The sequence below is a fragment of the Bradyrhizobium sp. HKCCYLRH2060 genome, from assembly GCF_051168135.1.
Lineage (GTDB): Bacteria > Pseudomonadota > Alphaproteobacteria > Rhizobiales > Xanthobacteraceae > Bradyrhizobium.
The window spans coordinates 1-225,918 of the sequence record NZ_JBNPUK010000011.1 but is presented as its reverse complement, the minus strand read 5'-3'; the positions used below and the strand labels follow the sequence as shown (position 1 = coordinate 225,918).

Genomic DNA, 225,918 nt, shown 5'->3' with positions numbered 1-225,918 from the left:
GACCATGGCGCCCAGTCGCAGCCGCCGGGCGACCTCCGCGTAGCCTGGCTCGAGGCGCACCAGATTGTAGTGATAGACGAGCTCGCGGCAGGTTTCGCGGCAGGCGTTGAAGCTTGCATCGCCGCGCGCGCCCTGCCGATGCAGCGCCAGCAGGCGAAACGTCTCGACCTGGCGATCGGTCGGGATCTCGCCGTGCGCAGCGAGCCATGTTTCGAGAATCGTTTCGCCGAGCTGCAGCAACTCCTCGGCGAGCGGCGCGGCGGCCGCCCCGAGTGCAGCATCGGACGCGGCCAACATGCCGTCCAGCCGCTCCGCGACGTCGTCGAGGCTCGTGATACCGATATCCGCCATCACCCGAGCCCCCGCGCATGCAACAGACCGGTCGAATCCGAGAAATTCTCCTGCACGCCGACCTTGCGCGCCGACAGCCCGAGCGCCATGCCAAGGAGCTGGGTGAAGTACAGGATCTTGACGCTGGTCTTGCGGCCGAAGACCTTTTCCGCGCGCACCTGATGCATTTCGAGCCCGGTGTGGCAGGTCGGGCATTCGGTGGCGATCACGTCCGCGCCGCAGGCCTCGGCCGTCGTGAGCAGGTTGAGAACGAGCTTGGTCGAGGTGTCGCTGTCGGACAGCGTGTGAGCGCCGCCACAGCATGCCGTCTTGAGCGGGTACTCGACGTTCTCGGCCCCCGCCGCAGCCAGCAGGTCGTCCATGAAATGGGGCTTCGAGGTCGATTCCGAGCCGGGCCCCTTGTCCTTTTCCGGAAAGATGTGACGCGGCCGCGTGTACATGCAACCGTAGTAGTTGGCGACCTTCAGGCCCTTGAGCGAGTTCTTCACGCGTGTCTTGAGGCCCTGTTCGCCGACGGATTCCTTGATCCAGTCGAGCGCGTGAATGGTCGTGACCTTGCCCGCTTCGTAGGTCGCGTGGCCGGCCTTGCGCGACAATCGGTCCGTCACTTCACGCGAAGCGGGATCCTTGGCGAGGTCGTATTCGGCCTTCTTGAGATTGTGATAGCAGCCGTTGCAAGGCGCCATCACCGTATCGAACCCCATCGCATCCGCGATCGAGAGGTTGCGGGCCGACAGATAGGTCTGCAGCTTGGGATCGATGTTCTTGACCTCCATGGCGCCGCAGCAGTTCCAGTTCCTGAGCTCGACCAGATCGAGGCCGAGTGCCTTGCCGACCTCCCGGGTGGAGCGGTTGTAGGCGTGCCCGGTTCCTTCGAGCGCGCACCCCGGATAGTAGGCGACCCGCTTGTGTTTGTCGCTCATCACTCAGCTCCCTGAACGTCCAACCGAAGCGCCTTGCGGGCCGCTGCTTCACACTCACGGACATACTCGTCGATCGCGAGGCTGGCGCCCCCCCATCCGCGCGTGCGAGGACGGACCACGCTGGCAAGTCCCAACTTCACCAGGAGGCCCACCGGCAATCGGCTGGCGAGACTGCGTATCAGTTCGACGAGCCACCCCTGCGACAGGGACTGCCCGGTCCGCGCGAAGAACCGGCGCAGCACGCGGCCCTCCTCGATCTTGCCGGTGGCGAAGACCTGCTCGGAGAAGACCTCATCGAACGCGGTGGACGGCTTCTTCTCGGTATGGCCCTTCAGCTCCAGCCAATGTGCCGTGGCCTTCATCATGCCTTCGGGACTGACGTCGCGAGGACAGGCATAGGTGCATTTGTTGCAGGAGACGCACTGCCAGATGATGTCCTTGTCGCGCAGCAACTCGCTTTCGAAGCCCATTCGGATCAGGTAGATCCAATAGCGCGGGTTGAAGTCGGGATTCACGGCGTTGATCGTGCAGGCATTGGTGCATGAGCCGCATTGCCAGCAGCGGTGGATGAACTCGCCTCCCGGGAGCGCCGCGATCTCCTCCTGCATCTGCTCGTTGTAGTCGGTAATGGCGCGTGAGGTGATGAACGTGCTCCAGTGCCCGGAGACATCGACGCCATCAATTTCCAGGTGCTCATGCGTGACGAGATTCTCTGGCCGGATCAGCGATTTTTCGTGAATCGGCATGGATGTTCCCTCATTCGCTCAGCAGGCGAGGCTGCCCGAGCACATGGGCCCTGCCATCGATCAGCTTCAGGCGGGTGCGCCCCGACTCGGTATCGACCGCATCGAGTCCCAGGAGACGGCGAGTATGCGCCATCGCGTCCGCCTTGAAGCCGCCGCAGAAGTCCGCGTGCAGGAACTGGCCGCCCTTGTCGTTGATATAGCTTGCATAGGTGTGGGCGCAGAGCAGATCGACGTAGAAGGCCAGATCGCGGAAGACACCGTTCGCCTGCAGGAAACCTTCGAGCTCCTCGCGTAGCATCGTGAAAGTGGCGAAGCCGTCGCCGACGGCGATCGTGCCGGTCTCGGCAGCCTCGTCGTACCATATCTCGCGCAATACGCCGGTATTGACCCTGGCGTCCCACATCCAGCGCGTCATCAGCGGATAGTGGTCCGGCGCGGTGAAATGAAGGACCTCGGCGGCAAGATCGCGCGACCAGCGGTGCTCGCGATCGGCCGGAAAGCTCGTGACGAACGCGGCGACGCGCTGGTCGGTTGTGCCGAGGTCGGACCATCCGTGCAGCAGCGCCTCGAGCCTGCTGCGCAGCGCCGCAAACCCGTTGCGGCCGAGCCACGCCCCCACACGCCGGCGCACCGGCGTGATGAACGTGGCAAGGTCGCAGAATTCGGCCTCCGTCAGCTCGCTGACCCGCCCCTTGCCCAACACCTCCTCGAACAGCGAGGCCTTGAGCGCGAGCGCTCCGACATAGCGCTCGACGCCACCGCTGTCGTCGGCGGATTCCACGAGGCTCTCGAACGCCCGCCGCAGCCTGGGGCCGGACAGATCGAGCACCGGCCGCGTCGGCTCGACCACCGCCTTGCCTCTATGGTTGGTGATCGGCCACATCACTCGGCCGCTTCCATCATGGCGCCGCGGACCAGGGCCAGCGCGGCCATCGCTGCCGATTGGCCCTGTGCGATGGAATCGTCGATGGTCTCGGGCCCGGTGGCCGCGCCGGCGACGAAGACGCCCGGCCGCGAGGTGGCCGATGTGTTGGAATAGACCGACGCCTTCTCGATATGGCCGTGCTTCTGCAGTTTGACGTCGAACACCGCCGACAACGTCATGTTGTCGACATTGGGATCCATGCCGATGGCGTGCACCACCATGTCGAACGGGATCGAGATCGGCCGTTTCACCAGCGTGTCCTCGCCCTTCACGATCAACCGCCTGCCGTCTGACGTCACTTCGGCGATCCGCGCCTTGATGTATTTGACGCGGTGCTTCTCCTGGCTTTCCCAGTAGTAGAGATCCTCGTAGAGGCCGAAGGTGCGGATATCCATGTAGTAGACATACACGTTGCACCGTGGCATCGCCTCGCGGATCTCCATGGCGATGTTGGCGGAGACCGTGCAGCAGATCTTCGAACACCACTCGCGACCGATCTGGCGGTCGCGCGAGCCGACGCATAGCAGGATCGCAACCCGTTCCGGCTCGCGCCCGTCGGACGGACAGCGCACGCCCCTGCCGGAGGAGAGCATCTGCTCGACCTGGGTCGTCGTAACCACATCAGGGTAGGTGCCGAAACCCCATTCCGGCTTATTGACGGAATCGAAATGCGTGAAGCCGGTGCACAGGATCGCCGCCCCCGCCTCCAGCATCGCGCCATCCGACAGCGTCACGCGGAAGTCGCCTGGGCTGCCCGAAAAGGCTTTCACCGTGACGCGCCTTCGGATCTCGACACGGCTGTCGGTTTCGACCCGGCGCACCATGCCACCGATGGCGTCCTTGGCCCATTCGCCGGACGGCACCAGCCTGGCGTAGCCTGACTGGATCGGCGCACCGCCGAGCTGCTCCGCCTTTTCGACGAGAACGACGCGCTGGCCGGCCGCGGCCAGCGCATGTGCGGCGGAAAGCCCCGACGGCCCGCCGCCAACGATGAGAACGGGACGGGTCATGATGCGGCTCCTGGCAGGGTCGCCGTCGGCTTGACATAGCCTGGGCCCGACGTAATCGCGCGTTTGGGGTCGTAAAGCGTCTCGATGCGGCCGGCCTTGACCTCACCGAGATAGGCCTCGAACTCGGCTTTGGCTTTCTGCCAGTCGATCCCGAGCTTCTCGAGCAGCCCCTCGAACGGCGAGGCGTGCCAGTGAAGCTGTGCGAGCTTGTAGGGATGCGCGCCGAGGGCGAGCGCCGCGAACTGGCAATCGGCCATGATCGGCAGCGCATAGACCTTGTCGACGGCCTTGCCGATCCACTGGTTCTTGTCGAGTGTGGTGATGCAACCCGTGTCGTGGCCGATCATGACGTCCGCCCGCGCCTCCTCGACCGCGACCCTGATCTTGCGATCGATGGCGAAGGAGCGCGTGAACTCACGTTCGCCGATGATATGACGAAAGCCGAAGCCGCAGCAGTCGTACCAGGTCGAGTAGTCGACGACCTGTGCACCCAGCGCCTGCATCAGGCCGGTCGATACCGCCACGCGGTTGCCGTCCATGACGGTGTCGTCATAGATCACGTCTTCCGGAACCATCTTGTAGACGTGACAGGCCGGATGAACGGTGGCACGAAGGCTGCTCACGTCGATGACCTGCCGCTCCCGGATGCGGTGGCGCATGACGTGCAGCCACTCGGAATAGTGCACGATCTCTTCGGGGATCAGCAGCTTGCCGTCGACCAGACGACCCAGCTTGCCGAGAATCTTCTTCACCTGCTCGCGCAGTTCAGCCGAATGCATCAAGAAGATGCGCATCTCCTTGTAATTGCCGAACGACGTGCCGCAGTGGATCAGCGGGAAGTAGGTTCCGACCGGCAAGCCCTGCGCCTTGGCCGACATGTATGCCTGGTGGAAGTTGCGCAGGAAGACGGCGGCCAGACTGACGACATTGCCGACCCCGGAGCCGTGATAATTCCAGGCGGTGCAAGAGGTCTGATCGGTCTCGTCGAGATAGCGCACGCCGAGCTGGTTCATCAGCCACATCACGCTCGACGGATAGCCGGGGATATTGCCGCACTGTCCGCAGGATTTGTGCTGCCAGAGGTTGGTGGTGGGAATGCGCTTGTCCCAGCCGTACAGTGTGCGCGCCACCACCGGCTCGTGGCGCTCGTCGATCCGATGAACGACGATTTCGCCGTCCTTCTCCAACTCCCACATCGCGTCGCGGATGTCGTGGACACGCTCCTTGTTGGTCAGCATGGAGCGACGGTCGATCCGGGTTTCCACCCAGGCCGTCGCCGTCTGCGCCTCGCTCGGCGTCAGGTTGGAAGGGCGCCACTCCGCGCCAAAGCCGGCGTAAGCCGACTGACTGTCACTGCGCCTTTCGTCCATCGCTTCCTCCGTCGTCCACCGCGGCGATTGATCTCGCCGTCTATTGTGGTCGTCTCAGCGGCCTATTCTTCCTGCTGCTCTTCAAGCCACTCGTTGTATTCCTCGCGCTTCTCATCCATCACGTCGCTGACGACGTCGAACAGATTCTCGTCGATCGTCTCGAGCTGATCGAGCACGCCGGTCGCCTCCCAAATGGTGTAGAGTTCGACGGACGTCTTCAGGTTGACCTCCCAGGCCGTGTCCATGGTGTGCATGGTTGGGACTGGAATGGCCTTGCGCAGGATATTGAGCGGAGCATCGACCTTGGCGACGTTCGGGCCCCAGTCGGGAAACGCATCGCGCGTGATCATGTTGGGCGCGAGCTGATTTCCCGTGGAAATGACCTTCAGAAGCACCCGCGAGAACGGTCGCAGCACATCTTTCGCCGACTGCATGCCATGCTTGATCGCGACCTCGCGCATGATCATGACGAGCCCGCCCGGTGAATTCTCGAACGGACAGCGGGCGGCACAGGTGTAGCACTGCGCGCAGGACCAGATCTTCTCCTGCATCGCGTCGTAGATGCCCTCGAGATTTTCGGTCCACAGCAGCTGGACGATCTCGCGGGGTGAATAATCGTAGTAGTGCGCCGAGGGACAGGTCGCGGTGCAGATGCCGCAATTGAGACAGCCGTGCAGTTCATGATCGTAGAGGACGTGCGAGCGAATGTCGTCGAACACCTCTTCCAGCTTCTCATAGGGAACGACCGGCGCCTCGGAGACCGGGTCGCCGATAGAGGTCAGCTCCATTGAAGCTCCGCTCGTCATCTGGCGGCTCTCCTCAGTAGGTCAGCACCTTGGCGTTATCGTTTTCCATCACCTCTTCGATGACCTTTGCACCCCCGACGATGCCCTCGCATTCAGGGATCAGATCCTGCTCGGTCATGTCGAAGAGATCGAGGTTCGGAGAGCAGCAATAGAACTTCACTCCAGCTCCGTGCGCGTCCTTGATGAAGTCATAGACGGTTTTCGGAGATCCGGGCTTGACCACGAGCTTCTCGGCCACGCCCTTTTTCATGAGCTGCCCCGCCGTCGCGGTACAGACGACATCGACCTCGTAGTCCATCGCCGCGGCAACAGTGGCCTGGAAGAACGGCGCGCCGAGCTCCTCGCCGTTGCGAGGATCGGTATTGACCATGATGATGATGAGCTTTTTCGCCATTCCTACGATGTCCTCCCCGATCGTCTGCTATTGAGCGTGCGTAGCGCACATCGACACAGGAGCGTGCACGACAAGTTATCTCGAGGCGCATCGCCTTGGGTTTGATGAAGATCAACAAGCCCAGGAACCGAAGTCCCAGGTGGACAACAAGCTGACATCGATTTCATCCAATCCATCGGACGAACGCACAAAACATATTCCATTTTTTGAATGACATCTATAGGGTGAAGAAAATAATTCATTGCTCGGGAGAACGGTCCTACGGGAGCGGCCGCATCAGATGCGTCGACTCGATCAAACCAATCATCAGCGGCCCGAGCGCCGCAGCGATCTCGCGCTGCACCACGCGCAGGTCGGCGAGCGTTTCCGCCGTGCGATCAGGACATTCTTCGAATGCCATGATCAGATCCTCGATCATGGCCGATTTGATTCCGGGATGGCCGAGGAACCCGAAGCAGTTATCACGAAGCTGAAACACCGCCGGCTCCCCCGCAGAGTCGATCGCGAGAACACTTGCATCGGCCGGCAGCACCGGGCGATCGCGCATGTAGATCGCCACGGGAAAGGATCGCGGCAGATGACCGCCGAGCGCAGCGGGATCGACCCGTCGGGCCGTCTCCACGACGAAGCGGAGCGGAGCTTCCTGAGTGCCGCCGCCGCACGCGGTTGCAAGTATGCAGCTGCCGGCTCCGATGCCGATGACGGGCAGGCCGCGCGCCAGGAAATCCCGTACCAACCGCAACTCCGGCCCGAGGCTCGGAAGCAGGTTGCCGCTGACGACTCCGAGCGGTCCGGCGCCAAGAACAATGAGGCCGTCAAAGTCCCCCGCCGTCGCAGGTATCGATCCTCCGGCCGTAAACGGCCGGCAATAGCGAAAGCCGACGTTGCGTCCTTCGAACTGATCTTCCATCAAGCCGAGATAGTCCGCCTCGAAATGCTGCAGGACGCAGAGTGTCTTCATGGCGAACCGCGACAACTGAATGAAGCATCAATGACGGCCGAAGCCGACGGCAGACCTGAAATATATATGTTTTTTCGCATATGAAAAGCGAGGAACGCAATGGCATGGTATGAGAAGCTGCAGGAGATCGAACCGCTCGACGACCTGCGTTTTGACCGTGGGCTCGTCGATGCACTCGAGGCGGCAGCCCGCGAGCGCGCGCTCGGACCGATGCGGTTCTACACGCCGACGTTCCGCGCCTATGCCAGCGAAGAACTCAAGGGCTGCGGCAAAGCGAGCTTTCCCGCCTTTTCCATCACCGGCGGCGCTTGCGCGCTGAATTGCGATCACTGTCAGGCGAAGATCCTCGACCCGATGATCGCGGCAACGACACCGGACGAACTCGACCGCAAGGTGCGCGATCTCATTCTACTCAAGGATCTGGGCGGTTTCCTGCTCTCGGGCGGATCCAACCGCCGCAACGAGGTTCCGTACGATCGCTTCTATCCGACCATCGAGAGGCTCAAGCGCGACTTTCCCCATCTGCGCATCGCCGTCCACTCCGCGTTGCTCGACGAACGGCGCGCCCGATCCATGGAAGCGGCCGGGGTCGACGTCGCGATGCTCGACGTGATCGGCTCGCGGCAGACGATCCGCGACGTCTATCACCTCGACCGTCCCGTCGCGGATTTCGAGGCGACGCTCGCCGCGCTCTCGGGCACCAAGATGCAGGTCGTGCCACACATCGTCATCGGTCTGCACTATGGCCGGCTGCTCGGCGAGGAGACCGCGCTGGACATCGTTTCGCGCCATCCGGTCGCCGCGTTGATCCTGGTGGTGGTGACCCCGATCTATGCGCCGCCGGATCGGCCCTTCGCCACGATATCCACCGACGACGTGGCAAAGGTGCTGGTCGCCGCGCGGCAACGCATCAGTCACGCGCCGGTTCAACTTGGCTGTATCCGCCCCGCGGGCCGCCACAAGCTGATGACCGACGCATACGCCGTCATGGCGGGATTTGACGGCATCGCCTATCCCGCGGACGGCATCGTAGCTCTTGCCCGCGCCATCGGTCGCCCGGTCGAGCAGGAGCATGCCTGCTGCTCGATTGCGCTTGACGGCCTCGCCGGACGGCGGGCTTGCGCAGCCTGAGGTGCACGATGAACGCCGAGGCAACGGATATCGTCGTCGTCGGGCTTGGACCGGCTGGGAGTCGTGCGGCTGCAATTGCCGCAAAGGCCGGCTACCGCGTCGTCGCCGTCGATCGCCGGCTCGCGGCGGGCCGCCCGGTCCAGTGTGCCGAGTTCGTGCCCGCCATGATCGAGCGGGACGTTCCGAACATCACGGCCGTCGCTCAACAGAAGATCACGCGCATGCTGACCTTCACCGAAGCGTCGGACTGCGAGGAAACGCCGGATTTCCGCGGCTGGATGATCGATCGCGCCGCCTTCGATCGAATGCTCGCTGATGAGGCGGCGAATGCGGGAGCCGCGTGCCGATACGGCACCTCCGTGGTTGCCATCGACATCGACGGCACAATTCATACGTCCGATGGTCTTGCCATGAAGCCGCGCGTCCTGATCGGCTGCGACGGCCCTCGCTCGCGGGTCGGCGCGGCGATCGGCGAGACCAATCGCGCGCTCGTCGATACGAGGCAACTGACCGCGCCGCTGATCGTGCCGCACGATGCCACGGATATCTTCCTGAGCGCCGACTATCGCGGCGGCTATGGCTGGCTGTTTCCCAAGGGCGCCGTGGCCAATATCGGCGTTGGCGTCATGATGGAGGACCGGCGGCGGCTGAAACCGATGCTCGCCGCGCTCTTTGGCGCGCTGTCGGCATCGCGCCGCATCGGAACGCGCCCGTTCGCGTTGACGGGCGGGGCGATACCCGTGGGCGGCAGGGTGGGTTCGACAGGCCGGCTTGGCGCAACCCAGGTGTTGCTGGCCGGCGATGCGGCGGGCCTGACCAACCCCGTGACCGGCGCCGGCATCGCCTCCGCCGTGCAATCGGGCGCACTCGCCGGGCAAGCCGCGGCAGACATGCTGTCCGGCCGCAGCGGCGCCCTCAATGATTATGACGAAGAGCTCAGCGACATTTTCGATGCGGCCTTGAGCCGGGCATCACGGCGACGACGGCAAGTTCTGGCGCAATACGGCGACGGACGTCGCCCCGACGCGGCTGCGCTCGCCGAGGCGTGGATCAGTTCGCCGAACTATTGGGCGTGAAAATGCAGGATCAGGAGAGGAAGTCATGAGCTGTCTCGAAGGACCGACGCATCCGGTGCCGGATTTCCTCACCGGGGAGACGCGCGCCTTCAACGCGGCCGAAGCCATGCGGCCGCGCGCGCCCGGCGACGTGCCGGCAGAAGCACGCAACGGCGGGCGCGTGAAAGCACAGGACGCGCGGCCGGAAGGCGTCTACCTGCCGAACGACAACGTTCTGACGCCGAACATGCGATCACCCGACTACGTGCAAATGTCGACGGCAGCAGCGATCACCCTCGGCATCATGAACGGCTACATGCATCGCACCAGTTGCACCCGTTGCCTGAACCTGCTGCTGACCTATCCGGAGGGCTGCCGCGCCAACTGCGCTTATTGCGGGCTTGCGCGCCATCGCGAAGCGGAGCGCGACTATGCCGACCGCAACTTTATTCGTGTCGACTGGCCTGCGGTGCCTTACGACCAGGTGATCGACATCGTCGCATCGGGCGGCGACGGCGGGCGCTTCCATCGCATGTGTATCAGCATGATCACGCATCCGCGGTCGGACGAGGACACCCGCATCGTCCTGCGGAAATGGGTTGAACGCATCAGGCACGTGCCCGTGTCCATCCTGTCCAACCCGACGACGATGACCCGACTGGATGTGCAAGAGCTGAAGGATCTCGGCGCCGAGATATTTACGGTCGCGCTCGATGCCGCCAACCCGGCCATTTTTGACCGCACCCGCGGCCACGGCGTTCAATCGCCGCACAGCTGGGACAAATATTGGGAGATCCTGCTGGCCGCCGCCGAGATATTTGGCCCGGAACGCTTCGGCGCCCATCTCATCGTTGGGATGGGCGAGAGCGACCACGACGTTCTCTCGCAGGTGCAGAGAATTCGCGATCTCGGCGGCCGCAGCCACCTGTTCGCGTTCTTTCCCGAACAAGGCTCGTTGATGGATCACCTCCCGCCGGCGCCGCGCCCGCAATGGCGACGCATACAGCTCGCCCGCTATCTCATCGACTATCGAAGCCATTCCCTGCAGCGCATGCGTTTCGACGAGCGCGGTCAACTCGTCGATTTTGGTCTGCCGCAGGACGAAGTCGACGCGATCATCGACGCGGGCGTGGCCTTCCGCACGTCCGGCTGCCCGGGCAAGGAGGCCGCTGACGTATCCGCCTGCGACCGCCCCTATGGCGACTCGCCGCCGCGCGACATTGCTTCATACCCTTTCAAGCCCGATCGCCGCGACATTCGCCACGTGCGCAGCCAACTGCGACGCGGGCTACCCAAATAATCGGGAGGAAGATGCGATGGCCAATAGCGTCAAGTCATTTCGGGTCATCGACACCGGGATTCGGGGCGGACGCGCCAACATCGCCTTCGACCAGGCGCTCATCGACGCTCACAAGGCACGGCGGATTCCCGATACCATCCGCTTCCTGCGGTTTCGTCCGTCGGCGCTCGTCGGTATGCATCAGATCCTGAGCCATGAGGTCCGGCTCGACTATTGCCGGAGCAAGGGAATCGAGATCGGCCGGCGGATCACGGGAGGCGGCGGTCTCTATCTCGACGAGGGCCAGATCGGATGGGAGCTCGTGTTCGGCCGCTCCAGCCTCGGCGCCATGGATCTCACCGAAACGACACGCCGGATCTGCGAAAGCGTCGCACTCGGGCTCAACAAGCTCGGCGTTCCCGCGCGCTACCGCCCGCGCAACGACATCGATGTCGCCGGCCGCAAGATCAGCGGCACCGGTGGCTTCTTCGACGGCGATACGCTGTTCTATCAGGGAACTCTGCTGATCGACTTCGATCCCGAGCAGATGATCGCTGCGCTCAAAGTGCCGGTGGAAAAGCTCGCCAAGCGCGACCTCGCTTCGGCCCGCCAGCGCGTCGTCAGCATGCGCGAGATCCTCGGCGACCACCTTCCTGATCTGGCCACCATCCAGCAAGCCCTGCTCGACGGCTTGGCCGAAGGCCTCGGCATTGTTCCGCAATGGGGCGAGGTGTCAATGCACGAAGAAGAACTCGCCGACCAATTGTATCGCGACGAGATCGGCCGTGACGACTTCGTCGAGATGGTCGACGCTCCCGAGGTGGACGACTCGCTGGTCAGTGCCACTCTGACGCGGCGTGGCGGCAGCCTGCGCGCCGATATCCGCCTCGAGGGGCCGGACCGCGGACGGATTCGCGAAGCTCTGATCACCGGCGATTTCTTCGTCACGCCGCCACGCGTCATCTTTGATCTCGAGGCGGCGCTGCGCGGCGCCGAACTGGCCGATGCCGGATCGATCGTCGAGAACTTCTTCTCACGCACGTCGACCGACTTCGTCAATCTCGGCCCGCCGGACATTCGCGATGTGGTCGTCGCGGCAGCGCGGCAGCTCAGCTTCGTTGCGGCCGGCCGGAGACTTCGCGGCCATTGGCTCGCGGCGACGCGACCGGAACGTCCGCCGCTCGTCCTGCTGCATGACGCCCTGGGTTGCGCCCGGCTCTGGCGCGATTTTCCCGAGCGGCTTGCGGCCGCGACCGGCTGCTCCGTCCTGGTGTTCGACCGCTGGGGCTCGGGTGACTCGGAACCGCTCGAGCTGCCCCATTCGCGGCAATATCTGCTCGCCGAGGCTTTGGATGCCCTGCCCGAAGTGCTACGGACGACCGGCGCGCGGCGCCCGATCCTGGTCGGACACTCCGATGGCGCTGCGATCGCGTTGACGTTTGCCGGCGCGTTTCCCGATGAGGTCAGCGGGGTCGTCGCGATCGCCCCTCACCTCTTCCGCGAACAGCGGACCGTTGACGGCATCGCCGCCCAGATCAGGGACTTCGAGCACGGTGACCTGAGGGCGCGGCTCGCACGGTATCATGGCAGCAGAACCGACCATCTTTTTGGCCGGCTGGTCGATGCCTGGACCGGAGAAGAAGCGCGCGACTGGGGTATCAAGCCCTACGTTGGACGGGTTCGCGCCCCGGTGCTCGCTGTTCAGGGCAGCGAAGACGAGTTCTTCACGCATGCGCAGCTTGAGACACTCCGCGCCCTCGTGCCGGCCCGGATCGAGACCTGCGTGCTGGAAGGCTGTGGGCACGCGCCCCACCAGCAGGCGACCTCGGCGGTGATAGCCGCAGCGGCCGGGTTCATCGATCGAGTGACCGCGGGAAACACAGTCGCCGCCGTCCCCGGCTCCGCCTGACGGACGAGCTCCGCGGGCAGCGAGCCTCCATCAGCACCACCTAGCAGAAGGCGCGATAAAGAGCGGACATGACCTCGATCACTTCCGGCCGCGCAACCGAATAATACACGTTTCTGCCGTCCCGGCGTACCTTGACGAGATCGTCCGCGCGCAGCCGGGCAAGTTGCTGCGATATCGTCGGCTGGCGGAGCTGCAGCGAGTCCTCGATGCTGCTGACGGATTTCTCTCCGTCCAGCAGCAGGCACAGAATGGCAAGCCGCGCTTCGTGCGACAGCGCCTTGAGGAATTCGCTTGCCTTGTGAGCCTTCTCGAGCAACGCGTCAGGCTCGAGCGAAGACCTGCTGCGTGCACGCTTGGTTGCCATGTTCGTCCGCATATTCCCCAATCGCCCGATTCGGTCGGTTACATCCAGGCGGCCACTGCGTCGTGTCGATGGCCGCCCCGTGTTGCTATCACTTTGGCGAGGCGATAACAAACAGGCGGTCGCGCCTGTCCCGGCGCGGTTCGTGCGAGACGGTATCGAGACGCCGGAGCGAGCGTGTCCTGCTCACGCGCCCGCCATGTCTGACGAGCTGATGGAGAACTACAATCCGGCTTTCAGTTCGCCTAGCTTGCGATCAAGGGTTCGCAAGCTGATACCGAGGGAGTTCGCAAGCTCCCTGCGTCTGCCAACAAACACGCCTGTCATCTTCAAAGTGGGATTGCCGATGGTCACGAACGTACCGCCAGACGCCGACGCCGGCCGCTGGAACCGACGGTTCGAAAGCGATGATTTCGTTTTCGGAACCGACCCCAATCAATGGCTGCGCCGCCATGCCGGCGCGTTCCCGCACCGCGGTCGTATTCTCTGCGTCGCCGACGGAGAAGGCCGCAACAGCGTCTGGCTCGCCCGGCGGGGATTCCAGGTCGACGCCTTCGACATCTCGGAAGTGGGTCTGGCGAAAGCGAGCAAGCTTGCCGCATCAGCCGGAGTGAGCGTGAATTACCAGCTTGCCGATTGCGACGGCTTCGCGTGGCCAAGTGCGGCGTATGACGGCATCGCGGCGATTTTCGTGCAGTTCGCCGCCCCGGATTTGAGGAAGCGGCTGTTCGCGCGCATGATCGCAAGCCTGAAGCCGGGCGGGACTCTGATCCTGCAGGGCTATACGCCCAGGCAGTTGGAATACAAGACGGGCGGCCCTTCCGCCGTCTCGCACCTCTATACGGAAGCCATGCTCCGAGAGGCGTTCCATGAGCTGGAAATCATCGAACTGCGCGAATACGAGACCGAGCTCAGCGAAGGCAGCGGCCATCATGGCCGCTCTGCGCTGATCGGAATGGTCGCGCACCGGCCTTCCTGATCGCGCTCTCCTGGTCCACGGAATCGATCGCACGCATGCGTCTCATCTTTGACTCCAGTCAAGGATGAGACGCACTCCCTTTTCTAGGCAAGGCTAGTCGAAATGGACATCCAAATGACGAAATCCATCATGCCTGGCCGTAGAGGACGAGAATGCCAAGACGTTGCTGGCTGAGCTGATCCTCGGAGAACAAAATGGCCTGTTCCATAGTCGAAGTTAGTCTCGTGACAGACTGAGATTTGCCCGGCTATCGGCTTCGCTGCGACGCTGGAGCTGATGGTTTTTGCGAAAGCGCGCACTCAGCCTTTGCGTGATCACGTGAGGACTTTCAGTCCCGTCAAGGCCAGCAGAGCCAGCAGACATACGGATCCGGAGAACAGCCATCGCGGCAAGATCGCGTGCGGCACGAAGCCGACGCCGCGGACGAAGCCTGCGCTCATGGCCCAGAATGCCAGACCGGCCGACAGGTGGTCGGCGCGCCCTGCGGCGTTCGCCAGGAACGGCGGATAGAGCGTGCTCGCGAGCATGATCACCAGCGCGGCCACGAGGCACGGCAGATGGATGCGCGCCTGAGACGTGGCTACCGGCGCCATGTTCATTCCCCCGTCCGGTTGCCGGCCTTGCGCACCTCCTCGGTCTCGCCCCACATCGCGTTCATGATGGCAAGCAAGACGGCGAAGCCGACGCCGAGAATCCAGGCGAAATACCACATGACTAAGCTCTTCGAGTTGGCCGCTCCGGCGGCGTGGGGATCGGACCGCCGTCAGTATGCGGAATGTTCGTTGGCGTGGATCTGGGCTTCCGTGACCTTGCCGTGCATGACGCGATAGGCCCAGCCGGTGTAGACGATGATCAAGGGCATGAAGACCATCGTGGCCCAGAACATCAGCCCCAATGTGAGGTGGCTGGAGACGCTGTCCCACACCGTGAGGCTGGCATCCGGAACCGCGGAGGACGGCATGACGAAGGGAAACATGCTGGCCCCAGCCGTGCCGATGACGCCCGCAATGGCAAGTGATGACGACACGAAGGCTGCGAGGGTGCGATCTGCGGCGGCGAGTGCGCCCGCCAGCAGCGCGCCCGCGATACCGAGCAGCGGCAGCGCCCACAGCACGGGCCATCGGCCATAGTTGCCCCACCACGCGTCGGCGCTGCGGACCACGGTCTTGGCGAGCGGATCTGGAAGCGCGGCCGGATCGAGCACCGACGTGATGGCGTAGCCCTGGAAGCCGCCGAAGCGCAGCCAGAGCCCGGCACCGATGAAGGCGATCACCATGATCGACGCGGCTCCGAGCGCACCACGGACGGCGCGGGCCTGGATGGCGCCTTCGGTGCGATGCGCCAGGTAGACGCCACCGTGCAGCGTGATCATGGCGCTTGAGACCACGCCCGCAAGCAGCGCGAACGGATTGAGGAGCTGCCAGAAACTGCCGCTATAGGTCGAGACCAGGTAGCGATCGAAGTGAAACGGAACGCCCTGGAGCAGATTGCCGAACGCGACGCCGAAGATCAAAGGTGGTACCGCCCCGCCGATGAACAGGCCCCAGTCCCAGGTCCGCCGCCAGGTGACGTTGTGGATCTTGCTGCGGTAGTCGAATCCAACGGGGCGAAAGAACAAGGCCCAGAGCACGGCCAGCATCGCCCAGTAGAATCCGCTGAACGCCGTTGCATACACCACGGGCCACGCGGCGAAGATCGCGCCGCCGGCGGTGATGAACCAGACCTGGTTTCCGTCCCAATGCGGGCCGACCGTATTGATGACGACGCGGCGCTCAGTGTCGGTGCGGCCGACGAATGGCAGCAAAGTGCCGACGCCCATGTCATGACCATCCATGATGGCGAAGCCGATCAGCAGCACTCCGACGAGCAGCCACCAGAGGACCTTCAATGTGGGATAATCGAGCATGACGGCGTCCTTCAGACGGGCTTGGGTTCGAATTGATAGCGGCCGGTGCCGAGGCTGCCCGGGCCGATCCGGGCGAACTTCACCATCAGATACATCTCGACCACCAGCAGCAGCGTGTAGAAGCCAACGAAGCCGGCGAGCGAGCCGTAGAGACTGGCGACGCTCAGCGTCGACACCGACAGATGGGTCGGCAGCACACCGTAGATGGTCCAAGGCTGGCGGCCATATTCCGCGACGAACCAGCCGAGCTCGCTCGCGATCCAGGGCGCAGGCAGCAGCATCACGGCGGCACGCATGATCCATGGCCGCGCCGCACATTGCAGCCGCAGCGTGCTGAGAAAGGCCATCGCAAACAGGACAAGCATCGCAAAGCCGAGCCCGACCATCACGCGGAAGCTCCAGAACATCGGCGACACCGGCGGCACGGTATCGTCGACCGCACGATCGATCATCGCTGGCGTCGCCTGGGCCACGTCGGCGGTGTATCGCTTCAACAACAGGCCAAAGCCGAGATCGCCCTTGGTCTGCTCGAGCGTGGCCAGTGCAGCCTGGTCATGACGGTCCTTGCGCAGCGCTTCCAGCGCCTGGACCGCCGTGATGCCATCGACGATCCGCCGCCGGTTGTGTTCCTTGATCTCACGGATGCCGGGGATCGTCTTGCTGACGGAGCGTGTGCCGATCAGGCCCATCACCCAGGGAATCTCGATCTCCCAATCGTTCCGGCCCGCCTTCTCGTTGATGCCAGCCAGGAGCTTCAGCCCGGCCGGCGCCGGCTCGGTCTCCCACATCGCCTCCAGCGCGGCCATCTTGGTCTGCTGCGCCTCACCGACCGTGTAGCCGGACTCATCGCCCAGCACGATGACGCTCGCGACGCTGGCCAGCCCGAACGCGGCGGCGACCCGGAAGCTGCGCTTGGCAAATTCGATGTCGCGGCCCTTCAGGAGGTACCAGCTCGAGATCGACAGCACGAACATCGCGCCGGTGACGTAGCCCGCCGAGACGGTATGGACGAACTTGGCCTGCGCGTCGGGATTGAAGACGACGGCCCAGAAATCGACCATCTCCATGCGCATGGTCTGCCAGCTGAACGCGGCCCCCACGGGATTCTGCATCCAACCATTGGCAATGAGAATCCACAGCGCGCTGAGATTGGTGCCGATCGCCATCAGCGAGGTCACCATCAGATGCTGGGTCTTTGGCAGGCGATCCCAGCCGAAGAAGAACAGGCCGATGAAGGTGCTTTCGAGGAAGAAGGCCATCAGGCCCTCGATCGCCAGCGGCGCTCCGAATATATCGCCGACATAGTGCGAATAGTAGGCCCAGTTGGTGCCGAACTGGAATTCGAGCGTGATGCCGGTGGTGACGCCGAGCGCGAAGTTGATCCCGAACAGCTTGCCCCAGAAACGGGTCATGTCTTTCCAGACCACGGCGCCGGTCATCACGTACACGGCTTCCATGATCACGAGCAGCCACACCATGCCGAGCGTGAGCGGCACGAACAGGAAGTGATACATGGCGGTCGCGGCAAACTGTAGCCGCGACAGATCGACGAGTTGGTCGGGAATCATGGGAGAGCTCCTGGCAAGCCCAGCGGCTGCCGCGCGGAATTGACGCCGGCAAGATGAGCAGCAGTGGTCGGCGCATCGACGTCGATGCGGGCGTCGCGAACAAACGCCCACCACAGCGCCAGGAGCAGCACGAGTTTGGCGACGATCGCGACGCCCAGATGTCGGAAGAGGCGCCTGTCATTCATGGCCATTGCTTAACAAGACCCGTGCCAGCGGGCGGCGTGATGAATTATTGTGTTATTTCAATCTGTTGCCGAAACGGCCGTCATCGCGTCCCGTGCCATGATGCCAATTCTGGCATTATTTGGCAGTCCATGGCACAGTGCAGCGAAGGAACGACACGGAGCGGCGGAGCAGGATGACGTCGAAAGCGCGAGTGCCGGGCCGGCTACCAGAGGCCACTCGCCGGAAGCCCGAACTTGCATCCTATCTCGAAGCCCTTCCGGAGCCGCATATTCTCGTCGACGAGCAGTACCGGATCATCGCTTCAAACGCGGCCTATCGCGCCCACTTCAGCCCCAACGAATCGGTCGTCGGCCGCACCTGTTATGAAGTGTCTCACCATTTCACCGTGCCTTGCGATCAGGCCGGAGAAAGCTGTCCGCGTGCGCGCCTGCAGAAAACCGGTCAGCGCGAGCGCGTGCTGCATCTGCATCACACGCCGATTGGCGAAGCCTACGTGAACATCGAGTTGACGCCCGTCCGCGACACGTTGGGACACGACGCCTGGTTTGTCGAGAAGATGGAGCCACTTCGGATTGCCAAGGGAGAGCCGGCGGCGCGAGGGTTGATCGGGCGTTCTGCGCCGTTTCGGCAGATGCTCGAACTGGTCGCGAGGGTTGGTCCATCGAACGCGAGCGTTTTGCTGCTTGGCGAGTCCGGCGTCGGCAAAGAGCTCGTCGCTGCGGCCGTTCACGAAGCGAGCATGCGCGCCTCGCACCCGCTGGTCGTCGTCGATTGCGCCAGCATGCCGGAGACCTTGTTCGAGAGCGAATTGTTCGGTCACGAAAAGGGCGCCTATACCGGCGCGCATACGGCAAAGAGCGGGCTGGTCGAAGCCGCCAGCGGCGGCACTCTGTTTCTCGACGAGGTCGGCGACATCCCCCTTGCGATGCAGGTGAAGCTGCTCCGGCTGCTCGAAAGCGGCACCTATCGCCGGGTCGGCAGCACGGAGCTGCGTCGCGCCGACGTGCGACTGGTCTCGGCAACGCATCGGGACCTCGAGCGCATGGTGGCAGACGGGCGCTTTCGCAACGATCTCTACTACCGATTGTCGACCTTTCCGATCCTTCTGCCGGCATTGCGCGACCGCCCCGGCGATCTACCGCTTCTCGCCGCAGCGCTGCTTGCCCGCGTGGCACCGGAGCGAAAGCTCACCTTGTCCCCCCCGGCACTCGAACGGCTCGAGGGCTACGCTTTTCCGGGCAATGTTCGCGAGTTGCGCAACGTGTTGGAGCGCGCGGCCCTGCTCTGCGATGACGATGTCATCTCAGCCGCAACGATCGAGCGTGCTCTGGCGTTGCGAGCGCCGGGCATCACGGGTCGCGACAATGCGCAGCGAACGGCAGCAAGGCTGCTGCATGCCGAGGATGAGAGCTCGCTGTCATTGAAGGAACGGGAAGCGCGAGCGCTTCGGACCGCCCTGTTGACGCATCGCGGCAATCGGGAAGCGCTTGCAAAATCCCTCGGCATCAGCCTGCGCACGCTTTACCGGAAGCTGAAGGAATTGGACGCTGGATAGGCGCTGTCGTCTACCAAGGAACTACGTCAAGTCCTCGCACACGAAAGAACAGGTCGTTGATGGGTGCGAGCACGCCGGCCGGCGGCCCGCTTCATCCTGATTGGGCTCTAAGCCCCCGGCGCGAGGAGACGATCCGCCAGACGCAATGGGTGCCGACGACGACGCATCCATGGATGGACCTCCATGCGATGGCCGCAGAACAAAGAAGGGCGGACCGCCGGCCAAGATCGCCAATCGGCTGCGGCCGCATCTGGTGCGCTGGCGTAAGATCGACGGATGCCGATCTGCAGAGCCGCGCGCAGCGGCCTTTTCGATACCGGCAAGGAGATCCGCTTCGATCAACCGCATGCACGATCGCCAGCCGCTCGCAGGGCTTGGCGATGACGTCGTGCGTCACTCCCTGCGCCACACGGCCGCGACGTCGCTGATGCAGCAAGGCACCGACCATTGGCTAGCGGCCGGTTGGCTCGGCACGACCGTCGAGCAGTTAGAGCAAACCTACGGCCCCCACCATCAGGATTTCCAGGGCGAGGCGGCTGAGGCGTTTGGAGGAAGGCGGCAAATGCTCACGAACAGCCGATATGCCGAATGGTGCAGGGCGGCGCCGCGTGATTTCATTGTACGTTTCGTTGCGCTTCTCGGGAGATAAAAAGCTGAGCGCCTCAAAAAATGGTCGGAGCGGCAGGATTCGAACCTGCGACCCCTGCGTCCCGAACGCAGTGCTCTACCGGGCTGAGCCACGCTCCGACTTGGGAAGCCGGCTTATAGCGTCGGGTTTCCGTCTTCGCAAGGACACAAGGCAGGAAATCGCATCGAAATCGTCGATCGTCGGCGGAGGGGTTAACTGCTTGAGGCCGTGAGGCTTTGTCGGGCGGCCATGGCGCGGGCGCAATGCGACAGGCGAATTGTGCGCTTCATTCGAACGTCCCCGCCCGCTATAGCCGAGCGCGTAAGCCACCACCGTCTTGTACCATCGATGCCCACCGCACACACACCAGCGATCGAGACCAGGATCCTGCCCGCCGACGCGGCTGGAATCACACAGGCCGCGGCGACGTTCGCGCACGGCGGACTGGTCGCGTTCCCGACCGAGACGGTCTATGGCCTCGGCGCCGACGCGGCCAACGCCGCAGCCATCGCCCGCCTCTACCAGGCCAAGGGCCGGCCTGCCTTCAATCCGTTGATCGTCCATGTCGCCGACATCGCGGCGGCACGGCGCATCGGCCGCTTCAATGCCACCGCCGAGCGTCTGGCCACCGCGTTCTGGCCGGGACCGCTGACCCTCGTGCTGCCGCAGAGCGACGGCTGCGCCGTGGCCGACCTCGCCACCGCCGGCCTCGATACGGTGGCAATCCGTGTGCCGGCGCATCCGATCGCGCAGGCGTTGCTCGCGGCGTTCGGCGGCGCCGTCGTGGCGCCCTCCGCCAACATCTCCGGCCACGTGTCGCCGACCACGGCGGCGCATGTCGCGGCCGATCTCACCGGGCGAATCGACCTCATCCTGGACGGTGGGCCGGTCGCGGTCGGCGTCGAATCGACCATCGTCGGCTGCTTCGATGCGCCGACGCTGCTGCGCCCGGGCGGAGTTCCAAGCGAGGCGATCGAGGCCGTGCTCGGCCGTGCGCTGGCGCGGCCCGCCGCAGACACCGAGACGTCCGAGCAACCACTGGCACCGGGCATGCTGGCCTCGCACTATGCTCCGCACGCTCACGTGCGCCTCGACGCCAGCGATGTCGCGCCTGGCGAGGCCCTGCTCGCCTTCGGCCCCGTCACCTTGCCCGGCGCCAGCGAAGCTGCCGCGATCCTCAACCTCTCCCCCGCCGGCGATCCGGCAGAGGCGGCGACGCATCTTTTCGGCTATCTTCGCAGCCTCGATGCCAAGGGCGCGCGCAGCATCGCCGTGATGCCGATCCCGAATGACGGCCTGGGCGAGGCCATCAACGACCGGCTGCGCCGCGCCGCCGCGCCGAGATAACATTGGAAGCGACCAACGATGAACATCAGCCAGCCTGCCGTGCCGCCGCTGCCACCCGACCTGATCGCGCAGTTCGCCGCCATCGTCGGCGAGCGCCAGGCGCTGACGGCGGAGACCGACGTCGCGCCTTACGTCACCGAGGAGCGCAACCTGTTCCACGGCCGCTCGCCGCTGGTGCTGCGCCCCGGCTCGACCGCCGAGGTCGCCGCGATCTGCAAGCTCGCCAGCCAGCATCGCATCGCGCTGGTGCCGCAGGGCGGCAACACCGGCCTCGTCGGCGGCCAGACGCCGCACAATGGCGAGGTGGTGGTGTCGCTCAGGCGCATGGACAAGATTCGTGACGTCGACACCGCCTCCAACACGATGATCGCCGAGGCCGGCGTCGTGCTGCAGGTGGCGCAGCAGAAGGCAGCCGAGGTCGACCGGCTGTTTCCGCTGTCGCTGGGCGCCGAGGGCAGCTGCACCATCGGCGGCAATCTCTCGACCAACGCCGGCGGCACCGCCGCGCTCGCCTATGGCGTCGCGCGCGAGATGGCGCTCGGGGTCGAGGTCGTGCTGGCCGACGGGCGGGTGCTGAATGCGCTGTCCAAGCTCAAGAAAGACAACACCGGCTACGACCTGCGCAATCTGTTCATCGGCGCCGAAGGCACGCTCGGCATCATCACCGCGGCGAGCCTGAAGCTGTTCCCGAAGCCGCGCGCGATCGAGACCGCGTTCGTCGGGCTCAAATCGCCGGAGGACGCGCTGAAGCTGCTGGCGATCGCCCAACGCGAGGCTGCGGGCAGCCTCACCAGCTTCGAGCTGATCGCCGCGATCGCGCTCGATTTCTCGATCCGCCACGCCGCCGGCAACCGCGCGCCGCTCGCGGGCGCCCATCCCTGGTTCGTACTGATGGAGCTGTCGTCGTCGCGCGACGATGCCCGGGCCACGCTCGAGACCATCCTGGAGCAAGGCCTCGAAGACGGCATCGTCGACGACGCTGCGATCGCCGACAGCCTCGCCCAGCGCATGGCGTTCTGGAAGCTGCGCGAGGACATCTCCGCGGCGCAGAAGCCGGAGGGCGGGTCGATCAAGCACGACATCTCGGTGCCGGTCGCGGCAGTGCCGGCCTTCATTGCGGAGGCCAACGCCGCCGTGGTGAAGCTGATGCCCGGCGCACGCCCGGTGCCGTTCGGCCATCTCGGCGACGGCAACATCCACTACAATGTCAGCCAGCCCGTCGGCGCCAATACCGCCGACTATCTCGCGCGCTGGCACGAGGTCAACGCGGTCGTGTTCGAGATCGTGCTGCGGATGGGCGGCTCGATCTCGGCCGAGCACGGCATCGGCGTGCTCAAGCGCGACGAACTGCCGGACGTCAAGGACCCGACCGCGATCGCGCTGATGCGCGCGATCAAGGCGCAGTTCGATCCGCTGGGGATCATGAATCCCGGCAAGGTGCTCTAGGCTTTCGACGCTCCCATGGACAGTCCCCCCGCTCTCGCGATTTCCGACGTCACCGATGCCGACGTACCCGCCATCATTGCGCTGTGGCAGCGTTGCGGCCTGACGCGGCCGTGGAACGATCCGGCCGCCGACATCGCGCTTGCCCGCCGCGGTGACAGTTCCACGATCCTGGTCGGCCGCGTGGGCGACGCGATCGCGGCGTCGGCGATGGTCGGCCATGACGGCCACCGCGGCTGGGTCTACTATGTCAGCGTCGATCCCGATCATCGCGGCCGCGACCTTGGCCGCGCCATCATGGCCGCCGCCGAGGATTGGCTGCGCAGCCGAGGCGTGCCCAAGCTGATGCTGATGGTGCGCGGCGACAACACCAAGGTGCAGGCGTTCTACCAGGCACTCGACTATGCCGTGCAGGACAGCGTGGTGTTCTCGAAATGGCTCGACGGCCGCCCGCCGACGCCGGGAATGAAGTAGAGGCCCAGCATGAGCATCTCCGACCGCATCCGCGTCCACGAGACGCGCGTGCTCTCCGACCATTACGGCACGCTGACCTCGACCAGGTTCGAGTGGCGGCGCGACGACGGCACCTGGCAGATGCAGAGCCGCGACGTGTTCGACCGCGGCAACGCGGCGGCGATCCTGCCCTACAATCTCGCGCAGCGCAGCGTCATCCTGGTCAAGCAGTTCCGCTATCCCGCCTTCGTCAACGGCCATGACGATCTCCTGATCGAGGCCGCGGCCGGTCTGCTCGACGATGCTTCGCCCGAGGAGCGCATCCGCCTCGAGGCCGAGGAGGAGACCGGCTTCCGGCTGCACGATGTGAAGTACGTCTTCGAGGCGTTCATGAGCCCGGGTGTCGTCACCGAGAAGATCCATTTCTTCGTCGCCGCATACGAACCAGGGATGCGCGTCAGCGCCGGCGGCGGGCTCGCGCATGAGGGCGAGGAGATCGAGGTGCTGGAACTCGGGGTCGACGACGCGCTGGCGATGATCGCCGACGGCCGCATCCAGGATGCCAAGACCATCATGCTGCTGCAGCACGCCGCGTTGTGGATCTTTGGCTGAGCGCGGCCAACGCTCGGTCGCCGGTCTTGAGGCGACGGCATATAGGATCCCCGCTTCGCTGGGATGACGATCTTCTCTGTCGAGATATCCCGCCTCAGAACAAACTCCCCTGCCCGTCATCGGCCACAGTTGAAACCTTGCGGGATGCAACCTTCTTCGCCGGCTTGCGCTGCGCGTCCTCGGCGGCGCGCATCTCCGCGGTCATCGGCAGCAGCAGTTGCTCGTCGTCGTTGGCCACCGTGTTGACGCGCGTCGACACCTCGTACCACGTGAACTCGCCCTCGCGAGGCGCGATCAGCAGCCTCATGGCCTCATCGGGATCGTCGGAACGGCAGTCGAGCCACAGCGAAAAATCATCCGGCCTGATCGTCACGGGAACACGATGATGCAGCGTGGCGAGATCGCGGCTCGCAGCCGCGGTGACGATCGCCACCGTGTCGACCTCCTCGCCGTTCGGCCCGCACCAAGTCTCGGCGAGGGCCGCGAAGCCGAGCGGCGCGTGGTCGCTGCGATGGATGAAGAACGGCCGCTTGCGGCCGTCGATCACCTGCCACTCGTAATACCCATCAGCGGGCACAAGGACGCGGCGCCGCCGAATCGCGTTCTTGAACGCGGGCTTCTCGCGTACGGACTCCGAACGCGCGTTGATCAGCAGCGTGAAACTACGGGGATCCTTGACCCAGGCCGGAATGAATCCCCAGCGCGTGAGCCGGAAATGCCTGATGTCCTGATCCAGAAGAACTACGGGAATCGGCTGCGTCGGAGCGATATTGTGCCGCGGCGGAAAGTTCGGCTGTTCCTGGTAGCCGAAAATCTGCCTGAGAGCCGCGGGTGGTGAAGTGATCACGAAGCGTCCACACATAATCTCACTCAAATCGTCGTGTGTTCAGCACCTTTTAACTTGGGTTGCCAACACTGCAGCGGATGACCGCAGCGGCGACCCATTCCGTGCCTACCGATCGCACGACCCAACGACCGGCGGGCAGCGCCATTGACCCGGCGCGGGCCGCGACGCTGCGCGCTGCCAACATCAATCCGCGCACCGGGCTCGCCACCGACTATCTGAATCATTTCAACGAAGCGGTGATGCTGCTCGAAATGATTCCCGATATTCCGGAATGCGCCGAGGATTTTCTCGCCTGGACGCCGCTGACCTATCCAGAACATTTCACGCACACCAATTTCAAGGCCCGCGATCTCGTCATCGAGGCCTATGAGCAGGCCGACCCGGCGATTCGCGACAAGTTCGATCATCTCACGAAGACCATGACCGACATCCTGCTCGCGGTCGGCAGCGCGATGCGCGATGCCAAGCAGGACGCGACCAAGGCCAAGCTCGCCGAGCAGGCCGCCAACTGGGTCAAGCCGCTGGTGGCCCAGGCCGGCGGCATCATCAATGGCGACATCGAATTCGATTCGGAGCCCGTGGCCGAAGTCGATGAGGTCGACGCCGTCGACGCCATCATGGCGAGCTTCTGAGTTGCACGGGCTGCCGGCGCGGTCGTCTTCGCGCTACGGTGCAGACCCCGCCTGGAGCTATTGGCATGACCGACCCGACGCCGCCCCGCCGTCCCCAGCTCGCCGTCAGCGCCGCGATCTTCCGCGACGGCAGGCTCCTGCTGGTACGCCGGGCGCGTTCGCCGGCCAAGGGCGTCTATACGCTGCCCGGCGGCCGGGTGGAGTTCGGCGAGACCCTGCACGAGGCCCTCGCGCGCGAGGTCATGGAGGAAACGGCGCTCTCGATCACAATCGTCGGGCTGGCCGGCTGGCGCGAGGTGCTGCCGGCCCAGGGCGGCGGCGGCCACTACGTGATCCTTCCCTTTGCGGCGCGCTGGCGGGCCGGAAAGCCCCGGCTCGACCCGGAACTGGACGATTTTCAGTGGCGCCGCCCCGATGCGCTGGAGGGCCTGACGCTGACCGACGGGCTGCCGGAGATCATCGCCGCCGCACGGACCCTGGTGTAGGCGCCTTGCGTCCGCCACGGGGCAAAGGCATATGACGTCGGTGTTCCCCATGATCCCCAAACGCCTCCTGGCCATCCTCATGCTCGTTGCCGCCTGCGCCGTCGTGCCGGCGCGCGCGCAGGATGCGGCCGCGCCGTTCGATGGCGATCTGCAACGGCTGGCCGAGATCCTCGGAACCCTGCATTACCTCCGCGGCATCTGCGGCAGCAATGAAGGCGCCAAATGGCGCAACCAGATGCAGGCCCTGATCGACGCCGAGACCCCGTCGGGCGAGCGCCGCGCCCGCATGATCGCCGGCTTCAACCGCGGCTATAACGGCTTCCAGCAGACCTACCGGACCTGCACGCCGGCCGCGATGGTGGCAATCCGCCGCTACATCGACGAGGGGTCCAAGATCTCGCGCGACCTCACGGCGCGCTACGCCAACTGACGGCCGGGGATATCCCCGATTGCGTTAACCTTGTTAACCTTTCCTAAAGAACTGGCCTAGGCGTCCGCCGCCTGCGTGGTAAACCACACGGGTCCGGCGCGCCCGCGTTCGGAATCAACATGCCTCGCGGCCCCGCCAGACTGAATTCAATGAGCTTTCCCGTCACCTTCAGCGCCCTCCCCGCCGTCCTGCCCGACCACGAGCAGAAGCAGGCCGCGCTCAGCTACCTCAACGAAGCCTGGGCGGAAGCGCGCCACGACGGCGTCGACGGCGACTGCCTGGCGCAGGCCAGCCTGTTCGCGGCGCTCGCCGAGCTCGTGACGACCTATGGCGAGGACGCGGTCGCGACCTTCGTCGAGGGCCTGCCGGAGCGCGTCCGCAACGGCGAGTTCTCGCTGTCGCGCGCGACGCAGTAGGCTCGCCTTCCTCGCGTTACCGACTCCAAACTACGAACTGTAGGGTGGGCAAAGGCGCGCCACGTTGCCCGCGGATCATGCCGAACTGTTGCGCGCCGTGCCCACCATCGCGTTCCGAGTGGGCCTCACGACGGTGGGCACGCCACCGTCCTGCGGGCGGTCGCTTTGCCCACCCTACCGCTCGAACGCGCAGTCGTATTGTGATTGCGACTGCATCGGCGTTTCGCTCACGTCAGCATTCATCTGCATATGTCAAACAGCGTTGGGACATGCCTCATCGTCCTCGCGGCGCGATGCGTCCGAGCAATGACCGGCGTTCGTCCCTCATTCAATCGAGGGCGCAGGGAAGGCTGGGCGTCGGCTGACGCCCATGGCCCCCGTGCGAACAAGAATGCACGGGGCAGGAACCACAGGTGCAGCCGGATGAGCCCAGCCTTCCCTGCGCGATGGTTTTAACGCTTACTCCGCGCTCTCCCTGGGGACCGGCTGTCTTGCCCCCATTACCTGCGCCGACGCTCTCGCGTCGAACAGCAGGCTTGACCTCAGCATCGGGAGGCCAGGACCACACGGCTTCGTCGTCCGCATCGATGTTGTTCGTCCGCGCAAGACAAGCTCACGCTGCAACCCGAAACGTCCACCGCCTCCCCGCCTCGCGTCTCGTGACGACCGCGCGTACGCCCCTCTCGTTGAGGCGGGATGGCGAAGGAGTGACACGGATTCTGGAAAAACGAAAGTGAAATCTTTCGTCCGGAAGGTGCAGCGAACGCGATCACGTTGAGACAATGTGCAAAATTGTCGTTCGGCGTATGCGCCTCGTGTCGTTGCGATGAACGGGAGCGACGGCGTTACAAACAAAATCGCGCAACTGATTTGCCCGACGGGCTTTGCTGTTTTGGCGTTTGATCGCGGCGCTTCAATCCCAATCCAACCCGGCAATGACGGCACAGAAGCGGCAGCAAGCGCTACGAGATGAATTATCGCGGAAAGACCGATTTCTTGCTCGTATTGAACAGACCAACGCGGATTGGTTCTCTTGAAGGCGTATCCCAGTAGTTCGTTCGCTGGCCTTCGCCTTAGGTCAAAACCGGTCGGTTGTCTATTGGATGCCTGCTTTCGCTCGACCGCCGGGGGCAGGCCTCGGGTCTGCGGCCGGAAAAGTCCGCGTTGCGCCAAAAGCGGCTGTCCAATGCGGTCTCTGGAGCTGGAAGGAGAGGCCGCCTCTCGAACGGCATCTCCTTCGTGCGAGAAGGCGATGATGAATGAGAGATGTCGTCAAGACCTGATGAACGAGAGCAGGTCGGGGTTGAGGACATCCGCATGCGTGGTCAGCATGCCATGAGGGTAGCCAGGATACGTCTTCAAAGACCCGTTCTTGAGCAAGTCGACCGCACGCGGGACGGAACTTGCGAATGGGACGACCTGATCCGCCTCGCCATGCATCACCAGCACTGGCACGGTGATCTTCTTGAGGTCTTCGGTGTAATCTTCGAGCCAGGAGTCGACAGTCGCGTAGTGAGCGAGAGCACCGCCGGCCATGCCTTGGCGCCACCAGTTCGCAATGATTGCCTCCGAGGGCTTGGCCCCATCGAGGTTGTACCCGTAGAACGGATTCTCAGGGACGAAACGATAGAATTCCGACCGGTTGCCCAGCACGCCTGCCCGGATCGCTTCGAACCACTCCGGCGGTTGACCGGACGGGTTATTGTCGCTCCGGTACATGTTCGGCGTCAGCGAAGCGACCAGCACCGCCTTCGAGACGCGCTCCTGGTGGCGGGCGACATAGCGAGCCACCTCTCCGCCACCTGTCGAGTGCCCGATGTGGATCGCGTCGCGCAGGTTGAGGTGTTCAGTCAGGGTTGCGAGGTCGGCAACCCAGTGGTCCATGTCGTTGCCGGTGCTGGGCTGGTCGGATCGGCCATGGCCCCGCCGATCGTGGGCGATCACCCGGTACCCGTGACGAAGAAAGAATGTCATCTGGGCATCCCAGTCGTCCGCTGTCAGGGGCCAACCGTGGCTGAAGACGATCGGCTGGCCTGATCCCCAATCCTTGTAGAAGATGTTTACACCGTCGTTAGTTGTGATTGTAGGCATCGAGTCGCTCCATCGGCGCTGTCAGACGTTCTTGAAAAGACCGGGACTGATTCATCAATTGAGCCACGCGTTGCTCGATTTCGCGGGCAGGGTTTCAGAATTGAGAGCCCCAGAGAGCCCTTGCCTGGGCAACACCCGGACCGCCAAATGCGTGACCGACGCGAATGGTAATTCTTGCTTCCGCCAGAAACAAATGCCTATCAGGCTTCGATGTATGCCTCGGAAGCATATTGAGGGTGGAATGGAACGCCGGCATCTGCGCTATTTCATTGCCGTTGCACAGGAAGGTCGTTTTTTGACCTCAGCCCAACGGCGCCTCAACACGTCACAGCCGTTCCTCAGCCGGCAGATTCGTGTTTTGAATCCGAAGTTGGCGTGGAGTTGCTAGAGCGCCAGCCGCGTGGCGTAGCGCTGACCGATCCTGGAAAAGTTTTTCTTGATCATGCGCGGTTGGCGCTGTCGCAGGTTGAAGCGGCGGCAATCGGTGCGCGGCGGATCGCACAGCCGCAGAAGCCCACACTTTCCATGGGATTCATGGTCGGTCTGGAGGGTGATCTGGCTCCCCCACTTGCTGCGTATCCTCCGCGAGGCCCGCAGGATCTTGTCCGTGAAATCTACGTCAGCTCGGCCAGAACGTCTCCGGTATTGCACGCTGTGATTCAGGACTATGCGTCGAAGCTTGGGATCGTGCTCAAGGCAAGTTACGAAGGCGAGAACATATCGTCGGCGATGTCGTTGATCGCGTCCACGGGCGGAGTAACTCTCGTTCCACTCTATGCGCCGACTAGCAGCCGGTGCGAGAGTCCGCTTCAGGTCGCGACCGACTGATCGGCGTCCCGGACACGCGCTTCCAGCTGAGCATGAAGCGACCTTCACGCGAGCCGGCCGCCAAGTCCGTAACGGGCCACAAGCCGACATACTTGGACGGCGACGACGCGTTCCCTTGTCAGCCCCCGGGGCCGTCCTTCATGATGTAGCCCATCAGGTCGTCCACGTCGTGCTCCAGATCCCGGATGATGTTCTTGACCACGTCTCCGATCGAGATCACGCCCACGACCTTGCCCGCGTCAAGCACGGGCAGATGGCGAAAACCACGCTGCGACATCATGGCCATGCAACTGTCCAGCCGGTGGTCCGGCCTGACCGTCACCGGGTTGGCCGTCATCACCTGGCTGACCGGCGTCTGCTTCGCATCGAGCCCGGGCAGCAGCACCTTGATGGCGCAGTCCCCCTGCGTCACGATGCCGACCAGCACGCCGTCATCGATGACCAGCACCGACCGGACCCGGTTGTCGCGCATCTTGCGCAAGGCTTCGACGACCATGTCGCCGGAACGAACATGGATCACGGCGCTACTCTTCTGGGCCAGCGCGCTTCTTACTATGCTCATCGACGTCCCCTCGTGGACCCCTGTCGTGCCCCGCCTTGATGGTCCGCCTCGAAGGATAGTCGAATTGCCTGGCCGCGTCAGCACCGCTGCCGAGGCCGAGCGCCGGCCCGTGAACCGAACGACGTCTGGGTAAGGGGCGGCCTCTTGATCCCTGGGGATTGCAGACGCCGGGGCCTACCAAGAGGGTGGAACCGTCGGGTGCCGCCCAAATTGCTGCTCGGCAAGCGTATGTCGATCGACCCTGGCGGTCAGGTGGACAGCGGTGGCGTACCGCAGCTCCTCCCCCACGTCCGCATCGCCCCTGGCGGCGGACATTCGCCTTCATTGGCCGAGCCCCACGCGCTCATTCAGGCTCGAAGGCAGTCGTAGCGCTGGGATCCGACAGCGGACGAGGACCTGCCCAACGGCAGCCCTTGGCAACCATGTCGCGTCCGAAACCCTTCACCATTTGAAGGCTTCTGACGTCAATGAAAATGCGCTCTTAACGAAATCAGGGAAAGATGGGGAGCTAGTCTTCACCTCGCTGACCGCGGTACCTTTTCGAGCTCAAGGGGACTCTCGATAGCCGTGCCGCGAGCTGGTCCCGCAGAACCGAAATCCCTTGCCTGAAGGGCAGACCGGGGCTCGTAGCTGTCGCGTGAAGAATTAGTAAGGAAACGTTAAGGAAGAGTCGGGGATTTCGGATGATTGCGCCAGAAGAAGAGAGGATGCTGAAAACGCTCCTGGTCGAGATGTTCGCCCACATCAACAGCATGCGGCGGGAATTCGCAGCTCTTCAAGGCGACAGCAAGAACAACTTCGCGACGATGGCGGACACCCTCGACGCGATCGTCGAGAATACGGAGGTGGCCGGGAACGCGATCCTCGAAAGCATGGAGACGATCGGCACCAGCGTCACGAAGTTGCAGAAGGTCAAGGACCCGACGGCCGCAGCGGTTTGCGACGAGATCCTCGACAGCTCGAACAAGGTGTTCGAGGCGTGCGCGTTTCAGGACCTCACCGGGCAGCGGATCACGCGCGTAGTCAAGTCGTTGAAGTTCATGGAGGACCACATCAACAGGCTGGTCCGGATGTGGGGAAAAGAGGAACTGGCCCGGCTCGCCGCCGAGGTCGCCGCCCCAAGCACCGAGCCGGACTTGCTGGAGGGCCCGAAGCGGGTGGGCGTGGCGATTTCGCAAGACGATATCGACAAGCTGTTTGCTTGAACGGCCTCGGATGTCGCGGGCCAACGATCAGATCGGGCGGCGCAGCTCAGCCAATCTCGCAGCCCGGACGAACGCAGCGACCGGGCTATGCGCCCTCTCCCCTTAAGGGGAGCGGGCGCTGCATCTGGCGTCTGGCAGCCCGTCATAGCGGAGCAAACTAGCACGCAGCGCCGTTACGGCCGCAGCGTCTCCATGAAGCTGACAGGCTCGCCCGTGGCCGGCGTCAGCAGCTCGCCCTGCCACATCACGCGTTGGCCGCGCACGAAGGTGCCGACCGGCCAGCCCGTGACGCGCAGACCATCATAGGGCGTCCAGCCGGCTTTCGACGCCACCCACTTGTTGGTGATGGTCTCGCTGCGCTTGAGGTCCACGATGGTCAGATCGGCGTCGTAGCCGGCGGCGATGCGGCCCTTGCGGGCGATGTTGTAGATGCGGGCGGGGCCGGCGCTGGTGAGGTCGACGAAACGCTGCAGCGACAGCCGGCCGGCATTGACGTGGTCGAGCATGATGGGCACCAGGGTCTGCACGCCGGTCATGCCGGAGGGCGAGGCCGGATAGGTCTTGGACTTCTCCTCGGCGGTGTGCGGCGCGTGGTCGGAGCCGAGGATGTCGACGATGCCCTGGTGGACGCCCCACCAGATCACGTCGCGATGATCGGCCGAGCGCACCGGCGGATTCATCTGCGCATAGGTGCCGAGCCGCTCGTAGCACTCGGGCGCGGCCAGGGTGAGATGGTGCGGCGTCGCCTCGACGGTGGCGACGTCCTTGTGGTCGCGCAGGTACACGATCTCCTCCTTGGTGGAGATGTGCAGCACGTGAATGCGCTTGCCGGTCTCGTGCGCGAGATTGACGAGACGCTGCGTGGCGCGCAGCGCCGCCTCCTCGTCGCGCCAGACGGGGTGCGAGCGCGGATCGTTCTCGACGCGCAGGTCCTTGCGCTCGTTGAGGCGGTACTCGTCCTCGGCGTGGAACGCGGCACGGCGGCGGATCACCTGGAAGATGCGGCGCAGGCTGTCGTCGTCCTCGACCAGCAGCGAGCCGGTGGAGGAGCCGACGAACACTTTCACGCCGGCGCAGCCCTCGGCGCGCTCCAGCACCGGCAATTGCTCGACGTTCTCGCGGGTGCCGCCGATGAAGAAGGCGAAGTCGCAATGCATGCGATGACGGCCGGCTTCGACTTTGGCGGTGAAGGCCTCCTCGGTCACCGTCAGCGGATTGGTGTTGGGCATCTCGAACACGGCGGTGACGCCGCCCATCACGGCGCTGCGCGAGCCGGTTTCGAGGTCCTCCTTGTGAGTGAGGCCAGGCTCGCGGAAATGCACCTGGGTGTCGATCACGCCGGGCAGCACGTGCAGGCCGGTACAGTCGATGATCTCGGCGGCCGAGGCGGCGCCGAGATTGCCGATCTCGACGATGCGCCCGGCGGAGATACCGACGTCGCGGACACCCTCGCCGTCCTGATTGACCACGGTGCCGGATTTCAGAATGACGTCGAACCGCGCGCTCATGAAGCCCTCATAGGATTTCATTCTCCTGACAACCCCAAGACAGATCGATCATGCTGCGCGCCTGCCCATTTGCTGGCCTCCGGTGGCACGCGAGTCTCGATCTTTAGAATGAAGCCACCGCGCGGCGGCGTTTCAGCCTTGTGGTTTATGCCAGGGCGGCTTACGTTTCAGTGCGGCCTGTCGCAAGAGGTTTTTCGAATGAAGGCGACGTTTCTCGACGACCGGGGCGTGGTCCAGGTCAGCGGCGAGGATGCACGCAAGTTCCTCAACGGTCTCTTCACCACCGATGTCACCAAGCTCCAGCCGGGTGAGGCCCGGTTTGGCGCGCTGCTGACGCCGCAGGGCAAGATCATCGTCGATTTCCTGGTGGCGCAGGTGCCGGCGACCGACGCCGGCGAGCGCTTCCTGCTCGACTGTCCGCGCGCGCTCGCACAGGCGCTCACCGACAAGCTGAATCTCTACAAGCTCAGGGCCAAGGTTGCGGTCAGCAATCTGTCCGACCAGGTCGGCGTGATCGCGGTCTGGGATGGCGCCATCGGCGCGACGCCGGAGCCGAGCTTCGCCGATCCGCGTCACGAGAGCCTCGGCGCGCGCGTCATTGCGCCGCAGGAAGCGTTGGCGGAGATCGCCGCACGGCTCGGCGCCGAGATCGTCGATGCCGCCGCCTATGAGGCGCATCGCATCGACTGCAGCGTGCCGCGCGGCGGGCTCGACTTCATGTATGGCGACGCCTTCCCGCACGAGACCAACATGGACCGGCTGCACGGCGTCGACGTCGGCAAGGGCTGCTATGTCGGCCAGGAGGTCGTGAGCCGCATGCATCATCGCGGCACCACGCGCACACGCGCGGCGAAGGTGCTGCTCGACGGGCCGGGTCCGGAGCCCGGCACGCCGATTCTGGCCGGCGACAAGACCGTCGGCACGATGGGCTCGGCCGCCGCGCAGAAGGGCATGGCGCTGCTGCGCATCGACCGCGCCGCCGAGGCAATGGAGGCGGGAACGCCGCTCACCGCCGGCGGCCTCGTTCTGCGCATCGCCGATCCCGACGCGCTGCAGGGCGCGCCCAAGCAGACGGTGGCCTGAGCCGGTCTCATGGGTCGCGCTGCTGTCGTCCATCCCGATGGCCTGACGCGCTGCCCGTGGCCGGGCAGCGATCCGCTCTATGTCGCCTATCACGACACCGAATGGGGCGTGCCGGAATATGACGACCGCGCGCTGTATGAGAAGCTGATCCTCGACGGCTTCCAGGCCGGGCTGTCGTGGATCACGATCCTGCGCAAGCGCGACAATTTTCGCCGCGCCTTCGATGATTTCCAGCCGGAGAAGATCGCGCGCTACACGGACAAGAAGATCCACGCGCTGATGAACGATGCCGGCATCGTCCGCAACCGCGCCAAGATCGAAGGCACGATTCTCAGCGCGAAATCCTGGCTCGACATCCAGGACAAGGGTCCCGGCTTCTCGAAGCTGCTGTGGGACTTCATGGACGGCGCGCCCAAGGTCAACACGTTCAAGACCACCGCCAGCGTGCCGGCCTCGACACCGCTGTCGATCAAGATCTCCAAGGAGCTCGCCTCGCGCGGCTTCAAGTTCGTCGGGCCGACGATCGTCTACGCCTTCATGCAGGCGACCGGGATGGTCAACGACCATCTCGTCACCTGCTACTGCCACGAGACCTGCAGCGGCAAGCGCCGCGCCCCGCGCCTCAAGCCTCCCAAATGACGACCGACAAGGCCCCGAGCGGGCATGACCGCGTCTGGCAGCGCATGCTGTCCGGCCGGCGGCTCAACCTGATCGATCCCTCGCCGCTCGATGTCGAGATCGCCGACATCGCCCATGGGCTCGCGCGCGTCGCGCGCTGGAACGGCCAGACCACCGGTGCGCACATCTTCTCGGTCGCGCAGCACACGCTGCTGGTCGAGACGGTGATGCGGGCGAAGAAGCCGAACATCGATGCCAAGCTGCGGCTCGCGGCGCTGCTGCACGACGCGCCGGAATACGTCATCGGCGACATGATCTCGCCGTTCAAGGCTGTGCTCGGCGGCAGCTACAAATCAGTCGAGAAGCGGCTGCTCGGGGCGATCCACATCCGCTTCGGCCTGCCGGCGGAGCTTGCGCCCGAGATCGAGCGCCAGATCAAGGCGGCCGACCGCGGCGCCGCTTTTCTGGAGGCGACGCGCCTCGCCGGTTTCTCGGACAGCGAGGCGAAGAAGCTGTTCGGCCGCGATCCCGGCCTGCCGGACGCCACCGTGACCGACTATCTGACGCCCTGGAGCGCGGCCAAGGCCGAGAAGCAGTTCCTGACCCGCTTCAATACGGTGCTGGGGGCGTGCTGAGATGCCGCTGACGCCCGAAGAGCGCCAGAACGAGCGCCTGAAGCTGCTGGCCAATTGGGCCAACACGCTGGCGACCGCGATCGTTTCGGTCGGCGTTTTCGTGCCGATTGGACAGGAAATCTATGGCTTCCTGCCGCAAAATACCGACCCAACGCTGATCTATGTGTCGGCCCCGGTTTGCTTCATGGCCGGTTTGATCCTACATTTGGTGGGGCAATGGGTCCTTGGAGGGCTCCGATGACGATGGGCCAGATCTATGCGTTGAGCATGCCGCTCGCGGTGGCCGCGATGGTGGCGCTGTACGCTCTCATCCTGCGGCGTCCGTGGGCAGAGACGGGCGCTCGACAGCCGGTCCATTCATCACAGGCACGGCGTGAGGGTCTGCGCGACGGTCTCGTGGACCACATCGAGCGGCTCAACGCGGAGATCGAGGGCAAGGCCCATCTGGTTCGCCAGGAGCTGCGGCAGCTCAAGAACACGCGCTGAGGGCTGTCGGCGCCACATGCGCCAGCCCGACGGCAGACATCCAAAACGCGCTTTTGCAAAACGCGCTTTTGCCCTTGTGCCCCCATTCGTATAATCGGGCGTTCAAAGGCTCGCCATGATCCACGTCTGCTCACTCGCCGCCCTGCCCGAGACCGTGCGCCTGACCGGCGCCAGCCACGTGCTGACCATCATGGCCAATGTCGAGCAGGTGCGGCGGCCGGAGACGATCCGCCCCGAGAACCATCTGCGGGTCTCGGTCGACGACATCACCGAGCAGCTGCCGGGCTTCATGGCGCCGAGCGAGGATCACGTCGCCCAGGTGCTGGAGTTCGTGCGCGGCTGGGATCGTGCGGCGCCGCTGGTGATCCACTGCTATGCCGGCATCAGCCGCTCCACCGCGAGCGCCTTCGCCGCGGCCTGCGCGCTCAACCCCCATCGCGACGAGCTCGATATCGCCTGGGCGATCCGGCAGGCCTCGCCGATCGCCTCGCCGAACCGGCTGATCGTCAGCCTGGCCGACAGGGCGCTGGGCCGCAACGGCCGCATGGTGCGCGCGCTGGACGCGATCGGGCCCGGCGCCATGATGGTCGACAGCGCGCCGTTCCGGATCGATCTGGACTGAGTTGCGGCGCTGCGTAGCCGCATACCGGCGCGCTTTGAACTTATGTTCCGCGGTTTGACACAGAGGGAACGACGGCCATCGTGCGGCCCGCCGGAGCAGTTGGCCGATTCGCCGGGGTCCGCAAGGGCTCGCAGCTTCCCTCCACCCGTGACGCCTCCCGGCGGCATCGATTTCAGGATTTCCGCGTGATGTTCGATTGGCCCCTGGATTGGATCGCCCTGCTGGTGGCGTTCGCGGCGCTCGCCTTCGCGCGACGGACGTCCGACCGATTGGCCGAGGTGCAGGCACGGCTGGCCAAGCTCGAGGCCGCTCCCCCGATCGCGGCCGCGCCGGTGGTCGCGCCGCCGCTCAGCCCGCTTCAGGAGCCCGCTGAAGCCCCGCCAATGCCGCCTCCATTGCCGGAGCTGACCGAGCCTGCTCTCCAGCCCGCGGCGCTGGCGAGCGACGCAGCGGCCGATCAGCCGCCGCTCGCGTCCCCGCCACCCGTGCCGCAGCCCGCGGCCGGCTTCGAGGAGCGCATCGGCACCCGCTGGGTGGTGTGGATCGGCGGGCTGACCTTGGCGCTCGGCGGCTTCTTCATGGTGCGCTATTCGATCGAGGCTGGCCTCGTCGGCCCCGAGGTGCGCGTCGCGCTCGGCGCGCTGTTTGCGGCCGCGCTGCTCGCGGCCGGCGAATGGACGCGGCGCAGGGAGAGCATCTCGCAGATCGCGGCGCTGCCGATCGCCAACATCCCGGCGATCCTCACCGCGGCCGGCACGGCGGTCGCCTTCGCCACCATCTACGCGGCCTACGCACTCTACGACTTCCTGCCGCCCGCGATCGCCTTCGTGCTGCTCGGCGTGGTCGCGCTGGGCACGCTGGCGGCGGCGCTGCTGCACGGCCCGGCGCTGGCCGGGCTCGGCCTCGTCGCGGCATTCACGACGCCGGTGCTGGTGTCGACCGGCGAGCCGAACTACTGGGCGCTCTACATCTACCTCGCCATCGTCACCGCAGCCGCGTTCGCGCTGGCGCGCGTGCGGCTGTGGCGCTGGCTCGCGATGACCACGATCGGGCTGTCGTTCCTGTGGACCCTGCCCGGACTCGACGCGGGCATCGAGACGGTGGCGCCGCACGTCTTCCATGTCGTCACCGGCTTTGCACTGGCCGCGCTGATCGTGGTCTGCGGCTTCATGTTCGGCCCCGCGGCCGACGACGACGGGGTCGAGCCGATCTCGTCGGTGGGACTCGCCGTCTATCTGCTCGGCGCCATGCTGGTCGTGCTGGCGAGCTTCCATGACGGCCTGGCGCTGATCGGCTTCACGCTGCTGGTCGCGGCCACGCTGGCGGTCGCCTGGCGCGCGCCGAGCGCAGCCGGCGCGGTGGCCGCCGCCGCTGCGACCGTGTTCCTCGTGTTCGCCGAATGGGCGCTGCGCGACAATCCGGACCTGCTGGTGCTGCCCGGCGGCGCGCTGCCGGGAATGGGACCGAACCCGCTCGGCGCATCGGTCACCTCGCATCTGGTCACGGCGGCGATCTTCGCGCTCGGCTTCGGCGGCTCAGGCTTCCTGGCGCAGGGGCACTCGCACAACGCCGCCGTGCCGGTGGTGTGGTCGGCGGCCGGCGTGTTCACGCCGCTGGCGCTGCTGGTCGCGCTCTACGCGCGCATCGCCCATCTCGACCGCTCGATCCCGTTCGCGATCGTCGCCGTCGTGCTCGCCGCTGGCTTTGCCGTCGCCACCGAGGCACTGACGCGGCGCGAGGAGCGTCCCGGCCTCAGTGTCTCGATCGCGCTGTTCGCGACCGGCACGCTGGCCGCGCTGGCGCTGGCGCTGACCTTCGCGCTGGAAAAAGGCTGGCTGACGATCGCGCTGGCGCTGATGTCGCTCGGCACCGCCTGGATCTATGAGAGCCGGCCGATCCCGTTCCTGCGCACGCTCGCGGCCGTCTTTGCCGGGCTCGTGGTGCTGCGCATCGGCCATGATCCGCGCATCGTCGGCGCCGATGTCGGCACCACGCCGATCGTCAACTGGCTGCTGTGGGGCTATGGCGTTCCGGCGGCGTCGTTCTGGGGCGCGAGCTATCTGATGCGCCGCCATGGCGACGACGCGCCCTTACGCGCGGTGGAGGCCGCCGCGATCCTGTTCACCACCCTGCTCGCCTTCCTGGAGATCCGCCACGCCGTCAATGACGGCGACATGCTGGCGGTGCCGTCGCTCGCCGAAGTGGGACTCGACGTCTGCGTGGCCCTGGCGCTGGCGATCGGGCTGGAGCGGCTGCGGGAGCGCAGCGGCAGCATCGTGCACAACATCGGCGCCGTGATCCTCACCGGATTCGCCGGCGGCGCCACCGTGCTCGGTCTGCTGATGTTCGAGAACCCGATGATCTCGGACGTCGCGATCAAGGGCGGCCTGCTCAACATCCTGATCCTGGCCTATGCGTTCCCGGCGGTGCTGATGCTGCTGCTGTCCTACGCGGTCGCAGGCCGCCGTCCGCCGGGCTACGGCAATACGCTGGCCGCGGGCGCGCTGATCCTGGCGCTGTCCTATGTCAGCCTCGAGATCCGCCGGATCTATCACGGCCCCGATCTGACGGCAGGGCCGACCAGCGCCGCCGAGCAGTACACCTATTCGATCGCCTGGCTCGCCTTCGGCGTGGTGCTGCTCGGGATCGGAATCGTCGTGCAGTCGCAGCGCGCGCGTCTGGCGTCCGCTATCGTGATCGCGCTGACGATCCTGAAGGCGTTCCTGGTCGACATGTCGGCTCTGACGGGCGTGTGGCGCGCACTGTCGTTCATCGGACTCGGCCTGGTGCTGGTCGCGATCGGCTGGCTGTACCAGAAAGTGCTGTTCCGGCGGCAGCAGCAGGTGCCGCCGGCTCAGCCGGCGCAGTGACGATCAGGCGGCCCTGACCGACTGCAGGAACGAGGCGACCTCGCGCTTCAAGCGGTCGCTGTCGGTCGCGAGCGACTTGGCGGCGCTCAGCACGTGCGAGGACGCCGAGCCGGTCTCGGTGGCGCCGCGCTGCACGTCGACGACGTTCGACGACACCTGCTGTGTGCCATGCGCGGCCTGCTGGACGTTGCGCGAGATCTCCTGCGTCGCCGCGCCCTGCTCTTCGACGGCCGCCGCGATCGCCGAGGAGATTTCCGACAGCTTCTCGATGGTGCCGGAGATGTCGCGGATGGCGCCGACCGATTCCTGCGTTGCCGCCTGGATGCTGCCGATCTGCTGGCCGATCTCGCCGGTCGCCTTGGCGGTCTGCTCGGCCAGGGCCTTGACCTCGGAGGCGACCACCGCGAAGCCGCGGCCGGCGTCGCCGGCGCGGGCCGCCTCGATTGTGGCGTTCAAGGCGAGCAGGTTGGTCTGGCCGGCGATTGAGTTGATCAGCTCGACGACGTCGCCGATGCGTGCCGCTGCCTTCGACAGCTCGCCTACGCGATCATTGGTCTGGCGGGCCTGCGAGACGGCCTCCTGCGCCATCCGCGCCGATTCCTGCACCTGGCGGCTGATCTCGGTGATCGACGACGACAGCTCCTCGGTGGCCGAGGCGACCGACTGCACGTTGGTCGAGGCTTCTTCCGAGGCCGCCGCGACCTGGGTCGAGATTTCCTGCGAGCGCGTCGCCGTCGAGGACAGCGCGCCGGCGGAGTGCTCGAGCTCAGTCGAGGCCGACGACACCGTCTGCACAATCTCGCCGATCGTCGTCTCGAACTGGCGGGTGATGTTGTCGACGCGGCGGCCGCGCTCGATCTTGGCCTCGGCGTCGGCGGCGGCGCGCTCGTCGGCCTCCTTCTTGGCGATCAGGGCCTCCTTGAACACCTGCAAGGTGTCGGCCATCGCACCCATTTCGGTCGGCTCGCCGCGGTGTGGCACCTCGGCCGAAAGATCGCCCTGCCCGAGCGCCTGCATCGGCCTGATGATCGAGGCGATGCCGGCCGAGACGTCCTGCACGAGGTAGAAGCCGACGCCGATGCCCGCAGCGATCGTCGCGATCAGGATGGTTGCCATGATCCAGAAGGCGCTGTTGTAGCCATCGACAGCCTCCTGAGTTGCCGTTGCTGCGCCCTTGTCGTTCAACTCGATCGCCTTGATCAGAAGATTCTCGGACTCGGCCGACGCAACGCCGGTGCCCCTGAACAGCCCCTCGATGTCATCAGGCAGGCGGCCGACGCTGTTGCGGGAGACATCGAGGACCTTGTCGGCCTCAACCGTGTATTTTTCCCAAGCCTTCTTCCAGGCCTCGTACAGCCTGTGCTCCTCGGGGTCCGAGATCAGCGGCTCATAGGTCCGGATGTCCTTCCTGACGTTGTCGAGCATGGCCGCCATTCGCTTGTCGACGTTCGCCTTGGCCTCCGCCGACAGCGCCATCACGTGGGCGCGAAGTGTGAGCCGGTAGACGTTGATGTCGGCACGCAGCGCCCCGAGCACCCGCACGCTGGGAAGCCAGTTTGTGGCGATGTCGACGGTGCGGACGTTGATCGACTGCATGCTGCGCACCGCGAGCAGGCCAAGCCCTGACATCGCCACCAGCATGAAGGCGATGACCGCGATGATCTTCAGACGAATGGAAAGCCTGGACACGTCCTGATCCTCCGAGGGAAAGCATCTCGCTGTCGGCCGCCTGGAGGGAGGCCGGCTTCCGCGGTGACCGACCGCGCCGCGGTGGAGACGAAAAAGCGGCACCTGCTGGGGAGCAGGGTGCCGCCGATTACCGCAAAGTTCCGTTAATGCTGAACGTCGTATGACTACGGGACGCGATCTAATCCCGCTCGTCGGACATATCAGGCCGCGCGCACCGACTCCAGGAACGTCGCCACCTCACGCTTCAGCCGGTCGCTGTCCGAGGCCAGCGATTGCGCCGCGGCCAGCACGTGCGTGGAAGCCGTACCAGTCTCGGTGGCGCCGCGCTGCACGTCGACGACATTCACGGAAACCTGCTGCGTGCCCTCCGATGCCTGCTGGACGTTGCGCGAGATCTCCTGCGTGGCGGCACCCTGCTCTTCCACGGCCGCCGCGATCGCCGACGAGATTTCCGACAGCCGCTCGATGGTCGTGGAGATCGCCCGGATGGCGCCGACCGATTCCTGCGTCGCCGCCTGGATGCCGGACACCTGCTGGCCGATCTCGTCGGTCGCCTTGGCGGTTTGCTCGGCCAGCGCCTTGACCTCGGAGGCGACGACCGCGAAGCCGCGGCCGGCTTCGCCGGCGCGCGCCGCCTCGATGGTCGCATTTAGCGCCAGCAGGTTGGTCTGGCCTGCGATCGTGTTGATCAGCTCGACCACGTCGCCGATGCGCGCGGCCGCCTTGCTCAGCTCGCCGACGCGATCATTGGTCGTACGCGCCTGCTCGACCGCCTCGTTGGCCATGCGGGCCGATTCCTGCACCTGGCGGCTGATCTCGGTGATCGAGGACGACAGCTCCTCGGTCGCAGAGGCAACCGACTGCACGTTGGTGGAGGCCTCCTCGGAGGCCGCCGCGACCATCGTGGAGATCTCCTGCGAGCGCGTCGCGGTGGATGACAGCGCGCCGGCGGAATGCTCGAGCTCGGTCGAGGCCGACGACACCGTCTGCACGATCTCGCCGATCGTCGCCTCGAACTGGCGGGTGATGTTGTCGACGCGCCGGCCGCGTTCGATCTTGGCCTCGGCATCGTGGGCCGCGAGCTCATCGGCCTCCTTCTTGGCGATCAGCGCCTCCTTGAACACCTGCAGCGTATCGGCCATGGCGCCGATCTCGGTCGGCTCGCCGCGATGCGTCACCTCCGCGCCGAGATCGCCCTTGGCGAGCTCCTGCATCGGCTTGATGATCGAGGCGATGCCGGACGAGACGTTCTGCACGAGATACAATCCGACGGCGATGCCGGCAATGACGGCCGCGGCAATGATCGATGCCACCAGCCAGATCGCCCGCGAGTAGCTCTCGGCAGCCTGCCGCGTGGCGTTATCGGCGCCCTTGTTGTTGAACTCGATGTCCTGGATGAAGTATTTGTCGGCGTCGCGCGCGATCGCGGCGGCCGATTTTTCCAGCATTTCGGTGGCTTCGTGCGGGATCTTTCCGACGCTCTTGTTGGATTCGTCCATCACCTGCTTGACCGCGACGACATACTTCTCCCAGGACTGCACCCAGTTGTTGTAGATCGCCCGTTCCTCGGTCGAGGTGATCATCGGCTCGTAGGTCTTGCGGTCCTTGTTGATCGTCTCGAGGATGCCGTTGACGCGCTTCTCCGCGCCCTGCTTGGCCTCGGCCGTCTCCGACATCACATGCGCGCGCAAGGCGATGCGCAGCAGGTTGATGTCGGCGCGCAGCTCGCCGATTGCGCGCACGCTTGGCAGCCAGTTTTGGGCGATGTCGACCGTGTTGGCATTGATCGACTGCATGCTGGTGACGGCGAGCACGCCGAGCCCGCACATGGTGACGAGCATGAAGGCGATGACCGATATGATCTTCGTACGGATGGACATTGTTGACACGGAGGACCCCAGCTGACTGCGTGGTTCGGCCGCGTTCTGCCAGCGCCAGGGACGGCCCGAACATCCAGGTCTGCGCTGCGCTGCGCGGTCGAAGGTCAGAAGATCGGCGGACTCCGAAAATTTCGGACCCGCACGTCGTCGCTGACGGGCTCATTGGGCGCGAAATAGGCTTATCGCAGGTTAATGCTGGAACCGTAAGAGTACGGATAATGCGAATAAAATGACGGCCAGCATAGATAGCGCGGTGCTCTAGAACCGGCGCTCATTGAGGTCGGCTCCTGAATACCGTTGGTGAATAGCGACGAAGCAGGAGCCAGGAGTAACGTCAGAGCGGCTGTGAGCATGCGAATGCGACGGAGACCGGTGCCGCGTCATGATGCAGCGCCTCAGCCGAGGTTTGCCGATTCCGATCCACGCGCCCGGAGGTGGACACGTCTGTCATCGAACTACGCATTCAGAGAATTTGCGCCACGGCGTAACGGATGAGAATCCGATGGCCAGCGGCGCAATCACCCCGGACAGCCCCACCTCAGCCCACTGCTTCGGACACCAGGCGAATCCGGAACACCGGTTGCTTGGCTTCGTCGAGCAGTTCCATCTGCCACTCGGCCCCCTGCTGCAACGACTTCGAGATCCCACCGATCAGGTCGGAGCAGACAGCCGTCAGCTCGTTCCAGGCGGTTTCCCGGTTGGCGAATTCATAAGGCTGGTCAGCAGCGCCAGAATAGCGGCCCTGGCTGATCCGGAAGAAATAAAGCGACATAACGACCCTTTCTCATGGGCCACCCCCCTGGTCGCAAACTGCACACGAGTCGCTACCGAGGCATGAATTTAAGATTCCGTACGACTACGGCGCAATGACCACTAACGTGCGGTCAGCTTAAAATATTGCTCTATGTTAATAGGGAGCTGGTTTTTCAATGATCGGTGAACTAACAACTAATCGGTCGAGCGACGCAGCTCCGGCGCCGCATCCGACTTCGCGTTATCGGATTTGGTCATCTCAGCCTTCGCGTTTTCGGCCTTGATGTTCTCAGTCTTGGAACTGTCCGCCTTGGCGGCCTTCGCAGCATCTGCCTTCAAGGGTTCAACCTTGCTGCGTTCCACCCGCGGGGTCTCGACCCGCGCCGCGACTTCGGTGTGCGAGCCGTCAGCCGCGGGCGCAGCAGCGCGTGCGCGCGGCCGCGCCACGGCGCGCGCCATCAGCATGGTGGCTCCGCCCTGGTGCTGGAAATCGCAATAGGCGAAGGCGCCCAGCCCGGAGACCGAGCCGCGGAAGCTGCGGTCGTCCTTCTTGTCGAGGTTGAAGCACGGCTCGAACGGCATGCCCTTGATGGCAGCGCAGACATTCTGGCCGCGAATCTGCAGGGTATTGCCGGGCAGACGGATGTGACGCACCGGGCCAGAGCCGGAGAACTGCACCGCGCCGGCGGCGCCCATGTCGTCGAGGATGCGGCCCGCGCCACGGGTGCCGTCGACACAGGTGAAGGCGAACACCTTCCCGGCGACGAATTTGCGGGCCTCGTCGGCGGTCATCGAACCCGCGATCGCGGGAGCAATCACGGCACCGGCAGTCACGGTGCCCAGCAATATACGCGCGAGCATGCATCAAACTCCCACTTAACCCCACGCAGCGGGTAAGGCGGTATCTTTACCCCATGCTTACCATACCAACCATGGCAACAATGGAGCAGCATGGTTTGAAAAGTCTGAACGTCCTCAGGATATTCTTACCACCGTACGGCCGCGGACCTGGCCCGCGAGGATCTGCGGACCCAGCGACGCGACCTGGTCCAGGGCAATTTCGTGAGTGATTTCAGCTAGTTTTGCACGATCCAGATCGGTCGCGAGGCGCTGCCAGGCCGCCTTGCGCGCCGGCAGCGGGCACATCACCGAATCGATGCCGAGGAGGCACACGCCGCGCAAAATGAACGGCGCCACCGACGATGGCAAATCCATGCCGGCAGCGAGGCCGCAGGCGGCGATGGCGCCGCCATATTTGGTCATCGCCAGCAGGTTGGCGAGCGTATTGGAGCCGACGCTGTCGATGCCGCCCGCCCAGCGCTCCTTCGCCAGCGGCTTGGCCGGCCCGGACAGCTCGTTGCGGTCGAGGATCTCGGCGGCGCCGAGCGACTTGAGATAGTCGGCCTCGGCGGGGCGGCCAGTCGAGGCGATCACGTGGTAGCCGAGCCTGGCGAGCACCGCCGTCCCCACCGAGCCGACGCCGCCGGCCGCGCCGGTCACCACCACCGGCCCGCTCGCCGGCGTCAGCCCGTGCTTCTCCAGGGCCAGCACCGCGAGCATCGCGGTGAAGCCGGCGGTGCCGATCGCCATCGCATCGCGGGCCGACAGCCCCTGCGGCAGGCCGACCAGCCAGTCGCCCTTGACCCGCGCCTTCTCGGCATAGGCGCCGAGATGGGTCTCGCCCATGCCCCAGCCGGTGCAGATCACGGCATCGCCCGGCTTCCAGGCCGGATGGCTGGACTGCTCGACCGTGCCGGCGAAATCGATCCCCGCGATCATCGGGAAGCGGCGCACCACCGGCGCCTTGCCGGTCAGCGCCAGCCCATCCTTGTAGTTCAGCGCCGACCACTCGACCTTCACGGTGACGTCACCGTCCATCAGTTCAGCTTCATCGAACTGCGTCAGCGCTGCGGTCGTTCCCTTGTCCGCCTTGTCGATCCGGATCGCCTTGAACGTTCCCACAGCCGCACTCCCTGCGCTTTCTTCGTCTCACGCCATGTTTAGCCGATCGGGTCGGCAGCGCAACTCAGGTCGCGGGAACGGCACGCGCGACCGGCTTCTCGACGATCGGCAGGTTGATCAGCGCCGACAGCACGCCGAACAGGATCGAGAGCCACCAGATCGGCGTATACGAGCCGTAGCGCTCGAACACGATGCCGCCGAGCCAGACGCCGAGGAAGCCGCCGACCTGGTGGCTGACGAAGGCGAAGCCATAGAGCGTGGCGAGCCAGCGGGTGCCGAACATGATCGCGACCAGCGACGAGGTCGGCGGCACCGTGGACAGCCAGGCGAGCCCCGACACCGCGCCGAACGCGATCGCCGTCGCCGGCGTCACCGGGAACGAGATGAAGGCGAGCGTCGCCAGCGCGCGGGTGAAATAGATGAAGGACAGGATGTAGCGCTTCGGCAGCCGGCTCTGCAGCCAGCCGACGCTGAGCGAGCCGATGATGTTGAACAGCCCGATCGCCGCGATCACCCAGCCGCCGGTCTGCGCCGACAGGCCGCGATCGACCAGGAATGCCGGCAAATGCACGGTGATGAAGGCGAGCTGGAAGCCGCAGGTGAAGAAGCCGAGCACCAGCAGCACGTAGGAGCGGTGGCCGAACGCCTCCATCAGCGCCGTCGTGAACGACTGCTGCTCGGCCTCCGTCGGCTTGGCCTCGGCGGCCGGCGGCGTTGCCACGGCGAGCGAGAGCGGGACGATGAACAGCATCAGGCAAGCGAACACCATCAGTGCGCTCTGCCAGCCGAACTGGTCGATCAGCGCGACGCCGAAGGGCGCGAACAGGAACTGGCCGAGCGAGCCGGCCGCGGTGCCGGCGCCGAGCGCGATGCCGCGCCGCTCCGGCGGCAGCAGCTTGCTGAAGGCCGACAGGATGAGGTTGAACGAGCAGCCCGACAGGCCGAAGCCGACCAGCACGCCGGCGCCGATGTTCAGCGACAGCGGCGAGCTGGAATAGCGCATCATCAGCAGGCCGCCGGCATAGAGCAGCGCGCCGACACAGATCACGCGCATCACGCCGAAACGGTCGGCGATGGCGCCGGCGAGCGGCTGACCGAGCCCCCACAACAAATTCTGCACCGCCACTGCAAGGGCGAACACGTCGCGGCCCCAGGCGAACTCACGGCTCATCGGCTGCACGAAGAAGCCGAGGCTGGAGCGCGGACCGAAGCTCAGCAGCGCAATCGCGCAGCCGCACACGATGATGACCACCGGCGTGCGCCAGCCCTGGCTGCGGGACACCGTGCCGAGATCGCCTGCCTGTACCGACATCCGTGTCCTCCCTGCCGCGGTCGCTGTCCGCCGCGCCTCTCCGGTTAATGCATCTGCATTGAACTCCCAAGCTCAAAAGCGGAACCCAGCCATGAAAAATTTCAATGTGGCGGCCAGCCATGAGCAGGTGTCATCCGAAGCGAGTTCCGGCAGCGGAACCCGCTCATGCGTCTTTGTCCCGGCGGGAAACGTCCTGATACGCGAGTCCCGAACGACGATTCATCCTGCGCGGGAGCGACCTTCAGAACGGCCGCTATTTGTCGCCAAACACCAATAAACAGCGAAGGAAGTCTCTGAAGAAGAACTAACAGGTACCGCGGTACACATGCGCACGGAATGTGGAATTTGGACAGCACATGGACCACGATCAGATCGAGACATCCGGCCACGTCGTGATCGTCGGCGCCGGAGTTGCCGGACTGTTCTGCGCGCTGAAGCTCGCCCCGCAGCCGGTCACGCTGATCTCCGCGACCTCATTGGGTGAAGCCTCGTTCGGCACGACGATGCAGGCCGACATCGCGGCAGCGGTGTCATCCGGCGACAGCCCCGATACCCATGCCGCCGACATGATCGCTGCGGGTGGCGGCCTGGTCGACGCGACGGCTGCGCTGGCGCTCGCGCGCGACGCCTCGGCCGCGATCGAGGACCTGGTCCGCCTCGGCGTGACATTCGATCGTGATCACGGCGGCAGGCTGGCGACGTCTCGTGCGGCTGCGCACGCCGCGCGACGGATTCTCAGCGTTCGCGGCGACTTCACCGGACAGGCGATCATCACCGCGCTGTCGCAAGCCGTGCGCGCGACGCCATCGATCCGCATCATCGAGGGCCACGTCGCCGACGCGCTGCTGACGGAAGACGGCGCGGTGCGTGGCCTGCAACTGCGGCCGACCGATGACGACGCGGCCGCGCCGATGCTGATCGCGGCGCCGGCAATCGTGCTGGCCACCGGCGGCATCGGCCGGCTGTTCGCGGCGACCACGAATCCGCCGCACGCCACCGGCATCGGTCTCGCCATCGCCGCGCGCGCCGGTGCGGTGATTGCCGATCCGGAGTTCGTGCAGTTTCATCCGACCGCGATGATGACCGGTCGCGATCCGGCGCCGGTTGTGAGCGAGAGTCTGCGCGGCGCCGGCGCGATCCTGGTCAACCGGCGCGGCCAGCGCTTCATGCTGCCGCGCCATCCGCTGGTGGATCTTGCCCCGCGCGACACGGTGGCCCGCGGCGTCATGGCTGAGATCATCGCCGGACGCGGCGCTTTTCTCGATGCGCGCGACGTGCTCGATGACGACGTCGCCGAGCGCTATCCGATGCTGCACCGGGCCTGCGCCGCCGCGGGGCTCGATCCGACCCGCCAGCCGATTCCAGTGGCGCCGGCGGCGCATTTCCACATGGGCGGGATCGCGGTCGACGCGCGGGGCCGCAGCACGATCGAGGGGCTCTGGGCGGCAGGTGAAGTCGCCGCGACGGCAACGGATGGCGCCAATCACATCGCCGGCAACGCGCTGCTTGGCGCGCTGGTGTTCGCCCGGCGGATTGCCGACGACATCTCCGGCCGGACGTTCACCGCCTCCTCCACCCTGCAGCACGTTGCGTTCGCCGATCCGGCCGGATCCTGTGCGGGCGCTGCGGAGGTGTCGCTGCGCGAGATGATGACGAGCCAGCTCGGCGTCATCCGCGACGAGGAGCGGCTGGCCGAGGCCATCGCCGCGATTGCCAGGATGGAGCGCGACGCCGGCAGCCCGAGGCTGCGCAACATGGCGAGCGCCGCGCTGCTGATCGCCACCGCGGCCTGGAGCCGGCGCGAGAGCCGCGGCGCGCATTGCCGCGCCGATTGCCCGGCCGAGAATCCGGGCTTTGCGCAGCGGACGATGACGACGCTCACGGCGGCGCGCGAAATCGCCGACGAGCTCAGCGCGCGGCCGACGGTGCGCCTGCCACGCTCGCTCAGCGCCTAGCGCCGCGTCCAGTTCGGATTGATCTCGGCCTCGCTCTTGGCGGCCTCGGTGAGCTCGGCCGAAATGGCCGCCGTCTGCTGTGGCGTGCCCCAGCTCGGCGCGTCGCTGCCGTCGCCCCACTTCTTCGGCCGGTAGAAGGTGTGGACGCCGAACTTGTACATCCGCTTCATCTCGGCGACCCAGGATGGCCGCACCCAATAGGCATGATAGTGGGTCGACTTGCCAACCTCCGGCAGCCAGATCTGGCCGTCGAGCATGGCCTTCGCGATCTTCCTGGCGCGGTCCCACATCTCGGGCTCGCGAATGACCTCCGGATTGTTGTCGCAGGCGAAGGTGAACTGGCAGGCGAAGTGGCGGTATTTGTTCTGGTAGACGACGCCGCACACCGTGGTGGGATAGTAGCCGGAGAACGCCCGGTTCAGCACGACCTGCGCCACGGCCATCTGGCCGCGCACCGCCTCGCCGCGGGATTCGAAATAGACCGCTTCAGCGAGGCACTTCTCGGACTTGAAGCGCGCCTTCTCGTCGGTGAGCCCCAGGCGTTCAGCCGGAGTCCTGTCGCGCTGATTGTCGGCGTTGACCTCGCCTTTCGGCGCGATGCTCTCGCCGCCATCACCGGCCTTGGCAGCAGCGTCGGCCGGCTGTGACAGCACCGCCATCGGCTTGAGGTCCGGATCCGGCATCACGATCAGCGGCGCCTCGCCCGGCAGCCATGTCTCCATGGTGCCGGCAACGCCGCCCAGCGACGACGTGCCGAAATAGAGATTGGACGTCTTGACGTTGAGGCCGTCATAGCTGACGGCGCCGTCCACCAGGATCTGATCGGTTGCAGGCTTCAGCTCGCCCGAGGGCTGGATCTCGGACTTCGTCGCGTCGTATTGCGCGAGCGGCGGCGCGCTCAGCGCCTCCTGCAATTCGGGATCGAGTGCACCGCGCTGCGGGAGCGGCGCCTGCGCCGGCGCTTCCGTCGTCTTGGCGCCGAACACCGAGGAGTTCGAATCGGGCTGTGTCGATGGCGTTGGCGCGGGCTCGGACGGCGCGGGCTCGACGGGCGCGGCCGATTCGGTCGGCTGCGCCGACGGCGTCGGCGGGCGCACGACGAGACGATCGCCCTTCAGCGTGCGATCGACCTTGGGAAAGTCGGAGGCTTGGTAGCGCGGCGGAACCTGCAGCACCGGATTGCGCGGCGTCGACCCGGTGATGTCGAGGCCGCGGCCATCGAGGCTCGCGAGGCGGATGCTCCCCGCCTGCGGCGCCGAGGTTCCGATCGGACGGCCGAAACTGTAGGTAGCGAGCTGAATGGAGGCCGCAGCCGAGAACACGCGCTTCTGCCAACGCTCGGCGACGCCCGGCTGGCGGGCGAGCAGAGAAGCGATGTCTTGATACCCGGTCTCTGTCGGCATCAGAGCGAAGACGCAGAGACCGAGTCCGAAGGACGCATATCGCGCGCCCTTCGGACCGGGACGCAGAACTAACATCGGTACGCTCAACGCAACGCTTACTGGATCGACCGAACAACAGTGCTTCCGTGCAATTCGATCTTCTCTCTTCGTATCGGGTTTAGGTTGCCGAGGAGTTAATCCGCGTTGCAATCGTGAGACAGGCAAGCGGGGAAGTTGCAGAGCGTTTTGCGATCGATATGTGTGGTAAACAGCGCGCCGACGCGAACGGTGAACATTCGGTCAACGGATGCGGTGAATGAAAATCATCTGCACCTCATTGACTGAGGCGGAGTATTCCATCGTAACTGCGACGTTCGCTCCACTCGTCGTTCCGGAGCGCCTCCGGAATGACGGCAGTGGTGGAGAAGGAGTGCACCGTGCGTCACGTGCGCGCCGCATCGGACGAACCCTCACCAATGAAAAAGACCGGCAACAGGTGCCGGCCTTCATCAGGATCGGATCGACCGCAGCAAGATCAGGCCTGGCTCGCGATCTCCTTGCCGAGCGCGGACTGCGCGGCGGCGAGGCGCGCGATCGGCACGCGGTAGGGCGAACACGACACGTAGTTCATGCCGACCTTGTGGCAGAACGCCACCGAGGCCGGATCGCCCCCATGCTCGCCGCAGATGCCGACCTTGAGATTGGGCCGCGTGGCGCGGCCGCGCTCGACGCCGATCTTGACCAGCTCGCCGACACCCTCGCGATCGATCGAGATGAAGGGATCGATCTCGATAATGCCCTTGGCGACGTAGGCGCCGAGGAAGCTGCCGGCGTCGTCGCGGCTGATGCCGTAGGTCGTCTGCGTCAGATCGTTGGTGCCGAACGAGAAGAACTCGGCGGCCTCCGCGATCTGGCCGGCCATCAGGACCGCGCGCGGCAGCTCGATCATGGTGCCGACCTGGTACTCCAGCTTGGCGCCGGTCTCGCGGATCACCGCCTGCGCCATCGCGTCGATGCGCGCCTTGACCAGATCGAACTCGGCCTTGGTGGCGATCAGCGGCACCATCACCTCGAGGCCGACGGCCTCGCCGGTGCGCTTCTCGGCCTCGACCGCCGCCTCGAAGATCGCGCGCGCCTGCATCTCGGCGATCTCCGGATAGGCGATCGCCAGACGGCAGCCGCGGAAGCCGAGCATCGGGTTGAACTCGCTGAGCTCGCGGGCGCGGTCGGCGAGGCGGCGCGGATCGGTGTTCATCGCGCGCGCGACTTCCTCGACCTCGGCCTGGGTGTGCGGCAGGAACTCGTGCAACGGCGGATCGAGCAGACGGATCGTGACGGGAAGTCCCTTCATGATCTCGAACAGCTCGACGAAGTCGGCGCGCTGCATCGGCAAGAGCTTGGCGAGCGCGGCCCGACGCTCCTGCTCCTCTTCCGACAGGATCATCTCGCGCACCGTGCGGATACGAGTCTCCTCGAAGAACATGTGCTCGGTGCGGCACAGGCCGATGCCCTCGGCACCGAACTTGATGGCGGTGCGCGCATCCTCCGGCGTGTCGGCATTGACGCGCACGCCGGTCTCGCGCACGGTGTCCGCCCAGCCCATCAGGGTGCCGAACTCGCCGGACAGCTCCGGCTCGATCATCGGCATGCGGCCGGCCAGCACCTGGCCGACGGAGCCGTCGATGGTGATGACGTCGCCGGTCTTGAAGGTGCGCGAGCCGATGCTCATCGTGCCCCGGCCGTAGTCGACGCGGATGGTGCCGCAGCCAGAGACGCAGGGCTTGCCCATGCCGCGCGCGACGACGGCGGCGTGCGAGGTCATGCCGCCGCGCGTGGTCAGGATGCCCTCGGCAGCATGCATGCCGTGGATGTCCTCCGGCGAAGTCTCGATGCGGACCAGGATCACCTTGCGGCCGTCGGCCTGCAGCTTGGTGGCCTCGTCCGAGGAGAACACGATCTCGCCCGATGCCGCACCGGGCGAGGCCGGCAGGCCGGTGGCGACCACGTCGCGCTTGGCGGCGGGATCGATGGTCGGGTGCAGGAGCTGATCGAGCGAGGCCGGGTCGACGCGCAGCACGGCGTCGTTCTCCGAAATCAGGCCCTCATTGGCGAGCTCGACCGCAATGCGCAGCGCCGCCTTGGCGGTGCGCTTGCCGCTGCGGGTCTGCAGCATCCACAGCTTGCCGCGCTCGACCGTGAACTCCATGTCCTGCATGTCACGGTAGTGCTGCTCGAGCAGCGTGTAGATGCGGGTCAGCTCGTTGAACGCGTCCGGCATCGCCGTTTCCATCGACGGCTTGTCAGAGCCGGACTCGACACGGGCGTCCTCGGTGATGTCCTGCGGGGTGCGGATGCCGGCAACGACGTCCTCGCCCTGCGCGTTGATCAGGAACTCGCCATACAGCTTGCTCTCGCCGGTCGAGGGGTTGCGGGTGAAGGCGACGCCGGTGGCCGAGGTGTCGCCCATGTTGCCGAACACCATGGCCTGAACGTTGACGGCGGTGCCCCAGGATTCCGGGATGTCGTGCAGCTTGCGATAGGTCACCGCGCGCGCGTTCATCCAGGATGAGAACACCGCGCCGATGGCACCCCACAGTTGGTCATGCGGGTCCTGGGGAAAGTCCTTGCCGGTCTCGTGCGCGACGGCGTCCTTGTACTTCCCGACCAGCATCTCCCAGTCTTCCGAGGAGAGATCGGTGTCGAGCTGATAGCCCTTCTGGTCCTTGAAGGTGTCGAGGATGTCCTCGAAATGGTGGTGCTCGAAGCCGAGCACGACATCCGAATACATCGTGATGAAACGGCGATAGCTGTCGAAGGCGAAGCGGCGATCGCCGGACAGCTGTGCCAGCGCTTCCACCGTCTGATCGTTGAGACCGAGATTGAGCACGGTGTCCATCATGCCCGGCATCGAGGCGCGGGCGCCGGAGCGCACCGAGACCAGCAGCGGGTTCTCCGGATCGCCGAATTTCTTGCCGGTCAATTTGCCGATGTAGTCGAGCGCCTTGTCGACCTGCGACTGCAGCTCCTTCGGGTAGGTCTTGTCGTTGGCGTAGAAGTAGGTGCAGACCGAGGTGGGAATGGTGAAGCCCGGAGGCACCGGCAGGCCGAGATTGGCCATCTCGGCCAGATTGGCGCCCTTGCCGCCGAGCAGGTCGCGCAGGCCGGCCTTACCTTCGGCCTTGCCGTCACCGAAGGTGTAGACCCACTTGTTCGGCTTGATCGCAGTGACCGCGCTCTTGGCCGGGGCCTTGGCAGCCGACGCCTTCACGGCCTTGGCTACCGGCTTGGCAGCCGTTTTGGCCGGCTTCTTCGGAGCGGTTTTCACTGGCGCTTTCGGTGCAGACCTGGGCGCGACCTTGGCCGGGGCCTTGGCGGCGGGCTTCGGCGCGGTCTTGAGCGCCTTGCGCGGCGGAGCGAGTGCTGCGGTCTTGGCCTTGCCGGGCTTGGAAGGCTTTGATTTCGCTGTAACTTTCTTAGACTTCGCTACCGCTTTGGCCATGAGGTGCTTCGATCCGCAAATGGGAGGAGAAATCGCGCGCCTTACACCACTTTGGGCGCTGCGGCGCAAGCTCGGGGGTTCCCGACCTTGGGACTAGAACCTGGGACTAGAAGTGGAGCCACTTCAGCAGGCCCATGCCGATCAGGCCGTTCAGGATGAGGAAGATCGCAACGATCAGGTTCAGCAGGCGCGGCATGATCAGGATCAGGACGCCGGCGATCACGGACATGATCGGCGAGATATGGGCAACGGTCAGGGTCATCGACGAGCTCTGAATGATTGAAGGACGAGGCTGGGGCGATTCGATTTGGCCGGACTTTATCCTGGCCCATCGTGGCGGAATAGGAGACGCACGGCACGAGTTCCGGTTCCCCCACCACCGGATCTGCCGCAAAAAATGCCGCCGGTTCCACCGTCCGCCGCGCGGAACGATGATCTGTTGCGGGCATTGGGAAGCAGGTGCCGGCACGCGCCGGTCTCTCTCAGCGATCAACAGCTCAGGAGTCCCGTCCATGCGAACCCATCTCACCCTTGCTGCCCTCGTGGCCGCAGTCGTGATTCCGGCGACCGCACAGGCGCAATCCTACACGACGGGCGTCGGCCGCAGCGTCGTGGTCGAGGAGGACGCTCCATTGATCACGGTCGAGCGCCGGCCGGAGTTTCGCGAATATGTCGTCCGCGAGCGCGTTCCCAACTATGTGATCCCCGATCGCGTAGTTGTTGGCGCCGTGCTGCCGGAGTCCGGTGTTACATATTACGACGTTCCGCAGCGCTTCGGCGCGACACCTTACCGATACACCGTGGTGAACGGCGAAACTGTTCTCGTCGAGCCGCGATCCCGGCGGATCATTCAGGTGGTTGAGTAGTTATAGAGCTGCATTTGGTCGCCAACGCCCCCGCAAGCGGCCAGATGTAAAAGGCCCTGCCCGGTTCCCCCCGCCGGGCGGGGCTTACTTTTTTCGCCGTCGTCGCGAGCATAGCGACGCGATCCAGGGGCGACCGACGACGCCTGCGGTGAGCCAAGGCGCAGTTGCGCTCAGGCCGCCGTCTTCACCACCAAGCGATGGATGACCTTGCCCGAGGAGGCGCTAACCACGTCATCGTCGAGCAGGCTCGTGTCAGCTTTGAAGAGTGAGCGGATGGTTGCGAGGTCGACCACCGCATAGAGCCGGCCATGGGCATCGCGCTGATCGGCCTGCTGCGTAACCCGCCAGCTCAGATACAGGACGCCACCGGGCTTCGTGATCGCGTGCATCCGCCGCACCGACGGCACCACGTCGCTGCGATCGAGATGCATCAGCACGGTCTCGCACAGCAAATTGTCGAAGCTTGCATCTGCGATGTTGGCGAGGGCGGGCAGTTCGGCATGCGTGAACGACGCGTTCGGATAGCGCGTGCGCGCTTCAGCCAACAGTCCCTCCGACGCGTCGAAACCTTCCGCAGGATATCCGTTGGCATTCAGCCAGCCGACCTCGCGGCCGCTGCCGCAGCCGATGTCCGCGGTGCGGCCACCGGACACGAAGAAGCGCCTGACGATGGCGTGGAGATCGGCCGACGCCGGCTGCGCATGCCAGTCGGCCGCGAACGCCGCCGCCTCACGGTCATAGGCGGCGAGCGTCGGCCGGTCCATCCTCAGCCCTCGATCTTGGAGAAGTCCGCAACCGCGCGCGTGGCGCTGCGGATCTCGTTCAACAGCTTGAGGCGGTTCTCGCGGATCGCCGCATCGTCGTCGTTGACCTTGACCTTGTCGAAGAACGCATCGACAGCCGGGCGAAGCTTCGCCATCGCCCGCATCGCCGCGGCGAAATCCTCCTTGGCGACGGCGGCGCCCGCTTCCGCTGCGACCTCGCCGATCGCCTTGGCCAGCGCCTTCTCCTCGTCGAGCTTGTAGAGCCCAGCATCCGGCGCGCCTTCGAACTTGCGCTTGTCCTTCTTCTCCTCGATGGCGAGGATGTTGGACGCGCGCTTGGTGCCAGCGAGCAGGTTCTTGCCGTCGTCAGTCTCGAGGAATTTGCCGAGCGCCTCGACGCGGCGCACGACCATCAGCAGGTCGTCCTGGCCGCCGAGCGCGAACACGGCGTCGACGAGATCATGCCGCGCGCCCTGCTCGCGGAGTTGGACCTTCAGGCGGTCGGCGAAGAAGGAGAGGAGGTCGTCGAGCCTCGACCTGGCTTGACGGAACAGCACATGATCTTCCGGTATATCGGAAACCTTAGTGTACTTGTCCGACGAACCACGCAGGGTATTGACCGTCTTTGCTAAGAGATCACTCATCCCCTCTCGGGCTTTCGGTTCGCCATCCAAAATAGACTTCAGCAACGTGCTTGTTGCCAAATCCATGACAGCCTCTGTAGCACTACTAAGTTCACTCACCACAAAATGACTGCGACTCGCGAACAACGGTAGGAACAAGATCGAAGAAAGCGCGATCTTTAATTTGTTTTCCAATATGAGCCTGATCACGCCCAACGCCGCCCGGCGCAACGCATAAGGATCCTTCGATCCGGTCGGCTTCTCGTCGATCGCCCAGAAGCCGACGAGCGTATCGAGCTTGTCGGCGAGCGCCACCGCCACGCTCACGGGATCGGTCGGCACGCGATCACCCGGACCCTGCGGCTTGTAATGCTCCTCACACGCGGCAGCAACGGACGCGTCCTCGCCCTGGGCGAGCGCGTAGTACTTGCCCATCAGGCCCTGTACTTCGGGAAACTCGCCGACGACCTCGGTCAAGAGATCCGTCTTGGCAAGCTGAGCTGCACGCTGAACGTTGTTGAAGTACGTCGCCATACTTCCATTGTAGAGTTTTCGACCGACCTCAAGCTGAGGTTCAAGTACCTCGGCCACTACATTCGCGAGCGACATAATCCGCTTGATACGCGCGGCCTGCGTCCCCAGCTTCTCGTGGAACACGATCTGCTCGAACTTCGGCAGCCGGTCCTCGAGCTTCGTCTTGAGGTCGGTCTCATAGAAGAACTTCGCATCCGACAGGCGGGCGCGGATGACGCGCTCGTTGCCGGCGATGATGGTCTTGCCGCCGTCGGTCGCCTCGATGTTGGCGGTCAGGATGAACTTCGGCGCCAGCCCGCCGGTCTTGGGATCGCGGACCACGAAGCATTTCTGGTTGTTGCGAATGGTGGCGCGGATCACCTCGCCAGGGACCTTCAGATACTCCGGATCGAAGGAGCCCATCAGCACCACCGGCCATTCGACCAGGCCCGCGACCTCATCGAGCAGCACGGGGTCCTCGACCAGCTCATAGCCTTGCGCAAACGCGAGCTGCTTGGCGTCGGTGACGATGGTGTCTTTCCGCCGGTCGGGATCGAGCACGACCTTGGCGTCGAGCAGCTTCGCCTCATAATCCTCGAAGCGGCGCACCGAGATCGGCGCGGGCGCCATGAAGCGGTGGCCGAACGTGGTCTGTCCCGCCTCGATGCCGTCGACCGCGAAGCTGATCACGTCGGGCTCCTCGGTTTCCAGGCCGAAGGTCGCGGTGATCGCGTGCAGCGGACGCACCCAGTTCAGCGCGCCGGGCTTTTCCGAGCGCTTGCCCCAGCGCATCGATTTCGGCCACGGGAATGTGCGCACGATCACCGGCAGCATCTCGGCGAGCACGTCGAGCGTGGCGCGGCCGGGCTTCTCGATCAGCGCGACGTAGAAGTCGCCCTTCTTCGGATCGCGCTGGATCGTGGCCTCCTCGATCGAGGACAGGCCGGTTGCTTTCAGAAATCCCTGGATCGCCGCGTCAGCGCCGCCGACGCGCGGACCCTTGCGCTCCTCTTTCAAGTCAGCCTGCCGCGCGGGAATGCCGTGCACGGTCAGTGCCAGCCGCCGCGGCGTCGCGAACGCCTTGGAGCCTTCATAGACAAGCCCTTCGGCGACCAGCTTGTCGGTGACCATGCGGCGCAGATCGTCGGCCGCCTTGGCCTGCATGCGCGCGGGGATTTCTTCGGAGAACAGTTCGAGGAGAAGGTCGGGCATGTCTCAAGTCTCTCTGCACGAAGAACCACCTTCCCCTGGAGGGACAGGCCATCGCGAATTGCTAAACTCGTGGAAAGCAGCTTGCCTCCCACCGTCCTTCGAGACGCCCGGCGAAGGCGGGCTCCTCAGGACGAGGTCTGATTTTGCGGCGAGATCCGAAAGACCCTCATGGTGAGGAGCGCCGCCGGCGGCGCGTCTCGAACCATGAGGCCCCGGACGCAGCCGCGTTCGTTCTATCCAGCGCCCGCCCCGCCCGCTTCCGTATGCAGCCAAGCCTCGCCGCAGGCCTTGGCAAGCTCGCGGACGCGCAGGATGTAGCTCTGGCGTTCGGTGACGGAGATGACGCCGCGGGCGTCGAGCAGGTTGAAGACGTGGCTGGCCTTGATGCACTGGTCGTAGGCCGGCAGCGCCATCTGGTGCTCCCGGCGATTGCCGTCACGCCAACCGGCGTCGAGATATTTGCGGCAGGCGCCCTCGGCCATCTTGAACTGCTCGAACAGCATGTCGGTGTCGGCATGCTCGAAATTGTGCCGCGAATATTCGCGCTCGGCCTGCAGGAAGACGTCGCCATAGGTGACCTTGGCGTCGCCGTCGCGGCCGTTGAAGTTGAGGTCATAGACGCGGTCGACGCCCTGGACGTACATCGCCAGGCGCTCGAGGCCGTAGGTGAGCTCGCCCGCGACCGGCGCGCATTCGAAGCCCGCGACCTGCTGGAAATAGGTGAACTGCGACACTTCCATGCCGTCGCACCAGCACTCCCAGCCAAGACCCCAGGCGCCGAGCGTCGGGCTCTCCCAGTCGTCCTCGACGAAGCGGATGTCGTGCACGGCGGCGTCGATGCCGATGGCGCCGAGCGACTTCAGGTACAATTCCTGAAGGTTCGGTGGCGACGGCTTCATGATCACCTGAAACTGGTAGTAGTGCTGCATCCGGTTCGGATTCTCGCCGTAGCGGCCGTCCTTCGGCCGCCGCGACGGCTGCACGTAGGCGGCATTCCACGGCTTCGGCCCGAGCGCGCGCAAGGTCGTCGCCGGGTGGAAGGTGCCGGCGCCCATCTCCATGTCGTAGGGCTGCAGGATCACGCAGCCCTGCTCGGCCCAGAACCGTTGCAGGGCCAGGATGAAGCCCTGGAACGAACGTTCGGGGCGCATGTGCAGAGGCAGCGAGTCCATCGTCGGTATCGGTCTTTCGCAGGCGTCGGAAAAGCGCGCGGACCGTATCGGCGGGGCCATCAGGAATCAAGGCAATAGGGCCCTCGAAACGACGGCGACGTCCCGTCGTTCGAAGGTCGGCGGAGCGTGTCAGCCCGGCCGGTAAGCGCCGGTGACGGGATCGCGGCGCAGAGTCTTGATCTCGGCGGCCCGCGCGGCCTCAGCGACGCGTGACAGCCGCGCCTCTTCGAGCTCGCGGTTGATCTTCTGCGCGGCCTTGTAGGCCCAGCGAACCACGGCTAGCCCGCCCAGCATACCCGCGAAAGCAACGAACGGCGGCATTGGTCGATCCTCGTTCATGAACAGAGCCACCCCGATTCCCATTGTCGCCGATCCCGGTTCCCCCCGCAATCGGATTGCGAGGGGCGAAATGGCGCGCCCCCCGGGTTCTAGAACCCGAAACGAGCCCAGATCGCCCGGGTTTCGACCGCGGAGATCAGCTCCTCCGCTAGCCCGGTCCAACCGATCCCCAGGCTCCCGGCGCCTGCCGCCCGCCGTCCGAGCAGCCCGGACAGCAGGCCGCCGGCGGGCGCCACCACGGGCATCGCGACCTTGTCGCCGAAGCGGGCGCGCAGCACCGCGCGGAGGTCGCCGATGGCGTCCGCCAGCCCCAGCGTGACGGCGCTGTCGCCGGCCCAGTACTCGCCGGTAAACAGCACATCGTCGGCGCCCTTCAGCCGGGTGGTGCGGCTCTCCTTGACCAGCGAGATGAACAGCGCGTGGATCTCGCGCTGGATCTTCTTCAGCCGCGCCACGTCGTCGGGATTCTCCGGCAGGAACGGATCGAGCATCGCCTTGTGCTCGCCGGCGGTATAGAGCCTGCGCTCGATGCCGATCTTCTTGATCAGGTCCTGCAGCCCGAACGAGCCGCCGACCACGCCGATCGAGCCGAGGATCGAGGACGGATCGCAGAAGATCTCGTCGCCGGCGCACGCAATCATGTAGCCGCCGGACGCCGCGACATCCTCGACGAACACCAGCACCGGCAGCTTCTTCTCCGCCGCGAGCTGGCGGATGCGCAAGTAGATCTGGCGCGACTGCACCGGCGAGCCGCCCGGCGAATTGATCACCAGCGCCACGGCCTTGGCGTTGCGCATCGAGAACGCCCGCTCCAGCACCTTGGCGACGCCCGCGAGCGTCAGCCCCGGCCGCAACGGCGTCACCGCGCCGATCACGCCGGACAGACGGACGACCGGCACCACCGGGACGCCGCGCAGCCGCGCCGGAAGCAGCGCCTTCAGCCGATCGAATAGCCCGGCTGCATCGCTGGGTTGTGTCAAATTGTCCACCATTCAGTTACCTCGGAACCTGCAGTAATTCCGCCGCAGCGGGGCTCGGCACTTTTCCACATGCGATGGGTCGGAACCTGCCAAACCGCAACGCCCAAAGTGACTTAGTGGTTCTCAGTGAACTAGGCCAGAACATCTCTGGCATGCTCTCCTCTCCCCGTTTCCATCGGGGGCTTCGCTCGGAGACCAAGCGGGTTCAGTCATTATAACCATTTTATCACCCTAGGGGTGATAGTCATATTGACAAAGGCCGAAGTGAGCCTATATAGGGAACATCCATGGATGTGACCTTCAAAGATCAGTCCCTGGACCGCTTAGAAACCGACGCAACCTATAGCGCCGGGTTCGCCGACACACTTGTGAAGGCCTATCGACGGGCGATGCAGCATATCCGCGCAGCCGGAGACGAACGTACGCTTTACGCGCGACGGTCGTTTCGGTTTGAGAAGCTGTCAGGCGATCGCGCCGGACAATACTCCATGAGGCTGAACGACCAATGGAGGTTGATCGTGGAACTCCGCGGCGCAGCCCCCAACAAGACCATCTACGTCATTGAAATTGTGGACTACCACTGAGGAAACTGAAACGAAATGCCTGCCCGCGCACCAGCCGAGGTTTTCCCCCCCGGAGACTTCATCCGAGATGAGCTCGACGCTCGCGGATGGACGCAGGGTGATCTTGCCCAGATCATGGGAAGACCGACTCAGCTCGTGAATGAACTTATTGCTGGAAAGAAGCAGGTCACGCCGGAGACAGCGCTCGGTTTAGCTAAGGCGTTTGGGGACGACGATGCCCTGTATTGGCTGAACCTTGAGAGCGCATACCGCCTTTCCCGAGCGAAGCCCGCTGACGAAGCTGTTGGGCGAAGAGCCGATCTATATTCGAAGTTTCCCGTTCGCGAGATCATCAAGCGGAAGTGGATCGAGCCGTCCGACAACCTTGATGTCGTCGAGCATCGGATTTGTCGTTTTTACGGCATCCAGTCGATCAACGACACACCTCAGTTTGCCCACGCAGCAAAGGCAAACCAATACGACGAGAGGAGTCCTCTACAATTAGCTTGGCTGCGTCGCGCACATCAGTTGGCGCTGGGAGTAACCGCCCCGGCCTATTCTGAGCAGAAGCTCAGGGCTGCACTTTCAAAATTGCGCGAACTTTTAGCTGCGCCGGAGGAGATTCGGCAGGTTCCGCAAATTTTGACTGCAGCAGGCGTTCGGCTAGTGATCGTGGAGTTCTTGCCGGGAGCCAAGATTGATGGAGCGGTGTTTTGGATTGATCAGGCGCCAGTGATTGCCCTGTCAGTACGCTTCGACCGCGTGAACAATTTTTGGTTCGTGTTACGCCACGAGATCGAACACATCCTGAATAAGGATGGGATGGTTCTGGACCTTGAGCTTACCGAGAGCTTGCAGAGCAAACAGCCCTTGCCAGCTCCAGAAGTAAAGGCAAACACCGCGGCCAGCGAGTTTCTGGTTCCAAAGAGTGAACTGGATAGCTTCATTCTGAGGGTGAGGCCGCTCTATTCCGAGCAGCGCATCATGCTGTTTGCGAAGCGCATTGGCGTTCATCCGGGCTTGGTAGTTGGCCAATTGCAGTTCAGAGACGAGGTGCCTTACACGCACTTCCACAAATACTTGGTCAAGGTCAGAGAAATAATAACTCAAGTGGCACTGACGGACGGCTGGGGGACCGTTCCGCCGATTCCGAGTTTAAACGGAGCATGAAATGGCTACCCTGAACGAACAGCTTGTAAAGATTGTTGAAGACTACCGGGCTGCCGGAGGAAGCTGGCCAGCGACTCGGGAGCAGATAGCTGAGTGGGCGGTCGCAAATGAACGGTACCAGCTAACTCGCGGCATGGCTGTCAGCCAGTGCGCGGAGCGAATTGGCCGCGCCATGGGCTTGCAGCACGTGAAAGACAGTAAGGGAAGGAGTGTCCGAAAGTATTACGCTGCGCGCGTTCGAGAGGATGGCCAACTGGTGATGAAGTGGGACGACTTGAACGCTGACCGGCCGTTCATGGAGATCGCTGCTGCCAATCGCCGGAACCAGATCTTGGGACAGTGCTGGCAGCTCAAAAACGACATGGACAGCTACAGCGAGCGCCGGTGCCCGGATCAACCGATACAGATGGACTTCAACTTCAATGTGGACCTTGAGGAGCTTTCGCAACTCAACGATGCGGCCTAGCACTCCACACGGCAAAATTGCGCGGATTTAAATCACTCTATAGGCCACCCAGTTACCTCGGATTTACCATTTTTTATCGCGCCGCTGCCATCCAAAGGGCTGGAACGAGCCTTGCAATGCCCTGGGCAATTGCACGGCGAGCACAAGGTGCAGAGTGCGGCGGAGGAATACATGAAGGTCTACCTGTTGATGCTGCTGATCGGTACTCTATTGACTGCGATCCGTTTCACGACGGTAACCGAACGCCAGTCGGAAGCTCAGACGCAATAACGCCCGACCACGATCAACCGTTCAGGGGGTGCTCAAGGCCAGCGCCCCCTGCCCCGACAGCACGCGCACGGCCTCGTCATTCGGCACGCCTGCCACCTCATTCAGCACCACTCCGGCGAGAATCTGGGTCGGCGCCCGCCCTCCCTTAACGGCCCGGACCAGGATACGGATCGCCGGCTTGCCCGCCTGGCCATGCACCGGTTGAACGGCAAGACTGCCGAAGCCGCGCGCCAGCGCCGCGACCACCTCGCTCAAACCATCGGCCCGCCAGATCAAGGTCAGCACGCCGCCGGATTTCAGCATCCGCCGCGCGGCATGCGTCCAGATCTCCAACGTCGTCGCCGTTGCCATGTGCGCGGTCGCGCGCGCGGCGTCGGGCGAGGCACGGTGACGGGCAACATCGTGGAACGGCGGATTCATCAGCACGACGTCGACACTATCGGACCCGAGCCCTGCGGCAGCGAAAGCAGCCGCGTCCGCGGCGACGTCCAGCGCCACGACCTCCGCCGGCAACGCATTGGCGCGTGCGTTGTCGCGCGCGAGGCGCGCCAGATCCGGCTCGCGCTCGACCAGCGTCAAGCTGAGACCGCCCACGCGCCGGGCCAAGGCCAGCCCGGCCGTCCCCACGCCGGCACCGAGATCGACCACGCGATCGCCCGAACGCGCGGCCGTCGCCGCCGCCAGCAGGATTGCGTCGTGGCCGGCGCGATGGCCCGTCGTGGGCTGCCGCAGGCGCAATTGGCCGCCGAGCAAGGCGTCCTCCGAAATGTCGACAGCGTCACTCATCAGGGCGCAGTTCATGCGCCAGACCGGCGTCGGTGAGAAGCCGCCGGGCCTGGAGAATGTCGTCCTCATGCACGAGGATCCGCCGCGGCAGGATGCCGAGCGAGCCCTCGATGATGCTCATGTTCTGATCGAGCACGAGGTGATGGATGTCGGCGCCGTCGAGCAGCGCCCCTATCGCCGAAACCAGCACGATATCATTGGTCCGAACCAATTCCTTCAATCGTTATGTCTCCATGCGGGCCTGGGTCAAGAAGAAGGCTTGGGTCAACAAGGCCTGGGTCAAGGTTCCGTGTCTGCCCTTGCCGCCTGCGGCCGCAGTTTCTATTGTCGTTTCGAGCATAGCAAAATCGGAGACCAGAGTGGCGGTTATCGTACCTTTCGAGAGTCCATCGGGAGCCTCCATCGATGGGCTGGTCGCGCTGGTCGCAGCCGACATGGAACGGGTCAACGCTACGATTTTGTCGCGCACCGGGTCGGACGTCACGATGATCCCGGAGGTCGCAAACCACCTGATCTCCTCCGGCGGCAAGCGGCTGCGGCCGATGCTGACGCTGGCGATGGCTCATCTCACCGACTACACCGGCGACGGTCACGTCAAGCTCGCCGCGGCCGTCGAGTTCATGCACACGGCGACGCTGCTGCATGACGACGTGGTTGACGAGAGCGAAATGCGCCGCGGCAAATTGTCCGCGCGCATGCTGTGGGGCAACGAGGCCAGCGTGCTGGTCGGCGACTTCCTGCTCGGCCAGGCGTTCCGCATGATGGTCGAGGTCGGCTCGCTGCGCGCGCTCGACATTCTCTCCGCCGCTGCCGCCACCATCGCCGAGGGCGAGGTGATGCAGCTCGCCGCCGCCAAGAACACCGCCACCACCGAGGACGAATATCTCGCCGTGATCCGCGGCAAGACCGCCGAGCTGTTCGCCGCCGCCTGCGAGGTCGGGCCGGTGCTCGCCGATCGGCCCAAGGCCGAGCAGACCGCCTCGCGGTCCTTCGGCATGAATCTCGGCATCGCCTTCCAGCTCGTCGACGACGTGCTCGACTATGGCGGCAAGGCCGCCAAGCTCGGAAAGAATGTCGGCGACGATTTCCGCGAGGGCAAGATCACGCTGCCGGTGGTGCTCGCGTTCCGCCGCGGTAGCGACAGCGAGCGTGCCTTCTGGATCAAGGCGCTGGAGCGCGGCGAGATCAGCGATCACGATCTCGACCATGCGATCGGGCTGATGAACAAGCACCGCGCCCTGGAGGACACGATCAGCCGCGCGCATCACTATGGCGCGATGGCCGTCGATGCGCTGGCGCTGTTCCCGGCCTCACCGATGAAGACCGCGCTGGAGCAGGTGGTGGCGTTCTGTCTGGCGCGGTCGCATTAGTTGCTTCTAGCGACTGCCGCTGCGACTGCGGTGCCTCGTGAATGCGCCCTCGCCCCCAAGGCGAAGCGAAGCTTCGCCTTGGGGGCGAGGGCGCTGTATTGGGCAGTCGTTTCGCAGATGCTGATGAGTTAGCTCAGCGTCCCCGCATGCACCCACCATTCGGGATGCGCGGCGGCGATCGCGGCGCCGGCGGCCTTCGCGTCGGCCTTGCTGCCATAGATCGCAAAGCACGTCGCGCCGGAGCCCGACATCCGCGCCAGCAGCACGCCCGCGCTCGTGCGCAGCGCCTCGAGCACGGTGCCGATGATCGGCTGCACCTTCAGCGCCGGCGGCTCGAGGTCGTTGCGCACCTGATCGAGTGCATCGACCCAGCCGCCGACCGAGGCTCCGGCCTTCGGCCAGGACGGCGCGGTGAGAACATCCGTCACCCCGATCAGCAGATCGCCCGGCTTGAGACCAAGCGCCTGGAACACGTCCTTGGTCGCCACCGGCACGCGCGGATTGATCATCACGCAGGGCAGGACGGGAAGCGCGAGCGGCTGCAGGTTCTCGCCGACGCCCGTCATGGTGCAGGCGCGCGAGGGCACGCAAACCGGCACGTCGGCGCCGGTCTTCAAGGCCACCGCCGCGAGGCGCGGGTCGTCCAGGGACAGGCCATTCAGTTTCGCCAGCAACCGCAGCGCCGCCGCCGCATCGGCGGAGCCGCCCCCAATGCCCGCCGCGACCGGCAGCACCTTCTCGAGGGTGAAGGCGCCGAGCTTCAGGCCGGGAACGGCCTCCGCCAGCAGCCGCGCCGCCTTCAGCACCAGATTGTCCGTGGTCTCGCCGCAGGCGTCCGCCAGAGGACCGGTCGTCGTCAGCGTCAGCTCCGGGCCCGGCACCAGCGTCAGCTGGTCCGCGCAGTCGGCAAAAGCAACGACGCTTTCGAGATCATGATAGCCGTCGACCCTGCGGCCGACGACCCGCAGGGTCAGATTGACCTTGGCGCGCCCCTGCTCCTGCAGCGCGCCGGTGACCGTGGACGCCAACATCAGCGCAATGCCCCCAGCATGTTCGGTGGTGGAGGTCGGTTGCCAACGCGCTGCGGCTCAGGCCGAAACGGACGTGGCCGACAACCGCCCCCCCTTCATCAAAATCATCCGGGCTCCCCGGCAAGCCGAGGAGCCCGTGATGGCTCTCATATCGCGATCAGGACGAACTAGCCGCCCTTGCCATCGTCCTTCTTGGCGTCGGACGGCGTGTCCTTGGTGTCGTTGCTGGCCGCAGCGGGCGCCGGATCATCGGGCAGGCCATTCTGGATCTTGGCCTCGATCTTCGGCAGCTCCTCGGCCTCCGGCTTCAGGTCGCGGGCATGGGCCCACTGGAACTTGGCTTCCAGCTTGCGGCCGACGCGCCAATAGGCGTCGCCGAGATGGTCGTTGATGGTCGGATCCTCGGGCTTGAGGTCGATCGCGCGCTCGAGGTTCTTGACCGCCTCCTCGTAATTGCCGATGCGGTAATAGGCCCAGCCGAGCGAGTCGACGATGTAGCCGTCGTCGGGCCGCTGCTCGACGGCGCGCTTGATCATCTTCATGCCTTCGTCGAGATTGATGCCCTGGTCGATCCAGGAATAGCCGAGATAGTTCAGCACGTGCGGCTGGTCGGGCTGCAGCTCGAGCGCCTTGCGCATGTCGGCCTCGGCCTTCGGCCACTGCTTGGAGCGCTCCAGGCAGATGCCGCGATAGTAGTAATAGACGCTGTTGGCCTTGTCGTTGTTGGCGGGCAGCGAATCGACGCCGAGCGAATAGGTCTTGGCGCAATCGGCGAACTTCTTGCGGCCGCGCTCGATGTTGCCGAGCGCCATGATCGCCTCGAGATCCTTCGGATCCTGGGCAATCACGTCCTTGAGGATCTTGATCGCCTCGTCGCTGCGGTCGGCGCTGTCGAGATCGGTGGCGAGCTGGATCTGGGCGTTGCGCTTCAGCGGCGAGCTCGCCGGCACGCGCTCATAGACCTTGATCGCCATCTGCGGCTTCTTCACCGTCTCGTAGAGATCGGCGAGCGACAGCAGCGCCAGCGGATGATTCGGCTGCAGGTGCAGCGCGAGCTGCAGATAGACCAGCGCCAGATCCTCGCCGCCGCGGCGGCTCAAGGTGGCGCCGATGCCGTACAGCGCCTCGGCGGCGCCGGCCTGCGGCGAGTCGACCAGCGGCGGCAGCTTCTTGCCGGCCTTGGTCTCGCGCAGGCCCTCCTGCACCAGCGGATGGCGCGCGAGCTTCTTGTCGAAGGCTTCATAGATCGCGGTCGCCGCCGCCGCATCCTTGTTGCGCGACAGCCAATGCGCATAGGCCTCGGTGATGCGCAGCATCGAATCGTCGAGCTTGTAGGCGCGCTCGAACCGGGTGCCGGCGTCCTTCTCCTTGCCGGCCAGCTCCAGGATCATGCCGGCATGAAGGTCCTTGAACAGCGGATACCATTCGGGACCGGTCAGCTTGTCGATATTGGCGACGGCGGTCTTCGAATCGCCCGCGCCCGCCGCGGCCCACGCCGACAGCAAGGTGGCGACGAGATCGGTGATCGGCCCGCGCACCGACTGGTTGATGTTGGTCTGGGCAGCCGCGTATTTCTTCTGCTTGATGTCCTGCACGCCGACCACGAGCCGCGCGATGCGGTTCGACTTGTCGATCGTGAGCACGCGCTCGGCGAGCTTCACGGCCTCGTCGATGTCGCCATCGGCAACCGAGGAGATGAAGGCGCGGTCGAGCAGCTCGTTGTTCTTCGGGTCGCTGCGTAGCGCCGAGCGGTAGAACGCCGCCGCCGAGGCTGCGTCGCGCTCGACGCTGGCGTGGCGGGCCGCCAGATAGCTGCCCGATGTGGTGAGCGACTTCAGATCGACGCTGGTTGGAAATTTTGCGGCGTTATCCGCAGGATGATCCGGCGTCTGGGCCAGGACGGCACCGGGGAGCAGCAAGGCAGAAACGGCAATTGCGGTCCAGCGATTGCGAATTGACAACATCACGGTGCGCTCTGGTTGTTGGAAATGACGGATCGGTACGGACACGAACCCGATCGGCAGCTCTTCAAGGCGCCGACAATGCCGCGTTTGGCGGCCAACCGCAAGGATTTGCAGGATATTCGGGTCAGCCGGGAGCCCCTTTGGCGAAGGTGACCTGCGTCAAACCGCGCCAGTATGGCCGTATCGTGGCCGGCTGCCCTCCCCGGGGCAGCCGACTCACGCAATCGTGCGTATGCGAGGCTACATCGCCTCGTAGTTCGGCCCGCCGCCGCCTTCCGGAGGAACCCAGGTGATGTTGCCGTTGGGATCCTTGACGTCGCAGGTCTTGCAGTGGACGCAGTTCTGCGCGTTGATCACGAAGCGCGGGCTCGTGCCCTCCTCGACCCATTCGTACACGCCCGCCGGGCAATAGCGGTTGGACGGCCCGGCATAGACGTCGTGCTCGGAGCTCTTCTGCAGCGCCATGTCGGCGACCTTCAGATGCACCGGCTGGTCTTCCTCGTGATTGGTGTTCGACAGGAACACCGAGGACAGCCGGTCGAAGGTCAGCTTGCCGTCCGGCTTCATCGCAGGCTTCGGCTGATGCGCTTTGGCGGGATCGAGCGTGGCGCGATCGGGCTTGGCGTGCGACTGCGTGCCGAACAGCGAGAAGCCGAGCGTGTTGCACCACATGTCGAAGCCGCCGAGGACGACGCCGAGCACGGTGCCGAACTTCGACCACAGCGGCTTGACGTTGCGGACCTTGAACAGGTCCTCGCCCACCGGCGAGCCGCGCCAGGCGTTCTCGTAACTCACCAGCTCGTCATTGGCGCGGCCGGATGCGAGCGCGGCATTGACGTGCTCGGCCGCGAGCATCGCGCTGCCCATCGCATTGTGCACGCCCTTGATGCGCGGCACGTTGACGAAGCCCGCCGCGCAGCCGATCAGCGCGCCGCCGGCGAACGACAGCCGCGGCACCGACTGATAGCCGCCCTCGGTGATCGCGCGCGCCCCGTAGGCAAGCCGCTTGCCGCCCTCGAACACGCCGCGGATCGAGGGATGGGTCTTGAAGCGCTGGAATTCCTCGAACGGCGACAGATAGGGATCGTCGTAGTTCAGGTGGACGACGAAGCCGACCGCGACGAGGTTGTCGTCATAGTGATACAGGAACGAGCCGCCGCCGGTCTTCATGTCGAGCGGCCAGCCGAACGAATGCTGGATCAGGCCCTTCTGATGCTTGGCCGGATCGATCTGCCAGACTTCCTTGAGACCGATGCCGAATTTCGCCGGCTCGCTCTTGGCGTCCAGCGCGAACTTGGCGATCAGCTGCTTGGACAGGCTGCCGCGCGCGCCCTCGGCGAAAAGCGTGTACTTGCCGAGCAGCTCCATGCCGCGGGTGAACGAGGCTTTCGGCTTGCCGTCCTTGCCGATGCCCATGTCGCCGGTGGCGATGCCGCGCACCGCGCCCTGCTCGTCATACAGCACCTCGGTGGCCGCGAAGCCCGGATAGATCTCGACGCCGAGCGCCTCGGCCTTGCGCGACAGCCAGCGGCAGACATTGCCGAGCGAGCCGACGTAGCAATGATGGTTGTCCATCAAGGGCGGCATCGCGAAGCCCGGCAGCGGGATCGCGCTGCTTCCGGTCATCCAGAAGAACTTGTCGACCTTGACCTGGGTCTTCAGCGGGCAATCATCGTCCGAGCGCCAATCGGGAATGAGCTTGTCGAGCGCAGCCGGATCGATCACCGCACCGGACAGGATGTGCGCGCCGACCTCGGAGCCCTTCTCGACCACGACGATGTTGAGGTCGGCATTGAGCTGCTTCAGCCGGATCGCGGCAGTCAGGCCCGACGGGCCGGCGCCGACGATGACAACGTCGAACTCCATGGATTCGCGCGGAGGTAACTCTTCGGTGCTCATGTCTCTCAATCTCAGGCCCGGCCGGTGCAGTGGATCTGGCCTTTGCATCCCCCTGGCGCGTGCAAAGGTCAAACCCGGAGCTGCAACAGCAACAATGACTTAACTAGGGTTCCTGGAGGCGCCGGCGGTTCGCTGATGGGCAGGTCCCGAGGGGAGCGAAGGCTGGCGCCGGAACACTAGGGCGTTCCGTCCCTTTTTTGGGTTATTCCAAGCTCTTGTTTCCGATTTTTCGGGGCAGGACAACCACCGAAATGCATTCCGCCATGCGCCGAGGCGGCGTACACTGTGGCGACGATCGATCATGATGACCCCCGAGCCTCTCCCCGACGTCCGCCAATTGCTCGCCTTCTATCTGGAGGCGGGAGTCGATTGCGCGCTCGCCGACGAGCCGATCAACAGGCTGGTGGAGCCTGAGGCCGCGGCTGCTGCCGCTCCTGCCGCCCGTCAGTCGGCGGCGCCGCAGGCCGGCCGGCTGGCGGCGCCGGCGATCATTCCGCCGCGCGGCGAACCGCCGCCTCCGCCGGAAGCGGCCGTCGCCTCGGCCCGCGAGGCGGCGCGGACAGCGCCGACCCTGGAGGCGCTGCGCGAGCTGCTGGAGAGTTTCGACGGCTGCGCGCTGAAGCAGACGGCGTCGCGGCTGGTGTTCGCCGACGGCAATCCGCAGGCACGCGTCATGCTGGTCGGCGAGGCGCCCGGCCGCGACGAGGACATCGAGGGCCTGCCGTTCGTCGGCCGCTCCGGCAAGCTGCTCGACCGCATGATCGCCGCCATCGGGCTCGACCGCAGCAAGGTCTACATCGCCAATGTCATTCCCTGGCGGCCGCCCGGCAACCGCACGCCGACGCCGCAGGAGACGCAGATCTGCCTGCCGTTCATCCGCCGCCAGATCGAGCTGGTCGATCCGGACGTGCTGGTGACGCTCGGCAACCCGTCGACCCAGGCGCTGCTCGGCACCACCGAGGGCATCATGCGCACGCGCGGCAAATGGCGCGACTACGACACCGGCAAGCGCACCATCCGCGCGATCGCGACCTTCCATCCGGCCTATCTGTTGCGCTCGCCGTCCTACAAGCGGCTGTCCTGGCAGGACCTGCGCGCGATCGCGACGGTGCTGGCGGTCTGAGCGCCAGTCTCCCCCGTCATTGCGAGCGAAGCGCCTTGTCCGCCGAAGCCTTCTTAGGCGTAGGCAGACGCAATCCAGAGTCCCGCCCACGATTCTGGATTGCTTCGTCGCTGCGCTCCTCGCAATGACGGAGAGCGCGGCGAAGCGCTACGGCCCTTTCGGTCGCACGATCGCCCAGCCGATGCGCAGCACCGGCTGGCGGCCGTTGATCAGCCAGTCGAAGCTGCGCGGCACCTCCGGCACCAGCCCGGGAAAGCGCTGGGCGATCTCCGGCGGGGGGGTGCCGACCGTGTCGGAGGCGCGCCACACCACGACGCCGCCGCTCTCGGCGAATTTGGCCGGCGTGACCCAGGGTGTCCGCTGCGGGGTGGCATCGAGGAACAGATGCGCGCGGCGGCGGCCGAGCGCGACCAGGCTGGCGAGTTGCGGATCGCCGGCGACCGCCTGCAGCCGCTGGTTGGTACGGCGCTCGAAACTCTCGACGAAGAAACGGGAGATGTCGCGGGCCGGCATCGCCGTCGCGACCTCGCGGTCGCCGAGCAACGGCAGCACCACAGCGCTGCCCGCCGCGAGGATGGCGGGCGCGGCGACCGCAACCGCCCAGACCAGGCGCAGCAGCCGCTGCCGCCGCAGATAGATCAGATCGCCCGACGCGACCACCAGGGCAAGGCCGACCATGGTCAGGGTCACGGCAGTGCCGCCGTACACGGTCGGGAGGCCGAACAGAGCGGAGATCAGACTGCCCGCCAGCGCCGGTGCAATCGCGAAGCAATAGACGAAGTCGCGCGCGAGCGGCGGCACCGAGCGGCGATAGATGATCGGCGCATCGGTCTCGCCGCGATCGATCCAGCCGGCGTCGAGCAGCACCAGCAGCAGCACGGCCGAGATCGCCAGCAGCAGTCCCCCCGCCAGCGCGAGCCAATGCCAGGCGCGCACCGAAAGCTCGGCGAGAACGGGCAGCGCCGGTAGGCCGACGCTGTCGGAACGCAGCACGAAAATGAGATAAGGCAGTGCCAGCGCCACCACCACAAGCAGCGCGAACAGCGGATCGAACGAGCGCAGCACGCGGCGGCCCTGCGCGGTCGAGACCACGAAGCCCGCGATCAGCAGCAGCAGGCCGGCGGCGGCCGGCGTGGTCAGCAGCAGCAGGCCGGCCTCGATCGACCAGGCAAACCAGGCGTTGCGCCGGCCCTCGCCGAGAATCCGCCAGCTATGGAGCAGCAGCAGCGCCCAGAGCGGACGCGCCAGCACCTCCGGACCGAATTCCAGCGTGGGCGCACCGAACGCGGTGATGGTCATGGTCAGCAGCACGGCGAGCACCGCCTGCTGGCCGCCGACGATCGCCGCCGCGAGGAGATACATCACCCACAGGCTGAGCGCCGAGCACAGCACGGCCAGCACGTAGACGCCGAGCAGATGATTGCCGGCGAGGCGATAGGCGATGTCCGACAGCCAGAACGACAGTGGCGGGCCGAGATCGGTGCCGACCTGGTACTCGCCTCCGAATGCGATGGTGGTGGCAAGCTGGCCGGGCGGGCTGCGATAGAACAGCATGGCCACGCCGAGCCACATCAGGGCCTGGCACAGCACCACGATGACGACGACCAGCCGCGGCCTTGCGCGGATCAGTTCGACAACCAGTGACGTGAAACGCATGAACGGCTGGATCGCTTAGCTGGATCGCTGAGGACGTCGAAGAGGCCGGCAGAACCGTCCCTCATCCGCAGCAGCCTCGCTGTCCGACGCCCGCAATCGATACCGCATGATCGAGGCGCACAAGACCGCCCCCGCTGCGAGGAGTGACAATTCGTGCCGGTTCGCTATCTCAAGCTTTAAGACCGCGGCGCGATCGAGGCAACCAGCATCAGGCCCCGAGCGAGATTTCGGTGGACGTGACCACGGTCACCTCTGCGAAAAGGTCGGGCTCCGGCACCTCGGTCCAGGGCTGATGCTTGCGCCGGGCGGCGACGACCGGCGCAAACAGGCTGCGATGATGTGCCGAGGGGCCGAGCCGGTCCAATGCGGCGAGGTGTTCGGGCACAGCATAGCCCTTGTGCTGCTCGAATCCGTAACCAGGGCAGTCCTGCGCCAGTGCGCACATCAGCCGGTCGCGCGTGACCTTGGCGACGATCGAGGCGGCCGCGATCGACATCACCAGACCATCGCCGCCGATCACCGCCTCGCACGCGCAATCGACGTCGATGCGGTCGCGACCGTCGACGAACACGTGCTTCGGCGCCTCGGGCAGCGCCCTCACGGCACGAGACAGCGCCCACAGCGAGGCACGCAGGATGTTGTCGCGGTCGATTCGGGCCGGCGAGGCGACGGCCACCGCAAACGCAGACGTCTTGCAGATCTTGTCGAACAGCGCCTCGCGCTGCTCCGCGCTCAGCCGCTTGGAATCATCGAGCCCCTTCGGAATGCGCGCGGGATCGAGAATCACGGCAGCAGCGACCACCGGACCAGCCAGCGGCCCCCGTCCCGCCTCGTCGCAGCCCGCGACCGGCCAGATCCCCTGCTTCAGCAGCGCACGCTCCCGCCGGAAGCTCGGCGGCGCCACCGCGATGACGCCCTTGCCGAGCTTGGCGGCCGCACCACCTGTTTTGGGCGAGCCCTTAGCAGCGCCCTTCGCGGCGTTCAGAGCCTTGGCTGATTTCTTGGCCTTATCGCGAATCATGTCCGCATGCTGCTGAAGCCGATGCATGAGCGCAACCGGGAACCGGCGGCCGTCCCCGGCATTCCGCCCGTCGGGGCGGAGATTGTATCCGCAGCTATCTGGCGGCAGGCTCTGCCGCCTGGATCGCCGCATGCCATCCCGACACGAACGCCTTCATGCCCGCCTGCGATAGATGGCAGGTATCGGTTCGCTGCTCGGGCAGGTCAATCGCGTCGAGATCGGGTCCGCTGAACACGACTCCCGAATTCTCTTTGACGATCTCGGTCTGCGCCCAGCGAATCTCCGGCGCAGGCCCTCGTTGCTCACCCCGGCATGACGAGGTCGGCGACACGAAGACCTTGGCCTGCGAATATCGCCGCACCAGATTCACGATGGCCTGAAGGCCGTCGAAATAATCCGCGCCCCCGTTGCGACGGTACCGGCTATCGTCGAAACGTTCCGCCTCGCCCTGAACCCAGAACACATGAGTTGGTGGGATCCCAGACCGGGCAAGGCGTCGCAGCGTGCTCTCGGCCAGCATGTAGAGATCGCCGCCCGCGCTCCATCGGGTCATGCCGCTGCCACCGAGGGTGACCGGCACCAATAACACTCGGTCAAAAACCTTGGCTTGGAGCATTGTATTGGCCAGCGCGATCCAGGGACTGCCGCCGTTGCCGTCGGATCCCATCAGCGGCTCGGCGGCAACCGCACATTGCTGGCTGAAGTAGTTGGCCAGATCAGCATCATGACGATTGGGCGAGCGCCCTTCGCCATAGTTGCCGCCATTGCTCTGGCCAAGGATGAGAATGACCGCAGAACGCGTCCGGGCAAAGGTCCGACAATCGACCTTCAGGGCCTTGGCGAAGAGTGCGGCTCCTTCAGCGCTGTAGGCGGGCGTCCGCATGTCGGACAGCAATTGGTCGCTCTGCAGGGCCTCGAGCTTCAGCAGCAGCGCCTGCTGCTGATCCGACGCCTGCGCCAAGCGCGCCTGCTGAGCCCGGACGTCGGCCAGAGCAGCGGAAATGTCGCGGAGATCGCGCAGAGTGGTTTCACTCGTCACCGCGCGCGCACCGATCCACACGACCAGCAAACCAACGAGCACGATCGACGACCTGACGACATCATATCGGTCGAACGGTGCCATTTTCTCAGGCCGCGTCGACCGTCTCGTCGCGAGGGGCCGGCTCGCTCCCGACCAGCTTGATCTTAGTGTCCAGCAACACCGGCGGATTCACTGGACGGATCCAATCGGTGACGCCGTCGACCTCGCCGACCTTCTCGAAACGGAGACGCTGGTAGAGCTGAGCCACCAGCTTGTTCTTCTTGCTCGGCACGTAGCGGCCCCGGATGACCTCGCAACCGCGATCGAGCGCGACGCGCGCGATCTCGTTGGCGATGAACTCCTCCATCGCCCTGCCAAGCACGCGACAGCTCATCACCCATGTATCGACGACGAGTGCCGGACCATCCTGCCGCATCAGGACCACCGAGATCAGGCCGTTGTCGCCAAAGCGGTCACGCAGAATGAAATGGCGGCAGATCCAGTTCTCATCGCGCTGAAACGCACTTACCTCGGCTTCGCTGTAGCGCGTGCCAGTCAGATGAAACTGGTTGCTCTTGTTGATCAATTGTGCCGAGCGGGCGAGATACATCCCGTCGGCGCAGCCGATTTCGGCCTCCATCAACAGGCTTTCCTGGAACTGAGCCTGGTCGGCGAAAGACCCCTGCAGCTCGCGGCGCTGCGCATTGGCGCGGTAGTACTCCGTACGAACGGCATCTTCCTGCGAATAGGCGGCCGTCTCGAAATAGCGCAGGCGATGCACGAGCCCGACATATTCCGCGGGATCGTCGGACAGCTCGGGAACGGCGACCATCGGCAAGTACTGGCGCACCACGTCGCGTTCGACGGGATTGTCGTCGATGAACACCATCGAATCGAGCCCGATGTTCAGGTTCTCGGCGATCGTGCGTATGTTGTCGGCCTTGTTGTTCCAATTGGCCACGAACTCGGCGATGTCATCGAGCTTCAGGCGCATATCCGGATGTTGCTCGAACGGCTCCCTGGCATTGGCCGCCTCGTTCTTGCTGCAGACGGCGAGGATGACACCGCGCTGCTTCAGGCTTTTGAAGTAGTCCTGGATCTGGCTGAATGCCTCGCCGGTGGCGCCGTTGCCGAGCTTGATCCCCGCCAGCCCATCATCGCCGATGACCCCGCCCCACAGCGTGTTGTCGAGGTCGAGCACGACGCATTTCTTGGCCTGGCCCTTGATCGCCGCGACCAGCCGCGCGAACGTAAAGCCGACCAGCCCCATGGCATCGAACGTCATTGGCTGCTTGGAATGATGCCAGTGGCGATATTCGAACCAGCGTGACTGTCCATAGAGCGCCGACAGGTGATCATAGTCGAAAATCACCACGCCGCCTGAGGCTCGGTCGGCGAGCCGGCTGTTGAATTTGCGGATGACCGAGCGCCGGCTCCAGCCGACAGAGCCCTCGAAATTGCCGAGGACGTCGATGGAGGGCGTATCAGCATTGTTCTGGATGACGAGGGCTGGGCAGTTCTTGCGCAGCTCCGCCCACAAGCCTTCCGCCATGTCGACCTCGGCGGCCACGGCTTCATCGACGACGTCGACCGCGCTTCCGGGCGGCATGTCGATCCGCAGGTCTCGTCCGGTCGTGAAGATCCACACGATCTCAGGCTGAAACGCGTACAGGTCCCCATCCTTGTCGAGGATGGTCGAAACGACGGTGTCGAAGGGCGCGATGTAGAACTGCGCGGCAAAGCCTTCGCAGGCCAACCACAAGCGAACCATTTCGGAGACGTGATCGACCGTGGCACTCGACAGAATCGCGATCCGGATCGGCTTCAGGCCGAGCGCGTCCCGGTCCATCGTATCGAACACCTTGAGGTATTTGCGCAAGGTGACGAAGCTGTCATTCGGGTCGATCGCGCTTCGCAGCGTCGCGAAGGCATCCTGGATCTCTCCCCGCCGCGCCTGCGCAGCGAAGCTGGCAAAACGGTCGTTCGAACGCGTGCTGTTCATGTCGGATCGGCTCATCGCAAATAGTCAGTACAATTCCCCACGCCCCGAAGTCGGCAAGCTCCAGCCACACCGCTCATGTGCGAACCTCGGAAATCGCGAAAGTCCGAAAAACCATGAGCCGGTAAACTCGTTGCTTCGGCGCCGAATTGGGCCACCGCTCTCGATTTGACGTCCCCGTCGGGGGCCGTCGAAAAGTCGCGGCGGCCGCCGCTGTCGATCTAAGCCCCGAAGGCGCTCGTGAGGAGCTCCGGACGGCTTGCCTGCAACACCGATCCCGGCAACCGGTTTGCGTGAAGCGCCTTCAGCGAGGCAACGACGTCGTCATTGTCACCGAAGTCCCCCGCAAGCTGCCTCTTCATGATGGTGTTGATGCCTTCCTGCAATTGCCTGATCTCGCGGAAGTCGTAACCCTGGTCGTAGAGATAGGCCATGTACCAAAGGCTGGTGTCCGGATCGACGAAGCAGGCGTTCTTGATGGACTGGAACATCTCGAGCTTGATGCGGCCGGCGTCCTCATGGGACATCGTGTTGTGCTTCCAATTCGCGCCCATCCCCGTCAAACCGAACTCTTCGCGCCGGTTGTGGATGTCGGTGTGCTCCATATAATAGAATTCCTTCAGCGAATAGAACTGGACGCCGCAGTTCTCGATGAAGTCCATGTTGTCCTGGATGGTCTTGTCCGTCTCGCCGGGGAAGCCGAGCACGAAGGCCGCCAGCGAGTTGATGTCGTATTTGTTCAACAACTCGATGCCACGCTGGAAATCGGCGCGTCGCGCCTTCTTGTTCATATTTTCGAGCACGGTGTCGTTGGCGGATTCGACACCGAGATAGACCCCTTTGCACCCGGAATCCTTCATCGCCCGCACGATGTCCTCGTCGACATATTGCACGCGGAGGAACGAGAACCATTCGAAGTCATATTCCTGGAAGATCTTGAGCAGAGCCTTGTAGCGGTGCGGGGGCACGTTGAAGGTGTCGTCGATGAAGATGATGCGATCGATGCCGCCGATGCGCTTGACCGCGTCGAGATGCATCCTGACCTTGTCGCCTCCCAACGTCTTCCAGCCGCCGGCCGTCGTCGGATAGGAACAGAAGGCGCAGGAGAACGGGCACCCCGACGCAGTCCTGATCTGGACGGTGCGATTGAGGAACGGCGCGTCCAGTTGATCCCACAAGGCCGGGCAGTCGTCGAGCAGCGGCGTATTCCATTGCACCGGACCGGCCGTGAAGCTGCCTCCTTGGTAGCTGCAGAGGTTCTTGACCTGATCGAAGCCCTCACCCTTGCGACGGGCCATGAGCAGATCCCGGAGATCGAATTCCGAGTTGAAGGCATGCAGCATGTGCTTGATGCCGTATTTCCGCATCGGCTCCGCCAGATCGGCCGGCGACCCGTTGATGATGTAGGAATTCGCGAACGCGCCGCCGACGATGATCTCCATATCGGGATCGAGCTTCTTGAGGCGCTTGCAAATGCGCCCGATCTCCTTGAAGCTCAGGAAGAACGTGGAGGAGATGCCGACCGGGATGTCACCGCCACAACTGCGGTAGGCCTCCTCGAACAGATCCCAGTCGCTGTCGATGTTGTTGATGATCTTGGTGCGGATACCGAACGAGAGCAGGTAGTTGGCCACGTGCAGACCGCTGGCCGACGGCAGGTTCCATATGTTCAGCGACTGCCGGCGCCCGGGATAATCGGCCTCGAAATAGTTGGGCCGGCCCGAGATCGAATTGATGAAATCGAGATGGCCGACGAACTTCCCCTCGTGCCGAACCATCCGCGGGTAGACCAGCGACCGGAACAGATCCAGCCGATCGATGGGAAGCGCCGAAAACGCGTCGTACTCGACGACGTTAGATTGGCAGATAAGTATAAAATCCCAATCCTTCATGTTCGGCTCCTGGTAAACCCTGCTTGGACCTTGCCCTTGGCGACGATCGTCTGAGTGCGCGGGCGGATGACTTCGACGTTGGCGACGAAGACCTCGGCTGCGCTCGACCATTGCGCCACCGTTGCCTGGATGCGGATCGTATCGCCGATGTACAACGGCTCGATCCACCGAAGATTGATCGATTGCAGGATGCAGTCGAGGCCCGGCAGGCGGAGCCCGAACAGCCGTGAGATGAATCCCCCGATCAGCATGCCGTGGACGACGCGCCCTTCGAAACCGCGTTCCCTGGCCGCGCCGTCGTCCATGTGGATCGGGGATACGTCACCGGTCAGCGCTGCAAACTGATCGACATGCTGACGCTCGACGCATTGTTCGATCTCCGCCGTCAAGCCGACGAAGATATCGTCAGGCTTCAGGCAGAGAACCGGGCTCGCGCCGCCGGCCAATTTAACCATTCCCCCGTCCTGCCCGTCATCAGCGTCGAAGCTCGGCATGGTTTAGAATAAGGCCGAGCACACCCCTAAGGCTCACAAACTAGCTTTTTCAAGTCAGCCGGTCGAGAAAAAATAACAGTTCCTGCTCAGACCACTCAGGATTGCAGATCTATCGGCACCCGGATGGCCCAGTCAGAGCTGGCCGGGTCCTATTCAATCACCTGGACCAAGTCGCACAGGGAACACAGGCTGGGACCCGAATCGAACGATGGACCGACCAATTCCGGCTTCTTGTGCCAATGACCCAGCCGATCATCGGCAACTAACGCGCCATCTTCTTCTGGAGCAAAGCGACCATCGCCGCGACATTCTCGAGATTGCCGATTTCCGCGGCATTGAGGCGTTGCCCGAACTCCTCCTCGACCGCCAGCACCAACGAGATGTGCGTGACGGAATCCCATTCATCGAGGTCATCGGCCGTCATCTCGGGGGTTATCTTGATGGTCTCGTCACCGAACGTCTCGATGAAGACCTTGTTCAAACGCTCGTAGATCTCAGCCGTCATTTTGCACTCCGCCCCAAAGGCCATTACTTCACGAAAGTCGATCTGTAGAGATGGTAGTGGTTGACATAGTCATTGGCGCGACCGAGGTCGTCTCGCAAACCGGGAATATCCAGCCTCGGCAGCGCCGCTGCGAACCCGGCAGTATCGCTTGCCTCAATCAAGGCGGCAACCATGCCGGCCTCGGATGGATGAGAGGTGTCGACGAAATTCTCGGGATCCTTTGACATGACGGCGCGGCTCAAATCGATGTGGACGATCCCCATTTCGGCGAACCTCTTTTTCATCGCCTCGCTCTCGAAATCGCGCCACGTTCCTGCGTAAGGTCTGTATCCCTCGTCGTGGTCGAGAAAATCGACGGTCGGCGCATAGATCGGAAACTGGATTCCAACCAGCAGAACGCCCTTGGCCTTGGCATCGGCCGCCATTCCCGCCAGCTCGGCGAGTTGCCCCTCATCAGCATGGGGCGCTCCGGGAATGGCATTGACCAAGCCATTTTTCAGATCGAGCATCACCTGCTTGGCGCCGTCATATTGCGCGACTTGGTAGATCAGCGATCCATCCCAACGAAAGCCGGCTCCGGTTCGCGCCGCGGTAACTCCGACCATGGTCAGATCCTCTCGCGGGTGCCTCGGATAGCGGCCGGCAAGGCACTCCCACAGAGCTTCGAGCCCATGACCGCTGGCATCCATCGCCTGACCGATCAAGGAGCCGATCCCTCCGATGTGCGCCCCGATCGTGTAGCGGAACGCCCCTGCCCGCTTAGCCTCGATCGTCTGGTAGGAATTCGAGAGCTGGAAATAATCCATCGAGAAAATGACGACGCGGGGATGGGAGACCTCGGTGATCCTGTTTAGAAAATCGCGCAGCTGCGAAACCGTCCAGGCCGTCAGACAGGCGTTGTAGAACTTGTAGGGTCGGAACATCGCTGAGCGCAGCTGACTGCAGCGCGAATTTCCGATGGCGATGATCTCCGGCTGTTCGTCGGCAATCCGCTGCAGTTTGAAGGCAGCCCAGTTGCGTGCATCAGTGGGAAAGAAGACGACGGGCACGTTGCCCTGCTGCAGGCGGGCTGCAGCGGAGGGGGGGCGTCCCTCCAGCGTGGTCCAGCCGAGATATTCCATCAGCGCGATTTGGACGAGCGCAAACCCTGCCACCCATGCCAGGAAGCGACGACCTCGGCGCGCTCCCGTTTGCTGCTGCGTGGTTGACGTGACGGACAACTGCATGGCTTATCCTGCGGAGCTCATCGGTCGGACGGGCATGGCCAATGTGCACTCGGTCAGAAGTGGAAATAGAGCAGCGCGGCGCGATCGTTGCTCAAGAAGGCGACGACCGACCAGACGAGCAGACATGACACTGAGAGCGCCCAGGCCGGGGATAAGGACAGCTTGAGCGCCTCGGTCGAAGGCGCGATCTTGGGGTAGCCGCCGCCTTCGAACACCGGATTGAACCGCGACAGGGTTTGATTGCTGTTCGGCAACACCCAGACGATCAGGAAGAGCGCGAGCAGCAAGGCAATATCGGCAACCGTGATCGGCATCGCCCCGCCGGTGGTGAGAAGCGGGTCCGCCAGATGGCTTGGCCAGGCGCTGCTCGCCAGCGTGGCCCCGGTCCACTCTGAACGCCCGAGCAATGTCCCGAGCATCGCGAACGCGCGCCCCGGATTGCTGGCACGGAAGATTGCCCACCCGGCCGCGACCGCGAGGAACGTCAGTCCGAGCGCTATTGTAGGCCACCAGTCGGAGGCGAGCGCTGCCTTGCGATAACGTCCGCCGAAGTTTCGCCAAGCGTGGTTCACGACCAGCAGAACGCCGTGATACAGGCCGAACATAGCAAATGTCAGGTGATCGCCGTGCCAGATGCCCATAAGGAACATCACGAGCGTGGTCGGATAGGCGATGCGCCAGACGAATTGCTTGACCGCGCTGGCCTTGGCTCCGATCTTGCGCGCCATGGTCAGAGTGACCGTATTGTAGACGTAGATCGTCAGAAAGCGTGTCAATGAGACGTGCCAGCGCTGCCAGAAATCGACCATGCTGCGCGCCTTGAAGGGGGAATGGAAATTGGCTGGCAACTCCACACCGAGCAGACGCGCGACGCCGATAGCCGCGTCGCTGTAGCCCGAGAAGTCGAAATACACCTGGAATCCGTAGGCGATCATACCGATCCAGGCACCGGTCACGGGAATCGGTTGCTCGGCAAGCCAAGGCACAAAGACCTTGTCGGCCACAGCTGCGATCGCGGGCGAGATCATCAGGTTCTTGAACATCCCGATGCCGATCAGTGCCAGCCCAATGGACCAGTCAACGCTGGTCGTACGACCGAGCCGGTCCTGGCTCATCATCGCCTCGTAGCGGATCAGCGGGCCGCACAAGATCGCCGGAAAAAACAATGCATAGCACAATAGGTCCAGCGGAGAGCGCGCGACCTCGCCGCCGGCGTGTGCATCCACGAGATGCGACACCAGGCGGAAGACGATGAAGGAGAGCCCAAGCGGAAAGCCAAGTCCCAGTTCAACGGAATAGGTCGGGCCCAGTCCGGCGATAATGGCACCAAGATATTTGTACGCAGCAAGCAGTCCGAGATCGAGCGTCAAGCCACAGATCAGAAGCGTGGATTTTCTGTGGTGTGGTGACAGCACGATTGCACGCCCCAGCACCCAGTTGATTGCGACCAAACCGAGACAAATCGGCAACCCGTGCGGATCAAATCCATAGTAAACGATCGTCGAGCCGATCGCCACGATTCCACGACGGACCTCAACACTGGCCCGGCTCGTCAGCCTGAGGGCAAGCGAGACTGCCGACAACACCAAGATAAACAGGGTGAAGTAGTCAGAATTGTGCATCGCGTGTCCATGTCCCCCGGGGCACACTCGTCAGCTGGCAGGCACCTCCCTAGCGTCCCAGCCCGCTCGACACAACTTCGTTTCGGGCTCTTGGGAACAATTCACTTGAAGCGAACTTCCGCCCCTATCGCCCTGCAACTCGAACACCGCCTGGCGGTGCTCCGCGGTCAACCGCTTGGAATCGTTGAGGCCCTTCGGGATAAGCGCGGGATCGAGAATGACGGCGGCGGCAGCAGCGCGCGCTCGCGCCGGAAGCTCGGCGGCGCCACAGCGATGACGCCCTTGCCGAGCTTGGCGGAGGTCTTGCCTGTGGCACTCTGCGGCGCAGCCTTGGTCACGGCCTTTGCAGCGTCACTCTTCACCACGGCACCGCTCGCGGCCCTCACCCTGCCCGGCTTCTTTGAATGACGGCGGCGGCAGCAGCGCGCGCTCGCGCCGGAAGCTCGGCGGCGCCACAGCGATGACGCCCTTGCCGAGCTTGGCGGAGGTCTTGCCTGTGGCACTCTGCGGCGCAGCCTTGGTCACGGCCTTTGCAGCGTCACTCTTCACCACGGCACCGCTCGCGGCCCTCACCCTGCCCGGCTTCTTTGACTGATCGCGAATCATGGCCGGCATGGTGCGAAACCGCCGGCGGCGGCCAACCCGAACGGACCTCAATTCCCTGCTATTCAAAAGCCGCGACCGCGCCTCTTGACCTCGCAGAGCTGATAGAGGCAGGCGGCTCGACGGCTTGCCCCTCTTTCCAACCACTGGAAAGTTCCTGCGTTTTCGACCGCAACCGCCAGACGCAGATAGTCTCCAGTGGCAGGCGCCGCATGACTATCGCCCCAACACCCCGGCCGCAAACACTTCGTGGACGTCGATGGCAGCAATTCAATGCAGCTTGACGCTAGAACAAACTCAACTGCTGCCCGCCGCCCTTTGGCCGGACGAAATGATCGGTCGTCAGCTTGGTCCGGCGCTTGTTCAGCCCCAGCTTTTCGCAGGCGATCTCGAAGCGGCGGCCGATCATCCAGGCCATCGGGCCTGTCCCCTTCATCCGCGTGCCCCATTGCGAGTCGTAATCGCGGCCGCCGCGCATGTCGCGGATCAGGGTGAAGACGTGGCGGTAGCGGTCGGGATAATGCTCGAGCAGCCATTCGCGGAACAGGTCGCGCACCTCCAGCGGCAGCCGCAGCAGCACATAGGAGGCTTCCTTGACCCCGGCATGGGCGGCGGCATCGAGGATGCGCTCGATCTCGCTGTCATTGAGCGCCGGGATCACCGGCGCCACCATCACCGTCGTCGGGATGCCAGCCTTGGACAGCGCCTGCAGCGCCTCCAGCCGCTTCGATGGCGTCGACGCCCGCGGCTCCATGGTGCGCGCCAGCTTCGGATCCAGCGTGGTCACTGATATCGCGACCTTCGCCAGGTTCTTCTTGGCCATCCGCGCCAGGATGTCGGCATCACGCATCACCAGCGCCGACTTCGTGACGATCCCGACGGGATGGCCAACCTTTTCCAGCACCTCGAGGATGCCGCGCATGATCTTCCGCTCGCGCTCGATCGGCTGGTAGGGATCGGTGTTGGTCCCGATCGCGATCATCCGCGGCTCGTAGCCGCTGGCCGCGAGCTCCTTCTCCAGGAGCGCGGGCGCATCCGGCTTCACGAACAGCTTGGATTCGAAGTCGAGGCCAGGCGACAGCCCGAGAAACGCATGGGTCGGGCGCGCGAAGCAGTAGACACAGCCGTGCTCGCAGCCGCGATACGGATTGATCGAGCGATCGAAACCGATGTCCGGCGAGTCGTTGCGGGTGATGACCTTGCGCGAGGTATCGGTCGCGACCGTGGTCTTGAACGGCGGCAGGTCTTCGAGGCTCTGCCAGCCGTCGTCGAAGACAACGCGCGCCTCCGCCTCGTAGCGGCCGCTCGCATTGGATTGTGCACCCCGGCCGCGGCGCCGGCCCCGTTCGATGGCGACCGCGAGTTCCGGGAAGTCCTTGTCAGGACCGAAAGAAGGCGCGCCCGCCGGCTCGGAGGGCACCGGGACCGGCGGGCGCTTGAGGGCATGTGAAGATGCTCGGCTCATGGCCAAGACATAGCACACAAAAAGAACATTACAAGAACGAAAGAGAACATCTGCGTGGTGGTTCTGAGCCGGCGCAAGGCCAACCATCACATTCCCGTTCTATCCTCGCAGCGCACTGGAACGGGACGGTGCGGCATTACTCTAATGCACTCTCCCGCGGGCGCGAAGCGGACGGCAAGCGAGGTTACATGAACATCACGTCTTCCCACCAGACGATCCCGGCCGATGATCTCGACCTGCTCGACCGCTACTGGCGTGCGGCCAATTATCTCTCGGTCGGGCAGATCTATCTGCTCGACAACCCGCTGCTGCGCGAGCCGCTGAAAGCGGAGCACGTCAAGCCGCGCCTGCTCGGCCACTGGGGGACGACGCCCGGACTGAATTTCATCTACGCCCATCTCAATCGCGCCATCCAGGCCCAGGATCTCAGCGTCATCTATATCTGCGGTCCCGGCCATGGCGGTCCGGGCATGGTCGCAAACACCTATCTCGAAGGCACATACAGCGAGATCTATCCGGATATCACGGGCGATGCCGATGGCCTGCGCAAGCTGTTCCGGCAGTTCTCCTTCCCTGGCGGCATTCCGAGCCATGCGGCGCCGGAAACGCCGGGCTCGATCCATGAAGGCGGCGAGCTCGGCTACGCGCTGGTGCACGCCTATGGCGCGGCGTTCGATAATCCCGATCTGATCGTGGCCTGCGTGGTCGGCGACGGCGAGGCCGAGACCGGCCCGCTCGCCGCGTCCTGGCATTCGAACAAGTTCCTGAACCCGGCCCATGACGGCGCGGTGCTGCCGATCCTGCATCTCAACGGCTACAAGATCGCCAATCCCACCGTGCTCGGCCGCATGGGCGACGCCGAGCTCAAATGCCTGTTCGAAGGTTACGGTTATGAGCCGCTGTTCGTCGAAGGCGCCGAGCCCAAGGCGATGCATCGGCAGATGGCGGACGCGCTCGATGTCGCGCTCGCAAGCATCCGCTCGATCCAGCAGAATGCGCGTCAGCCGGATGCAACGATCCAACGGCCGCGCTGGCCGATGATCGTGCTGCGCAGCCCGAAGGGCTGGACGGGCCCGAAGGAGGTCGACGGCCTCAAGGTCGAAGGTTTCTGGCGTGCCCACCAGGTGCCGATCGCCAATCCGCGCGGCAAGCCGGAGCATCTCGCGCTGCTCGAAGCCTGGCTGAAGAGCTACGAGCCGGACACATTGTTCGACGCGCAGGGCCGGCTGATGCCGGAGCTGCAGGCGCTGGCGCCGAAGGGCGCGCGGCGCATGGGCGCCAACCCGCACGCCAATGGCGGCCTGCTCAAGCGTGAGCTCAAGCTCCCAAACTACCAGCATTTTGCGGTCGACGTGTCCTCTCCGGGCCAGACCATCGCTGAAGCCACGCGCGAACTCGGCAAGTTCCTGCGCGACGTGATCACGCTGAATGCAGAGACACGCAACTTCCGCATCATGGGCCCGGACGAAACCGCCTCGAACCGGCTCGATGCCGTGTTCGAGGTCACCGAGCGGGTGTGGATGGAGGGCATCGAGCCCTACGACGTCCACCTCGCGCATGACGGCCGCATCATGGAGGTGCTGAGCGAGCACCTCTGCCAGGGCTGGCTGGAAGGCTATCTGCTCACCGGCCGCCACGGCCTGTTCTCCTGCTACGAGGCGTTCATCCACATCGTGGATTCGATGTTCAACCAGCACGCCAAATGGCTGAAAGTGTCGCGCGAGCTGCCGTGGCGGCGCCCGATCGCCTCGCTGAACTATCTGCTGACGTCACATGTCTGGCGGCAGGACCATAACGGCTTCAGCCATCAGGATCCCGGCTTCGTCGATCTCGTCGCCAACAAGAAGGCCGACATCGTCCGCATCTACTTCCCGCCGGACGCCAACACGCTGCTGTGGATCGCCGACCACTGCCTGCGCACCTATGACCGCATCAACGTCATCGTCGCCGGCAAGCAGCCTGCGCCGCAATGGCTGTCGATGCAGGATGCGGCCATCCATTGCGACGCCGGCATCGGCATCTGGTCGTGGGCCGGCACCGAGCCCGCCGACGAGGAGCCCGACGTGGTGATGGCCTGCGCCGGAGACGTCCCGACTTTGGAAACGCTCGCTGCCGTCGATCTGCTGCGCAAGGAATTGCCCGACCTCAAGATCCGCGTCGTCAACGTCGTTGACCTCATGACCCTGCAACCGAAGCAGGACCATCCGCACGGCCTCAGCGACCGCGACTTCGACAGCCTGTTCACGACCGACAAGCCGGTGATCTTCGCCTATCACGGCTATCCGTATCTCATCCATCGTCTCACCTACAGCCGCACCAACCATGCCGGCATGCACGTGCGCGGCTTCATCGAGGAAGGCACCACGACGACTCCGTTCGACATGGTCGTGCTCAACGAGCTCGACCGTTTCCACCTCGCCATCGAGGCGATCGAGCGCGTGCCCGGCCTCAGTGTGTCGGCGGCCCATGTGAAGCAGAAATTCCGCGACGCACTGATCGAGCATGCCCGCTACATCCGGGCGCATGGCGAGGACATGCCCGAGATCCGCGACTGGGTCTGGCCGAACAGCACCGGCGGCACCACGCCGACACAGGCAGGCGACTGACGTCGCCCGCACACCTTGTGTGACGGTTCGATGAATGATCCAACGCAAGGACTTGCGTGCGGTGCTGAGGCACGGTGACGGCATCGGAAACCTGATCGACGCCGTCATGAAATCCCAGATCATCAAGGAGCTCGGCGAAGCCGACATCCTGCTGCCGTCACTGATTGCCGACGGTCTCGCTGCCAACGACCGTGTCAAGGTGCGCATGAGCGCGCTGCAGGCCGCCGCCCAGCACGCTCAGGCGCCGGAACAGCGGCCGACCGATCTCTCGACCGAGTGCCGCGCCGCGCGCATCGCACCGGCTGATCTCGCGAGCCTGATCGGCGGCGCGCATCGCACCGCGACCGGACGCCTTGCCGCTCCCGGTCTCGCCGCGCTGATCGGTGATATCGAAAACGATACGCGCGCGATGATCCGCGCGGTCAACGCCGGACGAAGCTCCGAGGGCCAGTCTGCCGAACGCCGGCTCGGCACGATGCAACGCGCGGGCCTGCTGACGATAGGCGACGAAATCGATTTCACGCGCGTCGCGCGTCTGACTGGCGCCCAGGAAGAAGCGGACAGCCTGCACCGGCTGGTGATGGATCTCCACAAGGCGCTCAACCGCATCGCGGCCGACTGCGCCGAGGACACGCTCGACGGAGCTCATGTGTACGGGCTCGCCGCTGACGACAAGCCCGCTGTCGTCGCCTTCATGCGTGGGCTCAACGCGACGCGCGCACTCAAGTTCGACCATCCCGGCCTGGACACGATGGCGACCCGCGCCAGCGAACGCCTCCTAATCCAGAACGACATCGGCACCACCGATGCGCATGTCATGGTGATCGCGGTCCAAGGTCTGACGGTCACGGTCACCTACACCGACGTTCACCTCGCCCGCGCGAAGTTCTTCGTTCGCCTGTTCGATGGTTTCGCGGCGACCTGGAGCGGTCTCGACCGTCACACCGGGACGAACCTCGCGGACGAGAACGCGTTCTACCTGGTGACCGGCCAATTCCAGGGCAACACCGCGCAAGCGCGCGACGATTTCCTCACGGCACTCGGCGCCGCGCTGGTGTTCCTGATCGACTGGAACAAGGCCCGGAAACTGCTGCGGACCTGGCTGTCCAAGGATGATGCGATCAGACTTCTCGACTGGGCGGCGCGCAACCGGATCGGCCACCGCGCCTTCCTCGAGCTCGGCGGCAACGAACTGTTGGGTGCGGCCGTCCGGAACGCGGCGCCCCATCGTATCGGCTTCGGCGAACGTCTGGATCGCGCCCTGGGCCGCACCGCTGCAGTCGAATTTCTCAAGGCCGCGTTGCGTGCTGCGACCGAGGGCCTGCAGGCCGGCCGCTCGGTGCGGCTGGTCCGCGACCAGATCGAAGCCGATCTGGTGCGGCATCTCGATCGTGCCGACGGTGCGCTGCTCGCGATCGTGATGCGCCAGCTCGGCCTGGCCCACGACCTCACCGCCGCGCTGAACCGCGATCTCAGTGCGCTGCAGTCCGGCGTTTCCGCCGACCGCAAGCTGCTGGCCGCACGCGCCAGCAGGATCGAACAGAAGGCCGACCGGATCGCGATCGAGGCCCGCGAGGAGATCACGCGGCTCAAGGCCGAGCCGCTGATCGCGCAACTGGTCGACCGGGTCGAAGAGGCCGTCGACGAACTCGAACAGGCGGCGTTCATCGCCTCGCTCGCGCCGGCTGCGATGCCGCCAACGCTGTCGGCGGCCTTGGCCGAGCTCTGCAAGGTCGCCATTGGCGGGATCGAGGCGGCCGCGAGCGGCCTCGCCGCCGCTGCCGAGGTGCCCGAAGGACGGCGGGCGGATTCCGATGATGCGCTCGCCGCCGTGCTGCGCCTCATGGACAGCGAACACGCGGCCGATGCGCAGGAACGCGCGATCACCGCCCTCGTGTTCACAGCGGGCTTCGACGTCGCGACATCGCTGTCCGGGCTGGAGCTGGCGCGCGCCATCGAGCGTGCGACCGACCGCCTGGCGAGCTTCGGACATCTGCTGCGCCAGTACATCATGATCGATCTCGCGGGTTAGGAACTGCCATGTCCATCATTTGCATTTTCGGCACGAACACCGAGCCATGCTCGGCCGAGACCGTCGGCGCCAAGGCCGCCAATCTGGCGCGCATGGCGACGCTCGGACTGCCCGTGCCGCCGGCCTTCGTGCTTCCCGTCGAGCTCTGCGCCGACATCATTGCGAACCAGGCCGATGCCGAACGGCGCCTGCGCGACGGCCTGCGGGCGGGCATCCGGTTTCTCGAACAGACGACCGGCCGGGTCTTCGGCGATCATCGCCGGCCCTTGCTTGTATCCGTCCGCTCCGGCGCTGCGCGATCCATGCCGGGCATGCTCGACACCGTGCTCAATGTCGGCTGCACCTCGGCTGCCATGCGCGGCCTGATCCGCAGCACCGGACGGCCGCGCCTCGCCTTCGACTGTCGCCGGCGCTTCATCGAGAGCTTCTCCGAGACCGTGCTCGGCTTCGATGCCGGGACGCTCGCGGCGCGGCGCGACGAGCTGGTTGCGCACGAAGGTGTTGCCAACGACCGGGATCTGGACAGCGAAGCCGTTGCGCGGCTCGCGGCCGACGAACAGGCGCTGGTCGAGACCGGCAGCGATGGCTGGCTGGAGGATGCCGAAGCGCAGCTCATGGCCGCGGCGCGTGCCGTCTATGGTTCGTGGAGCAGCGAGCGTGCGCAGACCTATCGCAAGCTGCAGAACCTGGAGGACCTGCGCGGCACAGCCGTCACCGTGCAGACGATGGTGTTCGGCAATGGCGGTCTCGGTTCGGGCGCGGGTGTCGCGTTCTCGCGCGATCCCTCCACCGGGGCGCGGCAGCCCATGATCGACCTCGTGCTCGATGCGCAGGGCGAGGACGTCGTCTCCGGTCGCCGCATGCCGGACAGCGAGGATGCGATCACGCGCGCACTTCCCGCTCTGCGGGATGAGCTCGGTGCGGTGCTGCGGCAGCTCGAACAGGCATTCGGCGACGTGCAGGACGTCGAGTTCACCGTTGAAGATGGCCATTTGTGGATTCTCCAGACCCGGGCCGCCAAGCGCACGCCGCGCGCCGCGTTGAGGTTTGCGGTGGATTTGGTTCGCGAGCGGGTCATCGCGCCTCATGAGGCCCTGGAGCGGCTGGCCGACATCGATCTGGAGCGGCTGGTCGAGACGTCGCTGGTCGCGGCCGGCGCCCCGGTCGCAACAGGCATCGGTGCCTCCGGCGGCATCGCCACAGGGCGCGCCGCCTTCGACGCGGACGGCGCCAAGCGGCTGGCCGCCAGCGGCGAGCCGGTCATCCTAATGCGCCCGGATACCTCGACCGCCGATGTCGCGGGCTTCGCTGTCGCGGCCGGCATCGTGACGTCGGTCGGCGCACGCACCGCCCACGCCGCTCTGGTCGCGCGCCAACTCGGGCGGCCCTGCATCGTCGGCTGTCGTGCGCTCGAGGTGCGTGTCGAAGCCGGCTGCGCGACACTCGCCGGAACGCCGGTCGGAAGCGGCGACTGGGTGACCATCGACGGCGATCGAGGCTGCCTCTATCTCGGACGGCTGGAGATCGTGGCGACTCGACCCGACGCCGAGCTGGCCGAGGTCGCGGCCTGGCGCAGCGGTGCGACCCAGCCCGACAAACGGCTGTCCGCCTGACCCTCCCTTTTCCTCCCCGTGCCGCCAAACCGGCATGCTGCAAAATTCCGAAGCGCAGCGGGCTGATTTGGCTATGACAAGATGATAACAATCATGCCGGAGGCGCGACAGATAACGATGCCAGGTTCATGCTGAGCGTGATCATCCCGACCGAAGGTGTCGAGCAGACCGCCGTGGCCACCCTGTCGGCGCTGGTGCCCGGCGCTGCGGCCGGTGTCGTCACCGAGGTGCTGCTGGTCGATCGCTCGCCCGATTCCAGCGTGATCGAACGTGTCGCCGACGTTGCCGGCTGCCACTTCATGAAGTTCGAGGGCTCCCAGGCCGCTGCCCTTGCGGCAGGGGCGGCGAAAGCGCGTGCGCCCTGGCTGATGTTTCTGCCCGCCGGCGCGATGCTCGATCCCGGCTGGATCGACGAAACCATGCAGTTCGTCCAGAGCGTCGCCGCCGCTGGCCGGCCGCGCGCCGGCGTCTTCCGCTATGCCCGGTCTCCCTATGCCGCCATCAGCCTGCGCGACCGGCTGCGCGCGGTTGCGCGGGTCCTGGTCGGACCGCTCGGCGATCAGGGCCTGCTGATCGCCAGGGATCACTACCGGCAGCTCGGCGGATACAAGCCCGACCACAAGCGCGCCGAGACGCGGCTGCTGCGTCAGCTCGGCCGGTCCTCGCGGACGATGCTGCGCAGCCGGATCGTGATGGTGTAAGCGGCACGACCATACTTGCCAAAGTCAACCAATTGGTTGACAATGGCAAATATTGGAGGCGCCCCCATGAATTCCACCCCAGCCGACGGCCAAGTCGCCGCCATCCGCGCGTTCAACCGCTTCTACACCAGGAAGCTCGGCGCACTGGACCAGCATCTGCTCGACAGTCCGTTTTCGCTGGCCGAGGCGCGTGTGCTCTATGAGCTCGCACAGTACGAGGCCATCTCGGCCAAGGAGATCGGTCTCTCGCTCGGCCTCGATGCCGGCTATCTCAGCCGCATCGTCCAGAGCTTCGACGAGCAGGGGCTGATCACCCGCACGCCTTTGCCAACCGACCGCAGGCAGCAGCAGCTCGGCCTGACCGCGAAGGGACGGCAGGCCTATGCCAAGCTCGACCGCAGCTCGCAGAAGGAGATCGCGGCCATGCTGGCGCCGCTGGCGCCCTCCGTGCGCGACCGGCTGGTCGGTGCAATGACGACGATCGCGACCGCCCTGGAGCCGCAGCAGCCGGGCCGCTCCCCGGTCCTGCTGCGCAGCCATCGTCCGGGCGACATCGGCTGGGTGGTTTCAAGGCATGGCGCCGTCTACGCCGAGGAATATGGCTGGGACGTCTCGTTCGAGGCGCTGGTCGCCGAGATCGGCGCACAGTTCATCAGGAGCTACGATCCGGCGCGCGAGCACTGCTGGATCGCCGAGCTCGCGGGCGAGCCGGTCGGCTCGATCTTCCTGGTCAAGGGCAGCGGCGAGGTCGCCAAGCTGCGGCTGCTGCTGGTCGAGAAGAAGGCACGCGGGCTCGGCGTCGGCCGGGCTCTGACCGAACAATGCATCCGCTTCGCGCGCGAGAAGAACTACAGGACGATCGAGCTGTGGACGCAGAGCATTCTCACCGCCGCACGCGACATCTATGCCCGCGCCGGGTTTCGCAAGATCGCCGAGGAGCCGCACGCCATGTTCGGCGTCCCGCTGACCGGCGAGACATGGCGGCTGGAGCTGTAGCCCGCGCTGCTTGTGATCGTAACAACCGCCGGTAGGCCGAGATCACCTCCACAACAGGCTGCGCATGCCGATTGCGAAGTTCCGTCGCGCCGGTAGTATCGCGCCAAACCGGGGCGGGTATTGGCAGTGATGCAATCGATGGTGCGTTCGAAGCTTGCGGCGCTAGTCGCGCTGGCAGGCTTGTTTGGGGTCGAGGCCGGGACGGCGGCGCACGCCGCACCCAAAGGGCGCGCAACGGTCGCGATTACGCGCACGACGGACTTCCTCTATCTGGCGGCGCCGGCGGCGATCGAAATCAATGGCGTTAAGGTGGCGAGCCTTGGCCGCGGCGAGAGCTATAGCGGCCCGATTGCGCCGGGCGCCACCACGATCACCGTATCGACATGGTCCTCGCCGGGCTCGTCGAACATTCGTTTCACCGCCGTGCCCGGCAAGACCTATCGGATGGTCGTGGGGCCGCGCGGCCAGAATTTCGCGGCCAGCATGATGGGCGGCCTCATCGGCGCGGCGATCGAAGGCGGCGGCGCTTTCGATATCGTACCAACGAAGTGAGACGCGCGATCAACGCGCGATACGGCATCGCGCCGTGGCCCTACGCCGTCGCGCCCTGCGCCTTGGGCCGGCGCAGATGCTCGTCGAGCCGCGGCATGATCTCGACGAAGTTGCAGGGTCGCGTGCGATAGTCGAGCTGGGCGGCGAGGATGCCGTCCCAGCCGTCACGGCAGGCGCCCGGTGATCCCGGCAGGCAGAAGATGTAGGTCGCCCCGGCGACGCCGGCCGTGGCCCGGCTCTGGATCGTCGACGTCCCGATCTTGGCGTAGCTCAGCATGTGGAAGGCGATCGAGAAGCCGTCCATGCGCTTCTCGAACAGGGGCTCGATCGCTTCCGGCGTGACGTCACGGCCGGTGAAGCCGGTGCCGCCGGTGGTGATGACGACGTCGACGCCGGGGTCGGCGATCCACGACTTCACCACCGCACGAATCTTCTCGACATCGTCGGTGACGATCTCGCGCGCCGCGAGCTTGTGGCCGGCGGCGGTCAGGCGGTCGCTCAAGGTGGTGCCGGACTTGTCGTCGGCGAGCGAACGCGTGTCCGACACCGTCAGCACGGCGATGTTGAGGGGAATGAAGCTCTTGCTCTCGTCGATCGCCATGAGCGCGTCTCCCTACAGCGAACCGGCGCTGAACGTATTGCAGGCCTGCACCGTGCCCTGCTGGTAGCCGACCATGAACCAGCGCTTGCGCTGCGCGGCAGAGCCATGGGTGAACGAATCCGGCACCACGCGTCCGGTCGCCTTCCGCTGCAGGGTGTCGTCGCCGATCGCCGAGGCTGTCGTCAGCGCGGCGTCGATGTCGCCATCCTCGAGGAAGCCCGGACGCTTCTTGGCCTCACGATTGACCCACACCCCGGACAGGCAATCGGCCTGCAGCTCGACCTTGACCTGCAGCGCGTTGGCTTCGGCCTTGTTGTCCGACTGCTGCTGCATCCGCGTGACGCGCGGCAGGATGCCGAGCAGGTTCTGGACGTGGTGTCCCGCCTCGTGGGCAATGATGTAGGCCGCGGTGAACTTGCAGGCGCTGCCCGAGCAGCCCCGGAAGCGCGTCTCGACCTCGCGGAAGAAGTTGGTGTCGAGGAAGATCTGCCGGTCCGGCGGACAGTAGAACGGCCCCATCGCCGACTGCGCCATGCCGCAGCGGCCGCCATTGGTGCTGTTGCGAAACAGCACGATTTTGGGCCCGGTATAATTCTGGCCGCTGGCCTGGAAGATCTCGCTCCAGCGGTCGTCGATCTCGCCGAGCACACCGGAGATCATGTCACCCATCTCGTCCTTCGGCGCGCCGGTCTTGCCGGGCGACCGCCGGTCGGCCTGCTCCATCGGCGCGCCGCCACGGGTGATCATCTCGGCGCCGCCGATCAGGATGCGCGGGTCGATGCCGAAGGCGTAGCCGATCAGGCCGAGCACGATGATGGTGCCAATGCCGAGCCCGCCGCCGCCGATCGGCAGACCCATACCGCCGCCCATCCCGCCGCCTTCGTCGCGACGGTCGTCGATGTCGTCGCTGCGACGGAAATCATCGTAACGCATGGCGGCCTTTCCTCACTGTCCTTGCGCGGCTCTGCGCGAAATGCCTAACGCGGCAAACAGGTAAAATTTCCACTGTGTTAATCAATAACCCGGCCGGCAAATTTTGCCTAGCGCGAGCCGAAAAATCCGGCATGTGCAACCTCCCCTCGCCGGGCGGCGGCGTGCGCGCGAAGCGAAAAAGCCCATCGCAATCGCCACGTTGCGCAGAGATCATCGCGCATCGACGAACGGCTCATCATCGTCGGTGCGCGTGATGAACGCGTGCGCATCGATGCGAAAAATTTTCCCGATTAAGTCCATTTTTACTTTGCCACGTCAATGTGTGGGCAGTCGGTTGTTAGGTCCCGCGTCGCCGACAGCGTCGCCTGAGTCAGAGTTCTTGAGTCATGGTAGAGTCGCGTCGCGGGGCGTCTGCAAAGGCGCCCCGCACTAAATTTCAGCCGCTTGAAGAGCAACGAATCATCGTCGGCGACTGCGTCGCCGAGATGTCGAAACTGCAGGCCGCATCCGTCGACCTGGTGTTCGCGGATCCTCCCTACAATCTGCAGCTCAAGGGCGAGCTCAAGCGTCCCGACGAATCGCAGGTCGATGCCGTCGACGACGATTGGGACAAGTTCTCCTCGTTCGCCGCCTATGACGACTTCACCCGCGCCTGGCTGCTCGCCGCGCGCCGCGCGATGAAGCCGAGCGCGACGATCTGGGTGATCGGCTCCTATCACAACATCTTCCGCGTCGGCGCGATCATGCAGGATCTCGGCTTCTGGATCCTCAACGACATCGTCTGGCGCAAGTCCAACCCGATGCCGAACTTCCGCGGCCGCCGCTTCACCAACGCGCACGAGACCATGATCTGGGCCGCGCGTGACGAGAAGGCGAAGGGCTACACGTTCAACTACGAAGTGCTGAAGGCCGCCAACGAGGACGTTCAGGCGCGCTCGGACTGGCTGATTCCGTTGTGCACCGGCGAGGAGCGGCTGAAGGACGCCGACGGCAAGAAGGTTCATCCGACGCAGAAGCCGGAGGGCCTGCTGGCGCGGGTGCTGTTGTCGTCATCGAAGCCCGGCGATCTCGTGATCGATCCGTTCAACGGCACCGGCACGACCGGGGCCGTGGCAAAACGCCTCGGCCGCCGCTACATCGGTTTCGAGCGCGACAAGGTCTATGCGAAGGCGGCAGAGCGGCGCATCGCCGCGGTCGAGCCGCTGCCGGAGGCCACGCTCGCACCATTCATGACGGCCCGCGAAGCGCCGCGCGTCGCCTTCTCGGAGCTGATCGAACGCGGCATGATCGCGCCCGGCACCAAGCTCGTCGACTCCAAGCGCCGCCACGGCGCGCTGGTGCGCGCCGATGGGGCCATCATGCTGGGCGACAAGGTCGGCTCGATCCACCGCATCGGCGCGGTGGCGCAAGGTCTGCCGGCCTGCAACGGCTGGACCTTCTGGCATGTCGAGACGAAGGGCGGCCTCAGGCTGATCGACGAATTGCGCGCCGAGATTCGCTCCGAGATGTCCGTCGCCTGACGCTCACGAATTCCGGCGTTCCTGTCCGGAATAACGCGCCAGCAGGTCTTCGACCTCGTACTGCTCATCGTAGCGAGCGTCGTCGCGCGGCACGACCGAGACCTGCGCAGTCGACTGCGACGATTTACCCCTGCGTCCTGCCAGGGCCGGATAGTAGCTGTCCACCGGCGGCAGCTGCATGCGATCGAGCTCAGGCTCCGCCGGCCAACGCGTGACGCGCCGGGCGGCCGCCGGCTCGATGCGGAGCTGCCGCCTGCCCCGGGCGCGCGCAAACAGCACGCTGATCGAGAAGCCCGCAATCGCGACTGCGCCGAGGAAAGCGAACATCCGCGTCTTGGACGCATCGTCCCCGGACATGCCGATCGTCACGGCCGGCGACGCATCCGCAGCGGCCAGCGCCGGCGTCGCGGGAGCAGCCGCTTCCGCGGCGCTGGTGTCGCTGGCGGCAGCGAGCGTGTAGGAGGATGCGCGCGGCGCGCCAGGCTCCGCCGCTGCCTGCAGCGTGCCGGACTGGTCGGGCCAACGCGTCGCAACAGCAGATTCGTTCACAGCCGCGCCGACCGGGTCGGGCGCAGCCGCCGCCGGCGCTGACGCCACGGGCGCCGGCGCGACGGCCGGTGCAGGCGCGGCCGGAAATGCAGCAACCGACGGAAAGGCAGACGTCGCCGCCACAGACGCCGCAGCGGTCGGTGTCGAGGACACGACCTTCACCTCATCGGCGGCGTCCTTGGACGATTGGATCTCGGCACGTGCATTCGCCGCGGTCGACGAGAGCTGAGCCCGTTCCTTCTGCGAGGCGAGCTTGCGCGTGACCAGCGACGCGCCCTTCGCCTCGCGATCGTCGTCGCGCAGATACCAGCACTGCTTCTTGGTCGCGCGATCGATGCGATAGAACCAGTGCTTCCCCGCCGGCGTCCCCGCAGGCTTTGCAAGGCATTCGTCTGCAGCCGATGCCGGTGTAAACTCGATTGTCGTCGCAGCCGCTCCCGCCAGCACGGCGATAGCAACGCACGGCAACAAACTCGTCGTTCGATTCGTCATCAGACCTCCGACGATTCAACGCGCCCCCGTTGCGCCGTTTCGGCGATGACTTCGTTCGGAATAAGGCTGCGGAGGTTCCATTTGTCGAAACAATGTTAGAACAGCGGTGTCCTTTGGATGCGTTCTAATATTTTCGGGCTGTTTTGTCGCAGCAACAGTGGGAATAGTCGATGCTGTGTCTCCCATCGTGCGTTATGTCGCTCACGACAAACACGCGGATGTGAGAAAACCCAAGACTGCAATCATGAATGCCAATCACCGCGACGCGCAAAGCCGACTTTGATGCGCGTGCGACTCATTTGATCTTCATCAATGCCTTCTCGACGACTTCGCGCGTGTACGGCTTCTGAATCACCGGCATGTCGGACAGCTCCACCGGAATCGGCGCACGCTCGCCATAGCCGGTCGCGAACATGAAGGGCACGCCGAGTTCCTTCAACCGGTGCCCGACCGGCAGGCTGCTCTCCGCGCCAAGGTTGATGTCGAGCAGCGCGAAGCTCGGCACCGCGCGCTCGATCGACTTCAACGCCTGATTGACGGAGGCCGCGGTGTCGATGTGCCGCGCACCCAGCTCGAGCAGAATCACTTCGGCGCCCATCGCGATGATCAGATTGTCCTCGACGATCAGCACCGTACCGGACAGCCGCGGCGTGTCCTCTTCCTTGAACTGATGACGGGAGGGAGCGCCTGTCATCGCCGGCACCATCTGGACGAAATTGGCAGGGATCACGAAACGCGCCTGCACGCCGAGCAGGTCGAAGCGGATCTCGGCGTCGCCCTTGAGGTCGAACGGCACCGAACGCTCGATGATGGTGGTGCCGAAGCCGCGCCGCGACGGCGGCTGCACAGGCGGGCCGCCGCTCTCCTTCCAGTCGATGACCAGGCTCGAGCCGGGATCGAGCCGCCAGATCACCTGCACCTGTCCGGTGGAGTCGGCCAGCGCGCCGTATTTCGCCGAGTTGGTCATCATCTCGTGCACGACGAGCGCGAGCGTTGCGAACGCCTTGGGGTCGAGCGCGACATCCGGCCCTTCCATCAGCACCCGCCCTGCCCGCGAACCGAGATAGGCCCCCGCTTCCGATTCGAGCAGTGCGCGCAACGCGACCGGCGCCCAATTGAGATTGGTGATCTGGTCGTGGGCGCGCGCCAGCGACTGGATGCGACCGCCGAGCACGGAAGCGAACTCCTCGACCGAGCTCGAGGTCTCCTTGCTGTGCGCGACCAGGCCGCGCACGAGGCTGAGGATGTTGCGGACGCGGTGATTCAGCTCCGCGATCATCAGCTCCTGCCGCTCCTGTGCGCCGCGGCGCTCGCGCGCGGCGAGCTCCGAAAGCTGCAGAATCACTTCGAGCAGAGTGATGCGCAGGCCCTCGGCGATGCGCAGGTCCGCCGAAGACCATGGCTTCGACTGGCCGGCCACCGTCTGCTGCCACAGCTCGAAGCTCTTGCGCGGCGTCAGGCGCGGCCCGAGCGGCCCCTCGGCATAGGTCTTGTTCGGATCGCCCGCCCAGTTGACCGAGCGCAACACCTCGCGGCGGAAGAAGATCAGGCAGTCGCGCGGCGTGCGCGAGATCGGGACGGCGAGGAAGCCGGCGGCGCGATCGCGGAATACCTCGCCGGCCGCGTACACCTTGGCAATCTCGGCGCTGGCGCAGATGCGGCCGGGGGAGGTCCGGTTGATGAAGCCGATGAGGTCCTGCACCTCCTCTTCGGTCGGCGTCTCGCCCTCGAGCGTGATCTCGTCGTCGGACCACACGGCGATGCCGTCGCACTCGATCATCTGCCGATAGTCGGCGACAAGGTCGAGGATCGCGCGCTTGCTGTGCGCCTGCGCAGCCGCGCGCTCGATCAGCCGTTCCTGGATCTGATGCGCACGCGCCTCATAGGCGACGTCGGTCTCGCGCTCGCGCGCCTCGAGCAGCCAGGAGTACATCTGGCCGAACAGCTCGGCCGCGGTACGCTTCTCGAACGACAGATGATGCGGCGCATAGTGATGGCAGGCGAACAGGCCCCACAGCTTGCCTTCGCGCAGAATCGAGACCGACATCGACGCGGCGACGCCCATGTTGCGGAGATACTCGATGTGAATGGGCGAGACCGCCCGCAGCACGCTCATCGACAGGTCGAGCAGTCCGGCATTGTGCGCAGGCGTCGACAGCAGCGGCGCCGGCGCGGCGTTGATGTCGGCGATGATCCGCAGCCAGTTGCGCTGATAGAGCTGCCGCGCCTGCTTGGGAATGTCCGAGGCCGGATAATGCAGCCCGAGGAACGGCTCCAGGCCGGAGCCCGCGACCTCGGCGATCACCTCGCCCGAGCCGTCGGGATGAAACCGATACACCATCACCCGATCGAAGCCGGTCAGCAGCTTGAGCTGGCGCGCCGCCTCCTGCGCCAGGTCCATCATCCCCGTCGTCTTGCGGATGCGGCCGAGCATCAGCCGCACCAGCTCGCCGGAATTGACGCCGGGCTCGATCAGGCTGGGCTCGGCCTCGACGACGAGATACGCACCGGAAAAGTGGATGGCGAGATCGAAAAGCTTGCCACGACCCTGCAGATCGACGCCGAACACGCGCTCGACCGCATCCGGGCCGCTGAGATAGTCGACCCTGGCACGGATCGCGGCCGCGGCCGCCTCCGAGAGCACGGCGTCGAGCGGCTGCTGCAGCAGCCATCCGAGGTCGCCGCCGAGAAAGTCCGGCGCGTTCTCCGAGGCCATGCATATGGTGAAGTCCGACACCAGCGCCAGCAGGAATCCGAACGGCTGAACCGTCCCGGGAACATGGATCGGCTCGCGATCGCAATTGGTGAGGTTGACCGGCTCGTTCATGCTGCTGCCATCGCCTTCGCAAACATCGCGAACGCTTCGCGTGCACTCATGATCACTCTGACATCGTCGCCAGGAGGAAGCGGCTCTTCCGCAAGCTGTGACAGGAAGCTGCGCCACAGCCCCTGCCCCGCGCCGTGACGCAGATAGCGCGTCGCCCGTCGCACGCGGGGGTCAGCCGAGGCCGCGACGATACGCAGCAGATAGGCCGCCCCGAGACGCGATCCTTCCAGGACATAGAGCGTGCCGAAGACGAAGGGACGATCGAGCGGCCGCGCCGGCAGTTCCATCGGAACGATACAGCCGTTGAGATCGGCAAGATCGGCGCGGATCGCCTCCGTGCGCCGCCGCCGGGTCCAGTCGCCGATCATCGCGTCGGCGCCGGCACGGTCGAGCATCTGTTCCAGCGGCAACAGCGCGGCCGCGCTGGCCTGCAGGAAGCGGCGATAATGCGCCGTCGTGGTCAGGTCGAAGCGGCTGAGGCGCTCGTCGAGGGCATGATGAGCCGCTGACGTGGCGGCCTTCAATCTGTTGCGAATGCCCTCGGTGCCGTCAGCGGGAATTGAGTCATCGGAAATGGCAGCCAGCGACATCAAGGGGCTCAGAAAAAGGAGATGGGGCCGCACGGCGCGCCACGGCCTCATGCAACGTCACTGGAACGGATGAGTTCCCGCTCCAAGCGACGTTTTTTCTGGCATCCCCGGGGGCCTTGGCATTCCTCAGGCCGAGACCTCGGCGAGCGCCTTTTTCACCGCCGGCCGTTCAGCCATGCGCTTGAAATGAGCGGCGACCTTCGGGAAGGCGTTGATGTCGACGCCGTCGCCCTCGAGCCATTGCGCGATCGTGAACAGATAGGGATCGCAGATCGTGTACTGCTCGCCCATCACCCACGGGCCGCGCAGCATCTTCTGCTCGATCAGGGCGAAGCAGGCGCCCATCGTCTCCGGCACCTTCTTCTTCATGTCGGCGAAGGAGGATTCTTCGGTCGCCCAGCGATACCCGCGCATCTTGTGCGCGTGGGCGATGTGGACCGTCGAGCAGAGATAGCTGGTGAACGACTGCACCTCCGCGAAGGCGAAGACATCGTCGAGCGGTGCAAGACGAGCCTCCGGGAAGCGCTGCGCGATATAGGCGAGCATCGCCGGCGTCTCGGTCAGAACCCCCTGCTCGGTCACCAGCGCCGGAACGCGCCCCTTGGGATTGATCGCGAGATATTCCGGGCTGTTCTGCTGGTTGGTCTTGAAGCTGAGCTTCTCGGCGACGTAGTCGGCGCCGGTCTCGGCCAGCGCGATGTGTGAAGCGAGCGCGCAGGTGCCTGGCGCCACATAGAGCTTGAGCATGGTGATCCCTGACAAGACGAGACGCGAACCTAGCGGCGGCGGCATCGGCCGTCCATCCCGCTGTCGAGGGAACACGTCTGCGCAGCCAGCATGCGCCGGCGGCCGGGCAAACGGCAAGGCGGCCTCAGGTCACAGCGGCGCCACATCCATCGTGTGGACCGCCGTCGGGAAGTAGCGGAAGCCGTCACCGGCCTTGCCGATGTGCCCGATGCCCGGCCATGGAAAGTGATAACCGAGAATCCGCGTCCGGTTGGCGGCGAGCATGTCGAGCACGCGGACGCGGGTCTTGGCGGCCTGCTTCGGGTCGGTGTCATAGGCGAACTCGATCAGCGGCTTTTCGATCAGCAGCACCGGATGATGGGAGATGTCGCCGATATAGGCGAGCTGATCCTTGCCCGACTGGATCAGGAAGATCGTATGCCCGACGGTGTGGCCCGGCGTGAACATCGCCTGGACGCCCGGCAGGAACTCCTGGCCGTCCTTGAAGAAGGTGATGCGGTCCTTGACAGGCACGAGATTGCGCACCGCCTGCTCGTAGAACGCCTTGTAGTTGGGGCCGACCTTGGCCTCGTCGGTCCAGAAGGTGAAGTCGGCTTCGGAGATGAACAGCTCGGCATTGGGGAAGCTCGGCTTGCCGTCCGGGCCGATGACGCCGCCGCAATGATCGATATGGGCATGCGTCATGACCAGCGCATCGACGTCCTTGGCCTCGATGCCCGCCTGCTTCAAGGTCATCAGCATCTTGCCGGTGGTGTCACCGAACAGCTTCGAGACACCCATGCCGTTGTCGAAGATGATGATCTTGTCTCCCGTGTTGAGCACCAGGATGTTCTGCTCGAGGGTCGCGGCGCCTGTCGGCAGAAAGTTGCTCGTCAGCATTCCATCGAGATCACCGGGAGAAATGCCGAGGAACGCCGCATGGGGATCGCCGAGCGGCAGCACGCCGTCGGAGATGATGGTGGCCTCGGCCGAGCCGAGCTTGAAGCGGAAGAAGGTCGGCGCCTGCGTGTTCAGGAACGGCCCCTTGGCCAGGACGGGACTCGTGAGACCGTACAGCCCGGCCGCAGCGCCAAGGCCCAGCATCGAACGACGCGAGAATCCTGTTAGCTTTGTCATCTTTGCCTCCCCAAATCGATCTTATCCTTGCTCGCGTTGGTCCGAGCTGCCGATCATGACGTTGCCACTTCAACAAGGTGCCGACGCTTTCCCCTTCTCGATCAGCACGCCCGTTCTCGATGAGCACGCCGCTCATGGTCATGTGCAGCACCGGTTTCCGCGCTCACCCCTCATGGTGAACAAGCGCGCAACGCCGTCTCCGGACGATGCTACGCATCGCCGGGAGAACCATGAGGCCCCAGGGTGGCCTCGCCCTTCGAGACGCCCGCCTGCGGCGGGCTCCTCAGGGTGAGGAGCAGCAGCTCGGAACAGGTCTGCGCGCTCGAAGAGCACGACCATCAAACACAATCTAAGAATATCTACATCTGCAATGCAGTCGCAACGTAAAAGACAAGCCAAGCGAAAGGATTCACCGCTGCAGTCGCGAAACTTGGCGCAGCATCGGCGGTTGCTTGCAGAATGATCGTTCCAGGCGACGCGACGCAGGGTCCATCGGCGCGGATCGGATGTCTGGCTATGCGAGTCAGGCACGCCCCTGCCATTGAGAAGCAGTGTTCCTGTCGATCGATGGCGAAACACGACAGACACGACCTCGCCGTCTCGCGGTGCGACGCGCCCGAGCTGTTGCCGAGAAGGACCCTCGCAAAGAGGAGGGCGCAGGGAATGCCGGGTGCTGGCCGCAACCCATGGCCCGCCTGCAACAAAGAAAGCAGGCGGCAGTCACCACAGGTCCAGCCGGTCATCCGGCATTCCCTGCGCGATGGGCTTCCGTCTTATACGTGATCTCCCCGGGGACCGGCTGTCTTGCCCCCGTCACCGGCGGATCATCATCACCGCCCGCTTGGCATCAGCACCGGGATGCCAGGACCACACGATTTCAACGTCCGCGAAAGACCTCGCACCCGCCCCACGCCGGCAAGCCGACGCAGCGCTGCACGAGACCGGTCGACGTCGTTCGTCTGACGACGCCGTCGCAGCCACCGCATCCCGCCCCGCGTGTCGTGACGACGCGTACGCCCCTCCTGCCGGGACGGAACGGGTGGATAAGACACCTGATTTGGGGGGAGAGTCAAGAGGAATTCTGAAAAACGGAACTTGCGTCTGGATGACTGCCAGGGTTGGCCCGCTGCAGTTGCCTCGCCGCCTCCCGCTCGTCGGAGCAGGTTTTATGCAGCGTCACCGTAGCTCTGTAACTCTCCAATCCGCTCCCTGGGGGCATGGATGCCGGCGTTCGCCGGAACGACGGCGGAGCGTGTCGGTACGGTCGCCGGAGCAAGATATCTCGGAACGTCCTGCGTGTCCGGCAAGCTTGAGGTTATTTGGCGAGCGCCTTCGCCGCCTCGACCAGCCGTGCACTCGCGCTTGCGGTGGCGAGCAATACACCGGCATCGCCAGTGAGGCGTGCCTCCATGAAGGCTATCGTCTTGCCGAGTTGGAGCACCCGCGCCTCGCCGACGATCGGTCCAGGTTTTGCCGGCGCAAGAAAGTTGACGGTCATGCTGACGGTCGCCGTGTAGAGCTGGCCCTCGGTCTTGATGAAGACCGCAGGTCCCATCGCATCGTCGAGCATCGATGCGAGGATGCCACCCTGGATGAATCCGGCCGGGTTGCAGAACTCCGGCTTGCCGTCGAAGCCGATCTTGATCCAGCCCTCAGCCGGGCGGCCGTCGATCAGCCGCCAGCCGAGCAACACGGCGCAGGGCGGCGAAGCGAGCGTGTCGATTGCGGTTGCGATCATGGGTGCCTCCTCGGTGCGCCCAAGTTCTAAATGTCCGCTGCTGCCAGCCCTGTGTCAGCAGCCGAAGTCGCCATCGACGAGCGCTGTCCAGGCCCGGCTGTCGGGCGCTGATCCAGGTCGTTGTTCGAGGCGTGAATCCGCTCTCTCTCTCTCTCACCCGGGCCCCTCACGCCGGCGCTTCCGCTCAAGCTTCGCGACCAAGCGCGCGCCAAGCCTACGCGCAATCGATGGGAAGAGCCGAAGGCCGAGGACGGCCAGCCGGGCACGCCCACCCGGAACGATGAAATGCCGATCGCGCTGGATTCCCCGCAATGTATCCGCAACCACGAGGTCCAAGGGAGTTCTCGGGATGGTCAGCGTATGTCTCCGGTTCTCCAGTGTCCGATAGGAATCGAGCTCCGCGACCATCGGCGTCTCGAACTCCGCCGGGCAGACGAGATGAACCTTGATACCTTGGCGCAGCAGCTCGTAGTGCAGGCATTCGGTGAAGCCGACCAAGGCGTGTTTCGCAGATCCATAGGCGGTGAAACCGAAAATGCCGGTTAAACCAGCGATCGATGCTATATTGATCAACCGCCCGCCAGTGGCGCCCAGATGGGGTAAAGCAGCCCTGGTGACGTTCACCACACCAAAGAAATTGGTTTGCATCACGTCCCGGAAGTCATTGTCGGTGAGGGTCTCGAACCGCCCCTCGCGCATCACGCCGGCATTGTTGAACACCATGTCGATCCCGCCTCGGCGACGAGCAACCTCCCCGATGGCCTGGAACGTCGCAATTGGATCGCCAACATCGACGGCCTGAACCTCGATATCGGCGCCGGCGTGTCGCCGACGAAGTTCCTGAGCCGCGAGGTCCAGATTATCGGTCCGCCGCGAGAGGAGCGTCAGCCGAGCGCCTTGAGGGGTAAGCGCGTTCGCTATCGCAAAGCCCAGGCCTGTCGCTCCCCCGGTGATGACAATGCTAAGTGAACGAAACATGTGAGAATCCTTGCTGAGCTTCCCAGGTGCCGTTGCTGAGCAGGACTTCGGACAAGCTCCCAGTGCTTGAAGCCTCCGGTGAGACCCCGCAGGGCGACGGCCCGTCGCCGCAAGGCATGACCACATCGTCTTCGTGCTGCCACATCCGAGCTATTCCGATCGGTATTTGAGCGACAGCGGACCGCATGCCGCGCTGCGGTCAATCGAGCGCAGCGGCGATGCGGTCGGCGAGTGCGAGCAGGGTTTCTGGTTTACCCATCGGCGCCTCCCCGTGGCCCTTCATCGGCACGTCAGCCCAGCGAGGTATGATGTGGAAATGCAGGTGGAAGACGGTCTGACCGCTGGCAGCCCCATTCAACTGCACGATCAGGAAACCCTCGGGTGCGAGCGCCTTGACCACGGCCCGGGCGGTGCGTCGGGTGGCTACGGCCATCCGAGCGAGCACGTCCGGCTCGACGTCCAGCAGGGTGCGGGAGGTCGAGGTCTTCGAGATCACCAGGATGTGCCCCTCCGACTGCGGAAAGGCGTCCATGAACGCGAGGACGTGATCGTCCTCCCAGACCTTGGCGACGGGGACTTCGCCGCGAAGGATTCGGCCAAAGATGTTGTTGGGGTCGTAGGGGGCGGTGAGGGTCATCTGGTGCTCCGGAGTATGGGAGAGGCTGCGGTGGGGCGTTTTGTGTAACGGCGCGGCGCTCCATCGGCCGAGGACGCGTGGTCCGCGGCACGGCGGCGCAATCGCTGAGGGGGTCTCGCATGCCGGGCGCGGCGCGCGTGACACGGACCGTCGTCTCTTAGTCTGGCCGAGGCTGACCGGGTGCGTGTTGCAAGCGGGCTATACCGTGTAGGCGGCATTTCCAGATGCCGGCCACGGCAAGAAGCCGCCACAACTCAATAGTCGCAATCAAGAGAGCGTTGGACATCATTTCCCCAAACAGATCTTTCCGCTATGGACGCCGCGTACGACAAGAGCTTGCGCACCCAGGTCGCTGGATTGCGTCGGCGTGAATCTTCTCGCAGCATAGACGTGTGGAGGAATGGTCGCTTGCCAGAATCGGCTACCAACTTCGACGAGAGAGCTTTGTTGTGCCTCTGGCCTCAGCGAATGATGTTCATCGGGCGTCCAGGTGCGCTGCCGCTGCACCGGCATCCAATATCGGTCTGCCTGGTGGCGCTTCAGGCGCCTCTGCGGATCGGCACCAGAATGGCCGGGGAAAGCCTGACCTGCCTCACGGCCATCGTCCCCGCAGGCTTGTCGCATACCCTTGATCCAAGCGGGGCGCCGGTCGCCGTGATATACAACGATCCTGACGATCCTTACTATCGGCGCCTCTCGCCCCATCAGGGATGTGGCCTAAGCTCACTGGACCCTGACATCGAAAGCTCGCTTATCGTCGCTGTGCGGAATCTCTACGCGTTGCATCAGGCCGGTCATAGACTACGCTTCGACGATTTCGATTTCGCGGCTGGACAGGCATTGGGGATCGAACCACGTCCACCACGAGTCGATGCGCGGGTCGAACATATCGTATCGATCATAAGGGCTGACATCGCCCGCAATCACTCGATCCAGGAACTGGCCCGGCGAGTCGACCTTTCCCCCAGCCGCCTGCAGCATCTGTTCGTCCAAGAGATTGGGGTGCCATTCAGGACGTTCAGGATTTGGATTCGTTTCCGGCACGCTGTGGAGCGTGTGGGAGGCGGCGACTCCATCACGTCGGCGGCCCTCGATGCAGGCTTTGCGAGCTCCAGCCATTTCAGCCACGCCTTCAAGGCAACCTTTGGCGCGACCGCGGCCAGCGTGCTCAAGGACGCTCCGTCCAGGGTCCAGATTCGATTGATCGGGTAGCTACGAGGGCCGCCATGGGCGCGGCGGACGAGCGTCGCGATCGGCCGAGATCAGGTAGGGTGAACAAAGCAGCCGCCCGCCAGGGCGGCAGCGTGCCCACCGCGTCACCGCGCACCCAGAGCCAAACGATGGGCACGGCGCGCGAAACAGCGCGGCCGTGGCGAGCTGTGGTGATGCGCACCTTTGCCCACTCTACGTCAGCTAGCCGGGTTCTTCAGCCTCCGTCACAGACGCATCCTCAATCCCCCAACCCATGCGCCACCACCTTGCGCATCACGTTGGGCAGCGCCTCGCCGTCGAGCGTCGCGATCGGCACCCAGCGCATGCCGTCTGGCGCGCGCGTGCGGGCCGGCACGCGGGCCGCGTAGACCACGAGCTCCAGCGGAAAATGCGTGAACACGTGGGTGACGACGCCGAGCTTGCGGTGCCAGCCTTTCACACCGGCCAACTCTGGCGCCTGCGCCAGCGCGTCGGCGTCGTCCTGGCCGGCGCGCCACTCCGAGCCGGGGACCTCGGTCATCCCGCCGAGCAGGCCCTTCGAGGGACGCGAGCGCACCAGCAGCTCATCGCCCCTGACGACGACGAAGGCGGCGCCACGCCGCAGCGCGCCGGTCTTCTTGGCGCCTTTGCGCGGGAACGTCTCCTGGTCACCGCGCTCGCGCGCTGCGCAGTCGTCGTTCAGCGGGCACAGCGCGCAGGCCGGCTTCTTCGGCGTGCAGATGGTGGCGCCGAGGTCCATCAGCGCCTGCGCGCTGTCGCCGGCGCGGGACGGTCCGAGCAAGGTAGCGGCTAGCGCCTGGATCTGCGGCTTGGCCTGCGGCAATGCCTCCTCCACGGCGAATAGCCGCGAGACGACGCGCTCGATGTTGCCGTCGACCGGCATGGTCAGGCGATCGAACGCGATCGCGGCGATGGCCGCGGCAGTATAGGGACCGATGCCGGGCAGCGCGCGCAAGCCCTCCTCCGTGTCCGGGAAGGCGCCGTCATGCTCGCGCATCACGGTGACGGCGCAGGCATGCAGGTTGCGCGCCCGCGAATAATAGCCGAGCCCCGCCCACATCCGCAGCACGTCGTCGAGATCGGCGCTGCCGAGCGCAGTGACATCAGGCCAGCGGGCGACAAACTTCTCGAAATACGGCCCGACCGCCTTCACCGTGGTCTGCTGCAGCATGATCTCCGACAACCAGACCCGATACGGATCGGAGCGCTGTCCGGCTGGCGCACGCCATGGCAGCCGCCGGCGATGGCGGTCGTACCAGGCGAGAAGCTGTGCGGGACGCCCTGCTTCCCCGACAGCGATATCATGTTTGCGAGAAGCCTTGAGTTGAGCCACCCCTCCTCCATACGAGGAAACGAGCAACGAGACCAGAACCCTGATCCGGAAGTCCCCAACTCGTGGCAGAGCCAAATAGAATGCGCTCGCATTCTATAACGTCCCGCGTTATAAGTTCCGGATGATCCAGAGCTTCGCGGATCGCGAGACGGAGCTGATATGGAGCGGCCGACGGAGCCGGAGATTGCCGTCCGACATCCAGGATGTCGCGCTTCGCAAACTTCGTCTTTTGAATCAGGCGCGGGTTCTCGACGATCTCCGCGTGCCGCCGGGCAACCGTCTCGAAGCCTTGAAGGCTGACCGCGTCGGCCAGCATTCGATCAGGATCAACGATCAATGGCGAATTTGCTTCGTCTGGGATGATAGAGGACCGGCGCATGTCGAAATCGTCGACTACCACCGCTAGAAGCAACCTGCTGCATAATCCCCATCCCGGCGAAATCCTGCTGGAAGAGTTCCTCAAGCCGATGGGGCTGAGCCAGAACGCGCTGGCGCGTGCCGTTCACGTGCCGCCCCGGCGGATCAATGAAATCGTGCTGGGCAAGCGCGACATCACTGCCGACACCGACCTGCGCCTTGCCCGTTATTTCCGGATCTCGGAGGGCTTTTTCCTCGGTCTCCAGATGGATTATGATCTCATGCAGCGGCGCCGCGAGATTGCGCCGGACCTGAAGGCCATCCGGCCGCGTGCGGCCTGACGCCCGCGCCGTTGCGAGCATTGATCATGGCAAAGCCCGGCCGCCTCACCGCAAAGCCTCTCTCGCTGATGATGGGCGACGTGCTGACGGCCGCCTATGCCAAGCAGGGGTTTGCCGCACGTGAACTCGTGACACGCTGGCCGGAGATCGCGGGCCGCGACATCGCCGAGCATGCCCAGCCGTTGAAGATGCAATGGCCGCGGCCGGTCGAGGGCCAGCCGCAGGAGCCGGCCACCTTGATCCTGCGCGTCGAGGGGCCGATGGCGCTGGAGATCCAGCATTCCTCGGATGTGATCCTGGAGCGGGTCAACCGGTTCTTCGGCTGGCATGCCGTCGGCAAGCTGGCGCTGCGCCAGGGCCCGTTGACCCGGCCGCCGGTGAAGCGCCGCCCGGCCCCGCCCGATCCGAAGACGGTGGCGAAAGTCGCGCAGACCCTGACCGCGATCGAGGACGACGCGCTGCGTGACGCGCTGGCCCGGCTGGGCGCGGCCATCAAGCGAAATTGACGTTCGCCGTTTGATCCCGGCTTGAGCGCCGGCATTGCCTCCAACTGGGTTTCAAGCTAGCGAAAAGCCACGTCACGAGTGTTTCAGGCGCGAGATGCGCCCATTTCGGAGCAGAGCCTTGATCATCACCCGCCGCGCCTTCACCGCAGCCTTGTCGCTGACCGGCCTCGCCGCCCTGGCGGGCCTGTCCCCGCTGCGGCTGATCTCGGACGCGATGGCGCAGAGCGCCGCCGATGTCGCCAAGCCCCAGTCCTTGCCCGACATGGCGATCGGGCCGGCAGACGCCGCGGTGACCATCACCGAATACGCCTCCATGACCTGCCCGCATTGCGCGGCGTTCAACGCCACCGTGTTCCCGAAGCTGAAGGCCGAATACATCGATACCGGCAAGATCCGCTACATCTTCCGCGAGTTCCCGCTCGACATCAAAGCCGCCGCGGGCTCGATGCTGACGCGCTGCATCGCCAATGGCGACGCACAGAAGTATTTTGCCGTCACCGACATGCTGTTCCGCTCGCAGAACGACTGGGTGGTGAAGAACACCACGGAGACCCTGACGCGGATCGGCAAGCAGGCCGGCCTCAGCCAGCAGCAGGTCGAGGCCTGCCTCAAGGACCAGGCGCTGCTCGACAAGATCGCCGCCGACCAGAAATACGCGAGCGACATTCTCAAGGTCGATTCGACGCCGACCTTCTTCATCAACGGCGAGAAGATCAAGGGCGAGGCTTCGATCGAGGAGTTTCAGAAGAAGATCAACCCGCTTCTGAAGAGCTGATTCGAGAGACTGAGTCCGACAAGACACAGCGCGGCCCCTTCGTGGGGCCGCTTCTGATTCGTGGGCCGTTCGCCGCGAGAAAGCCTTGGAAAAGCGGGGCCGCCGGGTTGCCCTCGCGGGCGGCCATCGCCATTGTCCGGCCCCTAGAATGGGGCGCAAAGGCGACTCAGTCCACATTGACATTGCCTTCCATGGTATTGTCGGGGTTGGGAGATTCGTCTCCCGCCAACAGAGAATCTGTGCATGAAACTCACGCGTCTTCGTCTTCACGGTTTCAAGACGTTCGTCGAACCGACTGACTTCGTGATCGAACCCGGTCTCACCGGCGTCGTCGGTCCGAACGGCTGCGGCAAGTCGAATCTGGTCGAGGCGCTGCGCTGGGCGATGGGCGAGACCTCGCACAAATCGCTGCGCGCGGCCGACATGGACGCCGTGATCTTCTCCGGCTCGAACACGCGGCCCTCGCGCAACCACGCCGAAGTGGTGATGACGATCGACAACAGCGATCGCACCGCGCCCGCCGCCGTGAACGACCGCGACATTCTCGAGATCTCGCGCCGCATCGAGCGCGAGGCCGGCTCGGTGTATCGCATCAACGGCCGCGACGTGCGCGCCCGCGACGTGCAGATCCTGTTCGCCGACGCCGCCACCGGCGCGCGTTCGCCGGCGCTGGTCCACCAGGGCAAGATCGGCGAGATCATTCAGGCCAAGCCCGAGCAGCGCCGCCGCGTGCTGGAAGACGCCGCCGGCGTCGCCGGCCTGCATGCGCGCCGCCACGAGGCCGAACTGCGGCTGAAGGCGGCCGAGACGAATCTGCTGCGCGTCGAGGACGTCATCGGCCAGCTCTCCGGCCAGATGGAAGGCCTGCGCAAGCAGGCGCGGCAGGCGATCCGCTATCGCGAGGTCGCGGCCAAGGTGCGCAAGGCCGAAGCGACGCTCTATCATCTGCGCTGGATGGGCGCGCATGCCGACCTCAACGACGCCGCGCATGTGCACGATGTCGCGGTGCGCGAGATGGCCGAGCGGACCCGCGAGCAGGCCGAATCCGCCCGCATCCAGGCGATCCGCTCGTCGCACCTGCCGGCGCTGCGCGAGGCCGAGGCCCGCGCCGCCGCGACGATGCAGCGGCTGAAGAACGCCCGCGACCTGCTCGACCGCGAGGAGGTGCGCGCCAAGGAGCGCGTTGGCGAGCTCGATCGCCGCCTGATGCAGCTCACCGCCGACGTCGCCCGCGAGCAGCAGCAGAACCAGGATGCGCAGGTCGCGCTGCAACGTCTTGAAACTGAAGATGCGGAGCTGAAGGAAGAGATCAAGGCGCGCGTCGAGATGCGCAGCGGCGTCGACGAGCGCGTCGCCGAGGCCGAGGCTGATCTGACCGAGACCGAGCGCCAGTTCACCGAGCTGACGACGCAGCTCGCCGATCTCACCGCCCGCCGCAACCAGCTCGAGGCCAACGTCCGCAGCCATCGCGACCGTCTCGCCAGGCTCGACCAGGACATCGCCAATGTCCGCGCCGACGAGGAGCGTCTGGCGCAGGAGACCGCCCATCTCGGCGATCTCGATACGCTGGCGGCGACGCTCGAAGCGGCTGAAGAGGCGGAGGCCCAGGCCGAAGCCGCGGTGCAGACCAACGAGTCCGCCCAGGCCAATGCGCGGCAGAAGCTCGAAGCCTCGCGCGCCCCGCTCGCCGAGGCCGAGAAGCGGGTGCAGCGGCTCGAGACCGAGGCGCGCACCATCTCCAAGATGGTCAACAGCGAGACCAAGAATCTGTGGCCGCCGATCATCGACGGGGTCACCGTTGCCAAGGGCTATGAGAAGGCGCTGGGCGCCGTGCTCGGCGACGATCTCGATGCTCCGGTCGATGCGTCCGCGCCGATGCACTGGACCGTCGCCGGCGCCGAGGTCACCGACCCCGCGCTGCCCGACGGCGTCGAGCCATTGGCTGCGTATGTCCAGGCGCCGCCGGAGCTGTCGCGTCGTCTCGCCCAGATCGGCGTGGTGTCGCGCGACCGCGGTGCCCAGCTGGTGTCGCAGCTGCGCACCGGCCAGCGGCTGGTGTCGCCGGAAGGCGACGTCTGGCGCTGGGACGGCTTCATCGCCGCCGCGCATGCGCCGACCGGCGCGGCCCGCCGGCTCGCCGAGCGCGCCCGCCTGATCGACATCGAGGCCGAGCTGGAGCAGGCGCGCATCGACGCCGCCAACAAGCGCCAGGCGCTGGAGAGCGCCGAGGCCGAGGTGAAGGCTGCGACATCAGCCGAGAGCGCCGCGCGCGAAGCCTGGCGCGCCGCGCAGCGCGAGGTGAACTCGGCGCGCGAGCGCCACGCCAACGCCGAGCGCGAGATCAACCGCCATTCGGCGCGCAAATCCGCGCTGGTCGAGGCCTCCACACGTCTGGCCCATGATCGCGCCGAGATCGCCGAGCTGCACCAGAATGCGCTGGAGGCGATCGAGGAGCTGCCGGCGACCACCGAGGCCGACGGCCGGTTGGCGGCCGTGCGCGCCGAGATCGAGACCAAGCGCCGCGCCGCCGCGCAGGTGCGCGCCGAGGCCCAGGCGCTGGCCCGCGAGGCCGAGCTCGCCGATCGCCGCGTGCAGGCGATCATCAGCGAGCGCAACGACTGGTTCAACCGCATCCGCGGCGCCGGCTCGCAGATCGCCACCATCGAGGCGCGCATCGCCGAGGTCCGGGACGAGCGCGCCGAGCTCGACAACGCGCCGGAGATCTTTGCCGAGAAGCGCAGCGCGCTGATCGACGAGCTTGCGATTGCCGAGGAGGAGCGCCAGGTCGCGGCCGACGCGCTGGCCGAGGCCGAGACCGCGATGGGCGACACCGACCGCGCCGCCAAGGCGTCGCTGGAAGCGTTGTCGAAGTCGCGCGAGGCGGCGGCCCGCGCCGAGGAGCGGCTGGAGAGCGCCAAGCGCCGCATCGGCGACGTCGAGCGCGAGATCCACGACATGCTCGAATGCGAGCCGCAGGCCGTCGCGGCGATGGCCGAGATCGGTCCGGACACGCAACTGCCGCCGCTGCACGAGATCGAAGAGACCCTGGAGAAGCTGCGCCGCGACCGCGAGCGGCTCGGCGCCGTCAACCTGCGTGCCGAGGAGGAGCTCACCGAGGTCGAGGGCTCGCACACCGCGCTGACCACCGAGCGCGACGACCTGGTCGAAGCCATCAAGCGGCTGCGCCAGGGCATCCAGAGCCTCAACAAAGAGGCGCGCGAGCGCCTGCAATCCTCGTTCGAGACCGTCAACGACCACTTCAAGCGTCTCTTCACCGAGCTGTTCGGCGGCGGCGAGGCGGCGCTGCACCTGATCGAGAGCGACGATCCGCTCGAGGCCGGCCTCGAGATCATCGCCAAGCCGCCGGGCAAGAAGCCGCAGACGCTGTCGCTCTTGTCGGGCGGCGAGCAGGCGCTGACGGCGATGGCGCTGATCTTCGCGGTGTTCCTGACCAACCCCTCGCCGATCTGCGTGCTGGACGAGGTCGACGCGCCGCTCGACGACCACAACGTCGAACGTTTCTGCAACCTGCTGCACGAGATGAAGGGCTCGACCGAGACCCGCTTCATCATCATCACCCACAACCCGATCACCATGGCGCGCATGAACCGGCTGTTCGGCGTCACCATGGCCGAGCGCGGCGTGTCGCAGCTCGTCTCGGTCGCGCTCGACGAGGCCGTGAAGATCCTCGACCAGCAGGTGGCGTGACCGTGCTCCGTCATTCCGGATCGCCGCGTCAGCGGCGCCCGGACTGACGCGTGGAGAGGACCGATGATCTCTCCCGATCTGCCCGCCGCGCTGAAGGCGTCCCTCGAAGCCAGGCTGCACGGGCAGTCGCGGCAGGATGCAGCCGCCCGGGCGGCCCGCATCTCGGCCGCCTATCGCAGCGGCGGCAATTCCGGAACGATCACGAGCGACACCGACGCCATCGCCTATGCCACCGTGCGGATGCCGGCGACTTATGCCGCGATCGCGGCGAGCCTGAACGCCGTGATGCAGGCCTGCCCGGACTTCGCACCGGCCTCGCTGCTGGACGTCGGTGCCGGGCCGGCGACCGCGAGCTTCGCTGCGGCGGAAGCGTTTCCGCCGCTGACCTCGTTCAACGCCGTCGATTCCAATGCAGCGTTGCGCGGGCTGGCGCTGACGCTCGCTGACGACACGATGCGCCTGCGCGACCTCTCTTATGCGCTGGGACCGGCGCGAGCGCTGCTCGATCGTGCCGGACGTGCCGATCTCGTCATCGCCAGCTACATGATCGGCGAGTTGGCGGACGCTGAACGCTCCGCGATCGTGGACGCGCTGTGGGCGACGACCGGCGATACGCTCCTCATCGTCGAGCCCGGCACGCCCGCCGGCTATCAGCGCATCATCGCGGCGCGCGACCGCCTGATCGCGGCCGGGGCTCATGTCGCGGCGCCCTGCCCGCACGCAGCCCCCTGCCCGCTGGTCGCACCGGACTGGTGCCACTTCGCGCAGCGGCTGGCGCGGTCCCGGGCGCATCGCGAGCTGAAGGGCGCCGACGTCCCGTTCGAGGACGAGAAGTTCAGCTTCATTGCCCTCACTCGCAAGCCGGCAACGCATCGGCCCGCCGCACGCGTGCTCGCGCCGCCGTCGGTCACCAAGGTCGCGACAGCCGCGAAGCTGTGCCAGGCGGATGGCGCTGCCCGCGTCGTCAGCATCCCGCGCCGTGACAAGCCCGCCTTCGCCGCCGCCCGCCGGTGGGACTGGGGCGACGGCGTGGAGCCGCCGCCGCGCCGCTGAATACCTGCCCGGCCGCCCATGGTTAACGTCCGGTCGAGTTTGTCTCTCATTTTCGCGATCTCGCGAAACCGGCGAGAAATCCGCGTTTGCTACGGTGAGCTGCAACGGGCGCTGACATGCGCTGCTCACAAGGGAATGCATTTCGATGTTCAGGACGATGACGATCGCTGCGATGCTGCTGGCTTCGGCAGGGACCGCCTTCGCGGGCGGCCATGGCGGTGAGTCCTCGGCGCCGCCGCCAGCCCCCAAGCAGGAAGGCCCGCCGGCCAAGGCGGTGATCGGCAAGAACGGGCCAGTTCTGACGGACCCGAAAGGCATGACGCTGTACTATACCGAGCGCGACACGACCGGGAACAAGTCGACCTGCGACGGCGATTGCGCCCAGAAGCGCCCCCCGCTGGCGGCGCCCGACAACGCGGTCGCGACCGGCGACTTCACCGTCATCACCCGCAGCGACGGCAAGAAGATGTGGGCCTACCGCTACCGGCCGCTCTACACCTCGCAGCTCGACAGCGCCCCCGGCGATATCAAGGGCAACGACCCCACGCAGCAATGGCGGGTCGCCCGTCCCTATTGAGCCTTGCGCGTCGTTGCCTCCGGTGCCAATTCGGCCGCTTGGGCGTCCATCGAACGGAGCGGTCAGGTTCAAGCGACTTGAACGGGCATCCACCCTGATGCGACCAATGCACGCCGGTCCACCTGCGGACCGGCGGCGCCGTCGCGTGTCGGCCGCCTCGTTCTCCCGCCCCCTCCCTCGGAGCCCGTCATGTCCGGCTGGATCGTCCTCGGCATCATCGTCATTCTCGTGCTGTTCGCCCTTGGCGCCTACAACCGGCTGGTCGCCCTCAGCCAGCGGGTCGGCCAGGCCTTTGCCGACATCGACGTCCAGCTCAAGCAGCGCCACGATCTGATCCCGAACCTGGTCGAGACCGTGAAGGGCTATGCCGCGCATGAGCGCGGTACGCTGGATGAGGTGATCAAGGCCCGCAATGCGGCCATGTCGGCGCAGGGACCGGCCCAGGTCTCGGCGGCCGAAGGCCAGCTCTCCGGTGCGCTCGGCCGGCTGATCGCGCTGTCCGAGGCCTATCCGGATCTGAAGGCCAATGCGAACTTCCAGCAGCTCGCCAGCGAGCTGTCCGACATCGAGAACAAGATCGCCGCCAGCCGCCGCTTCTTCAACAACGCTGTGCAGGAATACAATACCGGCATCCAGCAGATGCCCGCCGCACTGTTCGCCGGCACCTTCGGCTTCACCCGCAAGGAGTTCTTCGATCTCGGCGCCAGCCGGGCCGACGTCGAGGCCGCGCCGAGCGTCAAGTTCTGATCCCGCGCCTTCCGCGCTGAAGGGTCCGACGCCATGGCCGCCTACGGTCTCTACACCCACATCGCATCGAACAAGACCCGTTCGGTGCTGCTGCTCGGCGGCCTGTTCCTGCTGATCTATGTGCTGGTGTTCGCCGGTGCGCTGATCGCGGAGGTCATGATCAACGGCAATGGCAGCGTCGCCTATTACATGAACGCTGCCACCCGCGACCTGATCAAGGCGCTGCCCTGGGCCACGCTGGGCGCGGCGGCCTGGATCGTGATCGCCTATTTCTTCCACCAGACGATGATCGACGCCGTCACCGGCGGGACCGCGGTCACGCGTCAGGAGCAGCCGCGGCTGTACAATCTGCTCGAGAATCTCTGCATCTCGCGCGGCATCACCATGCCGAAGCTGAAGATCATGGACAGCCCAGCGCTGAATGCCTTCGCCACCGGCCTCAATCAGCGGCAATACGCCGTCACCGTCACGACCGGCCTGCTCGCTGCGCTCGATGACCAGGAGATCGAGGCGGTGCTGGGTCACGAGCTCACCCATATCCGCAACGGCGACGTGCAGCTGATGGTCGTGGCCGTCATCATCGCCGGCGTCGTCGGCTTCTTCGGCGAATTGTTCTTCCGCCTGTTCACCAATATGAGCTGGGGCGGCGGCTGGGGCCGCTCGTCGTCGTCCTCCTCCTCGTCCGACTCCGACCGCAAGGGCTCCGGCGGAGGGGCCATCATCGTCGTGATCATCGCGGTCGTGCTGATCGTGGTGGCCTGGCTGTTGTCCCAGGTGGTCAAGCTGGCGCTGTCGCGCACCCGCGAATACCTCGCCGATGCCGGGTCGGTCGAGTTGACCAAGAATCCGGACGCCATGATCAGCGCTCTGCGCAAGATCGAAGGGCGCGGCGAGCTGCCCGGTGCCACCTCCGCCGTCATGGAGTTGTGCGTCGACAATCCGCGCGAGGGCTTTGCCGACCTGTTCGCCACCCACCCTTCCGTCGATGCCCGGGTCCAGGCGCTGATCAAGTTCGCCGGCGGCCACGATCCGGGCCCGCTGGCGCTGCCCACGGACGAGGCACAGCCGGACGACACCGGCGCCAACGCGACCGAAAGCGACGCTCCGCCACCGCTGCCGTCCGGCGGTCCCTGGGGCCAGGCCGATGGCCCGCCTACGCCATCCGGCCAGGGACAAGCCGCTCCCGAGGGACCTTGGAGCACACCCGCAACCGGTCCCTGGGGCCGGCACTAGACCCCTCCTTCGCAGCGGAATCGGGGGCGAATGCCGTGCGACGGGCAATCGTGCTGCCACTCGCTTGCAAGTGCTTCCGCGCCGGCACGAACGTTTGGCCGGAATGCCTCCGATTGCTCCGGCCCGCGGCGGCGAAGGCGCAAATTTCCCCGGTCCCGTGCTGCAATGAATTTGAATTCTCCAGCGTTTCTGCCATGTTCGCGCCCAAAGCAGAATGCAATGCGCCGGCCCCCTGGCCGGCCTCAGGGCTGAAGGACTTTCCATGGCGAAACCGGCAGTGGTTGTGGTGGGCGCGGACAAGGGCGGGGTCGGCAAGACCACGGTGTCGCGGACGTTGCTCGATTATTTCAGCGCCAACAACGTCCCCACCCGGGCGTTCGACACCGAGCATCCGCGCGGCACCCTGAAGCGCTTCCACCCCGAGATCACCGAGATCGTCGACATGAACTCGACGCCGGACCAGATGAAGATCTTCGACACATTGAGCGCGGTGGCGCCGTCAGTGACCGTGATCGACGTCCGCGCCGGCCTGATGTCGCCGACACTGGCCGCCTTGCGCGACATCGGCTTCCTCGACGCCGCCCGCTCCGGCCAGATCACCTTCGCGGTGTTCCACATCCTGGGCTCGTCGATCGCCTCGCTCGACGAGATCGCCGAGACCGCGAGCTACATGATCGGGGCGAAATATTTCCTGGTGAAGAACTTCATCAACAACACCAGCTTCTTCGAGTGGGACCAGTCGACCTATAATTCCTACTTCCACCGCATCAAGGACGCGACCGAGCTGACCATCCCCAAGCTCAACGAGATGGCGTTCGAGCAGGTCGAGGTGGCGTCGGTGCCGTTCCTCAAATTCGTCGCCAACAAGGGGCCGCGCGACGAGGCCGCCAACTACTCCTTCGTGCTGCGCGGCTATGTCCGGCATTGGCTCGCCAATGTCTGGAGCGAGTACGACCGGATCAAGCTGACCGACATCGTCGGCTCGACCAAGGCGGCGGCGCCGCGGCCGGCCGGGGAAAAATAGCATTCCCGTGACTGATGGGACTTTATCGCAACCGCATTTGACCTGATATAGGTCGGATGCCCGCGACGCCCGTCTACATCGTCTGCTCGCCCCGGCCGCAATCCGGGAAGACGCTGCTTGCGCGGGTCCTGAGCGAGTTCCTGCTGCTCAAGAACGGCCAGGTGCTCGCCTTCGACGTCACCCTGCGCGAGCCGTCGCTGCTCGACTTCCTGCCGCAGATCACGGAAACCGCGACGATCGAGGACACCTACGGCAAGATCCAATTGATGGACCGGGTGATCCTCAACGACGGTATCCCCAAGGTGATCGACCTCGGCTACTACTCGTTCGACGAGTTCTTCAAAATGTCCGAACAGATCGGCTTTTTGAAGGAGGCCGCACGGCGGAACGTGGTCCCGATCGTGCTGTACTGCGCCGAGGGCGACCGCGTCTCGATGCGCGCCTACGACGCCCTGCGGCGGCAGATCCCGAAGGCACAGCTGATCGTGGTCGAGAACGACCACGTGCTGCGCGAGGAGCTCCCCGACCTCTACAGCCGCAGCAAGCATCTGCGCATTGCCGCCCTGCCCGCCTTCCTCCGAACCTACATCGAGCGCTTCTCGTTCTCCTTCACCGGCTATCTGCGCCAGGAGAAGGACCCCTCCACCGAGCTCTATCAATGGATCCGGCGCAACTATTATGCGCTGCGCGAGATCGAGAACGAGCTCCTGATGCAGCGGTCCTGACGCCGCCGCGCGCGTTTCAGTGCCCTTCGAACGAGATCAGCGTGCGCACGGGCACGTCGAGCGCGCGCAGCTTGGCGGCGCCGCCGAGATCCGGCAGGTCGATGATGAAGCAGGCCGCCACCACGGTCGCGCCGATCTGGCGCAGCAGCTTCACCGCGCCCTCGGCCGTGCCGCCGGTGGCGATGAGATCGTCGACCAGGATCACGCGCTCGCCGGGCTGCACCGCGTCGACATGCATCTCCATCTCGTCGGTGCCGTATTCCAGCGCGTAGGACATGCTGACCGTCTTGTGCGGCAGCTTGCCCTTCTTGCGGATCGGCACGAACCCGGCCGAGAGCTGATGCGCGACCGCGCCGCCGAGGATGAAGCCGCGGGCCTCGATGCCGGCGACCTTGTCGATCTTCGATCCGGCCCAGGGATGCACCAGCTCGTCCACCGCGCGGCGGAACGCGCGCGCGTCCGCCAACAGCGTCGTGATGTCCCGGAACAGGATGCCGGGCTTCGGATAGTCCGGAATGGTGCGGACCGTGTTCTTGATGTCCAGATCGAACGTCATCGTGCTCTCGCTACCTTGTTTTGCCGTGACCGCGAGGAATTCGTCATTGCGAGCGAAGCGAAGCAATCCAGGGCCGCGAAAACAACTCTGGATCGCTTCGTCGCTACGCTCCTCGCGATGACGGCGACCACCTGTTACGCCGGCTGCTTCAGCCGGAATGCATTCTCCACGATCCGCAAACCGACGGCATCGCCGAGCGACATCAGCGATTCCGGATGGAACTGCACGCCGCCGACCGGCAGCGTCTTGTGCTCGATCGCCATCGCCACGCCGTCCTCGGTTGCCGCCGTCACCGTCAGCACCTCGGGCATGCTGTCGCGCTCGACGAACAGCGAGTGATAGCGGCCGATCACGATCTCATTCGGCAGCCCCTGCATCAGGCGGCCGCCGCGCACCTGGACCCGCGAGGGCCTTCCATGCGCCGGCTGGGCGAGCTGGCCGAGCTGGCCGCCGAAATACTCTCCCATCGCCTGCACGCCGAGACAGACGCCGAAGATCGGCAGCTTCTTTTGAAGCGCGGCATCGATGGTGGTCGAGATCTTGAAGTCCTCGGGACGGCCCGGCCCCGGCGAGAGCACGATCAGATCCCAGCTGCGCTCGGCCAGCATCTTCAGTGCATGGACATAACGCACCACCGTGACGTTGGCGCCGACCTGGCGGAAATAGTCGGCCAGCATGTGCACGAACGAGTCGTCATGATCGATCAGCAGCACGTTCTTGCCGGAGCCTGTCGCGTCCGGCGCCGTCGACGACAGCGGCTTCGGCGGATCGCCGCGCAGCGCCTGGAACAGCGCCGCCGCCTTGACCTGGCACTCGCGATCCTCGGCCGCGGGGTCCGAATCGAACAAACAGGTGGCGCCGACGCGCACCTCGGCGAGCCCGTCCTTCATGCGGATGGTGCGGATGGTGAGGCCGGTGTTGATCGAGCCGTCGAAATTCACGGCGCCGATCGCGCCGGCGTACCAGCGCCGCGGCGAGCGCTCATTGTCCTCGACGAACTGCATCGCCCACAGCTTTGGCGCGCCGGTGACGGTCACGGCCCAGGCGTGGGTCAGGAACGCGTCGAGCGCGTCGAAGCCCGGCCGCAGCATGCCCTCGACGTGGTCGACGGTGTGGAACAGCTTCGAGTAGGTCTCGATCTGGCGGCGCGCCAGCACCTTGATGGTGCCGGGCACGCAGATGCGCGCCTTGTCGTTGCGGTCGACGTCGGTGCACATGTTGAGCTCGAACTCGTCCTTCTCCGAGTTCAGGAGCTGACGGATCTGCTCGGCATCGCCGATGGCGTCGCGGCCGCGCGCGATGGTGCCGGAGATCGGGCAGGTCTCGACGCGGCGGCCGTCGGAGCGGACGAACATCTCGGGCGACGCCGACACCAGGAACTCGCCGTCGCCGAGATTCATCAGCGCGCCATAGGGCGACGGGTTGATCCGGCAGAGCCGCTGGAACACTTCCGCCGGCGAGCGCTCGCACGGCTCGGCAAACAACTGGCCGGGCACCGCCTCGAACAGGTCGCCGCGGGCAAAGGCGGCGCGGGCCTTCTCGACCGTGGCCTGGTACTCGCCCGGCGCGTGGTCGGCAAAGCCCTGGCGCGGCTCCTTCAGATAGACGCTGGCGTCGGTGTCGCGCGGCAGGCCTGATGTCGACTGGCCGTTCCAGGAGAAATCATAAGACAGCACGACGCCGCGGCCGGTGGCGCGGTCATAGGCCAGGAGGCGATCGGGCACGTAGAGCACGATGTCGCGCTGGTCCTTTTCGCGCGGCCGCTTCTGCACGAGGTCCTCGATCTGGAACACGAGGTCGTAGGCGAAGGCGCCGAACAGGCCGAGCAGCGGATCGTCATTGGCGGACAGCGCGGCGATCATCGCCCGCACCAGCGACATCACGCTGGCGCGGCGGGTGCGTTGGTCCTCCTCGACCGGGGCAGGCCCGCGGACGATGTGTCCGGCCAGCCGCGCCGGCGAAGCCGCAGTAATGACCACGCAGGGCTCGCGCAACGTGTCCTTCAGGAACGCGATCAGCACCTCGCCGCGGCGGTTGAGCGCCTGCAGGGTGAAGTCGGTGCCCTTGGTTTCCAGTACCAGCGGTGGGTCGGCGAAGCCGAGGTCAAAACTCTCGTAGCGGCCGGGCACGGTCGTGCCCGAGGACAGCACCACGCCGCGGCGGCGGTCGAGCAGGTCGATCAGGTCGTCGAGCCGGCTGGCATTGCCGGAAAACTGCTCGACGGCGCGCGTGATCGCGAGCCCGCTGGAGGTGCGGTAGTCGCTGCGGGCCGGAAGGGCGAAAACGGTCCTGTTCATGGGGTCCTCTTGGGCGTCCTCTTACGGAATTTGCCGAGGAAACGCCACACAGGACCAACCGGAAGCCGCCGCTGCGTGGCGGCCCTCTGCGATCGAATGTCAAATGAATCGCACCGGCCACCTTTTACAAGGTGCGCCACCAAAGACGGGCTGGACGGACAACGGTGCTCATGGCGCGGAACTGACCACGGGCGGCGGCCGGGGTCAAGGGCGGCGGGGACACAGATCGGGGTGGGATGCGTCGGCAAATCAAGAGCAGCGCCGCGAGCCGGCTGCCCGATATAGTGCCCTCGCCCCTTGTGGGAGAGGGCATGTGCGGCCCATCCGCGAACGCGGTTGGGTGAGGGGTCTCTCTCAACGAGTGGCGCTTGCAGAGGCATACCCCTCACCCAACCGCAATTGCGGCTCTGTCCTACATGCCCTCTCCCACAAGGGGCGAGGGCGCAGTCACGCGCACCGGCGGGGCGAAGGCGAGAGCCTTGGCAGGGCGAGAACGGAACATGCGTTAGCATTCTCGCGACACGATCGGCCCGAGTGATGATGTTCAAGACCGCCCTCTCTAAGTCGAGGGCGCAGGGAAGGCCGGACATCGGCTGATGCCCATGGCCCGCCTGCAGCAAAAAAAGCAGGCGGCAGTCACCACAGGTCAGCCGGACGACCGGCCTTCCCTGCGCGATGGTTTGACGGATTATACGCATTCTCCCCGGGGACCGGGCTGTCTTGCCCCCGTGACCAGCGGATCATCATCACCACCGGCGTAGCCTCAGCGTCGGGAGGCCAGGACCATGCGACTTCACCGTGCGCGCCCGCCGTTCGTCCGCACGACAAAAGCCATGCTGCGACGTGACGCGCCCACCGCATCTCCACCCCGCGTCTCGTGACGACCGCGATACGCCCCTCGTGCCGGGGTGGGACGCGCGCATCAAAGCATGAATTCTGAAAAGTAGAAACAAGAATATTTTTGCCCGAGGGACTGGACAGGCCAAATCAGCTTGAGGCGGCTGAGGAATTTCGTCTCGAAACGCGCTCAGCGAACTCGCCGGCCAAGAGCGGCCGTTACCCCTCTGCAGCCGGCAATCGCAATTCGCTGCGACTGATCTCGAACACGTCGCCACGACATTCCAGACGACCGGCTGCGACAAGCGCACGGGCTCGCGCGATCAGGAGCAGATCACCCGTCTGAAGCGTGGTTGTCGGAGGTTCGCAGAGAGCCTCGCCGATGATCCTCGCGGCCTTCTGCCATTCGGCAGCGGCGTACGACAGCAGCACGGGATCAAAGAACGAGATCGGCGCCGATATCAGCTCGCCGTCGCTGAGGACGCGCAATGGCGCGTTGTCAGCTTTCAGGCGCGCCCAACGTTCGCGATACACATCACGCGACCCGGGGGTCAGGTCCTCCGCGAGATCCCAGAGATTGTTGTCGCTGATGACCTCAGGCGGAAGCAGCGCCAAGCTGACGGCCAGCTGCGGCTCGGTCGTGCCTCCTCTCCGCACCATGGTGTCAGTGAGATCGATCACCTCAAGGGGCTCCTGACCGAGCCGCCACAGGAATTCGAGAAAGCCGGCATATTCCTGGGTCGAGCGTCGAGTGAACCAGACGATCCTTCGGTGATTGCGCGAGAGGGCCTCGCTCCAGAACGATGTTGCCTGACCGCCGACCTCGTCCCAGCCAGAGAATCCCAATTTCTCTTCCACCCAAGCGGTTCGCAACGCCGGATCGGGCGGATCGATCGGGCCGAAGCTCAAGCTGTCGGGAAGGCCGATCACGCGCTCGTCGCGGCCGGATTTCCCAAACGCTGCGCGCAACGTACCCGCCGCGGACGAATTGAAGACCACATGAAGTATTGAACCGGACATCGCAGAATCCCTTGCTGGCGTGATCCACTAATCCCCAGTCGGCCGAGCCACGGCGTCGCCTCACGCGCCACCAACCGCCGAGCGAGCCTTCTGAAGCGCATCAATGACTCGATCGAGCTCCTCAGCTTCCATGAGGACCTCGATGTCTCCGGCCGTCCTCAACGACAACACCAATCCAACAGCATTGCCGACGACGCGAGCCAGCACGATAGCGTCGTCACCGGAATTCTTATCTACAAAGGCAATCGGCTCGATGATCATGTGTATTCCAGGATTGCTTGGCGAGTTGCCATACCAGCCCTATCGGCAGCGGCGCTGAGGTCGAGTTAGTACCACGACGGCGGTGCGCTCCCCTCCCCGCAAGGGGGAGGGGAGCTCACCGCCGTTGGGGCGAGAGGCCGGGTTCAAACTTGCGAAACGGAGCGCTTCCCGCGGTGCCTGTCCTACAGAAGCCCTCGCGCGGCTTGCTTGAGATGGGCGGCGATGGCGTCGCGGGCTTCGGGTGAGGCGACGCTGCGCGCCATGGTCACGCCGCCCGAGAGAAGCGCCATCAATGCCCAGGCCTTTTGCAGCCGCGCCTCGTCGGTCTTTCCCTGCAACCCTTTCGCGATCTGCCGGGCGACCCGTTCGAGCGCCGCGCCGTAGCTGGCCTTGATGGCCGCGCTGGCGCGCGTGACGTCCGGGGTCAGGCTCTGCAGGCCGCAGCTCGCATCCAGCGCGCAAGTGAGGCGCTCACCGAGATAGAAGGCGACGAACGTCTCGGCCCAGCGGGCGCCCTGCTCCGCCTGAAGGGCTGCAATGCCGGCTCTGAGTTCCTCGAGTCCGGCCAAGGCGGCGGATTCGAACGCGGCGTCCTTCGACTTGAAATGACCGTAGAATGCGCCGGAGGTGACCCCGGCCTCCTTGGCCAGACCATCGACGCCGATCCCGCCATAGCCGAGCCGGCGAAATCCGCGGCCTGCGGCCTCCAACAGTTTTGCCTTTGCTTCCAGCTTATGTTCGGCCTGATACCGCATCTGGCGCCTTTCATAGCGATCGTTATTTCACGATTGACTCATAACGATCGTTATTCTATCTATACATCACGGTCGTTATATAATGACCGCCATTCCCCGGACAACCGCCATAGGGCGGGCACAGGAGGACTCATGCCGATCAGTCTCACACTCACCGAAGGCGTCATCGCTGCCGACAAGGCGCCGATCGCGGTCGCGCGGATCACGGAAGCGTTCCTCAGACATCATGGTCTCGCGGGAAACAGGATCATGACGGCGAACGTCACGGCCCATCTGAACATCCTGCCGAAGGGCCAGACCTTCGCCGGCGGCCAACCGGTCGATGGCGCCTGGATCGAGACCAAGACGCCGTCCTTTGCGCTCGCCAGCCGCGACATCCAGACGGCGTTCTTCGGCGAAGCCACCGACATTCTGCATGACCTCTCCGGCGGCGCGCTGGCGAGGGACCGGATCTGGTCCAACGGCGTCCATGCCGTCGACGGCACCTGGAATCTGCACGGCAGGCCGATGACCAACGAAGCGCTTGTGGGAGCCATCACCGCAGGCTGACCACGGCCATCGCGGCCGCTACCGCATCGCGCGGCGGCGGCCGTGACTGAATGCCGACCGCTCACGTCCCCGGCTTCACCAGCCCGAGCTCCGCGAACTTCTGCTCCGTGGCCACCACCGCGTTCTCATACACCTCGCCGCGCTCGACGAAGTAGTTGAAATAGCCGGCCGGCGTCTCCGGCTGGATCTCGACCAGCTCCACGGTCTTGTATTTGGGATCGGTGATGGCGCCGCTCGCGATCAGGTCGTTGATGCGCTTGAGCGCATCGACCTCGGCCTTGTAGCCGACCGAGAACCACATCTCGGTGGTCCAGTCCTGCACCTCGAACCAATTGGCCGGCGCCTGGCCCTGCCACCCCTGTGCGAGCGGGCGGACGGCGAAGACGCGGTCGAAACCGTGCAGCTCGGAAATGATGCTGGCACGGTGATAGGCACCGTCCATCTGTCCCTGCGGCAGCTTGGTGAAGCCGTAGAGCGACAGCCACAGCGCCGCCTTGACCGCTTCCGGCGTGATCGGGCGGATGGCGCGCTCGGCCAGCACCTCGGAGGCGTAGCGCAGGTCGCGCTTCGCCGCCGATTGCCGCGCCTTGACGGCATGAGCATTGGGAACCGACTTCTCCGACGGCAGCAGCGCCCGCGCCGCCTCGTTGCCGTAGAGATAGCCGGTGCCGGTCTCGGGATCATAGGTGTTGAACACGACGCCGATCGGCGTGGCGTTGAGCGTCTCCGCCGCGTGCGCGAAGTCGGCCTCGCTGCGCACCGGGACATATTGCTGCGCCGGCCACAGCCGGTCGGCGAGGGCGTTGAACGGGCCGTCGCGCCAATCCGGCCAGGAGACGAGGCGCGCCAGCGCCTCGGCATAGGCGGGACGGAACACCCCGGGATAGCCGAACATCACCGTGCGCAACTGCGACGCCGGATCCCGGTGGCGGTCGGAGGACATCAGCTCGTTGCGCAGATCGAGACCCTGAAGCCACGCCGACAGCACCAGGATCTGGCCGGATGTCGCGGTGACGAGATCCGGCGTCACGCCCCAGGCGCGGGCCGTATCGAGGAAGCCGGCGCCATGGGCGTTCAAGCCGCCCAGCCCGGCCAGCGCAAAGGCCACACGCACGGCTTTCTCCATCAGCAGAGGATCGGGGAATGCTACCTCAGATTGTTTCTGCGACGCAACCGGCGACGAGACGCGGCGAATTCGAACATCGAACGAAGCGACGCGTTTCGAACATGATCAACGCTCATATCCCGGCGAAACAACGGTGATTCGCGGAAACCTCGCAGCGCCAGGCGGCGGAAGGCTGCAGCCGGCGGCTGTGCGGCCCGTCACAACCTCATGTTGCGCGCGTGCATGAGGCCTCTCCTGTCGATCGGCGGTTGTCACAACCGCAAAAAGTTACATAACTTGACCGTGCGTGAGGGCAACACCTGTTGTCTATCTGCCATAGTATGGCAATGATTGGTTAACCATATTGAATTACCTTGGTTAACATGGCTCGCGGCAAACAGCCTTCTGTGTCGCATGCGCTTCCGAAGCAGCAGACGCTGCTCGATTGCTTCCTGGAAGCGCAGGCGAAGAGGACGAAGCGTCGACGGCGCTCCGCCGACGCGGCGACCAGCATCGATCCCGCCCGTCCCTTGGAGCCGACCGACGACGCCTCGTCCCGCGACGAGGCCGAACAGACGTCGGCCGAGATCAAGGCCGTCCGCGCGGTGTAAAGTCCGCGCGGCACCGCTTCGGACCGGTGCGCCCCTGCCCTCAGCTCAGCCGAGATGCTTGTGGAAGAACGCCGTGGCGCGGCCCCAGGCGAGCTCGGCGGCCGCGCGGTCGTGCACGGTCATGCGCTGCTCGTTCACGAAGGCATGCTCGGCGTCGTAGCGGTAGAGCTCGAGCGACTTGCCGGCGGCCTTCATCGCCGCCTCGAAGCCGTCCACCAGCGCCGGCGTGCACCAATCGTCCTTGTTGGCGAAATGGGCCTGCAGCGGAATCTTGACGTCGGCGGGCTTGGCTGCCTGCTCCGGCGGAATGCCGTAGAACACGACGCCGGCGGTCAGCTCAGCGATCCGGGTGGCGCCGATGATCGTCACCGCGCCGCCGAGACAGAAGCCGGTGAGGCCGACCTTGGCGCCGTTACGGGCGAGATATTGCGCGGCGCCGCGCACCGTCTGCGTGGTCGCGTCCATGAAATCGAGCGAGTTCATCTCGCGGCCTGCCGCATCCGTGTCGTGATACGGCACCACCGTGCCCTTGTAGAGATCCGGCGCCAGCGCGTTGAAGCCGGCCAGCGCGAACCGGTCGCACATGCCCTTGATCTGATCCTGCAGGCCCCACCATTCCTGGATGACGACGACGCCCGGCGCATTGCCCTGCGCCGCCTTGGCGAGATAGCCCTTGGCCTCCTGGCCGTCGGGGCGCTTGAAGCTGATGAGTGTGCCCATGATGGTCCTCCGCAATTTCTGTTTGGGACGTTGGGAATGCGGTTTACCGCAAATGCGCGTCCGGCGCGACGGGAGGGGATCGGGTTCGCTTCAACGTGACCGCCTTCGTAGCCGGATGTCGCCACGCTCGGCCACGGGTCGCCGCGCTACACCGGCAGCGACCGTGGCGCGAACAGGATCACGGCCATGCCGGCGAGGCAGATCAGGGCGCCGGCGGCGTCCCACAGATCGGGGCGATGGTCTTCGACCAGCCAGCCCCACAGCAGCGCCGACGTGATGTAGATGCCGCCATAGGCGGCGTAGGCGCGGCCGGAGAGCGGGCTGTCGGCGAGGGTCAGCAGATAGGCGAAGCCGGCAAGCGCGACCATCCCCGGCAACAGCCATAGCGGCGAATGGCCGAGCCGCAGCCAAGCCCAGAACGCAAAGCAGCCGCCGATCTCGAGCACGGCGGCGCCTGCGAAGGCCAACAATGACGTCATTGCGTCCCCTCCTCTGCCGCGCCTCGTCAACGCTACGACGGCCAGAGCGGCCAAAAGCAAAAAAGCCCCCAGAGGGGGCTTTTTCAATCGCATGCGGCGATGGCTCGCGCTCCGCTCAATGCGCGGCAGCCCAGACCCGCTTCTTGGTGAAGTACATCAGCCCGGCGAAGATGATCAGGAAGATGAACACCTGATAGCCGAGGCGCTTGCGTGCTTCCATGTGCGGCTCGGCGGTCCACATCAGGAAGGTCGCGACGTCGTGGGCATACTGCTTCACGGTGGCCGGCGAGCCGTCGTCGAACGTCACCTGGCCGTCGGACAGCGGCGGCGGCATCTTGATCGCGTGGCCGGGGAAGTACTTGTTGTAGTACGAGCCGTCCGGGATGGTGACGCCGTGCGGCGGGGTCTCTTCATAGCCCTGCAGCAGTGCGTTGACGTAGTTCGGGCCCTGCTCCTGGAACTGGGTGAAGAAGTCGATCAGGAACCAGGGGAAGCCGCGCTTGTAGGAGCGCGCCTTAGCGATCAGCGACAGGTCCGGCGGCGCCGCACCGCCATTGGCCGCACGGGCCGCCTGCTCGTTCGGGAACGGCGCCGGGAAGTAGTCGGCGGGACGGCCCGGGCGCTCGAACATGTCGCCGGCGTCGTTCGGACCGTCCTTGATCTTGTACTCGGCGGCGAACGCGGCCGCCTGGGCTGGCGAGTAGCCCGGGCCGCCAGGCTCGGCCAGATTGCGGAACGCCACATAGTTCAGCGAATGGCAGTTCGAGCAGACTTCCTTGTAGACCTTGAGGCCTCGCTGCACGGCGCCGCGATCGAAGGTGCCGAACGGACCCGCAAACGACCACTTCACCGACGGCGGGTTCTCCTGGCCTTCGCTGGCACGGGCATCGCCCATGCTGCCGGCGAGCAGCGACACCGCGGCGACCAGCGCGATCACGGTCGAGACCATCGGCGCCGCCTTGCGGCCGGACTTCGCCAGCACGTCGTCGGCGATCGAGTTCGGCAGCGGCCGCGGCCGCTCGATGCGGGCGAGCAGCGGCAGCACGATCAGGAAGTAGGCGAAGTACAGCACGGTCAGGATACGGCCGAGCACGACGTAGACGCCCTCCGGCGGCTGCGCGCCGAGATAGCCGAGGCCGACGCAGACGACGACAAAGATCCAGAAGAACTGCTTGCCGAGCGGACGGTACTTGTTCGAGCGGGTCTTGGCCGAGTCGAGCCAGGGCAGGAACACCAGCACGATGATCGCCGCGAACATCGCGATCACGCCGGCGAGCTTGTTCGGCACCGAGCGCAGGATGGCGTAGAACGGCAGGTAGTACCATTCGGGCACGATGTGCGCCGGGGTCACCGCCGGGTTGGCCGGGATGTAGTTGTCGGCGTCGCCGAGATAGTTCGGCATGTAGAAGATGAACCAGGAATAGAAGATCAGGAAGCAGGCGACGCCGAAGAAGTCCTTGATCGTGGCATAGGGCGTGAACGGCACCATGTCCTTCTCGGTCTTCGGCTCGACGCCGGCCGGATTGTTCTGGCCAACCACGTGCAGCGCCCAGACGTGCAGCACGACCACGCCGGCGATCAGGAACGGCAGCAGGTAGTGGAGCGCGAAGAAGCGGTTCAGGGTGGGATTGCCGACGGAGTAGCCGCCCCACAGCAGGGTCACGATGCTCTCGCCGAAATAGGGCACCGCCGAGAACAAATTGGTGATGACGGTGGCGCCCCAGAAGCTCATCTGGCCCCACGGCAGCACGTAGCCCATGAAGCCCGTTGCCATCATCAGGAGATAAATGATGACGCCGAGGATCCAGAGCACCTCGCGCGGCGCCTTGTATGACCCGTAATACAGGCCGCGGAACATGTGGATGTAGACGGCAAGGAAAAACATCGACGCGCCGGAGGCATGCATGTTGCGCAGCAGCCAGCCGTAGTTCACGTCGCGCACGATCAGCTCGACCGACTTGAAGGCCATGTCGGCGTGCGGCGTGTAGTGCATCGCCAGGATGACGCCGGTGACGATCTGCACGCCCAGCATGATCGAAAGGATGGCGCCGAACGTCCACCAGTAGTTCAGGTTCCGCGGCGTCGGATAGGCAACGAAGGACGAGTGGACCAGGCCGATGATCGGAAGTCGTTGCTCGAGCCACTTCAAGGCGGGGTGGCTCGGCTGGTAGTCAGAAGGTCCACTCATGATGCGTTCCTGAAGAAATTATCTTGCACGATCGAGCGTGAGCTCAAGACAAACGTCTGCTCAGCCGATCTGGATCTTGGTGTCGGAAACGAACTGATAGGGCGGGACGGGAAGGTTGAGCGGCGCCGGTCCCTGGCGCACGCGGCCGGAAGCGTCGTACTGCGAGCCGTGGCACGGGCAGAAGAAGCCGTCGTAATTGCCTTCATGCGCGATCGGGATGCAGCCGAGATGGGTGCAGATGCCGATCACGACCAGCCACTGCTCGTGGCCGTCCTTGGTGCGGGACTGGTCGGTCGCCGGATCCGGCAGGCTCGACACCGGCACCGCGCGCACTTCCTCGACCTGCTTCTTGGTGCGGTGGGAGATGTAGATCGGCTTGCCGCGCCAGAACACCTTGATGTCCTGTCCTTCGGCGACGGGCGCGAGATCGACCTCGATCGGCGCACCGGCCGCGATGGTCGAGGCATCGGGGTTCATCTGGGAGATGAAGGGCCACAGGGCGAGCACACCGCCGACTGCCGCGGTAGCGCCCGTGGCGACGAAAAGAAAATCCCGGCGTGTCGGATGATCCGCAGTAGACGCTGTCACGATTCCAACCCTTTCTTCGTTGCAGCCGGTGGAACCGCCCCGCTCGACGTCTGACGATCTCGACCTGGGAGATCACGTGACCGGGAGATCCTGCCGGCGCCCGCGTCCCCCGCGGCGGCAGAAAACGGCTCGCTCCACCGCCCCTGGGGAACAAGCCGTCCAGAATCGTTCTATTGGCACCCTTGCGATACGAGCGCAAGCCCGCTATCGGCCCTGCAGCACGCCATGCACCAATTCCCGCTTCGGGAGCGGACTTTCAGCCTCAGTCTTAAGACCAATTCGCATGCAGATCGCGCTCTATCAGCCCGACATTCCGCAGAACACCGGAACGATTCTGCGCCTCTGCGCCTGCCTCGGGCTCGCGGCCCACATCATCGAGCCGGCGGGCTTTCCGGTGTCCGACCGCCAGTTCCGCCGCGCCGGCATGGACTATCTGGACCAGCTGAATTGGCGGCGGCACGATTCCTGGAGCGCGTTCGAGGCCTGGCGGTCCGGAGCGGGCCATCGCCTGCTGCTGCTGACGACCAGGGCCGCGACCTGCTATCTCGACGTCAGCTACCGGCCGGACGACATCCTGCTGCTCGGGCGCGAGAGCGCCGGCGTGCCGGACGGCGTGGCGGCAGCGGCCGATGCGCGGTTGCGGATTCCGCTCAAGCCCGGACTGCGCTCGCTGAACGTGGCGATGGCGGCGGCGATCGCCACCGGCGAGGCGCTGCGCCAGACCGGACAATTCGTCCAATTGCAGTCACAAGGAGCCGGAGCGTGAGCTACGCGGTGAAGGAAATCTTCATGACCCTGCAGGGCGAAGGCGCCCAGGCGGGCCGTGCCGCCGTGTTCTGCCGCTTCGCCGGCTGCAACCTGTGGAGCGGCCGCGAGGCCGACCGCGCAACCGCGACGTGCCGGTTCTGTGACACCGATTTCGTCGGCACCGACGGCACGCTAGGCGGCCGTTACGCCAATGCCGCCGACCTGGCCGCGGCCATCGCCGGGCAATGGACAGGCGGGGCGGCCGACCGCTATACGATCCTCACCGGCGGGGAGCCGCTGCTGCAGGTCGATGCCGACCTGATCGAAGCGCTCCACGCCCGCGGCTTCGCGGTCGGGGTCGAAACCAACGGTACGCTCATTCCGCCTGACGGGATCGACTGGATCTGCGTCAGCCCGAAGGCCGGCGCCGAGCTGAACCTGCGGCAGGGCCACGAGCTGAAGCTGGTCTATCCGCAGCAGGGAGCCGAGCCGGAGCGGTTCGACGGCCTCGCCTTCGAGCGCTTCTCGCTGCAGCCGATGGACGGGCCCGAGGCGGCCGCGAACACGGCGCGCGCCATCGATTACTGCCAGCATCATCCGCAATGGCGGCTCAGCCTGCAGACGCACAAGATGATCGGCATCAGATAGGATTGTGACTGACACGATGTGGGAATTGACCAAGTCGTTCACCTTCGAGGCCGCGCATACGCTGCCGATCACGACGCTCGGCGAAGCCAGCCAGGAGATCCACGGCCACTCCTTCCGCGCCGAGGTGACGGTGCGGGGCGATGCGACCAATCCCGAGACCGGCATGGTGGTGGATTTCGGCGTGCTGACGCAGCGCCTGGGCGAGATCCAGACCATGCTCGACCACAAGTTCCTGAACAAGATCGAGGCGATCGGGCTGCCGACGCTGGAGAACCTGTCGCGCTTCATCTATGAGCGCGTCCGCTCCATCGGCCATGTCACCAAGGTCAGCGTCCACCGCGACAGCTGCCGCGAGACCTGCACCTATTTCGGTCCGCAGGCCTGATCGATTGTGGTAGGACCGAACCGTAGCGACAACAGCGCTGTCACCTCCGGCTGTCATGGACTCTTGACGGCGGGGTGACCGCCAATGTGCCAGGGGGGAGCGTCCATGACCATCGCCGCCATCGAGGATCGCAAGGCCCGCGCCCGCGCCTGGTTCGAGAGCCTGCGCGACCAGATCTGCGCGGCGTTCGAGCGGCTCGAGGACGAGGCGCCGGCTGCGCTCTATCCGCGCGCACCGAGCCGGTTCGTGCGCACGCCGTGGGAGCGCACCGACCATGGCGGCGGGCATGGCGGCGGCGGCGTCATGAGCATGATGCACGGCCGGCTGTTCGAGAAGGTCGGCGTGCACTGCTCGACCGTGCATGGCGAGTTCGCCCCGGAATTCCGCAGCCAGATTCCCGGCGCCTCGGAAGACCCGCGGTTCTGGGCCTCCGGCATCTCGCTGATCGCGCATCTGTGGTCGCCGCACGTGCCGGCGGTGCACATGAACACGCGCTTCGTCGTCACGACAAAAGCCTGGTTCGGCGGCGGCGCCGATCTGACGCCGGTGCTGGACCGCCGCCGCACCCAGGAGGACTCTGACACGGTCGCCTTCCATGCCGCGATGAAAGGTGCCTGCGACGCACACGCGGCTGTCGCCTCCTATGACAAGTACAAGCGCTGGTGCGACGAGTACTTCTACCTGCCCCACCGCAAGGAGCCGCGCGGCATCGGCGGCATCTTCTACGACCATCACGATTCCGGCGACTGGGAGGCCGACCTCGCCTTCACCCAGGACGTCGGCCGCGCCTTTCTCGCCATCTATCCCGAGCTGGTCCGGCGCAATTTTGCCGCGCCTTGGACCGAGGCGGACCGCGAGGAGCAGCTGATCCGGCGCGGCCGCTATGTGGAATTCAACCTGCTTTATGACCGCGGCACCACATTTGGGCTGAAAACCGGTGGCAATGTGGAGTCCATTCTGTCGTCGATGCCGCCTGAAGTGAAATGGCCCTGAAACCCTTGTTTGATTGACCCGTAAGCTCATTATGACCGCCGCCCTGCCCCGCGCCATGCTGATCGACATGGATGACACCATCCTGTCGGCCTATGGCCGTCCCGAGATCGCCTGGAACATCGTCGCCACCGAGTTCGCCGACGAACTCGCGCCGCATACGCCGCAGGCCGTGGCCGCTGCGATCCTGGCCTCCGCGCGCAGCTTCTGGTCGGTCGCGGGCGCGGAGTGGCGGATGAAGCTGATCCAGGCGCGGCAGGAGGTGGTGAAGGGCGGCTTCGCGGCGCTGACCAGCGCCGGCGCCGCCCCGCCGACCGAGCTCGCCATCCGCATCGCCGACCGCTTCACCGCCTACCGCGACGAGCAGATGTTCGTCTTCCCCGGCGCCCACGAGGCGATCGACGCGTTCAAGGCGCGCGGCGTCAGGCTGGCGCTCGTCACCAACGGCGAGGCCGGCCAGCAGCGCGCCAAGATCGAGCGCTTCGCGCTGGCGCATCGCTTCGACCACATCCAGATCGAGGGCGAGCACGGCTTCGGCAAGCCCGAGGAGCGCGCCTATTGGCACGCGATGGAGCGGCTCGGCGTCGGTCCGGACGACACCTGGATGATCGGCGACAATCTCGAATGGGAGATCGTCGCGCCGCAGCGGCTCGGCATCTATTCGATCTGGATCGACGTCCATGGCGACGGCCTGCCCGAAGGCACCGACGTCAAGCCCGACCGCATCATCCGCTCGCTGACCGAGCTGGTGCCGGCCTGAGCGTTAGCCCGTCGTTCACCTTGACGGGACACGCGCCTTTAACCGCGCGCGCCGTTCGTGCCCTCCCCCGGTGACCTGCGGCCTGCCCGTAACCGAATCGAAATTCGCACAAGCGTCTATTCGCTGCGGGGCTTGGAGGGGAATAGGCGCCAGTCCTTGCGCGCCGCTTCGACCGATCGCAAGCCGGTTCGAGCAGCGTCGGTGTCATGGCTCTCAATCTGCCGCAGATCTCCCTGGGCGTGTCGATCAAGAACTCGCTCCTGACGTCCGTCTTCCTGCTGCTGGCGATCCTCGCCGGCGTGTCGGTCATGGCGACGATGCGGCTGTCGGCGCTGCAGGACGCGATCGAGAACATCAACCGCGACCGGCTGCCGAAGATTCACACCCTGGGTGATCTCAACGTCAGCATCGCCCACACCCATCTCGTCGCGATCCGCGCAGCCCTCTCCACCGCGGCCGAGCCACGCGCCGCGTCCGAGCAGGAGCTGAGACGCCGCACCACCGACGTCGATGCGAAGATCGCGCGCTTCCAGGACACGATCGGCACCGACGCGCCGTTGAAGATGGCGTTCGACGAGTTCGTCAACAAATGGGACCTGTACCAGAAGCAGCAGGCGGTGATGCTCGAGCCGGAGGTCGGGGCGAGCCGCGACCGCCTGGAGCATGTCGTCAACATCGAAACGCCGCCGGTCTTCCAGGCCGTGGTCGATGCAATCGGACACGGCATCAGGCTCGCCGACCATCGCGCCGACAGCGCGATCGAGAGCGCGACGCTGGATGCCCAGGTGTTTCGCCTGGTGCTGTGGTCGGTCAACGGCGTCAGCGTGCTGATCGGGCTGGCGACGCTGCTGTTCGTCGTCCACGATGTCTCGATGCCGATCTTCCGCATCACCCGCAGCATGGAGGCGATCGCCAGGGGCGAGCTGCAGACCGAGATTCCCTATGCCGGCCACAGCAACGAGCTCGGCATGATGGCGCGGGCGCTGGCCGTGTTCCGCAAGAGCCTGGTCGAGAACGAACGCCTGAACGCGGCGACACGAACCCTCTCGGAGCTCAGCGAATGGCTGCAGTCGGCCAAGTCCGAGAGCGAGCTCTACGGGATGATCTCGACCGTGCTCGGCGGACTGATGCCGGAATGCACGGGCGCGCTCTACATCTACGCCGACAGCCGCGACGTGCTCGAACTGGCCGCCGAATGGAACGGCACGCTGCCCACCCGGACCCTGCACCCCGACGATTGCTGGAGCCTGCGCCGCGGCCATGTCTACGTCCATGGCACGAGCGAGGTCGAATTCCGCTGCGACCACGTGCACCACGAGACCAATGAGAACTACTGCTGCATCCCGATCCTGGCCCATGGCGAGACTGTCGGACTGCTGCACGTCGCCTACAATTTCGACGACCGCGACACCGCGGCCGAGGCCAAGGCGCGCTTCGCCGATCGGGCCCGCCTCGCGCTCGCCTGCGCCGAGCACCTGTCGATTGCCATCGCCAACATGAAGCTGCGCGAAGGCCTGCGTGACCAGTCGCTACGCGATACGCTGACCGGGCTGAACAATCGCCGCTATCTGATCGAGACGGCACGCCGCGAACTGCTGCGCGCCGCGCGCAATCAGACGCCGCTGAGCGTGGTGACCTTGGACATCGACCACTTCAAGTCGTTCAACGACAATCACGGTCACGAAGCCGGCGACACCGTGCTGCGCCATGTCGGAGAGATCCTCAAGGCCACGTTCCGCGGCGACGACGTGCCCTGCCGCCTCGGCGGCGAGGAGTTCGTCGTCATGCTGCCGAACTGCGGAATCGAGGAGGCCGCGCTGCGCGCGGAGGAGCTGCGCGCCCGCGTCGAGGCGCTCAACATCAGCTATGGCGAGGGCATGCTGCCGCGGGTGACGATCTCGGTCGGCGTCGCCGCCTATCCCGAGGCCGGCCTCGACCTGACGGAGATCCTGCGCGTCGCCGACGGCGCGCTGTACCGCGCCAAGCACAAGGGCCGCAACCGGGTCGAGCTCGCCTCCGGCGGCATGGTCCCGCCGATCGACGAGGTGACGAACCGGGCCGTCGCCGCGCTCGATGCCATCGTGGCACGTGCGGAGACCGACACCATCACGCCATCCGATCGGGAGACGGGCCAGCAGGTGGCCTGACGCCGGAAAGCTACCCCGCCGGCAGCAGGTGTCGCAGCGCCGACGCGATCATCACGCCGCCGCCGGTGATCACGGCGGCGTCAATGATGGCGGCGTGGATGTGCACCGGCATGCGCGCGACGAAGGCCTTGGCGAGGAACGCGCCGGGCACCGCGACCGCGCCGATCAGCAGGGCGAAGGCCAGCACCTGCGCCGTGACCACGCCTGCGAGGCCGAACACCGAGATCTTGATGACGCCCGTCGCCACCGAGATCATCGCATCGGTGGCGATGACCGCGGCGCCTTCGAGGCCGGCGGCCATCAGCAGCGACAGCAGGATCACGCCGGAACCAGAGGTGCCGCCGACCAGCACGCCATAACCGACCGCGCCGGCGGCAAGCCCGCCATTGCCGATCCGGACCTCGCGCTTGCGCAGGATCCGCCGCAGCGGAACGCTCATCATGAGCATCGTGCCGATCACGAACGCCGCGCCGGCATTGGTCAGTCGCGTGTAGCCGTAGGCGCCGAGCGCGGTCGTGAGCGCTGCCGCCGCGATGACGATTCCGGCGCGCGCACGGTCGGCGTGGCTGATATAGGCAACGACACGGCTGAGGTTGGTGAGGATCGCGGAGATCGCGATGATCGGCACTACCGGTTCGGCGCCGACCATCGGCACCAGTACGAGCGGCATGAGAGCGCCGGTGCCGTAGCCGGCAAGACCGCCGATGATGGAAGCGAACAGGGCGACGGCGGCGACGAGCAGGAGTTGCGAGAGCGAGATGTCGGCAAAGCCTGCCAGAAAATTCATGAACGTCCGTCGCGATTGACGCGCGCCGCCGCCTGGTCGGCGATCGCGTTCAGCGATGCCTCGTCGAGCGGAAAGTCCGCAGCCAACCAGGCATCCTCTGCGAGGGTGAGCACATGACCGAGAAGCGGTCCCTCCGCAACCCCACGCGCGATGAAATCGGCCGCCTTCAACGGCAATTTCGGCGGCGTGAAGCGCTGCGGCAACAGCGCACGCTCGCGCCAGCGCCGGTCGCCGCGATCGCGCGCCCGCGCCCAGCCGAGCATCAGGCGGTCGCGGTAGACGGTCTCGCCGAGACGATACAGCAGACGCCGGACCCGCGCCTCGTCGGCGGAAGCGAACCGCCACCAGCGATGGCCCATGCCGTCGAGCGCCTTGGTCTCGGCATTGGAGAGCTTCAGCCTGACGCCGAGCCGGCGCGCATCCTCGGTCACGGCGACCGCGAGCGCGGCAAGACGGCGGACCGCGCTCGGCGGCAGCTCCAGCTCGCGCTCGATGCCGATCATCGCGGCGAACGGACCGAGATAGGCGACGCCGCCGAGGATCGCCGTCAGCAACCCGCCATCCGCCATCGCCGCGACGGCGCCGACCGCGCCGTCGGTGACGAGCAGCTTCAGCATCTCCATGCGCACGCGCTCGGCTGACAGCGTCGCAAGCCCGCCACGGCCGGCGATGCAGGCCAGATAGCCCTCGCGATCAGGGGCGCCATGCCCGAATGCCGCATGGATGCGGAAGAAGCGCAGGATGCGCAGATAATCCTCGGCGATGCGCTGGGCGGGATCGCCGATGAAGCGCACGCGGCGTTGGGCGATGTCGGCGAGACCGCCGACGTGATCATGCACCACGCCGTCCGGCCCGACGGAGAGCGCGTTGATGGTGAAGTCGCGCCGGTGCGCGTCGCCGACCCAGTCGCGGCCGAACTCGACTTTGGCCTTGCGGCCGAAGGTCTCGGTATCCTCGCGCAGCGTCGTGACCTCGAACGGATGCCCCTCGAGCACGAGGGTCACGGTGCCGTGGTCGATGCCGGTCGGAACGCTCTTGATCGACGCCGCCTTGGCACGCCGGACCACCTCCGCCGGCAGCGCCGTGGTCGCGATGTCTATGTCGCCGATGGCGATGCCGAGCAGCGCATTGCGCACGGCGCCGCCGACCACCCGCGCCTCCTCGCCGTCGCAATTGAGCAGCGCGAGCACGCGCGCGGCGGGACCGGACGAGAGCCAGGGCGCGTGCAGCACCCGCGCGTCGATCATTTCTCGACCCCTGGAACGAGCCTGCCGTTCTCGACATGAGCGGGGACGTAGGTCGAACGCGGCGGCGCGCCGGAGAACTCGGCGAGCAGGACCAGACTTGCAATCACCAACACCAGCGCCGCCACCGTCAATTTTGTGATCAGATGAAAGGGCCAGCTGGCCGGCACCAACAGCCCCGATTTGGTCGCGAGCAAGAACAACACATAAACCGCAAAAGGAATGAGGAAAATTCCGATTTCCGTCAACACGCCACGGATCATGGCCGACATATCCGTTCGTACAAGACCCGAAGGATGCCGGCTGTGGCGCCCCATATGTAGCGCTCGGCGAACGGCATCGCGTAATACGAGCGCTCCATGCCGCGAAACTCCTTGGAATGCAGCTGATGATTGGCGGGGTCCATCAGGAAGGCCAGCGGCACCTCGAAGGCGTCGTCGACCTCGCCGGCGTTGATCTTGAGCGTGAATCCGGGCCGCACCCGCGCCACCGTGGGCAGGATGCGGAAGCCGAACGCGGTGCCATAGACGTCGAGATAGCCGATCGGGTCGACGAAGCTGCGGTCGAGCCCGACCTCCTCCTCGGCCTCGCGCAGGGCGGCATCGAGCGGCGAGGCATCGGTGACGTCGATCTTGCCGCCGGGAAAGGCGATCTGTCCGGCATGGCTCGAGAGGTTCGGCGAGCGCTGGGTCAACAGGACCGTCGGCTCGGGATGGTCGACCACCGGGATCAGCACTGCCGCGGGGCGGATCGGCTGCTCGCGGGAGATGATCTCGAGCATGCGGTCGGTGCCGGAATCTCCGCTGGCCGGAATGACATCGGGATCGAGCAGGGCCTGCGGAACGTCGAAGCGCAGCCGCGCGCGGCCCCGCGCGAAGAAATCGGCTGAACTGAGCCCAGCGGTCCCGTTCCTCACCATGGGCTGGTTCAAAGCGCCGCCCTCACCTCTTCTGCATCGGCCATGGGGAAGAACGCGCCGCCGGACCCCACGCCGAACATGACACGCCCATCGATCATCCGCTCCTCGCCCATGTCAACAAGCTCGTAGTACAGCGCCCGCGTCACCTTGGCCCAGAGATCGGCCCGCACATGCAGATAGGGCGTCAGGCCGCCGCTGTCGCCGGGCTCGAAGCGCAGCCGGTGCTCGGCATCGCACGCGACCCAGTCGTCGACATTGGTGCGGAAATGCAGCAGCGGCCCGCGCGCATCGCTCTCCGTCCGCATTTCTACGGCCGTGAAGGGGGCGTCATCGACGCGGATGCCGACCTTCTCCACCGGCGTGACCAGGAAATAGCGGTCACCTTCACGCTTGAGGATGGTCGAGAACAGCCGCACGAGCGCCGGCCGCCCGATTGGCGTGCCCATGTAGTACCAGCTACCATCACCGGCGATTCGCATGTCGAGATCGCCGCAGAATGGCGGATTCCACAAATGCACCGGCGGCAGTCCCTTTGCGGACGTGCCGGCCTGCGTTGCCGCCGACGTCAGCCGATCGAGTCCGTTGGCGGTGTCGAGTCCGTTGTCGGTGGTCTGCCCTTGCTTCGCCATGGTTTGCCTTGAGTTTGCGTCCACCTTGGCACGATTGGTGCAAGATTCCATCGCTGTCGTCTGTGCAAAAGTTCCTGGCGGCCCTGCAGGTCAGGTAAGGTCGCCATAACGTGATGCCGTCAATACCCCGTAATGCCGATAATATGGGGATAGTTTAACTCAACGAATACAGCGCCTTCGCATAGATTGGCATCCGCTTCCCCGGCAAACTGGAGCGGAACGTCCGTCCGAAAGTCGAAGACGCGGGGCAGAAGGAGCGACGGGAATGGCTGAGAGTGCCGAGAAGCTCGAGGATGCGATCGTCCGGTCGGCCGAACAGGTCTCCGGCCAGATCCGAGCGGCAAAGGATGCGATCTCCAGCGTCATCTTCGGCCAGGACCGCGTGGTGGAAAACACGCTGGTGACCATCCTGTCCGGCGGCCACGCGCTGCTGATCGGCGTCCCCGGCCTCGCCAAGACCAAGCTGGTCGAGACCCTGGGCGTCACGCTCGGCCTCGATGCCAAGCGCATCCAGTTCACGCCCGACCTGATGCCGTCGGACATCCTCGGCGCCGAGGTGCTCGACGAGAGTGCCGGCGGCAAGCGGTCGTTCCGCTTCATCGCCGGCCCGGTGTTCGCGCAGCTCCTGATGGCGGACGAGATCAACCGCGCCAGCCCGCGCACGCAGTCGGCCTTGCTGCAAGCCATGCAGGAGCAGCACATCACCGTTGCAGGCGCCCGTCATGACCTGCCCAAGCCCTTCCACGTGCTCGCGACCCAGAATCCGCTCGAGCAGGAAGGAACCTATCCGTTGCCCGAGGCGCAGCTCGACCGCTTCCTGATGGAGATCGACGTCGACTATCCGGATCGCGACGCCGAGCGCCGCATCCTGTTCGAGACCACCGGCGCCGAGGAGAGCGCCGCCAAGGGCGCGATGACGGCCGATGCGTTGATCGCGGCCCAGCGCCTGGTGCGGCGCCTGCCGGTCGGCGATTCCGTGGTCGAGGCGATCCTGTCGCTGGTCCGCTCGGCGCGTCCCGGTCCGGAGGCCGGCGACGCCGGCAAGCTGATCGCCTGGGGCCCGGGTCCGCGCGCCAGCCAATCGCTGATGCTCGCGGTGCGCGCGCGCGCGCTGCTCGACGGCCGCCTCGCGCCCTCGATCGACGACGTGCTCGATCTCGCCGAGCCCGTGCTCAAGCACCGCATGGCGCTGACCTTCCCGGCGCGCGCCGAGGGACGCACCATTCCGGACGTGATCCGGCAACTGAAGAGCCGGATTGGCTGATGGCCGCAGCGACGGGGCACGCCGACAAGGAAATTCTCGCGATACGGCGTGCCGATGGCGAAAGCCGGACGCTGGCATCGTCGCTGCCGCGTCTCGTGCTGGAAGCGCGCCAGATCGCCGCCAACGTGATCCATGGTCTGCATGGCCGTCGTCGCGCCGGCTCCGGCGAAAGCTTCTGGCAGTACCGCCGCTTCGTCTCCGGCGAGCCGTCGCAGCGCGTCGACTGGCGCCGCTCGGCGCGCGACGACCATCTCTATGTCCGCGAGCAGGAATGGGAGGCCGCGCACACGGTGTGGATCTGGCCGGACCGCTCGCCCTCGATGGCCTTCGCGTCGAAGGGCGCGCGCGACAGCAAGCTCGAGCGCGCCCTGATCGTGACCTTCGCCCTGGCCGAACTGCTGGTGGCCGGCGGCGAGCGCGTCGGCATTCCCGGCCTGATCAATCCGACCGCGAGCCGCAACGTGATCGACCGCATCGCGCAGGCGATGCTGCACGATGAGACGGCGCGGCCGAGCCTGCCGCCGTCCTTCGTCCCCTCGGCGCTCGCCGAGATCGTCGTGCTGTCGGACTTCTGGTCGCCGATCTCGGAGATCAGCACCATGCTGGCCGGCCTGTCCGCATCGGGCGCACACGGCACGATGGTCCAGGTGGTCGATCCCGCCGAGGAGACCTTCCCCTATTCCGGCCGCGTCGAGTTCGTCGAGCCGGAAGGCGGCGAGGTGATCACCGCCGGCCGCGCCGAGAGCTGGGCGCAGGACTACGTCGCCCGCGTGGCGCTGCATCGCGACCAGATCCGCGCCGAGACCGGCAGGCTCGACTGGCTGTTCACCACCCACACCACCAGCCGCTCGGCCGCCGAGCTGCTGCTGTTCCTGCACGCCGGCATGACGACCGCGAAGGTCGGCGCGCGCGGCGGCGTCAAAGTGGGCGCTGGCCCCGGAGGGCTCGGCGCATGATGGGCCTGCCGCTGTCGTTCGCCGAACCGCTGCTGCTGACCGGCCTCGTCAGCCTGCCGGTGCTGTGGTGGCTGCTGCGGGTGATGCCGCCGCGGCCGCGCCGGATCGAGTTTCCGCCGACCCGCCTCCTGTTCGACATCACGCCCAAGGAAGAGACACCGTCGCGCTCGCCCTGGTGGCTGACCCTGCTGCGGCTGATCGCGGCGGCGCTCGTGATCTTCGCCGCGGCCGGTCCGATCTGGAATCCGCGCACCGAGGCCGTCGGCAGCAAGGCGCCGTTGGTGCTGCTGCTCGACGACAGCTGGAGCGCGGCCGCAAGCTGGGACACCCGCATCAGGGCCGCCGACGAGATCATCGCCAATGCCGATGCCGACCGCCGCGGCGTCGCGCTGCTGCCGCTGTCGGAGCCCGCGCGTGACCTCACCTTGATGGCGGCCGGCGCGGCGCGCGTCGCGCTGCGCCAGATCACGCCCAAGGCCTACACGACCGAGCGCGCCGATGCGCTGCCGCAGCTCGATCGCTTCCTGAAGGCGACCGGCGATGCCGAGATCATGTGGTTCTCCGACGGCGTCGATCCCGGCCGCGGCAGCGAGTTCGTGACGGGTCTCGCTAAGACCATCGGCGACCGCAGCCTGACGGTGTTCGAAGGCGGCACGCCCTCGCCGCTGGCGCTGGCCGGCGCGGAGAACGCCGCCGCCAAGATGACGGTGAAGGTGCTGCGCGCCGATCTCTCCGTTCCCGGTGGCATCGTCCGCGCGCTCGATGCCAAGGGCTCACCGCTCGGCGAGGCACAATTCAGCTTTGCCGCCGGCGCGCACGACGCCGAGGCGAGCTTCGACCTGCCGGTCGAGCTGCGCAACGACATCACCCGGCTGGAGATTGCGGGCGAGCGCTCGGCCGGAGCCGTGCAGTTGCTCGACAAGCGCTGGCGCCGCCGCGCCGTCGGCATCGTCTCCGGCGCCACCAGCGACACCGCGCAGCCGCTGCTCGCCCCGACCTTCTACCTCACCCGCGCGCTGTCGCCGTTCGCCGATCTCCGGCTCGGCGACCGCGGTGCGCCGCAGCAGGTCATCACGCAATTCCTCGACCAGAAGGTGCCGATGATCGTGATGGCCGATGTCGGCACGCTGTCGCCGGAGCTGCGCGACCGGCTCAACGGCTGGATCGAGAACGGCGGCGTACTGGTCCGTTTCGCCGGACCGCGCCTCGCGCAAGGCGACGACGATCTCGTGCCGGTCAAGCTGCGCCGCGGCGGCCGCACGCTCGGCGGCAGCCTGACCTGGGAGAAGCCGCAGCACCTGGCCGCGTTCGCCGCCGACGGCCCGTTCGCCGGCATCACTGTCCCGAGGGACGTCACCGTCAACCGCCAGGTCCTCGCCGAGCCCGACGCCGTGCTGGCGACCAAGAGCTGGGCATCGCTGGAGGACGGCACGCCGCTCGTCACCGGCGAGCATCGCGGCAAAGGCGTGATCGCGCTGTTCCACGTCAGCGCGGACATGCGCTGGTCCGATCTGCCGATGTCCGGCGCGATGGTCGAGATGCTCCGCCGCATCGTCGACATGTCCGGCTACACCTCGACGCCGGGACCGGGTCCCGCCGGCGAGACCGCCAAGGCCACGCTGGCACCGCTGCACATCCTCGACGGCTTCGGCGCCTTCGGACCGCCGCCTTCGACCGCCAAGCCGCTGCCGGCCGATTTCAACGACCGGGCTTCGCTGGATCATCCGCCCGGATTCTATGGCCCAGCCGAGGGACCCACCGCAGTGAACACGCTGAGCCCCGCCGATCGCATTCTTCAGCTCGACACGTCGGCGCTGCGCGCCAACCGCGCCAGCTACACCACCGCCGAGCCGCGCGATCTCCGGGGCATCCTGCTGTCGACCGCACTGCTGCTTTTCCTGATCGACGCGGTCATCGTCGCTCTCCTCGGCGGCGCGCTGGCCTCGCTCGCACGGCGGCGACGTGCAGCACCCGCGTCCATCGCGCTTGCGGTGCTTGCAACCGGCGCCCTGCTCGCCGTCGCAATGCCGACCACCGCGCGCGCCGATGCGGCAAGCGATGATTTCGCGATGCGCGCGGTGTCGCAGACGCGGCTTGCCTATGTCGTGACCGGCAATGCCGACGTCGATTCCATCGTCAAGGCCGGGCTGACCGGACTGACCTTGTTCCTGGCGCAGCGGACTGCGCTCGAAGCCGGCGATCCCGTCGGCGTCGATCCCGCCCATGACGAGCTTGCCTTCTTCCCGCTGATCTACTGGCCGATCGTGCCGGGCGTGCCGAAGCCGCCGCAGGACGCGATCAACAAGATCGATGCCTACATGAAGCAGGGCGGCACAGTGATCTTCGACACCCGCGACGCGGTCGAGGCGCCCCCCGGCGAGAACGGCGCGCAGCAGACCCCGGGCATGCAGTCGCTGCGCGAGATCCTGTCGTCGCTCGATGTGCCCGAGCTCGAGCCGGTGCCGCGCGAGCACGTGCTGACCAAGACGTTCTACCTGCTGCGCGACTTCCCCGGCCGCTTCACCACAGGACAGACCTGGGTCGAGGCGCTGCCGAAGGACGAGGACGAGGACAGCGCCTCGCGCCCGGCGCGCGGCGGCGACGGTGTCTCGCCGATCATCATCACCTCCAACGATCTGGCCGGTGCCTGGGCCATCCGCCCCGACGGCCAGGCCATGCTGCCGATGGTTCCGGGCGAGCCGCGGCAGCGCGAATTCGCCTTCCGCGCTGGCGTCAACATCGTGATGTACACGCTGACCGGCAACTACAAGGCTGATCAGGTGCACGCACCGGCGCTGATCGAACGGCTCGGGCAATGATGCCAGTTATGCGCGTTGATCGCGCCAAAACCTCCACCATCATGCCCGGGCTTGTCCCGCCTGCGCGGCCGAAGCCGCTTCGGCGCGGCGAAGGCCCGGGCATCCACGTCCAACCTTTCATGCGGCTCGACGTGGATGGCCGGGACAAGCCCGGCGATGACGAAGCCAGCGAGTTTGCCTCATGAACTACGGCATCGCGTTCACACCTCTGGTTCCGCCGGTCGTGCTGTGGCTTGCGATCGGCGCGATCGTCGTCATCGCGGCGCTGCTGTTGCTCGGCCGCTCGCGTTCGGCCTGGATCCGCGTCACCGCGCTGGCCTTGATCGCGCTCGCGCTGGCCAACCCGCAGTTCACGCGCGAGGACCGCGAGCCGCTGAGCTCGGTCGCCGCCGTCGTGATCGACAAGAGCCCGAGCCAGAATTTCGGTGACCGCAACAAGCAGACCCAGGCGGCCCAGGAGTCGCTGGTCGACAGCCTGAAGAAGATCAAGGGCCTCGAGGTCCGCGTGGTCGATGCCGGCCAGGCGGACGGCGAGACCGACGGCACGCATCTGTTCAGCGCGCTGACATCGGCCCTGTCGGACGTCCCCGTCGATCGGGTCGCGGGCGCCTTCATGATCACTGATGGCCGCGTGCACGACATTCCCGGCAACCTCGCCGCGCTCGGCTTCCAGGCTCCGCTGCAGGCCCTGATCACGGGCCAGAAGGCCGAGCGTGACCGCCGCGTCGCGATCACCGCGGCCCCTCGTTTCGGCATCGTCGGCCAGCCCCAGACCATCAGCTTCCGGCTCGATGATCAGGGCATCGCGGGCGCCAGCGCGAAGGTCGTGATCCGCCGCGACGGCGAGGTCATCAGCGAGCGCACCTTGACCAGCGGCCAGGCTGCCAATGTCGACGTCGACGTCAAGCACGAAGGTCAGAACATCGTCGAGATCGAAGCCTCGCCGCTCGACAACGAGCTGACCCTCGTCAACAACCGCGCGGTGGTCTCGATCGATGGCGTCCGCGACAAGCTGCGCGTGCTGCTGGTGTCGGGCGAGCCGCATTCGGGCGAGCGTACCTGGCGCAACCTGTTGAAGTCAGACGCCAGCATCGATCTCGTCCACTTCACGATCCTCCGGCCACCGGAGAAGCAGGACGGCACCCCGATCAACGAGCTGTCGCTGATCGCGTTTCCGACCCGCGAGCTGTTTCAGCAGAAGATCAACGAATTCCAGCTGATCATCTTCGACCGCTATGCCCGCCAGGGCGTGCTGCCGGTCGCCTATTTCGACAACATCGCGCGCTACGTGCGCAATGGCGGCGCGGTGCTGGTCTCGGCCGGCCCGGACTACGCCTCCAACACCAGCATCTGGCGCACACCGCTCGACTCGGTGCTGCCCGCCGAGCCGGTCGGCGTCACCGAGAAGCCGTTCTATGCGCATCTGTCCGACGCCGGCAAACGGCATCCGGTGACGCGCGGCCTCGAAGGCTCGGGCTCCGAGCCGCCGCGCTGGAGCCGCTTCTTCCGCACCGTGGAGACGCGCAATGCGGTCAGCCCGCCGGTGATGACCGGCGCCGACGGCAAGCCGCTCTTGCTGCTGTCGCGTTTCGGCGCCGGCCGCGTCGCGCTGCTGCTATCCGACCACATCTGGCTGTGGGCGCGCGGCTACGAGGGCGGCGGTCCGCATCTCGACCTGCTCCGACGCACGTCGCACTGGCTGATGCAGCAGCCTGACCTGGATGAGGAGGCGCTGCGGCTCCAGATCCAGGGCAAGGATCTCGCCGTCATCCGCCAGACCATGGGCGACACCGTGCCGCCGGTCACCGTGACTTCGCCGTCCGGCCAGACGCGTGAGCTGACGTTGAGTCAGGGCGATCCCGGCGAATGGCGCGCGACCTTGCCGGCCAACGAGCTCGGCCTGTGGCAGGCCACGGACGGCACCTTGAAGGCGCTCATCAATGTCGGCCCGACCAATCCGAAGGAATTCTCCGAGGTCACTTCGACCACCGAGACGCTGAAGCCGCTGGCACAGGCCACCGGCGGCGACGCCCGCCGCATCGCCGACGGATCCGGCATCGACATGCCGCGCATCGTCCCCGTCAGGTCATCGACGCTGTTCAGCGGCGACGGCTGGATGGGCGTGCGGATGCGCGACGCCAGCGTCGTCAAGGGCGTCGGCGTGCTGCCGATGTTCGCCGGCGTGATCGGCCTGTTGCTGCTGCTCGGCGCGCTCGCCGCCACCTGGGTGCGCGAGGGTCGCTGACACAACGACACGAGCACGCGCCACCGCGTCGTGCGACGTGGCGCGAAGGGCACAGCGACGGGGATTCCACCCGCCGTCGCAGTGCGCTGATTGACAGGTGTGAAGCCCCCTTGCGATGTTACATTGTAACAACGGCTGATCATCCTCCCAGCCGAACGGGGTGGCCTATTCACATGAGGCCGATTTACATGAGCCAGAGCTGGCGATGAGCTGGTTTCGCGCGAACATCAAGGATGTCTCGCGGCTGGCGCTGTTTGCGCTGGTGCTGCAATTCGCGCTCGCGTTCGGCCACGTTCATTGGCTCTCCGCGCAGGCGCTGGACGGCGGCCGTCTCACGACGGCGCAGGCCCATACCGGCTCCTCTCCCGCAAGCCAGGACCCCGACCAGCAGCCATCCGCTGACGGCTGCGCCATCTGCGCCGTCATGGCGATGGCGCAGTCGATCCTGCTGTCACCGGCGCCCGTTCTGACGCCTCCTGAAGCGGTCGCATTCCGGCTGCCCGATGCGATCACCGCCACTGTCGCGGCCGTCGTCGTCGACACCGCCTTCCAGCCGCGCGCTCCTCCCACCGCCTGATCTGAGCCGCTCGAAACGCTGCCCCGCTGCGCGAGCGCACGGCGGCCGCGTGCAGGAATGGGTCCGTCGCAACCCGACGGCAGGCGCATCCCGCCAGCAACGAAAGACGTGGGACGCCTGATCAGGATCAGGAATTGAAAGATGTTGTCGAGAGCCTTGATGTCGGGCTGCAGCGCCGCAGCCTTGTTGTGCGTTTTGGGTGCGCCCGCGCGCGCTGACGATCCGGCGAAGCCGGCGGCCGAACTGCCCGAGGTCACAGTGACCGCACCGAGCCCGATCCGTGCCCGCAAGCCGGTGGTGCCGCGGCCCAATCCCACCGCGCGCGTGGCGCGCAGCGGCCCACGCACGCCGGCGCCCGCGCGCGAGGCCCAGACCGCGCCGCCCCCGCCGCAGCAGGGCGTAACGCCCATCATCACCGACCAGTTCGCGACCGTCACGGTGGTGCCGAATGAGGAGCTGCGCCGCTCCGGCGCGGCAACGCTCGGCGATCTCCTGAATTCCAAGCCGGGCATCACCGGCTCGAGCTTCGCGCCGGGCGCATCGAGCCGGCCGATCATCCGCGGCCTCGACGTCAACCGCGTCGGCATCGTCGAGAACGGCATCGGCGGTGGCGGTGCGTCCGATCTCGGCGAAGATCATTTCGTGCCGATCGATCCACTCACCAGCGACCAGATCGAGGTCGTCCGCGGCCCCGCAGCGCTACGCTACGGCTCGACTTCGATCGGCGGCGTCGTCAGCGCCACCAACAATCGCATTCCCAGCGCGCTGCCGAGCTGCGCGACGGCGCCGTTCCAGACCTATGGCCTGCCGGCGAGCGCGCCAGCCGCGGGCAGCGCGCCTTGCGTCACCGCGGAAACGCGCACCTCGTTCAGCTCGGTCGATCGCGGCGTCGAGGGCGGCGTGCTGCTCGATGCCGGCGGCGGCAATTTCGCTGTCCATGCCGATGCCTACGGCCGCAAGACCGGCGACTACTCCATTCCCGGCTACCCCTATCTGTTCGACCAGACCCGCCCGGTGAACGGCCGGCAGCCGAACTCCGCCGTGCAGAACGATGGCGCCTCGCTCGGCGGCAGCTACTTCTTCTCAGGCGGCTTCGTCGGCGCTGCGATCACGCAGACCGATGCGCTCTACCATATCCCCGGCATCGACGGCGCCGACAGCCGGACCCGGATCGACGCGCACCAGACCAAGATCACCGCCAAGGGCGAGTACCGCCCGGACTCCGCGGCGATCGATGCCATCCGCTTCTGGGCCGGTGCAACCGACTATCGGCACAACGAGATCGGTCTCGCCGACCCCGCCGATCCCACCACCGACGGCGTGCGCCAGACCTTCACCAACCGCGAGCAGGAAGCGCGCGTCGAGATGCAGATGATGCCCGTCAATCTGCGCTTCGCGACGCTCACGACCGCCTACGGCGTGCAGGCCGGACACCAGGAGCTGAATGCGCCGAGCCCCGACAATCCCGGCTCGGTGTTCAACGGACTGTTCGGCCCCAACACCAACAACCGCGTCGCCGGCTACGTCTTCAACGAGTTCGCCTTCACACCGGCGACCAAGGCACAGGTCGCAGCCCGCATCGAGCACGTCTCATTGAACGGCTCCACGCCGAACTTCCCGGTCGACTATCTGCCGGACGGCACGCCACAGGCCAACATCGCCCGCAATCCGTCGTACACGCCGAAGAGCGCGAGCGTCGGCCTGTTGCAGAACCTGCCGGGCGATCTCGTGGCGAGCGTCACCGCGCAATATGTCGAGCGCGCGCCGAAGCCAGCCGAGCTGTTCTCGCGCGGCGGCCATGATGCGACCGCAACCTTCGACATCGGCAATCCGAACCTGACCATCGAGACGGCCAAAACCGTCGAGGCCGGACTGCGCAAGGCGACCGGCCCTTTCCGCTTCGAGGCCACCGCCTACTACACGCAGTTCAGCAACTTCATCTATCGGCGGCTGACCGGGGTGATGTGCGACGGCGATTTCGCGTCGTGCGGCACGACAGGCACGGAGCTGAACCAGGCGGTCTATTCGCAGCGCAACGCGCTGTTCCGCGGCGCCGAGTTCCAGAGCCAGTTCGATGTCGCTCCGCTCGGCACCGGCATCTGGGGCATCGAGAACCAGTTCGACGTCGTCCGCGCCACCTTCGCGGACGGCACCAATGTGCCGCGGATTCCGCCGATGCGCGTCGGCGGCGGCCTGTTCTGGCGCGACGCCAACTGGCTGACCCGCATCAATCTGCTGCACGCCTTCGCGCAGAACGATATCGCGCCGATCGCGGAGACGCCGACGCCAGGCTACAACCTGCTCAAGGCCGAGGTCAGCTACCGGACCAAGCTCAACCCGAACATGTTCGGCGCGCGCGAGATGCTGGTCGGCCTCGTCGGCAACAATCTGCTCAACGAGAAGATCCGCAACTCGGTCTCCTACACCAAGGACGAGGTGCTGCTGCCCGGCATCGGCGTGCGGATCTTCGCCAATCTGAAGTTCTGATTGCGAATTCGGTGGGGCGTGGAGGAAAGCAACCTGCGCTCCCCGTCGTCATTGCGAGGACCGATGCGACGAAGCAATCCAGATTTCCGTCGGGAGTCTGGGTTGCGTCGCTTCGCTCGCAATGACGGAAAACGTCAGCGCGCGTAATCCCAATCGGGCCGGATCGCGCCCTCGACGCCCTCGAACGCGCCCTCGATCAGCTCGTTCACCAGCAGCCGGTTGTAGTCCACCGGTCCCGGCATGATCGCCCTGCCCTTCGGCACCGGCTTGAAGCCGACGCGCGTGTAGTAGGCCGCGTCCCCCACCAGCAGTATCAAGCGGTGGCCCTGCGCCCGCGCGTCCGCGACCGAACGCTCCATCAGCATGCGGCCGATGCCGTGCTTGCGGAACGGCGGCTCGACCGTCAGCGGCCCGAGCATCAGCGCCTTGGTGTCGCCGACGCAGATCGGCAGTTGCCGCACCGAGCCGACCAGCAAAGTGCCGATATGGGCGGTGAACGACAATGCGAGCAGATGATCGACATGCTCGCGTAAGCGGTAGGCGCTCAGCACGAAGCGGCCGGGGCCGAAGGTGCGCTCATGCAGCCGCTCGATCGCCTGCGCGTCGCCCGGCTTTTCGGCGGAGATCGTAATGGACAGGTCACTCATGTGGGGTGGCGAGATAGCATTCTGGAGCGGCGCGGTCCATGGGCGGGCCGTCCACGTGTTGACAGCATTCGCCCGCTCCGGCGGGCACCGATGCTAATTTTCTGAGCACTCGCGCGGCGTGATCGAAGATTGTGCTAAGATGTCAAGTTTCCGGAGCTGCCCTCGCTTAACCTGTCCCAGGTCATGAGCGTTGTGGTCGCCGTCGCGGCCGCTTGGACCGCTCTGACGCAGCACGAGCAGCAGGTCGAAGATGACGGATGCGTTCAGGTCGCGCCATCGCGGCGAAACTCATGTGTTCGATGATCTCAAGACGCTGCTGGCCTGCGCCTCGCCGCGCCGGTCCGGCGATGAGCTGGCTGGCATCGCAGCCGACAGTGCCGCGCGGCGGGTTGCGGCGCGGATGGCGCTCGCCGACGTGCCGCTGCGGCGTTTCCTCGACGAGCCGCTGATTCCCTATGAGAGCGACGAGGTCACGCGCCTCATCCTCGACAGCCACGATGCCGCCGCATTCGCGCCCGTCGCATCGCTGACCGTCGGCGAATTGCGCGAATGGCTGATGTCCTGGGAGGCGGATGCCGGCCGGCTGGCCGCCCTCGCGCCGGGACTGACGCCGGAGATGGTGGCCGCGGTCTCCAAGCTCTGCGGCAATGGCGATCTCGTCGCCGTCGCCGCCAAATGCCGGGTCGTGACCCGCTTCCGCTCCACGATCGGCCTGGAGGGGCGGCTGTCGTCGCGGCTGCAGCCGAACGATCCGACCGACGATCCCCAGGCGATCGCCGCCGGCACGCTCGACGGCCTGCTGTTCGGCATGGGCGATGCCGTGATCGGCATCAATCCCGCGACCGACAATGTCGAGGCCTGCATCCGCCTGCTCACGATGCTCGATGATCTCAGGCTCAAATTCGAGGTGCCGACGCAGTCCTGCGTGCTGAGCCACGTCACGACCTCGATCCAGGCGATCGAGAAAGGCGCGCCGCTCGATCTCGTCTTCCAGTCGATCGCCGGCACCGAGGCGGCCAATGCCGGCTTCGGTGTGACCCTGAAGCTGCTGGCCGAGGCGCATGACGCAGCCTTGTCACTGAAGCGCGGCACGGTCGGCAACAACGTCATGTATTTCGAGACCGGCCAAGGCGCGGCCCTGTCCGCCGATGCGCATCACGGCCTCGATCAGCAGACCGTCGAGGCCCGCGCCTATGCCGTCGCGCGCGCCTTCTCGCCACTGCTGGTCAACACCGTCGTCGGCTTCATCGGTCCTGAATATCTCTACGACGCGAAGGAGATCATCCGCGCCGGCCTTGAGGATCATTTCTGCGCCAAGCTGCTCGGCGTGCCGATGGGCTGCGATGTCTGCTACACCAACCATGCCGAAGCCGATCAGGACGACATGGACGACCTGGCGCTGCTGCTTGCGGCGGCGAACGTCAACTTCCTGATCGCGGTGCCCGGCGCCGACGACATCATGCTCAACTATCAGAGCCTGTCGCATCACGACGTGATGCGGCTGCGGCACCTGCTCGGCCGCCGCCCGGCGCCGGAGTTCGAGGCGTGGCTGGCGCGGATGGGTCTCCTCGACCACAGCGGCCGCGTGCCGCCATTGCCGGGCAGCGCGCCTTCCGTAGCCCGGCTGATCGGCCAGGGGGCGCGGGCATGAGGGACGATCCGTTCGACCTGCTGCGCAGGATGACGCGTGCCCGCGTCGCGCTCGGCCGCGCCGGCGACGGGCTTCCGACGGCGGCGAAGCTGGAATTCCAGATGGCGCATGCGCGCGCGCGCGATGCCGTATGGGGCAAGGTCGATTTCGACGGCATCGCCGGCGCGCTCGCGCCGCGCGAGGTGATCAAGGTCGCGAGCGCAGCGCCGGACCGCGCCAGCTATCTGCGCCGGCCAGATCTTGGCCGCCGTCTCGCCACGGGCGAAGCGTCGCGGCTGCCATCAGGCCCATACGATCTCGTCTTCATCATTGCTGACGGGCTGTCGGCGGATGCGGTCGAAAGCCATGCCGCCGCTGTCGTGATCGCCACCGAGGCTCGTCTGACGGGCCTGTCCATCGGACCGATCGTGCTGGCTTCGCAGGCGCGCGTGGCGCTGGGTGACGATGTCGGTGCCGCGATGCGCGCCCGGCTCGTGGCGGTCCTGATCGGCGAGCGTCCGGGTCTGTCGGCCGCGGATTCCCTCGGTGTGTATCTGACGCTGCACCCGGCCCCGGGCCTGCGCGACAGCGCCCGCAACTGCATGTCCAACATTCACGGCCACGGGCTCTCCGCCGAGCGCGCCGCCGACAAGCTGGCCTGGCTGGTGCGCGAGGCGCTGCGGATCGGCGTCACCGGCATCGGCCTCAAGGAGGCGGCGCCGGACGCCGCGATCGCGACGACACAACCAACAACACAAATCACCCATCACAAGCCGACAGGAGCGAATGGACATGAGTGACGAGGCCAAGCCGACGCTTTCGAAGAGCCTGACCGGACTCCATCTGTGGGGCATCGCGGTCGGGCTGGTGATCTCCGGCGAATATTTCGGCTGGAGCTACGGCTGGGACAAGGCCGGCACGCTCGGCTTCCTCATCACCACGATCTTCATCGCGGTGATGTATACGACCTTCATCTTCTCCTTCACCGAGCTCACCACCGCAATCCCCCATGCCGGCGGTCCGTTTGCCTATTCCTACCGAGCCTTCGGCCCGCTCGGCGGCTTCGTCGCCGGCTTCGCGACGCTGATCGAGTTCGTGTTCGCACCGCCTGCCATCGCGCTCGCCATCGGCGCCTATCTCAACGTCCAGTTTCCGGCGCTGTCGCCCAAGACCGCCGCGCTCGGCGCATATCTGGTGTTCATGGCCCTCAACATCGCAGGCGTATCGATCGCCGCAACATTCGAGCTGTTCGTCACCGTGCTGGCGATCGCCGAGCTCCTGGTGTTCATGGGCGTCGTGTCGCCCGGCTTCTCCTTCGCCAATTTCGCCGCCAACGGCTGGGCCGGCGAGAATTCGTTCTCGCTGGCGAGCATCGGCGGCATCGTCGCCGCGATCCCGTTCGCGATCTGGTTCTTCCTGGCGATCGAAGGCGCCGCCATGGCCGCGGAAGAGACCAAGAATCCGACCAAGACGATTCCGCTCGCCTACATCGCGGGGATTCTAACGCTCGTCGTGCTCGCCTTCGGCACCATGATCATGGCCGGCGGCGTCGGCGACTGGTCGAAGCTCGCCAACATCAATGATCCGCTGCCGCAGGCGATGAAGATCGTGGTCGGCGAGAACTCCGGCTGGCTGCACATGCTGGTGTGGATCGGCCTGTTCGGACTGATCGCCTCGTTCCACGGCATCATCATGGGCTACTCGCGGCAGATCTTCGCGCTGTCGCGCGCCGGCTTCCTGCCGGCCAAGCTCGCCGCGCTGCACCCGACCTGCCGCACGCCGCATTGGGCCATCCTTGCCGGCGGCGTGATCGGCATCGCCGCGATCTACTCCGACGAGCTCATCCAGTTCGCCGGACAGACGCTGACGGCGAACATCGTGACGATGAGCGTATTCGGCGCGCTCGTGATGTACATCATGAGCATGGCCGCTCTCTTCCGCCTGCGGGCCACCGAGCCCCATCTCATCAGGCCGTTCAAGGCGCCAATCTATCCCGTGCTTCCGGCCGTGGCGCTGGTCTGTGCGACGCTCTCGCTGCTCACGATGATTTGGTTCAATCTGCAGGTGTTCGCGGCCTTCGTGGTGCTGTTCGCGGCCGGCCTGCTGCTCTATCGTCTGACCGCCGGCAAGCGCAGCATGGCGGCGAACGACAGCCTGCTCGACATCGCCTTGACCGAAGCCCGCGCCATGGCCGACTGATCCGGCCGGATCGCGACAGTCTCGATCGAGGACCCTCCGCGCCATGTGCTTGCGCGGAGGGTTCATGAATGGCCGCTCCGGCAGGCACGTGACTTGCATAACTACGAGGTGTGAAACAACGGCGCATTTCCTCAAAGGTGAGGATTTCATGGCACAGCATCCGACAGCCGAAAGCCAGCATCCGCGCGATCGGAGCCGCAACATTCTGGCCGCCGCGGCCACCGGCGTCGCTGATTTCATCGCCCAGACAGGCGGCCGTCCGGAAGCGGTGTTCGAGCGGATCGGCATCGATGCCAGCTGCCTCGGCGAGACCCGCCGCGCGCTCGACCTCGCCGACTATGTCGCGATGATGGAAGACGCCGCACAGGAGACCGGCAACGACAATTTCGGCCTTTGGTTCGGCCAACGCTACCAGCCGCGGATGCTCGGCCTGATCGGCGAGATCGCGCTGGCGGCGCCGACGCTGGGCTCGGCGATCGAGCATCTCGCGCTGTGGTTTCCCTGGCATCAGCAGGCGACCGAAACCCGCCTGACGCGCCACGACGGCTTGCTGCGGCTCGAATATCGCATTCTCGACGGCTCGATCGTCGATCGCCGGCAGGATGCCGAATTGACCATGGGCATGTTCGCGAACGTCTTCCGTGCGTGCCTGCCATCGGGCTGGGCGCCTGACATGGTGCTGTTCGAACACGCCCGGCCGGCGGCCTGGCGCGATCATGAGGCAGCCTTCGATGCCGACGTCGGCTGGTCGCAAGGCACCAATGCGCTGGTGTTTCGCGATCGCGGCCTGGACCGGGCGATGCCGGGGGCGGATCTTCCACGCCTGCAGCGGCTGACGACGGATCTTGCCGGTGTCGCCGGCTCCTGCGGCACGCCGGCGTTCCTCGATCTGGTCCGTGGCGAGATCCGGCGGCGGTTGTCGGCCGGCGCGCTTCATCTCGAGGAGGTCGCCGATGCGCTGTCGACAACGTCGTGGACGTTGCAGCGCCGGCTTGCCGAGTTCGGCGCCACCTTCTCCGACCTGGTCGAGGCGACGCGGCTCGACCTCGCCCGCCACTATCTGCGCCAAGCACATCTGCCGCTCGGCGACGTCGCCTTCCTGCTCGGCTATTCCGAAGCCTCAGCCTTCTCCCGCGCGTTCTCGCGCTGGACCGGCTGCAGCCCGCGGCATTGGCGCCAACGGTCATTGCAGGCGACGGCTCGCAGCTAAAGCCGCGCCACCGGCATCAATCTGCCGGCATCGTCTTCTCGACCAGCCGCACCCAATAGGAGGCGCCATGGCCGAGGATGTTGTCGTTGAAGCGATAGGCCGGATGGTGGCAGTCCTTGCCGTCGCCCATGCCGAGGAAGACGAAGGCGCCGGGGCGGGCCTGCAGCATGAAGGCGAAGTCCTCGGCGCCCATCAGCGGCGGCGCATTGTCGACCACCCGCTCCGCACCGACGACGTCGCGGGCGACATCGGCGGCGACCCCGGTCTCGCGCGCATGGTTCATCGTAATCGGGTAGAGCCGCGTGTATTTCGTCGTCGCCTCACCGCCATAGGTGCGGGCGATGCCGTCGGCGACCTCGGCAATACGGCGCTCCACCAGGTCCTGCACCTCGGGATCGAGCGTGCGCACGGTCCCCTTCAGTTCGACGGTCTCCGGAATGACGTTCATCGCCGTGCCGGCCTCGACGACGCAGATCGAGATGACCGCCGACTTGATCGGATCGACGTTGCGCGACACGATCGACTGCAGCGCGGTGATGATGTGCGCGGCGATCAGCACGCTGTCGACCGCCTTGTGGACCCCGGCACCGGCATGCCCGCCCTTGCCGCGGACGGTGATCTCGAGCTGGTCCGACGACGCCAGCATCGGGCCCGGCCGCAGCGCGAAGACGCCTTCGGGCACGCCCGGCGCGTTGTGCAGGCCGTAGACCTCCTGGATGCCCCAGCGGGTCATCAGCCCGTCGTCGACCATCGCCTTGCCGCCGGCGCCGCCCTCCTCGGCCGGCTGGAAGATCACGATCGCCGTGCCGTCGAAATTGCGCGTGTCCGCGAGATGCTTGGCGGCCCCCAGCAGCATCGCGGTATGGCCGTCATGGCCGCAGGCATGCATCAGGCCCGGCGTCTTCGACGCGTAGGGCACGCCCGAGGCTTCCTCGATCGGCAGCGCGTCCATGTCGGCGCGCAGGCCGATGGTGCGACCTGAGCTGGTCCGACGGCCGCGGATGACACCGACCACGCCGGTGCGTCCGATGCCGGTCACCACCTCGTCACAACCGAATTCGCGCAAGCGCTCGGCGACGATGCCGGCGGTGCGGTGCACCTCGTACATCAGCTCGGGATGTTCATGGAAATCATGGCGCCAGGCGGCCATGTCGTCGGTGAGCGCGGCGATGCTGTTCAGGATGGGCATGGAGGCGGTGTTCTCGTTCGGGACGGTGACGCCCGAACCATGACCGGAACGGCGGATGGACACAAGCTCTCGCCCGCATCAGCCCTCGATCGGGGCGTGTGACAGGTACGCGAGCAGCTTCATCTCGCGGCGGCCGCGGGTGACGGTGTCGAGCACGAGGCCCGAGGAGGCCGACAGCAGCGCCATGATCATCAGGCCCATCGACAGCACGGCGGTCGGCAGCCGCGGCACCAGCCCGGTCTCGATATAGGTGACGAAGATGGGAATCGCGAAGCCGATCGAGACCAGCGCGAGGAAGATGCCGATAGCGCTGAAGAAGCGCAGCGGCTTCTCCGAGCGATACAGCTTCAGGATCGTGCCGAGGATGCGGAAGCCGTCGCGCCAGGTGTTGAGCTTGGAGACGGAGCCTTCGGGCCGCGCGTAGTATGGCGTCGCGAGCTCGGCGACCGGCAGCGCCAGCTCCAGCGCATGCACGGTCAGCTCGGTCTCGATCTCGAAGCCGTCGGAGAGGACGGGGAAGGATTTGACGAAGCGGCGCGAGAACACGCGGTAGCCGGACAGGATGTCCTTGAAGGCCTGGCCGAACACCTCGGCGAGGAAGCTCGTCAGCATCCAGTTGCCGGTGCGATGACCCATGCGGTAGGCGGCCTGCTCCTGGTCGACGCGCAGGCCCACCACCATGTCGAGCCGCTCGCTCACGAGACGCGCGATCATGCCGGGCGCGCTCGGCGCGTCATAGGTCGCGTCACCATCGACCAGCACGTAGATGTCGGCGTCGATATCGGCGAACATGCGCCGGACGACGTGGCCCTTGCCCTGCCGCCGCTCGCTGCGCACCTCGGCGCCGGCCGCGCGCGCGACCTCGATGGTGCGGTCCTTGGAATTGTTGTCATAGACGTAGACGGTGGCCGTCGGCAGCGCCTGCTTGAAATCGCGGACCACGGTGGCGACCGCGGCCTCCTCATTGTAGCAGGGCACCAGCACGGCGATCCGCATCGAAGCTGAACTCATCGACCCCTCTCCCCCAGGGACGGGAGACTGCCCTCATTCGGTGCAGAAATTCATAATGATCCGGCGACAACGCGCTGTTCCGGCCGCCAGGTGGGAATGACCTTAACGCCGTCCAGCACCTCCCGCAGGCGGGATTGCGTGCCGAGCGTGGTTCCCTCCGGCAGCGCGTCGCGTGCGAAGAAGCCGGTCTCCACGATTTCGAGGTTCGGCTCCGGCGGCCGGTCCTGCGTGAACCTTTTGATAACGAAGACGGCGACGTGGTCGCGCGGCGAGACGTGGCTGTTGAGGAAGATGCCGTGCAGCTCCGGCTCGCCTTCGAGCGCGATCCGGCCCTCCTCGAACAGCTCCCGCGTCAGCGCCTCGATGAACGTCTCGCCGACCTCGACGCCGCCGCCCGGCAGGTGCCAGCCCGAGACATAGCCATGCCGGACCAGGAACACGCGGTTCTCGGCATCCAGCACCACGCCGCGGACGCCCAGCGTCATGCCGCGCGCGAAGCGCCAATAGAGGTGGAAGCCGCGCCGGAGCACCGGCTCGAACCGGATCCGCAGCCGGCTCAGATGTGTCGTCATCGCTGTCGTCGTCCTGGTTGTTCTTGCGCTCGCAGGCGGGGCTTGTCATGAGAGCCGGGGCATCACGAGGGATAGCACGAGATGACATCTGCTGGGCGCGCCTGCATCCGCCATCGGCACCGAGGGGCGTAATGGCTGCCTTCACCCTCGCCCACCTGTCCGACCCGCACCTCGCTCCCCAGCACAAGCCGCGCCTGTCGGAGCTCGCCGGCAAGCGCGCACTCGGCTATCTCAACTGGACGCGCAATCGCTACAAATATCACCGCCGCGACATCCTCGATCTGCTCATCTCCGATCTGCATGCGCAGATGCCGGACCAGATCGCCGTCACCGGCGATCTGGTCAATTTCGCCCTCGAATCCGAATTCCCGCTCGCCCAGGCCTGGCTGCGGACGGTGGGGCCGCCGGACAAGGTCACCGCGATTCCCGGCAATCACGACGCCTATGTGCGCTCGACGCGGCTGCGCTTCGCCGAGAGCTTTGCCGACTATTTCGGCGGCGATGCCGAGGGACCGGCTACGTTCCCGTCGCTGCGCCGGCGCGGGCCGCTCGCGTTGATCAGCCTGTCCTCGGCCGTGCCGTCGGCGCCGTTCATGGCGACGGGACGGCTCGGCAGCGCACAGCTCGCCGCGCTGGAGCAGATGCTCGAATCGCTGGCCCACGAGCAGCTGTTCCGCGTGCTGCTGGTGCATCATCCGCTGCGCTCGGCCCACCGGATGAAGCGGCTGACCGACGCCGGCAAGCTGATCGCGCTGCTCGCGCGCCACGGCGTCGAGCTGATCCTGCACGGCCACGACCACGTGCATTCGACGATCTGGATCGACGGACCGGAGCGCAAGATCCCGGTCGTCGGCGTGCCCTCGGCGTCGTCGATGGCGCATGGCCACTATCCCGCCGCGGCCTACAACATGTTCGCCATCAGCAGCGACGGCAATCACTGGCGCTGCGACATGAGGGTGCGGGCGGTCAACGAGGCGCTGCGGGTGCGCGAGATCCGCGAGGTCCGCCTGCTTTGAGGCGCGGCCACGCCGTCAGATCTGCTGTAGGCTCGCATAGAATGCGACGCCGAACAGCGACAGCGCGCCGAGCACGAAGCCGAGCACGAACGGCCAGACCCCGCCGCGCCGCCGCGGCGCCTCGGCGCTCGTCTTCGTCTGAGCCCTTGCGACGCTGAAGGCGCGCTCGCGCTCGACCATGCGGCGCGCGACGTAATCGGTGACGGCCTTCACGATCGCCGCGATGTCGTGCGACTCGGCGAGCACGACGCGGCCGTTTCGGGTGTCCTGCACGAAGCGATACTGCCGCTTGTCACGCCCCATCACGACGTGGGCGACGACGTCGATCCACAGCCGCGGCGTCTCGCCCTGGCTGATGCCGCGATCGAACAGATCGAGCTGGCTCGGGATCTCCGCGAACAGCGGGTCCAGCGCGTCGTTGAGAATTTCGAGCCGCGCCACCTCTGCGTCGCGCAGATCAACCACCACGCCCGTTCGGTCTGCGGCCTCGATCCGGGCCTGGCGCAGCGCCTCGCGCAGGCGCACGGGGCGGGCTTCAGTGCTGCTGTCGGCGGCCTCGGACATCGGTCACGCTTTCACGGTTCGGCCCTGGTTTCGCCAGGTTCCCACCGTGTTAACGTAGCAGTAACCCAGTATTCTGCAATCCCCTTTCATCTTCAATGGGTTATAAGCACGCTGGCGTAACCACGAAACGGACGTGGGCGGCCTCCTCCGGCATGACCCGGCTGAGACCGCCCCGTCCTTGGGCTCTTTCCTCGAGCTTATTCAAATACCCGGCAATGCATTCCTTCCGGCGATCAGGCCGCCGGCGCGCGCTGCGGCTCCTCGACGATCGAGAAGCGGACGCCGGCCTTGTGGCGGTTCTCCTCGGACACCTCGCGCCAGCAGTCCTCGGCCTCCTTGCGCGACTTGAACGGCCCCTTCACCTGGGCCGAGCCTTCCACCAGCTTGTGGAAATTCATCGAGCCGAACTCGCCGCCGATCACCCAGAAATTGCTGGTCATGAGACCCTCCTTCAACCGTCACAACTTTGACAGTGCATTGCGAATTGCGTGACAGGAGATAAACGCGAAACTGGCAGCTTCGTATAGAGGCCTTGTTTTCGAATGGTGATGTCATGTAACATCATCACTTGTCATAAATGTCATTTTGTCAATTTTGTCACAATCCGAGGGCCGGTCGGCCATGAGGGGATCGCGATGCCCGGTGAGTCCGGAAAGAAGCTGTTCGTCGGGCCCCGCTTCCGGCGCATCCGCCAGCAGCTCGGGCTGTCCCAGACCCAGCTCGCCGAGGGCCTCGGCATCTCGCCGAGCTATGTCAACCTGATCGAGCGCAACCAGCGCCCGGTCTCGGCCCAGATCCTGCTGCGGCTGGCCGAGGCCTATGATCTCGATCTGCGCGATCTCGCCACCGCGGACGAGGACCGCTTCTTCGCCGAGCTCAACGAGATCTTCTCCGATCCGCTGTTCCGGCAGATCGAGCTGCCCAAGCAGGAGCTGCGCGACCTTGCCGAGCTCTGCCCCGGCGTCACCCATGCGCTGCAGCGGCTGTACGCAGCCTACGCCGAGGCCCGGCGCGGCGAGACCCTGGTGGCGGCGCAGATGGCCGACCGCAACGACGGCGCCCGCTTCGAAGCCAACCCGATCGAGCGGGTGCGCGACCTGATCGAGGCCAACCGCAATTATTTCGCCGAGCTCGAGCAGCAGGCCGAAGCCTTGCGCGACGCGCTCGACGTCCCGGCCGAAGGACTCTATGCCGCGCTCGCCGCGCGGCTGCGCGAAAAACATTCGGTGCAGACCCGTGTGATGCCGGTCGACGTCATGCGCGAGACCTTGCGCCGCTACGACCGCCATCGGCGTCAGCTGCTGATCTCCGAGCTGGTCGACGGGCCCGGCCGCACCTTCCAGCTCGCAGTCCAACTCGGCATGGCCGAATGCCTCCCACAGTTCGAGATCATCATCGGCCGCGCCGGCGCGCTCGACGACACCTCGCGCCGGCTCTACCGCATGACACTCGCGAGCTATTTCGCCGCCGCCGTGATGATGCCCTACGCACCGTTCCTCACTGCTGCCGAGGCGCTCAGCTACGACATCAACGTGCTGGCGCAGCGCTTCAACACCGGCTTCGAGCAGGTCTGTCACCGCCTCACCACGCTGTCGCGCCCGAACGCGCGCGGCATTCCGTTCTTCATGCTGCGCGTCGACAATGCCGGCAACGTCTCCAAGCGCTTCTCGTCGGGCACCTTCCCGTTCTCCAAGTTCGGCGGCACCTGCCCGCTGTGGAACGTGCACTCGACCTTCGACACGCCGGACCGGCTGCTGAAGCAGATCATCGAGCTGCCCGACGGCTCGCGCTATTTCTCGATTGCCCAGATGGTCCGCCGGCCGGTGGCGCCGCATCCGCTGCCGCAGCCACGCTTCGCGATCGGCCTGGGCTGCGAGATCCGCCACGCGTCGCGCCTCGTCTACGCCGCCGGCATGGATCTCGAGACGGCCGAGGGCACCCCGATCGGGGTCAACTGCCGTCTCTGCGAGCGCGAGAACTGCGCCCAGCGCGCCGAGCCGCCGATCACGCGGACGCTGATTTTGGATGAGACCACCCGGCGCGTCAGCTCGTTCGCGTTCAGCAATGCGAGGGAGTTGTGAGGGCTCCACTCTCGCCTCCGTCATTCCGGGGGCGGAGTGTGTAGCCCCGCTCTCGCAATGACACTGAAAAAACAACGCACGGACGCGAGCACACGTCACGCGGAGACACGTGAAGCTCGGATATCCGGTGCGGAGAGACATGCAGTCACCTCCTCGCGGCGCATCTGCGCCCGAGCTTTTCTGTTAGTTTGCCCACTTTGAACACAGAGGGCGCAGGGAAGACCGGGAGCTCGCCGCCCCCATGGCCCCCGTGCGGAAAAAATGCACGGGGCAGGAACCACAGGTTCGGCTGGGACATCCCGGCCTTCCCCGCGCGATGGCTTTACGGCTTACTCCGTGCTCTCCCCAGGGACCGGCTGTCTTGCCCCTGTCATCAGCGCCATCGCAGGCGCAAACTTGATCTCAGCACCGGGAGATCAGGACCACACGGCTTGACCGTGCGCATCGAACCGTTCGTCGGCACGATCGCTCGCGCTGCAGTTCGATACGCCCATCGCATCCCGCACCCAACGCTCGTGACGACCGCGAAACGCCCCTCAGATCGAGGCGGGACAAGCGGAGTGAACATCAAATTCTGAAAAATGGAAACAGCAATATTTTTGCCGATAGGACTGGACACGAGTGATCCAGCTGAACTCGCTGACGAAATCAGTCCATCGGCGCACACGGAATTGACAGCTCGACAGGCCATGAGCCGGTAGCGCGCGCCGCAAATCCAACAAATATGCGCGGCCGATTTGCCCGACGGGCGGGCGGGGGTCGCGTAACAAGAGACGCGAGGGGAGGAGACCAGATCGCGCTGGAGCTGAACGTGATCAAGAACTCGGTATCGATAAGGCCTCCAGCTCCTCGATGCCGACAGGAGGCCTGCTTCGCCACCCCATGATGAACGCGCGCTTGGCCAGGCCGTCCTGAACACGAGCGATCTGCCTCCGCTCTCCGGCAATCCGCGCTCGCAGGAGGGGATCGCGAGTTCCGGAAGCGGCGAGGCATTTGTTGATCACCCAACCGAACGGCTCGATGCCGGCGCGCCGCAGGTCCTCCTGGAGAGCGGCGGCCTCCGAAACGGGCGTCGTTTCCGGCAGGGTCACCAGGATGATCTGCGTGTAGGTGGAATCCTGCAACCGCATCAGCGGCGTGATCACCCGGCCGGCCCCGCCCGGCTCCAATTGGCTCGTCAGCTGGCGATGATAGGCCCCGGTCGCATCGAGCAGGAGCAGGGTATGACCGGTGGGCGCCGTATCCAGCACCACAAAGGCGCTCCGGGCCTCCGCGACCACGTGGGAGAAGGCATGGAAAACGGCGACCTCCTCCGTGCAGGGCGAAGCCAAGTCCTCAAGCAGGAGCGCCTTGCCCTGCTCATCCAGGTCGCGGCCGCGGCTCGCCAGTATTTTCGCGACATAGCGCTCCGTCTCGCGCCGAGGATCGATCCGGTCCACCGTCAGCCCTGGGATCGCGGCGTCAACGACATCCATGACGTGGGCCGCTGGATCGGTCGTGCTGAGGTGGACGGCATGCCCGCGCCTCGCGAGGCCGACAGCGATGGCAGCCGCAATCGTCGTCTTCCCGACGCCGCCCTTACCCATGACCATGATGAGGCCGCGATTGCGGTGAGCGATGTCATCGACCAAGCGGTCGAGTCCACGCACGTCAACCGGCACTCCAACTTGTTCGCCAGTCGACGTCTCAAGCCGTGGACCGGACGACGACAACACTGCCCTGAGCGCCGCGAGACCCACAATGTCGAACCCAACCAATGGGATTTCATCCCGCGGCAGCTTACGCAGCGAGTCCGGCATCGAGGCGAGAGCCTCATCCTGATCCCGCTCGAGTGAACTCGCGACCGCGTCAGTAGGGTCAGTGGCGTGAAAGCGTCCGTTCACGGCGAGCGTCTGATTGGTGAGATTGAGCGCATCAAGTTCGCTCGACGTTCGCGCCGCCTCCCGGATTGCGCTCCGGTCGGCGCGGGTCACCAGGACCACGGTCGTCCGCCTCGGATCGCTCAGCGCCTGAAGCGCTTGTCGAAAACGATCCTCCTGCATCTTCAAACCCGAATGCGGGCCGAGGCACGATGCTCCGCGGTCGTTATCCTTCAGGAAACCGGTCCAAGCCTTCGGCAGGCTCAGAAGCCGCAAGGTGTGGCCGGTCGGGGCCGTATCGAAGATGATATGGTCGTAACCCGCTCTGTCCCCGTCCAGCAATCCGACGAACTCGTCGAATGCGGCAATCTCGGTGGTGCATGCGCCGGAAAGCTGCTCGCGTATGGTCGATCTCTCCTGATCCGTCACCGTGGTCTCGAGCTGTTCGAGCACGCGAGATCGGTAGCTCTCGGCTGCGGCCTCAGGGTCGATATTCATCGCGAAGAGCCCTGTCGCGTTCGGCACCGGCACCGGGCTGTCAGTTAGTTCAACTTCCAACATCTCGTCGAGGTTCGACGCAGGATCGGTGCTGACCAGAAGGACACGCAATCCACGGTCCGCGAGACTGATGGCGGTCGCACAAGCGAGCGACGTCTTGCCCACACCGCCCTTGCCAGTGAAAAAGAGAAAGGGCGTCGGAGCGTTCAGCGCGCGCAATCGAAGCATTCAAATCCCTTCCAAGTGATCGTGTGCGGCATTGCCGACCCGGGAGTCGGTAAGATTTTTCTCGCCGGCGTTCGCTCGATTCGGTGCATGAACTCGGCGCGGAGTGCTAAACCGACTTCGACGTCCTTTCGGGTCACCAATCATGGTCCCTTTTCGTGCCTTGATCGGTCGCCGCAGACCAATCGATTCGTAGAGCCCCGGCACGACTCCTTGTTGCGATGGATCAATAATCGTGTTGCAGGAGCGCACCCATCGTCGGCATTGCGGCAGCCGCCGAGTGCGAGTCAGGACGTGGAAGATCCCAGCCCTGGATGTAGCCCCGCACCTTCCGGCGTAAGACACGAGAAGCAAAATTGCTGTGGCTGACGCGAGCAGGTCGAATGCTCACGTCTCGGCTCCATGTCCGTCACGCGGGACCGTCGCTCACGCTGCGTTCAGAACGCCGCGCACATGCTCTGCACGCGCCGGACGGATCGCCGTTGGCGCATTCAGCAGGTCGGAACTCCAAAGTCGCCTCTTGTTGGCTTGCGGTGGAACCGCAGGCCTCCAGAAGGGTTGCTCCGCAGTTCCACGCAACAGAGTGAGAATAAGTTGAATCGCCGTCAGTTCATTCAATCTGCGGCTGCGATCCCGGTCGCCGCGTCCCTGGCGCGGAGCGCGTCCGCAGCGCCGCCTGCGGCTCAGCCGTTCAGTGCAGCCACCGTGCGCGACCTCGCACGCGCCCTCGCGGCCAAGCCATTCGCCGCGCCGGACGACAAGCTGCCGGACGCGCTGGCGAAGCTCGACTACGATGCCTATCGTTCGATCCGCTTCCTGCCGGACCACGCGCTGTGGCGCGGCGACGACCTGCCGTTCCAGGCGCAGTTCTTCCATCGCGGCTCGATCTACAAGGACCGGGTCGACATCTACGAGGTTGCGGACGGACAGGCCAGGCCCGTGGCCTATCGTCCCGAGGACTTCGCATTCGGCCAGCAGGTCGCGGCGTTCCCGGCGGCCGACCTCGGCTTCGCCGGCTTCCGCATCCATGCGCCGATGAACCGGCCGGACTACTATGACGAGGTCTGCGTGTTCCTCGGCGCGAGCTATTTTCGCGCGGTGGCCAAGGGTGAGATCTATGGTCTCTCCGCGCGGGGACTTTCCATCGACACCGGCGAGGCGAAGGGCGAGGAATTCCCCGTCTTCAAGGCGTTCTGGCTGGAGAAGCCGACGCCGGGCGCCACCGCGATGGTGGTGCACGCGCTGCTCGACAGCAAGAGCGCGACCGGTTCCTACCGCTTCACCATTCGTCCCGGCGAGACCACCGTGTTCGACGTCGAGGCCTCGCTGTACCCGCGCGTCGAGATCGGCCATGCCGGGCTGGCGCCGATGACCAGCATGTTCTTCTTCGGACCGAACGACCGCAACGAGGCCGACGACTTCCGACCCGCGGTGCATGATTCCGACGGGCTTGCGATGTTCAACGGCAAGGGCGAGCAGCTGTGGCGTCCCTTGAGCAATCCGCGCGACCTGCAAGTCAGCGTGTTCAACGACCTCAATCCGCGCGGCTTCGGCCTGATGCAGCGCGAGCGCAGCTATGCCGCCTATCAGGATCTGGAATCGCATTTCGAACGGCGGCCGAGCCTGTGGATCGAGCCGATCGGCGACTGGGGCGAAGGCGCCGTGGTGCTGTTCGAGATTCCGACCAAGCAGGAGATCCACGACAACATCGCCGCATTCTGGCGGCCTAAGACGCCGCTCGCCGCCAAGGGCGAACACAACATGACCTATCGCCTGCATTGGGGCCAGGACGCGCCGAAGCCGCACGCGCTGGCGCGCTTCACCCGCACCGGCGTCGGCGTTCACGGCGAAGGCCGGCTGTTCGTGCTGGAGCTCGAAGGCGACGCCCTGAAAGGGCTCGATCCGGCGCAGATCAAGGGCGTGGTGAGCGCCGACAAGGCCGAGGTGACCAACATCGTCACGCAGCCCAATCCCGAGACGGGCGGATGGCGGCTGAGCTTCCAATGCGCCGTCAATAGCGCACCGGTCGAGTTGCGCGCGGAGCTGACCGCCAACGACAAGCTCGTCTCCGAAAGCTGGATCTACCGATGGACGCCGTAGCCGCAGAGACGATGCGCGCGCCTCGTCGCGCGGAGATCAACGGCCTGCTGCCCCCAGAAGCGCCGCTCGCGATGCAGCCGTCGCCGCTCCATCATGTTCCGGCGGCGGCGCAGGCGATCACGAGCGGGCCACGCATCGCGTTCCGACGCATGCTGATCTTCGCCGGCACGGCCGCGCTGACGCTGGCCGGCTGCACCAGGATGTACGAGGTGGTCGAGGTCGGCGGCGTGACCGTGCTGGAAGGCATGGTGCTGGTGCTGTTCTCGACCCTGCTCGCCTGGATCGCCTTTGCTTTCGTGTCGGCCCTGGCCGGCTTCTGCGCGATGTTCGCGCGCCGCCGCGATACGATCGCGATCGATGTCGAAGGTCCGCTGCCCGGGCTCTCGAGCCGCACGGCGATGCTGCTGCCGACCTACAACGAGGAGCCGCACGCGGTGATGGTGCGCTTGCGCGCCATGATCGAGTCCGTGGCGGAGACCGGCCAGGCCGAGCGCTTCGACTGGTTCCTGCTCAGCGACACCACCGATCCCGACATCTGGATCGGCGAGGAGGCCGCGTTCCTGGCGCTGCGCGAGGCGTGCGGCACCGATCGCGTGTTCTACCGGCACCGCGCCGACAATGTCGCCCGCAAGGCGGGCAACATCGCCGAGTGGGTGCGGCGCTTCGGCGCGGCCTATGATCACATGATCATCCTCGACGCCGACAGCCTGATGAGCGGCGCGACCGTGGTGCGGCTGGCGCATGCGATGGAGCACGCCCCTCAGGCGGCGCTGATCCAGACCCTGCCCGTGATCGTCAACGGCACCAGCCTGTTCGCGCGATTGCAGCAATTCGCCGGCCGGCTCTACGGACCCGTCATCGCCGCCGGCAATGCCTGGTGGTACGGCGCGGAAGGCAATTACTGGGGCCACAACGCCATCATCCGCATCGCCGCCTTCGCGCAGGACGCGGCCCTGCCGGAGTTGCGCGGGCGAAAACCATTCGGCGGGCATATTCTCAGCCACGACTTCATCGAGGCCGCGCTGATGCGCCGCGCCGGCTGGGGAATCTACATGACGGTCGACCTCGACGGCAGCTACGAGGAAGTGCCGCCATCGCTGATCGATCACGCCGCGCGCGACCGGCGCTGGTGCCAGGGCAATCTGCAGCATCTGGCGGTGCTGCCGGCGCGCGGCCTGCACTGGGTGTCGCGGCTGCACCTGTTGATCGGCATCGGCGCCTACATCACCGCGCCGCTCTGGTTCACGTTCCTCGTGCTCGGCATCCTGATTTCGCTGCAGGCCAATTTCGTCCGTCCGGAATATTTCCCGAAAGGCTTTGCGCTGTTCCCGAGCTGGCCGGCGCAGGATCCGGTGCTCGCCGCCCAGGTCTTTGCCGCGACCCTCGGGCTCTTGATGGTGCCGAAGCTGCTCGCCTGCCTCGCGGCCCTGTTCACGCCGGCGCGGCGCCGCGGCTTCGGCGGCGGGCTGCGCCTCTGCGTCGCGGTGTTGGCTGAGACCGTGCTGGCGGCGCTGATCGCGCCATCGATGATGATCTTCCAGTCGGTCGCCGTGATCGAGATCCTGCTCGGGCGCGACGCCGGGTGGCAGGTGCAGCGCCGCAGCGACGGCGGCGTGAGCCGGCAGGAGATCTATCGCAAGTTCGCGCTGCCCACCCTGTGCGGCCTCGCCATGGCTGCCAGCGCCTATGCGGTGTCGCTGCCTCTGCTCGCCTGGATGTCGCCGGTCATCGCCGGCCTCGTGCTGTCGATTCCGATCGGCCTTCTGACGGGCGGCCGCGGCACCGGGGCCGGACTGTTCGTGACGCCCGAGGACCGGACGCCGCCGCGCGTGCTGATCCGCGCCCGGGAGCTTGCCGGTGAGCCCGAGCCTCGCCGCGAGGCCGCGCTGGTCGCGCTGCAGCGGAATGCCGAGCTGCGGCGACAGCATGTCGATGCCCTGCCCGCGCCACGGCGCCGCGAGCCGGGTGACATCGATGTCGAGCTGACGACGGCGAAGGCCAGGATTGCCGACGCGGCCTGCTTCAGGGACGCAATCGACTTCCTCTCCCGCCGCGAAACGCTCGCCGTGCTCAACGATCGCACCACGCTCGAGCGGCTCGTCAAGCTGCCGGCCGCCGAGGCCTGAGAACTGAGCTACTTGGTCAGATGCGCCGAGGCGATGGCCTGCTGAAACAGCGCGGTCAGCGCGGCGCCGATGCTGCCGCTGGAATCGACCTCGTAGTAGTAGCCGGGACTGGCGCACGACTTCATGATACCGCTGATCGAATCCCGCCACGGCGCGATATAGGTCGTGTACCAGCTGTTGTTGGTGATCGCGAGATAGGTGGTGTAGAGCACCGCGATCTTGATGCCGCGCGCCTTCAGGGAGGTGCAGGTCGCGGTGTTCAGCGGCTCCTGGCAGCGTCCGCCGGAGAGCACGGTCTTGCTGCAGGTGGTGGGATAGGAATAGTCGGCGACGCCGTCGGCGACGAAGAACAGCCACTTCTGCGGCTTGGTCGACGAGCCGTCGCCCTGCGCCGGGATGACGCCGTTCATGGCGGACATGGTGCCGTCGTAATCGGTGCACATGTCGTTGTTGTAGCCGCTATAGGGGATCGTCATCAGGTCGAGCGCGCCGACCGACGACTTCACCGACGACATGCTCGACGACAGGCTGGCGATGGTGGTCAATCCCAGCGAGCCGCAGTCGCTGCCCAGGCTGTAGACCGCCATCCGGTACTGGTTGCTGACGACCTGGCTGGCGGTCGCGGTGTCCGTCAGCGACTGCGTCGCCGACCTGACGACGTCGATCCGCATCGTCACGCCCTTCTTCTTGGCGATGGAATAATAGCTGTTGGTCTGCAGCGTCTTCTTCGTGCTCGACGTATAGGTGTCGTGGCAGGCGAAGGCGCACTTGTCGGAGGTCGCATTCTGCAGCGTCGTCATGTCGGCCGTGGTTGCGCCGAGGCCCTGCGACGGCGAGTTGTCGAGCAGAACGTAGAAGTCCATGTAGGTCGGGAACGAGGCCGAAGCCGACGACGAGGCCGAGACCGTCATGGTCGGGTAGCCGAACATGTGCATGAAGGCCGTCTTGACCACCACGCTGGCGCTGCCGGTCACGGTCCGCGCCGTGACGCTATCGCTGATATCGATGTTCAGCGAGTCCGCCGCCAGATTATGCGCCGCCATCTGGCCGTTGAACATGTTGGTCGCCGCCGTCTTGGCGTCCGACGCGGCGCCGCGCATCGCGGTGTAGCCGGTCGCAGCCAGCATCGCGGCGTCCATCGAAGCCGACAGCTTCGCCTTGGCGCGCACGGCCATCGAATAGTCGATCGCCGAGCCGACGAAGGCGAGGATCGGGAGCAGGGCAAGCGCGAAGATGATCGCGATGTTGCCGCTCTGGTCGCGACGGAACAGCGACAATAGTCTGAGGTATCTATTTCCGGCCAGCACGGCCACACTCCAACAAACACGGTGATGTTGCCGAAGATGTTGCGGATCAACCGTTGCATTGGAATTGATGGAATTGCAGAGAATTCGTTACGTTGCGTTTCCGATTGTCGTAAGCGGTGTCGATGCACCACTCGAAGCGACATGACCGCCATGCGGACGGTTTTCGTGGGCCGGCACGACACCGAATGACGGACGGGTCTCGTCCGCCCGCCCGCCCGATCTGCGCGGCGCCCCTCCTCTGGTACCCCGATTGCAAAGCGGCTGCGCCGATTGCATAGTCCGCGCGGTTTGCAGCGCCGGGGCGCGCTGATTCTCTGGGGGAGTTGGGGACGACGATGGCGGATGCCGATCTTGATGCCGTGATCCGGCAACTGGCCAAGCAGCAGAACAAGGCCATTCTGGCCGCGGCGAAAAAGCGCAAGGACCGCTTCAACGGCATGGCCGTCAAGGCCAAGGACAAGGATGCCAAGGAGCGCTTCAAGCTGCTCGCGCGCGAGGCGGTCGAGCAGGCCAATGCCGCCGCCCGACGGCTCTTGATCTCCGCCGACAACGTCGCGGACAGCTACGCCCGCGCGATGCGCCAGGCCGCCGCCGCGGAGCTGCCCAGGAAGCCGGAGACCAAGCAGCCGGAGAAGAAGGCCGACGGTGCGGCGGCCAAGCCGCAAGGCGGCAAGGCGACGAGCAAGGCGGCCGGGAACGATCCAGCCAAGCCCACACCGAAGAAGGCCGCGCCGAAGAAGGCCGCCAAGAAGGCTTGAGCCGGGCTCCGAACGTGGGAGCCTCCCTCCGCAAGATTGCGCCCTCGACAGCAACCTTCGCCGGGCCTTTCGACTTGCCTCCGCAACAATCTGTCCGGATGACTGCATGAAGGTGCTGGTTTGGCATGTGCCAAGCAGATGTTCATGCTCATCGTGAAGCTACGGCTTCAGGACGACAGAGAACAGGCGAAAGCCCGCGATCTTCGGAAACGCCTCCGCGGCCTCGGGCGAGACCAGGGCCACCACGGCCGCGCTCACCTCGCCATTGTTCAGCCGGGTGATCGCGGTGGCCTGCCCTTCCAGCAGCAGCACCTCCGTCGCACCGGCCGCATTCATGGCCGCGGTGATCTTCGCGTTGGACTTGGCATAGCGCTCGTCGATCGCGATCACCTTGCCGCTGAGATCGCCTACGCCACGCACGGTGGGACGCGCCAGCAGCACAGCGACGAGAGGACTTTCGCCGGGTCCTTCGGGGACACGCAGCGCGGTCATCCGCTCGGCGAGCTCGGCGGCCACCGTCACCGCAGCCACCATGACGTCGTTCTGGACCTTGGCCGGACTCGGCGTGTCCGTCGTGGCGGCGGGGGTCTTGATCACCGGCGAAGGTGCTCCGTCAGCCGGCGCAGGCGAACCGGGCCGCGGCGTTCGCGCCGGCGCCGCGAGCGGCTTCTCGATCGGTTTGTCAACCGGCCTTTCAGTCGGCTTCTCAGCCGGCTTGGCGGTGACGATTGGCGACTTGACCCGGCGCTTTGCGGCACGGGCGTGCTTGCGCTGCAGAGCCGCGCGGCGCGCGACCGCAGGCTTGTGGATCGTGGTGGCAGGCTCCAATGATTGCGGCGACTGGTCGGCGACGGGACCGTCCACGCAGGGCCTTCCGCTCAGATCGACGCAAGACGATGCCACCTGCGGCGTGACCTGGTGGCTGCAGCCGGCCAGCGCCAAGGTTGAAACGACGGCCAACGCGCCGAGACAAAGCGCTCTCACTTTTCCGCTCCTGACGACTCTCCCGCGCACGAGACGCGCCTCTGCTCTGGCCTGCTATTTCAAGGGTCATCGGTTAAACTCAGGCTTAAGCGCCGGTCCCGGCACGCGGACTCAGTGAGGCGTGGTTAATGTCGCGCGCACAAGGCGGCGACATTGGCCGGCCTCGACCGCGAGTCTCGAGCATTCCCCCCAGCGGATATCAAACAGGCTTCACGCCGCCGCGGGGGGCAGGCACGAATTCCGTTGATCGGATCGCCGCACGCCGCCATGTTGCGGCAGGCTCGTCGCGACGCGCCGCGTTCCCTGCGCCCGCCGCGGCGGAACGAAGCGCCGCCGCAGATGTTTCTCGAACTTGCGAAGGATGCTCCATGGCCAAGACAGACCCCGCAGCCGGCAAGCCGATCGCCAATGCTGCGCTCGCCAACATTCCGCGGCTGATCACGGCCTATTATGCGCTGAAGCCCGACCCGCACGAGCCGACCCAGCGCGTCGCGTTCGGCACGTCGGGGCATCGCGGCTCGTCGTTGAAGACCGGCTTCAACGAGAACCACATTCTCGCCACCAGCCAGGCGCTCTGCGACTACCGCCGCCAGCAGGGCCTCGACGGCCCCCTCTTCGTCGGCATCGACACCCACGCGCTGGCCGAGCCCGCGCTGGCCAGCGCGCTCGAAGTGTTCGGCGCCAATGGCGTCGAGGTGATGGTCGACAAGGACGGCGGCTACACGCCGACACCGGTGATCTCGCACGCCATCATCTCCTACAACAAGGGCCGCACGGCGCATCTCGCCGACGGCGTCGTCATCACGCCGTCGCACAATCCGCCGGAGGATGGCGGCTACAAATACAATCCGCCGCATGGCGGCCCGGCCGACACCGATGCGACGGCCGAGATCGAGCGGCAGGCCAACGTGTATCTGGCCAACGACCTCGATGGCGTATCGCGCATCAGCTACAGCCGGGCCAAGCAGAGCGGCTCGGTGCACACCTACGACTACATCACGCCCTACGTCGCCGATCTCGCCAACACCGTCGATCTCGAGGCCGTCAAGTCCGCGGGCATCAAGATCGGCATCGATCCGCTCGGCGGCGCGGCGATTGCCTATTGGGCGCCGATCATCGAGCGCTACGGCCTCAATGCCACCATCGTCAACGATCTCGTCGATCCGACCTTCCGGTTCATGACCGCGGACTGGGACGGCAAGATCCGCATGGACTGCTCGTCGCCCTATGCGATGGCGAGCCTGATCGGCATGCGCGAGCGCTTCGACGTCGCGTTTGCCAACGACACCGACGCCGACCGCCATGGCATCGTCACGCGCTCGGGCGGGCTGATGAATCCCAACCACTATCTGGCGACCGCGATCTCCTATCTGTTCGCGCACCGGCCCGACTGGCGCAGCGACGCCGCCATCGGCAAGACCATCGTGTCGAGCTCTCTGATCGACCGCGTCGCGCAGAAGCTCGGCCGCAAGCTCGTCGAAACTCCCGTCGGCTTCAAATGGTTCGTCGAGGGCCTCGGCTCCGGCAGCTTCGGCTTCGCCGGCGAGGAGAGCGCGGGCGCTTCGTTCCTGAAGCGCGACGGCACGGTGTGGACCACCGACAAGGACGGCCTGATCCTCGGGCTGCTCGCCGCCGAGATCATGGCCAGGCGCGGCCGCGACCCGAGCGAGCTCTACAAGGAGCTGACGGCAGAGCTCGGCGCGCCGGTCTATGAGCGCATCGACGTGCCGGCGAGCCCGCCGGCAAAGGCGGCGCTGAAGGCGCTGACGCCGGAAATGCTGAACCTGAAGGAGCTCGCCGGCGATCCCGTCCGCATGGTGCATACCAAGGCTCCGGGCAACGGCCAGTCGTTCGGCGGCATCAAGGTCGAGACCGACTACGGCTGGTTCGCGGCGCGCCCCTCCGGCACCGAGGACGTCAACAAGCTCTATGCCGAGAGTTTTCGCGACGCCGAGCATCTCAAGCGGATCCAGAGCGAGGCCCAGGCGGCGCTGGCGAAGGTTGGGTGAAGAGGGCGAGTAGCGAATGGGGGCTTCCTCATCCCCTATTCGCTACTCCCTATTCGCCATTCGCCCCTTTCCGCCATTCGCTTCCCCCTCGCCTTTTCCTTTCCCTCCGTATCGGATATCGATGGACGGACAAGGAATTAGACAGCCATCGGTGAGACCGGATGCGAAGCTCTTCGACTGCCTTGCGCGTCACCTTCAGCGCGCTCGCAACCTCCTTCATGCTGGTTGTCAGCGCGTCGGCGCAAATGGCGCCGGAGGCGACCACACCGCGTCCGAAGCCGGCGCCATCGATGCGCGTCGCGGCCTGCCATAACGGCCAGAGCTTCGACCGGTTTCTCGCCGAGCTGAAGCAGCGTGCCATTGCCGAAGGCGTGTCTCAGAGCGCGATCGCGGCCGCCTCGCCCTACCTCACCTACAACCAGGGCATCGTCAACCGCGACCGCGGCCAGCGCGTGTTCGGCCAACTGTTCACCGAGTTCGCCGGCCGGATGGCCGCGCCCTACCGGATGCAGAACGGCCAGCAGCACATCAAGGCGCACGCGGCAGCGTTCGCGCGCGCCGAGAAGGAGTATGGCGTGCCCCCGGCGGTCATCGCCGCGTTCTGGGGTCTGGAGAGCGATTTCGGCGCCAACATGGGCAATTTGCCGGTGCTGCCGTCACTGGTGTCGCTGGCCTATGACTGCCGCCGCAGCGAGCGCTTCCAGAACGAGACCATCGCCGCATTGAAGGTCATCGACCGCGGCGATCTCACGCCGTCAGAGATGATCGGCTCCTGGGCTGGCGAGCTCGGCCAGACCCAGTTCCTGCCGACCCACTACGTCACCTATGCCGTCGACTATGACGGCGACGGCCGCCGCGATCTCCTGCGCAGCGCGCCCGACGTGATCGGCTCGACCGCCAACTACATCGCGACCGGACTGAAATGGCGCCGCGGCGAGCCGTGGCTGGAGGAGATCCGCGTGCCGCAGACGTTTCCCTGGGAGCAGGCCGACCTCACCGTCAAGGCGCCGCGCAGCAAATGGACCGCCCTCGGCGTGACCTATGCCGATGGCCGGCCGCTGCCGAACGATGCGCTCGAAGGCTCGGTGCTGCTGCCGATGGGCCGCAACGGCCCGGCGTTCCTGGCCTATGCCAACTTCGCCGCTTATACCGAATGGAACAACTCGCTGATCTATTCGACCACGGCCGGCTACCTCGCCGCCCGCATCGCCGGCGCGCCGCCGATGCGCAAGCCCGCCGGCCCCGTGGCGCAACTGCCGTTCAACGAGATCAAGGAGCTGCAGCAGCTGCTGGTGAAGGCCGGCTTCGACGTCGGCAAGGTCGACGGCGTGCTGGGACAGCAGAGCCGCACCGCGGTCAAGACGATGCAGCTGCGGCTGGGGCTGCCGGCCGACTCCTGGCCCACGGCAGAGCTGCTCACGCGGATGCGTGGAAACACGCCGCGGGCGCAGGCGGCACCGGCTTCAACGACAGCGACGCGGTGAGCGCACATCGGCGGGCGACGCCCGCGCGTGGCGCGTAAGAGCCCAAACGAGTCGATGACCTCTTACGACCCGGCGCGCAGCCGCGTTGGCCAGCCGACACGGACCAAGGTTTCATCCGGGTCGGATAGCGCGAACTCGTACATCCCCCAAGGCTTGTCTTCGGGCGTTTGCTGAAACTCCCGCGCCGCGGCGTCGACATCCTCGACATAGAGGTAGAGTCCAAAGGGGTTTCGGCCCGGCGTCAGCCATCCCTCGACCGCGTCCGTCAGGTGCAGAGATCCACCTTGCGGATTCGACAGCATGCGATAGGTGTCGGGCTCACCCGGAGCCGGCCTGTCGCTGTCCGGGCGCGCAAAGCCGAGCCGATTGTAGAACCGCTCCGAGGCATCGAGATCATTGCACGGCAGGATGGCGATCAAAGCTCCGGAACGGATCATGCGTGTCCTCCGATGTCATGCGACCATCGTCCGCTCCTCCCAATTCCAATCTATCACCTTGGAATTGGACCGCGAGATGATCGCTCCGGACACAAAAGCGGGAGCTGACGGACAACTCGAGCCCGTCGGCTTGTCACAATGATCTCCATCCCGAGCATGGTCGGCAACTCAGCCGAAATGAGCCGTCGCCGTCATGCCTGCCTCAGTACGGGTGCCGGTCCTTCTTGTCCATCCAGGCCTTATACGCCTTCAGGCCGGTGTCCCGCTCGAAATTCTCCACGACCTCGATCCGGCGTTGCGTCCACGGCTTGGCGAAATCCTCATACTGGAAGGCATGCGCCTGATGGATGCCAGTCGTGCGACAGCAGTGGCGACCGCCTATTTGCCGCGACATCGAAAATCGCTGAGAACGCCGGCGACGGCCAGCTCGCATAGACGAGGTGATATGCCGGGAACGGTAGGGCAGCAATCCGCCAGCGCCCGGAAAAACCGGAAAGATGCAGTTGCATTCTCTTGAACGCCGCCCCATCTCCGAGGGCGCGCGCTTTCGTCGCGACGTCTCCTGCCAAGAGAGAGCATCACATGTCCTTCTACGATTCGACCGTCCCGGCCTACCTCCAGATCCTCGGCAGCCTGTCCGGCCTGCTCAGCAAGGCCGAGGCCCATTGCGAAGCCAGGAAGATCGCCCCCGAGGTGCTGCTCGGCGCACGCCTGTATCCGGACATGCTGCCGCTCTCCAAGCAGATCCAGCTCGCCTGCGACTTCGCCGCCAAGGGGTGCGCGCGGCTGTCCCACAGCGAGATCCCCAGCACGCCCGACACCGAGACGACATTCGCCGAGCTCCGCCAGCGGCTCGCCAAGACCGTCGATTACCTCAAGGCGTTCACGCCGGCGCAGTTCGACGGGGCCGATAGCCGCGACGTGACCTTTCCGAGCGGGCCCAACACCACCCTGACCCTGAAGGGGCAGGACTTCGTTAACCGCGTCTCGTTTCCCAACTTCTATTTCCACGCTGCGATCGCTCACGGCATTCTCCGCCACAACGGCGTCGACATCGGCAAGCGGGACTTCCTGGGCGTGGCCTGATCCCCTTTCGTGTACTGCGACAGGCTGTCCAGCGGACGGCCAGTCGCGGCCGCTCCATCGCGCGGCTCGTCTGCGCCGGACGGATACCTCCCGGCATTGCGCTGTTCGCGGCAATGCACAACTGACCTGAACCCCCTCCTCCTCCCTCCTGGAAAGACCCCGATGAATGCATCCAAACTGTTCGAGCCGTACCAGCTCGGTCCGATCACCCTTGCCAACCGCGTCGTGATGGCGCCGCTGACGCGCAACCGCGCCGTTGAAGGCCTCGCCGCTGGTCCGCTGACGGCCGAGTACTACGCCCAGCGCGCCTCGGCCGGCCTCCTGATCTCCGAGGCCAGCCAGGTCTCGCAGCAGGGTCAGGGCTACCAGGACACGCCCGGCATCTATTCCAAGGCGCAGATCGCCGGCTGGCGCAAGGTGACCGACGCGGTGCACGCCAAGGGCGGCCGCATCTTCATCCAGCTCTGGCATGTCGGCCGCATCTCCCATGTCTCATTGCAGCCGAACGGCGGCGCACCGGTCGCGCCGTCGGCCGTTGCCGCCAAGACCAAGACCTTCGTCGGCGGCGCCTTCACCGACGTCTCAGCGCCGCGCGCGCTCGAGCTCGGCGAAATTCCCGGCATCGTCGCGGCATTCAAGCAGGCCGCATTGAATGCCGTCGAGGCCGGCTTCGACGGCGTCGAGATCCACGGCGCCAACGGCTATCTGCTCGACCAGTTCGCCAAGGACGGCGCCAACAAGCGCACCGACGCCTATGGCGGCTCGATCGAGAACCGCGCAAAGCTGATGCTCGAGGTCGCCAAGGCCGTCTCGGAGGCGATCGGCGCCGACAAGACCGGCATCCGTCTGTCGCCGGTGACGCCGGCCAACGACATCTCGGATTCCAATCCGCAGGCGCTGTTCGACTACATCGTCGACCAGCTCGCGGCACTGAATCTGGTCTACATCCACGTGATCGAGGGGGCGACCGGCGGCCCGCGCGACGTTGCACCGTTCGACTACGCCTCGCTGCGCAAGCGCTTCAACGGCACCTACATCGCCAACAACGGCTATGACCTCGCGCTCGCGAACAAGCAGCTCGATGCCAACGCGGCCGACCTGATCGCCTTCGGTCGGCCGTTCATCGCCAATCCCGACTTGGTCGAGCGGCTCAAGACGGGCGCAGCTCTCAACGAGCTCGACCGCGCCACCCTCTATGGCGGCGGCGAAAAGGGCTACACCGACTATCCGACGCTGAAAGCGGCGCAAGCGGCGGAGTAATCGTCATCTCGTAGGGTGGGCAAAGCGCTGCCGCCAGGCGGCGCGTGCCCACCGTGCATCCGCGCAAGCGGAGGGAATGGTGGGCACGGCGCGCAAGAGACCGCGTCTGACGCAGCATGTCGCTTGCGCGCCTTTGCCTACCCTACAGCCCTGCGATCCAGCACATCCCCACCTACATCATGCTGCCCGGCAGGAAGCAGCGCACATCGATGCGCAGGCCCGTATTCAGCTCGCGATAATACACGGGCCATACCATCGTCCGGCCGGCGCGATTGGGCTCAGTCACCACGGCCTCTTCCGGAACGACCCACCATTGGCCTTCAATGCGGACACGATAGCGGCCATCCTTCGTGTCCCAATCCGTGTCCGAGAGCGCGGTGCCATCCGCATCCGAGCAGCACGGCCCCCTGCCCGAACGCAAACTCTCGAACCAGCCCTTGAGCGGAGAATTGGCATAACGCCCGTCGAGATCGCGCGCCGTCGCATCGCCAAGCAGCAGAGAATGCGCACCTATACCGCCGGCGAGAGTCGCGACCGAGATCGTCGCTCGTACCCAACGGCGGACGTGGGGCCGGCGAACGGCATCCACCAATAATGAGACGATCGATACAAGGCTTGAAGATCTACGACTCATGTGCACACCTCGCTGCTCGATACGATGCGCAATAGCTGGTCGGCTTCTGTGGCGGAAGTTCGTAGTTGACGGAGGCCGGCAGCAACTAATCGCGATGCTTCGTAAATTCCAAGAGCAGGCAACGATCCCGCTCACGAGGCCAGCGGGATAATTGCCCGAGACCCGGCGTGAGCAGGCCCCTCGACGATTCATGCAGGCTGCGTAGGGTGGGCAAAGCGGCCGCCCCGCAGGCGTCGCGTGCCCACCGTGCACCCGCGCAACCGGAGGGAATGGTGGGCACGGTGCGCGATGGAGTTCAGCTCGCGGCATGCAGTGTCGCGCGCGCCTTTGTTCACCCTACGGCAGCGGAGACGCGTCGCGCCGCGCGCTGCGACGATGCAGCGACAAAAAGGCCGGGATTGCTCCCGGCCTCTTCGACGTCGTGCTTCGCAGGCTCTGCCAAAGGCGGACTCTTCAGAACTCCGCCCGCACCTTCAGCACCGCCGACTGCTCGAGATACTGGCTGCCGACCACGGCGTTGTAGCCCAGCGAGATCGACTGACGCTCGCCGAATGCCACCAGCTTGAGCGCGGCGCCCAGCTCGGCCAGGTTGCGTTCGGGCGACGGTCCGGCGGCGAAGAAGATCGCGCCGCCGCCGGCGAAGCTTGCGGTCACGTTCTGCGCGGTGTTGCCGAACTCGTGCCGCCATGCCGCCAGCGTCTCCAGGCCGAAGCCGTAGGTCGAGGTCACCAGCAATGGAACGGTGGCGCGGAGGCCGAGGTTCGAGCGCACCGAATTGGTGGTCTGCTTGGCGATCGCGAGCGCAGCACCCGCGGTGCTGGTCTCGGTGTAGGCCTGCTGATCGAGGCGGGCATAGGTCACGCCGGCAAACGGCGTCAGCACGGCCTGATCCACCTTCACGGGCAGACCGAACTCACCGCGGAGCAGCGTCAGCCACCCCTTGTGGCTGCCGGAGGCGGTATCGGTGAAGCCCGCGAAGTTGATGCGGCGCCTGGTGGTGTAGTCGACCAGCGCGACGCCGGCGGAGCCGTTGACGTACCAGGACGGCTGGACATAGGCACCGTACACCGTGCCCTGATAGTGCTGCATCCCGACCGCATCGCCGGCGGCGGTCCGATCGTCCATCGCGCTGGTGGCATAGCCGAACGCGGCACCGACGCGGAAGACACCATCGATCCGCTGATCGATGCCGGCAACGAGCCCCCCGGTATTGCCGCTGTAGCCGGCAACACCGGCCACGTCGCGCTGCGACGCATTGGTGCCGATCAGGCTGCCCCAGACGGTGCGTTCCGGTTCGGGCGCGATGGCCGGAGCCAGCGCTGCCTTCACCGTCGGACGGGCCTTGGTCGCATTGAAGGCCATCAGCATCGAGGTGAGCGGATCGGTGTCGTCGGCGAACGCCGAGGCGACGCGCGAATTGGGCGATGCGGCCGCGGCCGTCAGCCGGTTGTCGATCTGGTTCTGGAACAGCGATGCGGTGCTGAGCGGCACCTGGACCTGGGCGCCGTTCACGAACGGACGCAACTGATCGCCGGCGGTGCGCACCTCCCTGTCGGTGCCGAGGCTCTGCACCGCGCCGCCGAGCGCCTGCACCTGCGCGTTGCTGCCGCTGTAGCCAAGCAATCCGTTCAGCGCGGCGAGGCTGGAGGGCGAGATGCCGGCGATGGTCGCGGGCGACCGCACGGATGCATTCAGCAGCAGAGCCCCGGTGGACGTATCGGCCGTGAAACCGACCAGCGCGCCGGAGAAATCGACGTCGAGCGGCGTCGCCGACACCACCGTCGCGACGCGGTAGACATCGCCATGGCGCACGATGCCCTGAAGCGTCGGCGCGACCGTGCCCGCGCCCGCAAAGGTCACCGCGCCCGTGATGTTGCCGATCCTGGTCGACGGCGCCGCCGCGGTGCCGCCAGATCCGAAGATCGTGGTCCGTAGCACGGCGCCATCGACGAGCTGCACGCCGGCCCCGCCGCTCACGGTGACCTGCGACTTCATCAGGTCCAGCATGCCGAAATTGACGATGCTGGCGAGGCTTGTCACGCCGTCGAGCGTCAGCGAATTGCTGCCGAGGCCGTTCTGCGCGACGACGTTGCCGCTGAAGCCGGTGCCCTTGAGCAGGATGGCATTCGTCGCGCCATCCTCGTCGTTGATGGTGATGTCGCCGCCGAGCGTGCCCGTGTTGACCAGATTGAATGTACGGGCGCCGAAGAACGTCGCCGCCTGGTTGGTGCTGGCGGCGCAGAGCGGGTCCGTGGTGTTGGTGCCGGCCGTCGGACAGGCGTTGCCGTTGGCATCCATGCCCGAGCCGGAACTGCTATAGGTGCCGGCGACGGTACCCGCGGTCGCCTTGGCAAAGGAGCCGCGCGAGGCGCTCTGGTCGACCGAGATCGATCCCGAGATCGTGCCGCTGTTGGTGATGTCATGCTCGCCCGAGCCGAGATAGAGGTTACCCTGGATCAGGCCGGCATTGGCGATGACGCTGTCGCGCGGGCCAGAGTTTGAGCCGCTGCCGGTCAGCGGGAAGGTCGATCCTGCGGCGAGACCGGCGGCGGTGGCCAGCGGATTGGTATCGAGCGCCAGGATGTCGCCCTTGATCACGCCGCTGGCATTGTTGGTCAGCGTCAGCGCCTTGGTCTCCGTCACCGTCACGTTGCCCGCGGAGTCGAACTTGTAGAGCGGCGAATCCGGGTTGCTGCCGGGGATGGTATCGAACTCGGCGCCGGCGAACGCTGCGATCGCCCAGTGACCGTCGTAGAAGCGGCTCGCCGCCGTCCAGCTCGTGTTGGCGATGGTGCCGGAGTTGGTGACCGAGGTGTCGGCCCGGCCGTAATAGGCGGCGGCATAGTTGCCGGTCGCCGAGATGGTGCCGCCGGCGCGATTGTTCACGACGAAGCTGTTCGTGTTGTCGTCGGAATACAGCGCCGAGATGACCGCAAGGTTGGTACCGTTGTAACGGCCTGTCGCCGTCGCGCCGATCGAGACGCCCAGCTTGGTGGGATCGAACGCACCGAAAAAATTCTGGGTGACGGCCAGCGTCCCGGTGTTGTTGACGGTGAACCTGTTGACCTGGCTGTCAGCGACGATGACGTGAAGCCGGCCGGCGCTGAGCTGGCTGGTGGTGAGGCTGAGCCAGCCGGCGTTGTTGATGATGACGTTGTTGACGGCCGGGTCCTCGGCATTGGAGAAATTGGCCGCGATCATGCCGCGGTCGGCCAGGCCGGTCTGGGTGTTGGTGGTGAGATTGCGAACGGCCGTCGAATCCAGCGTGACAATCGTCGTCGGCGGATTGGGATTGTACCCGGTCGCTGGAAAGGCCGGGTTCGCCGGCGTATAGGCGTTGCTTCCGCTCGAGGGTGTCGCGGCCGCCGCCGCGGCGTCATATACGGTGATCGCCGAGCTGATGGTCCCGCTGCAGGTGACGGTGACGCCTGGCGTCGTACACTCGGCCCTTGCCTCGCCGGCGACCATCCATGTCGACAACAGCACGAAACTTGCGGCAGCCGCCTCGCTGCGCTTTCTGTTCTTTGATTTCACCTGACGCCCCACGTTACGCAATACACGGCTTCTTGTTGATGACCGATTGTATCGAAACGTTGGCAGTAACCAGCAAGGCGAAAGTTTCTAGTAACACAAGGGACATTTTCCAACTAACATAAGAATTAGTCCCGCAGCACGGACTACTTATTTCGAATGATAACGTCCTTCCATGGACGCGACTTGACTGCAGAGCCGGCAGATCACGACCGCGCGCAATTTCGGGGGACGATCCGTAACAAACTAAAAGGCCGGGATTTCTCCCGGCCTTCTTGCCACGGTGGGGGGGCTGCCGTGGCGCGGCGCGGGTGCGCCTATGGTCACCGGCCGTCCGTGCCGGAGGCTCAGAACTTCGCCCGGATGCCGGCATAGGCCGCGAGCGGCATTCCCGGCACCATGCTGCGCGGATCGTTCAGCGCGAACGCCGTTCCGCCGCCGGCAGTGTTGAAGCCGGCAGGGTCGAACACGGTGCCTGCCGAGTAATAGCGCTGGTTGAACAGGTTCTGGATGAGGCCGAACACCTCAACGTTCTTGGTCACCTGATAGGATGTGTTGACGTTCACGACCCAGTAGGCCGGGACCTTGGGATAGACGTTGGTTTCGTCGTGCAGCAGATACTGGCTGCCGACATAGTTGACGCTGGCGCCGACCTTCCAGGCGTCGGTCACGGCATATTCCGCGCCGAGCTTCAGGCGATGCGCCGGAATGCCGGGAATGTGGTTGCCGGAGACGACACCGACCGGCGCCCCGAGGAACGGATCGTTGACGTCGAAAGCACTGCGGAAGGTGGCGTCGATGAAAGTATAGTTGGCGTATGCGGTCCAGCGATTCCAAGCGAGATCGAGCTTGGCCTCGACACCCTGGCGGAGGGTGGTGCCGGCGTTCTTGAAGTAGCCGCGCACCGGGTTGGCCGGGTCGACGACCTGGATGATGTCGTCGGAATTCTCGGTCCGGAACAGGCTGAGGCCCCAGCGCAGCCGCCAGCCGTCATCAACCGCCACCGACTTGATCGGCGCCTTGCGATAGGCCGGCAGATCGGCGGCGTAGGCCGAGCGGCCGCCGGAGATCTCGCCGCGCAGGCCGCCTTCGACGGTGCGCGACACCACCTGCTTGAGCGGCGGATCGGCGATCAGGAAGTTGTCGATCAGGCAGGGATTGGCCGGATCGGAGCAGCCGAGCTCGAGCGGCGTCGGCGCGCGGTTGGCCTCGGAGTAGCCCGCGTAGGCGGTCATATCAGGCGTGATCTTGTAGGTCAGGCCGACCACCGGGTTGAAGCGCTGGAAGTTGTTGTTGCTGTTCAAGAGCGGCGCGAAGCCGGTCTGGTCGCGCAGGTTGATCTGAGCCCAGTTGAAGCGGCCGCCGGCCGTCAGCGCGAGCTGCGAGGTGATGTCGAAGGTGTTGGTCGCGTAGACGCCGAGATAGGTGTTCTTGGCGTTCAGGTTGACCGGCGCGAGGCCGGCATTGGGCTGATCGACGTAGACGCCGAGGCCGGTGACGAACAGATTGTTGTCGATGGTGCCGAGCTCGGAGGTGGCCTGGAAGTTGGTATTGCCGTGATCGACGCTGGCGCCGACGACGAAATGGTTGTCATGGCCGAAGAGCTGCGTCGTCGAGGTCGCCTGCAGCGAGCCGCCATAGCTGCCGGTCTTGACCGTGTTGCGGTCGATCTGGCCGAGCGCCGCATCGCCCGCCAGCGTGTTGACGGTCGGACCGTTGCGGTTCATCTGGAACTCGGTGCCGGCGGCATCGCTGAGACAGAATTCGCCGGGGAACGCGCCCGCAGGGTCGCAGGCCGCAACCTCGGTGCCGTTGCCGTCGATGCGCGCGGATTTGTAGTTGCGGTAGTAGCCGTTGGCCTGGACCGACAGCGTGTCGGTGGGCGCCCACTTCAGGCTCGCCTGCACCATCTGCATCTGCAGGCGCAGCGACTGCGGCCAGGTGTAGACGCTCGACCAGCGCTGGTTCAGCATCTCGATCGGCGTCGCCGCGACCGAGCCGAGCTTGTTGTCGGCGCCGGTGAAGGAGAGGTGGAATTCGGTGTTGTCGCCGCGCGCGCCGAAATCGGCATACATGCGCCGGATCTGCGAGGCCGACGAATAGTCGCGCCAGCCGCGGTCATAGGCGCCTTCCGCGGCAATGTATGTCGAATAGGTGCCATTGTTCCAGCCGTATTGCGCGCCCGACTGGATCCGGCCGAACGAGCCGCCGAACAGCTGCGCTTCGCCGCCCTGGTAGTTGAAGCCGTTCTTCATCTCGATCGAGAGCGCGCCGCCGGTGGCGTTGAGGCCGAACAGCGGGTTGTTCGGCATCAGCGTCATGCGCGCGATCGCCATTTCCGGGATCAGGTCCCAGTTCACGACGTCGCCGAAGGCCTCGTTGATGCGGGTGCCGTTCTGGTAGACGGCGATGCCCTGCGGCGTGCCGAGCACCGGCGAGGCGGTCTGGCCGCGGTAGTTCAGGTCGCGCTGAAACGCGTTGCCGGTCTGGTCGCTGAGCGAGACCCCGGGCACCGATTGCAGGATGCCGTCGAGCAGCGTCGGCGCACGGCTGTGGTCGAGCTCCCGCGCCCCGATGGTTTCGACATTGGATGGAATCTTGTCCTTCGCGATCTCGCTGCCCTGAACGGGCGAGACGCCGACCACCTCGATGGTCTGCAGGGTTTGCTGCGCGAACGCAGCCGTGGGCAGCAACGCACACGTCGCGAGAAGCGCGCTCTTCAGCGCCGACAGTCTGGTCAAGACGTCCCCCAGTTTCTTGTCGACCGGTTCCGGCAACAGCCCACGCCCCTGAGCCCCACCCGCACCAGAACTGGTCGATTTACCCGTTTACGAACCTTAACATTCGTAAACAGCCGTCCAGTTCGTCGCAACGGGCAATATTCTTCGGCCCCTAGGGACAATCTTCCCGGATCCGGAAAGTGGAGATCAATTCGCCGGGCTCTCTCCCAGACTCGGCCGCACTGTTGCACCCGATCCTGGTTTGCAAGGGAACTCATTGGTAGAGGGAAGCATCGGCGCCGTCGGCGCCATAGGGGCAAGACGACGTCGGATGTATCGCGTTCTTCTCGTCGACGACCACCCGGTCGTGATCACGGCCTGCCGCTGGCTGCTGAACGAAGCCGGGATCCGCTCGCTGTCCGAGGCACACGATGCCGACAGCGGGTACGACGCCTATGTCCGTGACCGGCCGGACGTCGCGATCGTCGATCTGCGTCTGCACGGGCAGGAGCTCGGCGGCATCCGTCTGATCGAACGCATGCGGTCGCACGATCCCCGCGCCCGGATCCTGGTCTTCAGCATGCATGCCGATCCGCGTATCGTCCGCTCGGCGATCGACGCCGGCGCCAGCGGCTATCTGCTGAAGGACGCGCCGACGCACGAGCTGCCCAAGGCGTTGGAGCAGGTGCGCGCCGGCGGCACCTATCTCGATCCGCAGCTCGCCACCCGCATCGCCCTGCTCCGCGCCGACCCCGACGGCATGGCTGCCCCTGCGCTGACCCCGCGCGAGCGCCAGGCGCTGGCGCTGCTGGCCGAGGCGAAATCCTATCAGGCGATCGCCGACCATCTCGGCATCAGCTACAAGACCGTCATCAACCTGACCTACCGGCTGCGGCAGAAGCTCGGGGCCCGCAGCCTGCCCGACCTGGTTCGTCTCGCAGTGGAAATGTCCCGCCCGAGCTGAAACGCGAGGGGCCTGCGACGGTCTCCCGTCGCAGGCCCCGTGAGTCCATGTCCTGGTCGCGTCCGATACGGACGGCGCCTCACTTCAGCAGCTTGGCGACCGACTTCAGCTCTTTCGAATCGAGCGTGCCGTCGTTGTCAGGATCGGCCGCCTTGAAGCGGCCTTCCACCAGCGCGAGATACTCGTCCTTGGTCAGCGTGCCGTCATTGTCCGGATCCGCGGCCTTGAGATCCTTGGCCGAAACGCGGCCGCGCAGCTCCTTGGCGTCGAGCGTGCCGTCATGGTCGCGATCGAGACGATCGAACAGCGCGCCGGCGGCAGTGCGGACCTCGCTCATGTCGGCGGTGCCGTCCTTGTCGGGGTCGATCGCGGTCAGCAGCTTGGAAGGGGCCGGTGCACTGACAGCCATCGTCGACGTGCCGACGATCGCGGCCATGCCGACGGCAGCGGCTGTCATCATCAGTTTCCAATTCATCGAATTGATCCTTTGTCTCCGCCGTCCGAGGGGCGGCGATGAAGGGCACGAAAACAACGTATGCGAGCGTCGCTGGTTTCATCGGCAACGCGCCACACATCGCTTTGACGTATGGGAGGCCCTGTCATTTCGCAAGTGCAAGAACGCGACGCCCGGGAAATTCCCGCAAGAGCGTCGGGACTAGAACCTCGGTCCGTGCAGGAAATATCTCCCCGGACGGTCGCGACGCGGACCGCTATCGTGGTCGAAGGTGCCTCCCTCCGCCTCGGCCCGGGCGTTGGCGACGTGGCGTCTGCGCTTGGCGACATGCCTTGCGGTCTTGGCATCGCTCCCCGACAACGCGTGTTGGGCTTGCCCAACCTGACTTCTCTTGCCGGCGTGGGTTTGACTCCACCAGGCTTCCAATTGGTCCCGCAGCGTCTCCTCCGCGAAGGCGCGTCCGTCCGGCAGCAGCGTGGACAGGAGGAGCGCGACTATCAGCCCGAGCGGCATCGGCTGAGCGGACAAGCGGCGGCGATGACCGGGTGTGTGAAGCACGGGCGTGTCCATTCTCTGGCTGATCCGGCGATCAGCAATGCATGCTGCAACCGATGTTTTCCTCGCTCTATGACCTCAATGTGTTTGCAACACGCCACATTCATCACCGTGTTGAGATTCACTCGCGAAATGGCCGCCATATTGTCTCGGTCAAAATGTCCCGTTCGACTTGCCAAAACATCCCTATTCCTCACCGAAACAGGAAAGGCCGGAGCAAATGCGGCATTCAACGACTGATCGTTTCCCGATCGCGTCATCTTTCAGCCGACAGGCCCGCATGTTTTCGCCCCGCCGACTCGCTAGCTCATCAGTTGAAGGGAGCGCGGGGACATGCAGCCGAACGGCATCGCCAGGAGTGCAAAAAGACGATCGCGATTGTACATGGCTGCCGGTGCTCTCGTGCTCGCGCCCTTCGGTGCAGCGGCCGAGGAGATCCAGGGCAATGACCCGGCCTCGCCCGGACATTTCCAGGTCGAGCAGCGCTTCGGCTATCTGACCACCTTCAATCCGCAACAGAACGGCGGACGCCGCGTGCCGCAGCGTGCGGTCACCGGCGAGACCGAGATCGGCTACTCGCCGACCGAATGGTACGAGATCGCGTTGACCTCGCCCTACGCCTTTGCCCGCACCAATGTGCCGATGGCGCTGGGCAACGTGATGGACAACGGCGTGCCCGGCTATTCATTCCAATCCGGCGGCGTCACCATTCGCCAGACCTTCATCCAGGGCGACCGGCTCGAGCGCACCGTCTTCCTCGGCCTGGTGTCACGCACCATCCTGGCGCCGCAGGGCGGCCTGACGCCCGATCTGTGGGTCGCCAACAAGGCCGGCGCCGGCCAGCCCGGCGCGCCGCGCTTCGTGCAGGAGGCCACGCCGCGGGTGGCGCAGATGTTCACGCCGATCATCGGCGTCAACCTGCCCAACGACTATCAGCTCATCTTCAACGCCAACATGACCTTCGGCATCGACGGCGCCGGCTCGGCGTTCGAGCCGTCGGTGCGCTTCGTCAAGCGCCTCAGCGACCGCTGGACCGTCGGCATCGAGCATTTCTCCAATCTCGGACCGTTCGGCTACATCCTGCCCTGGAATCAGCAGATGCAGACGCTCTACGCAGTCGCCGACACCCGCTTCAAGGGCTTCGAGCTCAGCTTCGGCCTCGGCTACGGCCTGACCAACGCCTCGCGTGGCCTCGCCGTCAAGACCAGCATCGGCAAGGATTTCTGATCCGCGCGCCTTCATCCCGTGACCAATCATAAGAAAAGGACACTCGTCATGCGTCGCCTCGTCACCGCCTGCGCGCTTCTCATGCTGGCCGGCTCCGCCGCGTCCGCCGAGGACGGCCCGCGCTTCCTCAACCGCACCGGCCAGACCATCGTGAAGATGTACCTGGCGGCCGCCGGCACCAAGACCTGGGGCGCCGATCAGTGCAAGAACGACGACGAGGGCATGGTCGACCACAACGAGCGCATGACCTTGGTCGGCGTGAAATCCGGCCGCTACGACATCAAGCTGTCCGAACAGGGCGGCCGCACCTGCATCGCCAAGAACATCGAGCTCAAGGAAGGCGCGCAGTTCGTCGTGCGCGATACGGATCTGACCGAGTGCAGCAAATAGCGGGACGGAGCGCCATCGGACGTAGCTCCGGATGGCGCCGCGTTCAGCGCGGCCTCAGATGCAGCGGCACCGTGCGCGAGACCTGCGCCTGAGCCATCGCCGGCGGAAAGCGCGGGAACGGCGCGGCGCGTTCGATGATGCCCATCGCCGCGCGGTCCAGCGCCGGTGAGCCCGAGCTGCCGGCGAGCCGTCGCGACAGCAGACGTCCGTTACGATCGATCACGACGTTCAGCATGACGGTGCCGCTCGCGCCATTGCCGTCGGAGGGATAGGCCGCGGCGCGGCGGATCTGCGCCACCACCTCGGCGTTCCAACTGGCCTGGCCCTCGCGCGCCCCGACGCTGTCCTCGCCGGGATTGGGCGCCGACGCGACCCGTGAAGGCCGGGCCGCCGGCGCCGCAGCCGGCTTCGGCGGTGCGGACTTCCTCTCGGCCCGCTCCTTCGTTTCCTTCTTCTCGACCGGCTTGCGCTCGACACGCTCGGGCACGGGAACGGGCTTCGGCTCCGGCGGCTTCGCCTCGATCGGTTTTGGTGGTGGCGGCGGCGGCAGAACGACATCGTCCGCACGCGGCGGCTCGGGCGCGAGGGCGACCTGCGGCGCGGGCTCCGGCGAGGGAATGACATCCGGCTCCAGGTCAGGCTTGGCCACGACCTGCGGCTCCGGCTCGGAGGGAGCCGGCGGGACAGGCTCAGCGACGGCCTCACGCGCGACCGGCTCGTCCTTCACCTGCTCTTCCTTCGGCGGCTCCGCCGGCGGCGGCTCGGACGCCGGCGCATCCTGCGCCGTCGGCGCCGGCTCGCTCACCACCGCCGGGGTGAACACGACGTCGAAGGCCGGCGCCTGGGCACGCCCCTGCGGCGCGGGGCGCAGCAGCAGATAGCCGACGGCGAGCCCGACATGCAGCGCGGCCACCACCAGCGCGGCGATGGTCCACAGCGTCCGCTCACGGCGCTGCTCGTGTTCGAACGGATCAAGCGTCAGGACGCTCACTGCGCGCCCCGGTCTTCCAGTGCGACGAGTGCGACCTTGGTATAGCCGGCGCGGCGCAACGTGTTCATCAGCGCCATCACCTCGCCATAGGGCAGCGTCTGATCGGCGCGCAGCAGCACGCGCTGCTCATGATCGGACTTGGTGGCGGCATCGAGCGAGGCGGCGACGTCGGCCTGCGCCACGCTCTGGTCGCCGACGGCGAGCGAGCGGTCGGCCTTGAAGGTGACGAAGACCGGCGTCTCCGCGCGCGGCTGCGGCTCGGCCGAGATCGCCGGCAGGTTGACCGGGACGTCGACCGTGGCGAGCGGCGCGGCGACCATGAAGATGATCAGGAGCACCAGCATGACGTCGATGAACGGCGTCACGTTGATGTCGTGCGTCTCCTCGAACTCGTCGGTGCGCCGGGCGAGCTTGACGGCCATGGCTCACTCCGCCGGATTGGCGATCGACAGCATCGGCGCCTCGACCGCGCGGATGGCGCTGCGCCGCGCCTCGGCGGGCCCGGCATGCTGCCGATCGAGATCGCGGCTGAGCAGGCGCATCACCGCCACCGACGCATCGGCGATGACGGCGCGATAGCCGCCGGTGGCGCGCGCGAACAGGTTGTAGATCACGACCGCGGGAATCGCGGCGGCGAGGCCGAAGGCGGTCGCGAGCAGCGCTTCCGCGATGCCCGGCGCCACCACCGCGAGGTTGGTCGTATGCGCATGCGAGATGCCGATGAAGCTGTTCATGATGCCCCAGACCGTGCCGAACAGGCCGACGAACGGGCCGACGGCGCCGACGGTGGCGAGAATGCCGATGCCGCGGCCGATGCGCGCCACTGCCGCCGCCTCGATCCGCTCGAACTGCCAGGAGACGCGCTCCTTGATGCCGTCGGCAGGCAGGCCGCGCGACTTGTCGATCTCGTCGTCGGCCAGGGCGAGAAGCCGGCCGACGACACCCTCTTCGGCCGAAATGCGTCCTGTCGCATCGGTCAAGGAGCGGGCCACCATGGTGATGCCAAGCGCGCCGCGGGCCGTGCGCAGCGCCGAGCGGAGCTGAATGGTCTTGACGACCAGCACCGTCCAGGTTGCCACCGAGGCCAACGCCAAGCCGATCATCACCGACTTCACGACGATGTCGGCCTGCATGAACATGGTCCAGGGCGACAACGCCTCCGGCAGCGTGCTCGCGATATTGGCGATGTGCGCCTGATCCATGGCCGTACTCCCTGTAAGGGACCTTGGGGGTCCTCGATGCAGCCGCGGAGCCCCGTGCCGTCCACCGTTCTCCCCGGAGGGCTCTTGGTTTTGATACCCGGGCAGAGCTGCAATGGAACGGCTGCACTGTTCGCAAGCCGAGAGTGCCGCCTGTTCTCGGCAGCTTCAAGACACTTGCCTCATGGAATATGTCCCCAGGCCGATGGGAAGAATTCCCGGATGGAACGGGCGCGAGCGGTTGCTGCGCTACGGTGGTGCGCATCGGCCTCAAGTTCGCCCAGCTCGAGCCGGCGAGGGCACCGCTCGCATCACCGCGGACGATGAGTCCGGAGCCGGCACCCGAGTTCAGTTGTCCGGCCCGACCGTATATGATCGTGAATATGAGCGAAACCACCGAAGAGATCGCGCGACGCGCCACGGCCGCCTTCAACGCAGGGCGCGCGGCAGAGGCGCAACGGCTGTGCGAAACGGGCTTGAAGCAAAGTCCAGACGAACCGATGTTGAGCCATCTGCTTGCCGCAGTGCTGTTCGCGGTCGAGGACAACGCCGCAGCACGGTTGCGCATCGAGGCCAGTCTGGCCCGCCGGCCGGACCATGCCGCAGCTCGGCTGCTTGCGGCGCGCATCGCGCGGGTGGGGAAGGATTTCGAGCGCGCGCTCGCCCATGTCGACCGCGCCATCGCGCTGTCACCCCGCCGCGATGTCTTCATCGAAAAAGCGCGCATTCTCGATCAGGCAGGAATGGCAGCCCAGGCGCGGGCAGCTTGGCTGGCGATTCTCAAGGTCATACCGGAGCACGACGAAGCGCTAGCGCGGCTCGGACGTCTTTCCTGGGAGAACGGCGACTTCGATACGGCACGGACCGTCCTCGAACGGGCAGCCAACCCGGCTGCACCGGCCTCGGTCTGGTTCGATCTCGGCCTCGTGCGACAGGATGTTGCGGATCTCGCGGGAGCTGCCGCAGCCTATCGCCGCGTGCTGGCGATAAGGCCGGATCACGCCGAAGCGGCGCTCAATCTCGGCATCGTCCTGCAGGAGAGCGGCGACCCCGACGCGGCAATGCAGGCCTATGCTTGTGCCTATCGGCTTCGCCCACAGATGTTCGGTGCCATCGCCATGGCGCTCACCTCGGCTCCGCATGGCCGACTTTGGATCGACCCTGCCGCGTTGAAGCGCGCCCTGAACTCAGCTGGTTAGGCGGCCGCGGCGTGCGCGAAATTTCTTGCGGTACACGTTTGGTGTCGCGAGCACCTCAGCCACCGTTGCAGCGTAGGTCTCACGCTGCGCGTCGTCGAGCGTCTCGAACACGAGCTGCGGCGGCTCGCGCAATACGGCGAAGCACTGCGCCACAGGCGTACCCTTAGGCAGGACGCCGGTGAAATCCGGATCGAGCCAGAGCGCTGGAAAATTGATGCCGCCGTCGTGGAAGCGGTCGGCATCGACGAGGCCCGACAGGGTGCGGAACGGCAAGTCCTCGCGGTTGACCGGATGCGTCGCGAAAAGCGACCACCCGGCTTCGCACTCGATCGTCCAGAAGGAATTGAACTTGATGGCCGCCTGCTGATCCGACGCGAACGGCGCGCCGGCTAATTGCGCTGCGACATGAAAGCTCAGCGGCGCACGAGGATGTCCCTTGGTAGCCGGGGCCGGGATGTCCCATTCCCACGCGAACGCGCCGCGCTCGACGCTGATGTCACAGGGCAGCAGGATCATGACGCCATAGGCCATCGCATCGACGAAGGGCGGACACTGTTTGACCGTGCGGATGTCGCGCCCGTGCACCTCGGAATGCGCCGAGGCAGGCATCTGCCGCAACCAATCCGGCAGCACGGTTCTGGCCCGCACCGGCCGCGGCAGGTGATCCACAAGGGCGGGATCACAGCGAAAGGTCATGCGCATCGCAATTTCCAGCGGCTCGAACCAAGTCTCATCGGGTGACGAGCAGAGCGATCCGAACGCGCATGATCGGACAAGTCAACGAAAAAGAAGAAGGCCGGGATTGCTCCCGGCCTTCCAAGCTCCCGACGGACGAACCGACCTGTCGCCGACCCGCCGCAGGAGAGGCAGTTACTTCGCCTCGGCGCGCTTCGGAGGCGACGCCGGCCACGACTTGATCAGCGTGTCGTAGTCGATCGTCTCGCCCTTCGGCTTCTCGTTCGCGAGCTTGCGCTGCGGAGCGATGTTGCCGTCCTTCGCCGACTTGTTGAACCAGTACTCGGCCGACTCCTTCTTGTTCAGCTTCGGCCCGCAGTCGCCCTGGACCTTGGACTTCTCAAGACGCTCGAGCACGGAGTCCTGCGCGGCTGCGAGTGCGTCCATCGCCTGCTGCGGCGTCTTCGCACCGGACGACGCATCGCCGATGTTCTGCCACCACAGCTGCGCGAGCTTCGGATAGTCGGGCACGTTGTTGCCGGTCGGGGTCCACTGCACGCGCGCGGGCGAGCGGTAGAACTCGATCAAGCCGCCGAGCTTCGGCGCGCGCTCGGTGAACGACTTGTCCCAGATGTCCGATTCACGGATGAAGGTCAGACCGACATGGCTCTTCTTCAAGGACACCGTCTTCGAGACGATGAACTGCAGATAGAGCCAGGCCGCCTTGCGGCGATCGACCGGCGTGGACTTCAGGAGCGTCAACGATCCCACGTCCTGATAGCCGAGCTTCATGCCGTCCTTCCAGTAGGAGCCGTGCGGCGACGGAGCCATGCGCCACTTCGGCGTTCCGTCGGCGTTCATCACCGGCAGGCCGGGCTTGACCATGTCGGCGGTGAAGGCGGTGTACCAGAAGATCTGCTGAGCGATGTTGCCCTGCGACGGCACCGGGCCGGATTCCGAGAAGGTCATGCCTTGGGCCTGCGGCGGAGCATACTTCTTCATCCAGTCGAGATACTTGACGATCGAATAGACTGCGGCAGGTCCGTTGACGTCGCCGCCGCGCTCGACCGAGGAGCCGACCGGACGGCAACCTTCCATGCGGATGCCCCATTCGTCGACCGGCAGGCCGTTCGGGAGGCCCTTGTCGCCGTTACCGGCCATCGACAGCCAGGCGTCGGTGAAACGCCAGCCGAGCGAGGGATCCTTCTTGCCGTAGTCCATGTGGCCATAGACTCGGACGCCGTTGATCTCCTTGATGTCGTTGGTGAAGAACTCGGCGATGTCCTCGTAGGCCGACCAGTTCACCGGCACGCCGAGGTCGTAGCCATACTTGGCCTTGAACTTGGCCTTGTAGTCCGGGTTGGTGAACCAGTCGTAGCGGAACCAATACAGGTTGGCGAACTGCTGGTCGGGCAGCTGATACAAATGGCCGTTGGGCGCGGTGGTGAAGGACTTGCCGATGAAGTCGTTGACGTCGAGCATCGGATCGGTGACGTCCTTGGCGTCCTTCGCCATCCAGTCCGTCAGGTCGACGGCCTGGCCGTAGCGGAAGTGGGTGCCGATGAAATCGGAGTCGTTGATCCAGCCGTCATAGACATTCTTGCCGGACTGCATCTGGGTCTGGATCTTCTCGACGACGTCACCTTCCTGGATGATGTCGTGCTTGACCTTGATGCCGGTGATCTCTTCGAACGCCTTTGCCAGAGTCTTGGACTCGTATTCGTGGGTTGTCAGCGTCTCGGAGACAACGTTGATCTCCATGCCCTTGAAGGGTTCAGCGGCCTTCATGAACCACTGCATTTCCTTCATCTGGTCGTCCTTCGAGAGCGTCGACGGCTGGAACTCGCTGTCGATCCACTTCTTTGCGGCGGCCTCGTCGGCCTTTGCCGGAACGGACATCGTCATGCCCGCGGCAAACAGCGCTGCGGCGCTGGTCATCGCGAGGTAGCGGGCCTTGGTCAAGTGATGCTTCCTAGGCTTCAAGTGTCGCATGCTTTCCTCCTTGAGCGACAATATTCCAGGTCCGGGTTGCCCCCGGATCTGCCCCTTTTCACTTGCGTCAGACGGTGCGAAAGATCGCAACGGCGGACGCAAGCGAAATTGCGGTTGCGAGCCACAGGCTCGAAACCTCAAACCCTTCCTCGCCGATCGGCAAGGTCGTAATCGTGTCGGTGCCGACCAGGCCGATCCAGGCAAGATGGATGATCGCGGCCAAGATCAGCGAGATGAACAGACGATCGCCGCGCGTGGTCGGAATGCGCAGCACCCCGACCCGCTCGGCCTCGGGGTAGCGGGCCGCGAGCCAGGTCATGACGACCAGCGTGCAGGCCAGCGCGGCGAAGAAGATTGCTGTCGGCAGGGTCCATGCCATCCATGCGATGTTGTCCATGGCTCAGTGACTCCAGGCGGTAGCGGCCCCCCTCCCCCGCTTGCGGGGGAGGGTTGGGGTGGGGGCGCCGCGAGTCGAACTGCCCGAGAGGACAGAGGTCCCCACCCGCATCGCATCTGACGATGCGACGCGACCTCCCCCGCAGGCGGGAGAGGTGGAGCGGAGACTGCGGCGACATGAAATCATCATCACACCCGTCCCAGCGCGAAGCCGCGCGCGATGTAGTTGCGGACGAACCAGATCACGAGCGCGCCGGGGATGATGGTCAGCACGCCGGCGGCGGCGAGCAGGCCCCAGTCCATGCCGGCGGCAGACACGGTTCGCGTCATGATCGCCGAGATCGGCTTGGCTTCGGTCGCCGTCAGCGTGCGCGCCAGCAGGAGTTCGACCCAGGAGAACATGAAGCAGAAGAACGCCGCCACGCCGATGCCGCTGGCGATCAGCGGCACCAGGATCTTGATGAAGAAGCGCGGAAACGAGTAGCCGTCCAGAAACGCCGTCTCGTCGATCTCGCGCGGCACGGACGAGACGAAGCCCTCGAGAATCCAGACCGCGAGCGGGATGTTGAAGATGCAATGGGCCAGCGCCACCGCCCAGGGCGTATCGAACAGCCCGATCGCCGAGTAGAGATTGAAGAACGGCAGCGCATAGACCGCGGCCGGCGCCATGCGGTTCGACAGCAGCCAGAAGAACAGATGCTTGTCGCCGAGGAAGCGGTAGCGCGCAAAGGCGTAGGCCGCCGGCAGCGCTACGGCAATCGAGATCACCGTGTTGATGACGACGTATTTCAACGAATTGATGTAGCCGGAATACCAGCTCTCGTCGGTGAAGATGCGCATGTAATTCGCGATGGTCGGCTGATGCGGCCACAGCGTCATGGTCGAGACGATCTCGGTGTTGGTCTTGAAGCTCATGTTGACGAGCCAATAGATCGGCAACAGCAGGAAGACCAGGAACAGCGAGATGATGATTCGGCGGCCCGGAATCGTGTTCATCACGCGCCCCCTTCCACCGGCCGGCGCTCGGCGCCGGCATTGGTCATGATGGTGTAGAACACCCAGCAGACGATCAGGATGATCAGATTGTAGACCAGCGACAGCGCCGCGGCCTTGCCGAGGTCGAACTGGCCGAGCGCGATCTTGACCAACTCGATCGAGATGAAGGTGGTGGAATTGCCCGGGCCGCCGCCGGTGACCACGAACGGCTCGGTATAGATCATGAAGCTGTCCATGAAGCGCAGCAGCACGGCGATCAGCAGCACGCGGTGCATCTTCGGCAGCTGGATCGCGGTGAACACCGCCCAGCGCGAGGCGCCGTCGATCTGGGCCGCCTGGTAGTAGGCGTCCGGGATCGATTTGAGGCCGGAGTAGCATAGGAGCGCCACCAGGCTGGTCCAGTGCCAGACATCCATCAGGATGACGGTGAACCAGGCGTCAGCCTCGTTGGAGACGTAGTTGTAGTCGAGGCCGATGGCGTTGAGCACATAGCCGAGCAGGCCGATGTCGGGACGCCCGAAGATCTGCCAGATGGTTCCGACAACGTTCCACGGAATCAACAGCGGCAATGCCAGCACGACCAGTGCGAACGCCACGGTCCAGCCCTGCCGCGGCATCGCCAGCGCGATCACGATGCCGAGCGGGACCTCGATGGCGAGAATTGCGCCGGAGAAGATCAGGTTGCGCCACAGCGAGGCGAGGAAGCGGCCGCCGAGATCGGTCGAGGGATCGAGCAGCTCCTTGAACCAGCCGACACCGTTCCAGAAGAACTGGTTGTTGCCGAAGGTGTCCTGCATCGAATAGTTCACCACCGTCATCAGCGGCAGAATGGCGGAGAACGCCACCAGCAGGAACACCGGCAGCACCAGGAACCAGGCCTTGTTGTTGATGGTCTTGTCCATCACTCAGGCTCCCTCGACGAGACGGCTGTCGGCATAGACGTGGACATAGGCTGGATTGAACTTCAGCCCGATCGCGGAGCCCTGCGGCGAGAAGCCGGCCGGCAGTCGCGCGGCGAACTTGACGTCGCCGACACGGACGCGCGCGAAGCGGATGCGGCCGAGATCGTCGACGCGCTCGATATTGGCATCGAGCAGGCCGGGTCCGGGCTGCGCGACATCGACGAATTCCGGACGGACGCCGATCTCGATCTTGGCTCCGGCCGGCAGCGCGTCGTAGCTGCGCGACAGCGTCAGCGTGTGACCGTCGATGCGGGCCTCGCGTCCCTTCACCTCGGCGGAGAGGATGTTCATGCCCGGCGAGCCGATGAAGTACCCGACGAAGGTATGCGCCGGCTTGTCGAACAGCTCTGCCGGCGTGCCGCTCTGCACCACGCGGCCGTCATGCATGACGACGACGGTGTCGGCGAAGGTCAGCGCCTCGGTCTGGTCGTGGGTGACGTAGATCATCGTCAGGTCGAGCTCACGATGCAGCGCCTTCAGTTTCGAACGCAGCTGCCATTTCAGCTCGGGATCGATCACGGTCAGCGGCTCGTCGAACAAGACGGCGGCGACATCGGAGCGCACCAGGCCGCGGCCGAGCGAGATCTTCTGCTTGGCGTCGGCGGTGAGCCGTGTCGCCTTGCGGTTGAGGTCCGGAGTCAGATCGAGGAGACGCGCGATCTCGGCGACGCGCTTATCGATCTCGGCCTTGGGCACGCCGCGGTTCTTGAGCGGAAAGGCGAGGTTCTCGCCGACCGTCATCGTGTCGTAGATCACCGGGAACTGGAACACCTGCGCGATATTGCGCTCACGGGTCGAGGCTTTGGTGATGTCGGTGCCGTCGAACAGGATCTTGCCGTGCGAGGGCGTGAGAATGCCCGAGATCAGGTTGAGCAAGGTGGTCTTGCCGCAGCCGGACGGGCCGAGCAGCGCATAGGCGCCGCCCTGGCGCCAGGTCATCGTCACCGGCTTCAGCGCGTAGCTCTCGATATCGCCGCTGTTGCGGTTGTAGGCGTGGGCGAGATCGACGAGGTCAATGCGGGCCATGCGGCATCTCCCTCAGATCGCCGGCGCGGCGACCAGGCGGTCGCCGGCGTCGAACACGAACACATTGGACGGATCGAGCACCGCGTCGAGGATCTCGCCGGGCTCATATTCATGGACGCCGTGCAGCACGGCGACCCAGTTCATGCCGTCGCGCGTCAGATGCACGAAGCTCTCCGATCCCGTGATCTCGGTGACCGAGACGATCGCGGGAAAGGCATGGCGGCCGTGGCTGCCGTCGCCTTTGCCAAGCCCGAGCTGATGCGGGCGGAAGCCCACGCGGTAGGCGCCATCGGACAGATCGGCATAGAGGCCGACCGCCGGCGCCTTGACCCCGCCGGCATACTCCACGCTCTCGCCGCGCTTCTGGATCTCGACCGTGTTCATCGGCGGGTCCGAGAACACCTGGCCGACACGCAAGGTATCGGGTCGGCGATACACGGCCGCGGTATCGCCGGCCTGCAGCGCCTGCCCTTCCCACATGCAGATGGTGCGGCCACCGAGCAGCAGCGCCTCCGACGGCTCGGTGGTGGCGTAGACGAAGATCGCGCCCGAGGCTTCGAAGATGCGCGGCAGCTCGGTGCGCAGCTCCTCGCGCAGCTTGTAATCGAGATTGGCGAGCGGCTCGTCCAGCAGCACGAGGTCGGCCCCCTTGACCAGAGCGCGCGCGATCGCGGTGCGCTGCTGCTGGCCGCCGGAGAGCTGCAGCGGCGTGCGCTTCAGATAGGGCTCGAGCCGGAGCAGCCGCGCCGCTTCCGCCACGCGCTTCTCGATTTCCTGGCGCGACTTGCCCTGCACGCGCAGCGGCGAGGCGATGTTCTCATAGACCGTCAGCGAGGGATAGTTGATGAATTGCTGATAGACCATCGCGACCGAGCGCTGCCGCACATCGGCGCCGGTGACGTCCTTGCCGTCGACCAGCACGCGGCCGGTGGTCGGCTTGTCGAGGCCGGCGAGCAGCCGCATGATCGAGGTCTTGCCGGACAGCGTCGGCCCGAGCAGCACGCTCAGCGTGCCGCGCTGCAAGGTCAGCGAGACGTCGCGAATGGTGGTCACGCCGTCGACAATTCGGGAGACGTGATCGAGCGTGACGCTCATGCGCGTCCTCCCGCCTCACGCGCCGGCAAGGTGGAGCGCTCGCGATTGGCTGTGATCCACGCCTCGAGGGCGGCGATCTCAGCCGCCGACATCCGCAACCCCAGCTTCGATCGACGCCACACGATGTCCTCGGCCGTCAACGCCCACTCGTCCGTCATCAGGTACCTGACTTCACGCTCCGTCAAGGTGCCACCGAAGTCCTGGCCGAGATCGGCCAAAGATGTCGCACCGGCGAGCATGGCCGCAGCCCGCGTGCCGTAGGCAAGGGCGATGCGCTTCGCATGTGCATCCGACAGGAACGGATAGGTCTTGCGGAGATCCGCAATCAACGGACCGACGGCCGAGACCTTCATGTCGCCGCCGGGCAGCGGCGATTTGCCGGTCCAGCCTTCCTCCGCCTCGCCCCCTTTCAGATAGGGCGCAAGACGCTCCAGCGCCTCTTCCGACAGGCGCCGGTAGGTGGTGATCTTGCCGCCATAGATCGACAGCAGCGGCAGGCCGCCGGGCGTATCGAGCTCGAACACGTAGTCGCGGGTCGCTGCCTTGGCCTCGCTGGCGCCGTCATCATAGAGCGGCCGCACCCCGGAATAGCTCCACACGACGTCGGCCGGCGTCACCGGCTTGGCGAGATATTCCCCGAGCGCGGCGCAGAGATAGGCGATCTCCTCGTCGGTCGCCTTCACCTTGGCCGGATCACCCTGATAGTCGCGATCGGTGGTGCCGATCAGCGTGAAATCCTGCTGATAGGGAATGGCGAAGATGATGCGGCCGTCGGCGTTCTGGAAGATGTAGGCGCGGTCGTGATCGTAGAGCTTGCGCACCACGATGTGCGAGCCCTGCACCAGCCGCACCTTCGCTTTCGCATTGACGCCGGCGCCGGTCGCCAGCACCTGCTCGACCCAGGGACCGGCGGCATTGACCAGCGCGCGCGCCTTGATGGTCTCGCGCTCGCCGGTCTGGGTGTTCTCGGTCGTGACCAGCCAGTGGCTGCCATCCTGATGGATCTCGGTCGCACGCGTGCGGGTGCGGATGACGGCGCCGCGATCGGCGGCATCCCGAGCGGTCAGCACGACCAGGCGCGCATCGTCGACGAAGCAGTCGGAATATTCGAAGCCCTTGCTGTAGCGCCCGGGGATCAAGGGGCGGCCGACCTCGTCGCTGCGCAGGTTCACCGACCGCGTCGGCGGCAGCAGCTTGCGGCCGCCGAGATGGTCATAGAGGAACAGGCCGAGGCGCAGCAGCCAGGCCGGGCGCAGCCCCGAATGATGCGGCAGCACGAAGCGCAGCGGACGGATGATATGGGGCGCGATCTGCCACAGGACTTCGCGCTCGATCAGCGCCTCGCGGACCAGCCGGAACTCGTAATATTCGAGATAGCGCAGGCCGCCGTGCACGAGCTTGGTCGACCAGGACGAGGTTCCGCTCGCCAGATCGTTCATTTCACACAGGAAAACGGAATTTCCGCGTCCGGCCGCATCGCGCGCGATGCCGCAACCGTTCACGCCGCCTCCGACAATGGCGAGGTCGTAGATCCGCTCCAACAGACGCATCCCCCGGCAATCGCCTTGACTGCGGCGATTTCACTTTCGGTTTCGAGTTAAACACAAACGAAAGTGAAAGCAAATCGAAATTCGCATGTTGGGCCGCGGTTGGGCAAAAGCTGCCCAAACCGGGATCAAGGAGCCTGCGAGAGTGGCGGAAAGTCAGGCGCGGCGGAGCACGGCGGACCCCGCCGTTTCGGTTGCCTCTGCGGCGTCGTCGGCATCGTCGGCGGGCATCGCCGAGACCACCTCGATGCCGCGGCTATGGCAGAGGCTCGCCAGTCCGTCCGGCAGGGGGCGGTCGGTGACGAAGGTCTGGATCTGGCTGAGATGTGCGATGCGCACCGGCGCGCTGCGGTGGAGCTTGGTGGAATCGGCGACCAGCATCACGCTGCGGGCATTGGCGATGATCGCCTGCGCAACCTGGACCTCGCGATAGTCGAAGTCGAGCAGCGCGCCCTCCTCGTCGATCGCCGACGCGCCGATGATCGCATAGTCGACCTTGAACTGGCCGATCAGTTGCGTCGCGGTCGATCCGATGACGCCGCCGTCCGAGCGCCGCACGGTGCCGCCGGCCACGATCACCTCGATGCGCGGATGCGGATAGAGCAGCATCGCGACGTTGAGATTGTTGGTGATGACGAGCAGGTCCTGGTGCGACGACAGCGCGCTCGCCACCTCCTCCGTCGTGGTGCCGATATTGATGAACAGCGAGGAGCCGTTCGGAATCCGCGCGGCTGCAACCGCACCGATCGCCTTCTTCTCGTCCGCAGCGACGAAGCGCCGCGCCTCGTAGGCGAGATTCTCGACCCCGGAGGCGATGATGGCCCCGCCATGAATGCGCGTCAGCGCGCGCTGCTCGCACAGATCGTTGAGATCCTTGCGGATGGTCTGGGCCGAGACCTCGAAGCGGCGCGCGAGATCCTCCACCATGACGCGGCCGGAGGCGCGGGCGATGTTGAGGATGTCGGTCTGGCGTTGGGACAGGACGGCCATGGCAAGCTTTCAGGACAAGCTGCACCATGGTGATGCTGATCGAGTCAAGCGTCAATCGGCGAAGCATTGGGCGCATCGCAGCAATCGCCCGCCCCGGAGCAGCTCAGACGCGGCCTTGGTCCGGCCTACGTCCACGTGCGCCGAGCTCGCTCAGGCGGCTGCGCTCAGCTCACCGGTCACGAGCCGAATCGCGGCGCGTTCGGCTTCGCGGGCATTGCGAAACACCTGGCCCTCGAGGGCATTGAAGCGATGGGACGCCGCGAAGAAGCGAAAGCCGCCGCGGTCGCGGATGACGATCCCCGCCGCCTGGGAGCTGACCTCGATGATATAGGTTTCGGACATTGCGCAATCCCGTCGTTCATTCCGGGGCGTATAACCGAGCTCCATGACGAATGTTCCGTGCAGGGAGCCCCGGCTATTCCGACGTGAATGCCAACAGGAAATTGTGTGGATGTTATGTTGGCTGCGCTGCACGCCCTCACGCCGTGACGCCTTGCCGAATCAGTGCGGATCATCCGGGACGAGCGTCGCCTTGTGCAGCGATGCATCGGCTCCGCCGAGACAGTGCTGATGCCGACCGAGCAACTGATAGATCGTGCGCAGATCCCTCAGCACCTCGACGTGATGTTCACGAAACGCGCTGAGCTGATGCTCGTAGACGCCAATCCTGCGCTCGGCATGGAGGAGCCGCTGCTGCAGCTTCTTCAGCACCTGCAAGGTCAGTTTCTCGTCGACGTCCGACATGGACTTCCTCCCACCCTGTTCGCGCAACATGCCCCCACCATTTCCCCTGTGCCGGCAATTTTTTCCGGCTGGCATTTTTTGCCTTGTTGGTCGGAAACGGACTGCCGTGATTGCTGTCCGTCCGGCGCGCCACTCGAAGCGCGCAATACGGCAGAGACGCGGCAACGCGCATCCAAGCAACCAGAACTTGCAAACATCGTAAAGACGCCTGCCCTGTGGACCGGACGTAGATCGCGCGAGATTGATCGGCGCAGACGCCGCGCGAACGTGCTCGAATGAACGCGCATCGCCGGATGCCGGTTCCTATGCCGAGCGAGCGGCATATGCCGCGCATTAACGGAGGTTATTTGCGGCCGCCGACCGCGAATGTGATCAGGTCGCGATCACGCCATCACGCTGGATCGGCTGCGGCCGGCCGCCGTCGTCGATCGAGACGTAGGTGAAATTGCCGTCGGTGACGAGGATCGGCTGCTCCTCTTTCCGGCGCAGCACCCAGGCTTCGAGACGCACCGTCATCGACGTCCGGCCGACGCGGACGAGATGTGCGTAGACCGACACGAGGTCGCCGACATAGACCGCCTTGCGGAAGTTCATCGCCTCGATCGCGACCGTCACCGTGCGCGACTTCGCGACCTTGGCGGCGAACACGCCGCCGCCGACGTCCATCTGGCTGAGCAGCCAGCCGCCGAAGATGTCGCCATTGGCGTTGGTGTCCGCCGGCATCGCCAGCGTGCGGATGCAGAGATCGCCGCGGGGCTCGGTCGGCGCGGCATGGGCGGTCGCTTCGGTCACGTCGGATGGTCTCCAATTGCGGGAGCGTTCAAGAAGGCGCCAAGCAGGGCCGTCAGTCCGGCCTCGCCATTTCGAACATCGCCTCCTGCATGATCTCGAAATAGTCGCCGCGACGGCCGGCGCGGACGATCGGATGCGCGAGCGCTGTCTGGTAGACACCGTCCTTGATCAGCGTCTTGTCGATATGCACGCCGACCACCTCGCCGAGCGTCAGCCAGGCCTGGGCCTTGGTGCCGTCGGCGCCCTGCAGCTGGATGATCTGCGTCACCTTGCATTCGAACGCGACGGGGCTTTCGCCGACCCGCGGCACGTTGACGAACTTGCACGGCACCGGCGTCACGCCCGCGAGCTTGAACTCGTCGACCTCGCGCGCGACATGCGCGGCGGTCGCATTCATCTGCGTCGCAAGCCCGCGCGTCACCAGGTTCCAGACGAACTCGCCGGTGTCCTGGATGTTGGCAACCGAGTCCTTCCACTGCGTCGAGGAGAAGCCGATGATCGGCGGCGTGTAGTTGAACGCATTGAAAAAGCTGTAGGGCGCAAGGTTGACGTGCCCATCCGGATCACGCGACGAGATCCAGCCGATCGGACGCGGCGCGACGATGGCGTTGAAGGGATCGTGGCGCAGGCCGTGGCCGTTCTTCGGTTCGTAGAAATGCAGATCCCGTTCGGTCACGCCGTCGTCCCTTCCGTCATTGCGGGGAGCGCAAGCGACTTGGCTTCGCTCGAATGGCGGAGAACTTAGCTTGCAGCGCTCCTGGAACCAAGCCCTGCCAGCACGAAATCGATCATCTCGTCGATCGTCGGGCCCGGCTTGGTCGCGCATTGCGCGATCATCTGCGGATGGAAGAAGCGCATCATCGCGGTCGTCGCACATTTTGCCGCCAGCGTCAGGTCGGTGACCGCGAATTCGCCGGACGCCGCGCCCTGCCCGATCACGCGGCCGATGATCTCGGTGATCAGCAGCATGTGCGCCTCGCAGACGTCCCAGCTCTCCTCCATCGCCACCGCGACCATCTCGTGCAGCTTGTTGTCGCCGACATAGCGCTCGGTGTTCATGCGATGGATCGTGCCGAGCAGCTCGCGCAGCCGCGGTGCCGCCGGACCGGGCCGCTCCGCGATCGCGATGGCGGCCGCCTCGACCTGGGCCATCAGCGTGCGGGCGACCCCCCGGTGGATCGCCTTCTTGGAGTCGAAGAACCGGTAGACATTCGCCGGGCTCATGCGGAGCTCCTTGGCGATGTCGGCGACGGTCGTCTTCTGGTAGCCGATCTGTCGAAACAGGCGCTCAGCAACGACGAGAATGCGCTCGTGCGTGTCGGATTCGATATGGTCGGAAACCAGGGTCATCATGCCTGCGATCTTGTTGATCCTTCATTCGGCGGCCTCGGCCAGAGGAAGCGAAGGCCTCGGCACGTCAACGTGCTGCGCTGCGGAATGATCCGCGTCTTTCGCTCCGCGCTCGTCCAGACTCTTGCGGAACCATAGGGCATACAATCCAGGCAAGTACAGCAGCGTCAGGAAGGTTGCAACGAACAACCCGCCCATGATGGTGATCGCCATCGGGCCCCAGAACGCCGAGCGCGACAGCGGGATCATGGCCAGGATCGCCGCCAGCGCGGTCAGCACCACGGGGCGGGCGCGGCGCACCGTGGCCTCGATGATCGCGTCCCTGCGGGTCAGGCCATGGGCGACGTCGGTCTCGATCTGATCGACCAGGATCACCGCGTTGCGCATGATCATGCCGGCGAGCGCGATCAGGCCGAGCAGCGCCACGAAGCCGAACGGCGCGTTGGCGACGTTCAGCCCGAGCGAGGCGCCGACGATGCCAAGCGGCGCCGTCAGGAACACCAGGATCAGCCGCGAGAAGCTCTGCAGCTGGACCATCAGCAGGGTCAGCATCACGATGACCATCAGCGGAAACAGCACGAAGATCGACGCATTGCCCTTGGCGGATTCCTCGAACGCACCGCCCGCCTCGATCCGGTAGGCCGGCTCGAGATGATTGCGGATGTCCTGCAGTTTCGGCGAGATCTGGTTGGTGACATCAGGCGCCTGCACGCCATCCGCCACGTCGGCGCGCACCGTGATCGCCATGTCGCGGTTGCGCCGCCACAGGATCGGCTCCTCGTGGGAATATTCGATCTTGGCGATCTGCTGCAGCGGCACCGCCACGCCGTTCTTCGAGGTGATGGTGAGGTCGCCGACATGGGCGAGATCGAGCCGCTCGGACGGCGCCGCACGCGCGACGACGCCGACCTTCTCGATGCCGTCACGGATGGTCGTGACCTGCACGCCGGAGATCAGCATGGCCAGCGACTGCGACACGTCCTGCGGGGTCAGGCCGAGCGCACGGGCACGATCCTGGTCGACGACCAGCTTGAGGTAAGGCGACTGCTCGTTCCAGTCGAGCTGCGGATCCCTGACATTCGGGTTCTGGCGCATGACGTCACGCACCTGATGGGCGATCTCGCGCACCTTGGCCGCATCCGGGCCAATGACGCGGAACTGGACGGGGAAGCCGACCGGCGGACCGAAATTGAAGCGATCGACGCGGACGCGCGCTTCGTTCAGCTCGCCGTTCGCAGCCGCGGTCTCGATCTTGGCCTTGATGCGCTCGCGCGCGGCGACGTCCTTGGCGACGATCACGATCTCGGCGAAGGCCTCGTTCGGCAGTTGCGGGTTGAGGCCGAGCCAGAAGCGCGGCGAGCCCTGCCCGACATAGGCGGTGTAGGTCTCGATGTCCTTGTCGTCCTTCAGCAGCGCCTCGGCCTCGCGCGCCGCCTTCTCGGTGACACCGAACGCGGTGCCCTCCGGCAGCCGCAACTGCAGGAACAGCTCGGGGCGTTCCGACAGCGGGAAGAACTGCTGCTGGACGTGGCCGAAGGCGACGATCGATGCCGCGAACACGCCGACCGTCGCGGCGACGGTGGTGATGCGGTGATCGACGCACCAGCGCACGATGGCGCGCAGGCCGCGATACATGCGCGTGTCGTAGACCGCGTGTTCGTCATGGCCGTGATGGGCCTTCATGTCCGGCAGCAGCTTGACGCCGATATAGGGCGTGAAGATCACCGCGACGAACCAGGACGCGACCAGCGCGATGGCGACGATCCAGAAGATGCTGCCGGCATATTCGCCGACCGCGGAATTGGCGAAGCCGATCGGCAGGAAGCCGGCGGCCGTGACCAGGGTGCCGGTCAGCATCGGGAACGCGGTGGACTCCCACGCAAACGACGCCGCGCGCATCCGGTCCCAGCCCTGCTCCATCTTCACCACCATCATCTCGACCGCGATGATGGCATCATCCACCAGAAGGCCGAGCGCAATGATGAGGGCCCCAAGCGAAATGCGGTGCAGGTTCAGCCCCATGATGTTCATGACGATGAAGACGAGCCCGAGCACCAGCGGCACCGACAGCGCCACGACGATGCCGGTGCGCCACCCCAGCGCCAGGAACGACACGAACAGCACGATCACCAGCGCCTCGACGAACGAATGCACGAACTCGCTGACGGCGTGCTCGACCACCTTGGGCTGGTCGGCAATCTGCTCGATCTCGATGCCCTGCGGCACGGCCTTCATGAAGTCGTCGGCCGCGGCGTGGACCTCCTTGCCGAGCTCCAGGATGTTGGCCTCCTTGGCGGTGACGACGCCGATGCCGAGCGCGGGCTTGCCCTCCTGCCGCACCTTGAAGCTCGGCGGATCGACGTAGCCGTGGGTGACGGTGGCGATATCGCCGAGCCGGAACACCCGACCATTGCTTTCGACCGGCGTCTCCGCCACCGCCTTGGCGCCATCGAGCGCGCCGGTGACACGCAGCGGCACCCGCTGCGACGAGGTCTCGACCGTGCCGGCCGGTGTCACATTGTTCTGCTTGGCCAGCGAATCGAACAGCGCCTGCGGCGTGATGCCGAGCGTGGCGAGCTTGGCATGGCTGAACTCGACATAGATGCGCTCGTCCTGGGTGCCGTAGAGATTGACCTTGGTGACGCCGGCGACCTTCAGCAGGCGCTGGCGCAGACCTTCGGCGGTCTTCTTCAATTGCGCATAGTCGGCGCCGTCGCCGGTCATCATGAACAGGATCGAATCGACGTCGGAGAACTCGTCATTGACGAACGGACCGACGATGCCCGACGGCAGCGAGGACTGCACGTCGTCGAGCTTCTTGCGGATCAGGTAGAACAGATGCGGCACCTCCTTCGGCGGCGTCGAATCGCGGAAGGTCACCTGCATCGCGGTGAAGGCCGGCTTCGAATAGGTCTGCACCTTCTCGAAATAAGGCAGCTCCTGCAGCTTCTTCTCGATGGGGTCGGCGACCTGGCTCTGCATCTCCACGGCGGTCGCGCCCGGCCACATCACCGAGACGTTGACGACCTTGACGGTGAAGAACGGATCTTCGGCGCGGCCGAGCTTCTGATAGGAGAAGAAGCCGGCGACGCCGAGCGCAATGATCAGGAACAGCACCAGCGGCGGATGATTGACCGCCCAGGCCGACAGGTTGAACCGCTTCATGGGTGCTCTCCGATGATCCGATGCCGTATGCGAGATCGATTTGCTAGAGATCGTCATTCCGGGGCGATGCGCAGCATCGAACCCGGAATCTCGAGGTTCCGGGTTCGCACTGCGTGCGCCCCGGAACGACAGCAGAGCTAGAACGTCAGCGCCGAGACCACCCGCACCTTCTGCGCGGGATCGATCTTCTGCACGCCGAGCGCCACGACCTTCTCGCCTTCGTCGACGCCCGACGTGACCAGCACGTCCTTGCTGTCATAGGCCTTCACCTTCACCGGCTTCAGCGTCACCTCGCCCTTGTCGTTGACCACATAGAGCGACGGATCGCGGCCCTCGCTGAACAGCGCCGACAGCGGCAGCCGCGCGACGCGGGTGGTGGCGGGATCGGCGAGCGTCAAGGTCGCGGTCATGCCGAGCGAGACGGCCTCGCCGGCGTCCGGCAGCGAGAATTTGGCGAGATAGGTGCGCGTGGCGGGATCGGCGGCCGGCGCGATCTCGCGCAGCTTGGCCGCATATTTCTTGTCGGCGTCCGACCACAGCGTGACGTAGGCGCTGCCGGTCTTGGCGCGTTCGAGCAGCGTCTCCGGGATCGCGACCACCGCCTCCTTCTCGGCGAAGCGCGCGACACGGATCGCGGCCTGGCCGGCGGCAACCACCACGCCCGGCTCGATCATGCTCGCGGTGACCACGCCGCGCGCATCCGCAACCAGCGTCGCGTAGGACAGCGAGTTGCGGGTCAGTTCGACCGAGCGTTCGGCACGGTTGAGCCGTGCCCTCGCCTCGTCGGCGGACGCCCTGGCCTGGTCCATCTGGGCATCCGTGGTCCAGCCCTTGGCCCGCAGCTCCTTGGCGCGGGTCTCGGCGGCGGACGCCTGCGCCAGCACGCCGGTGGCAGCGCGGAATTCGGCTTCAGCCTGCTCGGCCTGGAGCTTCAGGTCGACCTCGTCGAGCGTGGCCAGCGGCTGGCCGACATCGACAGTCTGGCCGACCTCGACCAGGCGCTTGGCGACCTTGCCGGCGACGCGGAAGCCGATATCGGCCTCGATGCGCGGCCGGATGGTGCCGACGAAGCTGCGCTCCGGCGTCTCGGCCTCGTAATGCACGGGCGCGACCAGCACCGGCCTGACAGGCTCGGCCTTCTGGGCGACGGTTTCATTGCACCCGGCCAGGGCGACGGCCATGGTGGCCAGCGCAAGACCGGTCAACAGCTTGGAATAGCTCGCGAAAATCAGGCGGATCAACATGGGGCACCCTCGCTGCAGTTGCGAGCAAGTGTCGAATGTCGAGTGACGATTGTCAATATTCGTCAGTGATCATGACTTCGTGAACATCTGGACACGTTGCCGCAGGTGCTCAGGCGGTCGGCAGGCAGCCTGTCGGGGACTCCCGTCATTCCGGGGCGACCGCGCGAGCGGTCGAACCCGGAATCCGAGGTGGTTGGCACGATCCTCATCATCTCGAGATTCCGAGTTCGGTCGCTGCGCAACCGCCTCGGAATGACGTGGCTGATGCAGCACCTCAACGAACGTCTGCACGGCCGCCGCGGATCGCACCCGCCTCACCCCGCGGAGCGCGCGTGCCCTTGCTGGGGCAACGACAACAAAGAGCCCGGTCGAGACCGGGACCTTCGTCGCACTCAGCCGATGGGCGGTTTCAGGTCTGCAATCGTCAGCCGATTGTGCGGTCGCTATTCCGCCGGCGCCTGGCCTGCGAATTCGACCTTGCTCTCATGGCCGCCGAAGAACACCAGCAGCCCGGCGATCAGCGGCAGCACCGACAATGCGAGCAGGCCATGGGTGGTGGAGCCGGTGGTGTCCTTGATCCAGCCGACCAGATAGGGGCCGCCGAAACCGGCGAGATTGCCGATCGAATTGATCAGCGCGATGGCGCCGGCGGCGGCCGTGCCCGACAGCCACGCCGTGGGCAAGGTCCAGAACACGCCGAACACGCAGAACACGCCGATCGCGGCAACCGTCAGCGCGACCATGGTGAGCGTGGGATCGCCGATCACGCTCGAGGCGGCCAGCGCCACCGCGATCAGGATCAGTGGCGCGCCGACATGCACGACGCGCTCGCGCGTCGCATCCGAATGCCGCGCCCACAGGATCATCGCCACGGTGCCGAACGCATAGGGGATCGCGGTGACGAAGCCGGTTTGCACATTGCTCAGTCCGAACGCCTTGACGATCTGCGGCAGCCAGAACTGCATGCCGTAGAGCGCGCCGACGAAACCGAAATAGATCAGGCTGAGCACGATCACCTTGGGCGACGACAGCGCCTCACCAAGCGTCATGTGTCCGGCGGCCTGCTTCGCCGCGGTCTCGGCCTCGAGCTTTGCCGCGAGCCAGGCCTTCTGCTCCGCCGACAGCCAGGTCGCGTGCTCCGGCCGGTCGGTCAGGTAGAACCAGGTGACGACGCCGAGGATGACCGAGGGGATGCCCTCGATGATGAACAGCCACTGCCAGCCCTGCAGTCCCATCAGGCCGTGCAGGCCGAGCAACAGGCCCGACACGGGCGCGCCGATCACGGTCGAGATCGGCACGGCGACCGCGAAGGCGGCGAGGAAGCGCGCGCGATACTGCGCGGGGTACCAGTAAGTGAGATAGAGGATGATGCCCGGGAAGAATCCGGCCTCGGCGACGCCGAGCAGGAAGCGCAGCGTGTAGAAGCTCCACGGGCCCGAGACCAGCGCCATCAGCGCCGAGATGATGCCCCAGGTCACCATGATGCGCGCGATCCAGCGGCTGGCGCCGAACTTCTCCAGCGCCAGATTGCTCGGCACCTCGAAGATGAAATAGCCAATGAAGAAGATGCCGGCGCCCCAGGCGAACACCAGCGGCGAGAACTTCAGCTCGGCATTCATGGTCAGCGCGGCGAAGCCGAGATTGACGCGATCCAGATACGAGAAGAAATAGGCCAGCACCAGGAACGGGATCAGCCGCCAGGAGATGGCGCGGATGGTCGCGGCCTCGATGTCGGAGCGGCCAGGCGCGGCCGGGGTGGTGGCGGACGGACTCATCGATCTCCTCCCGGGAGTTCTGGACATTGATAGTTGAAGGCGGTGTTGAGCATCGGTCGTGGCAAGTCAATCGGAAAGCCTGACATCCCACAGCCCGTCGGCGCATCGCGGGGGCGCGGCACGCGCATGACGCCCTCCTCCCCCGAGGTGCTCACCCGCGCTGACAGGCGCCGCCGCGCAGCACGAGCGCTCGCGATGGCGCTGATCGTGATCGTGGTCGGGCTCGAGCTCCGCTTCCACGGTCTCGGTCTCGGCCTTCCCGCCTTCATCGTCAAGTATGGCGGCTCCGTGCTCTGGGCGACGATGCTCTATATGCTGCTCGTCGCGCTGCTGCCGCGGATGTCGCCGTGGCAGATCGGCGGGCTCGCGCTCGCCGTCACCGTGATCGTCGAGGGCAGCCGTCTGGTCCACACGCCGTGGCTCGACAGCTTCCGCCTGACGCTGACGGGCGCGCTGCTGCTCGGCCGCATCTTCTCGCTGTGGAACATTGCCGCCTATGTGGTCGGCATCCTCATCGGCGTCTGGATCGACCGGATGGCGATGCGGCCGGCTTCGGCATAGGCTTGCCCCGGGCAAGCTACGACATCGCGCGAGAGCTCAGCCCGACGCGGTACCGACGCGGCTGAAAAAGGCGTTCAGCTCCTCGGCCAGAACGGCAGGCTGCTCTTCCGGGATGTAGTGGCCGCACGAGGAGATGGTGATGCCCTCCACTTGATCAGCGACCTCCCTGAGCGGCGCGGCCATGTCCACGATCGATCCCTGGTCGGCGCCAACGGCCAGCACCGGCGGCTTCAGCCTGCCCCTGGCTTTCAGTTCGCGGTTCTGAAGCGCGGACAGTGCGGCGGCACGATAATAGGCGAGCCCGGCGCGCAAGCCGCCGGCCTTGGTCAGCACGCGGGCATATTCGTCGAGATCGCATTCGGAGAACGCTTCTGGACTGGCCCCCTTCCGCCGCAGGAACCAGGCGAGATAGTCGCGTTCGCGGCCATGGATCAGCATCTCCGGGAGATCCGCGACGGCGTGGAACGCGAAGTGCCAGGTGCGCCACGCGCGGTCTGGCGCGAACGGCAACGCCTCGGGCAAGGTGACGCCGGGAATTCCTGCATCGAGCAGGGCCAGGCTCCGCACCTCGGCTTCAAACAAGGCCGCATAGGGATAGGCCACCCACGCGCCGATATCATGGGCCACCAGATGATAGCGGGTGAGGCCGAGCTGCTGCAGCAGGCGGTGCACCGTCGTGGCCAGCGCCTGCGTGTCGTAGCCTTCGGCTGGACGGTCCGAGTCCCCCTGTCCCGGGAGATCCGGCGCAATGACCCGATAGCGCGACCCGAGCAGCGGCATGACCTTGCGCCAGGCAAACCAGCTTTCGGGGAAGCCTGCGAGCAGCACCACCACCTCGCCATCCGGCGGGCCACCGCTGACATAGTGCAGCCTGACACCGTCGACGGTCTCGAAGCGGTGGGTGAATCCCGGCAACGAGGGCTCGGCGCGACAGAACGGCTCAGCCGCGACCAGACGCGACGGACTTTTGGCAGAGATGGCGTTCATCAACTCGGGCATCGATCACTCTCCTTTATTGTAGAACAAATGTTTCCTAAATCGGCGCAGCATCACGCGAACAAGGCCGCGGCCTGATTTGCGACGCTCATCATCTCGCTCTTCGCACGCCCCGTCTTGCCGACCACCCGCAGCCCCTGGATCACGCAGAAAAGAGCGCCGGCCACGACTTCCGCGTCGAGATTCGGCCGGATCGATCCATCGGATTGTCCGAGCTTGATCAGATCGCGCAACAGGCTTTCAACCCGGCGCATCGCCCCGCGGACCTTGGCGGCGGCCTCCGCATCCAAGGTGGCGAGCTCAGCCGCGCTGGTGACGACCAGGCAGCCGCGCCGGCCTTCGCTGTCGCTGGCGGATTCCGCATAGAACTGCAGCAAGGCTTTAAGCTTGTCGCGGCCGCTGTGCTGCGCATCGAGACGCTCGCGCACCTGCTGGTCGCGGCGCGCGATGTAATGATCCAACGTCGCCAGGAAGATCGCGCGCTTGTCCGCAAAGGCCTTGTACAGGCTGCCAGTGGCGAGCTTCATGGCAGCGCGCAACTCGGCCAGCGACGCGCCGTGGTAGCCGCGCTCGCTGAAGACCACCAGGGCCCTGTTCAGTGCAGTGTCCATATCGAACTCGCGCGGCCGACCGGGGCCGCGGCGCTCGGATGAATTCGTTCGTGACCGCGTCATTCCTTCTTTTAGGAAACATTCGTTTCCAAATCAAGAGCACGACGGGACTCTCCGGCGCAGCGGTCAGTCTCCAAGTTGAAAGCGCTGGAACCGGTGCAACTCGTCCTCGATCTGCCGCTTCAGCGCCTTGCGCGGCTCGCCACGCGCGGCCTTGCCCTGGCCGACCCAGCTCCATTTCTGCATCAGGAGCTTGCCGTTCTGGCGGTCGGTCTTGAGGTCGAGCGCGGCGACGATCTCGTCCCCGACCAGGACGGGCAGCGCGAAATAGCCGAACAGACGCTTGTCCTTCGGGACATAGGCCTCGAAGCGATGATCGTAGTCGAAGATCGCCTGCGTCCGCTTGCGCTGGATGATCAGCGGATCGAACGGCGACAGAATGTGCACGCGCGCCGGATCGATTTCAACCGGCTCGCCCAACGCTGCTGGCGTCGCCCAGTGCTCCTGCTTGCCGGCGCCCTCCACCGTCACCGGCAGCAGTTCGCCGCGCTGGACCCTGGCATCGATGACCCGGCGCACCGCGGCCTTGCTGGGCGCATTGAGATGGCAGAGCGAATCGAGGCTGACGACGCCTTGCGCGCGCAAGCCGCGGTCGAGCAGATAGGCTGCGATCTCGCGATCGTTGGCGCCCTTCGGCAGCCGTTCCCAGCCGAAATGCCGGGTGGTGAGGTCGTAGGTCTTGAGCATGCCGTCGCGGCCCGACACCGTCAGCACGCCCTCGTAGAAGCCGAGCTGCAGCGCGCGCTTCGACGGCTTTCGGCTGGCCCAGGCGTGGTCCTTCTCGCGCAGCACGTCGTCGTCGATGTCGCGGATCGTCAGCGCGCCGCCTTGGCGGATCAGCCGCATGACCTTGCGCGTATCCTCCGGCTTCACGGTCGTGAGCCAGCGATGGCCCTCGCGGCGGTGGCGGCGCATCGCCGGAACGAAGTAGCGGAAGTCCTGCACCGGAATATAGGACAGCGCGTGGGTCCAGTATTCGAACACGGTCTTGTCCGCGCTCTGCGCCTGCCTGAGATCGGCGCGGCGATAGGCGGGAATGCGGCTGAACAGGATGTGGTGATGGCAGCGCTCGATGACGTTGATGGTGTCGATCTGCACATAGCCGAGATGGGCAATGGCGGCGGCGACCGCCTCGGGGCCCGCGCCGAACGGCGCCCCGGCATCGAGGCGCTGCGCGCGCAGCCAGATGCGGCGCGCCTGCGGCTTGGAGAGCGGGATGGGCGTGGAAACGGCGGGCATGTCGCGCAATGGTGCGAGATTCGCCCCCGCTCCCGCAACGGCGAATCAGGCCGACGGGAACCCCTTGCGGAACCTCAAGGCTTGGACTTGTCCGGAATGTTGCCGGTGGCGATCTCGGCCTTGCAGCTGGCGCGGCCAGGATCGGGCGCACGGCATTTGTAGATGCGGCCGGTCAGGCGGTCGACCAGCCAGGCCGTATCCTCGGAGGGACTTTCCAGGCCGACATAGCGGTTGCCGACAGCCGTGAACAGCGTCGACAGCAGGATCGATGCGGCAATGATCCCTGCTCCAATCAGCGTCGACATGGAACCGGACGATCCCGCCTGATCCTGGCTGCTCGCCCGATGGGACTGATAGTCGCGCCTGTGCGATGGGTTGAACACGGCTTTGCTTTTCTGTTCGCGTTTCTTGACTACGAATCCACTCGCCGTTCGCGTCCCTCAGGTTTGCGATTTTTTCCCGGCGAGCGCTATCCGGTAGAACCGCATCTGGCCGATTTGTTGTTCGCGGACCGGCCACCTGCCGATCGCTTTGCGGCAGCGCGCGGGGCGTCCCGCGGACCGCTCGCTTCGCCCCTCGACGGCCGCCCGGCCCGACAACGTGACGTCGATCACATTGGACGCTTTGAACCCGTTCTATCGTTCACGCATCCAATGGCCATAGGGCATGACGACCCGAGGATAACGACGATGACCCCATATTTTGGACGTTTTGCAGTTCAGGCGGCGGCGTTCTCCGCGATGCTGGCAATCGGCGCAGGCACCGCTTTCGCCGGCGAGGCCGTGTCGGCCGACAAGATCCTCAACGCGCTGAAGCCGAAGGCCGTGACGCGCGGCATCTCGATCGGACCGCAGGTGAACCCGCAGGCCGACACGGCGACGCAGGCGAAGCAAGCGGCCTTCATCGACAGCATGCGCAACCGCAAGACCCGCTCGCTGTCGCTCGGCGAGCGCGAGCAGATCGCCGAGATCGCGGCGACCAAGCCCAAGATCGATCTCGAGATCCAGTTCGACTACAATTCGGCCGACATCAGCAAGGCCTCGATGCCGGCCGTGCAGGAGCTCGGCAAGGCGCTGTCAGATCCGAACCTGAAGGGCTCGACCTTCGTGGTCGCCGGCCATACCGACGGCATCGGCAGCGACGGCTTCAACCAGGATCTCTCCGAGCGCCGCGCCGACACCATCAAGCGCTATCTGGTCGAGAAGTTCGCCCTCCCCGGCCAGGACCTCGTCACGGTCGGCTACGGCAAGACCAAGCTCAAGGACGCGGCCAACCCGGCCGATCCGCTCAACCGGCGAGTCCAGGTCGTCAACATGGACACCAAAACCGCGGCGAAGTGAGCGCTCCGCCGCGCATCGCCCCGCCTGCTTACGGTCCCTGGCGGGCGGGGCGCTTTTTGTCCGCGTTCAGATCCAGCTCTGGAACAGCATCAGCCGGGTGAAGGTCTGCATCGTCGTGCCGATGAAGGCGGCGCTGATCGGCAGCATCGCGACGAAGCCCAGGATCGCGACGGCGACATAGCTCACCAGCACCCAGCGCGGCCAGCGTCGCAGCGCATGGACGAGCGCGAGGCTCGCCAGCGTCGCCGACGGCAGGTAGTAGTAGATGAAGCTTAGCGCGCGCGGCAGCAGCGCCCAGGGCAGATAGCAGCCGAGATAGAACGCCAGGATCAGGAACGCCGTCGCGCTGCGCGTCGCGATGAAATCCCGGGCGCAGATCGCGAGCGCGGCCAGCGCCGGCCACAGCACCAGCGGATTGCCGAGCAGCACCACCGCGGCGATGTCGGTGTCACCATTCTTGTCGAACAGGAACCAGACCGGACGGACCAGCAGCGGCCAGGTCGGCCACGCGCTCATATAGGTGTGGCCGGCGATCGCCGTGGTGACGCTGTCGGCGAAGATGCGCCGCTGCGCCTCGAAGATGCCCATGACGGACAGGCCGTGCAGCGGGACGAAGGTCGCGAGATAGCAGACAGTAGGCATCGCGACGAGGCACAGCACGATCTGCAGCCAGCTCAGTTGCGGCCATTGCTCGGGCCGATACCAGTCGGTCGGCTCGCCATCGCCGAACGAGGTCTGCCAATGCTGCAACAGCTTGATGAGACCGACGATGAGAAGCGCCGTCAAGAGCGGAAACAGCCCGCTCCATTTGCAGGCGATCGCAAGGCCGAACAGCGCCCCCGCCAGCGCGAACACGACCTGCGGCCGGCGCTGCCTGAACGAAAACAGGAAGGCTGCGATCCCGAGCAGGCTGAAGGCGAGCGCGCCGATGTCGAGCATCGCGATGCGCGCCTGCACGAACAGCATCTGGTTGAAGGCCGCGAGCAGCGCCGCCGCGATGGCGGGCCATTGCGCCGCGAACAGCGCCAGGCCGCACAGATAGATCGCGGCGACGGCGAGCCCGCCGAGCACGGTACCGGGATAGCGCCATGCGAAGGCATTATCGCCGAACGTCCTGATCGACAGCGCGATCAGCTCCTTGGCGAGCGGCGGATGCATCGGGTTGAGCTGCGGCGTCGCCGGCCCCAGTCCCAGCATCTGCCGCGCCGCCGGCACGTAATGCACCTCGTCGAAGACGAATTTCGGCGGCGAGGCGAGCCCGATCATCAGCACGACGTGCGCGATCGCGAAGATCAGCAACGCCGTCATCACGCCGCGGCGGACCGACAGAGCGCCATCCTGCGCAACCTCGCCGTCATCTTCGTCGTCATCCCGGCGAGCAGCAGATACCTTCATGGGCCTCCGCGTTGAACTGATCCCACGGTGACGGCAACTAACCACCGAACGGTCATCGAGGCAAACTTGTGCCCATTTTACAACAACCCCGCACGCCGTCTTCGGCTAGATTGAGCAGGGAACGACCTTCGGTGTGGATATGAGCCTGCGTCGCCGAACCTGTGTCGCTGCGATCTCGGCCGCCGCCCTGCTGGGCGTCGCGGGCGGCGCGAGCGCCGACGGCCGCATCGGCGAAGCCGTGCTGGTGCAGAAGGACGTGCTGCGCGTTGCAGGCGCGTCGAGCAGCCCGATCAATGTCGGCGACGGCGTCGTACGCAACGAGACCGTGCGCACCGGCAATGACAGCGCCGCGCGGCTCGTCATGATCGACAGCACCAATCTCTCGCTCGGCGCCAACGCCACCCTGACGCTCGACCGCACCGTGTTCAACGACGAGACCAGCTATCGCGACATCGCGATCCGGCTCGGCACCGGCGCGTTCCGCTTCGTCACCGGCCATTCCGAGAAGACCGCCTACAAGATCAACACGCCACTCGCGACCATCGGCGTGCGCGGCACCATCCTCGACATCCGCTCGCAGCGCGGCCAGACCATGGTTGTGCTGCAGGAAGGCGCGTCGCGGGTCTGCACCCTCACCTTCCAATGCCTCGAGCTGACCCAGCCCGGCGACACGGCCATCATCACCGCGACCGGCAACGGCAGGAGCACGATCAAGAAGACCAGCAATCCGTCCTGGAGCTTTGCGGCGAGCTGCGCGTCGACATCGGGCCTCTGCACGGTCACCGATCTCGCCAGCAATGCGCCGCCGCAGGATTTCACCGGCATCCTGTGCGGACGATGACGATGAGAACACGCCGCGGTCAGCTTGCTCTCCTGATGACGGCCATCGCCGGCGGGCTGCTCGCGCTCGCCCTGCAAGCCGCGCCGGCCGCCGCGCAGAGCAATTGCGGGGTGGACAACTTCGCGGCGGCGCCGTGCCCGACCCCGTCGCCGTCTCCGACCTCCTCGCCCACCGCGACGCCGACGCCGTCGGCCACGCCGACATCGACCGCCAGTCCGACGCCGACGCCCTCGCCCTCGAGCACGCCGACCCCGTCGCCGTCGCCCACCGGCGCGGGAAACAGCGCCAACGCGATCAACAGCCTCGCCGACCAGCGCTTCAACCAGATGATCACCAACCGCGTGCTCGGGCTGGTGCTGCTCGGCGTCAACGAGCAGGTCAACTGCAGCGACTGCGTCAGCGCGTTCGGCTCGGCCGGCTCGTTCTCGGCGGGCATCCATGGCCGCAAGCAGCTCACCAGCAATCTGGCGCTGCTCGCCGGCCTCGCCTACACGCACTACGACGAGAACGGCTATCACGTAACGTCTGCGCCGATCGGCGCCTTTGCACTGCGCTACGACTTCGCCGACTGGGGCTCGTCGCGGCCGTTCTTCGACGTCGGCACCATCCTGACGCCCTATGAGCGCGTGCGCTACGGCCGGAGCTATGCGACGAGCCTCGGCAACGTCACCGTGGACGGCACCACCACGGCATCGAACTACGCGGTCTATGGCCGCGCCGGCTGGATCAGCCGGTTCTCGCCGCGCGACGAGCTCGCGGCCTCGGTCGAGCTGTGGCAATTGTGGCAGCACGTCGCCGGCTATCGCGATCCCACTGTGGCCTTCAACCCGTTCGACGCGACGATCGCCGGCGGCACCGACCGCACCAGCCTGGTCAAGGTCGGCGGCCAGTGGACCCACCTGTTCGGCACGAGCATCGAGGCCAACATCAATGGCGGCTACGTCCAGTCGTTCGCGACCAGCTCCGGCATCGTCGCCACCGTCACCGGCAACGGCACGGTGACGCCGACCATGGGCAACCAGGGCTGGTTCGAATATGGCGGCCGGCTCGGCTTCCGCCTGCCGCAGGGCTGGATCGCCGACCTGTTCGTCAACGGCACGCTCGGCCCGCAGCCGGTCGGCAACACCATCCACGGCGGCATCGGCCTGCGCGTCCATTATTAGCGGCTGGCCCCTGGCGGGCGCACCAGCTCGCTCCTTCAACATTTCATGATCGGTCTGCGCCAGGGTCGCCTTGACCCGCGCACGGCCGCTGTCATATTGGATGACGATCATCATTCAAAAGCAACGGCTCGCCAGGCGCGCGGAGATCCGATGGACGTTTCCACCCAGGCGACCAGCGAGGCCCGGCGTAGCGGCACGGCAGCTCCGGAGGCGCCAACGCCGCTTGTCACGCCGGCCCCGGCTCCGTCGCGCGCCAAGGCCGAATCGGTCCGCACGGCATTGCTCTCCGGCCCGGTGCTGCCGACGCTGTTCCGGCTGGCGCTGCCGACCATGACGGTGCTGGTGGCGCAGACCGCGGTCAACGTCGCCGAGGCCTACTACGTCGGCTTCCTCGGCACCGATGCGCTGGCCGGCGTCGCGCTGGTGTTCCCGATCTTCATGCTGATGACGATGATGTCCAATGGCGGCATCGGCAGCGGCGTCTCCTCGGCGGTGGCGCGCGCCGTCGGCGCCGGGCACAACGCCGATGCCGATGCCATCGCGTTCCATGCGATCGTGCTGGCGGTGATCGCCGGCGGCCTGTTCACGCTCGCGACCGCCCTGCTCGGCCCGGCCCTGTACCATGCGCTCGGCGGACGCGCAGGCGCGCTGGAGGCGGCGCTGCGCTACTCCAACTATCTGTTCGCCGGCGCCATCCCGGTGTGGATCGTCAACCTGCAGGCGGCGGCGCTGCGCGGCGCCGGCAATGTGCGGGTGCCGGCGCTGGTCACCCTGGTCGGCGCGCTGGTCATGATCCCCGCCTCGCCGCTGCTGATCTTCGGCCTCGGCCCGCTGCCGGGGCTCGGCATTGCCGGCGCGGGCATCGCCTTCGGCCTGTATTACTGCGGCGCCATGCTGGTGCTGGTGCGCTATATGGCCTCCGGCCGCTCCAGCCTGCATGTGCGCGTTGCGCCGCTGCAGGCCCGGCTGTTCGCCGACATCCTGAGGGTCGGACTGCCGACCGCGCTGAACGCGGTCATGGTCAATCTCACCGTCATCCTGGTGACCGCGCTCGCCGGCCGCTTCGGCACCTCCGAGCTCGCCGCCTACGGCATCGCCTCGCGGCTCGACTACATCATGATCCCGATCCTGTTCGGACTGTGCACGGCCACCCTGACCATGGTCGGCATCAATGTCGGCGCCGGACAGCGCGGCCGTGCGCGCCGCATCGCCTGGATCAGCGCCCTGGCGGGCGCCGCGCTGGTCGGGACCATCGGCGTGATCGTGGCGCTGCATCCGCCGCTCTGGCTCGGCCTGTTCAGCCGCGACGCCGAGGTTGTGCGCGAGGGCGCGACCTATCTGCGCACCGTAGCGCCGGCCTACGCCGCGCTCGGCTTCGGCTTCGTGCTGGCTTTTGCCGGCCAAGGCGCGGGGCACGTGCTGTGGCCGTTCGTCGGCTCCGCCCTGCGCGTGCTGATCGCGGCGGGCGGCGGCTATGCCGCCATCGTCATGCTCGGCGGCGGCATGGCCTCGCTCGCCGCAATGGTCACGCTGTCGCTCGTCGCCTACGCACTCGTTTGCAGCCTCGTTCTCTCGCCCCGGATCTGGCGCTCGCGCGCTTAGCGGACACTAACCGGCAAGAGCAATTCAAACGACATGCAACTCACAAGCGGCCACCGCCGAATACAAGCAATTCGCGCGGCTACTACCAGTGAGTGGTGCGAACGAGCACCTCTCGATGATCCGGCAAATACACTGATAACCTTCGGCTTCCGCAACGACGTCGCAGGGTTCCTTTACGGAACCGGATTCAGCATGCGGTAATGTCTGGCCGCCACTTCCTTGCAGCACGGGCTCGCATCCGCCGGCGTCGAGCCTCGGACAGCCATCAGCAGGAAGCGTTGCACATGACCGTATCGATTTCGTCGAAGACACTTCGCGATCTGGCATGGAGATTTGGCCGCGCGAAGGACGGCCAGATCAGCATGATCTTCGCCATCACCATCATCCCCATCCTGGTGTCGGTCGGCGCCGCCGTCGATTTCGCCAAGTCCAGCGACACCAAGGCGCAGCTCCAGAAGTCGGTCGATGCCGCGGTCCTCGCCGGCGTGACCCAGGCCAGCGCGCAGCAGGTCTCGACCGCGAGCGCGGTGTTCTCGGGCAGCTTCAAGGGCCGGTTCGGCAGCGGCACGTCGGCGACCTTCACGCCCAACGGCGACGGCTCGCTGTCGGGCACCGCGACGACCACGGTGAAGACCTCGTTCCTCAACGTCATGGGCACGACGTCGCTCGGCGTGACGGCGTCCGCTACGGCGAAAGCCGGTGCGCAGGCCAGGTCGCCGGTCTGCATCCTGCTGGTCAGCACCATCAACGCGCAATCGTTGCTGGTGAATTCCGGCGCCCAGCTCAATGCGCCGAGCTGCGAGGTTCACGTGCTGTCGACGCAGAGCCCGGCGGCGATGTTCAACGCCACGCTCAACGTCAAGCGCATCTGCATCAAGGGTACCAACATCACCAAGAACGGCGGCGTCACGCCGCCGGCCGAGACCGGCTGCGCGGCGATCGCCGATCCCTTCGCCGGCAAGCTGCCCGCCGTCACGGTGGGCGCGTGCACCACCAACAACAAGGTCTACGATCCCGGCTCGGTCACGCTCAGCCCCGGCGTGTATTGCGGCGCGACCAATTTCAACGGCTCGGGCACGCTGACGCTCAATCCCGGCCTCTACATCATCAAGGGCGGCGCGATGACCTTCAATTCGGGGTGGACGGTGACGGGCAGCGGCGTCACCTTCTACCTCGTCGACCAGAACGCGACGCTCACCTTCAACGGCAACGTCAATGCGACGCTGTCGGCGCCGACCAGCGGCACCTACGCCAACATCCTGATGTACGAGCCGTCAGGCCTGTCGACGACGAACCTGCCGATCAACGGCACCAGCAGCTCGTCCTACACCGGCCTGATGTACCTGCCGAGCCGCAACGTCACCATCAACTCGGTCTCGACCATGAGCAGCAACAGCGTCACGATGGTGTTCAACACGCTGATCCTCAACCAGACCAACTGGGCGATCGCGCCCGGCGCGCTGTCGATGTCGGCGACCAGCGGCCCGGCCGGCACGGCGTTTTTGTCGAAGTAGCTTGCTGCATATGAGGCACGCTCCAGCCGCAATGACGGTGCGCCCCCTCTCCCCGTTCTTCACGGGGAGAGGGGTGGGGTGAGTGGCAGCCGCACGAGCGGTTTGAGTCCATAGCCTCCACCCGTCTCACCTGAATCACAGAGATTCGGATCACATCACGAACGTCCTCACGCCAAGAAAGAACGGACCTAACAACTAAGACTTCTTGTGTGGCTGCCCCTCACCCCGACCCTCTCCCCGTAAGAACGGGGAGAGGGAGCGCACCAGTCGTTGTTCTTGCAGCGTTGTTCTTGCAGCGTCGCTCCTGCAACATCGCTCAAGCGGATCGGTGTCCCGACGGTTCTAAAGCACACCGCTGAACCTGCTCTGCTCCTTGAGGCCGACGCCTGCCCCGCGCGTCCACAGCCCGCGGCAAGACCCCACGTCATCACGCCTCTCACACCTTTGTCACACACTCTCCCTTGACACCCAGCGCGACTTGAGATGATGTTATGTTATAACATAACGATTGAGGCCGCATGCCCGTTCGCCGGCACCGACCCCTTCCCCTGAAGAGGCTGTTCGATCTCGATGCGCAAACTCCCCGTCACGGTCTTGTCCGGCTTCCTCGGGGCTGGGAAGACCACTTTGCTGAACCACGTCCTGAACAACCGCCAGGGTCTGAAGGTGGCGGTGATCGTCAACGACATGAGCGAGGTGAACATCGATGCGGACCTCGTTCGCGATGGCGGTGCCAATCTGTCACGGACGGATGAGCAACTGGTCGAGATGACCAATGGCTGCATCTGCTGCACCCTGCGCGACGACCTGCTGAAGGAAGTCCGCACGCTGGCCGAGAGCGGTCGTTTCGACTATCTCGTGATCGAGGCCACCGGCATTTCAGAGCCGCTGCCGGTGGCGGCGACCTTCGACTTCCGCGACGAGCATGGCATGAGCCTGTCGGATGTCGCGCGCCTCGACACGATGGTGACGGTGGTCGACGCGGTCAACCTGCTCAAGGACTATTCGTCGTCCGACTTCCTGACTGACCGCGGCGACCAGTTCGACGGCGACCGGCGCGCGCTGGTCGATCTGCTGGTCGAGCAGATCGAGTTCGCCGACGTGATCGTGCTCAACAAGGTCGACGATGCCAGCAGCGATCAGCGCAACGCCGCGCGCAAGATCATTCGCGCGCTCAATCCGGACGCCGACATCATCGAGACCAACCAGGGCCGTGTGCCACTGGAGCGCGTGCTTGCGACCGGGCGCTTCGACTTCGACCGCGCCCAGCAGCACCCGCTCTGGTACAGCGAGCTCTACGGCTTCGCCGACCATGCGCCGGAGACCGAGGCCTATGGCGTGACGAGCTTCGTCTACCGCGCCCGGCGGCCGTTCATTCCGGCCCGCTTCGACCGGTTCCTGCGCGAATCCTGGCCGGGCGTGATCCGCGCCAAGGGCCATTTCTGGCTGGCGACCCGGCCGCAATGGCTCGGAGAGATCAGCCAGGCCGGCGCCATCGTCCGCACCAGCGCGCTCGGCTTCTGGTGGGCTGCGGTGCCGCAGAAATTGTGGCCCGAGGACCTCGACTGGCGCACGCGCATGCTCGGGCGCTGGGACGAGGTCTATGGCGACCGCCGCCAGGAGATCGTGTTCATCGGCAGCAACATGGATGAGGCGGGCCTGAGCGCGCGGCTCGACGCCTGCCTGCTGCCGGGGAAGCCTGCGATGGATGTCGCCGCATGGGCGCGGCTGTCGGATCCGTTTCCGGTCTGGCGCCGCGCCGACGAGGCGGCCTGATCGGCATTCATCCGAACTGCGGCTCGAGACAACGAACCGCGAGACACACGCGCGACAGTCGCCCCTGCTTCGCGTGTGAGAGGGAGGGCGGTATAGCCACTCCCTGCCCGGCGGAGCCGTCGCGAGACGGCTCCGCCATTTCCTTGATGGCTACGGCTTCGACTCGGCGGGATCGCGGTGCACCGGATCGATCCACAGCACCGTCTCCGGCTTCTCGACCGGCTCGATGTCGATGTTGATCGCGACCGCCTCGCCGTCGCTGCGCACCAGCACGCATTCCAGCACTTCGTCCGGGCTGGCGTTGATCTCCTGGTGCGGCACATAGGGCGGCACGAAGATGAAGTCGCCGGGGCCGGCCTCCGCGGTGAATTGCAGCCGATCGCCCCAGCGCATCCGCGCCTTGCCCTTGACGACGTAGATCACGCTTTCGAGATGGCCGTGATGATGCGCGCCGGTCTTGGCGTCCGGCCGGATCGTGACGGTGCCGGCCCACAATTTCTGCGCGCCGACGCGCGCGAAGTTGATCGCGGCCTTGCGGTCCATGCCCGGTGTCGACGGCACGTTGCCATCGAGCTGATGACCCGGAATGACGCGGACGCCGTCGTGCTTCCAGCGCTCGTCGCCGTGATCGTGGGAATGGCCGTGCGTGTGATCGTGAGAGCCTGACATGATTTTCTTCTTCTCGGATTCTTGTGTTCGGAGGAACCGGCGCGATTGTAGTCGAAATGCCGCATCGGCGCCATTGCGGTTCCACGCGAACCTTTTCGCAACGCCCGCGTTGAGTCCGCACAGTTCACACACACAATGGAGAGACATCATGGGTGCGACCATGGACAAGATCAAAGGTGCGACCAACGAGGCGATCGGCAAGGCCAAGCAGGGCATCGGCGAAGCCACCGGCAACGACCGTCTGCAGGGCGAAGGCGCGATCCAGGAAGTGAAGGGCAAGGGCCAGCAGGCGCTGGGCGATGCCAAGCAGGCGACCAAGGACGCGGTGAACACCGCCGCCGGCGCTGCGAACAAGAACCTCTGAGCAGGATCGGCGCGGTCGCTGAGGTCGCGCGATGACGATCTCCAGAAACTAACAAGACCGGCCCCTCGCGGGCCGGTCTTCGCGCCGTTGTTAGTTGACGACGAATAGCAACTATCGGCGTCCCAACCGGCGCCTATGAATGCGCCCTCTCCCCTTGTGGGAGAGGGCATGCAGGACAGTCCCCACAAGCTTCGTCGGGTGAGGGGTATCTCTCATTGGCGCTAACTTACCATTTTGCTGCCGGAAATGGATGATTCCTCGGTCGAGTGA

General features: G+C 65.6%; 206 protein-coding genes, 1 tRNA gene and 1 pseudogene (1 of these 208 only partly in view). 90 read left to right on the top strand and 118 right to left on the bottom strand.

What is annotated here, in order from left to right; translation table 11 throughout:
- The 9 genes from ACQR10_RS22005 to ACQR10_RS21965 form a co-directional block, all read right to left on the bottom strand.
- Positions 1–354 carry the 5' portion of a hypothetical protein gene (locus ACQR10_RS22005; RefSeq protein ID WP_315802238.1) on the bottom strand. Its footprint begins 123 nt before the window's first position, so only the first 354 of its 477 coding nucleotides appear in the window; its start codon is at positions 352–354; the stop codon falls past the left edge of the window.
- Positions 351–1,274 carry a CoB--CoM heterodisulfide reductase iron-sulfur subunit B family protein gene (locus ACQR10_RS22000; RefSeq protein WP_316178266.1) on the bottom strand — a complete coding sequence of 308 codons (924 nt, stop codon included), beginning with the start codon at positions 1,272–1,274 and terminating at the stop codon, positions 351–353. The genes ACQR10_RS22005 and ACQR10_RS22000 overlap by 4 nt, the downstream gene beginning before the upstream one ends.
- On the bottom strand, positions 1,274–2,020 hold the full coding sequence (locus ACQR10_RS21995) for a 4Fe-4S dicluster domain-containing protein (protein ID WP_316217262.1): 747 nt from the start codon (positions 2,018–2,020) through the stop codon (positions 1,274–1,276). The genes ACQR10_RS22000 and ACQR10_RS21995 overlap by 1 nt, the downstream gene beginning before the upstream one ends.
- 10 nt (positions 2,021–2,030) lie before the next feature.
- Positions 2,031–2,906, bottom strand: coding sequence for a hypothetical protein (locus ACQR10_RS21990; RefSeq protein WP_315802235.1), 876 nt, complete (start codon positions 2,904–2,906; stop codon positions 2,031–2,033).
- A complete protein-coding gene (locus tag ACQR10_RS21985) occupies positions 2,903–3,955 on the bottom strand; it encodes an FAD-dependent oxidoreductase (protein ID WP_316178262.1) in 1,053 nt (350 codons plus the stop codon). The genes ACQR10_RS21990 and ACQR10_RS21985 overlap by 4 nt, the downstream gene beginning before the upstream one ends.
- A complete protein-coding gene (locus ACQR10_RS21980; protein WP_434912068.1) occupies positions 3,952–5,325 on the bottom strand; it encodes a heterodisulfide reductase-related iron-sulfur binding cluster in 1,374 nt (457 codons plus the stop codon). The genes ACQR10_RS21985 and ACQR10_RS21980 overlap by 4 nt, the downstream gene beginning before the upstream one ends.
- Positions 5,326–5,387: 62 nt before the next feature.
- On the bottom strand, positions 5,388–6,113 hold the full coding sequence (locus ACQR10_RS21975) for a 4Fe-4S dicluster domain-containing protein (RefSeq protein ID WP_316171964.1): 726 nt from the start codon (positions 6,111–6,113) through the stop codon (positions 5,388–5,390).
- Between the two features lie 31 nt (positions 6,114–6,144).
- Positions 6,145–6,525, bottom strand: a complete 381-nt coding sequence (locus ACQR10_RS21970; RefSeq protein ID WP_315802231.1) for a DsrE/DsrF/DrsH-like family protein — start codon at positions 6,523–6,525, stop codon at positions 6,145–6,147.
- Positions 6,526–6,784: 259 nt separating this feature from the next.
- Positions 6,785–7,486, bottom strand: a complete 702-nt coding sequence (locus ACQR10_RS21965) for a type 1 glutamine amidotransferase (RefSeq protein ID WP_316217263.1) — start codon at positions 7,484–7,486, stop codon at positions 6,785–6,787.
- A 99-nt stretch (positions 7,487–7,585) separates the two neighbouring features.
- On the opposite strand from ACQR10_RS21965, the gene ACQR10_RS21960 reads away from it, so the two are divergent.
- From ACQR10_RS21960 to ACQR10_RS21945, 4 genes are read left to right on the top strand one after another with little or no spacing between them, the layout of a single operon-like run.
- Positions 7,586–8,617 (top strand): radical SAM protein, encoded by a 1,032-nt coding sequence (locus tag ACQR10_RS21960; protein ID WP_316217264.1) that lies wholly within the window; start codon positions 7,586–7,588, stop codon positions 8,615–8,617.
- 8 nt (positions 8,618–8,625) lie between these two features.
- Positions 8,626–9,693, top strand: coding sequence for an NAD(P)/FAD-dependent oxidoreductase (locus tag ACQR10_RS21955; protein WP_316217265.1), 1,068 nt, complete (start codon positions 8,626–8,628; stop codon positions 9,691–9,693).
- 25 nt (positions 9,694–9,718) lie between these two features.
- Positions 9,719–10,972, top strand: coding sequence for a radical SAM protein (locus tag ACQR10_RS21950; protein WP_316217266.1), 1,254 nt, complete (start codon positions 9,719–9,721; stop codon positions 10,970–10,972).
- On the top strand, positions 10,869–12,860 hold the full coding sequence (locus ACQR10_RS21945) for an alpha/beta fold hydrolase (RefSeq protein ID WP_434912067.1): 1,992 nt from the start codon (positions 10,869–10,871) through the stop codon (positions 12,858–12,860). Before ACQR10_RS21950 ends, ACQR10_RS21945 begins: the two co-directional genes overlap by 104 nt.
- 40 nt (positions 12,861–12,900) lie before the next feature.
- On the opposite strand, the gene ACQR10_RS21940 is transcribed toward ACQR10_RS21945, so the two are convergent.
- Entirely contained in the window at positions 12,901–13,224 is a 324-nt protein-coding gene (locus ACQR10_RS21940) for an ArsR/SmtB family transcription factor (RefSeq protein WP_316217268.1), read from the bottom strand.
- 196 nt (positions 13,225–13,420) lie between these two features.
- On the opposite strand from ACQR10_RS21940, the gene ACQR10_RS21935 reads away from it, so the two are divergent.
- The gene (locus ACQR10_RS21935) at positions 13,421–14,200 is read left to right on the top strand and encodes a class I SAM-dependent methyltransferase (protein ID WP_316217269.1); all 780 of its coding nucleotides are present in this window, start codon (positions 13,421–13,423) and stop codon (positions 14,198–14,200) included.
- A 314-nt stretch (positions 14,201–14,514) separates the two neighbouring features.
- Here ACQR10_RS21935 and ACQR10_RS21930 read toward each other — a convergent pair whose 3' ends face one another.
- From ACQR10_RS21930 to cydP, 5 genes are read right to left on the bottom strand one after another with little or no spacing between them, the layout of a single operon-like run.
- Positions 14,515–14,799, bottom strand: coding sequence for a cyd operon YbgE family protein (locus tag ACQR10_RS21930; protein ID WP_316217270.1), 285 nt, complete (start codon positions 14,797–14,799; stop codon positions 14,515–14,517).
- On the bottom strand, positions 14,796–14,912 hold the full coding sequence (gene cydX, locus ACQR10_RS21925) for a cytochrome bd-I oxidase subunit CydX (RefSeq protein WP_316217271.1): 117 nt from the start codon (positions 14,910–14,912) through the stop codon (positions 14,796–14,798). Before cydX ends, ACQR10_RS21930 begins: the two co-directional genes overlap by 4 nt.
- 51 nt (positions 14,913–14,963) lie before the next feature.
- Positions 14,964–16,106, bottom strand: a complete 1,143-nt coding sequence (gene cydB, locus ACQR10_RS21920; RefSeq protein ID WP_316217272.1) for a cytochrome d ubiquinol oxidase subunit II — start codon at positions 16,104–16,106, stop codon at positions 14,964–14,966.
- Between the two features lie 11 nt (positions 16,107–16,117).
- Positions 16,118–17,674 carry a cytochrome ubiquinol oxidase subunit I gene (locus ACQR10_RS21915; protein WP_315802221.1) on the bottom strand — a complete coding sequence of 519 codons (1,557 nt, stop codon included), beginning with the start codon at positions 17,672–17,674 and terminating at the stop codon, positions 16,118–16,120.
- Positions 17,671–17,859, bottom strand: coding sequence for a cytochrome oxidase putative small subunit CydP (cydP, locus tag ACQR10_RS21910; protein ID WP_315802220.1), 189 nt, complete (start codon positions 17,857–17,859; stop codon positions 17,671–17,673). Before cydP ends, ACQR10_RS21915 begins: the two co-directional genes overlap by 4 nt.
- A 173-nt stretch (positions 17,860–18,032) precedes the next feature.
- Here cydP and ACQR10_RS21905 point away from each other — a divergent pair, with 173 nt between their 5' ends.
- Entirely contained in the window at positions 18,033–19,415 is a 1,383-nt protein-coding gene (locus ACQR10_RS21905) for a sigma-54 interaction domain-containing protein (RefSeq protein ID WP_316217273.1), read from the top strand.
- A 145-nt stretch (positions 19,416–19,560) separates the two neighbouring features.
- On the top strand, positions 19,561–20,064 hold the full coding sequence (locus tag ACQR10_RS21900) for a hypothetical protein (RefSeq protein WP_434845337.1): 504 nt from the start codon (positions 19,561–19,563) through the stop codon (positions 20,062–20,064).
- Between the two features lie 21 nt (positions 20,065–20,085).
- On the opposite strand, the gene ACQR10_RS21895 is transcribed toward ACQR10_RS21900, so the two are convergent.
- A tRNA-Pro gene (locus ACQR10_RS21895) sits at positions 20,086–20,162 on the bottom strand.
- Positions 20,163–20,391: 229 nt separating this feature from the next.
- Here ACQR10_RS21895 and ACQR10_RS21890 point away from each other — a divergent pair.
- From ACQR10_RS21890 to ACQR10_RS21875, 4 genes are read left to right on the top strand one after another with little or no spacing between them, the layout of a single operon-like run.
- Complete coding sequence (locus ACQR10_RS21890) at positions 20,392–21,390, top strand: L-threonylcarbamoyladenylate synthase (protein ID WP_434864090.1); 999 nt, start codon at positions 20,392–20,394, stop codon at positions 21,388–21,390.
- An 18-nt stretch (positions 21,391–21,408) separates the two neighbouring features.
- A complete protein-coding gene (locus tag ACQR10_RS21885; RefSeq protein ID WP_434873980.1) occupies positions 21,409–22,836 on the top strand; it encodes an FAD-binding oxidoreductase in 1,428 nt (475 codons plus the stop codon).
- Positions 22,837–22,851: 15 nt separating this feature from the next.
- Positions 22,852–23,307 carry a GNAT family acetyltransferase gene (locus tag ACQR10_RS21880; RefSeq protein WP_434885824.1) on the top strand — a complete coding sequence of 152 codons (456 nt, stop codon included), beginning with the start codon at positions 22,852–22,854 and terminating at the stop codon, positions 23,305–23,307.
- A 9-nt stretch (positions 23,308–23,316) separates the two neighbouring features.
- Positions 23,317–23,898 carry an NUDIX domain-containing protein gene (locus tag ACQR10_RS21875; protein ID WP_434885823.1) on the top strand — a complete coding sequence of 194 codons (582 nt, stop codon included), beginning with the start codon at positions 23,317–23,319 and terminating at the stop codon, positions 23,896–23,898.
- Between the two features lie 94 nt (positions 23,899–23,992).
- On the opposite strand, the gene ACQR10_RS21870 is transcribed toward ACQR10_RS21875, so the two are convergent.
- Positions 23,993–24,760 carry an SOS response-associated peptidase gene (locus ACQR10_RS21870; RefSeq protein WP_434912066.1) on the bottom strand — a complete coding sequence of 256 codons (768 nt, stop codon included), beginning with the start codon at positions 24,758–24,760 and terminating at the stop codon, positions 23,993–23,995.
- A 62-nt stretch (positions 24,761–24,822) separates the two neighbouring features.
- On the opposite strand from ACQR10_RS21870, the gene ACQR10_RS21865 reads away from it, so the two are divergent.
- From ACQR10_RS21865 to ACQR10_RS21850, 4 genes are all read left to right on the top strand, one after another.
- Positions 24,823–25,377 (top strand): hypothetical protein, encoded by a 555-nt coding sequence (locus ACQR10_RS21865; protein ID WP_434885822.1) that lies wholly within the window; start codon positions 24,823–24,825, stop codon positions 25,375–25,377.
- 65 nt (positions 25,378–25,442) lie between these two features.
- Positions 25,443–25,862 (top strand): NUDIX hydrolase, encoded by a 420-nt coding sequence (locus tag ACQR10_RS21860; protein WP_434885821.1) that lies wholly within the window; start codon positions 25,443–25,445, stop codon positions 25,860–25,862.
- A 31-nt stretch (positions 25,863–25,893) separates the two neighbouring features.
- Positions 25,894–26,292 carry a TIGR02301 family protein gene (locus tag ACQR10_RS21855; protein WP_315802179.1) on the top strand — a complete coding sequence of 133 codons (399 nt, stop codon included), beginning with the start codon at positions 25,894–25,896 and terminating at the stop codon, positions 26,290–26,292.
- A 149-nt stretch (positions 26,293–26,441) separates the two neighbouring features.
- Complete coding sequence (locus ACQR10_RS21850) at positions 26,442–26,708, top strand: hypothetical protein (RefSeq protein ID WP_315717207.1); 267 nt, start codon at positions 26,442–26,444, stop codon at positions 26,706–26,708.
- Positions 26,709–27,980: 1,272 nt separating this feature from the next.
- Here ACQR10_RS21850 and ACQR10_RS21845 read toward each other — a convergent pair.
- Positions 27,981–28,799, bottom strand: a complete 819-nt coding sequence (locus tag ACQR10_RS21845) for an alpha/beta fold hydrolase (protein ID WP_316217278.1) — start codon at positions 28,797–28,799, stop codon at positions 27,981–27,983.
- On the opposite strand from ACQR10_RS21845, the gene ACQR10_RS21840 reads away from it, so the two are divergent.
- Positions 28,765–29,187 carry a LysR family transcriptional regulator gene (locus ACQR10_RS21840; RefSeq protein WP_434885820.1) on the top strand — a complete coding sequence of 141 codons (423 nt, stop codon included), beginning with the start codon at positions 28,765–28,767 and terminating at the stop codon, positions 29,185–29,187. The genes ACQR10_RS21845 and ACQR10_RS21840 overlap by 35 nt on opposite strands.
- Entirely contained in the window at positions 29,175–29,627 is a 453-nt protein-coding gene (locus ACQR10_RS21835) for a hypothetical protein (RefSeq protein ID WP_434864094.1), read from the top strand. Before ACQR10_RS21840 ends, ACQR10_RS21835 begins: the two co-directional genes overlap by 13 nt.
- 118 nt (positions 29,628–29,745) lie before the next feature.
- Here the strand turns inward: ACQR10_RS21835 and ACQR10_RS21830 are convergent, their stop codons facing one another.
- Positions 29,746–30,189 carry a CBS domain-containing protein gene (locus ACQR10_RS21830; protein ID WP_315802855.1) on the bottom strand — a complete coding sequence of 148 codons (444 nt, stop codon included), beginning with the start codon at positions 30,187–30,189 and terminating at the stop codon, positions 29,746–29,748.
- 683 nt (positions 30,190–30,872) lie between these two features.
- On the opposite strand from ACQR10_RS21830, the gene ACQR10_RS21825 reads away from it, so the two are divergent.
- A complete protein-coding gene (locus ACQR10_RS21825; RefSeq protein ID WP_315802854.1) occupies positions 30,873–31,394 on the top strand; it encodes a protein phosphatase CheZ in 522 nt (173 codons plus the stop codon).
- A 173-nt stretch (positions 31,395–31,567) separates the two neighbouring features.
- Here ACQR10_RS21825 and ACQR10_RS21820 read toward each other — a convergent pair whose 3' ends face one another.
- Complete coding sequence (locus tag ACQR10_RS21820) at positions 31,568–32,902, bottom strand: dihydroorotase (protein WP_316217386.1); 1,335 nt, start codon at positions 32,900–32,902, stop codon at positions 31,568–31,570.
- Positions 32,903–33,100: 198 nt separating this feature from the next.
- On the opposite strand from ACQR10_RS21820, the gene ACQR10_RS21815 reads away from it, so the two are divergent.
- The 7 genes from ACQR10_RS21815 to ACQR10_RS21785 all read left to right on the top strand — a co-directional run bounded on the left by ACQR10_RS21815 (position 33,101) and on the right by ACQR10_RS21785 (position 39,216).
- A complete protein-coding gene (locus tag ACQR10_RS21815; protein WP_434864095.1) occupies positions 33,101–33,985 on the top strand; it encodes a YgfZ/GcvT domain-containing protein in 885 nt (294 codons plus the stop codon).
- A 9-nt stretch (positions 33,986–33,994) separates the two neighbouring features.
- Positions 33,995–34,624, top strand: coding sequence for a DNA-3-methyladenine glycosylase I (locus ACQR10_RS21810; RefSeq protein WP_316217282.1), 630 nt, complete (start codon positions 33,995–33,997; stop codon positions 34,622–34,624).
- Entirely contained in the window at positions 34,621–35,238 is a 618-nt protein-coding gene (locus ACQR10_RS21805) for an HD family hydrolase (RefSeq protein WP_316217283.1), read from the top strand. The genes ACQR10_RS21810 and ACQR10_RS21805 overlap by 4 nt, the downstream gene beginning before the upstream one ends.
- A 1-nt stretch (position 35,239) precedes the next feature.
- Entirely contained in the window at positions 35,240–35,479 is a 240-nt protein-coding gene (locus tag ACQR10_RS21800; RefSeq protein ID WP_315802850.1) for a hypothetical protein, read from the top strand.
- On the top strand, positions 35,476–35,724 hold the full coding sequence (locus ACQR10_RS21795) for a hypothetical protein (RefSeq protein WP_315802849.1): 249 nt from the start codon (positions 35,476–35,478) through the stop codon (positions 35,722–35,724). Before ACQR10_RS21800 ends, ACQR10_RS21795 begins: the two co-directional genes overlap by 4 nt.
- Before the next feature lie 115 nt (positions 35,725–35,839).
- Complete coding sequence (locus ACQR10_RS21790) at positions 35,840–36,346, top strand: tyrosine phosphatase family protein (protein ID WP_315802848.1); 507 nt, start codon at positions 35,840–35,842, stop codon at positions 36,344–36,346.
- A gap of 188 nt (positions 36,347–36,534) precedes the next feature.
- Positions 36,535–39,216, top strand: coding sequence for a DUF2339 domain-containing protein (locus tag ACQR10_RS21785; RefSeq protein ID WP_434912065.1), 2,682 nt, complete (start codon positions 36,535–36,537; stop codon positions 39,214–39,216).
- 3 nt (positions 39,217–39,219) lie between these two features.
- On the opposite strand, the gene ACQR10_RS21780 is transcribed toward ACQR10_RS21785, so the two are convergent.
- From ACQR10_RS21780 to ACQR10_RS21755, 6 genes are all read right to left on the bottom strand, one after another.
- On the bottom strand, positions 39,220–40,905 hold the full coding sequence (locus tag ACQR10_RS21780) for a methyl-accepting chemotaxis protein (protein ID WP_315802846.1): 1,686 nt from the start codon (positions 40,903–40,905) through the stop codon (positions 39,220–39,222).
- 200 nt (positions 40,906–41,105) lie between these two features.
- On the bottom strand, positions 41,106–42,794 hold the full coding sequence (locus tag ACQR10_RS21775) for a methyl-accepting chemotaxis protein (protein WP_434886896.1): 1,689 nt from the start codon (positions 42,792–42,794) through the stop codon (positions 41,106–41,108).
- A 529-nt stretch (positions 42,795–43,323) separates the two neighbouring features.
- Entirely contained in the window at positions 43,324–43,557 is a 234-nt protein-coding gene (locus ACQR10_RS21770; RefSeq protein WP_015668557.1) for a DUF6894 family protein, read from the bottom strand.
- Positions 43,558–43,733: 176 nt separating this feature from the next.
- On the bottom strand, positions 43,734–44,399 hold the full coding sequence (locus tag ACQR10_RS21765) for a hypothetical protein (RefSeq protein WP_315802843.1): 666 nt from the start codon (positions 44,397–44,399) through the stop codon (positions 43,734–43,736).
- Positions 44,400–44,513: 114 nt separating this feature from the next.
- Positions 44,514–45,500: an acrylyl-CoA reductase (NADPH) gene (acuI, locus tag ACQR10_RS21760; protein ID WP_434885819.1), complete on the bottom strand. Its 987-nt coding sequence runs from the start codon at positions 45,498–45,500 to the stop codon at positions 44,514–44,516.
- Between the two features lie 64 nt (positions 45,501–45,564).
- Complete coding sequence (locus tag ACQR10_RS21755; protein ID WP_434840436.1) at positions 45,565–46,812, bottom strand: MFS transporter; 1,248 nt, start codon at positions 46,810–46,812, stop codon at positions 45,565–45,567.
- 356 nt (positions 46,813–47,168) lie between these two features.
- On the opposite strand from ACQR10_RS21755, the gene ACQR10_RS21750 reads away from it, so the two are divergent.
- Positions 47,169–48,767 carry an L-aspartate oxidase gene (locus tag ACQR10_RS21750; protein WP_315802840.1) on the top strand — a complete coding sequence of 533 codons (1,599 nt, stop codon included), beginning with the start codon at positions 47,169–47,171 and terminating at the stop codon, positions 48,765–48,767.
- Here ACQR10_RS21750 and ACQR10_RS21745 read toward each other — a convergent pair.
- The 3 genes from ACQR10_RS21745 to ACQR10_RS21735 form a co-directional block, all read right to left on the bottom strand.
- Positions 48,764–50,245: a cell wall hydrolase gene (locus tag ACQR10_RS21745; protein WP_434864101.1), complete on the bottom strand. Its 1,482-nt coding sequence runs from the start codon at positions 50,243–50,245 to the stop codon at positions 48,764–48,766. The genes ACQR10_RS21750 and ACQR10_RS21745 overlap by 4 nt on opposite strands.
- Positions 50,246–50,684: 439 nt before the next feature.
- Positions 50,685–53,648 carry a pyruvate, phosphate dikinase gene (gene ppdK / locus ACQR10_RS21740; protein WP_434864102.1) on the bottom strand — a complete coding sequence of 988 codons (2,964 nt, stop codon included), beginning with the start codon at positions 53,646–53,648 and terminating at the stop codon, positions 50,685–50,687.
- A gap of 106 nt (positions 53,649–53,754) precedes the next feature.
- Positions 53,755–53,910 carry a DUF3096 domain-containing protein gene (locus tag ACQR10_RS21735; RefSeq protein WP_012042558.1) on the bottom strand — a complete coding sequence of 52 codons (156 nt, stop codon included), beginning with the start codon at positions 53,908–53,910 and terminating at the stop codon, positions 53,755–53,757.
- Between the two features lie 250 nt (positions 53,911–54,160).
- Here ACQR10_RS21735 and ACQR10_RS21730 point away from each other — a divergent pair, with 250 nt between their 5' ends.
- Complete coding sequence (locus tag ACQR10_RS21730) at positions 54,161–54,514, top strand: DUF1236 domain-containing protein (RefSeq protein WP_434864103.1); 354 nt, start codon at positions 54,161–54,163, stop codon at positions 54,512–54,514.
- Between the two features lie 170 nt (positions 54,515–54,684).
- Here ACQR10_RS21730 and ACQR10_RS21725 read toward each other — a convergent pair whose 3' ends face one another.
- The 5 genes from ACQR10_RS21725 to ACQR10_RS21705 all read right to left on the bottom strand — a co-directional run bounded on the left by ACQR10_RS21725 (position 54,685) and on the right by ACQR10_RS21705 (position 60,129).
- The gene (locus ACQR10_RS21725; RefSeq protein ID WP_434864104.1) at positions 54,685–55,278 is read right to left on the bottom strand and encodes a class I SAM-dependent methyltransferase; all 594 of its coding nucleotides are present in this window, start codon (positions 55,276–55,278) and stop codon (positions 54,685–54,687) included.
- 2 nt (positions 55,279–55,280) lie between these two features.
- On the bottom strand, positions 55,281–57,626 hold the full coding sequence (gene glyS, locus ACQR10_RS21720; protein WP_434864105.1) for a glycine--tRNA ligase subunit beta: 2,346 nt from the start codon (positions 57,624–57,626) through the stop codon (positions 55,281–55,283).
- Between the two features lie 233 nt (positions 57,627–57,859).
- The gene (locus tag ACQR10_RS21715) at positions 57,860–58,798 is read right to left on the bottom strand and encodes a glycine--tRNA ligase subunit alpha (RefSeq protein WP_315802834.1); all 939 of its coding nucleotides are present in this window, start codon (positions 58,796–58,798) and stop codon (positions 57,860–57,862) included.
- 129 nt (positions 58,799–58,927) lie between these two features.
- Complete coding sequence (locus tag ACQR10_RS21710) at positions 58,928–59,119, bottom strand: hypothetical protein (protein WP_315802833.1); 192 nt, start codon at positions 59,117–59,119, stop codon at positions 58,928–58,930.
- A 107-nt stretch (positions 59,120–59,226) separates the two neighbouring features.
- Positions 59,227–60,129 carry a S49 family peptidase gene (locus ACQR10_RS21705; RefSeq protein ID WP_315802832.1) on the bottom strand — a complete coding sequence of 301 codons (903 nt, stop codon included), beginning with the start codon at positions 60,127–60,129 and terminating at the stop codon, positions 59,227–59,229.
- A 275-nt stretch (positions 60,130–60,404) separates the two neighbouring features.
- On the opposite strand from ACQR10_RS21705, the gene ACQR10_RS21700 reads away from it, so the two are divergent.
- From ACQR10_RS21700 to ACQR10_RS21690, 3 genes are read left to right on the top strand one after another with little or no spacing between them, the layout of a single operon-like run.
- Complete coding sequence (locus ACQR10_RS21700) at positions 60,405–60,701, top strand: type II toxin-antitoxin system RelE/ParE family toxin (protein WP_316217294.1); 297 nt, start codon at positions 60,405–60,407, stop codon at positions 60,699–60,701.
- Positions 60,702–60,716: 15 nt separating this feature from the next.
- Positions 60,717–61,850: a helix-turn-helix domain-containing protein gene (locus ACQR10_RS21695; protein WP_316217295.1), complete on the top strand. Its 1,134-nt coding sequence runs from the start codon at positions 60,717–60,719 to the stop codon at positions 61,848–61,850.
- Between the two features lies 1 nt (position 61,851).
- The gene (locus ACQR10_RS21690) at positions 61,852–62,316 is read left to right on the top strand and encodes a hypothetical protein (RefSeq protein WP_316217296.1); all 465 of its coding nucleotides are present in this window, start codon (positions 61,852–61,854) and stop codon (positions 62,314–62,316) included.
- Positions 62,317–62,607: 291 nt separating this feature from the next.
- On the opposite strand, the gene ACQR10_RS21685 is transcribed toward ACQR10_RS21690, so the two are convergent.
- Positions 62,608–63,372: a tRNA1(Val) (adenine(37)-N6)-methyltransferase gene (locus tag ACQR10_RS21685; RefSeq protein ID WP_434912064.1), complete on the bottom strand. Its 765-nt coding sequence runs from the start codon at positions 63,370–63,372 to the stop codon at positions 62,608–62,610.
- Positions 63,365–63,592 carry a DUF2007 domain-containing protein gene (locus ACQR10_RS21680; RefSeq protein ID WP_315802830.1) on the bottom strand — a complete coding sequence of 76 codons (228 nt, stop codon included), beginning with the start codon at positions 63,590–63,592 and terminating at the stop codon, positions 63,365–63,367. The genes ACQR10_RS21685 and ACQR10_RS21680 overlap by 8 nt, the downstream gene beginning before the upstream one ends.
- Before the next feature lie 139 nt (positions 63,593–63,731).
- Between ACQR10_RS21680 and ACQR10_RS21675 the strand changes: the two genes are divergently transcribed.
- Positions 63,732–64,742: a polyprenyl synthetase family protein gene (locus tag ACQR10_RS21675; protein WP_315717243.1), complete on the top strand. Its 1,011-nt coding sequence runs from the start codon at positions 63,732–63,734 to the stop codon at positions 64,740–64,742.
- A 128-nt stretch (positions 64,743–64,870) separates the two neighbouring features.
- Here ACQR10_RS21675 and ACQR10_RS21670 read toward each other — a convergent pair whose 3' ends face one another.
- The 3 genes from ACQR10_RS21670 to ACQR10_RS21660 form a co-directional block, all read right to left on the bottom strand.
- Positions 64,871–65,773 carry a 4-(cytidine 5'-diphospho)-2-C-methyl-D-erythritol kinase gene (locus tag ACQR10_RS21670; RefSeq protein WP_315802829.1) on the bottom strand — a complete coding sequence of 301 codons (903 nt, stop codon included), beginning with the start codon at positions 65,771–65,773 and terminating at the stop codon, positions 64,871–64,873.
- Positions 65,774–65,940: 167 nt separating this feature from the next.
- Positions 65,941–67,737 (bottom strand): tetratricopeptide repeat protein, encoded by a 1,797-nt coding sequence (locus ACQR10_RS21665; RefSeq protein WP_315802828.1) that lies wholly within the window; start codon positions 67,735–67,737, stop codon positions 65,941–65,943.
- A gap of 240 nt (positions 67,738–67,977) precedes the next feature.
- Positions 67,978–69,636: an electron transfer flavoprotein-ubiquinone oxidoreductase gene (locus ACQR10_RS21660; RefSeq protein ID WP_316217298.1), complete on the bottom strand. Its 1,659-nt coding sequence runs from the start codon at positions 69,634–69,636 to the stop codon at positions 67,978–67,980.
- 304 nt (positions 69,637–69,940) lie between these two features.
- Between ACQR10_RS21660 and ACQR10_RS21655 the strand changes: the two genes are divergently transcribed.
- On the top strand, positions 69,941–70,759 hold the full coding sequence (locus ACQR10_RS21655) for a uracil-DNA glycosylase (RefSeq protein ID WP_316217387.1): 819 nt from the start codon (positions 69,941–69,943) through the stop codon (positions 70,757–70,759).
- Between the two features lie 147 nt (positions 70,760–70,906).
- Here ACQR10_RS21655 and ACQR10_RS21650 read toward each other — a convergent pair whose 3' ends face one another.
- The 12 genes and pseudogenes from ACQR10_RS21650 to ACQR10_RS21595 all read right to left on the bottom strand — a co-directional run bounded on the left by ACQR10_RS21650 (position 70,907) and on the right by ACQR10_RS21595 (position 84,263).
- Entirely contained in the window at positions 70,907–72,415 is a 1,509-nt protein-coding gene (locus ACQR10_RS21650; protein WP_316217299.1) for a glycosyltransferase family 39 protein, read from the bottom strand.
- Positions 72,416–72,623: 208 nt separating this feature from the next.
- On the bottom strand, positions 72,624–73,436 hold the full coding sequence (locus tag ACQR10_RS21645; protein WP_316217300.1) for a ribonuclease HII: 813 nt from the start codon (positions 73,434–73,436) through the stop codon (positions 72,624–72,626).
- Between the two features lie 94 nt (positions 73,437–73,530).
- On the bottom strand, positions 73,531–74,559 hold the full coding sequence (locus tag ACQR10_RS21640) for a sialate O-acetylesterase (RefSeq protein ID WP_316217301.1): 1,029 nt from the start codon (positions 74,557–74,559) through the stop codon (positions 73,531–73,533).
- Between the two features lie 4 nt (positions 74,560–74,563).
- The gene (locus tag ACQR10_RS21635) at positions 74,564–76,459 is read right to left on the bottom strand and encodes an HAD-IIIC family phosphatase (protein ID WP_316217302.1); all 1,896 of its coding nucleotides are present in this window, start codon (positions 76,457–76,459) and stop codon (positions 74,564–74,566) included.
- 218 nt (positions 76,460–76,677) lie between these two features.
- Complete coding sequence (locus ACQR10_RS21630; RefSeq protein ID WP_316217303.1) at positions 76,678–78,348, bottom strand: radical SAM protein; 1,671 nt, start codon at positions 78,346–78,348, stop codon at positions 76,678–76,680.
- On the bottom strand, positions 78,345–78,842 hold the full coding sequence (locus ACQR10_RS21625) for a MaoC family dehydratase (protein ID WP_316217304.1): 498 nt from the start codon (positions 78,840–78,842) through the stop codon (positions 78,345–78,347). The genes ACQR10_RS21630 and ACQR10_RS21625 overlap by 4 nt, the downstream gene beginning before the upstream one ends.
- Positions 78,843–79,104: 262 nt before the next feature.
- Positions 79,105–79,347 (bottom strand): acyl carrier protein, encoded by a 243-nt coding sequence (locus ACQR10_RS21620; protein WP_042340243.1) that lies wholly within the window; start codon positions 79,345–79,347, stop codon positions 79,105–79,107.
- A gap of 23 nt (positions 79,348–79,370) precedes the next feature.
- Positions 79,371–80,573 carry a hypothetical protein gene (locus ACQR10_RS21615; RefSeq protein WP_316217305.1) on the bottom strand — a complete coding sequence of 401 codons (1,203 nt, stop codon included), beginning with the start codon at positions 80,571–80,573 and terminating at the stop codon, positions 79,371–79,373.
- Between the two features lie 53 nt (positions 80,574–80,626).
- Positions 80,627–82,195 (bottom strand): MBOAT family O-acyltransferase, encoded by a 1,569-nt coding sequence (locus ACQR10_RS21610; RefSeq protein WP_434894213.1) that lies wholly within the window; start codon positions 82,193–82,195, stop codon positions 80,627–80,629.
- 138 nt (positions 82,196–82,333) lie between these two features.
- Positions 82,334–82,560 (bottom strand): annotated as a pseudogene (locus ACQR10_RS21605) (ribonuclease HII); the annotation flags it as partial.
- Positions 82,547–82,747 carry a hypothetical protein gene (locus ACQR10_RS21600; RefSeq protein WP_434894214.1) on the bottom strand — a complete coding sequence of 67 codons (201 nt, stop codon included), beginning with the start codon at positions 82,745–82,747 and terminating at the stop codon, positions 82,547–82,549. The pseudogene ACQR10_RS21605 and the gene ACQR10_RS21600, both read right to left, overlap by 14 nt.
- A gap of 337 nt (positions 82,748–83,084) precedes the next feature.
- Positions 83,085–84,263, bottom strand: coding sequence for a PA0069 family radical SAM protein (locus ACQR10_RS21595; protein ID WP_315802880.1), 1,179 nt, complete (start codon positions 84,261–84,263; stop codon positions 83,085–83,087).
- A 188-nt stretch (positions 84,264–84,451) separates the two neighbouring features.
- Between ACQR10_RS21595 and ACQR10_RS21590 the strand changes: the two genes are divergently transcribed.
- From ACQR10_RS21590 to ACQR10_RS21565, 6 genes are all read left to right on the top strand, one after another.
- Positions 84,452–86,869 (top strand): phosphoketolase family protein, encoded by a 2,418-nt coding sequence (locus ACQR10_RS21590; protein WP_434840449.1) that lies wholly within the window; start codon positions 84,452–84,454, stop codon positions 86,867–86,869.
- 106 nt (positions 86,870–86,975) lie between these two features.
- Positions 86,976–88,901: a hypothetical protein gene (locus tag ACQR10_RS21585; RefSeq protein WP_434840471.1), complete on the top strand. Its 1,926-nt coding sequence runs from the start codon at positions 86,976–86,978 to the stop codon at positions 88,899–88,901.
- A gap of 8 nt (positions 88,902–88,909) precedes the next feature.
- Complete coding sequence (locus tag ACQR10_RS21580) at positions 88,910–90,514, top strand: PEP/pyruvate-binding domain-containing protein (protein ID WP_434840450.1); 1,605 nt, start codon at positions 88,910–88,912, stop codon at positions 90,512–90,514.
- Between the two features lie 128 nt (positions 90,515–90,642).
- Positions 90,643–91,215, top strand: coding sequence for a glycosyl transferase (locus ACQR10_RS21575; RefSeq protein WP_315802821.1), 573 nt, complete (start codon positions 90,643–90,645; stop codon positions 91,213–91,215).
- 66 nt (positions 91,216–91,281) lie between these two features.
- Complete coding sequence (locus ACQR10_RS21570; protein WP_316217310.1) at positions 91,282–92,211, top strand: bifunctional helix-turn-helix transcriptional regulator/GNAT family N-acetyltransferase; 930 nt, start codon at positions 91,282–91,284, stop codon at positions 92,209–92,211.
- Positions 92,212–92,349: 138 nt separating this feature from the next.
- Positions 92,350–92,763: a hypothetical protein gene (locus ACQR10_RS21565; protein WP_434840451.1), complete on the top strand. Its 414-nt coding sequence runs from the start codon at positions 92,350–92,352 to the stop codon at positions 92,761–92,763.
- Between the two features lie 40 nt (positions 92,764–92,803).
- On the opposite strand, the gene moaB is transcribed toward ACQR10_RS21565, so the two are convergent.
- Both moaB and ypfJ read right to left on the bottom strand, forming a co-directional pair.
- The gene (moaB, locus tag ACQR10_RS21560) at positions 92,804–93,364 is read right to left on the bottom strand and encodes a molybdenum cofactor biosynthesis protein B (RefSeq protein WP_434840452.1); all 561 of its coding nucleotides are present in this window, start codon (positions 93,362–93,364) and stop codon (positions 92,804–92,806) included.
- 12 nt (positions 93,365–93,376) lie between these two features.
- On the bottom strand, positions 93,377–94,297 hold the full coding sequence (ypfJ, locus tag ACQR10_RS21555) for a KPN_02809 family neutral zinc metallopeptidase (protein ID WP_315802817.1): 921 nt from the start codon (positions 94,295–94,297) through the stop codon (positions 93,377–93,379).
- 386 nt (positions 94,298–94,683) lie between these two features.
- On the opposite strand from ypfJ, the gene ACQR10_RS21550 reads away from it, so the two are divergent.
- Positions 94,684–95,817, top strand: coding sequence for a site-specific DNA-methyltransferase (locus ACQR10_RS21550; protein ID WP_316217311.1), 1,134 nt, complete (start codon positions 94,684–94,686; stop codon positions 95,815–95,817).
- A gap of 3 nt (positions 95,818–95,820) precedes the next feature.
- Here the strand turns inward: ACQR10_RS21550 and ACQR10_RS21545 are convergent, their stop codons facing one another.
- From ACQR10_RS21545 to ACQR10_RS21510, 8 genes are all read right to left on the bottom strand, one after another.
- The gene (locus ACQR10_RS21545) at positions 95,821–96,834 is read right to left on the bottom strand and encodes a hypothetical protein (protein ID WP_316217312.1); all 1,014 of its coding nucleotides are present in this window, start codon (positions 96,832–96,834) and stop codon (positions 95,821–95,823) included.
- Positions 96,835–97,153: 319 nt separating this feature from the next.
- Entirely contained in the window at positions 97,154–99,685 is a 2,532-nt protein-coding gene (locus tag ACQR10_RS21540) for an HWE histidine kinase domain-containing protein (RefSeq protein ID WP_316217313.1), read from the bottom strand.
- On the bottom strand, positions 99,682–100,275 hold the full coding sequence (locus ACQR10_RS21535) for a biliverdin-producing heme oxygenase (protein ID WP_316217314.1): 594 nt from the start codon (positions 100,273–100,275) through the stop codon (positions 99,682–99,684). The genes ACQR10_RS21540 and ACQR10_RS21535 overlap by 4 nt, the downstream gene beginning before the upstream one ends.
- Before the next feature lie 126 nt (positions 100,276–100,401).
- Complete coding sequence (locus ACQR10_RS21530; RefSeq protein ID WP_316217315.1) at positions 100,402–101,022, bottom strand: glutathione S-transferase family protein; 621 nt, start codon at positions 101,020–101,022, stop codon at positions 100,402–100,404.
- Between the two features lie 129 nt (positions 101,023–101,151).
- Complete coding sequence (locus tag ACQR10_RS21525) at positions 101,152–102,138, bottom strand: MBL fold metallo-hydrolase (RefSeq protein ID WP_316217316.1); 987 nt, start codon at positions 102,136–102,138, stop codon at positions 101,152–101,154.
- 1,315 nt (positions 102,139–103,453) lie between these two features.
- A complete protein-coding gene (locus ACQR10_RS21520) occupies positions 103,454–103,876 on the bottom strand; it encodes a PaaI family thioesterase (protein WP_316217317.1) in 423 nt (140 codons plus the stop codon).
- A 153-nt stretch (positions 103,877–104,029) separates the two neighbouring features.
- The gene (locus ACQR10_RS21515) at positions 104,030–104,854 is read right to left on the bottom strand and encodes an SDR family NAD(P)-dependent oxidoreductase (protein WP_316217318.1); all 825 of its coding nucleotides are present in this window, start codon (positions 104,852–104,854) and stop codon (positions 104,030–104,032) included.
- A gap of 199 nt (positions 104,855–105,053) precedes the next feature.
- Positions 105,054–105,491, bottom strand: coding sequence for an HIT family protein (locus tag ACQR10_RS21510; RefSeq protein ID WP_316217319.1), 438 nt, complete (start codon positions 105,489–105,491; stop codon positions 105,054–105,056).
- 468 nt (positions 105,492–105,959) lie between these two features.
- On the opposite strand from ACQR10_RS21510, the gene ACQR10_RS21505 reads away from it, so the two are divergent.
- Positions 105,960–106,703, top strand: coding sequence for an AraC family transcriptional regulator (locus ACQR10_RS21505; RefSeq protein ID WP_315802804.1), 744 nt, complete (start codon positions 105,960–105,962; stop codon positions 106,701–106,703).
- A gap of 238 nt (positions 106,704–106,941) precedes the next feature.
- Here the strand turns inward: ACQR10_RS21505 and mutY are convergent, their stop codons facing one another.
- Positions 106,942–108,036, bottom strand: a complete 1,095-nt coding sequence (gene mutY / locus ACQR10_RS21500) for an A/G-specific adenine glycosylase (RefSeq protein WP_410051434.1) — start codon at positions 108,034–108,036, stop codon at positions 106,942–106,944.
- Between the two features lie 121 nt (positions 108,037–108,157).
- Here mutY and ACQR10_RS21495 point away from each other — a divergent pair, with 121 nt between their 5' ends.
- The 11 genes from ACQR10_RS21495 (at position 108,158) to ACQR10_RS21445 (ending at position 119,082) form a co-directional block, all read left to right on the top strand.
- On the top strand, positions 108,158–108,442 hold the full coding sequence (locus ACQR10_RS21495) for a type II toxin-antitoxin system RelE/ParE family toxin (protein WP_315802801.1): 285 nt from the start codon (positions 108,158–108,160) through the stop codon (positions 108,440–108,442).
- Positions 108,414–108,734: a HigA family addiction module antitoxin gene (locus tag ACQR10_RS21490; protein WP_315802800.1), complete on the top strand. Its 321-nt coding sequence runs from the start codon at positions 108,414–108,416 to the stop codon at positions 108,732–108,734. Before ACQR10_RS21495 ends, ACQR10_RS21490 begins: the two co-directional genes overlap by 29 nt.
- Positions 108,735–108,760: 26 nt before the next feature.
- Positions 108,761–109,240, top strand: a complete 480-nt coding sequence (locus tag ACQR10_RS21485) for a DUF721 domain-containing protein (RefSeq protein ID WP_315802799.1) — start codon at positions 108,761–108,763, stop codon at positions 109,238–109,240.
- A 118-nt stretch (positions 109,241–109,358) separates the two neighbouring features.
- Positions 109,359–110,015 (top strand): DsbA family protein, encoded by a 657-nt coding sequence (locus ACQR10_RS21480; protein WP_315802798.1) that lies wholly within the window; start codon positions 109,359–109,361, stop codon positions 110,013–110,015.
- 243 nt (positions 110,016–110,258) lie between these two features.
- On the top strand, positions 110,259–113,723 hold the full coding sequence (smc, locus tag ACQR10_RS21475; RefSeq protein WP_316217320.1) for a chromosome segregation protein SMC: 3,465 nt from the start codon (positions 110,259–110,261) through the stop codon (positions 113,721–113,723).
- Positions 113,724–113,786: 63 nt separating this feature from the next.
- Positions 113,787–114,776: a small ribosomal subunit Rsm22 family protein gene (locus ACQR10_RS21470; protein WP_316217321.1), complete on the top strand. Its 990-nt coding sequence runs from the start codon at positions 113,787–113,789 to the stop codon at positions 114,774–114,776.
- A gap of 145 nt (positions 114,777–114,921) precedes the next feature.
- Complete coding sequence (locus tag ACQR10_RS21465; RefSeq protein ID WP_315802795.1) at positions 114,922–115,353, top strand: COG4315 family predicted lipoprotein; 432 nt, start codon at positions 114,922–114,924, stop codon at positions 115,351–115,353.
- A 189-nt stretch (positions 115,354–115,542) separates the two neighbouring features.
- Positions 115,543–116,100: a LemA family protein gene (locus ACQR10_RS21460; protein ID WP_315802794.1), complete on the top strand. Its 558-nt coding sequence runs from the start codon at positions 115,543–115,545 to the stop codon at positions 116,098–116,100.
- 33 nt (positions 116,101–116,133) lie between these two features.
- A complete protein-coding gene (locus tag ACQR10_RS21455) occupies positions 116,134–117,333 on the top strand; it encodes a M48 family metalloprotease (protein WP_316217322.1) in 1,200 nt (399 codons plus the stop codon).
- Positions 117,334–117,595: 262 nt separating this feature from the next.
- Positions 117,596–118,357 carry a hypothetical protein gene (locus tag ACQR10_RS21450; RefSeq protein ID WP_009025709.1) on the top strand — a complete coding sequence of 254 codons (762 nt, stop codon included), beginning with the start codon at positions 117,596–117,598 and terminating at the stop codon, positions 118,355–118,357.
- A 56-nt stretch (positions 118,358–118,413) separates the two neighbouring features.
- On the top strand, positions 118,414–119,082 hold the full coding sequence (locus ACQR10_RS21445; protein ID WP_315802792.1) for a hypothetical protein: 669 nt from the start codon (positions 118,414–118,416) through the stop codon (positions 119,080–119,082).
- Positions 119,083–119,098: 16 nt separating this feature from the next.
- On the opposite strand, the gene ACQR10_RS21440 is transcribed toward ACQR10_RS21445, so the two are convergent.
- The 5 genes from ACQR10_RS21440 to ACQR10_RS21420 form a co-directional block, all read right to left on the bottom strand.
- A complete protein-coding gene (locus tag ACQR10_RS21440) occupies positions 119,099–119,638 on the bottom strand; it encodes an adenine phosphoribosyltransferase (RefSeq protein WP_315802791.1) in 540 nt (179 codons plus the stop codon).
- 134 nt (positions 119,639–119,772) lie between these two features.
- Positions 119,773–121,935 (bottom strand): anthranilate synthase component I, encoded by a 2,163-nt coding sequence (locus ACQR10_RS21435; protein WP_315802790.1) that lies wholly within the window; start codon positions 121,933–121,935, stop codon positions 119,773–119,775.
- 1,056 nt (positions 121,936–122,991) lie between these two features.
- The gene (locus ACQR10_RS21430; RefSeq protein ID WP_316217323.1) at positions 122,992–123,792 is read right to left on the bottom strand and encodes a DUF3658 domain-containing protein; all 801 of its coding nucleotides are present in this window, start codon (positions 123,790–123,792) and stop codon (positions 122,992–122,994) included.
- A gap of 60 nt (positions 123,793–123,852) precedes the next feature.
- Positions 123,853–124,053: a hypothetical protein gene (locus ACQR10_RS21425; RefSeq protein WP_316217324.1), complete on the bottom strand. Its 201-nt coding sequence runs from the start codon at positions 124,051–124,053 to the stop codon at positions 123,853–123,855.
- Between the two features lie 182 nt (positions 124,054–124,235).
- Complete coding sequence (locus ACQR10_RS21420) at positions 124,236–124,808, bottom strand: TetR/AcrR family transcriptional regulator (RefSeq protein WP_315802789.1); 573 nt, start codon at positions 124,806–124,808, stop codon at positions 124,236–124,238.
- Between the two features lie 132 nt (positions 124,809–124,940).
- Between ACQR10_RS21420 and ACQR10_RS21415 the strand changes: the two genes are divergently transcribed.
- A complete protein-coding gene (locus tag ACQR10_RS21415; RefSeq protein ID WP_315802788.1) occupies positions 124,941–125,357 on the top strand; it encodes a 4-oxalocrotonate tautomerase in 417 nt (138 codons plus the stop codon).
- Positions 125,358–125,418: 61 nt separating this feature from the next.
- On the opposite strand, the gene ACQR10_RS21410 is transcribed toward ACQR10_RS21415, so the two are convergent.
- Complete coding sequence (locus ACQR10_RS21410) at positions 125,419–126,471, bottom strand: hypothetical protein (RefSeq protein ID WP_316217325.1); 1,053 nt, start codon at positions 126,469–126,471, stop codon at positions 125,419–125,421.
- 398 nt (positions 126,472–126,869) lie between these two features.
- Between ACQR10_RS21410 and ACQR10_RS21405 the strand changes: the two genes are divergently transcribed.
- Positions 126,870–127,073: a hypothetical protein gene (locus ACQR10_RS21405; RefSeq protein ID WP_315802786.1), complete on the top strand. Its 204-nt coding sequence runs from the start codon at positions 126,870–126,872 to the stop codon at positions 127,071–127,073.
- 45 nt (positions 127,074–127,118) lie between these two features.
- On the opposite strand, the gene ACQR10_RS21400 is transcribed toward ACQR10_RS21405, so the two are convergent.
- The 4 genes from ACQR10_RS21400 to petA form a co-directional block, all read right to left on the bottom strand.
- Complete coding sequence (locus tag ACQR10_RS21400) at positions 127,119–127,793, bottom strand: dienelactone hydrolase family protein (protein WP_315802785.1); 675 nt, start codon at positions 127,791–127,793, stop codon at positions 127,119–127,121.
- A gap of 146 nt (positions 127,794–127,939) precedes the next feature.
- On the bottom strand, positions 127,940–128,272 hold the full coding sequence (locus ACQR10_RS21395; RefSeq protein WP_315802784.1) for a YnfA family protein: 333 nt from the start codon (positions 128,270–128,272) through the stop codon (positions 127,940–127,942).
- Between the two features lie 115 nt (positions 128,273–128,387).
- Positions 128,388–130,460: a cytochrome c1 gene (locus ACQR10_RS21390; protein WP_315802783.1), complete on the bottom strand. Its 2,073-nt coding sequence runs from the start codon at positions 130,458–130,460 to the stop codon at positions 128,388–128,390.
- Positions 130,461–130,520: 60 nt separating this feature from the next.
- Positions 130,521–131,051 (bottom strand): ubiquinol-cytochrome c reductase iron-sulfur subunit, encoded by a 531-nt coding sequence (petA, locus tag ACQR10_RS21385; protein ID WP_315802877.1) that lies wholly within the window; start codon positions 131,049–131,051, stop codon positions 130,521–130,523.
- Between the two features lie 280 nt (positions 131,052–131,331).
- On the opposite strand from petA, the gene ACQR10_RS21380 reads away from it, so the two are divergent.
- The 6 genes from ACQR10_RS21380 (at position 131,332) to ACQR10_RS21355 (ending at position 136,725) form a co-directional block, all read left to right on the top strand.
- Positions 131,332–131,814: a tRNA (cytidine(34)-2'-O)-methyltransferase gene (locus ACQR10_RS21380; protein WP_316178147.1), complete on the top strand. Its 483-nt coding sequence runs from the start codon at positions 131,332–131,334 to the stop codon at positions 131,812–131,814.
- The gene (queE, locus tag ACQR10_RS21375) at positions 131,811–132,443 is read left to right on the top strand and encodes a 7-carboxy-7-deazaguanine synthase (RefSeq protein ID WP_315802781.1); all 633 of its coding nucleotides are present in this window, start codon (positions 131,811–131,813) and stop codon (positions 132,441–132,443) included. The genes ACQR10_RS21380 and queE overlap by 4 nt, the downstream gene beginning before the upstream one ends.
- A 16-nt stretch (positions 132,444–132,459) precedes the next feature.
- Entirely contained in the window at positions 132,460–132,828 is a 369-nt protein-coding gene (locus tag ACQR10_RS21370; RefSeq protein ID WP_315802876.1) for a 6-pyruvoyl trahydropterin synthase family protein, read from the top strand.
- A gap of 105 nt (positions 132,829–132,933) precedes the next feature.
- Positions 132,934–133,821, top strand: coding sequence for an oxygen-dependent coproporphyrinogen oxidase (hemF, locus tag ACQR10_RS21365; protein WP_315802780.1), 888 nt, complete (start codon positions 132,934–132,936; stop codon positions 133,819–133,821).
- Positions 133,822–133,852: 31 nt separating this feature from the next.
- Positions 133,853–134,578 (top strand): HAD family hydrolase, encoded by a 726-nt coding sequence (locus ACQR10_RS21360; RefSeq protein WP_316217327.1) that lies wholly within the window; start codon positions 133,853–133,855, stop codon positions 134,576–134,578.
- Positions 134,579–134,784: 206 nt separating this feature from the next.
- On the top strand, positions 134,785–136,725 hold the full coding sequence (locus ACQR10_RS21355; RefSeq protein ID WP_315802778.1) for a diguanylate cyclase: 1,941 nt from the start codon (positions 134,785–134,787) through the stop codon (positions 136,723–136,725).
- Positions 136,726–136,735: 10 nt separating this feature from the next.
- Here the strand turns inward: ACQR10_RS21355 and ACQR10_RS21350 are convergent, their stop codons facing one another.
- Genes ACQR10_RS21350 through ACQR10_RS21330 form a run of 5 tightly spaced genes read right to left on the bottom strand, consistent with a single transcriptional unit; the run spans position 136,736 to position 140,304 of the window.
- Positions 136,736–137,512, bottom strand: a complete 777-nt coding sequence (locus ACQR10_RS21350) for a TSUP family transporter (protein ID WP_316217328.1) — start codon at positions 137,510–137,512, stop codon at positions 136,736–136,738.
- Positions 137,509–138,759 carry a CCA tRNA nucleotidyltransferase gene (locus ACQR10_RS21345; RefSeq protein ID WP_315802776.1) on the bottom strand — a complete coding sequence of 417 codons (1,251 nt, stop codon included), beginning with the start codon at positions 138,757–138,759 and terminating at the stop codon, positions 137,509–137,511. Before ACQR10_RS21345 ends, ACQR10_RS21350 begins: the two co-directional genes overlap by 4 nt.
- Complete coding sequence (locus ACQR10_RS21340; RefSeq protein WP_315802775.1) at positions 138,756–139,019, bottom strand: DUF6111 family protein; 264 nt, start codon at positions 139,017–139,019, stop codon at positions 138,756–138,758. The genes ACQR10_RS21345 and ACQR10_RS21340 overlap by 4 nt, the downstream gene beginning before the upstream one ends.
- Entirely contained in the window at positions 139,016–139,675 is a 660-nt protein-coding gene (locus ACQR10_RS21335) for a CoA pyrophosphatase (protein ID WP_410051435.1), read from the bottom strand. Before ACQR10_RS21335 ends, ACQR10_RS21340 begins: the two co-directional genes overlap by 4 nt.
- Positions 139,676–139,683: 8 nt before the next feature.
- Positions 139,684–140,304 (bottom strand): DUF1285 domain-containing protein, encoded by a 621-nt coding sequence (locus ACQR10_RS21330; RefSeq protein WP_316217331.1) that lies wholly within the window; start codon positions 140,302–140,304, stop codon positions 139,684–139,686.
- Between the two features lie 265 nt (positions 140,305–140,569).
- Between ACQR10_RS21330 and ACQR10_RS21325 the strand changes: the two genes are divergently transcribed.
- The 6 genes from ACQR10_RS21325 (at position 140,570) to ACQR10_RS21300 (ending at position 150,652) form a co-directional block, all read left to right on the top strand.
- On the top strand, positions 140,570–141,568 hold the full coding sequence (locus ACQR10_RS21325) for an AAA family ATPase (RefSeq protein ID WP_316217332.1): 999 nt from the start codon (positions 140,570–140,572) through the stop codon (positions 141,566–141,568).
- A complete protein-coding gene (locus ACQR10_RS21320) occupies positions 141,568–142,524 on the top strand; it encodes a DUF58 domain-containing protein (RefSeq protein WP_316217333.1) in 957 nt (318 codons plus the stop codon). The genes ACQR10_RS21325 and ACQR10_RS21320 overlap by 1 nt, the downstream gene beginning before the upstream one ends.
- Positions 142,521–145,343 (top strand): DUF4159 domain-containing protein, encoded by a 2,823-nt coding sequence (locus ACQR10_RS21315; RefSeq protein WP_316217334.1) that lies wholly within the window; start codon positions 142,521–142,523, stop codon positions 145,341–145,343. The genes ACQR10_RS21320 and ACQR10_RS21315 overlap by 4 nt, the downstream gene beginning before the upstream one ends.
- Before the next feature lie 181 nt (positions 145,344–145,524).
- Entirely contained in the window at positions 145,525–147,588 is a 2,064-nt protein-coding gene (locus ACQR10_RS21310) for a hypothetical protein (RefSeq protein WP_316217335.1), read from the top strand.
- 205 nt (positions 147,589–147,793) lie between these two features.
- A complete protein-coding gene (locus ACQR10_RS21305) occupies positions 147,794–148,165 on the top strand; it encodes a DUF2946 family protein (protein ID WP_316178114.1) in 372 nt (123 codons plus the stop codon).
- 159 nt (positions 148,166–148,324) lie between these two features.
- Complete coding sequence (locus ACQR10_RS21300) at positions 148,325–150,652, top strand: TonB-dependent receptor (protein ID WP_316217389.1); 2,328 nt, start codon at positions 148,325–148,327, stop codon at positions 150,650–150,652.
- Positions 150,653–150,786: 134 nt separating this feature from the next.
- Here ACQR10_RS21300 and ACQR10_RS21295 read toward each other — a convergent pair whose 3' ends face one another.
- Entirely contained in the window at positions 150,787–151,299 is a 513-nt protein-coding gene (locus ACQR10_RS21295; RefSeq protein WP_315802767.1) for a GNAT family N-acetyltransferase, read from the bottom strand.
- Between the two features lie 250 nt (positions 151,300–151,549).
- Here ACQR10_RS21295 and ACQR10_RS21290 point away from each other — a divergent pair, with 250 nt between their 5' ends.
- From ACQR10_RS21290 to qhpR, 4 genes are all read left to right on the top strand, one after another.
- Positions 151,550–152,950: an ethanolamine ammonia-lyase subunit EutB gene (locus ACQR10_RS21290; RefSeq protein WP_316217336.1), complete on the top strand. Its 1,401-nt coding sequence runs from the start codon at positions 151,550–151,552 to the stop codon at positions 152,948–152,950.
- Positions 152,947–153,729 carry an ethanolamine ammonia-lyase subunit EutC gene (gene eutC, locus ACQR10_RS21285; protein WP_315802765.1) on the top strand — a complete coding sequence of 261 codons (783 nt, stop codon included), beginning with the start codon at positions 152,947–152,949 and terminating at the stop codon, positions 153,727–153,729. The genes ACQR10_RS21290 and eutC overlap by 4 nt, the downstream gene beginning before the upstream one ends.
- On the top strand, positions 153,722–155,128 hold the full coding sequence (gene eat, locus ACQR10_RS21280) for an ethanolamine permease (protein WP_315802764.1): 1,407 nt from the start codon (positions 153,722–153,724) through the stop codon (positions 155,126–155,128). Before eutC ends, eat begins: the two co-directional genes overlap by 8 nt.
- A gap of 148 nt (positions 155,129–155,276) precedes the next feature.
- Positions 155,277–156,338, top strand: a complete 1,062-nt coding sequence (qhpR, locus tag ACQR10_RS21275; RefSeq protein WP_316217337.1) for an AraC-like transcriptional regulator QhpR — start codon at positions 155,277–155,279, stop codon at positions 156,336–156,338.
- A 16-nt stretch (positions 156,339–156,354) separates the two neighbouring features.
- On the opposite strand, the gene ACQR10_RS21270 is transcribed toward qhpR, so the two are convergent.
- The 3 genes from ACQR10_RS21270 to ACQR10_RS21260 all read right to left on the bottom strand — a co-directional run bounded on the left by ACQR10_RS21270 (position 156,355) and on the right by ACQR10_RS21260 (position 159,110).
- A complete protein-coding gene (locus tag ACQR10_RS21270; protein WP_315802762.1) occupies positions 156,355–157,527 on the bottom strand; it encodes a M20 aminoacylase family protein in 1,173 nt (390 codons plus the stop codon).
- Between the two features lie 78 nt (positions 157,528–157,605).
- Positions 157,606–158,538 carry a glycosyltransferase family 2 protein gene (locus ACQR10_RS21265; protein ID WP_316217338.1) on the bottom strand — a complete coding sequence of 311 codons (933 nt, stop codon included), beginning with the start codon at positions 158,536–158,538 and terminating at the stop codon, positions 157,606–157,608.
- 50 nt (positions 158,539–158,588) lie between these two features.
- Positions 158,589–159,110, bottom strand: a complete 522-nt coding sequence (locus ACQR10_RS21260; RefSeq protein ID WP_316217339.1) for an NUDIX domain-containing protein — start codon at positions 159,108–159,110, stop codon at positions 158,589–158,591.
- Between the two features lie 131 nt (positions 159,111–159,241).
- Between ACQR10_RS21260 and ACQR10_RS21255 the strand changes: the two genes are divergently transcribed.
- Positions 159,242–160,126: a metallophosphoesterase family protein gene (locus tag ACQR10_RS21255; RefSeq protein WP_316217340.1), complete on the top strand. Its 885-nt coding sequence runs from the start codon at positions 159,242–159,244 to the stop codon at positions 160,124–160,126.
- Between the two features lie 15 nt (positions 160,127–160,141).
- Here ACQR10_RS21255 and ACQR10_RS21250 read toward each other — a convergent pair whose 3' ends face one another.
- Both ACQR10_RS21250 and ACQR10_RS21245 read right to left on the bottom strand, forming a co-directional pair.
- On the bottom strand, positions 160,142–160,690 hold the full coding sequence (locus ACQR10_RS21250; protein ID WP_316217341.1) for a hypothetical protein: 549 nt from the start codon (positions 160,688–160,690) through the stop codon (positions 160,142–160,144).
- A gap of 233 nt (positions 160,691–160,923) precedes the next feature.
- The gene (locus tag ACQR10_RS21245; protein WP_006612464.1) at positions 160,924–161,130 is read right to left on the bottom strand and encodes a DUF4170 domain-containing protein; all 207 of its coding nucleotides are present in this window, start codon (positions 161,128–161,130) and stop codon (positions 160,924–160,926) included.
- 195 nt (positions 161,131–161,325) lie between these two features.
- On the opposite strand from ACQR10_RS21245, the gene ACQR10_RS21240 reads away from it, so the two are divergent.
- Positions 161,326–162,771, top strand: a complete 1,446-nt coding sequence (locus ACQR10_RS21240) for a helix-turn-helix domain-containing protein (protein ID WP_315802757.1) — start codon at positions 161,326–161,328, stop codon at positions 162,769–162,771.
- Positions 162,772–163,586: 815 nt separating this feature from the next.
- Here ACQR10_RS21240 and arsA read toward each other — a convergent pair.
- On the bottom strand, positions 163,587–165,356 hold the full coding sequence (gene arsA / locus ACQR10_RS21235) for an arsenical pump-driving ATPase (protein ID WP_316217342.1): 1,770 nt from the start codon (positions 165,354–165,356) through the stop codon (positions 163,587–163,589).
- A 591-nt stretch (positions 165,357–165,947) separates the two neighbouring features.
- Here arsA and ACQR10_RS21230 point away from each other — a divergent pair.
- Both ACQR10_RS21230 and mdoH read left to right on the top strand, forming a co-directional pair.
- A complete protein-coding gene (locus ACQR10_RS21230) occupies positions 165,948–167,453 on the top strand; it encodes a glucan biosynthesis protein G (protein ID WP_315802755.1) in 1,506 nt (501 codons plus the stop codon).
- Complete coding sequence (gene mdoH, locus ACQR10_RS21225) at positions 167,441–169,579, top strand: glucans biosynthesis glucosyltransferase MdoH (protein WP_316217343.1); 2,139 nt, start codon at positions 167,441–167,443, stop codon at positions 169,577–169,579. The genes ACQR10_RS21230 and mdoH overlap by 13 nt, the downstream gene beginning before the upstream one ends.
- 8 nt (positions 169,580–169,587) lie before the next feature.
- Here the strand turns inward: mdoH and ACQR10_RS21220 are convergent, their stop codons facing one another.
- Positions 169,588–170,886 (bottom strand): TadE/TadG family type IV pilus assembly protein, encoded by a 1,299-nt coding sequence (locus tag ACQR10_RS21220; RefSeq protein WP_316217344.1) that lies wholly within the window; start codon positions 170,884–170,886, stop codon positions 169,588–169,590.
- A gap of 335 nt (positions 170,887–171,221) precedes the next feature.
- Here ACQR10_RS21220 and ACQR10_RS21215 point away from each other — a divergent pair, with 335 nt between their 5' ends.
- Positions 171,222–171,644, top strand: a complete 423-nt coding sequence (locus ACQR10_RS21215; RefSeq protein ID WP_316217346.1) for a hypothetical protein — start codon at positions 171,222–171,224, stop codon at positions 171,642–171,644.
- 159 nt (positions 171,645–171,803) lie between these two features.
- On the opposite strand, the gene ACQR10_RS21210 is transcribed toward ACQR10_RS21215, so the two are convergent.
- Positions 171,804–172,508 (bottom strand): hypothetical protein, encoded by a 705-nt coding sequence (locus ACQR10_RS21210; protein WP_316217347.1) that lies wholly within the window; start codon positions 172,506–172,508, stop codon positions 171,804–171,806.
- 488 nt (positions 172,509–172,996) lie between these two features.
- Here ACQR10_RS21210 and pgm point away from each other — a divergent pair, with 488 nt between their 5' ends.
- Complete coding sequence (pgm, locus tag ACQR10_RS21205; RefSeq protein ID WP_316217348.1) at positions 172,997–174,637, top strand: phosphoglucomutase (alpha-D-glucose-1,6-bisphosphate-dependent); 1,641 nt, start codon at positions 172,997–172,999, stop codon at positions 174,635–174,637.
- 245 nt (positions 174,638–174,882) lie between these two features.
- Positions 174,883–176,121 (top strand): lytic murein transglycosylase, encoded by a 1,239-nt coding sequence (locus ACQR10_RS21200; RefSeq protein ID WP_316217390.1) that lies wholly within the window; start codon positions 174,883–174,885, stop codon positions 176,119–176,121.
- 62 nt (positions 176,122–176,183) lie between these two features.
- Here ACQR10_RS21200 and ACQR10_RS21195 read toward each other — a convergent pair whose 3' ends face one another.
- Together ACQR10_RS21195 and ACQR10_RS21190 are read right to left on the bottom strand one after the other, a co-directional pair.
- On the bottom strand, positions 176,184–176,558 hold the full coding sequence (locus tag ACQR10_RS21195) for a VOC family protein (protein ID WP_315802749.1): 375 nt from the start codon (positions 176,556–176,558) through the stop codon (positions 176,184–176,186).
- 202 nt (positions 176,559–176,760) lie between these two features.
- Positions 176,761–176,952, bottom strand: coding sequence for a hypothetical protein (locus ACQR10_RS21190; protein ID WP_316217349.1), 192 nt, complete (start codon positions 176,950–176,952; stop codon positions 176,761–176,763).
- Positions 176,953–177,140: 188 nt separating this feature from the next.
- Between ACQR10_RS21190 and ACQR10_RS21185 the strand changes: the two genes are divergently transcribed.
- A complete protein-coding gene (locus tag ACQR10_RS21185; protein WP_316178084.1) occupies positions 177,141–177,644 on the top strand; it encodes a DUF1993 domain-containing protein in 504 nt (167 codons plus the stop codon).
- Positions 177,645–177,806: 162 nt separating this feature from the next.
- Positions 177,807–178,904, top strand: coding sequence for an alkene reductase (locus ACQR10_RS21180; protein ID WP_316217350.1), 1,098 nt, complete (start codon positions 177,807–177,809; stop codon positions 178,902–178,904).
- Positions 178,905–179,076: 172 nt separating this feature from the next.
- Here ACQR10_RS21180 and ACQR10_RS21175 read toward each other — a convergent pair whose 3' ends face one another.
- The 3 genes from ACQR10_RS21175 to ACQR10_RS21165 all read right to left on the bottom strand — a co-directional run bounded on the left by ACQR10_RS21175 (position 179,077) and on the right by ACQR10_RS21165 (position 185,810).
- Positions 179,077–179,445 (bottom strand): hypothetical protein, encoded by a 369-nt coding sequence (locus ACQR10_RS21175; protein WP_409997934.1) that lies wholly within the window; start codon positions 179,443–179,445, stop codon positions 179,077–179,079.
- A gap of 546 nt (positions 179,446–179,991) precedes the next feature.
- Positions 179,992–183,072, bottom strand: a complete 3,081-nt coding sequence (locus tag ACQR10_RS21170) for an autotransporter domain-containing protein (RefSeq protein ID WP_316217352.1) — start codon at positions 183,070–183,072, stop codon at positions 179,992–179,994.
- Between the two features lie 344 nt (positions 183,073–183,416).
- Positions 183,417–185,810 (bottom strand): TonB-dependent receptor, encoded by a 2,394-nt coding sequence (locus tag ACQR10_RS21165; RefSeq protein ID WP_316217353.1) that lies wholly within the window; start codon positions 185,808–185,810, stop codon positions 183,417–183,419.
- 310 nt (positions 185,811–186,120) lie between these two features.
- Here ACQR10_RS21165 and ACQR10_RS21160 point away from each other — a divergent pair, with 310 nt between their 5' ends.
- Positions 186,121–186,753, top strand: a complete 633-nt coding sequence (locus tag ACQR10_RS21160; protein ID WP_316217354.1) for a response regulator transcription factor — start codon at positions 186,121–186,123, stop codon at positions 186,751–186,753.
- Between the two features lie 79 nt (positions 186,754–186,832).
- On the opposite strand, the gene ACQR10_RS21155 is transcribed toward ACQR10_RS21160, so the two are convergent.
- Complete coding sequence (locus ACQR10_RS21155; protein WP_315802873.1) at positions 186,833–187,189, bottom strand: EF-hand domain-containing protein; 357 nt, start codon at positions 187,187–187,189, stop codon at positions 186,833–186,835.
- A 957-nt stretch (positions 187,190–188,146) separates the two neighbouring features.
- Between ACQR10_RS21155 and ACQR10_RS21150 the strand changes: the two genes are divergently transcribed.
- On the top strand, positions 188,147–188,989 hold the full coding sequence (locus ACQR10_RS21150) for a hypothetical protein (protein ID WP_316217355.1): 843 nt from the start codon (positions 188,147–188,149) through the stop codon (positions 188,987–188,989).
- Between the two features lie 48 nt (positions 188,990–189,037).
- Positions 189,038–189,379, top strand: a complete 342-nt coding sequence (locus ACQR10_RS21145; RefSeq protein WP_316217356.1) for a hypothetical protein — start codon at positions 189,038–189,040, stop codon at positions 189,377–189,379.
- Positions 189,380–189,422: 43 nt separating this feature from the next.
- Here the strand turns inward: ACQR10_RS21145 and ACQR10_RS21140 are convergent, their stop codons facing one another.
- The 3 genes from ACQR10_RS21140 to exbB are packed head-to-tail and all read right to left on the bottom strand — an operon-like array spanning position 189,423 to position 191,572.
- The gene (locus tag ACQR10_RS21140; protein WP_316217357.1) at positions 189,423–190,370 is read right to left on the bottom strand and encodes an energy transducer TonB family protein; all 948 of its coding nucleotides are present in this window, start codon (positions 190,368–190,370) and stop codon (positions 189,423–189,425) included.
- Complete coding sequence (gene exbD, locus ACQR10_RS21135) at positions 190,367–190,792, bottom strand: TonB system transport protein ExbD (protein ID WP_316217358.1); 426 nt, start codon at positions 190,790–190,792, stop codon at positions 190,367–190,369. The genes ACQR10_RS21140 and exbD overlap by 4 nt, the downstream gene beginning before the upstream one ends.
- Before the next feature lie 3 nt (positions 190,793–190,795).
- The gene (gene exbB, locus ACQR10_RS21130) at positions 190,796–191,572 is read right to left on the bottom strand and encodes a tonB-system energizer ExbB (RefSeq protein WP_316217359.1); all 777 of its coding nucleotides are present in this window, start codon (positions 191,570–191,572) and stop codon (positions 190,796–190,798) included.
- Between the two features lie 380 nt (positions 191,573–191,952).
- Between exbB and ACQR10_RS21125 the strand changes: the two genes are divergently transcribed.
- A complete protein-coding gene (locus ACQR10_RS21125; RefSeq protein ID WP_316217360.1) occupies positions 191,953–192,768 on the top strand; it encodes a tetratricopeptide repeat protein in 816 nt (271 codons plus the stop codon).
- Here the strand turns inward: ACQR10_RS21125 and ACQR10_RS21120 are convergent.
- The 17 genes from ACQR10_RS21120 to ACQR10_RS21040 form a co-directional block, all read right to left on the bottom strand.
- Positions 192,757–193,470, bottom strand: a complete 714-nt coding sequence (locus tag ACQR10_RS21120) for a hypothetical protein (RefSeq protein WP_316217362.1) — start codon at positions 193,468–193,470, stop codon at positions 192,757–192,759. The two genes, ACQR10_RS21125 and ACQR10_RS21120, sit on opposite strands and share 12 nt — an antisense overlap.
- Positions 193,471–193,638: 168 nt before the next feature.
- A complete protein-coding gene (locus ACQR10_RS21115) occupies positions 193,639–195,435 on the bottom strand; it encodes an ABC transporter substrate-binding protein (protein ID WP_315802736.1) in 1,797 nt (598 codons plus the stop codon).
- A gap of 67 nt (positions 195,436–195,502) precedes the next feature.
- Complete coding sequence (locus ACQR10_RS21110; protein ID WP_315802735.1) at positions 195,503–195,832, bottom strand: DUF2160 domain-containing protein; 330 nt, start codon at positions 195,830–195,832, stop codon at positions 195,503–195,505.
- Positions 195,833–196,020: 188 nt separating this feature from the next.
- The gene (locus ACQR10_RS21105; RefSeq protein WP_315802734.1) at positions 196,021–196,827 is read right to left on the bottom strand and encodes a carbohydrate ABC transporter permease; all 807 of its coding nucleotides are present in this window, start codon (positions 196,825–196,827) and stop codon (positions 196,021–196,023) included.
- On the bottom strand, positions 196,827–197,729 hold the full coding sequence (locus ACQR10_RS21100) for a carbohydrate ABC transporter permease (protein ID WP_315802733.1): 903 nt from the start codon (positions 197,727–197,729) through the stop codon (positions 196,827–196,829). Before ACQR10_RS21100 ends, ACQR10_RS21105 begins: the two co-directional genes overlap by 1 nt.
- A 3-nt stretch (positions 197,730–197,732) precedes the next feature.
- Positions 197,733–198,815 carry an ABC transporter ATP-binding protein gene (locus ACQR10_RS21095; protein WP_434848682.1) on the bottom strand — a complete coding sequence of 361 codons (1,083 nt, stop codon included), beginning with the start codon at positions 198,813–198,815 and terminating at the stop codon, positions 197,733–197,735.
- Between the two features lie 12 nt (positions 198,816–198,827).
- Entirely contained in the window at positions 198,828–199,910 is a 1,083-nt protein-coding gene (locus tag ACQR10_RS21090; protein WP_315802731.1) for an ABC transporter ATP-binding protein, read from the bottom strand.
- Positions 199,907–201,460, bottom strand: a complete 1,554-nt coding sequence (gene glpD, locus ACQR10_RS21085; RefSeq protein WP_434864113.1) for a glycerol-3-phosphate dehydrogenase — start codon at positions 201,458–201,460, stop codon at positions 199,907–199,909. The genes ACQR10_RS21090 and glpD overlap by 4 nt, the downstream gene beginning before the upstream one ends.
- A gap of 153 nt (positions 201,461–201,613) precedes the next feature.
- Positions 201,614–202,447 (bottom strand): DeoR/GlpR family DNA-binding transcription regulator, encoded by an 834-nt coding sequence (locus ACQR10_RS21080; protein ID WP_316178064.1) that lies wholly within the window; start codon positions 202,445–202,447, stop codon positions 201,614–201,616.
- 150 nt (positions 202,448–202,597) lie between these two features.
- Positions 202,598–202,789: a hypothetical protein gene (locus ACQR10_RS21075; RefSeq protein WP_315802729.1), complete on the bottom strand. Its 192-nt coding sequence runs from the start codon at positions 202,787–202,789 to the stop codon at positions 202,598–202,600.
- Between the two features lie 159 nt (positions 202,790–202,948).
- Positions 202,949–203,191, bottom strand: a complete 243-nt coding sequence (locus ACQR10_RS21070; RefSeq protein ID WP_315802728.1) for a hypothetical protein — start codon at positions 203,189–203,191, stop codon at positions 202,949–202,951.
- 372 nt (positions 203,192–203,563) lie between these two features.
- The gene (locus tag ACQR10_RS21065) at positions 203,564–203,983 is read right to left on the bottom strand and encodes an acyl-CoA thioesterase (RefSeq protein WP_315802727.1); all 420 of its coding nucleotides are present in this window, start codon (positions 203,981–203,983) and stop codon (positions 203,564–203,566) included.
- Between the two features lie 52 nt (positions 203,984–204,035).
- A complete protein-coding gene (locus tag ACQR10_RS21060; protein ID WP_434864114.1) occupies positions 204,036–204,659 on the bottom strand; it encodes a flavin reductase family protein in 624 nt (207 codons plus the stop codon).
- 65 nt (positions 204,660–204,724) lie between these two features.
- Positions 204,725–205,333: a TetR/AcrR family transcriptional regulator gene (locus tag ACQR10_RS21055; RefSeq protein ID WP_434864119.1), complete on the bottom strand. Its 609-nt coding sequence runs from the start codon at positions 205,331–205,333 to the stop codon at positions 204,725–204,727.
- A 24-nt stretch (positions 205,334–205,357) separates the two neighbouring features.
- A complete protein-coding gene (locus ACQR10_RS21050) occupies positions 205,358–208,498 on the bottom strand; it encodes an efflux RND transporter permease subunit (protein ID WP_434864115.1) in 3,141 nt (1,046 codons plus the stop codon).
- Positions 208,499–208,635: 137 nt separating this feature from the next.
- Entirely contained in the window at positions 208,636–209,742 is a 1,107-nt protein-coding gene (locus tag ACQR10_RS21045) for an efflux RND transporter periplasmic adaptor subunit (protein ID WP_316217373.1), read from the bottom strand.
- 443 nt (positions 209,743–210,185) lie between these two features.
- Positions 210,186–211,517, bottom strand: a complete 1,332-nt coding sequence (locus tag ACQR10_RS21040; protein ID WP_316217374.1) for an MFS transporter — start codon at positions 211,515–211,517, stop codon at positions 210,186–210,188.
- Between the two features lie 126 nt (positions 211,518–211,643).
- Between ACQR10_RS21040 and ACQR10_RS21035 the strand changes: the two genes are divergently transcribed.
- Positions 211,644–212,078 (top strand): DUF2809 domain-containing protein, encoded by a 435-nt coding sequence (locus ACQR10_RS21035; protein ID WP_316217375.1) that lies wholly within the window; start codon positions 211,644–211,646, stop codon positions 212,076–212,078.
- 36 nt (positions 212,079–212,114) lie between these two features.
- Here the strand turns inward: ACQR10_RS21035 and ACQR10_RS21030 are convergent, their stop codons facing one another.
- The 4 genes from ACQR10_RS21030 to ACQR10_RS21015 all read right to left on the bottom strand — a co-directional run bounded on the left by ACQR10_RS21030 (position 212,115) and on the right by ACQR10_RS21015 (position 215,289).
- Entirely contained in the window at positions 212,115–213,077 is a 963-nt protein-coding gene (locus tag ACQR10_RS21030) for an alpha/beta fold hydrolase (RefSeq protein WP_316217376.1), read from the bottom strand.
- A gap of 50 nt (positions 213,078–213,127) precedes the next feature.
- Positions 213,128–213,685 (bottom strand): TetR/AcrR family transcriptional regulator, encoded by a 558-nt coding sequence (locus ACQR10_RS21025; protein ID WP_316217377.1) that lies wholly within the window; start codon positions 213,683–213,685, stop codon positions 213,128–213,130.
- Positions 213,686–213,811: 126 nt separating this feature from the next.
- Complete coding sequence (locus ACQR10_RS21020; protein WP_316217378.1) at positions 213,812–214,984, bottom strand: winged helix-turn-helix domain-containing protein; 1,173 nt, start codon at positions 214,982–214,984, stop codon at positions 213,812–213,814.
- A gap of 74 nt (positions 214,985–215,058) precedes the next feature.
- Positions 215,059–215,289 (bottom strand): hypothetical protein, encoded by a 231-nt coding sequence (locus ACQR10_RS21015; RefSeq protein WP_316217379.1) that lies wholly within the window; start codon positions 215,287–215,289, stop codon positions 215,059–215,061.
- Positions 215,290–215,673: 384 nt separating this feature from the next.
- Between ACQR10_RS21015 and ACQR10_RS21010 the strand changes: the two genes are divergently transcribed.
- A complete protein-coding gene (locus tag ACQR10_RS21010; RefSeq protein WP_316217380.1) occupies positions 215,674–216,324 on the top strand; it encodes an OmpA family protein in 651 nt (216 codons plus the stop codon).
- Between the two features lie 66 nt (positions 216,325–216,390).
- Here the strand turns inward: ACQR10_RS21010 and ACQR10_RS21005 are convergent, their stop codons facing one another.
- Positions 216,391–217,719, bottom strand: coding sequence for a phospholipid carrier-dependent glycosyltransferase (locus ACQR10_RS21005; RefSeq protein ID WP_316178040.1), 1,329 nt, complete (start codon positions 217,717–217,719; stop codon positions 216,391–216,393).
- Between the two features lie 139 nt (positions 217,720–217,858).
- On the opposite strand from ACQR10_RS21005, the gene ACQR10_RS21000 reads away from it, so the two are divergent.
- The 5 genes from ACQR10_RS21000 to zigA all read left to right on the top strand — a co-directional run bounded on the left by ACQR10_RS21000 (position 217,859) and on the right by zigA (position 224,615).
- Positions 217,859–218,560, top strand: a complete 702-nt coding sequence (locus tag ACQR10_RS21000) for a FecR family protein (RefSeq protein ID WP_315802715.1) — start codon at positions 217,859–217,861, stop codon at positions 218,558–218,560.
- A complete protein-coding gene (locus tag ACQR10_RS20995) occupies positions 218,557–219,723 on the top strand; it encodes a hypothetical protein (protein WP_316217381.1) in 1,167 nt (388 codons plus the stop codon). Before ACQR10_RS21000 ends, ACQR10_RS20995 begins: the two co-directional genes overlap by 4 nt.
- A 150-nt stretch (positions 219,724–219,873) precedes the next feature.
- Positions 219,874–221,325: an MATE family efflux transporter gene (locus tag ACQR10_RS20990; protein ID WP_316217382.1), complete on the top strand. Its 1,452-nt coding sequence runs from the start codon at positions 219,874–219,876 to the stop codon at positions 221,323–221,325.
- Between the two features lie 284 nt (positions 221,326–221,609).
- Complete coding sequence (locus ACQR10_RS20985; RefSeq protein ID WP_316217383.1) at positions 221,610–222,839, top strand: TadE/TadG family type IV pilus assembly protein; 1,230 nt, start codon at positions 221,610–221,612, stop codon at positions 222,837–222,839.
- Between the two features lie 570 nt (positions 222,840–223,409).
- A complete protein-coding gene (zigA, locus tag ACQR10_RS20980; RefSeq protein ID WP_316217384.1) occupies positions 223,410–224,615 on the top strand; it encodes a zinc metallochaperone GTPase ZigA in 1,206 nt (401 codons plus the stop codon).
- A 150-nt stretch (positions 224,616–224,765) separates the two neighbouring features.
- Here zigA and ACQR10_RS20975 read toward each other — a convergent pair whose 3' ends face one another.
- Positions 224,766–225,284 (bottom strand): cupin domain-containing protein, encoded by a 519-nt coding sequence (locus ACQR10_RS20975; RefSeq protein WP_316217385.1) that lies wholly within the window; start codon positions 225,282–225,284, stop codon positions 224,766–224,768.
- Between the two features lie 148 nt (positions 225,285–225,432).
- Between ACQR10_RS20975 and ACQR10_RS20970 the strand changes: the two genes are divergently transcribed.
- Positions 225,433–225,648 (top strand): CsbD family protein, encoded by a 216-nt coding sequence (locus ACQR10_RS20970; RefSeq protein ID WP_315802709.1) that lies wholly within the window; start codon positions 225,433–225,435, stop codon positions 225,646–225,648.
- Positions 225,649–225,918: the final 270 nt, after the last annotated feature.

Excerpts from the sequence above, each read along its gene's own strand:
- ACQR10_RS21725 (WP_434864104.1), bottom strand. The coding sequence starts at position 55,278 with ATGGACCGGCCGACGCTCGCCGCCTATGACCGTGAGGCGGCGGCGTTC.
- eat (WP_315802764.1), top strand. The coding sequence starts at position 153,722 with ATGAGTGACGAGGCCAAGCCGACGCTTTCGAAGAGCCTGACCGGACTC.
- ACQR10_RS21615 (WP_316217305.1), bottom strand. The coding sequence starts at position 80,573 with ATGCAGTTGTCCGTCACGTCAACCACGCAGCAGCAAACGGGAGCGCGC.
- ACQR10_RS21860 (WP_434885821.1), top strand. The coding sequence starts at position 25,443 with ATGACCGACCCGACGCCGCCCCGCCGTCCCCAGCTCGCCGTCAGCGCC.
- ACQR10_RS21945 (WP_434912067.1), top strand. The coding sequence starts at position 10,869 with ATGGCGACTCGCCGCCGCGCGACATTGCTTCATACCCTTTCAAGCCCG.
- eutC (WP_315802765.1), top strand. The coding sequence starts at position 152,947 with ATGAGGGACGATCCGTTCGACCTGCTGCGCAGGATGACGCGTGCCCGC.
- ACQR10_RS22000 (WP_316178266.1), bottom strand. The coding sequence starts at position 1,274 with ATGAGCGACAAACACAAGCGGGTCGCCTACTATCCGGGGTGCGCGCTC.
- ACQR10_RS21350 (WP_316217328.1), bottom strand. The coding sequence starts at position 137,512 with ATGAATTTTCTGGCAGGCTTTGCCGACATCTCGCTCTCGCAACTCCTG.
- ACQR10_RS21795 (WP_315802849.1), top strand. The coding sequence starts at position 35,476 with ATGACGATGGGCCAGATCTATGCGTTGAGCATGCCGCTCGCGGTGGCC.
- ACQR10_RS21750 (WP_315802840.1), top strand. The coding sequence starts at position 47,169 with ATGGACCACGATCAGATCGAGACATCCGGCCACGTCGTGATCGTCGGC.
- ACQR10_RS21510 (WP_316217319.1), bottom strand. The coding sequence starts at position 105,491 with ATGACCCTCACCGCCCCCTACGACCCCAACAACATCTTTGGCCGAATC.
- ACQR10_RS21055 (WP_434864119.1), bottom strand. The coding sequence starts at position 205,333 with ATGACCCTGGTTTCCGACCATATCGAATCCGACACGCACGAGCGCATT.
- ACQR10_RS21115 (WP_315802736.1), bottom strand. The coding sequence starts at position 195,435 with ATGCGACACTTGAAGCCTAGGAAGCATCACTTGACCAAGGCCCGCTAC.
- ACQR10_RS21815 (WP_434864095.1), top strand. The coding sequence starts at position 33,101 with ATGAAGGCGACGTTTCTCGACGACCGGGGCGTGGTCCAGGTCAGCGGC.
- ACQR10_RS21320 (WP_316217333.1), top strand. The coding sequence starts at position 141,568 with ATGGCCGCAGCGACGGGGCACGCCGACAAGGAAATTCTCGCGATACGG.
- ACQR10_RS21770 (WP_015668557.1), bottom strand. The coding sequence starts at position 43,557 with ATGTCGCTTTATTTCTTCCGGATCAGCCAGGGCCGCTATTCTGGCGCT.
- ACQR10_RS21290 (WP_316217336.1), top strand. The coding sequence starts at position 151,550 with ATGACGGATGCGTTCAGGTCGCGCCATCGCGGCGAAACTCATGTGTTC.
- ACQR10_RS21245 (WP_006612464.1), bottom strand. The coding sequence starts at position 161,130 with ATGACCAGCAATTTCTGGGTGATCGGCGGCGAGTTCGGCTCGATGAAT.
- qhpR (WP_316217337.1), top strand. The coding sequence starts at position 155,277 with ATGGCACAGCATCCGACAGCCGAAAGCCAGCATCCGCGCGATCGGAGC.
- ACQR10_RS21885 (WP_434873980.1), top strand. The coding sequence starts at position 21,409 with ATGAACATCAGCCAGCCTGCCGTGCCGCCGCTGCCACCCGACCTGATC.
- smc (WP_316217320.1), top strand. The coding sequence starts at position 110,259 with ATGAAACTCACGCGTCTTCGTCTTCACGGTTTCAAGACGTTCGTCGAA.
- ACQR10_RS21400 (WP_315802785.1), bottom strand. The coding sequence starts at position 127,793 with ATGGGCACACTCATCAGCTTCAAGCGCCCCGACGGCCAGGAGGCCAAG.
- ACQR10_RS21415 (WP_315802788.1), top strand. The coding sequence starts at position 124,941 with ATGCCGATCAGTCTCACACTCACCGAAGGCGTCATCGCTGCCGACAAG.
- ACQR10_RS21710 (WP_315802833.1), bottom strand. The coding sequence starts at position 59,119 with ATGCCGCCGTTCGTTGCTTTCGCGGGTATGCTGGGCGGGCTAGCCGTG.
- ACQR10_RS21360 (WP_316217327.1), top strand. The coding sequence starts at position 133,853 with ATGACCGCCGCCCTGCCCCGCGCCATGCTGATCGACATGGATGACACC.
- ACQR10_RS21335 (WP_410051435.1), bottom strand. The coding sequence starts at position 139,675 with ATGGTGAGGAACGGGACCGCTGGGCTCAGTTCAGCCGATTTCTTCGCG.
- ACQR10_RS21965 (WP_316217263.1), bottom strand. The coding sequence starts at position 7,486 with ATGAAGACACTCTGCGTCCTGCAGCATTTCGAGGCGGACTATCTCGGC.
- ACQR10_RS21250 (WP_316217341.1), bottom strand. The coding sequence starts at position 160,690 with ATGTCCGAGGCCGCCGACAGCAGCACTGAAGCCCGCCCCGTGCGCCTG.
- ACQR10_RS21580 (WP_434840450.1), top strand. The coding sequence starts at position 88,910 with ATGTCCATCATTTGCATTTTCGGCACGAACACCGAGCCATGCTCGGCC.
- ACQR10_RS21295 (WP_315802767.1), bottom strand. The coding sequence starts at position 151,299 with ATGAGTGACCTGTCCATTACGATCTCCGCCGAAAAGCCGGGCGACGCG.
- ACQR10_RS21570 (WP_316217310.1), top strand. The coding sequence starts at position 91,282 with ATGAATTCCACCCCAGCCGACGGCCAAGTCGCCGCCATCCGCGCGTTC.
- ACQR10_RS21110 (WP_315802735.1), bottom strand. The coding sequence starts at position 195,832 with ATGGACAACATCGCATGGATGGCATGGACCCTGCCGACAGCAATCTTC.
- ACQR10_RS21690 (WP_316217296.1), top strand. The coding sequence starts at position 61,852 with ATGGCTACCCTGAACGAACAGCTTGTAAAGATTGTTGAAGACTACCGG.
- ACQR10_RS21045 (WP_316217373.1), bottom strand. The coding sequence starts at position 209,742 with ATGTTGATCCGCCTGATTTTCGCGAGCTATTCCAAGCTGTTGACCGGT.
- cydX (WP_316217271.1), bottom strand. The coding sequence starts at position 14,912 with ATGTGGTATTTCGCCTGGATTCTCGGCGTCGGCTTCGCCGTCTTGCTT.
- ACQR10_RS21790 (WP_315802848.1), top strand. The coding sequence starts at position 35,840 with ATGATCCACGTCTGCTCACTCGCCGCCCTGCCCGAGACCGTGCGCCTG.
- ACQR10_RS21260 (WP_316217339.1), bottom strand. The coding sequence starts at position 159,110 with ATGACGACACATCTGAGCCGGCTGCGGATCCGGTTCGAGCCGGTGCTC.
- ACQR10_RS21010 (WP_316217380.1), top strand. The coding sequence starts at position 215,674 with ATGACCCCATATTTTGGACGTTTTGCAGTTCAGGCGGCGGCGTTCTCC.
- ACQR10_RS21540 (WP_316217313.1), bottom strand. The coding sequence starts at position 99,685 with ATGAACGAGCCGGTCAACCTCACCAATTGCGATCGCGAGCCGATCCAT.
- ACQR10_RS21975 (WP_316171964.1), bottom strand. The coding sequence starts at position 6,113 with ATGGAGCTGACCTCTATCGGCGACCCGGTCTCCGAGGCGCCGGTCGTT.
- ACQR10_RS21440 (WP_315802791.1), bottom strand. The coding sequence starts at position 119,638 with ATGACGTTCGATCTGGACATCAAGAACACGGTCCGCACCATTCCGGAC.
- ACQR10_RS21825 (WP_315802854.1), top strand. The coding sequence starts at position 30,873 with ATGATTGCGCCAGAAGAAGAGAGGATGCTGAAAACGCTCCTGGTCGAG.
- ACQR10_RS21730 (WP_434864103.1), top strand. The coding sequence starts at position 54,161 with ATGCGAACCCATCTCACCCTTGCTGCCCTCGTGGCCGCAGTCGTGATT.
- ACQR10_RS21300 (WP_316217389.1), top strand. The coding sequence starts at position 148,325 with ATGTCGGGCTGCAGCGCCGCAGCCTTGTTGTGCGTTTTGGGTGCGCCC.
- ACQR10_RS21485 (WP_315802799.1), top strand. The coding sequence starts at position 108,761 with ATGGCAAAGCCCGGCCGCCTCACCGCAAAGCCTCTCTCGCTGATGATG.
- ACQR10_RS21180 (WP_316217350.1), top strand. The coding sequence starts at position 177,807 with ATGAATGCATCCAAACTGTTCGAGCCGTACCAGCTCGGTCCGATCACC.
- ACQR10_RS21015 (WP_316217379.1), bottom strand. The coding sequence starts at position 215,289 with ATGTCGACGCTGATTGGAGCAGGGATCATTGCCGCATCGATCCTGCTG.
- ACQR10_RS21185 (WP_316178084.1), top strand. The coding sequence starts at position 177,141 with ATGTCCTTCTACGATTCGACCGTCCCGGCCTACCTCCAGATCCTCGGC.
- ACQR10_RS20985 (WP_316217383.1), top strand. The coding sequence starts at position 221,610 with ATGACCGTATCGATTTCGTCGAAGACACTTCGCGATCTGGCATGGAGA.
- ACQR10_RS21340 (WP_315802775.1), bottom strand. The coding sequence starts at position 139,019 with ATGATCCGTGGCGTGTTGACGGAAATCGGAATTTTCCTCATTCCTTTT.
- ACQR10_RS21075 (WP_315802729.1), bottom strand. The coding sequence starts at position 202,789 with ATGTCCGAAACCTATATCATCGAGGTCAGCTCCCAGGCGGCGGGGATC.
- ACQR10_RS21070 (WP_315802728.1), bottom strand. The coding sequence starts at position 203,191 with ATGTCGGACGTCGACGAGAAACTGACCTTGCAGGTGCTGAAGAAGCTG.
- ACQR10_RS21345 (WP_315802776.1), bottom strand. The coding sequence starts at position 138,759 with ATGATCGACGCGCGGGTGCTGCACGCGCCCTGGCTCTCGTCCGGTCCC.
- ACQR10_RS21575 (WP_315802821.1), top strand. The coding sequence starts at position 90,643 with ATGCTGAGCGTGATCATCCCGACCGAAGGTGTCGAGCAGACCGCCGTG.
- zigA (WP_316217384.1), top strand. The coding sequence starts at position 223,410 with ATGCGCAAACTCCCCGTCACGGTCTTGTCCGGCTTCCTCGGGGCTGGG.
- ACQR10_RS20995 (WP_316217381.1), top strand. The coding sequence starts at position 218,557 with ATGACGATGAGAACACGCCGCGGTCAGCTTGCTCTCCTGATGACGGCC.
- ACQR10_RS21530 (WP_316217315.1), bottom strand. The coding sequence starts at position 101,022 with ATGCTCAAGCTCTATGTGGCGCCAGGCACCTGCGCGCTCGCTTCACAC.
- ACQR10_RS21430 (WP_316217323.1), bottom strand. The coding sequence starts at position 123,792 with ATGTCCGGTTCAATACTTCATGTGGTCTTCAATTCGTCCGCGGCGGGT.
- exbB (WP_316217359.1), bottom strand. The coding sequence starts at position 191,572 with ATGGATCAGGCGCACATCGCCAATATCGCGAGCACGCTGCCGGAGGCG.
- ACQR10_RS21905 (WP_316217273.1), top strand. The coding sequence starts at position 18,033 with ATGACGTCGAAAGCGCGAGTGCCGGGCCGGCTACCAGAGGCCACTCGC.
- ACQR10_RS21650 (WP_316217299.1), bottom strand. The coding sequence starts at position 72,415 with ATGCGTTTCACGTCACTGGTTGTCGAACTGATCCGCGCAAGGCCGCGG.
- ACQR10_RS21150 (WP_316217355.1), top strand. The coding sequence starts at position 188,147 with ATGGCTGCCGGTGCTCTCGTGCTCGCGCCCTTCGGTGCAGCGGCCGAG.
- ACQR10_RS21745 (WP_434864101.1), bottom strand. The coding sequence starts at position 50,245 with ATGTTAGTTCTGCGTCCCGGTCCGAAGGGCGCGCGATATGCGTCCTTC.
- ACQR10_RS21915 (WP_315802221.1), bottom strand. The coding sequence starts at position 17,674 with ATGATTCCCGACCAACTCGTCGATCTGTCGCGGCTACAGTTTGCCGCG.
- ACQR10_RS20970 (WP_315802709.1), top strand. The coding sequence starts at position 225,433 with ATGGGTGCGACCATGGACAAGATCAAAGGTGCGACCAACGAGGCGATC.
- ACQR10_RS21940 (WP_316217268.1), bottom strand. The coding sequence starts at position 13,224 with ATGGCAACCAAGCGTGCACGCAGCAGGTCTTCGCTCGAGCCTGACGCG.
- ACQR10_RS20975 (WP_316217385.1), bottom strand. The coding sequence starts at position 225,284 with ATGTCAGGCTCTCACGATCACACGCACGGCCATTCCCACGATCACGGC.
- ACQR10_RS21665 (WP_315802828.1), bottom strand. The coding sequence starts at position 67,737 with ATGTTGTCAATTCGCAATCGCTGGACCGCAATTGCCGTTTCTGCCTTG.
- ACQR10_RS21490 (WP_315802800.1), top strand. The coding sequence starts at position 108,414 with ATGTCGAAATCGTCGACTACCACCGCTAGAAGCAACCTGCTGCATAAT.
- ACQR10_RS21645 (WP_316217300.1), bottom strand. The coding sequence starts at position 73,436 with ATGATTCGCGATAAGGCCAAGAAATCAGCCAAGGCTCTGAACGCCGCG.
- ypfJ (WP_315802817.1), bottom strand. The coding sequence starts at position 94,297 with ATGCGTTACGATGATTTCCGTCGCAGCGACGACATCGACGACCGTCGC.
- ACQR10_RS21930 (WP_316217270.1), bottom strand. The coding sequence starts at position 14,799 with ATGAACATGGCGCCGGTAGCCACGTCTCAGGCGCGCATCCATCTGCCG.
- ACQR10_RS21700 (WP_316217294.1), top strand. The coding sequence starts at position 60,405 with ATGGATGTGACCTTCAAAGATCAGTCCCTGGACCGCTTAGAAACCGAC.
- ACQR10_RS21610 (WP_434894213.1), bottom strand. The coding sequence starts at position 82,195 with ATGCACAATTCTGACTACTTCACCCTGTTTATCTTGGTGTTGTCGGCA.
- ACQR10_RS21870 (WP_434912066.1), bottom strand. The coding sequence starts at position 24,760 with ATGTGTGGACGCTTCGTGATCACTTCACCACCCGCGGCTCTCAGGCAG.
- ACQR10_RS21125 (WP_316217360.1), top strand. The coding sequence starts at position 191,953 with ATGAGCGAAACCACCGAAGAGATCGCGCGACGCGCCACGGCCGCCTTC.
- ACQR10_RS21005 (WP_316178040.1), bottom strand. The coding sequence starts at position 217,719 with ATGAAGGTATCTGCTGCTCGCCGGGATGACGACGAAGATGACGGCGAG.
- ACQR10_RS21100 (WP_315802733.1), bottom strand. The coding sequence starts at position 197,729 with ATGGACAAGACCATCAACAACAAGGCCTGGTTCCTGGTGCTGCCGGTG.
- ACQR10_RS21840 (WP_434885820.1), top strand. The coding sequence starts at position 28,765 with ATGTTTACACCGTCGTTAGTTGTGATTGTAGGCATCGAGTCGCTCCAT.
- ACQR10_RS21800 (WP_315802850.1), top strand. The coding sequence starts at position 35,240 with ATGCCGCTGACGCCCGAAGAGCGCCAGAACGAGCGCCTGAAGCTGCTG.
- ACQR10_RS21995 (WP_316217262.1), bottom strand. The coding sequence starts at position 2,020 with ATGCCGATTCACGAAAAATCGCTGATCCGGCCAGAGAATCTCGTCACG.
- ACQR10_RS21030 (WP_316217376.1), bottom strand. The coding sequence starts at position 213,077 with ATGCCCGAGTTGATGAACGCCATCTCTGCCAAAAGTCCGTCGCGTCTG.
- ACQR10_RS21850 (WP_315717207.1), top strand. The coding sequence starts at position 26,442 with ATGAGCTTTCCCGTCACCTTCAGCGCCCTCCCCGCCGTCCTGCCCGAC.
- ACQR10_RS21890 (WP_434864090.1), top strand. The coding sequence starts at position 20,392 with ATGCCCACCGCACACACACCAGCGATCGAGACCAGGATCCTGCCCGCC.
- ACQR10_RS21195 (WP_315802749.1), bottom strand. The coding sequence starts at position 176,558 with ATGATCCGTTCCGGAGCTTTGATCGCCATCCTGCCGTGCAATGATCTC.
- ACQR10_RS21080 (WP_316178064.1), bottom strand. The coding sequence starts at position 202,447 with ATGGCCGTCCTGTCCCAACGCCAGACCGACATCCTCAACATCGCCCGC.
- ACQR10_RS21380 (WP_316178147.1), top strand. The coding sequence starts at position 131,332 with ATGCAGATCGCGCTCTATCAGCCCGACATTCCGCAGAACACCGGAACG.
- ACQR10_RS21565 (WP_434840451.1), top strand. The coding sequence starts at position 92,350 with ATGGTGCGTTCGAAGCTTGCGGCGCTAGTCGCGCTGGCAGGCTTGTTT.
- ACQR10_RS21865 (WP_434885822.1), top strand. The coding sequence starts at position 24,823 with ATGACCGCAGCGGCGACCCATTCCGTGCCTACCGATCGCACGACCCAA.
- ACQR10_RS21270 (WP_315802762.1), bottom strand. The coding sequence starts at position 157,527 with ATGCCCATCCTGAACAGCATCGCCGCGCTCACCGACGACATGGCCGCC.
- ACQR10_RS21785 (WP_434912065.1), top strand. The coding sequence starts at position 36,535 with ATGTTCGATTGGCCCCTGGATTGGATCGCCCTGCTGGTGGCGTTCGCG.
- exbD (WP_316217358.1), bottom strand. The coding sequence starts at position 190,792 with ATGGCCGTCAAGCTCGCCCGGCGCACCGACGAGTTCGAGGAGACGCAC.
- ACQR10_RS21955 (WP_316217265.1), top strand. The coding sequence starts at position 8,626 with ATGAACGCCGAGGCAACGGATATCGTCGTCGTCGGGCTTGGACCGGCT.
- ACQR10_RS21460 (WP_315802794.1), top strand. The coding sequence starts at position 115,543 with ATGTCCGGCTGGATCGTCCTCGGCATCATCGTCATTCTCGTGCTGTTC.
- ACQR10_RS21025 (WP_316217377.1), bottom strand. The coding sequence starts at position 213,685 with ATGGACACTGCACTGAACAGGGCCCTGGTGGTCTTCAGCGAGCGCGGC.
- ACQR10_RS21450 (WP_009025709.1), top strand. The coding sequence starts at position 117,596 with ATGGCGAAACCGGCAGTGGTTGTGGTGGGCGCGGACAAGGGCGGGGTC.
- ACQR10_RS21880 (WP_434885824.1), top strand. The coding sequence starts at position 22,852 with ATGGACAGTCCCCCCGCTCTCGCGATTTCCGACGTCACCGATGCCGAC.
- ACQR10_RS21455 (WP_316217322.1), top strand. The coding sequence starts at position 116,134 with ATGGCCGCCTACGGTCTCTACACCCACATCGCATCGAACAAGACCCGT.
- ACQR10_RS21310 (WP_316217335.1), top strand. The coding sequence starts at position 145,525 with ATGAACTACGGCATCGCGTTCACACCTCTGGTTCCGCCGGTCGTGCTG.
- ACQR10_RS21050 (WP_434864115.1), bottom strand. The coding sequence starts at position 208,498 with ATGAAGCGGTTCAACCTGTCGGCCTGGGCGGTCAATCATCCGCCGCTG.
- ACQR10_RS21445 (WP_315802792.1), top strand. The coding sequence starts at position 118,414 with ATGCCCGCGACGCCCGTCTACATCGTCTGCTCGCCCCGGCCGCAATCC.
- ACQR10_RS21670 (WP_315802829.1), bottom strand. The coding sequence starts at position 65,773 with ATGTTGGCGTCCACGGTCACCGGCGCGCTGCAGGAGCAGGGGCGCGCC.
- ACQR10_RS21355 (WP_315802778.1), top strand. The coding sequence starts at position 134,785 with ATGGCTCTCAATCTGCCGCAGATCTCCCTGGGCGTGTCGATCAAGAAC.
- ACQR10_RS21200 (WP_316217390.1), top strand. The coding sequence starts at position 174,883 with ATGGCGCCGGAGGCGACCACACCGCGTCCGAAGCCGGCGCCATCGATG.
- ACQR10_RS21305 (WP_316178114.1), top strand. The coding sequence starts at position 147,794 with ATGAGCTGGTTTCGCGCGAACATCAAGGATGTCTCGCGGCTGGCGCTG.
- ACQR10_RS21755 (WP_434840436.1), bottom strand. The coding sequence starts at position 46,812 with ATGTCGGTACAGGCAGGCGATCTCGGCACGGTGTCCCGCAGCCAGGGC.
- ACQR10_RS21845 (WP_316217278.1), bottom strand. The coding sequence starts at position 28,799 with ATGCCTACAATCACAACTAACGACGGTGTAAACATCTTCTACAAGGAT.
- ACQR10_RS21315 (WP_316217334.1), top strand. The coding sequence starts at position 142,521 with ATGATGGGCCTGCCGCTGTCGTTCGCCGAACCGCTGCTGCTGACCGGC.
- ACQR10_RS21695 (WP_316217295.1), top strand. The coding sequence starts at position 60,717 with ATGCCTGCCCGCGCACCAGCCGAGGTTTTCCCCCCCGGAGACTTCATC.
- ACQR10_RS21160 (WP_316217354.1), top strand. The coding sequence starts at position 186,121 with ATGTATCGCGTTCTTCTCGTCGACGACCACCCGGTCGTGATCACGGCC.
- ACQR10_RS20990 (WP_316217382.1), top strand. The coding sequence starts at position 219,874 with ATGGACGTTTCCACCCAGGCGACCAGCGAGGCCCGGCGTAGCGGCACG.
- ACQR10_RS21585 (WP_434840471.1), top strand. The coding sequence starts at position 86,976 with ATGAAATCCCAGATCATCAAGGAGCTCGGCGAAGCCGACATCCTGCTG.
- moaB (WP_434840452.1), bottom strand. The coding sequence starts at position 93,364 with ATGGCGATCGACGAGAGCAAGAGCTTCATTCCCCTCAACATCGCCGTG.
- ACQR10_RS21505 (WP_315802804.1), top strand. The coding sequence starts at position 105,960 with ATGATGTTCATCGGGCGTCCAGGTGCGCTGCCGCTGCACCGGCATCCA.
- ACQR10_RS21465 (WP_315802795.1), top strand. The coding sequence starts at position 114,922 with ATGTTCAGGACGATGACGATCGCTGCGATGCTGCTGGCTTCGGCAGGG.
- ACQR10_RS21970 (WP_315802231.1), bottom strand. The coding sequence starts at position 6,525 with ATGGCGAAAAAGCTCATCATCATCATGGTCAATACCGATCCTCGCAAC.
- pgm (WP_316217348.1), top strand. The coding sequence starts at position 172,997 with ATGGCCAAGACAGACCCCGCAGCCGGCAAGCCGATCGCCAATGCTGCG.
- ACQR10_RS21090 (WP_315802731.1), bottom strand. The coding sequence starts at position 199,910 with ATGAGCGTCACGCTCGATCACGTCTCCCGAATTGTCGACGGCGTGACC.
- ACQR10_RS21265 (WP_316217338.1), bottom strand. The coding sequence starts at position 158,538 with ATGAGTTCAGCTTCGATGCGGATCGCCGTGCTGGTGCCCTGCTACAAT.
- ACQR10_RS21095 (WP_434848682.1), bottom strand. The coding sequence starts at position 198,815 with ATGGCCCGCATTGACCTCGTCGATCTCGCCCACGCCTACAACCGCAAC.
- ACQR10_RS21635 (WP_316217302.1), bottom strand. The coding sequence starts at position 76,459 with ATGAACAGCACGCGTTCGAACGACCGTTTTGCCAGCTTCGCTGCGCAG.
- ACQR10_RS21765 (WP_315802843.1), bottom strand. The coding sequence starts at position 44,399 with ATGCTCGCGCGTATATTGCTGGGCACCGTGACTGCCGGTGCCGTGATT.
- ACQR10_RS21620 (WP_042340243.1), bottom strand. The coding sequence starts at position 79,347 with ATGACGGCTGAGATCTACGAGCGTTTGAACAAGGTCTTCATCGAGACG.
- ACQR10_RS21625 (WP_316217304.1), bottom strand. The coding sequence starts at position 78,842 with ATGCCGAGCTTCGACGCTGATGACGGGCAGGACGGGGGAATGGTTAAA.
- ACQR10_RS21830 (WP_315802855.1), bottom strand. The coding sequence starts at position 30,189 with ATGAGCATAGTAAGAAGCGCGCTGGCCCAGAAGAGTAGCGCCGTGATC.
- ACQR10_RS21255 (WP_316217340.1), top strand. The coding sequence starts at position 159,242 with ATGGCTGCCTTCACCCTCGCCCACCTGTCCGACCCGCACCTCGCTCCC.
- ACQR10_RS21330 (WP_316217331.1), bottom strand. The coding sequence starts at position 140,304 with ATGGCGAAGCAAGGGCAGACCACCGACAACGGACTCGACACCGCCAAC.
- ACQR10_RS21820 (WP_316217386.1), bottom strand. The coding sequence starts at position 32,902 with ATGAGCGCGCGGTTCGACGTCATTCTGAAATCCGGCACCGTGGTCAAT.
- ACQR10_RS21935 (WP_316217269.1), top strand. The coding sequence starts at position 13,421 with ATGTCTGACGAGCTGATGGAGAACTACAATCCGGCTTTCAGTTCGCCT.
- mdoH (WP_316217343.1), top strand. The coding sequence starts at position 167,441 with ATGGACGCCGTAGCCGCAGAGACGATGCGCGCGCCTCGTCGCGCGGAG.
- ACQR10_RS21805 (WP_316217283.1), top strand. The coding sequence starts at position 34,621 with ATGACGACCGACAAGGCCCCGAGCGGGCATGACCGCGTCTGGCAGCGC.
- ACQR10_RS21660 (WP_316217298.1), bottom strand. The coding sequence starts at position 69,636 with ATGAGCACCGAAGAGTTACCTCCGCGCGAATCCATGGAGTTCGACGTT.
- ACQR10_RS21240 (WP_315802757.1), top strand. The coding sequence starts at position 161,326 with ATGCCCGGTGAGTCCGGAAAGAAGCTGTTCGTCGGGCCCCGCTTCCGG.
- ACQR10_RS21370 (WP_315802876.1), top strand. The coding sequence starts at position 132,460 with ATGTGGGAATTGACCAAGTCGTTCACCTTCGAGGCCGCGCATACGCTG.
- cydB (WP_316217272.1), bottom strand. The coding sequence starts at position 16,106 with ATGCTCGATTATCCCACATTGAAGGTCCTCTGGTGGCTGCTCGTCGGA.
- glyS (WP_434864105.1), bottom strand. The coding sequence starts at position 57,626 with ATGCCCGACCTTCTCCTCGAACTGTTCTCCGAAGAAATCCCCGCGCGC.
- ACQR10_RS21855 (WP_315802179.1), top strand. The coding sequence starts at position 25,894 with ATGACGTCGGTGTTCCCCATGATCCCCAAACGCCTCCTGGCCATCCTC.
- ACQR10_RS21875 (WP_434885823.1), top strand. The coding sequence starts at position 23,317 with ATGAGCATCTCCGACCGCATCCGCGTCCACGAGACGCGCGTGCTCTCC.
- ACQR10_RS21980 (WP_434912068.1), bottom strand. The coding sequence starts at position 5,325 with ATGGACGAAAGGCGCAGTGACAGTCAGTCGGCTTACGCCGGCTTTGGC.
- ACQR10_RS21325 (WP_316217332.1), top strand. The coding sequence starts at position 140,570 with ATGGCTGAGAGTGCCGAGAAGCTCGAGGATGCGATCGTCCGGTCGGCC.
- ACQR10_RS21715 (WP_315802834.1), bottom strand. The coding sequence starts at position 58,798 with ATGGACTCGCTGCCTCTGCACATGCGCCCCGAACGTTCGTTCCAGGGC.
- ACQR10_RS21105 (WP_315802734.1), bottom strand. The coding sequence starts at position 196,827 with ATGAACACGATTCCGGGCCGCCGAATCATCATCTCGCTGTTCCTGGTC.
- ACQR10_RS21390 (WP_315802783.1), bottom strand. The coding sequence starts at position 130,460 with ATGAGTGGACCTTCTGACTACCAGCCGAGCCACCCCGCCTTGAAGTGG.
- ACQR10_RS21705 (WP_315802832.1), bottom strand. The coding sequence starts at position 60,129 with ATGGTGGACAATTTGACACAACCCAGCGATGCAGCCGGGCTATTCGAT.
- ACQR10_RS21215 (WP_316217346.1), top strand. The coding sequence starts at position 171,222 with ATGGCGGATGCCGATCTTGATGCCGTGATCCGGCAACTGGCCAAGCAG.
- ACQR10_RS21420 (WP_315802789.1), bottom strand. The coding sequence starts at position 124,808 with ATGCGGTATCAGGCCGAACATAAGCTGGAAGCAAAGGCAAAACTGTTG.
- ACQR10_RS21950 (WP_316217266.1), top strand. The coding sequence starts at position 9,719 with ATGAGCTGTCTCGAAGGACCGACGCATCCGGTGCCGGATTTCCTCACC.
- ACQR10_RS21810 (WP_316217282.1), top strand. The coding sequence starts at position 33,995 with ATGGGTCGCGCTGCTGTCGTCCATCCCGATGGCCTGACGCGCTGCCCG.
- ACQR10_RS21685 (WP_434912064.1), bottom strand. The coding sequence starts at position 63,372 with ATGAGTGACGCTGTCGACATTTCGGAGGACGCCTTGCTCGGCGGCCAA.
- cydP (WP_315802220.1), bottom strand. The coding sequence starts at position 17,859 with ATGAATGACAGGCGCCTCTTCCGACATCTGGGCGTCGCGATCGTCGCC.
- ACQR10_RS21000 (WP_315802715.1), top strand. The coding sequence starts at position 217,859 with ATGAGCCTGCGTCGCCGAACCTGTGTCGCTGCGATCTCGGCCGCCGCC.
- ACQR10_RS21550 (WP_316217311.1), top strand. The coding sequence starts at position 94,684 with ATGGTAGAGTCGCGTCGCGGGGCGTCTGCAAAGGCGCCCCGCACTAAA.
- ACQR10_RS21435 (WP_315802790.1), bottom strand. The coding sequence starts at position 121,935 with ATGAACAGGACCGTTTTCGCCCTTCCGGCCCGCAGCGACTACCGCACC.
- ACQR10_RS21630 (WP_316217303.1), bottom strand. The coding sequence starts at position 78,348 with ATGAAGGATTGGGATTTTATACTTATCTGCCAATCTAACGTCGTCGAG.
- ACQR10_RS21590 (WP_434840449.1), top strand. The coding sequence starts at position 84,452 with ATGAACATCACGTCTTCCCACCAGACGATCCCGGCCGATGATCTCGAC.
- ACQR10_RS21595 (WP_315802880.1), bottom strand. The coding sequence starts at position 84,263 with ATGAGCCGAGCATCTTCACATGCCCTCAAGCGCCCGCCGGTCCCGGTG.
- ACQR10_RS21035 (WP_316217375.1), top strand. The coding sequence starts at position 211,644 with ATGACGCCCTCCTCCCCCGAGGTGCTCACCCGCGCTGACAGGCGCCGC.
- ACQR10_RS21145 (WP_316217356.1), top strand. The coding sequence starts at position 189,038 with ATGCGTCGCCTCGTCACCGCCTGCGCGCTTCTCATGCTGGCCGGCTCC.
- ACQR10_RS21425 (WP_316217324.1), bottom strand. The coding sequence starts at position 124,053 with ATGATCATCGAGCCGATTGCCTTTGTAGATAAGAATTCCGGTGACGAC.
- glpD (WP_434864113.1), bottom strand. The coding sequence starts at position 201,460 with ATGCGTCTGTTGGAGCGGATCTACGACCTCGCCATTGTCGGAGGCGGC.
- ACQR10_RS21655 (WP_316217387.1), top strand. The coding sequence starts at position 69,941 with ATGACCCCCGAGCCTCTCCCCGACGTCCGCCAATTGCTCGCCTTCTAT.
- ACQR10_RS21395 (WP_315802784.1), bottom strand. The coding sequence starts at position 128,272 with ATGACGTCATTGTTGGCCTTCGCAGGCGCCGCCGTGCTCGAGATCGGC.
- ACQR10_RS21120 (WP_316217362.1), bottom strand. The coding sequence starts at position 193,470 with ATGCGCATGACCTTTCGCTGTGATCCCGCCCTTGTGGATCACCTGCCG.
- ACQR10_RS21020 (WP_316217378.1), bottom strand. The coding sequence starts at position 214,984 with ATGCCCGCCGTTTCCACGCCCATCCCGCTCTCCAAGCCGCAGGCGCGC.
- ACQR10_RS21470 (WP_316217321.1), top strand. The coding sequence starts at position 113,787 with ATGATCTCTCCCGATCTGCCCGCCGCGCTGAAGGCGTCCCTCGAAGCC.
- arsA (WP_316217342.1), bottom strand. The coding sequence starts at position 165,356 with ATGCTTCGATTGCGCGCGCTGAACGCTCCGACGCCCTTTCTCTTTTTC.
- ACQR10_RS21495 (WP_315802801.1), top strand. The coding sequence starts at position 108,158 with ATGATCCAGAGCTTCGCGGATCGCGAGACGGAGCTGATATGGAGCGGC.
- ACQR10_RS21155 (WP_315802873.1), bottom strand. The coding sequence starts at position 187,189 with ATGGCCGCGATCGTCGGCACGTCGACGATGGCTGTCAGTGCACCGGCC.
- ACQR10_RS21985 (WP_316178262.1), bottom strand. The coding sequence starts at position 3,955 with ATGACCCGTCCCGTTCTCATCGTTGGCGGCGGGCCGTCGGGGCTTTCC.
- ACQR10_RS21640 (WP_316217301.1), bottom strand. The coding sequence starts at position 74,559 with ATGGCACCGTTCGACCGATATGATGTCGTCAGGTCGTCGATCGTGCTC.
- ppdK (WP_434864102.1), bottom strand. The coding sequence starts at position 53,648 with ATGGCCAAAGCGGTAGCGAAGTCTAAGAAAGTTACAGCGAAATCAAAG.
- ACQR10_RS21040 (WP_316217374.1), bottom strand. The coding sequence starts at position 211,517 with ATGAGTCCGTCCGCCACCACCCCGGCCGCGCCTGGCCGCTCCGACATC.
- ACQR10_RS21190 (WP_316217349.1), bottom strand. The coding sequence starts at position 176,952 with ATGTCGCGGCAAATAGGCGGTCGCCACTGCTGTCGCACGACTGGCATC.
- ACQR10_RS21535 (WP_316217314.1), bottom strand. The coding sequence starts at position 100,275 with ATGTCGCTGGCTGCCATTTCCGATGACTCAATTCCCGCTGACGGCACC.
- ACQR10_RS21525 (WP_316217316.1), bottom strand. The coding sequence starts at position 102,138 with ATGACAAAGCTAACAGGATTCTCGCGTCGTTCGATGCTGGGCCTTGGC.
- ACQR10_RS21515 (WP_316217318.1), bottom strand. The coding sequence starts at position 104,854 with ATGTTTCGTTCACTTAGCATTGTCATCACCGGGGGAGCGACAGGCCTG.
- hemF (WP_315802780.1), top strand. The coding sequence starts at position 132,934 with ATGACCATCGCCGCCATCGAGGATCGCAAGGCCCGCGCCCGCGCCTGG.
- ACQR10_RS21520 (WP_316217317.1), bottom strand. The coding sequence starts at position 103,876 with ATGATCGCAACCGCAATCGACACGCTCGCTTCGCCGCCCTGCGCCGTG.
- ACQR10_RS21960 (WP_316217264.1), top strand. The coding sequence starts at position 7,586 with ATGGCATGGTATGAGAAGCTGCAGGAGATCGAACCGCTCGACGACCTG.
- ACQR10_RS21735 (WP_012042558.1), bottom strand. The coding sequence starts at position 53,910 with ATGACCCTGACCGTTGCCCATATCTCGCCGATCATGTCCGTGATCGCC.
- ACQR10_RS21900 (WP_434845337.1), top strand. The coding sequence starts at position 19,561 with ATGGGTGCCGACGACGACGCATCCATGGATGGACCTCCATGCGATGGC.